The following is a 226,353-nucleotide window of genomic DNA, read 5'->3' as shown; positions in this document are numbered from 1 at the left end:
TTTAGTGATCCGGTGGTTCCGCGTGGAAGGGCCATCGCTCAACGGATAAAAGGTACGCCGGGGATAACAGGCTGATCCTTGCCAAGAGTTCACATCGACGCAAGGGTTTGGCACCTCGATGTCGGCTCATCACATCCTGGAGCTGTAGCAGGTTCCAAGGGTTCGGCTGTTCGCCGATTAAAGTGGTACGTGAGCTGGGTTTAGAACGTCGCGAGACAGTTCGGTCTCTATCTGTCATGGGCGGAGGAAGTTTGAGGGGTCTTGACCTTAGTACGAGAGGACCGGGTTGAACGAACCTCTAGTGTACCGGTTATCCCGCCAGGGGTAGCGCCGGGTAGCTACGTTCGGACGTGAGAAACGCTGAATGCATCTAAGCGTGAAACACTCCCCAAGATGAGACTTCCCAGGCCGCAAGGCCTCTAAAGGGTCCTGGAAGACTACCAGGCAATAGGCTGGGTGTGGAAGCGCCGCGAGGCGTGGAGCTAACCAGTACTAATCACCCGTGAGGCTTGACCATTAATTTTCTCGTGCACGCATTGCGTGGAGTTGTGCCGGGAGAGACTACCGTTTGCAGGATATTCAATTGACGTGGCGCAGGCCCCGACGCCTGCCCCGCTCTTTGACATAGTCTGGGACGACTCTCGAACGCCGCGCCGATATCGGGCGTGCCGCCGGGAGACCCCAGGCAACTCGCCAAGATCACCTTTCCCGGTGGTCATAGGAGAGGGGTCACACCCGTTCCCATTCCGAACACGGAAGTTAAGCCCTCTACCGCCGATGGTACTGCGTGGGTAACTGCGTGGGAGAGTAGGTCACTGCCGGGATTATTCATCGCACAGCCCGTCGCATCCGCGACGGGCTGTTTTCATGTACGGCGGAGACGCACCGCCGACCCCTCCCGCCGGCGTCGCTAGCCCGCCGGCGTCGGCACCGGTGGCGGCACCATCGGCGCCCCCGAACGCGACCCCAGCGCCCGCCGCGCGATCTCGAACGTGTGCCGATCCGCTGGCGCGACATGTTCAAACACGGCCGCCGCGTCGCGCAACAGCGCGTGACGGCGCGTCCGCAACGCCTCGAGCTCGATCCGCCCCTCCTGCATTTCGGTCAGCAGCTCCCGATACTGCTCGCAGACGACCCACAGCCGCGCCGAGCAGGCGCGATGCCCGTGGACGCGCGGCTGCTGGTTGAACCCCACGTAGGCCGCGCAGGCCGCGAACGCCGCCGCCGCGACAATCGCCGACGCCAGAAACCAGCTGGGACGCCAGGTCGCGGCCGCGACCGCGGCGGCCGCGGCGGCTCCGCTCGTCGTCAGCGTCGCCACCCGAAAGATCGTGTTCCAGCGCGCGACCCGCACCGCCGCGTCCGCGTGGGCCACGCACGCCTCTTCGAGCGTGTCGTAGCTGTGGCGTACGTATTCAGTTATGTCAGTGCTGAACATGCCTCAAGGCGGGCAAAGAGCGCGCCCGCGGCGCGGGCCTCCAACGCACGAGGATCGCGCGGTTCTCTGATCCCAGCCGTCTTACCGCTGTACGAGCCGTGCAATTTCTACGTTGGCCTGCGCGTGATGCGCCAAGCGCTGCAGGCATGGTCGGCCCGCGCGGCCGTTACCGTCGCTGGCCGAGCAGGGACGTGACGACCTGGTCGGCGGCAAAGCCCGGCATCTGGAACGTGTTCGACAGGGGCGTGGTGCCGACGGTGATGGTCTCGATCCGCGGCTTCGTGAGGTCACCGTTTTCCAGCCGAACCTCGTACTGACCCGGCAAGAGCTGTACGAGCGCCGGCGTCTCACCGCTGACGGCCGGCTGCCGCGCGTCCTTCGTCACCGAGGTAATCGTGAAACGAGCCCACGGGACCGCGTCGATCGACACCGTCGTCGGCACCGCCATCGCCGCCGGAACGGAAGTCGTGGCCGGAGTCGTGGTGGTCGTCTTGGATGACTGCTCGACCCGGGTGGGCGTGGCCGATCTGTGGGTCCACCATTCGTATCCACCAATCCCGAGCACCATCACCAGCCCGAGCGGCGCGCCGAATGTCGAGGCGATTCGCCGGGCTCGCGCGGACCGCCGCTGGCGGCGGGCGGCGACGGCTCTCGCGTAGAGAGACGCGACCCCGGCATCGGCCGGCCGGAGGGCCCGCGCCTGCGCCAGATCGCGGCGCGCCTCGTCGAGCTGTCCCCGATCGAGCTGCGCCGCGACGCGCTGGCACAGTTCGCCGACGCGCAACTGCACGCGCAGCTCGGCTGCGAGCGAGGTGATTTCGGACTCGGGCGGGTCGAATGCTTCGAGGAGGGCCAGGGCCTCGGCGGCGGGCACGCTGCGGGCGTCACGCAGCGTCGCGTCGATGCGGAGCCGCCGCTCGCGTTCTGCGGCGGCGCGGCGCTCATCTTCTACAGCGACCCGCCGCTCGTCGGCAACCCGGCGATCGTGCAGCCGCCGGAGATCGTCGACAGCGCGGGCCAGCAGCTCGCGAGGCTCGCGCCCGGCGAGTTCGCGGATCGCGTCTTCGCGTGCCGCCGGCGAGCTCTGCGGCGCCGCGACACGATCGCGAGCGGCGGCGACAGCGGCGGCGGCCTGCTGCAGTGCGGTCCGCTCGGCGCCGACGAGATCGGGGGCGGCGAAGCCGTCGAGCAGCCGGATGGCGTCCGTCGGTGCCCCCTCCGCGAAGACGGCGCGCGCGCGGGCGATGAGTGCAGTCGCCTGTCGTTCGAGCTCGAGCCGCTCCCGCGCGGCTCGAGCGCGGTTCTCTTCCTCGGCGGTCCTGGCGGCGTCGAGTGAGCGCAATCGGGCAATCGAGCCGGCGAGCAGTCGCGCGTCGGTCTGGGAGAGGTCCGCGATCGCCGCCGATCGTTCCGCGGCCGTACCGGTCCCGACGCGCGATTCCGCGGCCGCCGCCGCGTGCGCCAGCCCCCGCAACCGCCCGAGCACGTCGGCGACCAGGTCGGCGCGCGAGTGCGCGGCGAGCGTCTCGATCGCGGCGTCCATCCGTCCGGCCGCGAATACGTTCTCGGCGTCACGCGCTGCGGCTGCGGCAGCCTGCTTCGCTGCCGCTTCCCGCGCCATCTCCTCGGCGGCCTGTTCGTCGGCGGTGCGGCGCCGGTGCTCTGCCTGCAGTGCCGTGATGGCGTTTGCGACGAGCGGCCGATCCTCGAATCGATCCAGTTCGGCGAGCGCTTCGGCGCGCGGTCCCTGCGACGCTGCGGCCATCGCCAGCGTCGCGGCATCGACCGCCGACGCCGCGGATCCCAGGAGCGCGCGCGCCGCCGCGACGCGGGATGGATCCGGTGCCGAGTCGAGAATGGCGATGGCTTCGCCGCGGCGCCCCTCGATGAACGATGCCCGCGCGCTGTCGATCAGGCGCTGCGCCTCCGCGGCGGCGCGCTCTGATTCACGGCGGCTGGCCGCGTCCTCCAGTCGCCGCGCTTCCTGCTCTGCCGCCAGTCGTTTTTCGGCGGCCAGCCGTTGTTCAGCGGCCAGTCGTTGCGCCTCTGCCTCAGCCTCGCGTCGCGCCGCTTCCGCTGCGCGGGCGCGGGCCTCCTCATCGGCTTTGCGGCGTGCCTCCTGTTCAGCCTCCCCGGTCCGGCGCCGGGCCTCGGCTTCTGCGGCGGCGGTGCGCTCCGCTTCGCGGCGCCTGGCCTCGTCTTCCAGTCGGCGTGCTTCCTGTTCGGCAGCCAGTCGTTCTTCGGCAGCCAGCCGTTGTTCTGCGGCCAGTTGTTCCGCAGCCAGTCGTCGCGCGTGCGCCTCAGCCTCGCGTCGCGCCGCTTCCGCTTCCGCTGCGCGGGCGCTCGCCTCCTCGTCGGCCTTGCGGCGTGCTTCCTGCTCTGCCTGCCGCCTCGCTTCCTCGGCCTGGCGCTCCTCCTCGGCCTCGGCGGCGCGGCGCGCCTGCTCGCGCTGGTCGTTGACCTCGCGGGCCTCGCGGGCCTCGCGCTCCGCTTCGCGCTGGCGTGTATCGAGATCGCGCAGTTCGACGAGCGCTTCGCGGACCAGATCCGGCACCGTGAACTCGGCGAGCTCGTCGATGGCGCGCTGTCGCGCGTCGGGTTCGCCGGTGAGGACGATCCGCCTGGCCCGCCTGGCCGCTTCATCCGCCTGGCGCTGTCGTGCCGCGGTGGCATCCTGCTCGCGCGCGTCGGCGCGCAGGCGCTGCGCGATGGCCGCGACGAGATCGCGCGGGCCGAACGCATCCAGCGCGTCGAGCGCCGCGTCGCGCGCGGCGGCGTCGCCGTGGGTCAGCTCGTGCTGGGCGGCGGCGGCGAGCGCGGCCGCCTCTTTCAGTTGCGCGAGCTGCGGCGCGACGAGCGACGGTGGATCGAAATCGGCGAGGACCCGGATCGCGGTGGTTCGTTCTCCCTCGAGAAAGGACGATCGAGCCAGCGCAATCGCGGCCCGCGCCGCTTCCTCGTTGTGCGCCTGGCGCTGTTCGAGGTCGGCACGCTGGCGGGCCCGGACCTCCGCGAGCGCCTGGGCGAGGACGCGCTGCTCGCGCAGCGTCGCCGTCACGCTCGCCTCTTCCAAACGCCTGACCGCCGCCGTGAAGTCACCCGCGTCGGCGAAGTGGCGCGCGTTCATCATCGCGTCCTGCGTTGCGGTGCTGAGGATGATCGTCGTCTCGGATCCCGACTCTTCGGAGGCTTCCTCCATCCGCTCGCGGACCTTGCGCAGCCGCGCGGCCATTTCGCCGAGATCGGCGTAGCGGTCGGCAGGGGCCTTGGCGAGCGCCCGATCGATGATCCGGCCCAGATCGGGGTTGAGATCGGGCCGCCAGTTCGAGAGCGGCGGGTGCGGCTGCTCCACGATCCGGCGCTGTACTTCCGCCATGATCTTGAACGGATCCCCGCCGGCGATCGGAAACGCCTTGTGCAGCGTCATCAGCTCGTAGGCGACGGCGCCGACTGCGAACATGTCGCTGCGCTTGTCCACGTCCTGTCCGAGCACCTGCTCTGGCGACACGTAGCTCGGCGTGAACGCGAACGATCCGGTGGCGGTCTGGCTGCTGTTGAGCACCTTGGCGATGCCGAAGTCGAGAATCTTCAGCGTGCGCGCCTCGTAGGCGTCCTGGTCCTCACGAACCATCAGGTTCACGGGCTTGATGTCGCGGTGGACGATGTCCTTCTTGTGCGCGAAATTGAGCCCGGAGCACAGCTGCTCGAGGAGCTTCAGCCGTTCGCTGTCTGACAGCGGCGCGCCCCGCTCGATCATCCTCGCGAGGGTCTCTCCCTCGACGAACTCCATGACGATGAAAGGCTGACCCTCGAATTCGCTGCGGTCGAGAATGATCGTGATGTTGCGGTGGCTGTTCAGTCTGCTGGCGGCGGTCGCTTCCTGGCGGAAGCGGCGGCGCCAGTCGGGATCCTCGGCCAGCTCGGGTTTCAGGATCTTGACCGCGACGTCGATTTCGAGCTCCGCATCCCACGCCCGATACACGGACCCGAAGCCGCCGCGGCCGATGAGGCGTAGGTTGCTATAGCGGTTGGCAAACGGGTCGGAAATCTGCACGGTGGCGCGTCAGGGCTCGTCGGGCCGGCGTCTGGGGCGATTATACCGGCGCTCGGAACGGAGGTTCCGCCGGCTTGCCTCGGGTGAACCCTTCCCGTATAGTCGAGGCCCGTGTTCCAGAAGAGGGGAATGGCCGCCGGTGTCGCGCTGCTGGTCCTGCTCGCCGGAGCGAGCTGCAGCGGCCCGTCGCAGCCATCGACCTCCACGACCACCTCCGCGGCGACGACCTCGACGACATCCGCAGCCACCACGTCTTCGACGACCAGCAGTTCGCCGAGCACGACCACGACGTCGACCGGTTCGTCGACCACCACGTCAACCGGCACCTCCACGACGACAACTTCGACCGGCTCGTCCACGACGACAACCTCGACGGGCTCGACGACGACCTCGACTTCGACTCCGACGACGACGAGTTCGTCGACGACGACATCCTCGACGAGCACATCGTCGACGACTTCGACGTCAACGACGTCGGTCCCGGTGCTGGCGGCGTCGTTCGTGGTAACCCCCGGCACGAACGGGTCGCCCTGTCAGATCGACGCGAGCGCGGGCGGTCAAAAACTCCAGTGCACGTTCGACGCCTCCGCATCGACAGGCTCGATCATCCGTTACGAGTTCCGGGTCAACCGCACTGGCGGTTCACCCGATTTCCAGTCCTCGTCCGCCACCATCTCCAATCCGTCGCTGACCTGCGGCACGTTTGTAAACGGCACCGTTTCCCCGCCGGTCGAGCTAACCGTTTTCTCGTCGACGAGCAGCGCGGTGACTTCCAAACTCGTCACATTCAAGAAGGACACGGGCTGTTGACAATCGCGCAGCCCGCGCGAACACGAGCATGAGACATCTCGATCGGGCCCTGCCAACCTGCGTCGTTGCGTTGATGCTGTTTGCCCTTGGCGCCGCGCCTGCGAACGCACAATCGACCGCACAGATTCCCTTGCAGTTCGACTTTCTCGATCCCGGTGCGCGCAGCTTGGGGCTCGGAAGCGCCTTCGTCGCGGTTGCCGACGATGCGACGGCGGCATTCACCAACCCCGCGGGTCTGACCTCCTTGATCAAGCCGGAGTTCTCGGCCGAGCTTCGCTACCGGCGTCTCGAAACGCCGTACCTGGCGGGCGGGCGTATCTCCGGAACCGTCACCAACATCGGCGCCGACACGATCGCCGGCCCCCTGTATGTGGACAGCATCGACTCGGCATCCTTGCCTTACTACTTGTCGTTTGTGTATCCGGCTGGCCGATGGCGGCTGGCGGGCTATCGGCACGAGCTGCTGAACCAGGAAAATTCATTCGCGTCCGCCGGCGCCTTCGAGCAGGTGATTTTTGCCGGCAACCCGACGAACGCCGCGCGTGACAACGCGCTCGAAGGCACGCGCGACCTTCAGATTGAGAATTACGGAGGGACCGTCGCGTATCGCATCAACAGCGCCCTTTCGGTGGGTGCGGGCGTCTCGATCTATCACCTCGACCTGACGTCCAACTTCGCGAGATATGGATTTGTCGGCAACGTCTTCGGCCCGGTCGATCACAGCAGCGTCGGTTCGACCGCGTCGCAGACCGGCAGCTCGACTCAGGCCGGAGTCAACGCCGGGCTGCTCTGGATGGTTGCCCCCAAGGTGCATGTCGGTGCGGTTTTCCGCCAGGGCGTCTCGCTCGCCTTCACCCAGACCGACGTCGTTCCCGATCGGCCGACGCTGACGCGTACGGGAGATTTTCGATCGCCGAATGTCTTCGGCGCCGGCATACGCGTCCAGCCGCGCGACGACTGGTCGTTCAGTGTCGATTACGACCGCATCCAGTATTCACGCGTCAAGCAGGACTTTATCGACTTTCAGGCCATCTCCACCGGCACGCAGGATCAGCTCAGCATCGAGGATGCGAATGAAGTGCACGCCGGCGCGGAATATGTCCTGACGAAGGTTGCGCATCATCCGGGAATTCGTTTCGGGGTCTGGTACGATCCGGATCACGCGGTGACGTATTTGTCGGACGGCTCGAACAGCCAGATCGACGTACGGCTGAAGGCAACGCTACCCGGCGGCAAGAGCCTCGTGCACTACTGCGCCGGATTTGGCATGCCCCTGTCGGACCAGTTCGAGTTCAACATCGGCACGGACATGTCATCGCAACGCCGTTATTTCTCCGCCTCAGTTGTCGCGCGCTTCGGCAAGTAGCCGCGGCACTACCCACCGGTCTCGAGGGCGCGCAGGATCTTTGGCGCGATGAAACGGCGATCCTGCGTCAGTTCGTTGTGTCCAGCGGTCCGCTGATATCGCAGGCGCGCCGCTCGAATACGGGCGCTCGCTTCGGCAGGCGGTCCGAGCAGCGCGAGCGCAGCCTCGCTGCAGGCAAGATAGAAATGCACGCGCGCCGGCGCACGGGCGCCCGCGTCGAGCGGCGTCAGCAGCCGTATCGTCTCCTTGTAATTCCCCTGATAGAACGCCAGCAGCGCCAGCCGCTGCGCATCGCCGGTCGTCAGCGCGACCAGCGATAAATCGAACGCCGCGAGCTGCGCGTTGCGCGGATCGAGCGTGCGTAACGCGGCGATCGCGCCCGCGGCAGTCTTCGCATCGCCGGCCGAAAGCGACTGCCGCACGGCGTCCTCCGCCTGGCCGCGATCGATTTGCGACTGCAGGTTCCGCACCGCGCCGGCATCCGCCCCGAGCCGGCTGGCCTCGCCGGCAGCCGTGCGGGCAGCGGCGAAGCGCCGGCTGTCGAGTTCCGTCTGCGCCTGCGCGAGCGCGCGATCGCGTTCGATGCGACGCATCAGCGCATCGGCGCGCGCCGGCTCCAGTCCGGCGGTGCGTGCCTTTCCAGCCGACAGGATCGCGGCATCGAACTGTCTGGCCTGGAGCGCAGTTTCGGCCGAAGTGAACAGCCGCTCGAACTCAATCCGCTTCACCAGATCGTCGACCGGCGCGGCGTTCACGTTCAAGCTCCGCGCGCGGGCGGCAGCGCTGGCGGCCGTGTCGAACCGCTTTGCCGCGAGCTCCTCCCGGGCCTGTTGCATGTCCTGATCGAACTGCGTCCGGCGCGCCGCGCTCTCATCGCCGCGGCCCGGCGGTCCAGTGCCGGTCGTGGACGGATTGCTCTTGGGTGGATCAATCGCGGGAGGCGCGCCCGTGTTGGCGGCATTCGCCGCCGCGCTGCTCAAGGCGGCATCGACGCGGCTGCGCGCGCTGACGAACTCGGGATCGTTCGCCTTCAGCAGCCGCGCCGCTCGTTCCAGTGCGGCGTTCGCTTCGGCAGGCTTGTTGGTATGGGCGTAGACGATCGCCAGGTACAAATCAGGAACGAACGGCTTGCGGATCTGGCTGTACCACAGCACGCTCGCCCCGGGAGATCGTCCGTCCTTGCGCGCTTCCTCGACGGATTGCGCGAGCTTCTTTTCCGCCTCGGCCCAGTTCTGATCCTTGACCGCCTTGACGCCCGCCTCGTAGGTCTTGTACCACTGCGCCTCGGCGCTCGGCACTCCGGCGCCAAGGCACAACCACGCGAGCGCGGCCAGGAGACGCAGGAAGCGGCAGGTCATCGCGATCTGCGCGAATTATAGCAACCCCTCATCTGACACCGGCCGGCGCCGGATCGCCGTCCGGCATGGCGATGCGATAGAAGGCGTAGCGGTAGTCGCGTTCGCGGAACTCGGCGATGCGCGTGGTGCGGAACGACGAGAGGACATGGGTGCAGAACGCGTTCTGCACCGGATCCGAGACGTTGCACCAGAAATTCCAGTGGATGTAGACGCCGCCGGCGTAGCGCCGATTGAGGTCCCTCCGGACGTATTCGGGCTGGTCGGCGGCAATCGACAGCTGCGCGGCGCTGATCCCCCAGACGTGGAACATGCCCGGATTGTGCGTCAGCACCAGCGCGTTGCGCGGCAGCGTCTTCGCCGTCGCTTCGGCGAACGCGACGTCGGCCCGCGCCGCCCATGCCTCCTCTCCGACGGCTCGCATCAGCGGCAGGTACCACGTCGCCTGCAGCGTCAGCGCCGCCACGACGATCGAGACACCGCGGCCGGCCGTGAGCGGCCGCGCGTCGAGCGTCCTCGAGAGTGTCGCGGCGCCAAGGCCGGCGAGCACGGCGATCGGTGCGTAGGTCAGCAGCGAATAGCGGATGTCGGCGCCGTAGTCGTAGCTCCCGGCATAGAACAGCACATAGATGCCGGCGAACGCCAGGAGCCAGAGCAGCATGACGCCGACGGCGCGCGAACGGCGAAGCCACGCGCCGAACACCGCCAACGCGGTCAGCGCCACGGGGAAGCGGGCGTCCCACAGATAGAACCAGCCGTTGATGCGCAGGTTTGGTCCAAGGAACATCAGCGCCAGGCGCGGGCCTTGCGTGCCCCACCCCTCGTGGCGGACCGACGCCAGGTGCGCCAGCGAGACGATCGAGAGGGCCACGGCGCCGGCGGCCGCCAGCCAGAGTCGTCCGGTTTTCAATTCGCGCGAGGCCATCAACACGATGGCGGCGGCCACGGGCAGCGCGAGCACCGGCATTTCCGGCCGGTAGGTCATGGCGTAGGCGCCGGCCGCCGCGACCATGACCAGACTGGCAGTCGAACGGAGCCTGACGTATGCGCCGGCTGCGAGAAGCACCCATCCTGCCGCCAGCGCGCTGGCCGGTTCGCTGGCCGCGGTATGCGACCAGAGCACTTGCTCAGGAATGATCGCCGCAGCGAGTGCCGCGAACCCGGCTGCCCGCGGATCGCGGAAGAAAACCAGCGTCACCATGAAGACGACCCAGGTGGTCGCCCCATGGACCAGACCGTTGAGGACATGCGGCGACCGGCTCGAGACGCCGAACAGCCGGTAGACCACGCTCAACAAGTGCGGGTAGCCGTACGGCTCCTTGTTGTATTCACTGCGCTCGCATTGCAGCCGCTGGTACTCGACCGTGCCCTGGTTGCACATCTGCGCGCGATGCAGGTCGGTGAGATTCTGCGCGACGGATTCGTAAATTTGCTCGTCGTAGTAGATGCGGTTGGTCGCCGGCGCAACGCCCAGCGCCAGTCCGATCGCGAGCGTTGCCGCGCCCGCCGCAGCCCATTTGTCGGCCCGGCGCAGCTCGAGGTGTCCGAACAGCTGGCGCAGGGTCGCGAGCGACGCGACGCCGACGAGCGCCAGCAGGGCATCGAGCATCCAGAACTGGGTCGCCTCCAGCACCTCGCGCAGCCGATCGGCGGGGATCGTGGCGATCCAGATCATCGCCGCGGCGACCGTCGCGGCCACGGCGGCCGGCAGCGTCCAGGGCAGGCCACGCTCACTCCCCGGCACGGCTGGTCACGAGAAAAGGACCGAGCGCGAGGGCGTCGGCGCCCGCCCGAAGATACACATCCACGGCATCCTCAGGCGTGCAGACGAGCGGCTCGCCATGGATGTTGAAACTCGTGTTGAGGAGGATGCCGCGGCCGGTCCGCCTGCGGATCGCGCGCAGCAGCGCCGCGAACGGCCCATCCGCCTCGTCGTCGACGAGCTGCGGTCGGCACGTGCCGTCGATACCGATCACCGCACCGAGATCCGCCCGGCATCCAGGCTTGACCGTATGCGCCATTGTCATGTGCCGGTTGAGTGGCGGCGCGTCATCCCAGTCCTCGAGCACCCGCCGCGCTTCGGACACCAGCATGCTGGGGCAGAAGGGCTGATACCAGACGCGTCGCTTGAGCACGAGGTTCAGGCGATCGCGAAGCTGAGGACGGTCGGCTCTCGCCAGCACGCTGCGATGGCCGAGCGCCCGCGGGCCGTACTCCATCCCGCCCTGAAACCACATGACCACCGCGCCTCGCTCGAGGAGGTCGGCCGCGGCCTCAGTCACCTCGGCGCGAGACGGGCTCAGGCCGCGCGCGGCAAGCGCCGCGGCCATGCGGTCCTCGGGGTACGCGGGGCCGATCGCCAGGCTGTCGAGCTCGAGGCGGGGCGCGGCGCCCGCCCGACCTGCCATCGACAGCGCCGCCCCGAGCGCCAGGCCTCCGTCGCCCATATGGGGGAAAACGTAGAGGCTGTCGACGGCGTCGAGCAGCCGTGCCTGGCGCGTCGCCTTGATGTTGGACGCGACGCCGCCCGCGACGGCGACGCGCCGCTGCCCGGTGCGAGCGACCGCGTCCTGCACCAGCGCGACGGTGGTCTTTTCGACCGCGCGCTGCGCCATGCGGGCGAACTGCTCGTTGGGCACCCGCCAGTGCAGTGCGGCAAGGCGGCGCCTCAGGCTGGCACCGGTGCGGGCCATGACGATCCGTCCGTCCTCGACGCGCAGCAGATCGAGCAGAGGGTTGTCCGCATCGGACACCGCCGGCGCATAGTCGGCGAGCGCCATCACTTTCCCTTCGTCCTCGAGCTCGCGCATGTTCAGGAGCGTGGTGACGTGCTCGAAGAAGACGCCCAGCGAATGGGTGGCCGGGGTCGCCGACACACGGGTGAGCCTGCCGCCCTGGAACGTGCTGGTCGTCGCCGACAGTCCGTCGCCGACGCCGTCGATGGTGACCACGGCGCAGGCGTCGAAGCCGCTCGCGCAGGCGGCGGCGATTGCGTGGCAGTCGTGATGATCGAAGACGTGCACCGCCGCGCGCGTCAATCCCGCGCGCCGGAGCGTGCCCTGCAGAAGGGATCGGCTCCAGGCGCGCGTCATCCGATTGGGCGGCCACGTCGTCAGCGCGTACTTGGCGTCGCGGGTGAGCGTCGAGATCACCCCGGGCCGGGCCTTGCGGCGCCGCACGAGATAGTAGCGTTCGCGGGTCCAGGGCGCGAGACGGCCGATCGTCTTCGCCACGTCGGCGGTCGACGCGGCGACGGCGTCGATCCGCTCCGGTCCAAGGTTGGCCGAGGCGAGGCAGGCCTCGATCGATCGTGTCGGGAAGCCGATTTCGAGCTTCCGCCGCGTCAACCGCTCTTCGTTGACCGCGGAGACGAGCGTCCCGTCGACGAGCAGCGCCGCGCCGGCATCGTGGCCGTCCCAGATCCCGAGGATGTTCATGTCAGGAGCGGAGCGACTGTAGCACGACGTCCAGCTGCCCCACGGAGCGTGCGAGGGACTCGCCGCTTCCTGCAGGGATGGTCGAGGGCGCCCACCGTACTGTATCGTTGGCGCCATGAACGTGATCTCGAGGCGCAGGCACGAAGCGCGCGTGCGATGAGTGCCTTGTCGCCGCGCGGCAGCGTCAGCCGGCTGTTCTGGAGCCTCGTCTGGCCGCGGATTCACCATCGGGTCGAGCGCACGTTCTTCACGGCCCTGCTACTCAAGACGAACAACTTCACCGAGGTCCGCTGGCTCGGTCAGCCAATCCTCCAGAACACGCTCGATCTCTGGACCATCCAGGAGACGATCGCCGCGCTGCGGCCGGCGCTGATCGTCGAGACCGGGACCAACCGCGGCGGCAGCTCGCTCTTCTACGCGCACCTCTTCGATCTGATGGAGACCGACGGCCGAATCGTCACGATCGACATCGCCAGGCAGCACGATCTGCGGCATCCGCGCATCACGTATTTGATCGGGGATTCCGCCTCGCCGTCGATCGTGGCGTCCGTACGCGGAATGGCGGAGGCGGCTCGCGGACCGGTCCTGGTGATTCTGGATAGCGATCATTCGGCGGGCCATGTCGCCAGCGAGCTCGAGGCGTACGGACCGCTCGTGACGCCGGGCAGCTACATGCTGGTGCAGGACGGCTCGATCGACACGCAACCGTACTTCAAGAGCTCGCGTCCTGGGCCGGTGCCGGCGATCCACGAGTATTTGGCACGCCACCCGGAGTTCGGCATCGATCGGGAGAAATGTGATCGCTTCCTGGTCACGCATCACCCAGACGGCTGGTTGAAGCGGCGCGAAGGGGGGGCGGAGTAAGCGGCGGCCAGGCGGGGAGCCCGTCCCGGAAAACCCGGGGCCTCACGATGCGGATGCCCTCATCCGCGCCCGTCGGGCCCGTCCCCAGGTGGTGACGGGCCCGCGGTCGCGGCGGTTGCGGTCAGTAGCGGAAGTAGCCGTCGGCGCGGAACGTCGTGGTGTCGCCCGGCCGCACGTAGACGTCGAACGCCATCGGCTGATACCCACCCCACGCCACTTCGACGTGATGCGGACCGGCTTCCAGGTTCATGTGCTGGAAGATGCCGTCGAAGTCGTCGACGATGCCGACGTAGTAGCCGTCGGCGAACACCTGCGCATCCCGCGGAGCGCCGGTGATGCGCACGCCGCCGTAGAGGTGCCCCGGAATCGGATTGAAGTAGTAATCCGGCGTGTATCCGTACGGGTAATAGCCGTCGGCGCCGTAGTAGACGCCGACGCTGAAGCTCGGATGATAGGCGTACGGACGATACGGAATCACCCGCACCACCTGCGGGTGCACGACGTAGGCGTTATAGCGGTGCACACCCGTCACGTACGACTCGTAGTGACGATTGTCCCAGCGACGCCCGTCGTTGTTGGCATACGCGTAGCTGCGGCCGTTGCTGGAGGCGCGGTTGCCGGCAACGACATGGTCCTGGCGCGGCACCGCGATCTCACGTTGCGGCTGCACAGACTGACGTTGCGGCTGTACAGACTGACGCTGCGGCTGCACAGACTCACGGCGCGGCTGCACCGACTGCGGTTGCACGTTCTCCCGCTGCGGTTGCGCGTTCTCCCGCCGCGGCTGCACCTGCTGCGGGCGGACCTGCTGCGGTTGAGCCGCCTGGCGGCTGGGCTGCGCCTGCCCGTGAGCCCGCTGGGCCTGCTGCTGATGCTGTTCCGTTTGCGGCTGCTGGCGCGGACGCGCATGGTCGGACTCCGCCGCCTGCGCGTGGTTGTCACCGGAGTGATGCCGCTCCTGATCCTGCGCGCTCACCGGCATCGCGACCGTAGATGCAAGCGCCAGGGTTGAAATCAGTGTCGTGAGTTTCATAGCGGGGGTCTCCTTCCCCTGGACCTGTTAGAGGCAACAGGGGTGCCAAGCCGCGCCGAGCAGAAACCCACAGGATTTCAACGAACTGTCATGAATGCGTCCTCGAAACAAGACAGATGCGGCAGGGCTACTGCCTGGACGAGGCGAGGATGCGCTCCATCTCATCCATGACGCGATTCACTTTCTGCAGCGTCAGCGCGAGCGGCTCGCCGGTCGTCATGTCGACGCCGGCATCCTTGAGCAGATCGATGGGGTATTTCGAGCCACCCGCCGACAGGAAGTTCAGGTAGCGCCGGGTGGCGCCCGCGTCCCCTTCGAGCACCTTCTCCGAGAGCGCCGCAGATGCGGTGAACGACGTTGCGTACTGGAAGACGTAGAAGTCCAGGTAGAAGTGTGGAATGAACGCCCACTCGTGCCGAACCTCGTCGTCGACGATGCAGATGCCTTTGTCGTGCCCGTAGTACTTCCGCACGATTTGGAGGTAGAGCGCGTCGAGCGCGTCGCCGGTGAGCGGTTCCCCCTTTTCGGCCATCTCGTGGATGCGCAGCTCGAACTCGGCGAACTGGGTCTGCCGGAACACGGTGCCCTTGGCATTCTCGAGATAGTTGCCGAGCAGCGACAGCCGCGTCTCGGGATCCTTGATCGTGCGCAGCATGTAGTCGTTGAGCAGCGCCTCGTTGAACGTCGACGCGACCTCGGCGACGAAGATCGGGTAGTTGGCGAGATGGAAGGGCTGCGTCTTGTTGGACAGGTAGCTCTGCATCGTGTGTCCGAGCTCGTGCGCGACGGTCGTCATGTCGGCGTACTTGCCGTTGAAGTTGATCAGCATGTAGGGATGCACGTCGTAGGCGCCGCCGTTCGAGTAGGCGCCCGACTTCTTCCCTTCGGTCGGCATCAGGTCGATCCAGCGATCGTCGAACGCCTTCTTGATCGCGGCCGTGTAGTCGGGTCCGAGCGGCGCGACGGCGGCCAGAATGTTCTGTTCCGCCTCCGCCGGCGTGTAGCTCAGATCGGCAGTGGCGACGAGCGGCGCGTAGAGATCGTAGTAGTGCAGCTCCTGCAGCTTCATCATCTTCTTGCGTAGCTGCAGGTAGCGGTGGAACGTCGGCAGCCCGCGGTTGACGCCCTCCACCAGCTGACTGTAGACCGAGACCGGAACGCTCGGGCCGTCGAGCGCCGATTCGACCGCGGTCTTGTAGTGGCGGGCGTTGGCCGCGAATTCGTCCGACTGCACCTGGCCGTTCAGCGTGGCCCCGAACGTGCCGCGGAACGTGCCAATCGCGTCGAAGAAAGTGTGCATCACCAGCTTGCGATCGTCGCGATTCGGCACGCTGCGATACAGGCTGAATCCCGCCGAGTCGAGTCGAGCCTTGGTGCCGTCGCTCAGCGTCACCGTCGGGTAGGGGAAGTCGGCGTTCGCCAGGATGTTGTAGATCGAAGACGGCTGGCTGGACACGGTGGAGGCGGCGGCGATGAGCCGTTCCTCGGCGTCGCTGAGCGTGTGGGCCCGACGGCGCTGGATGTCGTCAAGATAGTGAGCGTAGGTCTTGAGCCGTGGGTTGTCGGCCGTCCACTTGTCGAGTGTGGTCTTGTCGATTCTCAGGATCTCGGGCTCGATGAACGAGATCGTCTCACCGAACGTCGCGCCCGCCTGCTGCATCTCCTGCTGCATGCCCTGGTACGCGCTGACACGCGTGTCCTGGTCGGAATGCAGGCTCGCGTAGAGGTAGACACGCTGGAAGTCCTTGCCGATGCGATTCGCGGCGTCGAGCGCGTCGGCGAGCCGGTCGCTCGACTGGGCGAGGGTGCCGCGAAACGCGGCCAGCGAGGGGATGCTGCCGACGACCGTATTCTTTGCCGTTCGCCACGCGTCATCCGAGGGATAGAGGTCGGCGAGGTTCCACTTGTACCGGTCGGGGACCTTGGCGCGGTCCCGCTCTTGAGCGGTGGCGCCGACGGTACACAGGATAACGAAAGCGCTGACCACGACACGGCTGCTGAGCATGCCGCGAGCATAGCGTGAAAACGATCCTGCGCCTGCCGCCCCGGGATCAACGGGGTGACGGAACCACGAACGGCGTCCGCGTCTCGGCGCTTATCGGCGCGCGGGCTGCCGACGGACGGCGTCGATGATGCACTCGATGAGCGCCGCCGGCTCGAGCGTCGAGAGTCGCGCCGGATCCTCGCCGCTCAACTCGTACTTGCGGATGATGTTGACGAGGTGCCAGCCCGCGAACGCCGAGAGCTGACGGCGCAGCAGCACCTCCCCTTTCTGATAGACCGAGAAGGGATCGAGCACCGCCTCCGTGCCGTGACCGTTCGAGACGAACGGATCAGCCGGACCGTCGAAGAATGGCGGCTCGGGGCGCGCTGCAACCGGCCGCACGACCGGACGGAGCGTGCGGCGCAGCGCGCCCTCGAGATAGACAGGCGTAAGGCCCGTCGCCCAATAGACCGTGTCCTCGCGATTGGGCTGGGTGGTCTCGCGAGACGAACGGATGGGCGTGCCTCCGTCGGCTGGAATGAATTCTATCCAGCCTTCCCATTTTCCGTCATTCCGGTCGGCCCCGCAGGCGCGGGCCCTGTAATTCTTTCCTGCGTCCGACGTGACCGCGTCTGGATATTCAAGCAGCAGTTGAGCCACGCGTCCCTCCGGCCGTCGGCTCATGCAAAAGGTCAACCGGCGTGTACGGACGAGGTCTCAGAGGCCCACCGGACGACCGAGCCGCGCCGACTCGTAGAGGGCGACGATGGTCTGGACCGTCCGGCGCGACTCCGTGAGGGGGACGCGCGGCGCCGTCCCGTCGAGCGCCGCCGCCTCAATGTCGGCGACCTCTCCCGCGTAGGCCGCCGCAGGGTCGAAGAGGACCCCCTCTGTGCGATCGTCGCCGCCCGAGAATTCGAGCGCGCTCCTCTCGTCGGTCTTGAAGGGACGCCGGATGCACAGCCGGCCGGCTGTGCCGACGATCTCCATCTCGGCGCGGAACGGGCCGGCAAAGCCGCAGTCGAACTGCGCGACGCTGCCGTCGGCGTAGCGCAGCATCGCGAAGAACTCCATGTCGACATCGCGATCGAGTCGTCGCTCCCAGCCGAACACCTCCGTCGGGGCGGCACCGGCGATCAGGTTCGCATAGCTGAGCGGATAGCACCCGACGTCCCACAAGCTGCCGCCGCCCATCGACGGGTCGAGGCGGACGTCGTGCTCGCGCGTCAGCAGGAACGTGAACGCGCCGCGGTAGGTCGTAATCCGTCCAAGCCGTCCGCCCGCCGCAAACGCCTGAACGGCGTCGGTGAGCGGATGATGGCGGTACATGAACGCCTCCGCCGCGACACGGCCGGCACGCCGGGCCGCGTCCGCGACGCGGTCGACATCGCCGACCGAAAGGGCCAGCGGCTTCTCGCACAGGACGTGCTTGCCCGCCTCGAGCGCGCGCACCGTCCACTCCACGTGGAGGTGGTTGGGCAGCGAGATGTACACCACGTCGATGCCGGGATCGGCGAGGAGCGCTTCGTACGCGCCGATCGAGCGCGGAATCTGCCACTCCAGTGCGTACTCGCGGGCGCGATCGAGCGTGCGGCTCGCGACCGCCGTCAGTTCGCTGCGTGCGGCGCCTCGGATGGCCGGAATCAACGCGCGATTGATGCGGGCGGTACTGAGGAGTCCCCAGCGCAGGCGTGGCATACAGCGTCCCAATCGTATGCGAACCGCGGCGCCGGTCGCGGCTTCGCCGTGCTCGCCTTGGCGGCGATGGGATTCCAGACCGGGAACCCGGTAGTATGCCGGAGCGGATGGCGACCTCGGCGCCCGTGCCAGGGCGCCCTTGAGCACGATCGCGGTCCGCGCCAGGTCCTTCTTGCCGCCCATCACCATCCGCTCCACCCGCGTCCTCCTGCCCACCGGCATCCAGCCGGCCGAAATCGAGATCACCGGCGCGCAGATCACCGCCGTCAGGCCGCTCGAGGCGATCTCCACTCCGCACCTGCCGTCCTCGATGCTCGTGATGCCCGGTCTCGTCGACACCCACGTGCACGTGAACGAGCCGGGTCGCACGGATTGGGAAGGCTTCGCCACCGCGACGAGTGCCGCAGCCGCCGGCGGCATCACGACGATCGTCGACATGCCGCTCAACAGCGTGCCGGCGGTGACGACACTGAAAGCGCTCGGCGCGAAGCGGCGCGCGGCGCCGGTCGACGGTGTCGAAGTGCAGTTCTGGGGCGGGGTGGTCCCCGGCAACGCCGGCGAGCTCGAGGCGCTCGCGTCGGCCGGCGTCTGCGGATTCAAGTGCTTCCTTTCTCCGTCGGGTGTCGACGAGTTCGCGGCCGTCGAGCCCGGCGATCTCCGGCGCGCGCTGCCGATCCTGGCCGGGCTCGGCCTGCCGCTGCTCGTACACGCCGAGTGGCCGGCGTCGCTCGGCCGCATCCCGCCCGCCGCTGACCCGCGCGCCTACTCGACGTGGCTGGCCTCGCGTCCGCCCGAAGCGGAGGTCGACGCCATTGCCCAGCTCGTCGCGTTGGCCCGTGAAACCGACGCCCGCATCCACGTCGTGCATCTCGCGACGGAACGGGCGCTGCCGCTGCTGCGCGAAGCCCGCCGCAGCGGGCTGCGGATCACCGCCGAGACGTGCCCGCACTATCTGACGTTTGCCGCGGAGGAGATTCCTGACGAGGCCACGTCGTTGAAGTGCGCGCCGCCGATCCGCGGGCGCGCGACGCGCGAGGCGCTCTGGCGGGCGCTCGCCTCGGGCGACATCGATTTGATCGCGACCGATCACTCACCGTGTCCGCCGGCGATGAAGGGAGACGGCGACTTCCTGCGGGCCTGGGGCGGCATCGCCTCACTCGAGCTCAGCCTGCCGGCGGTCTGGACGGCGGCGGCGGAGCGCGGGCTCCCGGTGGAACGCCTCGTCGAGTGGATGTCGGCCGCCCCGGCGCGCCTGGCGGGAATCGGTGGGCGCAAGGGCTCGATCGAGCCGGGCAAGGACGCGGACCTCGTGATCTGGGATCCCGACGCGACGTTCGTCGTGGACGAGCGGGCGCTGCGGCAGCGGCACAAGCGCACGCCGTATGACGGGCGCCGGCTGCGCGGCCGGGTGATCCGCACTTACGCGCGCGGGCGCCTCGTGTATGGTGATAGCGGTGTCTGAGTTCAGCCATCTCATCGATCTCGCGTCGGCGCGGCTGGGTGGCGCGGCGCTCGCCGCCAACGATGAGTTCTTCGCCGGGAAGGGCAATCTCCTGAACCCCGAACCGGCCGTGTTCATCCCGGGCCGCTACACCGATCAGGGCAAATGGATGGACGGCTGGGAAACTCGCCGCCGCCGCACCTCCGGCCACGACTGGTGCATCGTCAAGCTCGGGTTGCCGGGTCTCGTCCATTCGATCACCGTCGACACGGCGTTCTTCACCGGCAACTACCCCTCCCACTGTTCGATCGACGCCTGCGGCCTTCCCGACGGCGCCGACGCGACGGCCGACTCGGTCGCGTGGCATCCCCTGCTGGCGCGCAGCGAGCTGGCCGGAAACGCCGCCAACGTCTTCGCGGTCGGGCACGCCACCGCCCGCCGGTTCACGCACGTGCGGCTGAACATCTTTCCCGACGGCGGCGTGGCGCGGCTGCGGGTGATCGGGGAGGCGTTTCCCGACTGGACGCAGATTCTCGCCGGCGGCGGCGAGATCGATCTGGCCGCGCTGGTGAACGGCGGCTACGTTGTCGAGACGAGCGACCGGTCCTACGGCGAGCCGCAGAACATGCTGCGGCCGGATCGCGGCACGCACATGGGCGACGCGTGGGAAACGAAGCGGCGCCGCGTTCCCGGTCACGACTGGGTGGTCGTACGGCTCGGGCTGCGCGGCACCATCGGACGCGTCGCGCTCGACACGGCGTTCTTCAAGGGCAACTATCCCGACTCGGCGTCGGTCGACGGCGCCGTCGTTTCCGAGGACCTGCACGGCGTGTCGGCCGACAGCGCCGCGCGCGGCGTCGCCGACTGGAAGGTCGTCCTCGCCCAGACGAAGCTCCAGCCGGACCATCGACACGAGTGGGCTGCCGACGCCGTGCGCCCGCTGGACGCGACGCACGTGCGGCTGAACATCTTTCCCGACGGCGGCGTCAGCCGGTTCCGGGTGTTCGGTCAGCCCGCCGCGGCCGCTCGGCAGGCGGCAGTCGTCCGCCTCCTCAATGCGCTGGACGATCCCGAGGCGCGCTCGACGCTCGCGGCCTTGTGCGCGGCGCCCGCGTGGGTCGACCGCATGGCGGCGGCGCGGCCGTTCGCGTCGGCCGCCAGGATCCGGCAGGCCGGGCAGGTGGCGCTCGACGATCTCGACGAGGCAGGGTGGCGCGAGTCGATCCGCCACCATCCCCGCATCGGTGAGCGGGAGGCCGAACGCGCGCAGTCTGCCGCCGCGGCGGCGGCGTCGGCGCGCGAGCAGTCGGGCATCGGAGGTGCGACCGCGGCGGAGCGGGAAGCGCTGACGGCGGCCAACCGCGACTACGAGCGCAAGTTCGGCCACGTCTTCCTCATATCCGCTGCAGGGAAGGGTGCGGATGCGATCCTGCAGGCGCTGCGCGCGCGCTTGAACAACGATCCGGCCACCGAGCTGCGCGTCGCGATCGAGGAACAGAAGACGATCACGCGCCAGCGCCTCGATCGTCTGCTGGCCGAATGAGCGGTCGATGACGGTGTCCACGCACGTCCTCGACACGTCGGCCGGGCGGCCTGCCGCCGGCCTGTGTGTGCAGTTGCTGCGCATCGAGGGAGCGACGGCGACGGTCCTCTCGTCGGCCGAGACCAGTCCGGACGGCCGCGTCAGCGCGCTCGTTCCACCGGCGATCGACGCCGGGGCGGGTGCGTACCGGCTGGCCTTCGAGGTGGGCGCGTACTACGCGTCACACGGCCGGGACACGTTCTACGGCACGGTGTCGATTGACTTCATCGTGTCTGACGCTGCCGGGCACTATCATGTGCCCCTGCTGGTGAGTCCGTTCGGGTACTCGACGTACCGCGGCTCCTGACCGCGGCTCCGCCGCGCGGTGCATCGATGATCAACATCTCCGAATGGGCGAACCTGCTCGTGCGGTGGGCGCACGTCTTCTCCGCGATCCTGTGGGTGGGTTCGACCTATTACTTCACCTGGCTCGATGGCCAGATGCGGCGCGGCGGCGACGCGCCGGTCTGGATGGTGCACAGCGGCGGCTTCTACACGGTCGTGAAGCAGAAAACGCTGAGCGTGCCGCCGCGCGAGGTGCACTGGTTCCGCTACGAGGCGTTGGCGACGTTCGTGAGCGGCTTCGTGCTGCTCAATCTCGTCTACTACCACGGCGGCCTGATGGTGGATCCGATCGATCCAAGGCTGACGCCGATGACCGCCGGTGTGCTCGGTGTGATCACCCTGGCGGCGGGCTGGACGGTCTACGACCTGCTGGCCCGATCGCCGCTGGCCGAGTCCGACCGCGCCTTCAGCGCCGTCAGCTTCGCGCTGATCGTGGGACTCGCGTTCGCGCTGTCGGGGCTCTTCAGCTCGCGCGCCACCTACATCCACATCGGCGCGCTCTTCGGCACGATCATGGCGTCCAACGTCTGGATGCGCATCCTGCCGCCGCAGCGCCGGATGATCGCCGCCGCGTCAAAGGGCGAAACGTTTGACCCGGCGCTGGCCGCCGGCGCCAAGCGCCGCTCGAAGCACAACAGCTTTCTCGCTGTGCCGACCACGTTCCTGATGATCAGCAATCACTTCCCGACCGCGACCTATGGCAACCACTACGCGGTGCCGATTCTGGGCGGGTTGATTCTCGCCGGCTGGGGAGCCGCCGCGCTCATTCGTCGAGGCTAGAGGCTATCTCATAAATGCGGTGGCAGTCGCCGGCGAGCGAGCACCGCGAGTGAGCCACGCGAACGGAGCGCGCCGGCGCAGCGGCGCGCGCGAGAGCGTGTAGGGGGGTCCGGCGGGGCGAAGCCCCCCGGGAAAATACTAGAATCGCGACGTGGACGTCCCTCAGGTCGGCCGGTCGGTGCTGCGCAAGGAAGGGCGCGCCAAAGTCACCGGCGCCGCGCTGTACGTGGACGATGTGGCGCCGGCCGGCCTGCTGCATGGGGTCACCGTCCGCAGTCAGGTCGCGCGCGGCCGCATCACGGGTATCCGATTCGATCCGGCCGTCGACTGGACAGAGTTCGTGGTTGTGACCGCCGCCGACATCCCAGGCCGCAACGTCGTCAAGTTGATCATCGACGACCAGCCCTACCTCGCGCACGACGCCGTCAACCATCGCGAGGAGCCCATCGTGCTCATCGCGCATGCGGATCGCGCGCGCGCCGACGAAGCGCGGCAGCACGTCTTCGTCGACATCGAGCCGCTGCCGCCGGTGTTCACGATCGACGAGGCACTGTCGCGGCGCGAGACCGTCTGGGGCACCGACAACATCTTCAAGTCCTACGAAGTGAAAAAGGGGGACGTCGCCGCGGCGTTTGCCGGCGCGCCCGTCGTGGTGGAAGGTGAGTACGAGACCGGCGCGCAGGAGCAGCTCTATATCGAGCCGAACGGAATGCTCGCGGTCGCCGATCCGGTGCACGGCGTCACCGTCTGGGGATCGATGCAGTGCCCGTACTACATCCATCACGCGCTGGCCGGGCTCTTCGACATGCCGGGCGAGCGGATTCGGGTCGTGCAGATGGAGACGGGCGGCGGCTTCGGCGGCAAGGAGGAATATCCGTCGGTCATCGCCGGCCACACGGCGTTGCTCGCCTGGAAGTCGCGCCGGCCCGTGAAGATGATCTACGGCCGCGACGAAGACATGGCCGCGACCACCAAGCGGCATCCCTCGCGTACCCGGCACCGCACCGCCGTGTCCCGCGATGGGCGCCTGCTCGCGATGGACGTCGACTTCGTCATCGATGGCGGCGCCTACTGCACGCTGTCGCCGGTCGTGTTGTCGCGTGGCACGATTCACGCCGCCGGTCCGTACGCCTGTCCCAACGTGCGTGTTCGCGGGCGCGCGGTCGCGACCAACGTGCCGCCGCACGGGGCGTTTCGAGGATTTGGCGCCCCGCAGAGCCTCTTCGCGCTCGAGCGGCACCTCGACAAGGTGGCGGCCGCCGTCGGACTGGCTCCCGACGAATTCCGCCGCATGAATTTCGTCCGGCCGGGTGACACGCTCGCCGTCGGCCAGACGATCCGCGAACCCGCGAACCTCGGGGCGCTGCTCGACCGCGCACTGGCCTTGTCCGGCTATCACGAGAAGCGCGAGCGCTTCTCGCGCGAGAACGGCCCGCGCGCGGTCAAGCGGGGCATCGGCCTGGCGACCTTTTTTCACGGTGCCGGATTCACCGGCTCAGGAGAAGTCCACCTGGCGTCGATCGTGGCTGTGGAAGGCACAATCGATGGGACCGTGCGGGTCCTTGCCGCGAGCACCGAAATCGGCCAGGGGACCAACACGATCTTTTCGCAGATCGCCGCCGACGCTCTGGGCACGGATCCCGACGACGTGGAAATCGCGCAGCCCGATACGTCGGTCGTTCCCGACAGCGGTCCGACGGTGGCGTCGCGAACCTGCATGGTGGTCGGCAAGCTCGTCGAAACGGCGGCCGCCGGCCTGCGGCACATGCTCGTCGACGCCGGCTTCCTGCCGACGGCGCACACCCGCGCCCAGTTCCAGACCGCCTGCCGCCGCTATGTCGAGACGTTCGGATCGCTGCGCTCAACGAGCCAGTACACACCGCCGCCAGGCCGCGCCTGGGACGACCAGAGCTATACCGGTGATGCCTACGGCACCTACGGCTGGGCCGTCTACGTCGCGGCCGTGTCGGTCGACACCTCGACCTGGGAGACGCGCGTCGACGACTTCGTCGCCGTCCAGGAAGTCGGCAAGGTCATCAATCCGACGCTGGCGGCCGGCCAGATCGAGGGCGGGGTAGCGCAGGGCATCGGATGGGCGCTCTACGAGGATGTCGTCTGGCGCGAGGGGCGGATGGCGAATTCGCAGATGACGAACTACATCATGCCGACCGCGATGGACGTGCCGCCCATCCGCGTCTATTTCGAGGAAGTGCCGTACGCCGACGGTCCCGCCGGCGCGAAAGGGATCGGCGAGTTGCCGATGGACGGCCCGGCGCCGGCGATCTTCAACGCCGTCGCCCACGCGACGGGCGCCGATCCGACCCGGCTGCCGCTGACACCGGAACGGCTGATGGACTTGATGGATCCTGCCGTGTCGTCGGGTTCGAGCCGCAACTGAGCCGCATGATTGTCACCTGCACCGTGAACGGCCAGCGGATCCCGCTCGACGGGCATCCGATGGCGCGTCTGCTCGACGCGCTGCGCGCCGCGGGCCTGACCGGCGTCAAGGAAGGCTGCGGCGAAGGGGAGTGCGGCGCCTGCGCGATTCTCGTGAACGGCGATCTGGTCAACAGTTGTCTGACGCCGCTGGCGCATGCCGCCGGAGCGACGCTGACGACGATCGAAGGCGTGGCGGCCGGCCGGGTGCTGCACGCGATCCAGTCGGCGTTCCTCGAGTGCGGCGCCGCGCAGTGCGGCATCTGCACGCCGGGGATGGTGCTCGCGGCGTGCAGCCTTCTCGAACGGAACCCGGAGCCCACCGACGATCAGATCCGCGGCGCCCTGGCCGGGAATCTGTGTCGCTGCACCGGCTACATCCGCATTTTCGAGGCGGTGCGGGAGGCCGCGCGCCGGCTGCCATGACGCCGCGCCTCGATGCCTATGAGCTCGTGACGCCGGCGTCGGTCGCCGAGGCGCTGGACGACCTGGCGGGCCACCCCGGCGCACGGCCGTTCGCCGGCGGTACGGATCTGATGGTGCTGCTCGAGGCCGGACGTCTGGCGCCGGGACGCTATGTGAGCCTCGCCGGCTGCGGCGAGCTTGCCGGCGTCGCGCCAATCGACACCGGCGGGATCTCGATCGGCGCGCTGACCACCTATTCGGAGATCCGGCGTTCGACATCGATCCTCGCCGCCTTCCCGCTGCTTGCACAGGCTGCCGCGGAAACCGGCGGCGTCGCCACCCAGAACCGCGGCACGATCGGCGGCAACATCGCAAACGCGTCACCGTCGGCCGACACGCCGCCGGCCTTGCTCGTCTACGACGCCGAGCTGGAGCTGCGCTCGTTGAGCGGCGCACGGCGCGTTCCCTATGCGTCGTTCCATCGCGGCTACAAGACGATGGATCTGGCGCCTGGGGAAATCATCGCCCGGATCATTCTTCCGGCGCGCCCGGCCAGCGCCACCCGCCACGATTTTTACCGCAAGGTCGGTCCGCGCCGCGCGCAGGCCATCGCCAAGGTGTGTTTTGCCGGAACGATCGCGATGGACGGGGACCGGGTCGAGACGATTCGCATCGCCCTTGGCGCCGTCGCGCCGACCGTGATTCGCGCCCGCCGGACCGAAGACGCGCTGCGCGGCCGTCCCCTCGACGCCGAGGCGATCGCCGGCGCCGTCGCGGTGCTGACGACCGAGATCGCGCCGATCGACGATCTCCGATCCACGGCGCGGTATCGAGGCCGGACCGCCGCGAACCTCTTGACGCAGTTTCTGATGCGGTAGGCGCCTTATCTAATCATGTGCTCCAGGATCAGCTGGCGAACGGTCACGTCGACGTCGCGGCTCGAAGGCCGGGAGCCGTCGCGCGACCGGGTCGTGTCGGTGTTCATCGCCAGCAGCCACGCCGTCCGCGACGGGCGATGCAGATACAGGTGCGAAATGAATCCGTTCTGATCGCCGCTGTGGCCGACGAGTTCCACCGCCCCGTACTTCTCGACGAAGAACGACAGCGCCGCCGACGAATCTGTGCCGTTGACCCCTTCCCCTTCCGCCGCGCGCACCTGCGGCGTCCACATCTCCTCGATCGACGAGCGGGTCAGCACGACGTCGTTGCCCGGGCTGCCGCTGAGAAACGCCAGGTAGTTCGCCATGTCGCCGAACGGCGAATTCAGGCCGCCGTTCGAGACGGTGATGCCGGTATCGAAGTCGAACCGCGCCTCACGCAGCCCGCCGTCGTCACGGACATAGCTGTGCGAGCGGTGCGGCAGCAGGTAATACGGCGCGCGATCGAAGAACGTGCTGTGCATGCCGAGCGGCATGAGGATGTTCTTCGTCACATAGACCTCGTAGTCGTCGCCCGAGAGCAGCTCGATGATGCGCCCCAGAAAGACGACCCCGGGGTTCGAGTAGCTGTATTTCGTGCCCGGCTCGAACTGGACGTCGGTGTAGGGGAGCATCGCGACGAGCTGCTCCCACCGGGTGGGTTCGAAGGGATGCCAGGGCTGATCGCCGCCCCAGGGCCAGGTTGCGGCGCGGAACCCGGCGCTGTGCGACATCAGGTGCCGGATCGTGATCTCCGACGCGTCGCCGAAGGGGTCGTGCACCTGGCGCAGCTCCGGCAGATACTTGATCACCGGATCGTCGAGTGACAGCTTGCCGCGATCGCGCAGCTGCATGATCGCGATGCCGGTGAACGTCTTGGTGATCGAGGCCCAGTGATAGATGGTGTCCGCCGTCACCGGCTGACCGGCGGCCTGGTCGGGTCCGCCGGCCAATGCCGCCAGCCCCTCCTCGGCGTGCGCGACCACCCGTCCGTCGCGAACCACCATCAGGCTGCTGCCGACGATCCCGCTCTTCTTCAGCGCCTCGCGGTAGCCGCCGAGGACCGCGTTCCATCCCGCCGGGGGCTGCGTCCCGGCCGCGATCGTGGCGGCAACGGCGGCGACAAGCACGGCGGCGCCGCGATATAGTTTTCGGGGCATCGTGACCATTCTCCCTCGCCTGTTCCTCTTCGCGGCCGGCGTCGCTCTCGTCGCCTGCTCGGATCCGGACGCGGCGCGGGCGCGCAAGACGACAGTGCCGACTTACGACCAGCGCACCGGGAAGCTGACGCAGCTCACCTTCGATCGCAACAAGAACGGCACCATCGACACCTGGACCGACATGGACGGCACCAGGCCGCTCCGCTCGCGCGTCGATCTCGACGAAGACGGCAAGATCGATCGCTGGGAATACTACGACGCCGCCGGCAACCTGGCGAAGGTGGGTTTTTCCCGCGCCAATAACGGCAAGGCCGACGCCTGGGCCTTCTCGGATCACGACGGGAAGGTCGCGCGCATCGAGATCTCGTCGACCGCCGACGAGCACCGGATTGACCGGTGGGAATTCTACGAGAACGGCCAGCTGGCCCGTGTCGAGGCCGACAGCAAGGGCGACGGCCGGGTCGACCGGTGGGAGACCTACGAGAAGGGATCGCTGAAAACAGCGGCGATCGACGAGAACGGCGACGGCAGGCCCGACCGGCGGCTGACCTACGACGCCGGTGTGCTGGTTGCCATCGAGTCGGAGCCTGACGCTGCCGGACGATTCACGAAGCGCGTCGAGGTGAAGTGACTCGACCGAACGCAATCGACGGACGCTGAGGTAACCTTCACTCGTGATCCCGTCACAGCGTGTCCGCGCCGTGTCCGAAGCGCAATTCGACGCGCTCAAGCTGAAAGCGGCGCAGCTGCGCGCGGCGGGCCACGACGTGATCAACCTCGGTCAGGCGGTGCCGGGATGGGGCCCGCCGCCGTCGGCGACGGCGGCCGCCGCCGCGGCGCTGGCCGATCCCGAGGCGCATCTCTACTCGGCCGACGCCGGCCTGATCGAGCTGCGCGAGGCGCTGGCGGCGCGTCTGCGGGAAACCCACGGCGCCACCGCGACCGCCGACGACATCATCATCACCGCCGGCGGCAACCAGGCGTTCATGCTCGCGGCGATGAGCGTGATCGACGCCGGCGACGAGGTGATCCTGCCGTCCCCCTTGTTCATCAACCACCGGATGTCCGTCGAAGCGATCGGGGGCGTGCCGATCGAGGCGCCGCTGCAGGAGCAGCACGGATTCCGGCCGCGCTGGTCCGACATCGCTCCGGCCGTCACCGCCAGGACGCGCGCCCTGGTCTTGTGCAGCCCGAGCAATCCGACCGGCGCGGTGGTCGATCCGGACGAACTGCAGCGGATCAGCAGCGAGGCGCGGCGCCGGGACATCACCCTCATCTGTGACGAGACGTATCATCGGCTCGTCTTCGGGGGCGCCGTCCACTGCAGCGGCGCGTCGCTCCCGCACTGGCGCGACCACGTCGTCGTCGTCGGCACGTTCTCGAAGTCGTTCGGCATGACGGGGTGGCGCATCGGGTACATGCTGGCCAGCTCGACGCTGTGCGATCAGGCCATCAAGATCCAGGACGCGATGATCATCTGCGCGCCGGTCATCGCGCAGCGCGCCGTGCTCGCCGCGATCGGCCAGGACTGGGACTATCCGCTCCGCTTCCTTCCGGAGCTCGAGGCGCGCCGCGCCGCGCTCCGGAGCGGATTCGAGCAGGTGCCGGGGTGGCGCTGGATCGAGGCGATGGGCGGGCTGTTCGCGTTCGTCCGCGTGGACGGAAGCCACAGCGCTGCCGCGCTCGCCGCGCACGCGCTCGAGCAGACGCAGGTGGTGACGATTCCGGGTTCGATGTTCGGCAGGAGCGGGGAAGGGTATCTGCGTCTGTCCTACGGCGCCGCCACCGCTGCCCAGCTGAGCGAGGCGTGTCGTCGTCTCGGCCGGATGACGCCGCTGCCGGACGAGAGCGCCGGCCCGATCCCGCCCTCGATTTGAGCCATCATGGACGGCATGGCAGACCCGATCGACCCGCGCGTGGACATCGGCCACGTCCATCTGAAGGTCGCCGATCTCGAGCGGGCGCTGGTCTTTTATCGGGACGTGCTCGGGTTCGAGCTGATGGAGCGGATTGGCACGCAGGCGGCGTTTCTCAGCGCCGGCGGCTATCATCATCACATCGGCCTCAACACCTGGGAAAGCCGCGACGGCTCGCCGCCCCCGCCCGGATCGACCGGCCTCTATCACGTCGCGATCCGCTATCCCGATCGCGCGTCGCTCGGTAAGGCCCTGCAGCGGGTGATCGAGGCTGGCATCCCGCTCGACGGGGCGTCGGATCACGGCGTCAGCGAGGCGCTCTATCTGCGCGACGCCGACGGCAACGGCGTCGAGCTCTATCGGGATCGTCCCCGCGCCGATTGGCCTCGACTGTCTGACGGCACGCTCGAGATGTTCACCCGGCGCCTCGATGTCGACGCCTTGCTCGAGGAGATGCGCCGGCCGCAAACCGTCCTGCTGCCGACCGCCGCCGCTCCGCCTCTGAACGTCGACCTCAAGAAGCGGTTGGGCGAGGTGCGCACCAGCTTGCTCACGCTGCACAAGGCGCTGCTCGACGACGCGCGCACCCAGTACGAGATGGACCGCGGCCGCGTCGCGGGGCCGGGCGCGCTCCTGCAGCTGGTGATCAGCGATCCCTGGTTTGCGTGGCTGCACCAGATCTCAGAGTCGATCGTCCGGATCGACGAGCTCACAGCCGAGCCGCCAGCCACCGATGCCGACGCACGGGCCCTCATGGACCAGATCGACCGGCTGCTGGTCCCGTCGGAAAGCGGGGACACGTTTTCACGGCGCTACTACGAGGCGATCCAGCGACAGCCGGCGGTCGTGCTCGCGCACGGCGGCGTGAAGCGGGTGATCAAATCGACGAGTTGACGCAGACCGGGGCTGGCACGCGCCCTGCAGCGCGGTCGGCCGGAGGAGGTTCCATGCGCTGGACGCGGGGAGATCGAAGCGACATCGAAGACATGCGGGGCTCCTCGGGCGGCGGGTTCGGCATGATGCCGCTCGGCATCGGCGGCGTCATCATCGTCGCCTTGTTGAGCATGTTCACCGGGGTGAACTTCTTCTCGTTGCTGGGCGGCGGCCCGTCTTCGAACACGCCGGCGGTAGGCACCTCCGGCGGCACGACCGCCTCGCCGGCAGAGGAGCGGACCGTCGACATGGTCGACGCGGTGGCCCGTGACACACAGCAGGTGTGGCGCGACCTGCTCGGCGAACGCTACCAGGAGACCAAAGTGGTGCTGTTCCGCGACAGCCTGCAGTCGGCGTGCGGCTTCGCCCAGACGGCGACTGGTCCGTTCTACTGTCCCAGCGATCGGAAGGTCTACCTCGATCTCTCGTTCTTCGACGAGCTGGCGCAGCGGTTCGGCGCGCCGGGCACGTTCGCGGAGGCCTACGTGCTCGCACATGAGATCGGGCATCACATCCAGAACCTGACCGGAACCGAAGCGCGGGTGCGGCAGGAACAGCGCGCCGATCCGTCGAGCGTCAATGCGCTGTCGGTGAAGCTCGAGCTCCAGGCCGACTGTTACGCGGGAGTGTGGGGACATGCCGCGTCGGCGAACGGAAGGGCGGCGCAAGGCAAAGTCGAGCTCGATCCGGGCGACGCCGAACAGGCGCTGCGCGCGGCCGCCTCGATCGGCGACGATCGTCTGCAGCGGCTCGGCTCGGGCCGTGTGATGCCGGAAAAGTTCACCCACGGCACCTCCGAGCAGCGGGTCACCTGGTTCAAGCGCGGATTCGACAGCGGCGATCCCAACGCGTGCGACACGTTTGCGGCGCGCTAGCCAGGCGATCGCGATAGAATTTCGCCATCCAGCCGCCCGCCACCCGGTCCGCGCCGTCACGCAAGTTCGATCGTTCCATCGTCGAAGGGCCGATCGCCTCCGCCGTCTGGCGGCTGGCGTGGCCGACCGTCATCCAGAACATGATCGGCGGCCTCCAGGGGATCGTCGATCACGTGATGGTCGGGCACTACGTCGGTTTTGCCGGCAATGCGGCGATCGGCGTCGGCTGGCAGATCTTTCTCGTCGTTGTCGTCTTCATCTCCTCGCTGTTCACCGGGATGGGAGTTCTGGTGGCGCGGTTCGCGGGAGCGGACGACTACGACAAGGTCAACCGCGTCGTCTACCAGGCGTTTCTCACCGCCGTCGTGCTTGGCGTCTGCGTGCTCGGACCGCTTGGCTGGATCGCGTCGCCGCGCCTGCTGCATCTGGTGCGCGCCTCCGACGAGGTGAGCGCCGACGCGCTGCCGTATCTGCGGACGATGTTCGTGTGCAGCATCGGGCAGCTGCTGTATTTCATGGTGGCGGGCGCGCTGCGGGCCGCCGGCGACGCGCGCACGGGCATGCGCATCGGCATGTGGATCGTCGGCCTGAACGTGGCGCTGAACATGGTCCTCATTCGCGGGTTCGGCCCCATCCCCGCGTTCGGCGTGCAGGGGGCGGCGCTGGGCACGTCGATCGCCTCGGCGCTCGCCTCGGGCGCCGGCATCTGGATGATGGCGACCGGCCGCGTCGTGGTCAGCATCGCCGGCGTGCCCAAGCGGCCGGACTGGGAGATCATCCGATCGCTCTTCCGCTTCGGGCTGCCGGCCGGCGTGCAGGGCGTGGCGATGAATGTCGCCGGCGTCCTGCTGCTGCGGTTCATCGGATCGCTGCCGCAAAGCACGGCAGCGCAGGCCGCCTACGCCGTCTGCTATACAGAGCTGTTCGCGTTCATCACGTGGACGTCGGTCGGACTGATGGGAGCGGCGGCAGCGATCGCCGGCCAGAATCTCGGCGCCCGTCGCCCGGATCGCAGCGCCAAGGCAGTGCAGGTGGCGGCCCTGTTCGGGCTGGCGATTGCCGGGACGATCGGCGCCGTGTTCCTGCTGTTCTCGGCGCGCCTGCTGGCGCTCTTCGGCCTGCACGACCCCACGGTCGTCGCGCTTGGCACGCAATTGCTTCGCTACCTGAGCGTGTCGGGCCTCTTCATCACCGTTGCGCTCACCTATACCGGCGGGCTCCAGGGCACCGGCGACACGCGGAGTCCGCTCTTCATCACGCTGGTGGCGCAGATTGCGGTGCCGCTAGGCATGTGCTTCTACCTGCAGGCCACCGGACGTCTCGATGCGACGAGCATCTGGCTGGCGATCGTGATCGGGCATTTCACGCGTTGCGTGCTCTCGGCGGCGCGCTTTCACCAGGGACGCTGGAAGCAGATCGCGGTCGACCTGCCGCGCTGATGGCGCGGAGCCGGCCGTCGACCGTCGCGTGCGCCCACGGCGGCAACGTCGCCGCGCCGCAGCTGATCCATGGCGCGCGAGTTGCAATGATCGGCGCGGATAAGCAAGGCCCATGCGGTATCTCAAACTCATCAGGTGGATCATCGGCATCGTCGTCGCCGCGATCGTGGCCCTTTTTGTGGTCACCCTGGCGGTGTCGCGGACCCCGACGCTGCGCAAGGCGCTCGTCCAGACACTCAACGACCATCTCGACGCCGACGTCGAGCTGGCCAGCTTCGAGGTGCGCACGTTCCCGCAGCTCCGGATCCACGGCGATGGCCTGAAGCTGCGGCTGAAGAACCAGCAGAATCCCTCGCCGTTCATCGAGGTGCGACACTTCGAGGTCGCCGGCGGCCTGCTCGGCATGCTGCACCGCCAGCGGCGTTTCACGTCCGTGGATCTCGAGGGGCTGCGCATCACGATTCCGCCCCGCACCGGCCATGACAAGGAGGCGGGCGGCGAGGCGGCGAAGGCGATCAGCGGCCCGGTGATCATCGATCACGTCTCCGCGCGCGACGCGCAGCTCATCATCCAGCCGCACGACCCGGACAAGGAGCCGAGGATCTGGGCCATTCACGATCTCGCTCTTGATGACGTCGGCTTCAACCGCTCGATGCCCTTCACGGCGACGCTCAGCAACCCGATTCCGCAGGGAGAGATCGCCACCAAGGGATCGTTTGGGCCGTGGGTGAACGGCAGTTCGGGCCTGACACCGGTCAGCGGCCACTACAGCTTCAACCACGCCGATCTCGGGACGATCGACGGCATCGGCGGCATCCTGTCGTCAACGGGCAGCTTCGCCGGCATCCTGGAGCGCATCGACGTCCAGGGAAAGACATCGACCCCCGACTTCCATCTCGACATCGGTGGCGAGTCGGTGCCGCTCGACACGACCTTCCATACCGTTGTCGACGGCACGAACGGCAACACCTATCTCCGCAAGATCGACGCGATGCTGGGGAAAACGCCGATCGAGGCCTCCGGTGAAGTCACGTCCGTGCCGCACGTGAAGGGACGGACGGTGACGATCGCCATGATCGTCCGCGAGGGGCGTCTCGAGGATCTCCTGCAGCTGGCGGTTCACGCCAAGAAGCCGGTGATGCTGGCGCGCATCGGTCTGCATGCGTCGATGACGCTGCCGCCTGGCGCGAAGAAAGTGGTCGACCGTCTTCAGCTTGCGGGCCGCTTCGCTCTCGAGGAGGCGCGGTTCACCGATCCCGACGTCAAGACCCAGATCGCCGCGCTCAGCCGCCACGCTCAGGGAAAAAAAGACGGAGAGGCGATCGGACCGATCGCCTCCGACATGCGCGGCCAGTTCACGATGCGCGACGGCCACATCCATTTCGAGGCGCTGCGCTTCGGCGTGCCGGGCGCCGACGTGCAACTGGTCGGCGGCTATGGGCTGCGCAACGAGCAGCTCGCTTTCGACGGTACGCTGGCGATCGACGCGCCCGTGTCGAAAGCCATGGGCGGCGGCATCAAGGGTTTCTTCCTCAAGCCCTTCGACCCCATCTTCCGCAAGGACGGCCACGGCGCCGTCGTCCCGATCACGATCACCGGCCCCCGCGACGCCCCGAAGTTTGGCGTGCAGTGGGGGAAGGTGCTCAAATAGGCGGATGGCCGATTTCCCCGTCCAGAAGACCGATGACGAGTGGCGCCGCACCCTGACGCCAGAGCAATACCAGATCCTGCGGCAGCACGCGACCGAGCGCGCCGGCAGCTGCGCTCTCAACACCGAGAAGCGCGCCGGCACCTTCTCGTGCGCCGGCTGCGGACAGGAACTCTTCACCAACGAAACGAAGTTCAATTCCGGCACCGGCTGGCCGAGTTTCGGTGAGCCGACGCCCGGCTCGATTGGCACCACCGTCGATGGTCGCCACGGCATGACGCGCACCGAGGTGCATTGCTCGCAATGCGGCGGCCACCTGGGCCACGTCTTCCCCGACGGGCCGCCCCCGACTGGCCAGCGCTATTGCATCAACGGCGCGGTCCTGAATTTCGTTCCCAAGTAGGGCGGCCGCGTCACGGCCCGGCAGGGCTGGTAGAATGGCCCCACTATGGGATTGATGGACTTCATCAAGGGCGAATTCATCGATGTCATCGAGTGGACAGATGATTCGCGCGACACGCTCTCGTTCCGGTTCCCCGACGACGACAAGGCGATCAAGAACGGCGCGCAGCTGATCGTCCGCGAGTCGCAGGTCGTGCAGTTCGTCTACCTTGGCGAATTCGGCGACACGTTCGGTCCCGGCAAGCACACGCTGACGACCGACAACATACCGATCCTCACGAAGTTGCAGTCGTGGAAATACGGCTTCAACTCGCCGTTCAAGGCCGACGTCTACTACGTGACGACGCGGCTCTTCACCGGCAACAAGTGGGGCACGTCCAACCCGATCATGCTGCGCGACGCGGACCTCGGCATCGTCCGCGTCCGCGCCTTCGGCACGTTCGATTTCCACATCGTCGATCCGAAGAAATTCCTCAAGGAAGTCGCCGGCTCGGATCAGAACTTCCGGCTCGACGAGTTCTCCGACACCATGCGCTCGCGCATCGTCTCGGTGTTCACCGACGCGCTGGCGACCGCGAAGGTGCCGGTCTTCGACGTGGCCAGCCGCTACACCGAGCTGGGCGAGGCGCTGATGCCGCTGATCAACCCCGTGATCAGCGCCAAGTACGGCATCGAGATGGCGAGCTTCATCCTCGAGAACGTGTCGGTGCCGCCGGAAGTGGAGCAGGCGATCGACAAGCGCTCGAGCATGGGCGCCATCGGCAACCTCAACGACTTCGTAAAGTTCCAGATGGCGCAGGGCATGGAGAAGGGCGGCGGCGGCGCCGGCAGTGCCGCCACCGAGATGGCAGTCGGCCTGGCGATGGCCAAGCAGATGATCGACCAGGGGATGACCTCTCAGGCACCCGCGCCGAAGCCAGGCAGCGCCGTCACCGGCGAAGGCGGAGCGCCTGCGGTGGGCGCCCCCGAGCTGCTCTCGGTCGCCGATGCCGCGAAACTGCTTGGCGTCGGCGAGCCCGACGTGCAGGCCGTGCTCGATTCGGGAGAGCTCACCGGCAAGAAAATCGGTACGACCTGGCGCATCAAGCGCTCGGCGATCGACGAATACCTGGGCAAGTGATTTGGAAGTGTCGGAATGTGAGATGTGGAAATCTCACATTTCCACATTCCCACATCTCCACACTTCCACATCTCCAAGTTCGCGATGGCTGTAGAAGCGCTCGACAAGCACCCGTGTCCGGCCTGCGGCGCGCAGGCGGAGTGGAATCCCGGCAAGCAGAAGCTCGTCTGCCCGTTCTGCGGGACCGAGTCGCCGTACGCGATCGACGCCGCCACCGGCAAGATCGAGGAGCTCGATCTGGTCAAGGCGCTCCGCGAGATGCCGGACGACCAGCGCGGCTGGCTCACCGAGAAGCGCACCGTCCAGTGCCGCAGCTGTAAGGCCGTCTCGGTCTTCGATCCAACGCGCGTCGGGCAGCGCTGTGAATTCTGTGGCTCCCCGGAGCTGGTCGACTACGAGGAAATCAAGGCCCCGATCCGGCCGCAGAGCCTGCTGCCGTTCCGCGTCGCCGAATCGGCCGTCCGCGAGCAGATCCGGCGCTGGTACCAGAGCAAGTGGCTGGCGCCGGGCTCGCTGAAGACGCGCGCCCTCGTCGACACCGTCAAGGGCGTCTACATCCCCTACTGGACCTTCGACGCGCAGGTGGTGTGCCCGTGGACGGCCGAAGCCGGCTACTACTACTACACCCAGGAAACCTACCGCGACGACAAGGGAAACCAGCAGACCCGCCAGGTCCAGCAAACGCGCTGGGAGCCGGCATCGGGCTCGGTCGAGCACTTCTTCGACGATGAGCCGGTGCCCGGGACGCAGGGCGTCTCGCGCGCGCTGCTCAAGCAGGTCGAGCCGTTTCCGACGAACGAGCTGGTCGCCTACGACACGTCGTTCCTCTCCGGTTTCGTCGTCGAGCACTACCAGGTGGTGCTGCTGGACGCGGCGAAGGCGTCGGAAGACCAGATGCGCGTGAAGCTGATGGCGTTGTGCGCGGCGCAGATTCCCGGAGACACGCACCGCGGCCTGACGATCGAGCCCACGTTTTCGGGCCGCACCTTCAAGCACATCCTGGTGCCGCTGTGGCTGCTCACCTACACCTACGGCGCCAAAGTGTTCCATCTGCTGGTCAACGGCTCGACCGGCCGCATGGCCGGCGAGTACCCGAAGAGCTTCTGGAAGGTGTTCTTCCTGATCATCGGGATTATCATTTTCGTGATGATCCTCCTGCTGTCGCAGGGGGGGCGTCACTAGCGGCGCCGGAGAAGAAACCATGTTCAACAAGGCCACGATGCCGAAGCCGGAGGATGCGCTCAAGGGACGCGCCGAGAGGATGCCGGTGCCGGCTGCGCATCACGTGCTGCAGGGCGCGCCGCTCCAAGGGCCGTTTCCGCCGCACCTGCAGAAGGCGATGTTCGGTCTCGGCTGCTTCTGGGGGGCGGAGAAAAAATTCTGGCAGGTGCCGGGCGTCTACACCACCGCTGTCGGCTATGCGGCGGGGTACACGCCGAACCCGACCTATCGCGAGGTGTGCACGGGCCACACCGGACACAACGAAGTCGTGTTGGTCGTGTTCGACCCCGCGAAGGTGTCGTACGACGCGCTGCTCAAGACGTTCTGGGAGAGCCACGATCCGACCGAGGGGATGCGGCAGGGGAACGACGTCGGCACCCAATATCGATCCGGCGTCTACTACTTCGACGACGAGCAGCGCGCCGCCGCCGAGCGCTCGCGCGACGAGTATCAGCGCGCGCTGAGCCAGGCCCGTCACGGCAAGATCACCACCGAGATCCTGCCCGCTCCGGAGTTCTACTACGCCGAGGACTACCACCAGCAGTACCTGTCGAAGAACCCCGACGGCTACTGCGGTCTGGGCGGCACGGGTGTCGCCTGTCAGATCGGTCTCGCGGTCCCCAAGACTTAGCCGCGATCGTGTCAGAGGAGAAGGCGTATCCGATCGGCGCCGCCGCGGCCGGCATCCTGCTGTTCATTGTCGGCCTCATCGTTGGGATGTACGCCTTCCAGGGGTTCAGGAACGAACAGGATCGCCTGGCGATCGCGGCGCGCGCCGCCGGCACCGTCACCGGGCACCTGAACGGCCATCCGATGGTGACGTTCACACTGCCTGGCGGAGATCGCGTCAGCTTCACCGCCAGCTCCGTCAGTGGAGCCTATCCCGACGGTACGAAGGTGGACGTCCTCTATCAGATGGACCAGCCGTCGAACGCGATCATCGATCGGCCGTTCGTACGCTGGGGGCGCTTCGTCGCGCTCGGCGCCCTGTCGGGTATCGTGATGGGGCTCGGCGCCTACATCGCCCGCGCCGCGCGGCGCCACGACAGGATGACGGGACTCCGTTGATCTTCACCACCTTCAGTTATTTCCTGTTCCTGATTCCCGCGGCGCTGCTGTTCAGGGCGACCGGTCCATGGTTCCGGCCGTGGGTCCTCGTCGCCTCGGGCGTTCTCTTTTTCCTCTATTTCTCCGTGACGGAGTTCGCGGGCTGGATGGGCGCCGCCTGCATCGCGATCTTCATCTGGGAGGCGCTCCTCAGCCGTTTTTACACCAGCCGATCTCGCTGGTGTCTGCTCGGCGTCGCGGTCAGCGTCGGCATTCTCGCTGTGTTCAAGTACTGGAACTTCCTGACCGGCCTGGCCACGGCAGGGGGTGCCAATCGCTGGGCGTGGCACGGCGCCTTCCTGCCGCTCGGTATTTCATTCTTCACGTTCGAGTTCATTCACTACGCTGTCGATCGCTACCATTCGCGAGTCGAGCGGGGGACGCTCGGCGAGTACCTGGCGTTCATCTTCTTCTTTCCGACGCTCGTCGCCGGGCCGATCAAGCGCTTTCAGTACTTCGTGACGGGTCTGCGCAGTCCCAGCCGTGACTGGCCGCTCGACTGGAACCGCGGCATCACCCGCATCCTCGTCGGGCTGGTGAAGAAGTTCGGGGTTGCCGATGTGCTGTCGAGCCTGACCGTTCACCTGAACGCCGCCGACATTCCGCACGCGTCACGTCCGGTGCTGCTGCTCTGGCTGCTGGCCTACGCCGGGAAGATCTACTTCGACTTCTCGGCGTACTCGGACATCGCGATCGGATCCGGGCGGCTGTTCGGCTTCGCCATTCCCGAGAACTTCGACTGGCCGTATTTCCGGACGAACATCGCCGACTTCTGGCGCAACTGGCATCGCTCGCTGACGCGATGGCTGACCGACTATGTCTTCATTCCGCTTGGCGGCTCACGCGCCGGGCGATGGCGTGTCTCCGCCAATGTGATGACGACCATGCTCGTCAGCGGCTTGTGGCACGGCGCCAGCCTCAATTTTCTGGTCTGGGGCGCGTGGCACGGGGGACTACTGGTCATTCATCGGTGGTGGGTGACCCGCCGAGGCTCCAGGCCGGCGGCGCCGCCGACGGCGCTGGGCCGGTTTTCGTCATGGGCCGCCACCTTTGCCGCCGTCACCTGTGGTTGGGCCTTCTTCGCCATGGATCTGCCGACCGCGGCGTTGTATTTCCGGCAGCTTATTTTCGGGTGACTCGATGAACCTGTTGCGTCGTCTCAAGGACCTGGCCGACTACGTGGCCGGCTGTACCGACACGCCGCCTCCGGGTGTTTCGATCGGCGTCGCCTCGTGGGCGTGGGCCCTGTGGTGGGGCGCGCTGGGGCTGTTCGTCCTCGTCTTCTGCGGCCAGGCGACGAAGTTCATCTACGTCGACTTCTGATCGCATGGCCAGGCGCGGCTTCGCCGTCCAACTGCTGCTCGCGATCGCGCTGATGGCCGCGTTGAACGTCGTCATCGCGCGGCTGGCCGTCAACGCCGTGCCCCGCCAACTGCTCCGCGCCATCCAGTCGTCGCCGCCGGTGACGACGGTGCTGGCCGGCAACTCCCTGGTGGAGGCCGGCATCGACGCCGCTGCCTACGCGCAGGCGAGCGGCGACGGGCCGGCGATCAACATCGGAATGGGCAGCAGCTCGCCGATCGAGCACGATCTGCTGCTGCACCGCGCCATGGCGCTTCGCCCGCGGCGCGTCGTCTACGGCTTCTTCGACGCGCAACTGACGGCGCCGCCTGGCGTCGCCTGGTCCGATCTGTTCGGCAATCGCGCGGCGGCGTTCTACATCGATCCGGACGTGGCCGAACGTCTCATCGCTCCCGACAGCCGGTGGCAGCGTTTCCAGTTCCGCGCGCTGGGACACCTCCCGATGTTCGTCGAGCGGGCCGCCATCTGGGCCGGAGTCGAGCGATGGCGGCGACGGCTGCGCGAGATCGGCGTGCCGCCCGAGCCGGTCGGCCGCTTCGGCCGGATCGCTGATTTCGCCGAGCTCGAGGCGCTCACGCCAGAGGCGTTCCGGCTTGCCTGCGCGCAGGCCGTGGCCAGCCGGACGCCGCTCACCGGCGCGATCGCCGATCTGCTCGACGAGACGCGCCAGCGTCACGCTGCCACGTTCGTGGTCGAGATGCCGCAGACGTCGAGGCATCGCGCCCGGTATTACGAGACGCCGGAATGGGCGGCCTATCGCGAGTACGTTGCTGGGGAGATCCGGCGGGCGGGCGCGAACTACCTGAAGGCGTCGGACTGGATGCCGGACGAGGCGTTCGAGGACGGCATGCACCTGTCTCCGGCCGGGGCGCGCGATTTTGCCGTGCGGCTCGCCGCGCCGCCGCCGCCGGCCTCGCGCGAGTGACGCGTCACAGCCGCCGCAGCTTGTCGCAGGCCTTCTCGAGCGTCTCGTCCTTCTTGGCGAAGCAGAAGCGCAACACCGGCGGCGGCGGCTGCCGGTAGAGGAACGCCGAGGTCGGGATCGACGCCACGCCGATCTCGCGCGTCAGGCGCAGCGCCAGATCCATGTCCTTTTCGTCGCTGAACGCCGAGTAGTCGAGCAGCTGGAAGTAGGTGCCGCGCGAGGGCAGCGGCGTCCAGCGCGAGCCCTCGAGCAGCGACAGGAACAGATCGCGCTTGCGCTGGTAGAACGCCGACAGTTCCGGCCAGCCCCGCCGCTCGTTCAGGAAATCGGCAAAGGCGTACTGCGCCGGCGTGAACGACGAGAAGGTCGTGAACTGGTGCGCCTTGCGGAACTCCGTCGACAACGGGCCAGGCGCCACGACGTAGCCCATCTTCCACCCGGTCACGGAGTAGGTCTTGCCGAACGAGCCGACGATGAAGCTGCGCTCGCGAAGCTGCGGATAGCGCGCCATGCTGGTGTGCAGCGCTCCGTCGAAGACGATGTGCTCGTAGACCTCATCGCTGACGATCGTGATATCGGTGCCCTCGACGATCGACACGAGCTCGCGGATATCCCCTTCGGTGAGGATCACCGCCGCCGGGTTGAGCGGCGTGTTGATCATGATCATTTTCGTGCGCGGCGTGATCGCGGCGCGTACCTCGTCCCAGGGGAAGCGATAGTCGGGATAGCGGAGCGAGACGATGACCGCCTTGCCGCCGTTCAGCTCGATCGACGGGACGTAGGAGTCGTAGCACGGTTCGAAGACGATGACCTCGTCGCCAGGACGGATGACGCAGGCGACGGCGTCGAAGATTCCCTCCGTGCCGCCGGAGGTGACGGTGACCTCGAGGTCGCCGTCGTAGTTCGATCCGTAGAGCGCGTTGTACTTCGCCGCGATCGCCTGGCGCAGCGCCGGCACCCCCTGCATCGGCGCGTACTGGTTGCGACCCTCGCGCATGTGCCGCGCCACCGCCTCGACCAGCGCCGGATCGCAGTCGAAATCGGGAAAGCCCTGCGACAGGTTGATGGCGCCGAGATCGGCGGCAAGCTTCGACATCACGGTGAAGATCGTCGTGCCGACGTTGGGGAGCTTTGAGGTCAGAACGTTGGTGTGCACACTATCCCTTTATCACAGGCGCCGAGGAGCGTGCGGCCGCTCGCCGGTCGCAGCTCCGGTCGCCTATTGTTCGGCGTCTCCTGATCCCCTGACGTCCGGCCCCCCCTCGTCGGTGGCTTCGAAGACGCCGGTCTGCCGGTTCTTGCGCACGCCGTTCCAGGGGAAATGCCGCCCGTTCATCGCGACGTAGACGCCCGGCGGCAGCACCTGCGCGAACGAGAGGGCGCTGCCGAGGTTGAAGAGGCCGTCCGAGCTGCCGAACGCGTACGGCACCATCGCGCCCGTCAGGACGATCGTCCGATCAGCGAGGCCGGCGCCGGCCAGCGCGCGCGCGGTGTCGACCATCGTGTCGGTGCCGTGCGTGACGACGATCGCGCGCTCGGCGGCGGCCCGACAGCGCGCCACGATCGCGGCCCGCCCGGCGTCGTTCATCTCGAGGCTGTCGATCATCATCACCGTGTCGATCGCCAGCTCGAGCCGCGCCCGTCCGCGCCGCAGCATTTCCTGCAGGTGCGTGTCGCGGAAGTACAGCTGTCCGGTGAGCTCGTCGTACTCCTTGTCGAACGTGCCGCCGGTCACGAGGATTCGGATGCCCATGGCAGGTCTCCAGCGTTCGTCAGTTGGGCTGGGCCGGGTGGCGGCGCGGCGGAATCGACGCGGTGCCGCGCGGCGATCCGGCGGCGCGGAACAGATCGTCGGCAGAGGACAGGATGATGCGACGGAGCCGCTCGGGGTAGTCGGGCGGCTGCCGCTGCAGGAACGCTGTCACGGTGGCGGCGGCGGCGCGGGACTGGTGCCCGCCCAGCGTCGCGTCCATCCAGCGCTTGGGAAAGAAGATGTCGCCCGTCCGCTGGATTTCGCGCAGCATCACCAGGCTGGGCTCGATGTACCGCTCCGTCTCCGCCGCGCGCAGCGGGTGGTGCAGGTAGCGCAGGCCCTCGAGTACCCAGGGCTCGTGGCGCCGGTTGGCGACCTCGGCGAGCGAGGTGAACCAGGCGTCGCGTTCAGCGGGATCCGCCGAGAGGGCGGGGCGGACGAACACCAGTTGTGCCTTGCGATCCGGGTTCGTGGTGCGCTCGATCTGGCGAGTCAGGATCGCGGCCGCGTCGGGCGCGCCGCGCACCGCGAGCTCCTCGGCCAGCCGGATGAAATCGGGCTCGGCGAGCGTCAGCCCGGGGATCTTCTCGTCGCCGCTCCACACCCGCGCCAGCCAGTTCACCGTGGCGGGAGTCTGCGCCACGTCGCGCAGCGCCCCGAACCACGCCGCTTTCAGTGTCTGTGACGGCGCCGCCTCGAGCCCGTCGCGCAGCATCCGTTCGAGCCGCGCCGCGCGCGCGTCGCGGTCGGCGGCGCTCGAGAACTGCCAGTACGCGGACCGCGTGTAGCCGAGGATGCGACCGACGTTCAGCTCGTTCTTCTCGGCCGGCAGCGCCGTCGTGGCCAGGTCGAGTAGCGCGTTCGCCTTGATCTCGCCGGCGAGCAGCGCATCCCACAGCGTGATCCACACCGCGCCTCTGGTCAGGTCGTCGTCAACCTCGGGCAGATGCCGGGTCAGCCAGACGAGGCTCGCCGGATCGAGGCGGATCTCGCCGTAGGCGATGCCGCCGCCGTTTGCGATCACGAAATCGGCCGGCAGGCCGTGCGCCGCTGGCACGTCGACGCGCGCCGCGTTCAGGTGGACGGGCAGCAGCGTCACGTGTCCTCCGCTGCCCACCGCGACCTGGATCCGCTGGTTCCAGACGAGCCGGCGCGGCGCCAGGGGGTCGGTTTGCCTGAACACGAGTTTCTCGATGCGGCCGCCCGCGAGCGTCAGCTCGGCGCGAATCTCCGGCCGTCCTCGTTCCTCGACCCAGGCATGGCTCCACGCGGCCAGATCTTCGGGCGTGCGGCGGTCGAGCATGTCGATCAGATCGGGCCAGCTCGCGTTCTTGAACGAGTAGGTCTTCAGGTACTCGCGCAGGCCGTCCTGGAACGCGGCCGGCCCGGTCAGCGTCTCGAGCTGCCGCATCACGATCGGGGCCTTCTGATAAATGATCGCGCCGTAGAGCGTGCCGGCGTCGTTGAGGTTGTTCAGCGGCTGGCGGATCTCGTTGGTGCCAGCCGTCCGGTCGACGGCGTAGGCCGCCGGGTAGTAGTCGAGCAGGAAGCGCAGCGCGTGGTTGAGGCCGGGGAACGCCGGGTTGACGATCTTCGCGGCCATGTAATTGGCGAAGACCTCTTTCATCCACACGTCCGAGAACCACTTCATCGTCACCAGATCGCCGAACCACATGTGCGAGGTTTCGTGGGCGATGACGTTGGCGCGGCCGAGCAGCTGTTCCTGGGTCGCGCTCTCGTCGAGCATCAGCCCGCTGGCGTTGTAGAAGATCGCGCCGGGATGTTCCATCCCGCCGAACTGGAACGCCGGGACGAGAAAGAAGTCGAACTTGCCGAACGGATACGGGATGCCGGTATAGCGCTCGAGCCAGGCGAGCGCCTGCGCGTGCAGGTCGAAGATCGCGTCGCGGTTGCGGGCCACCTTCGCGGCGTCGGTCTCGCGGTGGAACATGCGGAACACGCGGCCGTCGCGTTCGGCCTGCTCGACGGCGAGCCGGCCGGCCGCAAACGCGAAGAGATACGTCGAGATCGGCTGCGTGGTCGCGAAGCGGATCGTCGTGCGGCCGCGGTCGGTCTGGCGCTCGACCTCCGCGCCGTTGCCGAGCGCCTGCCATCCCGCCGGCACGTCGAGCTGGAGCGTCCAGCGCGCCTTCAAGTCGGGCTGGTCGAAACACGGGAACGCCAGATGCGCCCTCGACGGGACAAAAATCGTATAGAGAAAATCCTCGCTGCGGTTGAGCGGCGCGTCGCCGGCGTTGAATTCGAGCGACACGGCGTTGTCGCCGGCGCGGACCCGATCGGCAGGGAGGATGATGTGGCCGTTGACCTGACGCACCCGCACCTCCGCGCCGTTCAGTTCCGAGCGCGTCAGGATGCCGGCGCGATCCGGCGCGTAGTCGAGGACGATCGGTTCGCCGGTCGTCGCGACCGAAAACCTGATCAACTCACGTCCGCCGATCGGCGTTCCCTTCTCGGCCGGAATGACGAACGCGAGGTCGTAGCGCAGGTTCGTCAGGCGGGCCGCCCGCGCCGCGGCCAGCGTGTCGGTGACGCCGAGATCGGGATCGGGTTTCACCTGGGGAGCGTGGGCCATCAGCGACATCACCGCGAGCACGACTGCCGGTCGCATCGCCGGGATCATATCCCGTCGCGGCGCCCGTGACAGAGCGGGGAGAAGGGAGAACAGGACCCAACGCTGCCGGCGCGCGGGACGTTCACGCGACGCGACGGAAGCGCAACACGGCGAGCGCGGCGATTTCGATCGCCACGCACACGGTCACGACCGAGAGCTGCATGAACGCGGTGTAGAAGCCGCGCCCGACCAGATCGTAGACGGTGAGGCCCACGAGCACGATGGCCGCGATGGTCGCGACGCGCAGGCCGCGCGGCAGGGAGGCGTCTTCGTTGACGAGCAGCATCACCGCCGGCGTGCCGATGAGCAGGACGTAATCCCATCCCTGCGGCGAAATCAACGGGATGAGCAGGAGCAGCATCGACGCCTCCAGGGTCTCCGGGGTGGATAGCCCGCCGCGCCCGGCGATCACCACGCCGGTGAGCGCGAGCAGCAGCACGGCTGCCGCCGCGGCGAGGATGCGGGCGTTCGAATCGGTGCCGAGCCACTTGGCGAACAGCGAGCCGAGCGACACGTTGTCGGGATTGGTCAGGTTCGGCGCGGTGGTTGCCGCCACCGTGTGCCACCAGTCCGCCAGCAGCCGCAGATTCCCCGCCCAGCCGTAGCGCACCGCGGGGAGCAGGAGCAGCACGACCATGCCGGCCGTCATCGTCGCGAACGCGGTGCGGTTCCGGCGAGTCGCGAGCCAGGGCGCGAAGATCGCGGCGTACGGTTTCACGACGACCGCGAGCGCCAGCAGCAGTCCGGCGGCGGCGTCGCGCCGGTTCCGCAGGCAGACGATCGCCAGCGCGGCGAGTGCGCCGAGCAGCAGGTTCACCTGTCCGAGCACCAGTTCGTGCGCATAGAACTTCGCCATCGCGAGGAACGTCAGGACGAGGAGCAGCGCGGCCGGCCGGCGCAGCCGCGGCATCGCGCGGACGCTCAACCCGAGCAGCGCCGTCATCAGCAGCGCCGACGCCACGAACCAGGCGGCCTTGGCTGCCTCCTCCGGCATCAGCGCGGCCGGCGCGGCGAGCACCGCGAAGGCGGGCAGATACTTGAACTGATAGTGGCCGTCCTCCTCGCGGTAGAGCGGCTCGGCCGCCAGCGCCCGCGCCGCCGCCGTGCGATAGACCTGGAAGTCCGGCATCTTGCGCGAGACCCGCGTCGTGAACAGCGCGACCACCGACACGGCGGCGAGCACGACGAGGAGCGCGCGCGTGCGGGTTGCGCTCGGCCGCAGAATCGGCATGCGCCGAGAATACCGCAGGCGGTGCCGCGCGGCCTGTCGGATAACATAGCGCCGCATGATGCCGGTGACGGCGCGGGCGCTGAGAGGACTCGTGCGGCTGCTGCCGCGCGGGCGCTACGCGCTGCTCGCGTCGGGCGCGGCGCGCCGCGGCCGCTTCGTCGCGCAGCTGCCGGCCGACCTCGGCGCCGCGCGTTTCCAATGCGATCTGGGAGACGAGATCGCGCGCGAGGCGTGCATGACCGGCTACTACGAGCCGCCGGTGACGCGCATGTTCGAGGCGCACGTGCCGGCGGGTGGCGTGGTCGTCGACGCCGGCGCCAACTGGGGTTATTTCAGCCTGCTCGCGGCGGGGCTCGTCGGACCGTCCGGCCGCGTCATCGCCATCGAGCCTGATCCGCGGCAGAGCGCCGCCCTCGATGCCAATTGCGCGCTCAATCCGGCGCTGCCGATTGCGGCCCTGCGGGCCGCAGCATCCAACGCCCCCGGGACGATGACCTTGAGCGGCTACGAGGATGCCGCGTCCAATCGCGGCGTCTCGCGCGTCGGCGCCGCGGCCGCGGCCGGCCCGCGATTCGACGTGGAGACGGTGACCATCGACGCGATCACGGATGGACATGCGGCGGTCGATCTGGTGAAGATCGACGTCGAAGGCGCCGAGGATCTCGTGCTCGGCGGCATGCGGCTCGGGCTCGCGGCGCGCCGCTACCGCGTGATCGTCCTCGAACTGCATCCGGGCCTGCTGAAGGCGCGTGGCGTCGACCCCGCCTCGGTCGTCGCGCTGCTGACCGACGCCGGCTACCGCGGCGCGACCATCGATCTGTCGCCGGCCGGCTACCGTCGCGCGCTTCGCGGTGCGCAAACAGCGTCGCTGTTGCAGCCGCTCGACGCGTGGCAGGCGGTCGGGTGGCCGCATCTGCTCTGGGTCTGTTAAAGTACCGCTCGATATCCATGGTCCGGCGATCGCTGCTGCCCCCCTCATACGAACAGAATCTCGGTCACGCGCGGCGAATCGAGCTTGCCGCCGATCGCCCCATCCGTGAACGCAACCGGCCTTCGTATCGGTTCAATCACTGGCCGATCTGGATCTTCGTGTTCTTCATCGCGCCCGGGCCGATGACCTTTGCGCTCTTCGAGGCTGGCTTCAGCCGCGCCATGCTGCTCTGGCTGGCGGTCGTGATGGCCGGGACCGGCATCGCCGGTCTCTTCGGGAAGCTGCCCGGCGTCGAGCCGCGGCCCTACATCATCCGATTCACCGAAGACCGCCCCAACCCGCTCTATCGCCGCATCTGCTACACCCTGGCCTGGAGCGAAGCGATCACGTTTGCGCTGCTCAACATCTTCGGGCTCGGCTGGGCGATCGTCACCGGCGAATGGCGGTTGAAGGAGTTCTACCAGGCGGCGTATTTCCCCATGGCCGGTTCCCTCTGGGCCCTCGGCGCGCTCGGGTTGCTGCCGCGGGTGAAGCGGTCGACGAAGGGCGAGGGGCACGAACGCCGCTACTTCTACGGCACCATCTGGGCGGTCTGTCTCGCCCAGCCCGTCTTGTGGTTCCTCTGGCGCGTGCTGCCGCGCTCACGGACGTTCGAGATGATCAAGCTGGCCGTCTTCGTCGGCATTCTCCTCTGGGTCGGCAACCTGGCGCGCCGCGGCCTGCTGCCGAGGACGCGTCCCATCGTGCCGGGCGAACTCGCCGTTTCGGACTGAACGCCTCGGTCCCGCGATGGATCGACCAGCCGCTCTCGACGCCCCGCCGATGACGAGCGCGGATCCCCCGGTCGAGGCTCTCTTCCTCAACTCCGGCATCCTCGGGCAGCGGACCTTCGCCAACTTCGTGCGCGACGCTTTCGTCGGCGAACACGACGGTATCCGGGCGGCGCAGGCGCTCGTCACCGACGACCTGACGTTCCCGGAGCGGCTCATGCGCTACGCGCTGTGCTTCCAGTTGTGGCCTCCCGGCGCCGCCGGCTACCGCAATCTGGATCTGCACCGGTTTCGCTGCGAGGTCAACGCCGGCATCCTGGCGCGCAACCGCTTGCGGCGGTTCGAGCGCACCGGGCGCCGCGTCGACGTCCTGCACTTTCACAATCAGACGACGGCCTACACCGCCGTCGCCGCGATGCGCCGGATTCCCTCGATCGTGTCGATCGACTGCACCCAGCGCTGCGTGCTCCAGCAGTCGGCGTCGGCGCTCGAAACGCGCAGCTACGAACCGAACATCCGGCGCGACGGCCGCATTTTCGACGCGGCGAAGTTCATGGTGTCGACCTCGACCTGGGCCGCCCGCGCCGTCCGCGACGAGTATCCCGACTGCCGCACCGACATCGCCGTCATGCCGATTCCGGTGCCGCTGATGCCGGGCAGCGACGGCTGGATCGCCGAACGATACGCGCGCCGCGCCGCCGCCGGGCGTCCCAGGGTGCTGTTCGTCGGCGGCGATTTTCCCAGGAAGGGAGGCTTCGATCTGCTGGACGTGTGGGCGCGCGCCGGCTTCCACGAGCGCGCGCACCTCGATCTCATGACGAGCTGGCCAATCGACGAGGCGACCCTGCCGCCCGGCGTCACGCGGCACGTGGGCATCGCGGTCCACACCGACGCCTGGCAGGCCCTGTGGCGCCGCGCCGATCTCTTCGTGCTCCCGACGAGAGACGAAGCGTTCGGCATCGCGTTCCAGGAGGCGGGTGCGGCCGGCCTGCCCGCCATCGGCACGCGGTTGAATGCCGTTCCGGAGATCGTCCGCGACGGCGAGACGGGTCTGCTGGTGCCTCCCGGCGATCGACCGGCGCTGGCTCAGGCGCTCGACGCGCTGGTCGCGTCGCCTGAAACCTGCCGCGACATGGGCGCCCGCGGCCGCACGTTCATCCAGGCGTCAGCCGATCCCGAGCGGTATCGACGTGAACTGGCGGCCGTCATCAGGCGTCTGGCCGGCCGGTGACCTGCGTCTGGCACGATCATCGCTGGTGGACGTTGCGGCTGCCGGGTCGGTGACCCTAGGCCGTCGGAGGACCCCATGTCGGATCTGCAAATCGATTCCCACGGCGTGATCGCGCCGTGCCCCGCGTGCGGCCGGCGCAACCGCCGTGCGTTCGCCAAGCTCGGCACCGAGAGCCGCTGTGGCGCGTGCCGCACCGCGCTGCCGGCCCCGGCGGCTCCCATCGAAGCGCCGGACGCGGCGGCGTTCGACGCCGCGGTGGCCGCGTCGAGTCTGCCGATCGTGGTGGATTTCTGGGCGCCGTGGTGTGGCCCCTGCCGCATGGTCGCCCCCGAATTCGAGACCGTGGCGCGCGCGGCGGCGGGCCGGTATCTCGTGCTGAAAGTCGACACCGAGGCCGTGCCCGACGTCGGCGCCCGTTTCCAGGTGCGGTCGATCCCCACGATGGCGGTCTTTTCGGGAGGCCGGGAGATCGGGCGCACGTCGGGCGCGCGGCCGGCTGCGGATATCGACGCGTTCGTCCAGTCGACATTGACGCCCCGGTAGATAATCGGGGCATGGCATCAGGCGGCGATTCGGCCGCGCCAGGACCGGCACAGATGACCGAGCGGCCTGCCGTCGAGCCCGACGCGACTGTCGAGGCGCGGCTGGGCGCGTTCGTCGTCGAGCGGCATCCATTCGCAGCTGCGGCACTCGGCGCGGCGCTGGCGTCGCTCGATCCGGTCTTGCCGGATACGCCGTCGGTGGCCCGTCTGCGCGCCGAGCTGCCGCCGGCGCTCCGGCGCGAGTTGCGGTCGCCTCCCGCCGATCTTCCCGAGTGCACGCCGGCCGTGGCGGCGGCATCCCGATGGCAGGCGGCGGTCGACGAGCTCGTCGGCGCCTGCGACGGATTCCTGCACCGGCTCGAGCTGCGATGGTCGCTCAGCCGCGAGGAACGCCGCGAGATCCTGCGGGGCATGACGCTCACCCGGGCCACCGACAACCGCCTGAAGTCGCTCTTCACCGGCGGCGAGGTGCGTTACGGTGAGACGACGTTCCAGGGGAAGGGATTCCGTTCGCTCGGTCAGGAGGCCATCTACGCGTCGGTCATCCGGTTGCGCCGCGGCGACGCGTACCGGACGCCGGAGGGCTGGCGCGGCGACGTGATCGCGCCGATCATCCGCGACCTCGGCGCCGAGCTGGCGATGTCGATCCCGTCACCGGGCGGCGCCGGACCGGATCGGACTGCCGAAATGGTACGGATGGCGCTCTCGGCACAAATGGGGAAGGCCGGGCCGCCGATGAACGGCCGCGACCTCCACGTCGGGGACATGTCGCGCGGGATCCTGCCGGCGGCGGCGCCGCTGGCGACCGGCGCGCTGACGCTGACCGGCATGGCGCTCGCCTTTGCCCAGCAGGGAGACGGGCGCGTCGCGATCACCTACATGGGCGAAGGGGCGACATCGCTCGGCGAGTGGCACGAGGCGATCAACTTTTCCGCGGTGCGCCGCCTGCCGATTGTCTTCTGCGTGCAGAACAACCAGACGGCGCTGTCGACTCCGATCGCCGAGCAGTCGGCGGCGCGCGTCTTTGCCGACAAGGCGGCGGGCTACGGACTCTCCGCCGTGACGCTCGACGGCACCGATCCAGACGAGATCGCGGCGGCCTTCGCCTGGGCGGTCGAACGCGCGCGCGGCGGCGGCGGCCCGACCTTGATCGAGCTCGTCTCGATGCGCATGTGCGGCCACGCGCATCACGACGACATGCTGTATCTCGGCAAGGACCCGCAGCCGTCGTGGAGCTATCCGTCGCCAACCGACGCAGGCTACGCCGATCAGGCGCTCTATGCGTACTGGCGCGCACGCGATCCGCTCGTCGCCTACGCGGCGCGGCTCGAGGCCGACGGCGCGATCGATGCAGGCGAGGCGCAAGGCTTTCGTGACGCTGCGCAGGCGTTCGTCGAACGGGAAGCGCGCGCCGTGATCGCGGCGCCGTGGCCGGATGCGGCGACGGCGGGGGAGGGGGTGTTCGCCGGCGAGCCGCCGCGCACCAGGATCGACGTGCTCGAGCCGTCGTTCCGATCGGCCGTCCTCCATGATCCGCCGCTGCCGCCGCTCGAGGCCAACCCGCCGCACGATCCCCGCGGGCGCACCTTCCTCGACGCCGTGATGCTGGGGATCGGCGACGCCTTGCGCGCCGACCCGCGCGTGTTCGTGATCGGCGAGGACGTCGGCGGCGCCTATGGGAATGCCTTCCTGCTGCTGCGACCGCTGCTGCAGGAGTTCGGGCCGCGCATCCTGAATGCGCCGATCGCCGAATCGGCGGTGATCGGCGCCTGCGTCGGCGCCGCGCTCGCCGGCCAGCGGCCGATCGGCGAGATGCAGTTCAACGACTTCGTGGCGACCGGTTTCAACCAGCTGGTCAACAACGCGGCGAAGATCCGTTACCGCTGGGGCGGCGAGGTGCCGATGGTCCTGCGCATGCCGTGGGGCGGGCTGCGCCACGCGGGGCCGTACCACAGCCAGAACACGGAAGCCTGGTTTTATCGAACGCCCGGCCTGAAGATTGTCGTGCCGTCGACTCCAGCCGACGCACGCGCCGCGATGGCGGCGGCCGTCGCCGATCCCGATCCCGTGCTCTACTACGAGCACATCGCGCTGTATCGCGATCCACGGATCAGGCAGGCCCTGGAGGCCGCACCGCCCGAACCGCTCGCGACCGGCAAGGCCGCACTGCGCCGTGCCGGCAGCGATCTCGCGATCGTCTCCTACGGCGCCTACGTGCATACCGCGCTGGCGGTCGCCGAGGCGCTGGCCGCCGACGGCGTGCAGGCCTCCGTGCTCGACCTGCGCTGGCTGGCGCCGCTCGACAAGGACGCGCTGCTCGCGGTGGCGCGACACTGCAGCCGCGTGCTGATCGTCCACGAGGACACGCGGACGGGCGGCGTCGGCGAGAGTCTGGCCGCCATCGTCCAGGAGGAGGCGTTCGAGTCGCTCGACGCGCCGGTTCGGATCGTCGGCGCGCTCGATACACCGGTGCCGTACTCGCCGCCGCTCGAGGACGCGTTCCTGCCGTCCGAAGCCGAGATCGAACGCGCGGCGCGGCGGCTCCTCGCGTACTGAAGGGAGCGACGTGCCGCTGCCGGGGCAGATGATCACCATCGGGACGCGGTACTACCCGGCGTCGGCGGACTCGGAACGCCGGCAGCAGCGGTCGCGCGACTCGCTCGCGGCCCTGCCTGACGTGCACCGCGTCAATCTCCAGTTCAGCGACGAGACGTACCGGCCGGAGGGGTTCGACACCCGGCCGGTGCTGCGGCAGGACTCGATCGCGCTGACGCGGCGCGGGCGCGTGCGCAAGCCGATCGTGTCGGAGATGTTCGCCGCGCTGGCCGATGCGGCGGCCGCCTCCGGGGATCGCTACTTCATCTATCTCAACGCCGACATCGAAGTGTCGCCGGCCGCGCTGCGGCGCGTCGCCGCCGGCGGCCGCGACGCCTACGCGTTCTGCCGGATCGACCTGGCGCCCGAGAGCCGGCTGCCGCAGGGCGTGCTGCTCATCGGCATCGACATGTTCGCCGTGTCGGTCGACTGGTGGCGGGGGGTGCAGCGGCGGTTCCGCCCCTATATCGCCGGCGAGTCGCTGTGGGACAACGTCTACGCCGCGGTCGCCTGCTCGCACGGCCACGCCGAGATCGTCGACGACGACTCCGGGATCTTTCACGAATTGCATCCGGCCAGCTGGGCCGACGGACCGTTTGCCGCCTACAACGGGTATCTCGCGGCGCTCGACGCGCCGTACTTCTCGCGATGGGCGCGGTACGTGGCGGGCCTGCAGGCCGGCCGCACCTCCGGCGACCTCGATCGCGCACGCCTGGCCCGCGAGATCTTCGCTCCGCCGGTGCTGCAGGGGCGCGAGCATCTGCGCCACGCCGGCCGCTCAGTGCGTGCATGGGCGCGTTACGCCGCCATCCGCCGCCGCATGGCGCCCGATCGCTGAACGCCGTGCCCGAGCTGCCCGACGTCGAACTGTACCTGGCGGCGCTTCGGCCGCGCGTGCTCGGCCGAACGCTGGAGCGGACGCGCGTCAGCAGTCCGTTCTTCGTCCGCACCTACGATCCGCCGCTCGCCGCGTTGCACGGCCGCCTCGTCGTGACGCTGGCGCGCCTCGGCAAGCGTCTCGTCTTCGGCTTCGAGGGCGACCTGTTCGCCGTGGTGCACCTGATGATCGCCGGGCGGCTCCGCTGGCTGGAGCCGGCCGCGCCGGTTCCGCGGAAGCTGGGACTGGCGGCGTTCGACCTCGCGCACGGGACGCTCCTCTTCACCGAGGCCGGCACCCGCAAGCAGGCCTCGCTGCACGTCGTGATCGGCGCGGCGGCGGTCGAGGCGATGGATCCCGGCGGCGCCGACGTCTTCGCGATGACGCCGGAGACGTTCGGCGCGGCGCTCCGCGCCGAGAACCATACGCTCAAGCGGGCGTTGACCGATCCGCACGTGTTCAGCGGGATCGGCAATGCCTATTCGGACGAGATCCTGCACGCCGCGCGGCTCTCGCCGGTGAAACTGACGCAGTCGATGACCGACGTGGACGTCGCGACACTCTTCGCCGCGACGCGCGAAGTGCTGGCGGGGTGGACGGCACGGCTGCAGGAAGAGACCGGCGACAGGTTCCCCGAGAAAGTCACCGCGTTTCGTCCCGACATGGCCGTGCACGGCAAGTTCGGGAAACCCTGCCCCCGCTGCGGCGCCCCCGTGCAGCGCGTCGTCTACGCCTCGAACGAGTCGAACTATTGCGCGGCCTGCCAGACCGGCGGCCGACTGCTGGCCGACCGCGCCCTCTCCCGCCTGCTCCGGGACGATTGGCCCAAGACCCTGGATGCCCTCGAGCGCGTCAAGCGCCGATAAGAGGGACGGCAGCACCGACCGGGCGATGGGGTTCGGGTATCCGAGCGTATCGGATACGATTCATGTCATGTGTCTAATTTGACACATGCCCATGAATCCGCGATAATCGGCCGCTTCCTGCCATCAACGGTCCCCGCCGGCACACTGCGCCGGGCCAGCACGCTGGCCACGCCCTGTGACCGACAGGGCGAAGCTGTCCCCCGAACCGTATGCGTCCCCGCTGTTCCACTGCGATTCTGCCGCCGGCGCTGCTTGGTGATTCGGCAGCCGTGCGTCAGATTCGTACGATCCTCGAGCGCCCGGCTCCCAGCCCGATCCTTCTGCTGGTCGAGGAGGGGCTCGAAGCGGCCGACGTCGCGCGATACGTGCACGACTGCACTCGTGGCGGACAGGCCTTCGTGCGCGCCGACTGCGGCCGCCCCGACGCCGACGGGCTCGCGATCGAGCTGTTCGGCGTGCGCGGCCGGGCAGCCGCGACGCTGGAGACACTCGGCCCAGGCGCCGCGCTGCTGAAGGCAGGCCGCGGCACGGTCTTTCTCGACAATCTCAACGAACTCCCCGCCGCGCTGCAGCGTCGTCTGGCCCGCGTGCTTCGCGACGGAGAGGTCTGCGTGGGCGGCCGCGAGCGGACGCCGCTCGAGGCACGGGTCATCGCCGCGGCGCCGCCGTCGATCGCCGCCGATGCGGCCGACGGCCGGTTCCGTCCCGAGCTGCTCCGGCGCTTCGCCGCGACGCCCGCCGCGATCCCATCGCTGCGCGCGCGGGCGGGCGACGTCGCGGCGATCGTGAATCGGCTGGCGGCGGATCTCGCCGCTGCCGCCGGCCGTCCCGTGCCCAGGTTCACACCAGCTGCCCTGACGATGCTGGCGGCGCTGCCATGGACGGGCAATGTCGACGAACTGCGCGCCACGCTCCAGGGCGCGCTCGCGCGCGTCGAAGACGGTGTCATCCGCCAGGAAGATCTGCTCCCGGGCGTGCCGTTCGAGGGGATCGTCCGCCGGCTGGCGCCTGCCGTCAGCCTGCGCGAAGCGCGGCGGCGCTTCGAGCGCGAATACATCGCGTCGGTGCTCGAGCGGCACGGCTGGCGGATGAGCGAGGCCGCCCGTACGCTCGGCATCGAACGCGCCAATCTCTACCGCAAGACGCGTGAACTCGGCATTCAACGCTATGCGCCCGGAGGGCGCGGCGACTCATGACACGTTTCTCTCTGACGCTGACCGCGATCGCCCTGATGACATCCGCTCACGCGGCTTCGGCGCAGTCGTCGCAGGCGGCCGCGACGGATCCGGTCGACACGGCGACGATCCGCCTCGGCCCGGTGGGGCTGAACCCCGCGCTGATGATCCGGGACGTCGGGCGCGACAACAACGTCTTCAACGATCCGGACAACCCGAGGTCCGATTTCACTGCCACGATCTCTCCGCGGGTGGAACTGGTCACGAGCCCTGGGCCGATGAGGCTCTCTTACATCACCACGACCGACTACGTCTACTACCAGACCTATACGTCCGAGCGCGGGACCAATCTCGGCAACCAGATTCGCACCGACTTCGAGTTCGGCCCTTTCCAGCCGTCATTCGATGCGCACTTCGACAACACGCGCGAGCGTCCCAACCGCGAGATCGACACCCGTGCGCGCCACCACGATCGGAACTACGGCGGCAACCTGCGGGTGCAGCTCCCGGCCGACATCTTCGTGAGCGCCGGCGCCCGCCAGACACAGACCACGTTCGATCCGGGCGTCGAGTTCCGCGGCCAGGACCTCGCCACCACGCTCGACCGGACTGACGACCTGCTGGAGGCGGGCGCGGGCGTCGCGCTGACGCCGCTCACCACGTTCCAGGTCGACGTCGGGCGCGAGCGGGCGCGGTTCGACTTCACGCCCGAACGCGATTCGCAGACGCTGCGCATCATGCCGAAGGTGACGTTCAGTCCGCTGGCGATGCTCAACGGCAGCGCGTCGTTCGGCTACCGCCGCTTCACCACGCACTCGCCGGACGTGCCGAACTTCCGCGGCTTCGTCTCCTCGGTCACCCTGGCCTCGACGGTGCTGGAGCACCATCACATCGAGACGACGTTCGCCCGCGACCTGCAGTACTCGTACGAAGAGGCGGTCCCCGAGTACATCGAAACCGGCCTGACCGTCGGCTGGAACTGGGCGGGCGGCGGGCCGCTCGACGCGCGCCTCTACGGCAGCCGCTCGCGTCTCCACTACCGCTCGCCGACGCTCGCGGACGGCAAGACCGACGACGTCGCGCACACCTTCGGCTTCACCGTGGCGTGGCGGCTCGCCGCGTATCTCCGCGCCGGCGTCAACGGCGACTGGCGTGGCCGCGCCTCGGACCGCTCGGCCGACCGCGCCTATGACAACCGGCGCATCTACGCGACTTTCACATGGGGGAAAGTGTCATGACCACGATGGTGTTGCTCGCGCTCGTCTTGCAACAGCCCGCGGCGCCGGCGGCGCCCGCGCCCGCCGAGGCGCAGGAATATCTCATCGGCCCGCAGGACAAACTCGACATCATCGTGATTCCCGACGTCTTCAGCGACCGGCATGTCACGGTCGACGTCGATGGCACCTTCCAGTACAAGGATCTCGGACGGCTCAAGGCTCAGGATCTGACGCACGGCCAGGTCGAGGCCGAAATCCGCGAGCTGCTGATTCGGCGCAGCCTCCATAACAGTCCCACCGTGAAGGTCGAGGTGGTGGAGTTCCGCTCGAAGATGATCTACGTCAACGGTGATGGCGTAAAGCTGCCGAGCAGCTTCCGGGTCCAGGGAAATGACAATCTCATGTCGGCCATCTACCAGGCCGGCGGGTTCACGTCGCGGGCGGGCTCGTCGATCAGCATCCGCCGCCGCTCGATTGGCGGCACCCAGGCGACGGAGATCCGGATTCCGCGCAGCGACGTCGAGCAGGGGACAGGGCTCGCCGCGACGTTCCACCTCCAGGACGGCGACGTGATCAACGTGCCGGAAGCCGGGCACGTGTTCGTCCGCGGCGAGGTCATGGCCGGCGGCGTCTACGACCTCAGCGAGAACGCCAAGACCGTGCTCGACATGATCAACGCGGCCGGCGGCTTCAGCAAGTTCGCCCGCCGCGACGGCATCACGATCACCCGCGTCGTCGAAGCGAAGCCGCAGCAGATCAAGGTCGACAAGGATTTGACGCTGGCGGTGCAGCCCAACGACGTCATCGAGGTGCCGCGCCGGCGCTGGTGATGCGCGTCCTGCATGTCGCCGCCGGCAACCTCTACGGCGGCGTCGAACGGATTCTGGAAGAAATGGCCGCGCACGCGCCGGCAGGCTCGGCGCACGCCTTCGCGCTGTCGTTCCAGGGACGCGTCGTCTCCGGGCTCGACGCCGCCGGGGCCGAGCGCCACGATCTGGGGCCGGTACGGTTCAGCCGACCCCTGTCGGTCTGGCGCGCGCGCCGTCGTCTCCGGCGGCTCGTCGGATCGTTCGATCGCGTGGTCGCGCACTCGCCGTGGGCGTTCGCAATCGCCGCGCCCCTGCTGCCGGTCGGCACCCGCGTGCTCGTCGCTCACGATGCCCTCGACGGATCGCACTGGACGGAGCGGCGTACGGCCCGACGGGTTCCCTCGCTGGTGATCTGCAACAGCCAGTACACCTCGCGCGCGGTGGCGCAGTGGCTGCCGGCGGTACGTCGCGCCGTCGTACTGCCGCCGGTCTCGGCTCCGCCCGCCGCCGCCGCTGACCGCGACGCGACGCGGCGGGAATTCGGCGCGGCACCCGACACGACCGTCATCGTCATCGCCAGCCGCTTCGAGTCGTGGAAGGGGCACCTCGACCTGCTGCAGGCCGCGTCGACACTCCACGGCAACTGGCGGGTGTGGATTGCGGGCGGACCGCAGCGTCCGCACGAGGCCGCCTATGAGCGGCAGCTGCGGGCCGCCGCGTCGAGCCCAAGCCTGCAGGGGCGGGTCGCGTTTCTCGGCGAGCGCCGCGACCTCGCTCGGCTGCTGGCCGCCGCGGACGTGCATTGTCAGCCCAATACCACGCCGGAGCCGTTCGGCATCGCGTTCGTCGAGGCGCTCGACGCGGGTCTGCCGGTCGTCACCTTCGACTTCGGCGGCGCCTCGGAGATCGTCACCGAGGCCTGCGGCATCCTGCTGCCGGCGTCCGATCGCGGCGCGCTCGCCGGGGCGCTGCAGCGGCTGGTCGACGATGTGGCGGCGCGGCGACGCCTGGGCGACGCCGGTCCGCCGCGCGCGCGATGGTTGTGCGATCCGGCCACCCAGGTGGCGCGGTTCCAGGAGGCACTGCAGTGACGCGCGTGGAGGCCGACGCCGGCCTGCAGGAGCGCGCGGCGCGCAGCCTGGGCCGCGCACACGATCGGATCCACCGCACGGCGATGAACATGCTCGAGGCGCGCGGCGCCGGCGGACGGCTGCTCGACGCCGGCTGCGGTACGGGCGACCTCTGGCGGCTCGCGTCGGCACGCTTCACTGCCTGCACGGGGATCGACGCCGTTCGGTATCCCGGACTACCGGACGCGGTCGGCTTCGTGCCCGCCAACCTCGACGCGCCGCTTCCGCTCGAAGACGCGAGTGTCGACGCCGCCGCTGCCATCGAAGTGATCGAGCATCTCGAGAATCCGCGCGCCTTCGTGCGCGAGCTGGCGCGGGTCACCCGCCCCGGCGGCTGGATCGCGATTACCACCCCCAACCAGTTGAGCCTGCTCAGTCTGTCGTGCCTGATCGCCAAGGGCGTGTTCGTCGCGTTCCAGGACGGCGACTACCCGGCGCATCGCACCGCGCTTCTCGAGGTCGATTTGCGTCGCATCGCCGCCGAATCAGGGCTCGAGGACGTCGCGGTCGAATACACACGCTGGGGCCGGCTGCCACTCTCTCCGTGGCACTACCCGGCGCCCCTGGCCGCGATCGCGCCGCGCCGTCTGTCCGACAATGTCGCGCTGGTGGGGCGCCGGTGCGGGTAGCGCTGCTGAGCGTGTCGGCGGACGTCGGCGGCTCGGAAGCCATCCTGCTGACGCTGCTGCGAGAACTCGCCGCCAGGCCGGGGATCGAACCGGTGTTGATCCTGCCGCGTCACGGACCACTCGAGGCGCGCGCCTGCGCGGCTGGAGCGGCGACGCGGATCGTGCCGATGCCGGCGTCGCTGCTGGCGTTCGGAGAGTGGTCGATGCGAAGGCTCGGCGATCTCGGCCGTCAGACGGCGACGCTCGCCCGCGCCCTCGCCGGCGCGCGCGCCTATGGCGGCGCCATCGCCGCCGCGATCGACGAGTTGAAGCCTGACGTGATCCACACCAACGGGTTCAAGATGCACGTGCTGGCGGCGCGCGCCGCGCCGGCGGGCGTCCCGCTCGTCTGGCACGTGCATGAGTACCTGACGCCGCGGCCGCTCAGCCGCACGCTGCTGCGCCATCACGCCCGCCGCGCCGCCGCCGTCGTCGCCAATTCGCGCAGCGTCGCCGCCGATCTCGTGGCGGTGCTTGGCGGCCGGGCGCCGGTGACGACGATCTATAACGCCGTCGATCTCGCGGAGTTCACTCCGGGCGGCGACGAGGTCGATCTCGACGCGCTCGCCGGGCTGCCGCCGCTGGCGTCGAGCGTGTGCCGGGTCGGCCTGCTCGCCACGTTCGCACGGTGGAAGGGGCACGACGTGTTCCTGCGCGCCGTGCAGCAGGCGTCGGTGCCGCTTCGCGCGTACGTGATCGGCGGGCCCGTCTACGACACTGCCGGCAGTCAGGTGAGCCTCGACGATCTTCGTGCCCGCGCCTGCGAGCTGGGCGTCGCCGATCGCGTCGGCTTCACCGGGTTCATCGATCGCCCGGCCCGCGCGCTGCGGGCGCTCGACGTGGTGGTGCACGCGAGCACCGAGCCCGAGCCGTTCGGGCTCGTGATCGCCGAAGGCATGGCCTGCGGCAAGGCGGTCATCGTCAGCCGTGCCGGCGGCGCGGCCGAGCTCATCGTCGAGGACGTCGATGCCGTCGCGGCGATGCCGGGGGATGCTGCCGGGCTGGCCGCGGCGATCGACCGGCTCGCGGCCGATCCGGCGCTGCGCGCGCGACTCGGCGACGAGGCTCATCGGACGGCGCTGCGACGGTTCTCTCCGGCGGTCTTCGCCGGGGCCTTTGTCGATCTGTATGCCCGTGCAGGGCGGATGGGGGTTCCGGCATGAACGCGCAGACGCAGGCGTTCGGGCAGGCGGCGGCGGTCGACGCCGCGCAGCAGTCGCGCTGGGGCTTTGCCGAGTGGTTCGCGCTCAGCCAGACGGCGCTGCCGGCGCTGCTGATCCTGCCGGGCACACAGGCGATCCGTCTGCCGATTCGCACGTCGGCGTTCGGCATCAGCCTCGCGGCGCTCGGCTGGTACGTGATCAGCCCGCACGCGAAGATTCGCCAGTCGCGCGCGCAGAGCTGGGTGTTCGGCGTGATGGCGCTGCTCGCCGTCATGCTGTTCCACCCATCGACGCCGAACTTCCTCGGCGGCTTGGCGCACCTGACCGTCTACTTTGCGGTGATGGCGCCGCTCTTCTGGGCGCCGGTGCTCGTCGACACACCGGAGCGGCTGGCGCGCATCATGTGGATCCTGCTCATCTGCGCCGGGGCGAACTCGGTCGTCGGCGTGCTGCAGGTCTACGATCCGGCGCGGTGGCTGCCGGCGGAGTTCTCGCGCGTCCTGGTCGAGCAGGACATGGGTCTCGGGCCCGTGACCTTCATCGGCCCCAACGGACAGATGATGGTTCGGCCTCCAGGGCTGTTCGACACACCCGGCGCAGTCGCCGGACCCGCCGCCTACGCCGCGCTGCTCGGGCTGGTGTTCGCCGTCAGCCAGACGGAGACGTGGAAGCGCCTCCTGTCGCTCGTGTTCGCCGGCGCGGGGCTTGGCGCGATCTATCTGAGCCAGGTCCGCATCAGCTGGGCGGCGGCGCTCGCCATGATGCTGGCCTACGCGATGACGCTCGCGCGCCAGGAAAAGTTCGCGCGCGCGACCCAGTTCGCCTTGCTTGCCGGCGGCGTGTTCCTCGGCGGCTTCCTGCTGGCGGTCGCGCTCGGCGGCCAGACGATCAGCGACCGGTTCATGACGATCTTCGCGTCCGATCCGATCACGGTGTATCGCGGCGCGCGCGGCGCGCACCTCGACATGGCTTTCGGTGAACTGCTCGTCGACCATCCCTTCGGCGCCGGGCTCGGCCGCTGGGGCATGCCGGCCGCCTACTTCAGCGAATTCACCGACGCGAATCCACCGATCTGGGCCGAGATCCAGCTCGCGGGCTGGATGATCGACGGCGGCGTCCTGATGGTCGCGCTCTATGTCGGCGCCCTGCTGGTGACCGCGCTCACGCAGTGGCGGGTGGCCATGGTCAAGGGGCATCCTCGCCTCGCGACGTGCGGCGCGGTCGTGATGGCCGCCAATCTCGGGACAGCGCTGATGATCTTCAGCTTCACGCCGTTCGTGGCGCAGCTCGGAATCCAGTACTGGTTCCTGGCGGGAGCCCTGCACGGCGTCGCCACCAGACAGGGACTCGAGGGCGCATGACCTGGCTGGCCGCGACCGGCGATTTCGCCGCGCACGGCGGGATGGACCGCGCCAACTACGCCCTCGCCTCGTGGCTGGCTGGCCATGGGCGCGACGTGCATCTGGTCGCGCATCGGGTGGCCGCGGATCTCGCGGCACGTCCGGAAGTCACGGTGCACGGAGTGCCGCGGCCCTTCGGCGCGCACCTCGTCGGCGCGCCCTTGCTCGCGCGCGCCGCGCGCCGCGTCCGCCGCCGCCTGCCGCGTCGCGCCGGCGTGCTGATGAACGGCGGCAATGGCGTCGACGGCGCGCCGACCTGGGTGCACTACCTGCACGCCGCCTACGCGCCCGAGGTGGCGGTGTCGATCCGGACGCGCGTCTCGGCCTCGCTCGGGCGGCGCTACTATCTCGCGCGTGAGGCGGCGGCGCTCGCCACCGCCCCGCTCGTGATCTGCAACAGCGCGACGACGGCGGCCGACGTGCAGCGCTGCTACGGCGTACCGGCGGCGAAGACGCGCGTTGTCTACTACGGCATCGACGCGGCACTCTTCGCACCCGTGCGTGAGGACGAGCGACGCGCCGCGCGCGCTGCGCTGCGGCTTCCCGACGACCTGCCTGTGGCGATCTTCATCGGCGCGCTCGGCGATCGGCGCAAGGGTTTCGATCGGCTGTTCGAGGCCTGGCGTTCGCTGTCGTCCGGCGGCCGCTGGGACGCAGCATTGATCGTCGTCGGCGCCGGCGTCGAACAGGCGCACTGGGCCGCGCGCGCGCAGGCGGCGGGGCTGAAGGGTGTGCAGGTGCTGGGGTTCCGGACCGACGTGCCGCAACTGCTCGCGGCCGCCGATCTCCTGGTCCATCCATCCCGGTACGAAGCCTACGGTCTGGGCGTGCACGAGGCGATCTGCCGCGGGCTGCCGGCGATCGTCAGCGCCGGCGCCGGCATCGCGGAGCGATTCCCGCCCGAACTCGCCCCGCTGGTGCTGCCGGCGGGTGCGGGCACGGACGAGGTCGCGGCCGCGCTTCGCCGCTGGCACGCCGATCCTGCCGCCTGGCGGAGGCACGCGGCGCCGCTCTCGGCGACGCTGCGCGCGCGAGGCTGGGACGAGATGGCGGCCGACATCGCCGAGGCGGTGGAGGCGGCATGAACGCAGGCTTCGCCCCCGTGGACCGGTGCTGGGTGTGCGACGGCGGAGCGCTCGCGCGGGCCTTCGACGCGCGCTACGAGCTGTCGGCGTTCGCGGGCCAGGATCCGCCGCTCGCCGCGTACTCCGGCGAACCGATCGAGATCCGCCGGTGTGCCGCCTGCGGATTCGCGCAGCCTGGCGCGCTGCCCGCGCTCGATCGATACTTCGATCGCATTTACGACCAGCAGTGGGCGCCGCATTGGGTCGAAGCGGAGCACGCGGCGACGTACAAGGACGACATCTTCGCTGACGTGCTGCGGGCGCTCGACGCGCGTCTGCCCGCGAGGCCGCGACGGCTGCTCGACGTTGGCGCGCATGCCGGCCGGCTGATGAGCCTGGCGCAGCGCGCCGGATGGGACGTCGAGGGGCTCGAACTCAATCCCCGGACGGCCGCGCAGGCGGCGGCCGCGACCGGCGCGCCCGTCCACCACGGGAACATCTTCACGGTCACGCCGCGGCCGCCGTTCGATGCGGTGACGCTGATCGACGTACTCGAACACATTCCCGATCCGCGGCGCGCCCTGGGGCGCGCGGCCGGATGGATCCGGCCGGGCGGCGCGATCGCGGTGAAGGTGCCCAATGGCGGCGCGCAGCGGCTGAAGGAATCGGTCCGCGGGATCGTGCGCCCCGGCTATCGTCCGACGCTGGCCGACAATCTCGTCCACGTGAATCACTTCACGCCGGCGTCGCTGCGGCTGGCGCTGGAGCGCTGCGGATTCACGGCGGTGACGGTTGCGGCGGCCGCACCGGAGATGCCCGAGGGACATCGCATCGATCGCCTCGTGCGGCGTGCGGTCTTCGCCGCCGCGCGCCACGTCCCGGGTGGCCTGCACACCCCGCTCGCTTTGAACCTCTTCGCCATCGCGCGCCGCTCATGAGCAGGACCATCCGGGCCACATTGACGGCGCTCTTTGGCTACGCCAGGTTCGGCATTGCCGTCGCGACCGGCCTGTGGCTGGTGCCGTTCACGCTCCACCACGTCGGCGCGCGCTCCTATGGCCTGTGGCTGGCGTCGGGCGAGTTGTTGGCCTATGCGTCGTTGACCGACTTCGGCGTGCTCGTCACGGTGCCCTGGCTCATCGCCGAGGTGGACGGCCGCGGCGATCGCGACGGGATGCGGCGTCTGCTCGCCAACGGTGTCGCGGCCGCGCTCCTGAGCGCCGCCGGCTACGCGGTGATTGGCGGCGTCTTGATTGCGGCGCTCCCGCACGTGATCCACCTCGAAGCGGCCGAGCGTGCGCCGGTCGTCGGCGCCACGTTGATCATCGCCGTCGCCGGCGTGGTGGCGTATCCGTTGCGCGTCTTCTACTGCGTGCTGGTCGGCATGCAGGACGTCCGGTTCACCGGCGCCGTCGATCTCGTGCAGGTGCCGTTCGGCGTCATCCTGACGGCGGCACTCCTGCAGGCCGGCGATGGCTTGTACGCGCTGGCTGTTGGGGTCGCCGTGCCGCAGCTCGTCGCCGGCCTCGTTTTCCTGGTGCGGGTCGCGGCTGTCGCCCCCGATTTGCTGCGCGGCTGGCGCGTGCCACTCTGGCGGGACGTGCGCGCGCTCTTTCGCGAGGGCACCGGTGCGTGGCTCGGAGGCTGGGGATGGAGGCTGATCAGCGCGACCGACGGTCTGGTGCTCGCGGCGCTCGGCCGCGCCACGGCTGTGGCCGCGCTGGCCTGCACCAGCAAGCTCAGTACGTCGTTGACGCAGCTCTCGTGGGTGCCGTGCGACAGCGGCTTGATCGGCCTCGCCAACCTCGCGGGTGAGCGCCAGGACGCGCGGCTGCGCGAGGCGATCGTGGTCATGGTGCGCGTCTACCTCGCGCTGGCCGGCGCCACCGCCTGCGTCGTGCTCGCGGTGAACCCTGCTTTCGTCAGCCGCTGGGTCGGCGGGATGATGTTCGCGGGCGGCAAGGCGAACGTGCTGCTCGCGATGGTCGCCCTGGCGATGACCTTCGCGCACGCGCTGGCCGTCGTCCCGGCCGCGCTCGGACAACGGATCCAGATCGGCATGGCCACCTTCGGGTCGGGCCTCGTCCACATCGCGCTCGCTTTCGGCCTGGGTCGATGGCTCGGCATCGAAGGCGTGCTGCTGGCCGGCGTGATCAGCCATGGCATCGTGTTCCCGGCGCTCGCCTGGAAACCGTTCGCCGTGTCGACCCGCATGCCCGAGACAGCGCTCCTCGCGGAGGTGATTCGTCCGTGGCTCCGGCGGTTCCTGCCGCTCGTAATCTGCGCCGTCGCGCTCGAGCAGCTCCTTGGCGTGCCGCGGGTGCCGGTGGTCATGGCGATCGGCGCGCTGGTTGCCGCCATCTCGGTCTGGTACATGCGTCCGCTCTACCTCGCCTTCGGCCCGGTGCGCGCCCTGTACGATCGAGTGCTCTCCCGTTTCGCGATCCGTCGCGGCGGCGGGTCGGAGCGGAGCACGGCCGGGCGGTAGATGCGCATTCTGCTCGTCAACGAAGCGCGGATGGGCGGCGGCGGCGTCGAATCGTACCTCGCGGCGCTCGTTCCCGAGTTGCGCGCGCGCCGGCACGAGGTGGCGCTGCTCTACGCCAACACCCGCGCCGAACAGGGCCCGACCGACGTCAATGTGGATCCGTCGTGGAGCGTGCGCGACCTCGGGCTGCCGCCGGCGATCGATGCGGCCAGGGCGTGGCGTCCCGACGTCTGCTTCGCGCACAACATGCGCTACCTGGAAATCGACGAGGCGATCGTCGGCCAGTGGCCGACGATCAAGATGATGCACGCCTATGCCGGGGCGTGCCTGAGCGGTCACAAGGCGTTTTCGTTTCCGGCGGCCGTTGCGTGTCCACGCGCCTGCAATGCCGGCTGCCTGGTCTATTTCCTGCCGCGGCGATGCGGACGGCTGCGGCCGGACGTGATGGTGACGCAGTACCGATGGGCGCGCCGCCAGCAGGCACTGCTGCCGCGATACGACGGCGTGGTCGTCGCGAGCGAGCACATGCGCGGTGAATTCGGCCGCTACGGCGCCGCGCGCATCGCCACGATCCCGTTGTTCACGGCCGGTCCGGCGGCGTCCGGAGGCGTCCGCGACATCGACGTCGCCTTCTTCGGTCGGCTGACGCCGCTCAAGGGTCCGGACCTCCTGATCGAGGCCCTCGCGCACGCCAGCCGCGCACTCGCACGCCCGCTCCGCGCGCTGGTCGCCGGCGATGGCCCGCTCCGCCCGGATCTCGTCGCGCGTACGTCTGCGTCGGGCGCCGACGTGCAGATCGACGTGCCGGGGTGGCTGCACGCGGCGGAGCGGGATGCAGCGCTAGCCCGCACCTCGGTCCTGGCGGTGCCGAGCCGCTGGCCCGAGCCGTTTGGACTGGTCGGCCTCGAGGCGGCGCGCTTCGGTGTGCCGTCCGTGGCGTTCGACACCGGCGGCATTCGCACGTGGCTGAGCGACGGCGTCAACGGGCTCCTCGTGCCCCCATCGGAGGGGCCGCGCGGATTCGGCGACACGCTCGCGCGCGCATTGGGCGACGAGCGGCGCCTTGCGGCCCTCTCGGCGAATGCGCGGGAGGCGTCGGCGCGCTTCTCCGCGGCCGCGCACATCGACGCGCTCGAGCAGGTGCTCCAGCAATGGCGACGACCTGGCACGTGCTGACCGGCGAGTACCCGCCGGACTGCGGCGGCGTTGGCGACTACACGGCCGCCCTGGCGGCCGCGCTCGCTGACACCGGTGACGAGGTGCACGTGTGGACGCCGTCCGCCGGTCCGGCCGCCGGTGAGGCCCAGGCCCGCCGTGTTTCCCTGCACGTCCTGCCCGACGTCTTCGGTCGCGGCTCGCGCGCCACGCTGGCGCGAGCGTTCGCCTCGGCGCCGGGACCGGTTCTGCTCCAGTACGTGCCGAACGCGCTCGGCGCCCGCGGCGGCAACCTCGCGTTCTGCCGATGGTTCTCGCGCCTGGCTCCGCGCGTCGCCGACGTGCGGGTCATGTTTCACGAGCCGTACTTCTATTTCCGCTGGTCGCGCCCGTGGTCTGCCTCGAACGGACTGGCCCTGATACAGCGCATGATGGCGCGCACCCTGCTGCGCGGCGCGTCCCGCGTTTATTTCTCGACCGAGAGCTGGACGCGCTATCTGTCGGCGCCGCAGCCGCCGCAGACGCTGCCGGTTCCGTCGAGCATCCCTATCGCGGCCGGCGCCGCCGAGATCGCGCGGGTCCGCGCGGCGGCGACGGGGGCGGATCACGCCGCCCAGCTCGTCGGGCACTTCGGCACCTACGGTGCGCACGTGACCGGTCAGCTCGACGCGCGGCTGCCGGCGCTCGTCGCGCGCATGCCGTCGATCCGTCTGGCGCTGCTCGGGGCTGGCGGCAGCGCGTATCTGTCGCGCCTGGCCGGCGCCGCGCCGGCGGTCGCCGCGCGCGCCTGGGCGCCCGATCGTCTCGAGCCGGCGGCGCTCGCATGCGCCCTGCGCGCCTGCGATCTGCTCGTGCAACCGTATCCGGACGGGATTACCACGCGCCGCACGTCGGCGATGGCGGGTCTCAAGAACGGCGTCGCCACCGTCAGCACGACCGGGGCGCTCACCGAGGCGGTGTGGGAAGAGACGGGGGCGGTGGCGCTCGCGCCCGCCGGCGACGTGGGAGCCTTCGTCGACCGATCCGAAGCGCTGCTGCGGGACCCCGCCGCGCGCACCTCGCTCGCCAGCCGCGCCGCGTCGGTCTACGCGTCACGATTCTCCATGGAGCACACGCTCGACGTGCTCCGCGGCCCGCACCGATCGTGAGCCTCTCGATCCTGCTCGCCGGCGACTATCCTCCGGATCCGACGCTCGGGTCGGCGAAGGTCTTCTACAAGCTCCAGGAGGAGTTCGTCGCGCTCGGGCACCGCTGCGAGATCCTGTTCGACGACGCGATCGGCGCCCCGCGTTCGCGGCAGATCCGGCAGGCGGTCTCCCCGTACTACGCCGGTCGAGCGATTGCCCGGCGGATGGCCCGGGCGAAGTTCGACGTGCTCGACATCGCCAGCGCCGAAGGCCTGTACGTCGGCCTCGGCAATCGCCTGCGCCGCCGTCAGGCGATCCCGTTCGTCTGTCGTTCGAACGGTCTGGAGGCATTGAACTACCGTCGAATGATCGACGACGCAGCCGCCGGCCTGACGCACAAGCCGTGGACGCGCCGCCTCTGGTATCCGCTCTCGCGCCTGACGCAGGTCGAATGGGCCGCGCGTCTGGCGAGCCGCATGCTGCTGCTCAACCCGCAGGACTACCAGTTTGCCGTCCGGCAGGGATGGCAGACGCCCGATCGCATCGACGTCGTGCCGCATGGCGTGTCGGCACGCTACCTCGACGACCGTCCGCGCGAGGATGCCCCGCGCGGCGAGGGATTGCTCTTTTGCGGCTCCTGGGATCACATGAAGGGCATCGTGTATCTTGCCGGCTGCCTCGAACGGCTGCACGCGAGAGGGCTCCGCTATCCGCTGACAGTGCTGGGTCCCGGCGTGCCCGAGGCAACGGTGATGCGCGCGTTTCCCGAGGCCGTCCGTCCGTTCGTCCGCGTCGTGCCGCGGGCTCCCGAGCACGAGGTGATCCGGCTGTACCGATCGCACGACGCGCTGCTGTGGACGTCGACCTACGAGGGCTTCGGGCTGGTGCTGCTCGAAGCCATGAGCCAACGGCTCGCCGTAATTACGACGCCTGTCGGATGCGCGCCGGCGCTGGTACGCGACGGCGAGAACGGTCTCGTCGTACCGCCTCGCGATCCCGCCGCGCTCGCCTCGGCGGCCGAGCGCCTGATGGGTGACGCGCCGCTGCGGCAGCGCCTGGGTTCGGCGGCGGCATGCAGCGTGTCCGCGATGACGTGGCGCGCCTCCGCCGAGCGCACGATCGAAGTCTACCGCCGCGCGATTGCCGAACCATGACGCCGCGTCTGTCCATCGGCGTGACCACACGCAATCGTCCTGACGCCCTGGCGCGGTGTCTGGCGTCGCTCGACGCATTGCAGCCGCTCGCCCCGGAGGTGCTGGTGTTCGACGACGGCTCCGACCCGCGGGCCACGGCGACGCTTCCGGTCCGGATCATCCGGGACGCCGCCTGTCCCGGCTACATCGTCGGCCGCAATCGGCTCGTCCGCGAAGCGGCGGCGCCGTTTGTGCTGCTGCTCGACGACGACACCCGGGTGATCTCGGCGGCCAGCGTCGAGCGGGCGCTGACGGTGCTCGAGCGCGATGCCCGCGCCGGTGCCGTCGGGTTCGCGCAGGCGGAGGCGGACGGGCGCCCGTGGCCGGCCGCGATGCAGCCGGCGAAGGCCGACTACGCGTGCGTCGTCGCGAGCTTCATCGGCTTCGCGCACCTGCTCAGGCGCGACCTGTTCCTGCGACTCGGCGGCTACCGCGAGAGCTTCGTGTTCTACGGCGAGGAGAAGGAATTCTGCCTTCGCCTAATCGACGCGGGCTGCCACACCGTGTACCTGCCCGACGCACTCGTCAGTCATCTTCCCGACACAGCCGGACGGAGCCAGTCTCGGTACCTGCGGTTCGTGTCGCGCAACGACTGTCTGAACGCGCTCTACAACGACCCGCTGCCGCGCGTCCTGTGGACGCTGCCAGCGCGTTTTCTCCTGTACTTCCGCATGCGCCGCGGCTGGGGGATTCGCGATCCCTGGGGATGGCTGTGGCTGATGCGCGAAGTCGCACGGGTCGCGATGCAGTCGTCCTTCAAGCGCACGCCGGTGTCACGCGCCACGATCAAGGCATGGCGCGCGCGGCGGCTCGATCCGCCGCGCTACGATCTGCCGGTGAAGGCATGAGTCTCGAGACGATGGCGCGGCGAACGGTCGCGTCGCTGCCGCCCGGCATACGCTGGCGGACACGCAATGCGGTCGCGCTGGTGCGCTGGCTGCGGCTGCGCGGCGCCGCCGACACGGCGTATGGCGAAGACTTCTGGGCGCTGCACGACAGCGGCGACTGGGACGGCTTCGCCGCGACGATCGGCCGCTTCTGCACGCCGGCGTCGATCGTCGACGTCGGCTGCGGCGACGCGAAGCTGCTCGCGGCGATGCGGCGGCGGCAGGCCTTGCTGCCGATGCTCGGCATCGACAGTTCGCGCACCGCGCTCGATCGCGCGGCCGCGGCCGGCGTGCCGGTGTTGTGCCACGACATCGCGTCGATGCGCGCCGCGAACCTGGATACGCTGCGCGCGCGCGTCTCGCCGTTCGACGTCGCCGTGTCGCTCGAAACCGCCGAGCACCTTCCTCCGTGGGCGGCGCGGCGATTCGTCGAGACGCTGGCGCGCGTGCGCCTCGTCGTCTTTTCGGCGGCGCATCCCGGGCAAGGGGGCACGCTGCACCTCAACGAGCGGCCGCACGCCTACTGGCGCGCGCGGTTCGCGACGCTGGGCTACCGGCTATCGGCATCCGACGAGGCGTTCCGCGCGGCGATCGCGGCACTCGACCTGCCGTCGTGGTACCGCGCGAACGTGCACCTCTACGAGCGCGGCGCATGAAGCGGCTGCTCACGATCGGTCATTCGTACGTCGTCGCCGCGAACCGGCAGCTGGCCCATCATCTGGCGCTGGCGGGGCGCGGCGAGTGGGAGGTGACAGCCGTGGCGCCGGCGCGATATCGCGGCGACCTCCGCACGATCGAGGTCGAGTCGATCGCCGGCGAGGCATGCACGCTCCGCACCGTGCCGGTGCGGATGGATCGAGTGCCGCACGTGATGTCGTATGGCGGTGACCTCGGGCCGATTCTTGCCGCCGACTGGGACGTCGTGCACTGCTGGGAAGAACCCTATACGCGATCGGCCGCCCAGGTGGCGCGCGGCGTCGCGCCCCGTGCCAAGGTCGTGTTCGCCAGCTTCCAGAACATCTCGAAGCGGTACCCGTGGCCGCTTCGCGCCTATGAGCGCGAGACGATGAGCCGGGCGAGCGGCTGGATCGCGTTCGGCGAAACCGTCCGGGCCGCGCTGGCCGACCGGCCCGGATATCGCGACACGGCGGCGAGAGTCATTCCGCCGGGTGTCGATCTCGATCGGTTCCGGCCCGACACCGGAGCCGGATGCGACGTCCGGCGCCGGCTCGGATGGCCGGCCGACGCGTTCGTCGTCGGATACCTCGGCCGCTTCGTCGAAGCGAAAGGCCTTCAGACCATCATCGACGCCGTTCCCGGCTCGCATCCGGAATGGCGCGCGCTGTTCGTGGGCGGCGGTGAGCTCGAGGCGTCGCTGCGATCGTTCTCCGATCGGCATCCCGGCCGCGTGCAGGTGCAGACCGGCATTCCGCATGCCGACGTGCCCGCCTGGCTCAACACGATGAGCGTGCTCTGCGCGCCGAGTCGCACGACGCCGCGCTGGCGGGAGCAGTTCGGACGAATGCTGATCGAGGCGATGGCGTGCGGCGTCCCGGTGATCGCGAGCGACAGCGGCGAGATGCCGTTCGTGGTCGGCGATGCCGGCGTCGTCGCGCCCGAAGCGGACGCGGGCGCGTGGCGGCGGGCGATCGAACGGCTCGGGGCCGATGCGGGCGCCCGCCGGGACTGCGCCGCGCGTGGCCTGGCGCGCGCGCGTGAGCAGTATGCGTGGCCGATCGTGGCCGAGCGGCATCTTGCGTTCTTCGACGAGGTTCTGACCATATGAGCGGCCGGCTGCGCGTCGCGGTGATCGCCGACTACGCGGAAGAGCAGTGGCCGAGCATGGACCTGGTCGCCGACATGATCATGGCGCACCTCGCGGCGGAACACGCCGCGTCGATCGAGGCCACGCTGGTCAGGCCGGCGATGCCGCGGCGGCTGAGCCGTCTGTCGGACCGGGCGGGCGCCTTCGACCGTGTGCTGGCGCGGTTCGTCGACTATCCCAGGGCGCTCGGCCGCCTGCGCGGGCGATTCGACGTCTACCACATCGTCGACCACAGCTACGCGCATCTGGTCCACCGTCTCCCAGGCGACCGGACGATCGTCACCTGCCACGATCTCGACGCGTTTCGATCCGTCCTGGAGCCGCGCGACGAGCCGCGGTCCTACGTGTATCGGCTGCTGGCGCGGCGAATCCTGTCCGGTCTGCGCAGCGCCGCGCACATCGCCTGCGTCAGCGAGGCGACCCGGCTGGCGCTGGTCAGCCTGGCCGGCATCCCCGAATCGCGGCTCACGGTCGTTCCCAACGGGACCGACGCGGGGCGCTACACCGAGGGGAACGCCGCCGCGGATGTCGAGGCGGCCCGGCTCCTCGGTCCGAAGCGAGGCGTCGAACTGCTGCACGTCGGCAGCACGATCCCGCGCAAGCGGATCGACGTGCTGCTGCAGGTGTTCGCGGGCGTCCGTCGGCAGCGACCGGACGTCCGCCTGACGCGGGTCGGCGGCCCGTTCACCGCCGATCAGCGCGTGCAGGCTCGGACGCTCGGAATCGGCGACGCCATCACGGTGCTGCCCTTCGTCGATCGCGCCACGCTGGCGGCGGTCTACCGGCGAAGCGCGCTGGCGCTGTTGACCTCGGACCGCGAGGGTTTCGGGCTGCCGATCGTCGAGGCGTTGGCCAGCGGGACGCCGATGATCGTGAGCGACATCCCGGCGCTGCGCGAGGTCGGCGGCGCGGCGGTGGCCTACCGTCCGGTGGCCGCCGCCGACGCCTGGGTCGAGGCAGTGCTCGCGCTGCTCGACGAGCGCCAGCGCGACGAGGCGGCGTGGGAACGGCGCCGGGCGGACGGCCGTATCCGCGCCGCCGAGTTCAGCTGGTCGGTCCATACCGCGCAGCTGGCGCAGCTCTATCGCGGGCTGGCCGCCGGCGCGCGCGCGCCGGAAGGCGGATCGTGAGAGTCCTGCACGTCGGCAAGTTCTATCCGCCGCACCACGGCGGGATGGAGCGCGTGCTCGAAACGGTCTGCCGCGTCAGCCAGGGGCTGGTCGAGAGCGCCGTGCTGGTGACCAATGCGTCGCGCGACACCGTCGAAGAGGTGATCGACGGCGTGGAGGTGACACGCGTCGGCACGATCGGGGCGGCCGGCTCGGTACATGTCGCGCCGGCGTTCGTGACGGCGCTGCGACGGGCCAGGGCGGACCTGATGATCCTGCACGAACCCAACCCCTGGGCGCTGCTGTCGTACACGCTGGCGCGACCGCGCATCCCGCTCGCGATCTGGTATCACAGCGACGTCGTCCGTCCCCCGGCGCAGTACGCGGCGCTCTATGCGCCGGTCGCGCATACCGCCTACACGCGGGCGCGGTGCTTCATCGTGTCGTCGCCACCGCTGGCGGCGCACGCCGCCGCGCTGCGTCGCTATCAGGACCGCGTCCGGGTGATCCCGTTCGGCATCGACCCGTCGCCGTGGCGCGGCCCCGTCGACCCCGGCCGTCCGCGGACGCCGTTCGTGCTCTTTGCCGGCCGGCACGTCGACTACAAGGGAGTGGACGTGCTGCTGTCGGCGCTGGCGGGGACGTCTATCGACGCTATTATCGCGGGCGACGGCCCGCGGCGCGCTGCCTGGGAAGCGCGCGCCCGTGAGCTGGGCCTCGCCGGGCGCGTCACCTTTCCTGGAGAGATTACCGACGGCGAGCTGCGACGGCTGATGCAGACCTGCGAGGCGTTCGTGCTGCCCTCGGTCACCAGGGCGGAGGCGTTTGGCTACGTCCAGCTCGAGGCCATGGCGGCGGGCAAGCCGGTGATCAGCACCGATGTCCAGAGCGGCGTCTCGTGGGTGAATCAGGACGGCCGCACCGGCCTCGTCGTCAAGGCGGGGGACGCGGCGGCGCTCGGCGCCGCGATCGCACGGCTGGCGTCGGATCCAGATCTGCGGGCGCGGCTCGGCGCCGCCGGACGCGCGCGGGTTGACGAGGAATTCACGCTCGAACGGCTGCGGGGCCGTCTCGGCCGGTTCTACGAGGAGATGCAGGTCCGCCAGGGTGAGGCCGGTTGCTGAAGCGCGCCTTCGACGCCACGCTCGCCGCGAGCGGACTGATCGCCTCGGCTCCCCTGTGGGCATTCTTTGCGGCGCTGATCAAGCTCGAAGACGGCGGCCCGGTGTTTTTCCGGCAGGAGCGGGTCGGACTGAACGGGCGCGTGTTCGACGCCCTCAAGTTCCGCTCGATGCGTCCCGACGCGGAAGCGGCCAGCGGCGCGGTTCAGGCGAGCGAGCACGATCCGCGCGTCACGCGGGCCGGACGCTGGATGCGCGTCACCGCGATGGACGAACTGCCGCAGCTCTGGAACATCCTGCGCGGCGACATGAGTTTCGTCGGGCCGCGCGCGCTCCGGCCCGGCGAAATCGAGAGCGAGGGGGACGGACGGCTGGTGGCGCTCGAGGACGTGCCAGGGTTCGAGTATCGGATCCGGGTCCGCCCGGGTCTGACCGGGCTGGCGCAGGTGTACGCGCGCCGCGATCTGCCGCGGCGCCAGAAGTTCCGCTACGATCGTCTCTACGTCGAGACGCGCACCTGGACGGGCGACCTCAGATTGATTCTCCTGTCGTTTTGGATTAGCGTGCTGGGCAGATGGGAAGTGCGTGGGCGCAAATTCTGAGCGTCTTCCGTGCGTGACGTCGCGATAATCGGCGCTGGTCCCGCCGGTCTCACCGCGGCGCGCGAGCTCGCCTCCCGCGGCCACGACGTGGTCGTCCTCGAAGAGCATGCGCAGATCGGCGTCCCGGTGCATTGCACCGGCGTGCTCGGGGCCGAAGCCTTCGACGAATTCGATCTGCCGCGCGCCTCGATCGTCGGCACCGCCGATGCCGCGACGTTCATCGCCGCCGACGGCAGCAGCGTATCGGTGTCGGCCGAGAAAGTGCGCGCCGCGATCGTCGATCGCGCGCTGTTCGATCGGGCGCTGGCCGACCACAGCCTTGCGGCCGGCGCGGAGTTGCGGACCGGCGCGCGCGTCCGGCGGATCGTCACCACGCCGCGCGCGGTGTCGGTGGAGGTCGACGGCGGCGCCGCGATCGAGGCGCGCGCCTGCGTGCTCGCCTGCGGCGCGAGCTACCGCTTCAACCGGCAGCTCGGACTGGGCGTGCCGCGCGCCTTCATGCAGAGCGCCCAGCTCGAGGAGCCGCTCGACGGTCCGGCGAGCGTCGAAGTGCACCTGGGCCGCCAGGTGGCGCCCGGCGGGTTCGGCTGGGTCGTACCGTTCCAGCGCAACGGCGTGCCGCACGCCCGCCTTGGCCTGATGTGCGAGTCGCGCGCGCTGGCCCGCTTCCGCACCTTTGCCGGCCGGATCCGGTCGCGCTATCGATCCGATGCCGAGACGGTATGCGATCCCCGCCTCAAGATCCTGCCGCTCGGTCCGGTGTCGCGCACCTACGCGGCGCGGCTGCTGGCCGTCGGCGACGCGGCCGGCCTCGCCAAGCCCACCACCGGCGGCGGCATCTACTACAGCCTGATCAGCGGCCGGATCGCCGCGGCGACGCTGGACGAGGCGCTCCGCGCCGATGACCTGCGCGAGTCGCGGCTGCGCCGCTACGAGACGCAGTGGCGTGAGCGCGTCGGCGCCGAGATCCGCATCGGCCTGGCCTTCCGCACGCTCGCGTCGCGCATGACCGATCGCGCCATCGACTCGGTGATCGAGCTGGCGCGCGTCGATGGCATCGTCCCGCTGCTCCGCGAGACGGCCGATTTCAACTGGCATCGCCGATCGGCGCTCGCGCTGCTCAAGCACGCGCAGTTCAGGAAGATCCTGCTGTCGTCGCTGTGGAGTTGAGAACGCGCGCGCCTCACGTCGCGACGCGCTGGCCCCAGCCTCCGAGGCTCCCCGCGGAAGCGATCCGGAGTCAGCCCCGTGAAACCTGCTGACGATCTCCTGAGATCCGGCGACTACGCGCGCAAGCAGATCTACAGCCGCAGTCGATTGGTGCGATGGAGCCACGGCAGCCGCTTCGAGGTGGCACGGGCGCTCGTGGCCCCGCAGGCGGGCGGGCGGCTGCTCGACTACGGCTGCGGCGACGGCACCTTCGTCGCGATGGTCCACGCCGATTTTGCCGAGGCGGTCGGCGTCGACGTCGATCCGGCGCAGGTCGAGGAAACGGCGCGGCGGCTCGGACGTCTGCCCGGCGTCCGTTTCGGGCTGACGCCGGCCGCGGCGCGTGCCGCGCAGACCGGGTCCACGGCGTCACCCGCCGAGGGCGCCTGGGACGTCGTCACCTGCATGGAGGTGCTCGAGCATTGCCTCGAGGATGAGCGCCGCCGCGTCATCGGCGAACTGCGGCGGCTCGTCGCCGCCGACGGCCGGGTGGTCGTCAGCGTGCCGATCGAGATCGGGCCGGCGCTGGCCGGCAAGCAGCTGGCACGCGCCGCGGCAGCGCTCCGCGGGCTCGGGGATTACCGCCACCGCGAGCGTTACTCGCCGGTCGAGTTCGCCCGCGCGTTGGTGGGCCTGGGTGTGGCGCGGCCCGTGCTCGAAGGGCATGGATTCGGCGGTCTGTATCGCTACCACGGGCACAAGGGGTTCGACTACCGCGTCGTGGCCGGCGAACTCGCCGAGCGTTTTTCGATCGTCCGCCGCGTTTACAGCCCGATGCGCGCGCTCGGCGCGTTCCTCAACAGCCAGGCCTGGTTCATGTGCGTGCCGCGGTGAGCCCGATCACTCTTCAAGGATCGTAAGGCGGGATCGGACGAATCGCGCGTGGATTGGCAGGTAGGGACTTCATCTCCGCTACCGGGCTGAACCACTCGACCAGCCGCATCAGGCGTCCGCGCTGCTGCGGCAGCACGTCGTGCAGGCGCTCGATCACCGTGATCGCTTCCGACAGCGTCGAAACGACGCCGATGCCGCGATCGGCAGCCTGCTGCCGCGAGGCCGGATCGTTCGAGCGGAGCACCAGCACCGCCTTGGTCGTGGTGGTGCTGATCACCTCGACACAGTTGAGCAACTGGTCGTCGAGGACGAGATCCAGGCGCAGGCCGTTGGCGATGTCGCCGCGTGACCCCGGCACGGTGAGCACCGCCGGCAGGTAGAACCCGAACCGCTCGATCCACCACTGGGTCTGGAACTGGACCGAATCGCCCGCGCTCGGCGGGCGCTTGGTCAGGAAGAAGACCTCCCACCCCGCGGCCCGCGTCAGACTGTAGAGTCGCGCGATCTGATCCGGCTCGTAGGCCAGGACTTCCATCCACCAGTTCGGCGCCGTTGCGATGCGATCCCACACGCGCCGCACGTCGCCCGCCGACAGCGGCGAGACGATTTCCAGATCCTGCGTGTCGTCGATGTCGTGGCGCAGCCAGCGGACCGCGGCTTCGTGGAAGGCCGTGCGAAAATCAGCGAGCACCCCGTCGACGTCGATGCCGATCCGCAGGCCCACGTCAGTGCCGCCGTGGCTCGTGGATCACGATTGCCGCGAGCACGCAGGCGAGTGCCGCGTTGGCGGGAATCGACAGACCGGTGTCCCACACGCTCTGCGCCGCCGCTCCGCCCAGTCCGCAGAGTGCGCCGGCGCGAATCCAGAACATGCCTGAATGCTCGGCGGCCATCCGCCGCCGCGCCTGCCGGAGGTAGAGCACGAACGCCACGGCCAGCGGTACGCCCAGCATGACGCCCCCCTCAGCGGCGATCTGCAGATAGTGGTTGTGCGCCTCGTTGAAGCGCACGCCCGGAGACGCGCGCTGGTACACGAGCATAGCCGTTTCATACGTTCCCGCGCCGGTCCCCGTCAACCAGAAATCGCGGACCATCGGGACGGTGTCGGTCCAGATGGTCAGGCGATCGGCCACCGAGACATGCGTTCGCGCCAGCCGTTCGATGATCGTGTCGGCGCGCATCGACGCTGCCAGCAGCAGGATGGCGCCGGCGGCCGCCGCCGCGATCCACCACCAGGCGCGCCCGGAGCCGACGCCGCGTCCGCCGCGCCGGCGGAAGACGACACCGAGCGCGGCTGAGACGCTCATCCCGAACCAGCCCGATCGCGACAGCGTGGCCACCAGCGCCACCACCATCACGCACGCGGACGCGGTCAGCAGGATGGCTCGTCCGTCGAAGAAGAGGACGATCCGCCGCCGCAGCGGCAGCGGCGCCGCGGGGCGCGAGCCGTGCGCGCCGCTGTGCGCGGCCAGGTACCCGAGCGTGAACGGTGTCGCCATCACGACCCACGTGGCGAAGTGATTGCGATTGACGAAGGGCCCGAACGGAAACGCGCCTTCGGTCAGCGGCTTCCACGTCCAGTACATCAACCCGTGTCCCGTCTGGTCCTGCGCCAGCGCGATGAGCGACAGCAGCAGGCCCATCAGCGCCACGCCCCGCGCCACCAGCCGGACGCCGCCGCCCCTGAAGATCCGCCGGGCCGCCAGGAACACGATCGTCAGCGCGGCATTGACGAGGAACGTCACCGCGGTGGAGCGCGCGTCGACGCTCAGCGGCAGCCAGGCGGGCACGACGAGGTCGAGCTGCGTCATCGTCGGACGGAGCGCCGGTGCGGCCACGCCGGTCACGGCCGGTGGGAGCGGCAGCAGCTGTGCCGCCGTCAAGAGGGCGTAGACGCCGAGCGCGATGTCGAGCGGCCGCACTGGTGCGCCGCCGTAGACCCAGGGACGGTACCAGGCGGCGAGCAGGAGGCAGAGGACGGCGGGCACGGCGAGTGTCGAAAGGTAGACGCCTCCGAACGCGAACGTCGTCCAGCCGATGATCGCCAGCAGCGTGATGGCGCCCGCTACGGCGCGATCAGGCGGCGCCTTGCGTCGATTGTCCGTAGTAGCTCTTGTACTGGTACCCGTAGTAGCGCGAGTAGTAGTACTTGTTGCGATCGAAGTCAACCCGGTTGAGCACCGCGCTCAACGTGCGCGGCCGGCTGGCGCGAATCGTATCGAGCGCGCGCTCGGCGTGCACGAGACGCGTCATCTCCGAGCCGATGACGAACACGACCCCCGAGAGTTTCGGCGTCAGGATCACCGCGTCGGTGACGGCCAGCACCGGCGGCGTGTCGATGATCACCCAGTCGAACGGCCCGCGCTCGAGGTTGATCAGGAAGTTGTTCATCCGCTCCGAGCCGAGCAGCTCCGACGGATTGGTCGGCGTGCGGCCGGCCGAGATCATCAGCAGGTTCGGTTCGGCGGTGCGCTGCACGGCATCGCGCACGCGCGCCTGGCCCTGGAGCAGGTGCGACAGCCCGATTTCGTTCGGCACGCCGAGACTCTTGTGCAGGCCGGGCCGCCGCATGTCGGCGTCGAGCACGAGGACGCGGGCGCCGCCGAGCGCCAGCGCGAGCGCCAGGTTCGCGGTGGTCGTCGTCTTGCCTTCGAGCGGCTGCGAGCTGGTGATCGCGATGATGCGCGTGTGCTCGGCGGCGCTGGTGAACACGAGCGAGGTGCGCAGAGAGCGGAACGCCTCGCCGAAGTCGTGCGGCACCGGCTCGGTGAGGAGCGGCACGCGCTCGCCGCGGATCGCCGGGACCAGCCCGAGCAGCGGAATGCGCAGACGGCGGGTGATGTCATCCGGCGTTTTCACGGTATCGTCGAGATACTCGATGCCGAAGGCCAGGCCGAAGGCGATCACCACACCCATCAGGATCGCCGAGATCCAGGCTCGACGGGGCAGCGGCGCGATCGGCACAGTGGGCACCTGCGCGTGTTCGATCAGCGAGACGTTGTTCTGGCGGCTGTTGGAGACGACCGAGAGTTCCTTCTGCTGCTGCAGCAGCGAGTTGTAGACGCTCCTGATCCCGTCGTCCTCGCGCTGGAGCTTGTTGTAGTCGACCGCCTTCAAATCCAGGCCGGCCTGCTCACCCTTCGCCTGCTCGAGCGCCGCCTGCGCCTGGCGCTCGCCGATCGCCGCCCCCTGGTATTCCTGCTTGATCGCCTCGATGACCGTACGGCGAGCCGCGACGAGCTTGTCGTGCGCGTTGGCCACCTCGGTCTTCGCCGCCGCCAGCGGTGCGTAGCCCTCGCCGAATCCCTGGCGCTGCAGATCCTGCAGTCTCCCCTGGGAGATGCGGTATGCAGCCTTCGCGTCGACGACCGCCCCGTTCGCACCAACGCTCGGAAAGGCGTCGGCGTTGTCGTCGCCCGGATCGGCGCTCTTGACCTGGTCGTAGAGGGTCTGCTTCTGCTGCCGCGTCGCCTGCGCCTGCGAGAGCTGCGCCTGAATCGTCGACAGCCGCTGGCCCATCAGGTCCTGTCGCGACAGCGAGAGCGCGTCGTGCGAGCCGCGGTAGTTCGCCAGCGCCAGGTCGCCCTGCTCGAGGAGCGCGCCCTGCTTGTCGACCTCGCCGTTGACCCACTTGATCATCTTGTCGATGTTCTCGAGCCGGTGCTCGAGATTCATCTCCATGTATTCCGAGGCGATCGTGTTGGCGGCGTGCGCGGCGAACTGTGGATCGTAGTGCGTGTACTGGATGTAGACCAGGCGGGTGTCGGGATCGGGCTTGATCTGGATGCCGCCGAGAAACACGTTCACCACGTCGTCGAGGCGGGCGTCATCCGCATTCGACGCGGGTTTCGGGTCGGCGGGCGCGGCGCCACGACCCGAGAAGAGCCCGCGCAGCCAGGTGCTGAAGCCGACCCGCGCGTCGCGCATCAGCGAGATCGGATCGTGAGGCTTCGGCGGCAGCGCGGCGGCCGCGTTCTCCCCCATCAGCCCCATCTTCTTCACGACGCGCTCGGACAGCGCGCGGCTGTGGAGGATCTGGAACTGCGTCTTCTTGTACTCCGCGGCGTCCTGCCAGTAGAGATCGAGGTTGTTCAGGTTGGACAGGTTCGTCGTCTTCTCGTCGTCGATCTGGATGCGCGACTCTGTCTGATAGATCGGTGTCGTCGAATACGTCTGGATCATCATCAGCGCGACGACGATCAGGAAGGCGGTGGAGGCGAGACGGCGGTGCTTGAAGACCGCGTTGAGGCGATCGAGCACATGAATCGACGACGTGCTGCTTCCGGAGGCCGTCTGCAGCTGCGTGGCGGTCAGATCCCCCCGCGGCGTGGGCATCTCCGGGGTATCGAACATGCGCTACTGCTTGGCCGAGGCCGGACGCGCCACTGGTGCGAGTGCGGCAACGCCCGCGCTCGCCGCCGTCGCCGTGACCACCGACATCGTGCTGTTGAAGAAGCCCTGCACCCAGGGGACCTTCGTGCCGGTGCGGACGAACGTCGCGACGGTTTCCCCGGGGGCGATCGTGAACACGTTGCCGACCACCTCGATACGGCCGGTCGCGTTCAGCAGCTCGACGGCATAACTGCCGCCTGGCACGTCCTCGAACACGAAACGGCCGTCGTCGTTGGCGATCGTCACCGCCTCGACCTTGCCGCTGACGACGTCGCGCAGGCGCAGACTGGCCTGCTTGATCGGCGCGTTGTCGGCCGTCCAGGCGTTGCCGACGACTACGGCAGCGCGGCCGCCAATCGCCGCGACGCTCCCCGTTGGCGAGCCGACCGGCCGCGGTGCCCCGGGTGCGTGTGCCACGGCCGTCTTCTTCGCGTCGGGACGGTCGGGCGTGTCAGTGAACGCCGCGGTGCTCCCAAAGCAGAGAACGGACGTGAGCAGGGCCAGCGAGCGCCACATCGCCACCTTCATAAATGATGTCCTGAATGGGGCAAAGCCCCTCTAGAATCATACTCCTTGCTGGTCGAGGTCACAAGCGAAACCTGCTGCGTTTCAATGACTTCCGGCCAGGAAGCCCTCTTCTACGCCCCCCGGGTTCGCCCGACCGTATCCCGCTCCATTGAGATCTCGGTGCCAGCTGACGAACGTCGAAAACGAAGTTCACTAAAAGACTTTGTAGGACAGTATACCCCATTACTGGTAACCTCGTCAGTGACGGGACGACTGGATCTGTATCGGCGATTACAGGATTGGCGAAAATCGCGATGGTACACTCCGTCGCCATGCCGCCACCCCGACGCCCCGGCCGCCCTGCAGCCGCACGCGGCGAGGCGGGGGCGACGCGGCTCGGAGACGACGGCTGGGACGCCTATGCGGCGTTCTACGACTGGGAGAACGCGCGGACGATCAAGCGGCGCGACGTCGGTTTCTGGCGGGGGCTGGCGGCGGCGGCCGAGGGGCGCATCCTCGAGCTCGGCACGGGTACCGGCCGCGTGGCCGTCCCTCTCGCCCGCGACGGCATCGCGCTCACCGGGGTCGACCGCTCGCCGGCGATGCTGGCGCGGGCGCGACGCCGGGTGTCCCGCTTCGGTCTGCAGCGCCGTCTTGCCCTGCTGCTCGGCGACATGCGGGCCCTCCCGTTCAGGCGCGGCTCGTTCAACCTGATCATGGCGCCGTACGGGGTGCTGCAGTCGCTCACGCAGGAACGCGATCTCCGCGCCGCTCTGGCCTCCGTGCACCGCGTACTGCGCCCGGGCGGACGCTTCGTGATCGATCTCGTGCCCGATCTCGTCGAGTGGTCCGAGTACGACCGGCGGAAGACCCTGTCGGGCCGGATGGCGCCCGCGACGACGGTCACGCTGATCGAGTCGGTGCGCCAGGACGCGCGGCGCGGTCTCACGATCTTCGATCAGCGCTACACGACCGTCCGCGCCGGTCGCCGGGAGGTGCGGGACTTCTCGCTGACGTTTCGCACCGTCTCAATTCCGGGCATGCGCGAGCGTCTCGAGCGTCAAGGGTTCGCGATCGATGCCGTGCTCGGCGACTATCAGGGCGCGCCGCTCGATCTGCGCGCCGACGTCTGGATCATCTTGGCGCGACGGCGCTGACGCGCCGCGTCGACCGCCAGGCTGCTTGGAGCGCTCCGCGGCGGCGTGGTAGGATCACGAGCCCGTTTTAGTGGGTTTTTGGGGGTTTTCCTGCATGTCTGGCCATTCCAAGTGGCACACGATCAAGCACAAGAAGGGCGCGGCTGACGCCAAGCGCGGCAAGGTCTTCACCCGCATCATCAAGGAACTGACCGTCGCGGCGCGCAACGGCGGCGGCGACGCCGACACCAATCCACGGCTGCGCACGATCATCGCGGAAGCCAAGTCGGTCAACATGCCGGCCGACAACATCAAGCGCGCCATCCAGCGCGGCACCGGCGAGCTGCCGGGCGTCTCGTACGACGAGATCACCTACGAAGCCTACGGGCCCGGCGGCGCGGCGCTCTTGATCGAGGTGCTGACCGACAACAAGAACCGTACGGTCGGCGAGATGCGCCATACGCTGTCGAAGAACGGCGGCAACCTCGGCGAGTCGAACAGCGTCGCCTGGATGTTCGAGAAGAAGGGCTATCTCGTCATCGAAAAGAGCAAGGTCGACGAGGAGCGGCTCCTGGCGGTCGCGATCGACGCCGGCGCCGACGACGTGCGCGACGACGAGGACCACTGGGAAGTCGTGTCGTCGCCCGAGACCTTCCATCCCGTGCTCGAGGCGATCAAGGGGATGGGCGTCGAGCCAGCCGCCGCCGAGATCGCGCTGCTGCCGAAGAACTACGTCAAGCTGGAAGGCAAACCCGCCCAGCAGATGATCAAGCTGATGGAAATACTCGAGGAGCACGAAGACACCAAGAAGGTGTGGTCGAACGCCGACATCGAGGAAAAGGAGATCGAGGCCTCCCTCGCGTGAGGCGGACGCGGGCACGCGCCGCATGCGATCCCCCCGGAAGGGCATGAGAATCTTCGGGATCGATCCCGGCTCCGAGCGCACCGGCTACGGCTGCGTCGAAACCGACGGCCGCCGTCATCGTCTTCTCGCCTGTGGCGCGATCACGGCGCCGGCGTCGGCGTCGTTTGCGGTCCGCCTGCAGCACATCCAGCAGGGTCTGCTGCGGCTCCTCGCCGAGCAGCAGCCCGACTGCGTGGCTGTCGAAGACATCTTCTACGCCCGGAACGTCCGCAGCGCGCTGCGCCTCGGGCATGCGCGCGGCGTGGCGCTGGTGGCCGCCGCCGCCGCCGGCGTGCCGATCGCGGAGTACTCTCCCGCCGAGATCAAGCGCGCCGTTGTCGGGTTCGGGCGCGCCGAGAAGCCGCAGGTCGGGCAGATGGTCAAGCTGCTGCTCGGCCTCGACGCCGCCCCGTCGCCGCACGACGCGGCCGACGCGCTGGCGGTGGCGATCTGCCATATTCACAGCGCGATGGGCGTGCGGGCAGCGCGCGCGCGCGCGGTGGCCGGGTCGCCGCGGCCCACGGCCTCGCCGCGGCTCACCAGCTGGCGGGCATATCGTCCATGACCGGCTCCACGCCGCACCTCAGGGTCGGCAGCCGCCGGCAGGTGCGCCGCCGCCGATGATCGCACGCCTGCACGGCACGCTCCTCGAGAAATCCCCGGACCGTCTCGTCGTCGACGTCGGCGGCGTCGGCTATGACGTGCTCGTCCCGCTGTCGACGTTCTACGGCCTCCCCGATCCCGGCGCTCCGGTCACGCTACGGGTCCACACCCACGTGCGCGAGGACGCGCTCGCGCTGTTCGGTTTTGCCACGGCCCTGGAGCTGGACCTCTTCCAGCGCCTGATCGCGATCAACGGCATCGGGCCGAAGCTGGCGCTCGCCGTGCTCTCCGGGATCGACTCCGCCGAGCTGGTGCGGGCAATCCGCAGCCAGGACGTGGCACGCCTGACGCGCATTCCCGGCGTCGGCCGCAAGACTGCCGAACGGATCGGCCTCGAGCTGAAGGACCGCCTGCCGAAATCCGACGCTGCGTCCGACGCCGTCGCCGTGTCCGACGATCGCCGCGGCGATCTCTTGTCGGCGCTGATGAATCTCGGATACAAAGGTGCGGTAGCGGAGAAAGCCGTGGATGCCGCCCTCAAGAAAACGCCCGACTCTCCCTTCGAGGGGCTGCTGCGCGACATCCTGCGCGGGATGATCAGGTGAGCGAGGACCGGGTGATCAGCGCGTCGGCCGTCGACGACGACGTCCAGTACGACGCCAGCCTGCGGCCGCGCACGCTCGACGAGTACATCGGGCAGGATCGCGTCCGCGAACAGCTGCACGTGGCGATCACCGCCGCGAAACAGCGCGGCGAGGCGCTCGATCACGTCCTGCTCTACGGGCCGCCCGGGCTGGGCAAGACGACCCTGGCGACGGTGATCGCCCACGAGCTCGGCGTCGCGATTCGCGCGACCGCGGGGCCGATCATCGAGAAGCCGGGCGATCTCGCCGGCATGCTCTCCGATCTCAAGCTCCGCGAGGTGCTGTTCATCGACGAAATCCACCGGATGAGCCCTGCCATCGAGGAAATTCTCTATCCCGGGATGGAGGACTACACGCTCGACATCATGATCGGCCAGGGTCCGAGCGCGCGGTCGATCAAGATGCCGATCGAGCGCTTCACGCTGGTCGGCGCCACCACGCGAACCGGGCTGCTGACCTCGCCGCTGCGGGCGCGGTTCGGCATCGTGCAGCGGCTCGATTTCTACACCGCCGACGACATCGAGGAAATCGTGCTCCGCTCGGCGCGCATCCTCGGCGTGACCATCGACCAGCCGGCGGCCCGCCAGATCGCGCGGCGGTCGCGCGGCACGCCGCGCGTCGCCAACCGCCTGCTGCGGCGGGTGCGCGACTACGCGCAGGTGCGCGCCGACGGCCGCATCACCGAGGACGTCGCGGACAAGGGGCTCCGGATGCTCGAAGTCGACGAGCATGGGTTCGACGAGGTCGACCGCCGGCTGCTGCGCGTGATCATCGACAAGTTCGGCGGCGGACCCGTCGGCGTCGCCTCGCTCGCCGCCGCGCTCAGCGAAGAACGCGACGCGCTCGAGGACATCCATGAGCCGTTCCTGATCCAGGCGGGGTTCCTGGATCGTACGCCGCGCGGGCGGGTCGCGACCGCGCGCGCCTACGAGTATTTCGGCCTGACCGCTCCCAAGAGGGACACGCTTTGGTAGATGACACCGCCAGCCGGTCCCGCAGGTCCCGGCGAGACTTGAGTTCCCCCCTGACGCCGATCCGCCGCGTCAGAATCGCCGGGCTGTCGACGTATGTGCCGCCGCGCGTGCTGAGCAACGCCGATCTCGAGCGGATGGTGAACACCTCCAACGAGTGGATCCTGCAGCGGACCGGGATCCGTGAGCGCCACATCGTCGACGCCGGCGTCGCGACGTCCGACCTGGCGAAGATCGCCGCCGAAGGGGCGATGGCGGAGGCCGGCATCACCCCCGCCGACCTCGGCTTCATCGTCGTCGGCACGACCACACCGGACACGATCTTTCCGAGCACGGCCTGCGTGCTGCAGGACAAGCTCGGCGCGGCCAACGCGTGGGGCTTCGACCTCGGCGCCGCCTGTTCCGGCTTCACCTATGCGCTGAACACCGCTGCGCAGATGGTCGCGACCGGCAACTGCGACTATGCGCTCGCGGTGGGCGCCGACGTCATGTCGAGCATCATCGACTACACCGACCGCGCCACCTGCGTGCTGTTCGGCGACGGCGCGGGTGCGGTGATCGTGGCGCCCGCCGCCCCAGACGAACCGCACATCATCGATTTCGCCGGCAAGATCGATGGCAGCGGCGGTCCGGCGCTCTGCATGCCGGCCGGCGGCAGCCGCTTGCCGGCGTCGACGGAGACCATCGAGAAGCGGCTGCACTACGTGAAGCAGGAAGGGGCGACGGTCTTCAAGTTCGCCGTCAAGAACACCGAGGAGATCTCGCGGCGGCTGCTCGAGCGCAACGGCCTCGACGCGTCGGATATCGATCTGTTCGTGTCGCACCAGGCCAACCGCCGGATCATCGAGGCGGCAGCCGAACGGCTGGGGCTCGATCACGAGAGGGTCGTCATCAACCTCGAACTGTACGGCAACACCACCGGCGGAACGATTCCGCTGGCGCTCGCCGATGCGCGCCGGCAGGGCCGGCTGAAGAAGGGGGACCTGGTGCTGCTGGCGTCGGTCGGCGCCGGCTTCACGGTCGGCGCCATCCTGATGCGCTGGTCGTTATGATCCGAGGGGCTTCGCCCCTCGGACTCCCCTACACGCTCTCTTGCGCGCCGCTTCGTCGGCGCGCGCCGTTCGCGTGGCTCGCGTCGCTCCGCTCGCTCGCGTCGCTCGGCTCGCGTCGCTCCGCTCGCTCGCGGTAGGTCGGGTTGTCACGGCTCGACGGCTCGCGTCGCTGCGCTCGCTCGCAGATAGCCGCGGATGTCACGCCTCGCGTCGGCTTCGCGCGCGGCAGCTCGGGTTGTCGCCTCGCGCCGCTCGCTCGGTCTCAGACGGCGCATCCTGGCTGAGCTTGGGCATGCGCGACGCTCAGCGGCTTGAGTCTGCCGATTTCGCACAGTCCACCTCCCCCGGCCTTGTTAGCGTCAGTCATCATGCGTATGCCGTCATCGCTTGTCTGCGGAGCCGTCGTCCTGGCCGGTGCGGGAATCGCCGCGCAGACGGCCGGCGTCGATCCCGAGCAGCTGCTGTCGACCCGGCTTGCTTTCACAGCCGCGGAGGTCGGGCAGGTCCGTCAGGGCCAGCCGGTGGTGAGAGTGAAGCTCGATGCCGATGAGCTGTCTGCGGTCGGCGCGATTCGGTTGCCGGGCCGCAAGGAGCGGCTCGCCGACTGGGTGAAGAACATCGATCACTTCCGCCGGTCGGCAGAGATCGGCATGGCGCAGCCGATCCCGACGCCGCCATCGGCGGCAAGCCTGGCGGGCGTGACACTCGACGCCGCCGACCGCCAGGCGCTGCAGGCATGCACCGCCGAGAAGTGCGCGATGCGCGTCTCGGCCGACCTGCTGGCGCGGATCCAGCACGAACCGTCGCGGGCCGACGAGGTCTTCCGCGGGATGCTGTTGGCCGAGTTGACGGGCTACATCGCCCACGGCAACGCCGCGGCGGTCGCGCCGCTCGTGCAGAAGGCCACGACGCTGACCGCGCTCTCGCCGGAACTGGCGAGATTTCTCGAGCGTTATCCGTCGGCGACGCTGCCCTCAGCCGACCAGATGTTCTACTGGGGGTGGACGCCGGCAGGCTCGGTGGCGATCCTCACCCTGCACCACCTGATTCTGTACAAGCCGCGTCCGGGCGAGATCTGGATCGCCGACAAGAACCTGTACGCGAGCCGCTACTTCGACACCGGCGTGCTGGTGATTGGCTTGTACGACGCCGCGGATGGCAACGGCTTCTACGCCGTCGCCGGCAGCCGCGCCACGTCGGGTTATCTGTCGGGGACCGCAGCGTCGCTGCTGCGCCGGCGGATTCAGCGCTCGGCGTCCGACACCGTGAAGGTGTATCTCGAATGGCTGCGCGACAGCCTCAGTGCGGGCTGACCGGCGGCGACGTCAGAGAGGCGCCAGCCGGGAATGCGGTTGGGACAGGCCGTCGAGTGACGGGACGACCACCGTGTAGGCGAAAATCCCGACCACGAGGATCATCGCGACGATGAGAAAGGCCGGGACGTACGAGCCGGTTTTCTGAATGACGACGCCGGTGACGAGCGGCGCGATGACGCCGCCAAGGTTCCCCGCGGCGTTCATGATCCCGACCCACAGCGCCAGTTCGTCCTCACGCGCGCACATCTTGGGGATCGAGATCAGACTGCCGCAGCCGATGCCGGCGACCGAGGCGGCGAACAGGAAACCGACCGACGCGATCGACGAGTCGACGACTGCCGCCGGAATGATCAGGAGTCCGACGGCGAAGCCGGCGGCGACGTATCCCTTCGTGACCGCCGAGAGCGGCCGTCCCTTCCGGATCATCGTCCCGGCCGTCCAGCCGCCGACCGCCTCCGCAGCCGCGAAGATCAGGAACGGCAGACCGCCGAACAGCGCGATCTTCGGGAGCGACATGTGCCGCACCGTGCTGAGGTAGCTGGGGAGCCACGAGATCAGGAAGTACCAGAAATAATCCCAGCAGAAGAAGCCGAGGCAGATGCCGAGCAGCGCACGGCTGCGGAACAGCGCGCGCCAGTCGATGCGCCGTCGCACCTCCGGCGCGGTGCCCCGCGAGGCCGGATAGAACATCAGCCACGGAATCAGCCACAACAGGCCGGCGAGCCCTGTCCTGAAGAAGAGACTCCGCCAGCCGTACCGCACGAGCAGCCAGACGTCGACCGCCGTTCCGACCGCCAGGCCCACCTTGGTGCCGAGGTCGAAGAGTCCGGCCGGCCACGCCGTCTCTTCGGATCGGAAGTGCAGCGAGACGACCTTCAGTCCGCCGGGCAGATACACCGACTCGCCGAGACCGAGCAGCACGCGCGCCGCCACCAGCGTCCACAGGCCGGTGACCAGCCCGGTCGCCGCCGCCGCGAGCGACCACAGCCCGAACGACAGCGCATAGAGGGTGCGGATGTTGTAGCGGTCGACCATCCGACCCATCGGGATCTGCATCGCGGTGTAGGTCCAGAAGAACGCCGACAACGCCAGGCCCTGCTGGAACGGATCGAGGTGCAGCTCCTTGCTGATCGTCGGCAGCGCCACCGCCAGGCTGCCGCGATCGAGATAGTTGATGAACGACGCCGTCGAAATCAGCGCGACGAGCGTCCAGCGGCCGGTTGGCCGCTCAGCGGCCGGCACTGACGGCAGCATGGGACATCAACAGGAATGTCATGGGCGTGGCGAGAGTATACGATCGCGATGGCATGGCGAAGCGTCGATCACCGCGGCCGCCTGGACGGATATTCCTGCTGTCGCCGGCCAATTGCTCGGGACGGCGCGCCAGGATGGTGCTGTCGGACCACGCGCAGTTCGACCTGGCGCTCCGGCTGCGCAGCGACCGTGGCGCAGCGCTGGGCGAGGTGTTCGCGTTCGTCAGCGGCCTCTACTTCAGGGGGAAGCTCGCCTACGCCCTGGCGTTCGCGCGACCGCCCGATCCCGGCAACGTCCTCGTCGGCAGCGGCGCGCTCGTCATCACGCCGACCGCCGGCCTGCGCCCCGCCGAAACGGCGATCACCGCGGACGCGATCAGGTCGTTCGCTTCGGTTGACATCGCCGCCAACGATCCGCGCTATCGGCGTCCGCTCCTCGCCAGCGCGCGCGCGCTCGCCGACGAGATCGGCCCCGACTGCGACGTCGTCCTGCTCGGCAGCATCGCGTCGGCGAAGTATGTGGACGTGCTGACCGACGTGTTCGGCGCGCGCCTGCATTTTCCGGTCGCCTTCGTCGGCCGCGGCGACATGAGCCGCGGCGGCCTGATGCTGCGCTGCGTCAGCGCGCGTGACGAGCTCGCCTATGTGCCCGTCGAAGGCGCCGTACGGCATGGGCCGCGTCCGGCGAAGCTCGCACCGATCAACCGGGTGACCGGGTGAGCACGCGCGTCGCCATTCCAGCCTCCGGGTCGGCGAAGCTGCGCGTCGAGGGGAAGGACGTGCAGCTGACCAATCTCGACAAGCCGTTCTGGCCCTCGCTCGGGATCACCAAGGGGGACCTGATTCGCTACTACGCCGACGTGGCGCCGCTGCTGCTGCCGCATATCCGCGGTCGTGCGATGGTGATGAAGCGGTATCCGCACGGCGCGGCCGGCGCGTTCTTCTTCATGAAGCGCGCGCCCTCGCCGCGTCCAGGCTGGATCCGTGTCTGCCGGATCGACCACGGATCGAAAGGGGTCATCGACTTCCCGATGATCGACGATCTGCCGTCGCTGCTCTGGGTGATCAATCTCGGCTGCATCGATCTCAACCAGTGGTATGCGACCTGCGATGACGTGGACCGGCCTGACTACCTCCATTTCGATCTCGATCCCGGCAGCGCTTCCTGGAGTCAGGTTCTCGACGCCGCCCGGATCGTCCACCAGGCGCTCGAGGCGCTGAGGATGACGGCGGTGGCGAAGACCACCGGTTCCAAGGGCATTCACGTTTACGTGCCGATCGTGCGCGGGCCGCAGCAGAAGGACGTGTGGACGTTCGCCAAGGCGCTGGCGCAGGAGCTCGCCGCGCGCCACCCGACGCTGTTGACGTCGGAGTACCGTGTCGCCAACCGGCCGAAGGGCCGGGTCCTCGTCGACTACAACCAGAACGCCTGGGGGCGCACGCTGGCCTCTGTCTACTCGGTCCGGCCGCATCCGCGCGCGTGTGTGTCGACACCCGTGACCTGGAAGGAAATCGACGGCGGCGTCCGGATCGAGGACTTCCGCCTGGACAACGTCCGTGCGCGGCTCGCGACGGCAGGGGACCTGTTCAAGCCGTTGCTGTTGAAGAGAGGACGCGTCAATCTGACGCAGTATTTCTGACACGACCCCTCACGCGGGGCAGCTCCGAGGCCGCCAGGGGCGGAATCGTCACGCCTGCTCGGCGAAGAGCAGCGCAACCGGCAGCGTCTTCAGCACCTGTCCGATGAACAGCCAGGCGTTCTCCGCGGCCGCCACCGGCTTGATCACGGCGCCGGTGCAGACGTCGCGGTAGACGAGTCCGGCGAGCGGCCCCGGCAACAGCACGCGCGACGTCTTCCACATGTCGCCGATCGGCATCGGGTGCTGGGCGTCGACCATCCGGGCGACCAGTCGTGGCACGATCGCGATGGCGGCGGCACCCTCGTGCAGACGCGCGAACGCCACGGCCTGTCCGGAGACGGCGGTCGTATCGGTGTCGAGCGGGAGGTACTCGCCGTCGAGAAAAAGCGATGGGAACGAGGCGCGCCGGCGCAGCCCTGCCGTCGTCAGCAGCATCTTGATCGCACCGTCGCGCCAGGCGCGCAGCGCAGCGCCGATCGGCGCCGCGCGCTGGTCGGCGTCGAGCGAGAGGATCGCATCGACTCGATCGAGCAGGCGCGCCCGCTCCTCGAAGTCGACCGGCCGGCGGTTGTCGGGATCGACGAGGCTGAAATCCCACAGCTCCGTGCCCTGGTAGAAGTCGGGCACCCCGGGCGAGGCCAGCTTCAGGAGCAACTGCGACAGGGAGTTGACCAGGCCGGCGCGCGCGATCCGCTCCTGGAACGGCGCGAAGGACGGCAGCAGTCTCGTCGACTCCGGACCGGTGAGGATGCGCGCCACGTAATTGCGCACCGCCTGCTCGTACTGTTCGTCGGGATTGATCCAGCTCGAACGCAGCTTGGCCTCCTTCACCGACTTGACCATGTAGGCCTGGATCCGTTCGACGAAGGCCTCGTCGATCGCTCCCTGCGGCCACGCTCCCAGCAGCACCTGGTACAAGCGATACTCGTCGTTCTTGTCGGGCGCCGGTTCGCCGTCGACCAGGGTCTTGGCCGGCCGCGCCATCCGCATCCACTTCGCGGCCTCCCGGCCCCATTCCTCGGGAATCTCTGAGAGCACGTCGATGCGGGGGCGCACGTCTTCGCCGAGCTTGGTGTCGTGGGTCGCCGTGGCGATCATTTCGTACGGCCAGGCCTGCCGGCGATGCAGGTTCAGGTCATGGAACTCCGGCACGCCGACGCCGACCTGCGACGGATCGCCGCCAACCTCGTTCAGCGAGAGCAGCAGGTTGTAGCGGTAGAACGCGGTGTCCTCGAGCCCCTTGGCCTGGAGCGGACCGGTGTACTGCTGGAACTTCATCGCGAAGCGGAGTCGTTCCGCGCTCTCCGATGGATCGGCCGGCGGATAGCCGTCCCGGCGCTCGTACACCGACGCGAGCACGTCGTCGGGATCGCGGGGCAGCAGCACCTCGCGCAGGAAATCGAAGAGCGAGGCATCCATCGCCGGGTTGCGGCGCCTGGCGCGGACCATCGCGCGTTCGACCGCGGCGCGGTCGTCCGGGATCCAGCCGTGCGCGTCGACGTAGGTGCGGTAGATCGGGAAGCAGGCAACGACCTCGACCAGCGCGTCGCGAAGGCTGTTGAGCGTGAAATCGCGCGAGCGGCGGTTGCTCTCGCCGATCCGGTCGAGCATGTGCGCCAGCACGGTCAGTTCACTGGCCAGCGCCGTGTCCATGATCAGCCGCTTCGCCTCCGACAACAGCTCGTCGAAGCTCTGCTCGCGGCCGGTCAGCTTGGCGTAGACCTGGCGGAGCCGCCGCGTGTTCGCGCCGTCGACGAACAGCCCGTTCACCTGGTTCAGGAAGTTGTAGCCCGTGGTCCCATGGATGGCCCATCCCTGTGGCAGCCGCTCGCCGCGCGACAGGATCTTTTCGGCCACGACGTAGACGCCGCCCGCCAGCTTCTGCAGCATCGCGAAGTACTTGGCCGGATCGAAGAGGCCGTCGGGATGATCGATGCGCAGACCGGTCACGCGCCCCTCGGCGACGAGACGCGCGAGCAGCCCGTGGATGGCCTCGAAGACGGGTGGATCCTCGACGCGGAGGCCGGCGAGGGTATTGACGTCGAAGAATCGGCGGTAGTTAATCTCGTGCGCGGCCGTCCGCCAGTAGGCGAGGCGATAGGCCTGGGCCTCGAGCAGCTCGTGCAGCGCGTCGAACGTCTGCGGCTGTCCGGGGAGGCCGTTGAGCCGCGCCAGTTCCTCGTCGCTCAGCTCGCGGTCAAGGGTGAACGGCAGCCGGTGATCGAAATAGCGCAGGACCAACCCGTTCCCGCCGGCCGACGCGGCTGGATCCCCCGATCGTTCGAGCTGCAGCTCGCCGCGCTCCAACACCTTCCCGTACTGATTGCCGAGGATCGGCAGCAGCAGCTTGCGCCGCAGCTCCATCTTGAACGGATACCAGTCGATGTCGAAGAAGCGCGCGTAGGGAGACCGCGGCCCGTGCGCGAGCACGTCACGCCACCACGGATTGGTGGCGGTGCTGATGCCCATGTGATTGGGCACGAAGTCGACGATGTGCTGAAGGCCGGCGTCGCGCACCGCGTCGGTGAACGCCGTATGCGCCCGCTCGCCACCCACCTCGGGGTTGATCTGGTTGTGGTTGGTGACGTCGTAGCCGTGCGTGGAGCCGGGCTCGGCGGCGAAGTAGGGCGAAGTGTAGACGGCGCCGACGCCGAGGTGCGCGAGATACGGCACGATCGCGCGCACCGCGTCGAGGGTGAAGCCGCTGTGCACCTGCAAGCGGTAAGTACTGGGCGGAATCCGAGCCGGCCTGTCCATCTAGGCTCTGAACACGACCGCTCCCGGCCGCTGAACCGTGATGCGCCCGGCCGCCACGAACGTCACGCCAGCTCCGTGAGGCCACGCAGCGGAATGCGCACCCAGTCAGGCCGGTTGTTGAGCTCGTAGTGCAGCTCGTAGAGTGCCTTGTCGATCAGGAAGAGGTTGAGCAGCGACGCGCGCTGCGCCGGGTCATCCGGGAGAAAGGGTGCGGCGCCGGCCGCCGCGAGATATCCCTTCAGGTATGCCGCGCCGACCCAGAGCTGCCACGCCCGCGCCCACCCATCGAGCCGCTCGACCTCGTCGGCGCGTCCGGCGGCGTAGGCAAAGAGCGCCGCATAGGCGGCATAGCTGAACGACCGCAGCATGCCCGCTACGTCCTTCATCGGCGAGTCCTTGCGCCGCCGCTCCTCGATCGCGCGCGCCGGCTCTCCCTCGAAGTCGATCACGTAGAAATCTCCCTCGGACCACAGCACCTGGCCCAGATGCAAGTCGCCGTGGATGCGGATCCGCGCCGTGCTCAGCCGCGTCGGCTGTCCGTCCTGCCCGTCGCGGAGCGCGTGCAGCGCCCGCTCGATTCGCCCGAAGACGGCCGGATCGAGCGGGCCGCGAAGCGTCTGCAGCCGCCCGATCGCCTGCGCGACGACGAGGGCGACGTCGTCGTGCGTGAAGGGTTCGGGCGCGAACGGCGGGCTCGACGTGTCGGAGGCGAGCGCGAGATGCAGCTCCGCCGTGCGCCTCCCGAGCAGCCGCGCGCCGTCGATGTAAATGCCGGTCAACTCGCACATCGATCCCGGCGTGTCCCGCGCCGCGAGGGCCAGCGGGCCCGTGGAGGGCGTCAGATCGGGCGCCGGCGGCGGCAGCGCGCGCACCTCGTCATAGAACCGGCGCAGCTCCGCCAACGCGTGATTCCAGCCGTCCGCCTGGCTGGCGACCAGCTCCCAGGTCCCAGCCAGATGCGTCGGCGGCTCGCCGGCCGGCTCGTACTCGATGAACGCGGTGACGCGCGGCGCGCGCCTGAACGATGTCCGCGTCGTCAGGAACTCGCCGACCTCGACGTCGGGGTTCGGGCCGGGCTCGATGCGGCGGAACAGCTTGGCGATCAACTTGTCGCCGAATGCCACCGAGGTGTTGCTCTGGTCGGCAGCGAGACGCCGCGGCGGCAGCGGCCCTTCGCCGCGCACGTCCGCGAACGCCGGCGTCCGTCTGATCCGCAGCACGCCCCGCTTGGTGCGGCCGGTTTCCTGGCGATCGAGGATGTCGAGCAGCGTGCGCAGCGTGTCGTCGTCGGCCGCGCCGTCGACGATGACTCCCTTGCGGGCGCCCGTGACGCGGGCCAGCGCCGCCTGTGGCGACGCGCTGAGCGCTGCCTCCGCGGCCGTGTCGTCGAGCACCGCGAGCGGCACGAAGTACTGTTCGCGGCCGCCGTCCTGATAGTCGGCCTGGACCAGCGCGATGAAGATCGGATGCGCGCCGCGCCGGAGCAGGCCCCAGTCGACGAAGCGGGCCGATCGCAGACCGCGCGCCTTGCCGCCGAACCAGCGCTGCCGCTGCAGGAACGGACCGAGCGATTCACGTTCGATGAGGGTGCGGACGTTTCCTTCGAGCAGCGTGTCCCAGGCGACGCCCATGAAGAACGCCGGCACCGCCGCGGCCGGCGCCGCGACGGTCTCGGCCACGCGCTGTACCGCGATCGGCGCGGCCGCCTGCTGCAGCCGGAACCAATAGAAACTGTAGGCCGGCAGTGTCAGAAAGTACGGCAGATCGCCGATGCGGGGGAATTCGGTCAGCCCGAGCATCTCGACTGGCGTCAGTCCCTTGAAGGCCGAGAGGTCCAGCTCCACCGGCTGCGTGGTGCGCGCCAGGCTGGCGATGCAGAGCACCTGCTCGTCCTCGTGGCGTCGCACGAAGGCCAGCACCTTGCGGTTGGCGGTCGGCAGGACCTGCAGCGAGCCGCGCCCGAACACCGTGTACTGCTTACGGAGCGCGATCAGCCGTTTCATCCAGTTGAGCAGCGAGAACGGCGAACTCTCCTGCGCCTCGACGTTGATGGCCTGATAGCCGTACACCGGATCCATGATCGGCGGCGCGAAGAGGCGCGCCGGATCGGTGCGCGAGAACCCGGCGTTGCGATCGCCCGTCCACTGCATCGGCGTCCGCACGCCGTTGCGGTCGCCGAGGTAGATGTTGTCTCCCATGCCGATCTCGTCGCCGTAGTAGATGACCGGCGTGCCGGGCAGGGAGAACAGCAGCGAGTTGAGCAGCTCGATGCGGCGGCGGCTGTTCTCGACGAGCGGCGCCAGCCGCCGGCGGATCCCGACGTTGATCCGCATCCGCGGATCGGCGGCATAGGCCTGGTACATGTAGTCGCGCTCCTCGTCGGTCACCATCTCGAGCGTCAGCTCGTCGTGGTTGCGGAGGAACAGGCCCCATTGGCAGTTGTCGGGAATGTCGGGCGTCTGGCGGAGGATCTCGGTGATCGGATGGCGGTCTTCCTGGCGGATCGCCATGAACATCCGCGGCATCAGCGGGAAGTGGAACGCCATGTGGCACTCGTCGCCGTCGCCGAAGTAGGGGCGCACGTCGGCCGGCCACTGGTTCGCTTCGGCAATCAGCATGCGATCCGGGTAGCGTTCGTCGAGCGCGCGGCGCAGCCGCCTGAGCACGTCGTGCGTCTCGTCGAGGTTCTCGCAGATCGTGCCTTCGCGCTCGATCAGATAGGGCACGGCGTCGAGGCGCAGCCCGTCCACGCCTCGATCCAGCCAGAACCGCATCGTGCTGACCACCGCGTCGAACACGCGTGGGTTGTCGAAGTTGAGATCCGGCTGGTGATGGAAGAAGCGATGCCAGTAGTAGGCCTTGGCGGTGTCGTCCCACGACCAGTTCGACGTTTCAGTGTCGGTGAAGATGATGCGGACGCCCTGGTACTTCTGGTTGGTCTCGCTCCACACGTAGAAGTCGCGCTCGGGCGAGCCGACCGGCGCGCGGCGCGCCGCCTGGAACCACGGGTGCTGGTCGGAGGTGTGGTTGATGACGAGCTCGGTGATCACCCGGATGCCGCGCGCGTGCGCTTCGTGGATGAGGCGGTCGAAGTCGGCGAGCGTGCCGTAGCTCGGGTGGATATTCTCGTAGTCGGCGATGTCGTAGCCGTCGTCGCGCAGCGGCGACGGGTAGAAGGGCAGCAGCCAGAGCGCGTTGATACCGAGCCCCTGGAGATAGTCGAGGCGACTGGTCAGGCCGGGGAAGTCGCCGATGCCGTCGTGGTTGCTGTCGGCGAAGGCGCGGACGTGCGCCTCGTAGAACACGGCGTCCTTGTACCAGAACCGATCGACGCTCATGATTCGAAGGCCAGCGCGATGACGTGCGCCACGCGGGCGGGCGGATCGAGGCGGACGTAGTTCCACTCGCCCTGCCACCGATAGGTTTCCCCCGAGAGCAGATCGTGTGCCTCGCACCAGGCGTCCGACGCGACGCGCCACTCGGCGAGCGGCAGGCGGACGTGGCCGTGCTGCATGTTGAACGGGTCGAGGTTGACGACCACGAGTACCGGGTCGGCGCCGTCGGGCGCCCGCTTGCTGTAGCAGACGATCTGCGGGTTGTCGGTCTCGTGGAAGCGCAGCCCGTGATCGAACTGCAGCGCCGCGTGGGCGCGGCGCACCCGGTTGAGGCAGGCGATCAACCCGGCGAGACTGTCGGCGGCGCTGAAATCGCGCACCTTGATCTGATATTTCTCGGAATCGAGGTATTCCTCGCTGCCCGTCCTGAGCGGCAGGTTCTCGCACAGCTCGAAGCCGCTGTAGAGACCGTAGCTGGCGCCGAGCGTGGCGGCGAGAACCAGGCGCGCGACGAATGCCGCGCGTCCGCCACTCTGCAGGTACTCGTGCAGGATGTCGGGCGTGTTCGCGAACAGGTTCGGGCGCAGGTACTCGCGAACCGGGGTCTGCGTCAGCTCGGTGAAATACGCCTCGATCTCCTGACGGGTATTGCGCCACGTGAAATACGTATACGACTGCGAGAAGCCGATCTTGGCAAGGTAGCGCATGATCGCCGGACGGGTGAACGCCTCCGAGAGGAAGATCACGTCCGGGTGTTCGCGGCGGATGGCGTCGAGGACCCAACGCCAGAACGGCAGCGGTTTGGTGTGGGGATTGTCGACCCGGAAGATCCTGACGCCGTGCGCGATCCAGAAGTCGATGATCGCCTTCAGCTCCTGCCACAGGGCCTGCCAGTCCGCCGACTCGAAGTCGAATGGATAGATGTCCTGATACTTCTTTGGCGGGTTCTCGGCGTACTTGATGGTGCCGTCAGGACGGTGCCGGAACCAGTCCGGGTGCTCACGGACGTAGGGATGATCCGGCGACGCCTGGAACGCGATGTCGAGCGCGATCTCGAGGTTGTGCCGGGCGGCGGCGGCGACGAACCGATCGAAGTCGTCGAGCGTGCCGAGCCCCGGCTCGACCGCGGTGTGCCCGCCCTCTGACGCGCCAATCGCCCACGGGCTCCCGGGATCGCCGGCCCCGGCGGCCAGCGCATTGTTCCGTCCCTTGCGGAAGCTGCGACCGATCGGATGGATCGGCGGTAGATAGAGGACGTCGAATCCCATCGCCGCGATATCGGGGAGGCGCGCCGCCGCCTCGTCGAACGTGGCGCTGCGCGACGGGTCGGTCCCGGCCGAACGAGGGAACATCTCGTACCAGGCGCCGAATCGGGCGCGCTCGCGGTCGACCGCGACCCTCAGCACACGCCCAAAGCGGCTGGCCTGCTGACGGTCGGCGCCGGTCGAGGCGATCGCCAACTCCTCGCGGTCGACGAGGGCGTCCTGGCCGGCGGCCTCCTTCTTCGCGATCGAGGCGCGGAGCGTCTCCACGCGATCGATCCAGCCCTCGACGGTGTATTCGTAGTCGGCGAACTCGGCGCAGGCGAATGCGGCGCGCCATCGGTCGTTGCCGAGGGACGTCATCGGCGTCTCGCTCCAGTCGGACGCGCCGCATCGGCGCCAGAGCAGCGCCGCGGCGATCAGATCGTGCCCGTCGGCGAACACGTCCGCCTCGACCACGACCGCCTCGCCGACCGTCCGTTTGGCGGGGAACCGCCCTTCGTCCACGTCGGGAGTGACCCGCTCGATGATGATCCGGCGCTGCAGTAGCGCGTTCAACTCAGTTGTGTGTGAGCGTTTCGATGTCGGCACCGTCGCCACAGCCCGTTCAAATATCAGACCACTCCCTGCGGCCCCCAGTCACCAACGCGACGAACATCGTCGCGCCGATTGTTGAGCTTGAGCGCCGCCATCGCGCGGCCCGGCAGATCGTAGCGGTCGCCGCCGCGCAGCCGCCTCGGCGGCTGCCACGGATCCGCGGTATCGAACAGCGTGTCCCAGCGTTCGATCGGCGCCGCGGCCGGCAGCGCGAACGACACGGGCTCTTCGGCCGCATTGAGCAGCAGCAGCAGCGTGTCACCCCGAATCAGCCGCCCGCGTTCGTCCACTTCCTGAATCGCGTCGCCGTTGAGACGGACGCCGAGCGTGCGCACGTCCGGCGACGCCCACATGGCGTCGGTCATCTCGGCGCCGCCCGGATCGAGCCAGGCGATGTCCTGGACCTCGGCGCCCCGAATCCGGCGCCCCTGGAAGAACTTGCGCCGCCGCAGCACCGCGTGCTCCTTCCAGACGCCGATGATCTGCCGCGTGAACTGCAGCAGCTCGCGGCGTTCGGGGGTCAGCGTCCAGTCGGTCCAGCTGATGGGGTTGTCCTGGCAGTAGGCGTTGTTGTTGCCGCGCTGCGTGCGGCCCAGCTCGTCGCCGCCGCTGATCATCGGCACGCCGATCGAGCAGAGCAGCGTCGCCATGAAATTGCGCCGCTGCCGCGCCCGCAATTCGAGGAGGCGCCTGTCGTCGGTCTCGCCTTCGAGCCCGTGGTTCGCCGACAGGTTGTGGTTCTCGCCGTCGGCGTTGGACTCGCCGTTGGCCTCGTTGTGCTTCTGTTCGTAGCTGACGAGATCCGCCAGGGTGAAGCCGTCGTGGGCGGTGATGAAGTTGATGCTGGCGTAGGGGCGGCGGCCGCTCTGCTCGTAGAGGTCGCTGCTGCCGGCCAGCCGGGTTGCCAGCTCGGAGACGGCGCTGCGTTCGCCGCGCCAGAAGCGGCGCACGGCGTCGCGGTACTTGCCGTTCCACTCGGTCCACTTCGTGGGAAAGTTGCCGACTTGGTATCCCCCTTCGCCGAGATCCCACGGTTCGGCGATCAGCGTCACCTGCGACAGGATCGGATCCTGGTGGATGATGTCGAAGAAGGCGCCGAGTTTGTCGACCGCATGCAGCTCGCGGGCGAGCGCGCTCGCCAGATCGAAGCGGAAACCGTCGACGTGCATTTCCGTGACCCAGTAGCGCAGGCTGTCCATGATCAGCTGCAGCACGCGCGGGCTGCGCATGTTCAGGGTATTGCCGGTGCCGGTGAAGTCCTCGTAGTAGCGCGACGCGTGCGGCGCGAGCCGGTAGTAGGTCGCGTTGTCGATCCCGCGCAGCGACAGCGTCGGCCCGGTGTGGCTCCCTTCCGCCGTGTGGTTGTAGACGACGTCGAGGATCACCTCGAGGCCGGCGGCGTGCAGCGCCCGCACCATCATCTTGAATTCGCGCACCGCTTCGAGCGGTGACGCCGAGACGGCGTAGCGGGCGTCCGGCGCAAAGTACGAAAGGGTGTTGTAGCCCCAGTAGTTCGACAGCCCGCCCTTGACCAGATGCCACTCGTCGAGGTGGTGGTGGACCGGCATCAGCTCGACCGCGGTGACGCCGAGCGAGACGAGGTGCTCGATGGCCGGCTCGGAGGCAAGCCCGAGGTAGGTGCCGCGCAGCTCCTCGGGCACTCCCGGGTGCAGCTTGGTAAAGCCCTTGACGTGCAGCTCGTAGATCAACGTGTCGTGCCACAGGGTGCGCAGCGGTCGATCAGCGCCCCAGGTGAACGAGGCATCGACGACCGCCGCGAGCGGCGCGAACGGCGCACTGTCGCGTTCGTCGAAGGAATCGTCGGCGTGGCCGGCACGGAAACCGAACAGCGACTCGTCCCAGCGCACCGTGCGTCCGATCACCCGCGCGTACGGATCCATCAGGATCTTGTTGGGGTTGAAGCGGTGGCCGCGGTCGGGATCGTACGGGCCGTGCACGCGGTAACCGTACAACTGACCCGGGCGCACGTCTGGGAGATAGCCGTGCCACACCATGTCGGTCTGCTCGGTCAGCGGAATCGTCACCGACTCGGATTCCGCCGCCGGCGAGTCGAACAGACACAACTCGACCCGCGTCGCGTGCTCGCTGAAGAGCGCGAAGTTTACGCCAACACCGTCCCACGTAGCTCCCAGTGGATAGGGCGATCCCGGCCAGACGCGCAGCGCACGGTTGGGCACAGCCTGCACACTCTATCAGCGGGACGGGTGAGGCGCGAGGCGCGGCTGGCGGGACGCGAGGGTCCGCAGGTTGCGTACCATGGGACTGATGTCCGTTGATCGCGACCAGCGGTCGCTCGAGCTGCTGCGCCGGTGGGCGCGGCTGTTCGACGCCGCGTTTCGAATCCCCGGCACCGAGTTCCGGTTCGGTCTCGATCCGCTGATCGGATTGTTTCCGGGCATCGGCGACCTGACGACGCCGCTGCTGACGATGTTCATCCTCTGGCACGCCGCCAGGCTGCGAGTACCGAAGGTCGTGCTGGCCCGCATGGTCCTGAACGCGTTGATCGACGCCGGCGTCGGCGCGATCCCCATCCTCGGCGACGCCTTCGACTTCGCCTGGCGCGCCAACGAATGGAATATGGCGCTGCTCGAGCGTCATGCGATGCCCGGCCGGTCCGCGAGATCAGCCGACTACCTGTTCGTGAGTCTGTGCGGGCTCGTCGTGATCCTGGCGGCGCTGCTGCCGATTGCCGTGCTCGTGCTCCTCTATCACTGGATTCATGTCGCGCTCGCGCCGCGCTAGTCCGCGCACCCCGCGCCGCGCTACTCGCCGAGCAGCTCTCCAATCGGCTGCAGCTCCTCGATGTGATCGCAGATCGCCTTGATCATCATCAGCATCGGTACGGCCAGCACCGTCCCCCAGACGCCCCAGACCCAGCTCCAGAACAGCAGGCCGGTGAAGATGGCGGCGGAGTTGATGCGCGCGGCGCGGCTCATCAGCGCCGGTGTCAGCAGGAAGCCCTCGAGGCTGGTGATGAGGAACGCGACACCGCAGATGGTCAGAGTCTTCGGAACGCTGTCGAACTGCAGGAACGCCACCAGCCCGAGTCCGCCGGTCACGATCACCGGGCCGAGGTAGGGAATCGAGTTAAAGATCCCGGCGAGCAGGCCCCAGACGATGTACTGATCGAGCCCGAGCCACCACAGCGAGATCGAGGTGGCGACGGCGACCACCACGCTGGTGAGCACCTGCACCTTCATGAAGCTCTCGATCTGCCGGTTGATCTCGTCGAGGATCTGGACCGTCAGCTTCTTCTGCGAGAACGTCGGCCCGGCAATCTTCACCAGCTTGCGCTTGTAGAGATCGCCCGTCACCAGGAAGAAATAGACGAGGAACAGCACCAGCACGAACTGTCCGGCGAAGTTGAGCACCGTCATGCCGCCCGCCCACAGGTAGCTCGTCAGGCTGAACGGCTGCTGGACGATGGAGACCGGCGTCGCGCCACTGGTGTCGGGGCTCGGTGTGTCCGGCGTGGCGGCCGCGGCCGTCTTGTCGACCTCCTGAGCGGCGCGCGTCATCTTCTCGACGACGCCCCCCTGGCCGTTGTGATGCTGCTCGAACCTGTCGCGCAGGCGGCGCGCTGCCGCGGGCACCCGGTCGACGATCTGGACGACCTCACCGGTAAGCGTGTAGGTGCCGACGCCCATCACCCCGAGCAGCAGAAGCAGCACGATTCCGGCGCCCACTGCCGGCGCGACCCCGTGCTTCTGCAGCGATTTCACCGCGGGCGTCAGCGAATAGCTGATCAGGATCGCGATCACGATCGGGATGAAGACGGAGCTGGCGTACTGCAGCAGCAGGATCACCGCGATCACCGCGAGCACCGCCAGCGGCAGGTTGCGGATGCCGACCGGCGCGTCGATGACCACCGGCGCGGGCTCGCCCGGGGCGCCTTCGGTGGGGGGAAGCGGATCCGTCGCCGGTTCGATGCCGCGCGTGCCGGTCGGGTGCGGTGTGTCGGCCACTACAATCTGAGCCGTGCTGCAACTTTGCTGCCGAGGTCGAGGTAGGGGCTGAGGTTGAGCTGGAGGCGCGCGAGGGCGATTGGCGAGGGAAACCGCTGGGAGTGACGGATGAAGGTCGATGAATTCGATTTCGATCTGCCGGTCGAGCTGATCGCGCAGGACCCGCCGGAGCGCGGGGAATCGCGGCTGCTGGTGCTCGATCGCGCCTCTGGCAAGCTCAGCCATGCTGGCATCCGGGAACTGCCTCGCCGCCTCCGCGCCGGCGATCTGTTGGTAGCCAACGACACACGCGTATTCCCCGCCCGACTGCTCGGGCACCGGGTTCCGTCGGGTGGCGCGGTCGAGTGTCTGTTGTTGCGGCGGGACGTCTCGGTCGGCGCGGCGCCCTCATCGCCGGGCGTTCCCCGCCCGTCGGACAGCGAAGACTGGCACGCTCTGATGCACCCTGGCCAGAAGTTGAAGCCGGGCGCCTGCGTCCTCTTCGAGGGCGGCGAGGCGCGGCTGCACGGCGAGGTGCTCGCGCGGCTTTTTGCCGGACGCCGCCGTGTCCGGCTCACGGCCGAGCACGGAACGGTCGCAGACGCGATCGACGCGATGGGACACGTGCCGCTGCCGCCGTACATCGACCGTCCCGATACGCCGGCCGATCGGGACCGCTACCAGACCGTGTTCGCCTCGTCACGCGGCTCGATCGCCGCGCCGACGGCAGGGCTCCATTTCGACGCCGCGCTGCTCGGCGCGCTCGACGCGGCCGGGGTCGAGCGGACCACGATCACGCTGCACGTCGGCTATGGGACGTTCAAGCCGGTGCGGGTCGCCGACGTCGAAGCACACGTCGTCGATTCCGAGCCGTACTGGATTTCCGAACCGGCGGCGGCGGCCGTCAACGCCGCGCTCGATTCGGGCCGCCGCGTCGTCGCCGTCGGCACCACGACGACCCGGGCGCTCGAGCACGCGGCGCGCGAGGGCTCGGGTCGCCTGCGGGCAGGGCCGGCCGAAGCAGATCTATTCATCTACCCGGGGTTCGATTTCAGGGTGGTCGGCGGCCTGTTGACGAACTTCCACCTGCCGAAGTCGTCGCTGCTGATGCTGGTCGCGGCGCTGGCCGGGCAGGCGCGCGTGCTCGAGGCATATCGCGACGCGGTCGCACGGCGGTATCACTTCTACAGCTACGGCGACGCGATGCTGATCCAGTGAGGCCCATAGCTTGCGCTTCTACACGTGTGGGGCGTATAGTCCGACGTGTAGGAGGACGAGGTATGCACGAGGCGAGACCTGACCTGCCGCAGGGCACGCTCGATCTGTTGATCCTGCAGATCGTCGCGCTCGGGCCGATTCACGGCTACGCCGTCGCGCGGCGCATCCAGCAGATCTCGCGCGACGTCCTGGAGGTGCCGCAGGGATCGCTCTACCCGGCGCTGCATCGTCTCGAGAACAGACAGCTGCTGGCTGCCGCGTGGAAGACGTCCGAGACCGGACGTGAGGCCAAGTTCTACCGGCTGACGGCCGCCGGCCGTGCCGCGCTCGAGGCCGAGACGGCGAGCTGGAAGCTGATCGCGGACGCGGTCCGCCGTGTCCTCCGTGCCGGCGAAGGAGGGGCGTAATGCGGTGGTGGGGACGCCTGCTGCGGCGCGGCCGGATCGAGCGGGAGCTGGATGCCGAACTGCGCTACGACTTCGATCGCCGGGTCGACGACTTCGTCGCCGGGGGGATGACCGCCGGCGAGGCGCGCCGGGCTGCCCGCCTCGAGTTCGGCGGCCTCGAACAGGTCAAGGAGATGTGTCGCGACGCGCGCGGAACCCGCTGGGCGTCGGACGCGGCCGCAGACGCGCGTTACGCGGTGCGCGTTCTACGGAAGGACCGTGGCTACGCGATCGTCGCCGTCGCGGCGCTCGGACTCGCGATCGCCGTCAACAACACACAGTTCGCTATCGTGGACGGCTACTGCATCCGCGGCCTGCCGATCGCCGCCGCCGACCGCGTGGCGTTCGTCGCGTCACTCGATCGGGTGCGCGGCCCAGGCGGGATGTCGTACGCGGACTATCTCGACCTGCGCCTTCGAGCCACGGCCTTCGCGCAGACGGGAGCGTTCGCGATCGCGCCGTCGGCGCTCGCCGATGCCGGCGGCGCCGCCGACGGCGTGACAGCGGCCTACATCTCGGTCGAGGGTCTCTCGACGCTCGGACGTGAGCCGGCGCTCGGTCGGGCGTTTACTCATCGCGACGGACAGTCAGGCGCGCCGCTGGCCGTGCTGCTGTCGCAGCGCGTGTGGAGATCGCGCTACGACGCGGACCCGGCCGTGCTCGGGCGCGTCGTGCGCGTCGACGGCATGGCCGGCGAGGTCGTCGGCGTCATGCCAGATGGGTTCAGCTTCCCCGGACACGCCGACATCTGGGTGCCGCTCTCCCGCATGCCGGGCGTGGAGACCGCCCGTCGCGACGGGCCGTCCCTCGGTGTCTTCGGGCGCCTGCGCGACGGCACCACGATGGCCGCCGCGCGATCGGAGCTTGCCGCGATTGCCGGCCGCCTCGAGACCGAGCATCCCGCCAGCAATGCCGGCGTCGGCCTGTCCGTCGAACCGATCAACGCGCATTTCAACGGACGGCTCACCGATCCGGCGTGGTTGGCCTTCACGATTGTCGGCTTGCTCGTGGTCGTGATCGGCTGCGCGAACGTCGCCAGCCTGCTGCTGATGCGATCGGCCGTGCGCAGCCGCGAGCTCGCGATGCGCACCGCGCTCGGGGCCACGCGCTGGCGGATCGTGCGGATTCTGCTCGTCGAGACTGCGACTCTCGCGGTGCTCGGCAGCCTCCTCGGCCTGGCGCTGTCGGCAATCGCCCTCCGCCTGTTCGAACTCGCGGTCCCCGCGGCGGCGATTCCGTACGGCGGGCTCAGCGTCAACGGTCACGTCCTTGGCGTCCTCGCCATCGTGACGTGCGCCACCGTGTTGCTGTGCGGCGTCGCTCCGGCGCTGAGCGCGGTGCGCACCGACGTCGCCGGCGCGCTGAAGAGCGGCGGTCTCGGCGCGACGCACGGCGCGAAACTGCGGCGATGGACGACGGGGCTCCTGACGGTCGAGTTCGCCATGTCGGTGATCCTGGTGTCGGCGGTCGGCCTGTCGCTCGACATGTTCCGGCGCGCGCAGGATTCCGTGGCCCGCATCGACTCCGACCATCTTCTGACGCTACGGTTCGCCGCGCCGTCACGCTACGCGACGCCGGCGCTCCGGAGCGATCTGTGTGATCGGCTCGGCGATCGCCTGGCCGCGATTCCCGGCGTGGCGTCCGTGTCGTTCACGAACGCGCTGGCCCTCGCTGGGCCTCCGGTTGCAATCGTCGCGGAACGTGCGGTTGCCGAGCCGAAGGCCGTGCCCTCATTGTCGATTGACCACGCATACTTCCAGGCGGTCGGTCTCGCGGTCACGAGCGGCCGGCCGCCCGCCACGCACGCGCGGGACGAGGTGGTCGTCAACGCGAGGCTGGCCCGTCTCCTCTTTCCCGACGGATCGGCACTCGGACGGACGATCCGGCTCGCGCCCGCGGTGAAGGGGACGTCCGCTTCGATGACGATCGTCGGCATCGCGCCCGACCTCCGGCGGGTTCCCGGCGCCGAGCCGGATCCGATCGTCTATCTACCGTTCGCGGCGTCGCAGCCGTCTCGAGCCGCAATCCTGATTCGGACAGCCGGCGCGCCTGCCGCACTTGCGCCGCTCGTGCGCGAGGCGGTCCGAGCGGTCGACGCCGACCTGCCGATCGTCGCGCTGCAGACCGCCGAACAGGCTGAACGGGACGCCAGCTGGAACCGTCGGATGTCGGCGACCATCATCACGACGATCGCGTGCATCGCGCTGCTGCTCGCGGCGGTCGGCCTGTTTGCGGTGACCGGCTACGGCGTCGCGCAGCGAACGCGCGAGATCGGCATCCGCATGGCGCTCGGGGCGGGAGCGGGGGCGCTCTCCTGGCTCGTGCTGCGCGGGGTGCTGGTGCAGGTCCTGCTCGGGCTCGGCGCGGGACTCGTTCTGAACGTCCTTTGGGAGCGACGGTTCGGCGGACCCGGCCACGGCGGCGTCGATCCGTTGAACGTGGCTGCGATTCTCGCCGTATTCGCGGTCGTGGCTCTCCTCGCGTCCGCCGCGCCGATCGCCCGCGCCATGCGCGTCGATCCGCTGTTGGCGTTGCGCGGCGACTGACACCGTCGCGAAGCCTTTGTCCAAGATCCAGGCTTGGCGTTGGACGTCGGCTTCGGAGAGGCGTCAGGCTGGTGACTGCACGTGCCGGACGGCCGGCGATCGCGAGCGAGACCAGCGATCGGGACTAGTCGGTCAGCGCGGCCGCGAGCAGCGGGATCAGGATCTCGTGGTGGCCGACCAGCGAATAGCCCTTGCCGATGCCGGCGACGGGGCGAGAGACGACGTTGGTCAGCGGGCGGTACTGGCGCACGAAATCGATATTGACGGTCGTCAGCCCCTGCAGCGAGCGGCCGGTGTTGCGGGCGAGCGCGACGGCCTTGAGAAAGACCTCGGGGAGCACCACCGCCGACCCGCAATTCATGTAGACGCCATTTTCCAGCTTCGCGACGTTCGACACGAAGTAGCGGAAATCGCGCAGGCTGCCCTCGCCGAGCGCCGCCCCGGAGGCGTCCGGGTGCATGTGGATGATGTCGGTGCCGAGCGCGACGTGCACGGTCACCGGCACTTCGAGGCGGCCCGCGGCCGCGAGCACGCTGACGTGGGCGAACCTGGGCTGCGCGTGGTGCAGGTATTCGATCACCGACTGGCCGAGTCCGAGGCCCTTGCCGACGCCGCGGTTGATCGCGGCGTTCAGCTCGCGACCGGTTTCTTCCGCCATGCCGAAGCGACCCGGACCGAGCGCCTCATCGACGTCTTCGGACGTCGAGCCGGCGAGCGCGAGCTCGAAGTCGTGGATCACGCCGGCGCCGTTCATCGCCAGCGCACAAATGTAGCCGCGCTCCATCAGATGGATCAGGATGGGGGAGAGCCCGGTCTTCAGCACGTGTGCGCCGATGCCCCAGACGAGCCCGCGCCCGCCGTCGCGCACCGCGCGCATGGTCGCCGCGACTTCCTTGAGGTCGGAGCCGGCCAGGATCGACGGCAGCGACTCGACGAAGGCGCGCCCACCCGATTGCGTGAACGGCGTGGCGAAGTCGGCCGCGTTCGCCTTGCTCTTCCGCGAGGAGAGCGGGTAGGTCCTGACGCCCGACAGGTCGAACTCCTCATAGCCGAACTTCACACGGACTATCGTATAATCAACAGTTCCTGCCGGTGTAGCTCAGTTGGTTAGAGCACGCGGCTCATATCCGCGTTGTCCGGGGTTCAAGTCCCTGCACCGGCACCATCTTTTGAGATGTGGAAATGTGGAGATGTGGGAATGTGGAAATGTGTTCCACATTCCCACATCTCCACATTTCCACATCTCCACATCTCATGTCTCTCCGACAACGCGTCGTCGACACGATTCACCGGTACGCGCTGCTGCGCGGCGGCGGCCGCGTGGTCGTCGCCCTGTCGGGCGGCGCCGACTCGGTCGCGCTGCTCTTTCTATTGCGCGAGCTCGAGGCGGCCGGTGAGCTGACGATTGCCGGCGCGGCGCATCTGCACCATGGCCTGCGCGGCGAGGCGGCCGATGCGGACGAGGCGTTCTGTGCGGCGCTCGCGACGCGCCTCGGCGTCCCCCTGGTCTCGGAGCGCGCCGACGTGGCCGGCGTCGCCCGCGCGCAGAAGCGGTCGGTCGAGGACGCGGCACGCGTGGTCCGCTACGCATTTCTGGACCGCGCCGTCGCCCATCTCGGCGCCGACGTCGTCGCCGTCGCGCACACGCGCGACGATCAGGCCGAGACGTTCCTGCTGCGGCTGCTGCGTGGCGCCGGCACGCGCGGACTGGGCAGTATCCGGCCCCGTGCCGGACGGGTGATCCGGCCGCTCCTCAATATCGAGCGCGGCGCGCTTCGCGAATACCTCGAGGCGCTGCGTGAAGCGTGGCGCGAGGATGCCACGAACCTCGATCTGGCGATTCCCCGCAATCGCGTCCGTCACGAGCTCATCCCGTATCTCGCCTCACGCTTTTCGTCGTCGGTGACGCCCGTCCTTGCCCGCGCCGCGGCGCTGGCGCAGGAGGACGAAGATTTTCTGCGGGATCGAGCAATCGAAGTGGCGGCACGGATCGTCTTAACCAATGAGCGCTCGCACATCGCGATCGATTGTGCCGCGCTTCGCGCCGCGCCCCGCGCGCTGAGTTCGAGGGTCCTGCTGCAGGCGCTCGAGCAGCTCGCCGGGGGGAAAGCGATTTCCTTCGAGCATGTCGACGCGCTGTCGCGGCTCGAGCCGGGACAGGCCGTCAGTCTCCCTGGCCAGGACGCGGCGCGGACCGCTGAGGTGCTGGTCCTGCGGGCACGGCCGCGCGGCCGCCGGTCATCGGCCGTGGTAAATCGGGCACCGGAACCTGACGGAGGGAACGAGTTCGGCGTTTCGTTGTCTATCCCTGGTGAGGTCCACCTCGAGGCGAGCGGGGTGGTCGTCGGGGCCGAGAGACTCGAGGCGCCTGCCGGGCGTCAAAGACAGTGGAGGGGCCGCGGTGCGGAAGTGGGCATTGCAGCCGAGCTGCCGATACTTCCGTTGGCGGTGCGCACACGGCGGCCTGGGGATCGGTTCCACCCGCTGGGTGCGCCCGGCGCGCGGAAACTGCAGGATTTCCTGGTGGACCGCAAAGTGCCACGGGCTGAACGGGATATGGTCCCGCTCGTGGTCGACGGACGGGATCGCATCGTGTGGGTCGTGGGGCAGGCGGTGGCGGAGGAGTTTCGGGTCACGGACCCCTCGCGAGGCGTGATACTCTTGAAAGTCAGGCATTTAGGAGGCGCAGGTTGAACTCGACCCTCAAGAGCTTGCTGTTCTGGATGGTCCTCATCGTGGTGGGGGTCCTCATCTGGCAGTTCTCGACCACCTTCCAGCGTAGCGAGAACCAGATCGCTTTCTCGCAGTTCCTGAAGAGCGTCGAGCAGGGTGAAGTCCAGTCGGTCACGATTACCGGCAGCGAGATCACCGGCCAGTTGTCGACCTCCGCGGGCGGCGACGGCAACGGCAAGTTCCGCACCTACGCGCCGAGCCAGTACGAGGGGCTCGCCAACAAGCTCGAAGATCGCCACGTCAGCATCACCGCCAAGCCGGAAACCACAAGTCCGTGGGCGACGCTGCTGTACTCGTGGGCCCCGATTCTGCTGATGATTGGCTTCTGGCTCTTCATCATGCGGCAGATGCAGAGCGGCGGGAACAAGGCTCTCTCGTTCGGCAAGAGTCGCGCGAAGCTCTCCTCGTCTTCGCAGAAGAAAGTCACGTTCAAAGACGTCTCCGGCGTCGACGAGGCAAAGGAGGAACTCCAGGAAATCATCGAGTTCCTCAAGGAGCCGCAGAAGTTCCAGAAGCTGGGCGGCCGGATTCCCAAGGGCGTCCTGCTGATGGGTTCACCCGGAACCGGCAAGACGCTCCTGGCGCGCGCCGTCGCCGGCGAGGCCAACGTTCCGTTCTTCTCGATCAGCGGTTCTGACTTCGTCGAGATGTTCGTCGGGGTCGGTGCGTCACGCGTGCGTGATCTCTTCGAACAGGGCAAGAAGAATGCTCCCTGCATCGTCTTTATCGACGAGATCGATGCGGTCGGCCGGCATCGCGGCGCCGGGCTCGGCGGCGGCCACGACGAGCGCGAGCAGACGCTGAACCAGCTGCTCGTCGAGATGGACGGCTTCGAATCGAACGAAGGCGTCATCCTGGTGGCAGCCACCAACCGTCCCGATGTCCTCGATCCGGCGCTGCTCAGGCCCGGCCGCTTCGACCGCCGCATCGTCGTCAATCGTCCGGACGTCAAGGGGCGCGAGGGCATCTTCGCGGTCCACACCAAGAAGATTCCGCTCGCCGACGACGTGAACATCCACGTGCTGGCGCGCGGCACCGCCGGCTTCTCTGGGGCCGACATCGCCAACCTGGTGAACGAGGCCGCGCTCAACGCGGCGCGCTTCAACCAGAAGGTCGTGCGGATGTTCGACTTCGAGTTCGCCAAGGACAAGGTGATGATGGGATCGGAGCGCCGCTCCATGATCATCTCCGAGGCGGAGAAGAAGGTCACCGCGATTCACGAGGCCGGCCACGCGCTGCTGGCGGTGGTGCTGCCGCACGCCGACCCGATCCACAAGGTCACGATCATCCCGCGCGGCATGGCGCTCGGCGTGACGATGCAGCTGCCGGAAGGCGACAAGTTCAACTACACGCGCGACTACCTCAACGATCAGATCGCGATCCTGCTCGGAGGCCGGCTTGCCGAGGAGCTGACCAACGGCGGCATGACGACCGGCGCCGGCAATGACCTGGAGCGTTCGACCGAACTCGCCCGCAAGATGGTCTGCGAGTGGGGGATGAGCGACTTCATGGGCCCGATCACCTTCGGCAAGAAGGAAGAGCAGATCTTCCTCGGCCGCGAGATCGCGCAGCACCAGGACTACAGCGAAGACACCGCGATCCGCATCGACCAGGAACTCAAGCGCATCGTGACGACGAACTACGACCGCTCGAAGGTGCTGCTCGCGCAGCACCGCGTCGCGCTCGACAAGATCGCCGAGGAACTGCTCGCGCGTGAGGTGCTCGACGCCGACCAGGTTCGCCGCATCGTCGCCGGTGAGGCGCTCGAGCCGCTGAAGACCACCAACGCGACCACCCCCCAGGCGTCCGACGACGGCACCCGCAAGCTGGCCAAGGATCGGCCGTCGATCGTCGCCCCGATGCCGCCGCGGCCGCTCACGCAGGAGTAATTGGGCGATCGGGTGATCCGGTGATTTCGTGATCTGGTGATCGATCACCCGATCCTCAGATCACCCGATGATCCCGCGCCGCTCTTACACCGTCCCCCTTCCTTCCAGGGAACCGCTCCATCTGGGCGCGCGTACGCTCGTGATGGGCATTCTCAACGTCACGCCTGATTCGTTCGCGGACGGCGGCCGGCATCTCGAGCCGGATGCGGCCGTCGAGGCCGGGGTGCTGATGGTGGACGAGGGGGCCGACATCCTCGACGTCGGCGGCGAGTCGACGCGGCCAGGCGCGGTGCCGGTCGGCGAAGAGGAAGAGCTGCGGCGCGTGCTTCCGGTCGTCGAACGGCTGGCGCGGCGCGTCACCGTGCCGATCTCGATCGACACCTACAAGGCGCGCGTCGCGCGCGAGGCGGTCGCGGCGGGGGCGGTCATCATCAACGACATCAGCGGTCTGCAGTACGAGCCCTCGCTTGGTGGCGTCGCCGCGGACACCGGTGCCGCGCTGGTCCTCATGCACACGCGCGGACGGTCGCACGACATGTACGAGCGTGCGGTCTACGAAGACGCCATCGCGGACGTGCGCACGGAGCTGACCGCGGCGATCGACCGCGCCGAACGCGCCGGCGTCCGCCGCGAAGCCATCCTGCTCGACCCGGGCGTCGGGTTCGGCAAACGCGCCGAGCATAGTTTCGCCGTGATCGCGCGGCTGGACGCGCTGGCGCTGCTCGGGCGGCCGATTCTCTCGGGCCCGTCGCGCAAGTCGTTCTTCAAGACGGCCATCGGCGAACGGCCGCCCGTCGGCCGCGATTGGGCGACCGCCGCCGCGGTGACCGCCAGCGTCCTGGCCGGCGCGCACATCGTCCGCGTCCACAACGTACCGGCGATGATCGACGTGGTACGCGTCGCCGACCGCGTGTGCGCCGAGCGGTGAGCCAGGACGCGGGATCGCCGCTCTCCCGCCGGTCTTCGCCGCAGACGCGATAAGCTACGGGCGGGATGTCCGACTACCTGCAGAACCTGCTGCGGCGGCCGCCCGTCGGCTGGTGGGACGTGCTGGACATTCTGGCCGTCTCGATCCTGATCTACGAGGCGCTGAAACTGATCCGCGGCACACGCGCCGTGCAGATGGCGGTCGGCTCGATGCTGGTCGTCGGCCTGTTCTACGTCTCGCAGCTGGCTCCGCTGCAGACGCTCAACTGGCTCATTCGCAACGCGCTCGTCTACGTGGCGTTCGCCGCGATCGTCATCTTCCAGTCCGACATCCGCCGCGCCCTCGCCCACCTGGGCCGGGCGCCGTTCTTCCGGTATCTCACGCGATCGCAGCCGAGCGATGAGACGATCGAGGAGGTGGTCGTCGCGGCGACGATGCTGTCGCAGCAAAGGGTCGGCGCGATCGTCGCGCTCGAGCGCGAGATCGGGCTGCGCAACTATATCGAGAGCGGCATTCCGCTCGACGCGACACTGACGTACGATCTGCTGCTGACAATCTTCAAGCCCGGTTCGCCGCTGCATGACGGCGCCGTCATCCTGCAGGAGGGCCGGGTTGCGGCGGCAGCGTGCTTCCTGCCGCTGACCGTGAACCCGCGACTCAGCCGCGAGCTCGGGACGCGCCATCGCGCGGCGATCGGCCTGACCGAGGAGAGCGACGCGGTCGCGGTGGTGGTGTCGGAGGAGACCGGGACGATCTCGATTGCCCTCGACGGCCAGATCGAGCGCGGGCTGTCAGGCGAGCAGCTGCGCGAGCGGCTTCGCCGCCTGATTCAGGGGCGCCGACGCTGATGCGCTACCACCCGTTCCACAACCTCGGCCTGAAGGTGCTGGCGCTCGCCTTGTCGGTCCTGTTGTGGCTCACCGTCGCCGGCGAACACCTGGTCGAGCGCAGCCTCCGGGTGCCGCTCGAGTTCCGCAACGTGCCGGAGGCGCTCGAGATCGTCGGCAACACGCCCGACACCGTGGACGTGCGTCTGCGCGGCTCGTCGGCTCTCCTGAGCCGCATGCAGCCCGGCGAGATCGTGGCGGTGCTCGACCTCGCCGGCGCGCGGTCGGGATCGCGTCTGTTCCACATCCGCGCCGACGAAGTGCGGGCGCCGTTCGGCGTCGAGGTTGCGCAGGTGATCCCTTCGACGCTCGCGCTCGATCTCGAGAAATCGGCGCGGCGGCGCGTGCCGGTGGTGGCGGCGACCGAAGGCGATCCGGCCCCCGGCTATGTCATCGGCCGCGTCAACTCCGAGCCGGCGACGGTCGAAATCGTCGGGCCCGAAACACGGGTGCGGCAGGTGGCGGAGGCCACCACCGAACCGGTTCCAGTCAAGGACGCGAAGGCGCGCGTGCTCGACGCGGTCGCGATCGGGGTCGTCGACACGTCGGTCAGGCTGGTCCAGCCCCAGAATGCGCAGGTCACCGTCGAAGTCTGGCCGGCGCCGGTCGAGCGGCAGGTCGAGGCGGTTCCGGTTCGTTATCGGGGCCTGGCAGCGGGTCTGGCGGCGCAGGTGGCGCCGAAGTTCGTGCGCGTGTCGATCCGCGGTGCGCAGGCGGCGCTCGACACGCTGCAGCCCGATGGCGTCGTGGCGTACGTGGACCTTGCCGGGCTCGGAGCCGGCCGGTACAATTTACGGGTCCAGGTCGACCCTGCCGAACGGTTCGGCGTGGTGGCCATCGATCCATCGGTCCTGTCAGTCACAGTCAAATAAATGGCGAAGCTTTTCGGCACGGACGGCGTTCGCGGCAGAGCCGGGGATCCGCCGCTCGATCATGAGACCGTCGCGCGTCTTGGCGCGGCGCTGGTGCGGGCGCTTGCGGGCGATCGGCGGCAGCCGCTGCGCTTCGTCATCGGCCGCGACACCCGCGAGTCGGGCGAGTGGATCGAGCGCGAGCTGGGCCGGGGCATTCATGCCGAAGGCGCCGCGGTGCATACCGCCGGCGTGATTCCGACGCCGGCCATCGCCTACATCACGCCCGCCGCCGGCTTCGACGCCGGCCTCGTGATCAGCGCCTCGCACAATCCCTTCGAAGACAACGGCATCAAGGTGTTCTCCGGCGCCGGCGAGAAGTTCACCGAGACCCTCGAGCAGCACGTCGAGTCGATCATGGCGGATCGGTCATGGACGGTGCCGGACGGCTCGCTGGCCCCGGTCGAGCCGATCGAGGTCATCGAGCGGTATACCGCGCATCTGCGCGCGGCGTTGCCCGAGCAGGATGGCGCTGCCCCGTTCCGCCTGGCCATCGACTGCGCGAACGGCGCGACGACGACAGTGGCGCCGCAGTTGCTCAGGGATCTGGGCTTCGACGTCACGGTGATCGGCAACGAACCCAATGGCCGCAACATCAATCTCGATTGCGGGTCGACGCACCCCGGCCGGCTGGCCCAGCTGGTGCGTGAGGGTGCCTACCGGATGGGCGTCGCGTTCGACGGCGACGGCGACCGGGCGATCTTCGTCGATCATCACGGCACCGTCGTCGACGGCGACGCCGTGATGCTGCTCGCCGCGCGGCACATGCAGTCGCAGGGGCGGCTCGAGGGGGACGCCGTCGTCGCTACCGTGATGAGCAACATCGGTCTCGAGCTGGCGCTGCGGGAGTCCGGCATCGAGTTGGTCCGCTGCCCGGTCGGCGACAAGTATGTAATGGAGGAGATGCTGAAACGAGGGATCTCCATCGGCGGCGAACAGTCGGGGCACATCATCTTCTCCAGCCATCTCTTCACTGGCGACGGTATCGCCACCGCCCTCCACGTGCTGCGCGTGATGCGCGACAGCGGCCGCGAGCTCGCTGAGCTCGCCGCGCAACTGGTCACCTATCCGCAGGTGCTGGTCAACGTGCGCGTCAAGGAGCGACAGGATCTGAAAACGGTGCCTGCGGTTGCGGCGGTGATCGACCGCGTCGAGCAGCGGCTCGCCGGACAGGGTCGCCTGCTGGTGCGGTACTCGGGCACGGAGCCGCTGCTCCGGGTGATGCTCGAAGGCAAGGACCAGCACGAAATCCGAGGCTGGGCCGACGAAATCGCCGAGGCCGTCAGGCGGCACTTGGGATGATGTGGAAATGTGAAGATGTGGAAATGTGAAGATGTAGACATTTCCACATTTCCACACTTCCACATTTCCACTCAGCCCATGCCTCGCCTGTCGGTCAACGTCAACAAGGTGGCGACGCTGCGCAACTCGCGCGGCGGATCCAGCCCCTCGGTGGTCGAAGCCGTGGGGGTCTGCCTCGACGCCGGCGCGACCGGCATCACCGTGCATCCGCGCGCGGATGAGCGCCACATCCGTAGCCGCGACGTGCATGAGATCGTCGCCTTCCTCGAGAAGCGGGCGCTCGGCCGGGGCGGCGTCGAATTCAACATCGAAGGCGATCCGCGCCCGGGCCTGCTCGAGATGGTGCGCGAGGTGCGTCCTGACCAGTGCACACTGGTACCGGTCATCGCAGGCGAAATCACCAGCCAGGCTGGCTGGCCCGCCGAGACGTCGCCGGACGCCCTGCGCGCCACCGTGGCGGATCTGCAGGCCCGCGGAATCCGGGTCAGCCTGTTCGTCGATGCGGATGCCGAGGCGGTGCGCTGGGCCGCGTCGATGGGGGCGGCGCGCGTCGAGTTCTTCACCGAGCCGTTTGCCAACGCCTTCCGGCAGGGTCGCGACGCGGCCGAGCGGAGTTTCCGGCGCTATGCCGATGCCGCCGAGCTCGCCCATGCCCTCGGCCTCGGTATCAACGCCGGTCACGATCTCGATCTCGACAACCTCGCCCTGTTCCGGGCGCTGCCGCACCTCGATGAAGTGTCGATCGGACACGCGCTGATCTCGCACGCGCTCTATGTCGGCCTCGCTCGCGCGGTGCGCGACTATCTCTCGGCCTGCGGTGCCAGGTCGTACCGCGGGAGTCCTTCCTGAAGCGGCGTCGCGGCTTCGCCGCCGTTGAGATTGACGGGACAATCGATACCACGCGCGGCTGAGCCTTGCTGACGGGAAAAACGTTATGATCGTGGTCCTCCGTGTCCAAGGACTCCGTCATCGTTGGCATCGCGGGCGTCTTCTTCGGGCTGCTGGTCGGATGGATCATCGGATCGCAGCAGGGAACGGCTCGATCCGCACCCGTCACCTCCGCGCCGCCGGTCGCCCAGGCCCAGGCCAGCGCACAGCCGCAGGCGGCCAGCCTCGACGAGGCGCGCGCGACAGCGCTGAAGCAGACCGCGCAGCAGAGTCCGGCCGATGTGACGTCGCGCGTCGAGCTCGGCAACATGTATTTCGACGCCGGCCGGTATCCCGAGGCGGCGGACTGGTATCAACAGGCGTTGCGGATCAACCCGCGCGACGCCAACGTCAGCACCGATCTTGGGATCGCCTACTACTACATGAACGATCCCGACAAGGCGCTGGCGCAATTCGACACGTCGCTGAAGATCGATCCGAAGCACGCGAAGACGTTGATGAACATCGGCATCGTGCGCGCGTTCGGGAAGCAGGATCTGAAGGGCGCGTCCGAGGTCTGGCAGCGGATCCTCGACGTGGCGCCGGCCTCGGAGGAGGCGCGCGCCGCGCGCCAGGCGCTCGACGGAATCCGTTCGGCGCATCCGGAGCTCGGGGCCGGCAAGCCGCCGGGGACGCCGTGATTGTCCTCGCGCTGCGTTTCCTGATCGTGGCGCTCATCGCCCGCAGCCTTCTCAAGCTCGCGCGGGGTATCGCCGAAGGCTGGCGCGGGCCCGCCGCTCCGCGGACGCCTCAGGGGATGGCGCTCGTGCGCGATCCGGTCTGCGGCACCTACGTGGTGCCGGCGACGGCGCTCAGCAGCGGTATCGGCGCGCAGGCCAGGTTCTTCTGTTCCGAGAACTGCCGCCGCGCCTACACGCTCAAGCTCGCGCAATGACCGAACAGGCGCTTCGCGACGACATCGTCGAAGTGGGCCGGCGCCTCTACGCGCGCGGTTACACCGCCTCGAACGACGGCAACATCAGCGTGCGGCTCGACGCCGGCCGGCTGCTGATGACCCCGAAAAGCGTCTGCAAGGGTTTCATGACGGCCGCGATGATGGTCGTCACCGACCTCGACGGGAAGAAGATCGCGGGGGATCGCGATCCTTCTTCGGAGATGCAGATGCACCTCGAGGTCTACCGGCAGCGTCCGGATGCCCGGGCCGTCGTCCACGCCCATCCGCCGATCGCGACCGGGTTCGCGGTGGCGGGCATCCCGCTCGATCGCGCCGTGCTGGCCGAAGTGATCACCACGCTCGGGAGCGTGCCGATCGCCGACTATGCCACGCCGTCGACGAAGGAGCTGCCCGAGGCGGTCCGCAAGTACGTGAGGGCCCACGACGGCATGCTGCTGGCGAACCACGGCGCCCTGACGATTGGCGCGGACCTGTTCGCCGCGTATTACAAGATGGAAACGATCGAGCACTTCGCCAAGATCAGTCTGGTGGCGCGGCTGCTCGGGGGGGAACGGCTGCTGTCGCGGCAGGAAGTCGATCGCCTGCAGGGGCTGCGCGGCCGCTACGGCATCGCTTCGCCGGCGCCGATCTGTCCACCCGATGCCGTCGCCGCGATTCTCGGCGACCCGGCGAATTGCCAGACCGTGTTCGCGCCCGGGAGCGAGGGCGCCCGGCAGGTCCCCGATCAGCAGGAAATTCGGCTAACATACGGCGAGCTGACGGCGCTCATCGAGGCGGCCGTCAGAGAGTTGAAATAACCGGCCACGCCCGGGATTTCCCCCGGATGTCCGTGTCCGGCACGTTCGGCATCGAGGAGACGTCAATGGGTGAAGCGCTAGGGATGGTCGAAACCAAGGGGCTCGTCGCGATGATCGAAGCGGCGGACGCGATGGTCAAGGCCGCCAAGGTCACGCTCGTCGGCTGGGAGAAGATCGGCGCCGGCTACGTGACCGCGATCGTTCGTGGCGACGTGGCCGCGGTGAAGGCGGCGACCGATGCCGGAGCGGCCGCCGCCCGCCGGGTCGGCGAACTCGTGTCCGTCCATGTCATTCCGCGGCCGCACGCCAACCTCGAGGACGTGCTGCCGATCGGCAAGGCTTCCGCGGCGAAGTAATGACGATTGCGAGGCGCATCGCGAGGTACGGGGGGGCGACGCCCCCCGTCCAGGAATGATTCTCGCCAAGATCGTCGGCACCGTGGTCGCCACCCGGAAGGACGAGCGGCTCGTCAGCAACAAGCTGCTCGTCGCCCGCCCGATCGATCCCGCCGGCAAGGCCGACGGCAACTATCTCGTCGCGGTCGATACGGTCGACGCCGGCGTCGGCGAGACGGTGCTGATCGTCAGCGGCAGTTCGGCGCGGATGGCGTCAGGCCTGAAGGACTGCCCGGTCGACGCGGCCATCGTCGGCATCGTCGACACCGTGCAGGTGAGCGAGTAGCGAGGCCCGATGCAGCTGGCGCGGGTGCTCGGACAGGTCGTGGCGACGATCAAGGACGCGAACCTCACCGGGATGAAGCTCCTGGTCCTGCAGCCGCTCTCGGCCGCGGGCGAGCCGGCGGGCCGCACGCTCGTCGCACTCGATTCGGTTGGCGCCGGCGCCGGCGAGCACGTCTTCTTCGTCAGGGGCCGCGAGGCCGCGTTTCCTTTCTATCCGGTGGAACCGCCGACCGATGCCTCGATCGTCGGCATCGTCGATCACTGGGACGTCGAGTAATGCAGATCGCGCGCGTCGTCGGGACGGTCGTCGCCACGCAGAAGAATCGCAAGCTGGAAGGAGCGAAACTGCTCCTCGTACAGCCGTTGGCGCTCGACGGCCAGCCGAAAGGGACGACGTTCATAGCGATCGACTCCGTCGGCGCCGGGGTCGGCGAGAAGGTGCTTGTCGTGATCGAAGGGAAGGCCGCCGGCGAGGCGCTCGGCCGAAAAGGAGCCGCCGTCGACGCGGCGATCATTGGCATCGTCGACGCGGTCGAGGTGACGGCGTGAACGAAGACGCCGTCCGTCAGTTCGTCCGCGAGACGATTGCGCGTCTCGACGCCCGCGCCGCGCAGCCGGCGGCCGCCGGCGCGGGCCTGGTCGACCCGGCGTCGCTTGCCAGCAACTTCAAGTACAGCCTCGCGCCGTCCGCCGACGGCTCGTGCATAATCGAGCCGAGCGTCCGCTGCACTCACTGCGGCTATTGCCTGTCGCACGGGCACTGACCCGTGGCCCGGGTTCTTCTCACCAGGCGCGTACCCTCGTCGGTGCTCGTCGAACTGCAAGCGCAGCACGAGCTCGACGTCTGGCCTGGTGACGACCCGATACCACGCCAGGAGCTCCTGACGCGGATCGCCGGCGCGGACGCGCTGATCTGCGTCCTGACCGATCGGATCGACGACGACCTGCTCGATGCCGGATCGCGGCTGAAGATCGTGGCGAACATCGCCGTCGGCTACGACAACATCGACCTGCCGGCCGTCCGCCGCCACGGAATCATCGCCACCAATACGCCCGACGTGCTGACCGACTCGACGGCCGACCTGACCTGGGCGCTGATCCTCGGCGTCACTCGCCGGGCGGCGGAGGGCGATCGGTTGATTCGGGCTGGCGGCTGGAAGGGCTGGACGTTCGACTTCATGCTCGGCACGGAGTTGCGCGGCAAGCAACTCGGCATCATCGGCGCCGGCCGCATCGGTCGCGCGGTGGCGGCGAAGGCGTCCGCGTTCGGGATGAACGTGGTCTTCGCGCGCCGCGACGGCACGCCAGCGCGCGGACCCGACGATCGGACCATCGACGAGATCCTGATCTCCTCCGACGTCGTCTCGCTGCACGTCCCCGGCTCGCCGGCCAATCGCCACCTCATCGACCGCAAGGCCCTGGCGCGGATGAAACGGTCGGCATTCCTCGTCAACACCGCCCGCGGCAGCGTTGTCGACGAGGACGCGCTGGTCTGGGCGCTCAACGAGCGGCTCATCGCCGGCGCCGCGCTCGACGTATTCGCGAACGAGCCGTCGGTGCACCAGGGACTGCTGAAATTCGAGAACGTTTTTCTCGTGCCCCACCTTGGCAGCGCGACGCGAGAGACGCGGACCGCGATGGCGGCGCTCGCCGTGCGCAACGTCCTCGCCGTGCTCGGCGGCGAGGCTCCGGTGACGCCTATTCTGTGAGCGAGCGAGCGCCCGTCAACACGGTCATGCGGCGCTTGGCGCGCGCGATTGCCGGTCTCGAGGCACCCGCCGTCGAGAAGATCGCGGCAGATCAGCACGACGACGCCTTCCACGTACTGATCGCGACGATGCTGTCGGCACAGACGAAGGACGCCGTGACGGCGTCAGCCTCGGAGCGGCTCTTTCGGGTCGCCCGGACGCCGGCGGCAATGGCGGCGCTCACGCAGGCGAAGATCAGGAAACTGATCTACCCGGTCAGCTTCTACCGCACCAAGGCCGTGCACGTGAAGGAGGCATGCCGGCAGCTCGTCGATCGTTACGCCGGCGCCGTGCCGGTGACGATGGAGGACCTGCTGACGCTGCCGGGCGTGGGCCGCAAGACCGCCAACCTGGTGCTCATCCTGGCGCACCGAAGCCCTGACAACATCTGCGTCGACACACACGTGCACCGCATCTCGAACCGCCTCGGCTGGATTCGCACGAAGACGCCGGACGAGACCGAGCAGGCGCTGTATCGCGTGGTTGCCCGTCGATGGTGGCCGGTCGTCAACCTGTACCTCGTGACGTGGGGCCAGAACGTCTGCCGCCCGGTGTATCCTCTCTGCCCGCGGTGTGTGCTTGCGGATCTGTGTCCCAGGATTGGCGTGACAAGGGTGGGGAAGCGGGCGGACGCCGGGAGGCGGAGGACGGAGGACGGACGATGAACAGGCTTGCAGCGGCGTTACTGGTAGTCGTGGCGTGTTCGCTGCACGGTGAGGCGCAGCAGAAGTCACCTGGGGCTGGACCGATCATCGTGCTCGAGACGGCGAAGGGGACGATCGAGATCGAGACCTATCCCGAGGAAGCGCCGAAGACGGTGGCGCGCGTCATCGCGCTGGTGAAGAAGAATTTCTACAACGGCCAGCGCTTTCACCGCGCCGAGCCGAACTTCCTCGTCCAGGTGGGCGATCCGGTGAGCCGCGACGTGAGCCGCGACGCGTCATGGGGCCGTCAGGGGACTGGCACGCCGATCGGCGTCGCCGAGATCACGAAGAAGCGTCGGAACCTCGCCGGAGCCGTCGCGATGGCGCATCCCGGTACGGACGCGACCACCGCCGACAGCCAGTTCTACATCCTCCGCCGCGCCGCCCCTGAGCTCGACGGCAAGTACACCGTCTTCGGCCACGTCCTCACGGGCGCCGAGGTCGTGGCGAAGCTGCAGCGCGGCGACATCCTCAAACGAGCCTTTGTGAAGGAGTAGGGAGCGTCCTGACCAGTCCTCTGAGGTCCGGATAGCGGTCGACGAATGCCTCCGGATACTCGCCGTCGAGGGGCTGTCCGAGTCGGCTCCTGATAGTTGCGGCGTTGGCCACCGATTTCGCCGAGAAGTGGTTGTTCGCGTAGACGTAGGTCTTCTTCGCCTCTCGCGAGGCCTGCTCGACCTCGTCGACGATCGGATCCAGCTCCGGGGTTGAATACAGGTAGTCGTAACGGTCTTCGGACTTGTCGTGTGTCCACCATTGCGCGGCGTTGCGGCCGTGGAGCCGCATGTAGTACAGCGTCTTGACGTTCGCCCGGCGGTCCTGCCGGATCGAGTCGCGGAACCTCGGCTCGTCGATCTGGACGAGCGCGGCGCCGTGCGTCGCGAGGATCTGCATGACCTCGACGGGATCCTCGCTGAAGCTGCGGTGTCGCAGCTCGACGGCGACCGGGTACTCGCGGAAGGCGCGCAGCAGCCATTCGAGATAGCCGCGCGACGATGGCTCGTTCCTGAAACTGGCGGGAAACTGCGCCAGCAGCGCCCCGAGCTTGCCGGCGGCGACGAGCGGATCGATGGCGGCACGAAACCCATCGACGTCCGTGCGATCGAGATCGGCCGGGTCGCGTCCGGTCGCCGCGAGGAACATCTCGGGATGCGTGAATTTCTGGTAGAGCTTGAGCGAGAAGTCGAACCGCGCCGGCGTGCGTCGCGCCCAGGCGGCCGTCGTCGCCGCCGACGGGACGCGGTAGAAGCTGGAGTTCACCTCGACGGTGTCGAAATGCTCCGCGTAGAACGCCAGCTCGTCGAACGCTTTCTTCCGGTCCGCGGGATAGAAGATTCGGTTCCAGGTGCCCACGCCGCCCGGGTAGCTCCAGCCGGACGTGCCGATCCGGATCTCGCTCATTTCGCGAAGGCTTTCTTGTCGAAGCCGAACGTCGCCGTCGTGCCGCGGATCAGGATCGGCCGTCTGATCAGGTTGGGGTTCTCGAGCATCAGGTCGATCGCTTCCTTCTTCGACCGTGGCAGCGGCCGGTTCTTGAAGACGGGGCTGCGCGTGCTGACGAAATCCAGAAACCGGGCCGCGTCGATGTGCCGCTCCAGAAAGGCGCGATCCGGCGGCGTCTTGTTGATGTCGACTTGCTCGACCGCGATACCCTGCGCATCCAGGAAACTCCTGGCGTTCTTGCAGGTCGTTCAGGTGGGCTTGGTGTAGAAAACAGGCTTGGCCATCCCCACATTGTAAAATAGCGAGTTCGAACCAGGCGGGCGAGCCGGCCATGCTGACCATCAACGAGATTTTTCATTCGATTCAGGGGGAGTCCACCCACAGCGGACGGCCCTGCGTCTTCGTGCGCTTGACCGCCTGCGACCTGCGCTGCTCGTGGTGCGATACGCCGTATGCGTTCACCGAGGGGCGCAGGATGACCGTGGAGGACGTGGTCTCGCAGGTCCGCGACTACGGTTGCGATCTGGTCGAGCTGACCGGCGGCGAGCCGCTGCTCCAGAAGGACGTCTATCCGTTGATGCAGCGGCTGCTCGACGAGGGTAAGACGGTCATGGTCGAGACCGGCGGTCACATCGACGCGGGCGCCGTCCCCGAGGCGGTGATTCGCGTCATCGACGTGAAGTGTCCGGGCAGCGGCGAAGCCGAACGGAACTGCTGGGCGAATCTCGCCGGACTGCGTCCGGCCGACGAAGTGAAATTCGTCGTCGGGGACCGCGCCGACTACGAGTACGCCCGCGACATCATCGGACGCCATCGACTGGACGCGGCGTGCGCGGCGGTGCTGCTGTCGCCGGTGCACGGCGTGCTGCACCCGAGGCAGCTGGCCGAGTGGGTGCTCGCCGATCGGCTGCAGGTGCGCGTGCAGCTGCAGATTCACAAATACATCTGGAGTCCCGAGACGCGTGGCGTCTGACGCACCTGCAAGCGGGCGGCGGGCGGTGCTCCTCCTGAGCGGCGGCCTCGACTCCTACACCGCCGGCGCGATCGCCCGCGCCGACGGCTACGAGTTGTACGCGTTGAGCGTCCGCTACGGCCAGGTGCACGCGCGGGAGATCGACGCGGCGCGGCGCGTCGGGCGCGCCCTCGGCGTCGCACGGCACCTCGAGCTGGAAGTACCGCTGTCGACATTCGGCGGGTCGGCGCTCGTCGGCGACGGCGACATCCCGAAGGATCGCCCGCTGGACGCGGCCGTCATTCCCTCGACCTACGTGCCGGCCCGCAATACCGTGTTTCTATCGCTGGCGATGGCGTGGGCGGAAGTGTTGAACGCCGAGGCTATCGTCATCGGCGTCAACGCGCTCGATTACTCCGGCTATCCCGATTGCCGCCCCGAGTATCTCCGCGCCTTCGAGCGGGTCGCGGCGCTGGCCACGCGCGCCGGCGTCGAGGGGCGACCGTTGCGCATCCTGGCGCCGCTCCTCGAGATGGGCAAGGTCGACATCATCCGCCGCGGACTGTCTCTGGGCGTCGACTACGGCCTGACGTTGAGCTGCTACGATCCGTCGCCGGACGGCCGCTCCTGCGGCCATTGCGACAGCTGCCGGCTGCGATCGAAGGGGTTTGCCGAGGCAGGGATCGCAGACCCGGCAGACGCCATATAATCGCCGCATCACGCCGGATCTCTCCATCATCCTGGTCAACTGGAATGCCTGCGAGATGACCGCGGCGGCGCTGGTGTCGATCGCCGCGCACGGCAACGGCCTCTCGTACGAGACCTTCGTCGTCGACAACGGGACCACGCGCGACGCGAGCGTCACGGAGCTGCCGCGGCGGTTTCCCTGGGTGCACTTCATCGGCAATCCTCGGAACATGGGATTCACGGTGGCCAACAACCAGGGGATCGCGCGCGCCGCCGGCCGCTACGTACTGCTGCTCAACAACGACACGATTCAAATCGAGAACGCGCTGAAAGCGGCGGTCGACTACATGGACGCCCACGCCGACGTCGGCGCGCTCGGGATCCTCCACCGGAACGTGGACGACACCCAGTCGCCGCAGGCGTCCGCGTACTGGTTTCCCGTGCCATGGAAGGAATTGCTGGCGTTGGCAGGCCTGCGCGCAGACGCCGCCGACGGCGCTCCGGCGGCGATCGATCGGGAAGCGGACGTCGACTGGGTGTGCGGCAGCTTTCTGCTGATGCGCCGCGCCTGCCTCGACGCGTTTGGCCCCCTCGACGAGCGTTTTTTCATCTACGACGAAGACATCGACTGGTGCCGGCGGGCGCGCGACGCCGGCTGGAAGGTGCGGTTCTGGCCGGGCGCCGCGATGCTGCACGTCGGCGCCGCGGCCAAGCCGTTCATGGCCGACAAGACCTTCATCCACTTCCGCAGCCACCTGACGTACTTGCGGAAGCATCATGGCAGGCTGCCGGCACTGCTCTACTACCTCCTCATGGTCGGACGCCTCAGTTTGGCGACCGCCATGCAGGTGCTGAAATGGATGGTCGGCGCGGCGTCGTTCGCGCAGGTGCGGGAGCGATCGAGGCGGCAGGTGCAGTTCACCCTGCTCCGGCATGGACGAATCGGAGGATAGATGAGCATCCTGGTGACAGGAGCGGCGGGTTTCATCGGGTCGCATGTCGCCGAGGACCTCGTGCGGCGCGGCCGGGAGGTCGTCGCGCTCGACGATCTCTCGGGCGGTTTCACCGCCAACCTCCCCGTCGGCGCGATCTTCTACGAGGGGTCGGTGCTCGACACGGCGCTGCTGGCCCGAATCTTCGCCGAGCATCGCATCACGCACGTGTTCCATCTCGCGGCCTACGCCGCCGAGGGGCTCAGTCACTTCATCCGCCGTTTCAACTACACCAACAACGTCGTCGGATCTATGAACGTGCTGAACGAGGCGGTGCGGGCGCAGGTCGACTGCTTCGTCTTCACCAGCTCGATCGCGGTCTACGGCGCCGCGCAGACGCCCATGCACGAAGCGCTGGCGCCGCACCCGGAAGACCCCTACGGCATTGCCAAGTACGCCGTCGAGCTCGACCTGGCGGCGGCCCGCCGCATGTTCGGACTGAACTTCATCGTCTTTCGCCCGCACAACGTCTACGGCGAGCGCCAGCACATCGGAGATCGCTACCGCAACGTCATCGGCATCTTCATGAACCAGTTGATGCGGGGCGAGCCGATGTCGATCTTCGGCGACGGCACGCAGACGCGCGCCTTCAGCTACATCGGCGACGTCGCCCCCCTGATCGCGCGCTCGATCGACATGCCCGCCGCCTTCAACGAGGTGTTCAACGTGGGCGCCGACGAGCCGACCACGGTGAACGACCTGGCCAGGCTCGTCGCGAGTGCCATGGGCAAGCCGGTCTCGATCAGGCATCTCGAGGCACGCAGCGAGGTCCAGGACGCCGTCGCGGATCACGGCAAGGTGGCGCGCGTCTTCGATTACCGGGCGACGTGGTCGATCGAGCGAGGACTGCACCGGATGGCCGCCTGGGCGCTGCAGACCGGGCCCCGCGCGCCAAGCCGCCGCTCCGATATCGAGGTCTCGAAGAACCTGCCGGCGAGCTGGACGTGATGACCGAGCGCCTCTACTACGACGATCCTTCCCTGCGTGTCTTCGATGCCACGGTCGTCGATCGGACGACGCACGGCGGCAAGGCGGCGGTGGTCCTCGATCGGACCGCCTTCTATCCCACCTCCGGCGGACAGCCGTTCGACGTCGGCACGCTGTCCGGGGTCCGGGTGCTCGACGTCGTCGAGGCCGAGGACGGGCGCCTTCTGCACGTGGTCGATCGGCTGCCCGGGGAGGATCGGGTTCGCGGCGAGATCGATTGGGACCGTCGCTTCGATCACATGCAGCAACACACCGGCCAGCACGTGCTGTCGGCTGCCTTCGATCGGCTGCTCGCGGCGCGCACGGAGAGCTTTCACCTCGGCGTCGAGTACTCGACGATCGACCTCGCCCGGGAACTGAGCGCCGCCGAGGTGGCGACGGCCGAACGCGAGGCCAACCGGATCGTCTGGGAGGACCGGACCGTGGCGATTCGCTATGCTTCGGCCGCGGACACGCCGACGCTCGGACTTCGCAAGGAATCGAAGCGCGAAGGCACGCTGCGGTTGATCGACGTCGAAGACTTCGATCTCTCCGCATGCGGCGGCACGCACGTGTCGCGAACGGGCGTGATCGGGATGATTGCCGTGTCGGCGCTCGAGCGGTTCCGTGGCGGCCTGCGAGTCACGTTCCTGTGCGGCGGTCGGGCGCTCAGCGGGTTTGGCGCGCTGCGCGACGCGGTCGCTGGCAGCGTGCGCGCGCTGTCGGTGCTGCCGCCGGAGCTGCCGTCGGCAATCGAACGGCTGCAGGCGGACGCGAAGGATCAGCGGCGCCAGATCAAGGATCTGCAGACCAGACTGGCGGCGCACGAAGCGGACGAGCTGGCGGCGATCGCGGTCAGCGCCGGATCGCTGCAGGTCGTTGCGGCGGCGCTGCCGGGATGGGACGCCGCAGCGCTGAAGACGATCGCCGCCCGCATCGCCGAACGGCCCGGCCACGTCGCTGTGCTCGTCGGCGACCCGCCGGCGTCGCCAATCGTGGTGGCGCGCGCCTCCGACGTCGCGGTGGACTCGGCGGCGGTGCTGCGTCAGCTCGTGCAGAAACACGGCGGTAAGGGTGGCGGCCGGCCCGAGCTCGCGCAGGGGGGCGGTCTCACGGCCCCCGCGGCGGACGTGCTGCAGTCGGCGCGCGATCTCGTTCGGTGAGGTGTGGTCAGTCTGGCCGCCATAGGCCGCCGCCGCGACAGGATCGGTCGACCAGGTTCGGGGCGGAGAGGCCTCGGATAAAATGACGGCGTGTGGCGTTTCGTCGCGCTCCTGTTGGCCCTTGTGGCGGGCGTGGCGGCTGCAGTCTGGTATTACCGCGCCGCGCCAACCGAACCACCCGTCAGCGTCGTCGTGCGCAACGACGACCACTGGCTCGACGACCTGCAGAGTCGTTCGCCGAAAGACGTCGAACGCGCCACCGCCGAGCTCGAGCAGCGGGGCTCCGCCGCGCTGCCGGCCATTCGCCGCGCGCTTCAGGATCCCGCCGCCGAACCGGCGCGGCGTCGGGCCGCGCTGAAGGCGGCCGCGCTCCTGGGACCGCGCGCTGTCGAGAGCCTGCCCGACGTAGCGGCGGCTCTCAGCGATCCTGCCTACTCGCCCGAGGCCGGCCTCGCGCTCAGCTTCATGGGATCGCCGGCGGTGCAGACGCTGCGCGAGGCGCAGCACTCCGACGAGCCCGTCGTCCGGCGCGAGGCCCTGCGAGCCCTGGGCAAACTGCGCGAACGCGCGTCGATCGACCCGCAGCTCGTCATCCCGCTGCTGCTCGACGGGCTGAAGGATTCCGACGCGGCGGTGCGGCACGTCGCCGTGACCTATCTCGGCATCGTCCGAGATCAGCCCGCGCCGGAGGTGGCGGGGCTCGTCACCGCGCTCGCCGACTCGGTGAGCGACGTGCGCTCGGCGGCGGCGCTCGCCCTGTCAAGCTATGGCTCGGACGCTGCGCCGGCCGTTCCCGACCTCACTCGCGTCTCGACCAAGGACCCTGACGACGACGTCAAGCGCGAGGCGGCGCGCGCGCTGGTCCACATCGCGGAAGTGCCCGGGCGCGCCAATCGGTAAGTCGCCTTCATCACGGCGCCGGCTGTGCACGCTGCCGACCGAGCCCTTGTTCCCGTGGCGCCGGCGGTCGAGGGTCCGATGCCGTCGCCCGGCGCCTGGTCGTCGTTGCCCTTGATCGGGCCGTGAAGATCGGCGCCCTCCTCGGCAACCCGACTAACGGCGTCGTCACCGGTTTCGGTGGTTCGCCAGCCTCTCCACCGCGAGATCGGTGATGTAGTTCACTGTCGCGGCCGGAATCGCGAAGCTGTTGGCGAGGATCGAGAAGGCCAGCGTCTCGCCGTCGCGCGTGCGGACGTATCCCGACAGCGCGCGGACGTTGGAGATCGAGCCGGTCTTGGCGATGGCGTTGGCCTCGGCGCGCGTCGCCTTCATCCGCGAAGCGACCGTCCCGTCTTTGCCGGCGATGGCCAACGTCGAGGCGAACGCGGCCTCGTGGCGGGGATCCGCGTGCAGGTGCTCGAGGACGGCGACGATCGTCTCGGCGGTGACGTAGTCGTAGCGGGACAGCCCTGAGCCGTCGACCTGCACGTAGCCGTCAGGCGCGACGCCCCACGCCGTGAACACGGCGCGCGCCGCCTCGATGCCGGCGTCGGCCGATCCCGGCTTGCCCGAGCGGGCCGCGCCCATCGCCCGCAGCAGCGTTTCGGCGTAGAGATTCTGGCTGACTTTCATCATCGTCGTGGCGATCTCGCGTAGCGGCGGCGACGACGTTTCGACGAGCACGCGCCGCGGCAGCTGCGCTACGCGGTACTGCCACTCCTGTATCTCGACGGGCAGGCCACGGACGGCAATCCCGCGATCGACGAGCGCGAGCAGCAGCGAGTGCGCGAAATAGCGTGCCGGGTTCGCCACAGCCACCTGCCGCGTCAGCGGCGGGGCGCCGGCGGCGATCGATCCACCGATCTCGAGCGCGGCGGCATCGGCCTGTCGCGTCACGGTGACGGCGGTCGTCGAACCGGCGTCGCCCGTTACGACGCGATGCAGCAGCTGCAGCCCGACGAGCGGCGTCAGCTCGATCGCCGCCTGGTCGCCAGCCATCGCTCCCGGGCGCACCGTCACCGTCCCGACGTTCTCGTTGTATTCGAGCGCGCCGGCCGGAGCGGCGTAGCCGTCCTGGAGGTAGTCCCATGACCAGCCCTGGCCGATGCCGGTTCGATCGAACGCGCTGTCGTCGGCGACGACGCCGCCGTCGATGCGGGTGATGCCGGCGGCTCTCAGCGAGGCGGCCCACGAGTCGAAGACGGCCGCGGCGCGGCCGTCGCGGCCGTTGATCGTGGGATCGCCCGTGCCGCGGACGATGAGGTCGCCCTTCAGGGCGCCGTCTTCGACGTCGGCGACCGTCTCGAGCGTCGTCTTGAAGCGATAGTCCCAGCCGAGTGATTCCGCGGCCGCGGCCAGCGTGAGAATCTTCAGGTTGGATGCCGGCATCATCAGCGTGCCGGCATTGCGCGCGTAGAGCACGCGGCGGCTGTCGAGCGATCTGACGTCGACGCCCCAGAGCCCGTGCTCCATGGCCGGGGCCGTGAAGATGCGATCGAGATCCTGCGCGAGCCGCCGCTCGTTGCGGGACGGTCCCGCGGCGGCGGCCGTCAGAACCGTGGCCGCGACGAGGAGGGCGGTGCTGCCCCTCCTACTTGAGCGCATCGAGCGCCTTGGCGATGGCGTCGAGTGCGGAAGCGTCGATCTTGGCGGCGCCCTTGTCGCCGTCGCGGCGCGCGAACGCGTCGGTTCCCTGGCGTGCGAAGGCGACCTTCTCCTGCTTGCCCTCGTCGAACTTCAGGGCTGCCGTCATCTCGGGAGCGTCGAGTGCCGGGGCCGAGTCGACGAACCCGGTGGCGCGCGCGTTGGTGAGCGCGGTGATGAGCGCGTCAAGCTTTGCGCCGTCGGCCGGCTTGGCCAATGGCGTCACCTGCTTCCAGGTGTCCTTGTCCTTCTCGTAGGCGAGCGTCTGGGCGCCGCGGACGATCTCGATGCGGGTAGTGTTGAAGGCGCGCGCGTCGAAGAGATCCTTCAGCCGGAAATCGTCGATCGGCTTCTTCAGCTCGTCGGCGAGCGCCGACTCCACCGTGAACACCATCGGGCGCGCGAGGTCCCTGGCGTAGACGATGCCGTCGCCGGCGCTCTTGCCGATCGCCAGCGCCGCCTGCGCGCTGCCAGACGTGACGTGCACCGTCGCGGCGGGCTTGTCGAGGCCGAACTCCTTCAGCGCATTCGCGTCGGCGTCGTTCGACGCGATCGCCTTCATCTGGGTCGAGTTCAGCCGCCCGATCAGCCCCTCGATCGCGCTGAAATCGGCGCGCGCCCCGATCGGCGCGGTCAGGCGCCAGTCGACTCCCTGCTTCGCCACGGTGATCGTGCGGCCGGCGGCGTCGATCGTGACGCCGTCGACCTTGTCGCGATCAATCTTGAGAATGGTCTTGTCACGCAGATCGAAAGGCGACTTGTCGAACGTCGTCTCGACGTAGGAGGGGACCAGGAACACGCGCGGCTTGTCGGGAAGGCGCGCGTAGAGATCGGTGCCGGTCGGCGTCTTCTGTCCGAGCAGCAGCGCGCGCTCCTGGCCGCCGCTGCGGAACCTGACTTCGATGCGCGCCGGCTCGAGGCCGTACTGCTTGTAGTCGGACGGCTGCTCGTCGATGACCCGCGAGACGCTCAGCGAGGCGAGGTTGGTCGTGATGCCCGAGACCTCCGCTTCGTCCGCCGGCACGCTGGCGGGCTTGGTCTCCTGCCACTTGTCTCCCTGTTTCGCGGCGGTCGTCGCCTCTCCCTTGGCGGACTTGATCGTGACCTGATCGATCTTGTCCGACTGCAGGTCCGCGAAGGCCTTGTCCTGCTTCTTCTCGTCGGACGGCTCATGCTTCGAGTCGTAGTAGAGGTAGCCGCCCAGCGCGGCGGCTGCCACCAGCAGCAGGAGAAAGGAACGGAGCCCTTTCATCTACCGTCTCCGCCGCCACCAGGTCTGCACCCCGGCCAGCAGGACCAGCCCCGGCACGATCAGCACGGTGAGGTAGAAGATGCGCCGCTGCTGATCGGCGGTCAGCGTGATCCGGCGATCTTCGGGGTCGCGCGGGCGGATGGCGATCAGGTTCTCCTGTTGCGCCAGCCAGTTCACCGTGTTGAGGAACAGATCGCGGTTGCCCTGCACGCCGAGGAACCCGTTGGCGGGGAAGTCGGAGTCGCCGAATGCGACGAGCCGCGTTTCAGCCTTCTTGTCGCCGTTCGCGTCCGCCGCCGCGCCCGCGGCGGCACCCGACACCGCCGAGGCGATCGCTACCGGACCTGCCTTGTCCTTCGCCGGGTCGAGCTCGGGCTTGCCGCCGAGCACGCTCTTCAGGTCCGTCTCTCCCCAGCTCTGACGGCTGGTCTCGACGAGCCGCTGCGCCGTATGTCCGTTCACGCCACCTTCGATCGGCGTCATCGATCGCGCGAGCGGGTAGGCGGTCAGCAGGTTGAATTTCTCGGTGATCGGGTGGGACGGATAGCTCGCCGCCACGGGAATCGACGCATCGGCGCCGATGAGGCGTCCCATCCCGCTGGCGTCGACGACGATGTCGTGGCCGGCGGCGATGTCCCAGTCCTTCAGCAGCCCTTCGAGCTGCGCCGGCTGCGGCTCGTTCTCCTTGACGATCGGATCGACCATGACGAGCAGCTTGCCGCCCTTCGCCAGGTACTTCTTCAGCGCGTCGATTTCTCCGGTCAGGAAATCGGTCTGCGGACCGGCGATCACCACCACGTCGGCATCGTCGGGGACGCCGTTCTGCTGCGCGAGTACGAGCTTGTCGACCTTGAAGTTGTTCGAGGAGAGCGCGCCCGTAATCGAGGAGTAGCCGAGCCGGTCGGTGTTGCCCGCCTCTTTTTCGCCGTGGCCGCTGGTGAAATAGACCTTGGGGGTCCGTCCCGTGATCACTTTCACCAGCGCATTGGTCAGGTCCTGCTCGGAATCGCTCGTCGACTTCTCGTTCCGGCTCTGGTACTCGAAGACGACCGTGCCGAGCGTCGTGACGCCGAGCTGCTGCGCGACGCCCGGCCGCTTCTCGGGATCGATGTACTCGACCGACAGCTGCTTCGACTGGTAGGTGTACTGATCGAGACGGTCGCGGTAGCGCTGGAAGTCGTCACTGCGCGCGAACACCTGGACGTGCACGGGCGACTTGAGGTCCGCCAGCACCTTCTTGGTCTGATCCGACAGCGAGAACTGCTTGGAACCGGTGAGGTCCCAGCGGCGGTTGTGGCGGGTGGACAGGTAGTTGATCGCCGCCAGGATGGCCACGACGATGATCACGCTGGCCGCCGCGAGCGACCCGTAGCGCGTCTGCCGGCCGCTGAACGACTGGCCGATCTCGCGCCACTGACTCAGGATGTAGAGCAGGGTGCAGACCAGGCCGGCGATCGCCAGCGCGTTGTAGTACTGCTGCCATTCCGGCTTGAGGAACCGGATCGCCACCGCCGCGAACACCAGTGCGACGCCGAGCCAGCCGAGGAGTCCGAAGATCCGCTTCAGCATGGCTCAGCCCCGCCACCTTTCCGTGTCGACCGACTTCGCGGTGAGGAACAGCCCGAACGTGATGAAGCTCAGGTAGTAGATCACGTGTTTGGTGTCGATGATGCCCTTCGAGAAATCGTCGAAGTGCTCGGTGATGGAGAGATACGAGGTGATCGGCCCGAGGGTCGGGCCCGCCGAGTCGGCGAACCAGCCGATGATCCACAGCAGCAGGAAGACCACGAAGGTCACCACGCCGGCGACGATCTGGTTGCTGGTCGTGCTCGAGATGAGGAGCCCGATCGACAGGAAGGTGCCGCCCATCAGGAGCAGCCCGAGATACCCGGCGACGAGCGGCCGCCATTCGGGGCTGCCGTAGACGAACAGGATCGCCATGTAGCAGAGGGTCACCGCCAGCATCGCGCCGTACAGTCCGAGCGCGCCGAAGAACTTGCCGAGGATGATCTCGACGTCGCTGATCGGCGAGGTCAGCAGCAGCTCGATGGTGCCGGAGCGCTTCTCCTCCGAATAGGTCCGCATGGTGATCATCGGCATGATGAACAGGATGATCACCGACGCGTTCTGCAGCACGTAGCGGATGACCTGCTGGTTGATGTTGATCGACCCGCCGGCCTGCGCCATCTGCAGGCTCTGCTGCACGAACGCCTGCAGGTACAGGTAGAAGAAGACGCCGAACGGCAGCAGGAAGAAGCCGATGATGACGTAGGCCATCGGCGACGAAAAATACGAGCGCAGTTCCTTCTGCGCGATGGCCAGCACGTTACGCACGGGGACCCTCCTCGGCGATCAGCGGGGTCTGCGGAGCGGCCGGCGGCTCCTCCGGCAGTTCTTCGGTCGTCACCTGCAGGAAGACGTCTTCGAGGCTCATGCGCATCGGCCGCAGCTCGAGCAGGCCCCAGCCGCGGGTCACGATTTCGCGCGCCAGCTCGCGGCGGATGTCGCGGCCGCGCTCGCTCTCGACCTCGAAGGCGCCGCTGTCGGTGCGCTGATCAGCTGGGGCGACCCGCGTCACGCCCGGCACGTTGCCGAGGGCCGTTGCCGCGTCACCGCCCGCCGCATCGATCTGCACATAGAGGGTCTCGGCGCCGCGCAGCCGCGCCGTCAGGTTCTCGGGGGTGTCGACGGCGACGACCCGCCCCTTGTTGATGATCACCACCCGCTGGCAGGTCTGCGACACTTCCGGAAGAATGTGCGTGCTCAGCACGATCGTGTGGTTGCCGGCGAGTCCGCGAATCAGGTCGCGCGTCTCGATGATCTGCTTGGGGTCGAGGCCTGCCGTCGGCTCGTCGAGGATCAGGACGTCGGGGTTGTGGATGATCGCCTGCGCAAGGCCGACCCGCTGGCGGTAGCCCTTCGACAGCTTGCCGCAGTGGCGGCCCGCCATGTCGTGGACGTGCGTTCGTTTCATCACCGCGTCGACGCGCGCGGCGCGCTCGACAGGCGGCACCCCCTTGATGCGCGCCACGAAATCCAGGTACTCGCGAACCGTCATGTCGGGGTAGAGCGGCGGCGTTTCCGGCAGATAGCCGGTGCGCTGCTTGGCCTCGATCGGATGCGTGAAGACGTCATAGCCGGCGACCGACACGCGTCCTTCCGACGCCGGCATGTAGCCGGTCAGGATACGCATCGTCGTGGTTTTGCCGGCGCCGTTGGGGCCGAGAAACCCGAGAATCTCCCCGGGTTCGACGCGGAAGCTCACGTCGTCGACGGCGGTCACCCTGCCGTAACGTTTCGTGACGTGCTGGACCTCAATCACGAGACCTCTCCGGAATATGCAGAAAACTTGATGATATACGGTCCGGGGCCCGCCCGACCATTACGACCGTGTAAGGACAATGACAAGACGGCTACGGTACGACACCACGAACCTGGACGGCGCTGCCACGCGATCCGGCTGCATCCGAGGCTAGGCCTTGCGGTTGGTGAAGAAGTGCTGGTCGACGAACTCGTCGATGGCCTGCTGATCGCCTGAGTCCACCTTCTCGAACTGCAGGCCCATGCCGACGCGGCGGTCGCTCCACGCCACACGCGAATCCGCCTCGACGTCGGCCTTCGAGCCAGGCAGACGGAATCGCACGCGTACCTTGGCGTGCTGCTCGAGCGGACTCATCGTCCGGATGGCCACCCCGCCCTTGCTCAGGTTCAGGGTGAGCGCCGCCGCGATCGTGTTGCTGAAACGGTAGGCGACAGGAATGCCGAGCACCACCCGCGGGCTGCCGCGGCGGTTGAAGTTGTCGGGGAAGAGGTGCGGCGCGAGTGACGGCAGGATGTTCTGCACCGCGCTGTACTCGTTGACGTAGCCGGCGACTCCGAGCGCGGCCAGGTCCTTCACCTCGGCGGAGCTGGCAATCGTCCCGCTGAACACGAGAATGGGCAGCCGTCCGCCGTCGATCTTGCGGATGGTGCGAACCAGCTCGACGCCGCCGGCGTGAGGCAGCCGCAGATCCAGCACGATCAGGTCGATCTGCGCGAGATCATCGCGCAGGTGGCCCAGGAGGTCCGCCGCCCCCTTGACGCTCAGGCAGCGGTGCCCCGCGCCGACCAGCGCCGAGGCAAAACGGTCGCGCACGAAGGCGGTGTCGTCGGCGACGATAACGGTCTTGCTACTCACGGGCTTGATTGCGCAATTTATCAGGTTCTCGCTATAATCCGAACTTCTATCGACGCGTAGGAGCGTGTATGGCTACTTGTCCCGAGTGCGATGCCGAGATCGAGGTCGATGAATTCGACGTCGACAAAGGGGATTCAATCAGCTGCCCTGACTGCGGCTCCAACCTCGAAGTGGCCGGTACCTCTCCCGTCGAGCTCGAGCTTTCGGACGACGACGACGACGACGACGACGAAGAGGACGAGAAGGCCGGCGACGACGACTTCGAGGGTGAGGAAACCGACGACGGTGACGACGACGAGGAAGAGGAGACGGAAAAAGAGGACTGGGACGAGTGATCCGGCCCAAGGCCGCGGCGCTGGAGGCGAGGCTCGCGGCGCTTGGCTCGGTGGCCGTAGCCTATAGCGGCGGCGTCGACAGCGCGTTTCTGGCCGTCGTCGCGTCCCGCGTGCTCGGCGAGCGCGCCATCTGCCTGACCGCCGACAGCCCCAGCTATCCCGACCGCCATCGCGACCTGGCGATTGGCACCGCGCGCGCCTTCCGCCTTCGGCACGAGATGGTGCGGACGTCCGAGATGGACAATCCGGCCTACCGCGCGAACCCGTCCAACCGGTGCTACTACTGCAAGCACGAACTGTATTCGCGCCTGACCGTGATTGCCCGCGACCGCGGCTTCGCGGCGGTCGTCGACGGCAGCAATGCCGACGACCGCGGGGACTACCGGCCGGGGCGGCAGGCGGCGCGCGAGTTCGGCGTGCTCAGCCCGCTCGACGAGGCGGACCTGACCAAGGCGGAGATCCGGGAGCTGGCCCGTGAGGCGGGAATGACCACCTGGGACGAACCCGCCTCGGCGTGCCTGTCGTCGCGCATTCCCTACCATTCGGAAGTCACGGAAGAGAAGCTTCGCACGATCGAAGCGGCAGAAGGAGTGCTTCGCGGCCTCGGGTTCCGCGTCTTCCGGGTCCGGCATCACGAGTCGATCGCGCGGCTCGAGCTCGGACCCGACGAGATCGCCCGCGCGCTCGAGCCCGGAACGGCAGCGGCGATCGACCGGGCGCTCCGCGACCTCGGCTACGCCCACGTCGCCATCGATCTGCGCGGCTACCGCCAGGGCAGCCTCAACGAGGCCCTCAAGCTGCGCGTCATCTAGCAGTCCCGGGGGCCGTGCGCCGGCCCGCTGGACGCGCCGCAGTGCCGTAGGGTACGGTCTATTTCCGTGACCAGCCTGCGATCGGCCCGTGCGGCGCTGGTGCTCGTCTTCCTCGCCGCGCATCTCGTCTGGCTCCCGCGCACCCTCGAGGATCTCGACTCGATCAACTTCGCGCTAGGGGTGCGCGACTTCGACGTCGCTCGGCACCAGCCGCACCCGCCCGGTTATCCCGTGTTCATCGCGCTCGCGAAGGGCTCGACCGCGCTCTTGCGGGGCCTCGGTGTCGAGGCGGCGTCGCCGCGCGGTCTGGCGATCTGGAGCGCGATCGGGGGGGCGCTCGCCTTGCCGGCGATCGTCCTGTTCTTCCGGCGCCTCGAGGATCGCCCGAGCCTGGCGCTGTGGACGACGGTCGTGGCGGCCACGGCGCCGCTCTTCTGGTTCACGGCGTTGCGGCCGCTGAGCGACATGCTCGGTTTCTCGGCCGCGATGTGGACGCTGGCGTTGGTGGCCGGCGCGCCGTCGCCGCGCGCGGTCATGGGGGCCGCGCTGCTCGCGGGACTGGCGACCGGCATCCGCTCCCAGACCGCTGTGCTGACGGTGCCGTTTCTGCTCTACGCCGTCCTGCCGCGCCGGCTCCCGCTCGTGTTGGTCGGCGCCGTCGCGGCGTTCGTGCTGGGCGGCATCGCCTGGGGCATCCCGCTCGTCGTGGCGAGCGGCGGGATGAGTGCGTACCTGCGCGCGCTCACGTCCCAGGCGGGGGAGGATTTCGGCGGGGTCGCAATGCTGTGGACGTATCACTCGCGGCACGACGTCCTCGCGGCGCTCGAGAACACCTTCATCTGGCCGTGGGACTGGCGGGTCGGCATTCTCGTCTGCGTGCTGGCGGCAGCGGGGCTGCTGCGCATTCTGCTGCGCTCGCCGCGCGCGGCGTCCGCGCTCGCCGCCGCATTCGCCCCCTACGCGGCGTTTCACCTGCTCTTCCAGGAGACCGTGACGACGCGGTATGCGCTGCCGCTCGTGCCGCTGGCGGCTTATGGGGCGCTGGCCGCGCTCGAGGGGCTGCCAGCGCGCGCCATGCAGGCGGCGGCGATCGGGATTGCCGTGCTGTCGCTCGCCGCGGCGCTGCCGGCGTCGGAGCGCTATGCGCGCGAGGGCGCGCCGATCTTCCGCACGTTCGACGACATGGCGGCGACAGCGCACGGCGGTGATCGCGTCGATCTGATCGGCATGCACGCCAGCGCCCGGCGTGCGGCGGAGTGGGCGGCTCCGATCCTGCCGGCGCGGGTGGCGATCGCGCCGCATGGAAGCGAATGGCTCACCCTGATTGCCGCCTGGCGCGCCGATCCGACCGCGCGGATCTGGTTCGCGGCCGACCCGATCCGCACCGATCTGTCACTCTTCGATCCGCACGCCCGCGTGACGGCGCGGCGATATACCTGGGGTTTCGAAACGCTCCCGTTCGTCGGCGGCGCCCGCCCCGACGAGATCGACTGGCTGCACATGGAGCCGCCGAACTGGATGCTCGATCGCGGCTGGTCGCTTACGGCCGAGGTCGGCGGCATCACCGCTCGCGATCGCCTGGGACCGGCGGCGGCGCCTGCCGTCGCCTGGCTGCGCGCGCGCGGCGACGAAACGACGGTGCTGATCGGCGGACGCCATATCGGCGCCGGCACCGCGACGGTGGCGCTGCGGCTCAACGGAACGCCGGTCGACACCTTTGCCGCGCCGTCCGGGTTCTTTCTGCGCCAGCTCACGCTGCCGGCCGGCGCGCTGTCCACCGGGACCGCGTATCAGCCGTTCGACGTGACGTCCATCGGCGAGGTCTCGCTCGAGCAGTTCGACGCGCAGCCGCCGGGCGTCGCGATGTTCGGCTACGACATCGGCTGGCACGAGCCGGAGTTCAGTGCGGCAGAGCGACGGGCCTGGCGCTGGACGAGTGATCACGCCGATCTCTGGGTCCGGCCGATCGGCCGCGCCGTGACCCTGCGCCTCGCCGGCGAGAACCCGCTGCGCTATTTCAAGGCGCCGCCGCACGTCCGCGTCACGGTCGCGGGGCGTGAGATCGCCGCGTTCGATCCCGCCGGTGACTTCGAACAGGCCGTCCAGATCCCCGGCGACGCGCTCGACGCCGCGCACGGCCGCGTCACGCTGGACACGTCGAGCTTCTTCGTTCCCGGCGGAGCGGCCGGTGGCGATCGCCGTCGCCTGTCGCTGCGCGTCTATCGCGTCACCGTCGAATAGCGCCCGAGGCTACGTTCGCGCCGCTGCGCCGTCGAGGGGTTTCGACGCCACGGCCAGCAACGAGCTGCCGACCGGCATGTTGAGCACCCGGAGCGCGGCGGCCTCGATCGCGAGCAGGCCGGACAGCGCCGCATTGAGCGGCGCCGCCGGCACCGCAATCTCCTCCTCGGACTCGACGTGGGCGCCCGACAGGCGCTGCTTGATCCGGACGGCCGCCACGATCGGCAGGATGCAGAAATTGGTGTACGTCGCGCGGGTGACGGCAAACCCGGCGGCTTCGAGGCGGCTCGTCAGATCGCGGCGGCTATAGCGGCGGATCTCGTTCGACAGCACCGAGTGATTGCCGCGCAGCGCCGCGAGCGCGGCGACGTTGACGACCAGCGTGCCGCCGGGCTCCAGGACGCGGAACATCTCGGCGATCGCCGCCTGTTCTACGGCGTCGGGCAGGGAGTACAGGACATCGAACGAGGTGACCAGCCCGAAGGCGGCGTCGGCAAAGGGCAGTCGCGACACCGTCGCGCGCGCGACGCGGCGCTCGCCCTGGGAGGTGGCATATTGAAGCCCGGCGTAGGTCAGGTCGATACCGTAGGCAGGACCGTATCGCCGGAGCAGCGTCAGGTTGTGGCCCGTGCCGCAGCCGCAGTCGAGGATGGCCGGACGCCGGGTTCCCGCGGCTGCCGCGACGATCGGTTCGACGAAGCGACGGAAGCCGCGGAACCAGAAGTGATCGCGCTCGGCGCGCGCCGTTGCCTCGAGAAGTCGATCCACGTGATAAGCTCTGGCAAATTTTACATTGCGCCCCGAGGAGACCGAAATGAGAGCAGGAGTTCGAGGGTTCGCGGCGATGGTGCTGATCGCCGCGCTGAGCGTCAGCGCCTGTGGCGGAAAGAAAGCGCCCACGACCGCGCCGCCCCCGCCGGCTGCGCCGCCGCCCGCCGCCCCGCCGCCGCCCCCAGCGCCACCCGCGCCGGCGCCCGCTCCGGCGCCCGCGCCCGCCCACACGCCGACCGAGGACGAGGCGTTCGCCAGCGAGACGCTCGAGCAGCTCAACAGTCAGAAAGCTCTCGGCGACGCCTACTTCGACCTCGACTCACAGACGATCCGCGACGACGCGAGGCCGATCCTGCAGAAGGACGCCGACTGGATGAAGCGCTGGCCCTCGACCAAAGTACTAGTCGAAGGACACGCCGACGAGCGCGGCAGCGCCGAGTACAACCTGGCGCTCGGTGAACGCCGCGCCAGCGCGGTGCGCGATTACCTCGTGAACCTCGGGATCGCCAACGACCGCGTCCAGGTCGTCAGCAAGGGCAAGGAAGCCCCCGTCTGCAGCGACGCGAACGACGCCTGCTGGCAGCAGAACCGCAGAGGTCACTTCCTGGTCACGGCGAAGTGATCGCAGGTTCGCGCTGAGCCTTTCTCGGTTGACGGCGTGAGGCCGATCGTTCAGGTCTGCCTCACGCACCAGCTGGCGGGTCTGAAGGCACGCGCCGAAGACAGCGGGAAAACGCTCTAACGTCCGCCAATCGCCTGCGCCGCGGCCAGCGGATCGGGCGCTGCGATAATCGGCCGGCCCACCACCAGATAGGAAGCGCCTGCGGCGATCGCCTCGGCAGGGGTCATCGTCCGCTCCTGATCGTCTTTCGCCGCCGCCGCGGTCCCGCCGCGGATGCCAGGTGTCACGATCGTGAAGGCGCCGCCGCAGCGGGTGCGGATGGCCTGCGTCTCCTGGGGGGACGCGACGACCCCGTCGAGCCCGGCTTCGCGGGTGAGCTCCGCGAGACGCAGGACCTGGTCCCGAAGCTCGATCACCACCCCGATGTCGCGCAGCGTCTCCTGGTTCATGCTCGTCAGCACGGTGACGGCGATGACCAGCGGAGGAGGGCTGCCCCGTCTGGCCGCCGCGTCGTGCGCCGCGTCGCGTGCCGCGCGCATCATCGTGGTGCCGCCACCGGCGTGCACGTTCACCATCCACACGCCGAGATCGACAGCGGCGGCGACGGCCGCGGCGACGGTGTTCGGAATGTCGTGGAATTTCAGGTCCAGGAAGATCCGGTCGCCGCGCTCGGTCAGCGCGCGCACCATCGACGGGCCCTCGGCAGTGAACAGGCGGCTGCCGATCTTGAATCCGCCGACCGCGCCGCGCAGCTGGTCGGCCAGGCCGAGCGCCGATTCACGCGAGGCGACGTCGAGCGCGACGAGAATCTTCTCCTTCACGACGACACCCTCGCCGTTTCGCGGGTGCTCGTGTCGACGGTGCCGACGATCTCCTGCAGCCGCACGATGCGGTGCGCGGCCATGTAGTCGCGGATGCCGGCGAGCAGCTTGCCCCAGATAAAGGGATCGACGAAGTTCATCGTTCCGATCTGCACGGCGTTGGCGCCCGCGATCATGAACTCGAGCACGTCTTCGGCGGTGGCGATGCCGCCCATCCCGACGATGGGAATCCTCACCGCGGAGCGGCACTCGTAGACCATCCGCACCGCGATCGGCCGGATCGCGGGTCCGCTCAGGCCGCCCACGACATTGGTCAGCCGCGGCCGCCGCGAGTGCACGTCGATCGCCATCGCCAGGAACGTGTTGACGAGCGAGATCGCATCGGCGCCGGCGTCCTCGGCGGCGCGCGCGAACGAGGCCACGTCGGTCACGTTAGGCGTCAGCTTGGGGATGACCGGCAGCGTGGTCACCTTGCGGACCGCACTCACCACCGCGTGCGTTCCCGGCAGACTGCAGCCGAACGTGATGCCCCCTTCCTTGATGTTGGGGCACGAGATGTTGAGCTCGAGCGCGTGCACGCCCTCGGCGTCCGACAGGATCCGCGCCACCTCGACGTATTCGTCGAGCGTCGTCCCGCAGATGTTGACGATGACGATGGCCCGGCGGGCGCGCAGTTCGGGCAGCCGCTCCGCGATGAAGCGGTGGACGCCGATCCCCTGCAGCCCGATGGCGTTGAGCATGCCCGACGGCGTTTCGACGATGCGCGGCGGCGCGTGCCCTTCGCGCTCGTGCAGGAACAGACCCTTGACGGCCACTCCGCCGAGTGTGGCGAGGTCGACGACGTCGGCGTATTCGACGCCGTAGCCGAAACAGCCGCTGGCTGCGATGAGCGGATTGGCCAGCGTCAATCCGGCGATGCCCAGCGAGAGATCCATCAGTGTTCTGCGACCGCGTCCCAGACGATCCGGTGCGCGTCGAAGACCGGCCCCTCGATGCAGGTGCGGGTGTGATGTGGCGTGCCGCCGTCGGCGCCGCGCGCCGGGACCACGCAGCTGTAGCAGCCGCCGAGCCCGCAGCCCATCACCTGTTCGAGCGAGACGTCGCAGGCGCGGTGATGCGCCGCGGCCAACTGCGCGCAGGCGCGCATCATCGGCGTCGGTCCGCAGACGAACAGTTTCAGCGGGTCGCCGAGCGGGTGCTGGCCAAGCGCCGCGTCGAGCGGCGCGGTGATGCGGCCGCGCACGCCGGCGCTGCCGTCCTCGGTCGCCAGCACGACGGTCACGCCGAGCGCACGGAACAGATCGACGCAGTAGAGCTCTTCCGCGCGTCGCGCCCCATAGAACAGGGTCGATGGCGTGCCGCGCGCCGCGAGCGCTTCGGCGAGCGTGACAAACGGCGCCAGGCCGACGCCGCCGGCGACCATCCAGGCTTCGGCGGGCCGGTCGACCGGCTCGAACGGCCGGCCGAGCGGTCCGAGCACCGATAGCCGGGCGCCCGCCTCGACGCGCGCGAGCCGCGCCGTGCCGACGCCGGCGCGCTTGTTGAGGATCGAAATGCCGAGCGGTGCGCCGGTGTCGTCGCGGAGGACTTCGAAAATCGAGAACGGCCTGCGGAGGAGAGGGTCCTGTCCGTCCGAGGTTCTGATCATCACGAACTGGCCTGGGCGGGCGCTGCCGGCGATCGCCGGCGCGGCGAACGCCAGCACGTTGTAGTCGGCCGACAGCCGGCGGTTTTCGATCACCGCCGCGTCGATGTCCACCGGCATCTCACGAAGTATACACTTGCGCCAATGCGCTTCCTGCGGCTGCTGACGAACTCGCTCGTCGCGGGCGCGCTCGGCGCAGCCTACCTGACGATTCTCGTCCTGCAGCTCAACCCGCAGATTCCGCTCGCCTCGGCGTCGGTGTGGCGCTGGTATCTGACGCTCGGCCTCTTCTACGGCATCCATCTCGCGCTGCTCTTCTACGTGTCGATGCTGCTGCGCGATTTTTTCAGTGTGTCGATTCTCTCGCCCGGGTGGATCAGCGTGCGGCTGCTGGCATGGCTGTCGGCGATCGCCGCGGCGGTGGCGGCGACGCTGATGTGGCTCAACCTGCGCGGGTTTCCGGCGCTCTTCGACGACGCGGCGGCGCGGCGGTTCACGTTCGGGGCCGCGGCGACCTCGGCGTCGGCGGTGGTGCTGTTCGGCATCGCGGTTGCGCATTACTCGTACGGGCGCCGCGGCAGCCGCGTCGGCGCCGCACTGCTGGGGATCGCCATGGTCGGCTCGCTGGCGCTGCCGCTCGCCGCGCGCGGCGCCGGCGGCGAGCCGCCGGCCGGCCTGCCGCGGTTGATGCTGCCGCCGCCGGCGGCGCGGCCGGGCTCGCGCATCACGATGCTGCTCATCGACGGCGGATCGCTCGAATACATCTGGCCGCGCGTCACCTCGGGGCGCCTGGCCAACTTCGGCCGGCTGCTCGACTCGGGCGCGTTCATGGACGTCGCGACGATCCGGCCGACCCAGCCCGATCCGGTCTGGGTCGCCGCCGCGACCGGCATGTACCCGGTGAAGAACGGCGTCCGCTCGGCCGCCACCTACTACGCCCGCGGCGACGATCGCGGCGTCGACCTGCTGCCGGACCATTGCTTTTCGCACGTGCTCGTCCGCCTCGGCGTCGTGCGCGGCGAGCCCAACACCTCGGCAGAGTGGAGGGCTCGCCCGTTCTGGAGCATCCTCAACGACTACGGCGTCAGCACCGGGATCGTCCGCTGGCCGCTCACCTATCCGGCACAGCCGATCGACGGATTCCTGATCACCGATCGGTTTCATCAGATGATCGGCTCGATGTTCGAGTTCGGCGGCGTCGGCTACCCGCCCGAGGTCATCCCGTCGGCGCGCGAGGCGTTCGAGGCGGGACCGCCGGCTCGCCAGCCCGACGAGCGCTACGAGGCGGCCATGTCTGCCGCGGCCGCGACCCGGCCGGTGCGGGTGACGGCGATCCGTTACCAGGGCGTCGACATCGCGGCCCACCACGCGCTGCCGGATTCGGACGCCAGCGGATTCGGCGACGCCGACCGCGAGGCGTTCGCCGCGCTCGACCGCGCCTACGCGGAAGTGGACCAGGAGATCGGCGCGACGCTCGAACGCATGTCGGCCGGCGATCTGCTGCTCGTGGTCTCGGGTTTCGGGATGCGGCCGGTCGCGCCGCTGCGGCGGATGGCCGCGCGCCTGCTGCGCGATCCCGAGGTGAGCGCGACGCACGAAGACGGGCCCGACGGGTTTCTGCTCGCCTATGGCACGCCGGTCGCGGCCGGCCGCAAGCCGCGCGGCTCGATCGTCGATCTCGCGCCGACGCTTCTCTATTTCCTCGGCCTTCCCATCGGCCGCGACATGGACGGCTACGCGCGCGCCGACCTGTTCGTACCATCGTTCACCGCCGAGCGGCCGATCACGTTCATTCCGCTGCACGGGCGGTAGGGATCACGGATCCCGGCTCCGGGATCGGCGGCGATCGGTGATATGCTGCGAGCCGAACCCTTTAATTGCCGCCCTGAGAGACGGCGAAGAGGTGAAGCATGCCGCCAGTCATGGACGCGGACCGCATGGCCCGCGCGCTCACGCGAATCGCGCACGAAATCCTCGAACGCAACAGCAATCAGCAGGGCACCGGCGATCTGGCGCTGGTCGGCATCCGGACGCGCGGCGTGCCGCTGGCGCGGCGGATCGCGCACAGCCTGCACGAGATCGTCGGCGCCGACGTGCCGACCGGCGCGCTCGACATCACGCTGTACCGCGACGACCTGATGCGCCACCCGGTGGGCCCGCAGCCGCTCGTCCGCCGCACCGAGATCCCCTTTTCGATCGACGACAAGCGCATCCTGCTCGTCGACGACGTCCTCTACACCGGCCGCACGATCCGTTCGGCGCTCGACGCGCTCGTCGACTTCGGGCGGCCCCGCTCGATTCAGCTCATCGTGCTCGTCGATCGTGGTCACCGCGAGCTGCCGATCAAGGCCGACTACGTCGGCAAGAACCTGCCCACCTCGGTCCGGCAGAGCGTGCAGGTGCGGCTGCTCGAGATCGACGGCGAGGACGAAGTCGTGCTCGAAGGAGAAGCGGCGTGATGCTGAAGTCGCGGCATCTGCTCGGCATCGCCGACCTCGGACCCGACGAGATCGCCCTCATCCTCGACACTGCCGAGGCGATGACGGAAATCGCCGCGCGCCCGATCAAGAAGGTGCCGACGCTGCGCGGGCGTACGGTGGTCAACCTGTTCTTCGAACCGAGCACCCGGACGCGGACCTCGTTCGAGGTGGCGGAGAAGCGGCTCAGCGCCGATACGCTGAGCATCGCCGTCGCGCAGTCGAGCGTCACCAAGGGGGAGACGCTGCTCGATACGGTGCGCAACCTCGAGGCAATGGCCCCCGACATGATCGTGATGCGGCACGCCTGCTCGGGGGCGCCGCACCTGCTGGCGCGCCTCTGTCGATCGGTCATCATCAACGCCGGCGACGGCATGCACGAGCACCCGACGCAGGCGCTGCTCGACGCCTTCACCATCCGCGAGCACAAGCGGCGCCTCGACGGCCTCAAGGTTGCGATCGTCGGCGATCTGCTGCACAGCCGCGTGCTGCGCTCGAACGTGCAGCTGCTCAACACGATGGGCGCCGACGTCTGGGCGTGCGGCCCGGCGACACTGATTCCCGCCGACCTGGCGCGCTTCGGCATCACGGTCACGACGTCGATCGAGCGCGCCGTCGCCGACGCCGATGTGGTGATGATGCTCCGCATCCAGCATGAGCGGATGCACGGCCACTTCATCCCGTCGACGCGCGAGTACTACGCGCTCTTCGGGCTGACGCCGGAGCGCCTCGGCCGGGCGAAGCCGGACGTCATCATCATGCATCCGGGGCCGATGAACCGCGGCGTGGAGATCGACTCGGAGGTCGCCGATGGTCCGCACTCGGTCATTCTCGCGCAGGTGACCAACGGCGTCGCCGTCCGGATGGCGGTGCTCTACCTGCTGGCCGGTCAGGAAGGTGAGGCAGATTGAGCGGGACCAGACTGCTGCTGAAGGGGGGACGGCTCGTCGATCCGGTTGCCGGGCGCGACGGGGAATTCGACCTGCTCGTCGAGGACGGCCGTGTCGCCAGGGTGGGCAAGTTGCTGCCGGCCGACGGCGCCGAGGTGTTCGAGGTCAAGCGCGGGTGGATCGTGGCGCCCGGCCTGATCGATATCCACGTGCACCTGCGCGAACCGGGCCAGGAACACAAGGAAACGATCGCCAGCGGCGTGCGCGCGGCCGTCGCCGGCGGCTTCACCGCCGTCGCCTGCATGCCGAACACGGATCCGGTCAACGATCATCCCGGCATCACCGAGCTCATCATGCGGCGTGCCGCCGCCGCCGCGCTCGCCCGTGTCTACCCGATCGGCGCCGTCTCGATCGGCTCGAAGGGGGAGCAGATGGCGGAGCTCGGCGCGCAGAAGGCCGCCGGGTGCGTCGCCTTCACCGACGACGGGCGGCCGGTCGCGAGCGCGCTGCTGATGCGGCGCGCCCTCGAATACGCAGGCATGCTCGGCGTGCCGATCGTCAACCACTGCGAGGATCCCTCGCTCAAGGGAGACGGCGTCGCCCACGAGGGGCTGGTGGCCTCGCGGCTCGGGCTGCGCGGCATCCCCGGCGTCGCCGAGTCGATCATGGTCGATCGCGACGTGGCGCTCGCCGAGTTGACCGGCGGTCCGTACCACGTGTGTCACATGAGCGCCTACCAGTCGCTGCGCGCGGTCCGCGCGGCCAAGGATCGCGGCATGACCAACGTGAGCTGCGAGGTCGCGCCGCACCATTTCGTGCTCACCGACGAGGCGCTCGAGGCGCCGGTGCGCTACGACACCAACCTGAAGATGAACCCGCCGCTGCGCGGGACGGCCGATCGCGATGCGATGCTCGACGGCATCGCCGACGGCACCGTCGACGTGATCGCCACCGACCACGCGCCGCATCATGCCGACGAGAAGCTCGTCGAATTCGACAACGCGCCGTTCGGCATCGTCGGGCTGGAAACGTGCGTGCCGCTCGTGTTCGAGCGTCTCGTGCACACCGGCCGCATCACGCTGGCGCGGGCGATCGCGCTCCTGTCGGCCAATCCGGCCCGCGTGTTCCGCCTGCCGGGCGGCACGCTGGCGCCGGACGCGGCGGCTGACATCACCGTGCTGGCGCCGGACGCGCCGGTGACGATCCGCGCCGCCGCGCTCGCATCGAAATCGAAGAACACGCCGTTCGACGGCTGGCAGCTGCGCGGCGGCGTCGCCGCCACCATCGTCGGCGGGCGGATCGTGTACAGGAACGAGGGGCTGTGACGAGAATCGACGACCTGCGGCGGCACGCGCTGAGACAACTCGAGGATCTCGAGGTGCTCATGCGCAACGGGCATTTCGACTATGGCAACGGGTTCCACGGGCGGGTCTATCTCAATCCGCACCAGCTCTTCCGGCATCCGTCGACGATCTGGCGGCTCGCGCAGGATCTGCTGGAGATGCTCCCGTCCGACCTCCTCGAGCGCACGGAGGTGGTGGCGGGACCGGCGATGGGCGGCGCGCTCCTCGCTCATACGCTGGCCGGCCTGCTCGACGGCCGCCGCGCGCTGACGCATCCGCCGTGCAGCTTCGCGCCCTTCAGCGGCGGCGGCGGCAACCACGATTTCAGCCTGCGCGCGTTCTACGCGCGCGAAATCGCCGGCCGGCGCGTGCTCATCGCCGACGACGTCCGCAACACCGGCACGACGCTGGTACGCTGCGCCGACCTGGTGCGGCAGGCCGGAGGCACGGTGCTCGCCACCGTCCAGATCTGCGATCGTCTGGAGGCGATCGCCGATGTCGGCGTGCCCAACTACGCACTCGCCGAATACAAGGCCCCCGAGAATGTCCCGGTCGCCGACTGCCCGATGTGTCGGGCTGGCGAGCCGATCACCAGCTTCTAGCGGATCGTCGCGATGTCAGGGACGTCGGCATGCCTCGTGTGAGCAGGTCCGGGACCGGCCTTGCCGGCCGGCTCGATCTCATCTATCGGGACTATAACCGTGAAGAATCGGCCGCCGATCCGGTGCAGATCGTGCGCCGCTACGCCGAGCCGCGCGATCAGGAGATCGTCGGCTTCTGCGCCGCGGCGCTCGCGTTCGGCCGCGTGCAGAGCGTGCTCAACACGGTGAACACGCTGGCCGCGCTGCTCGGCGAGGCGCCGGCGGCGGCGGTGCGGCGGTTCGACCCGGCGGCGCCGCATCGCGAGCTGCGTGGCATGGTCCACCGCTGGATCCGCGGCATCGACATCGTCGCGCTGCTCTGGATACTGCGCCAGATGCTCGACGCCGCCGGTTCGATCGAGGACTTCTTTGCCGAGGGGCTCGCCGCCGACGCGGTGGATGTCGGCGACGCGCTCGACAGCTTCTCGCGGCGGGCGCTCGCGCTCGATGTGCGGGCCGTTTACGGCCGCCGTCCGCCGAAGCGGGCGGGGGTCGGCTATTTCTTTCCGCGCCCGTCGGCGGGCAGCGGTTGCAAGCGCCTGAACTTGTTCCTGCGTTGGATGGCGCGGCGCGACGAGGTTGATCTGGGCGTCTGGACGAAGCTGCCGCCCGCGAAACTGATCGTCCCGCTCGACACGCACGTGATCCGGCTGGGGCGCTGCCTGCGGCTGACCCGCTACGCGTCGCCAGGCTGGCGCATGGCGGCCGACATTACCGCGTCGTTGCGCGCGATCGACCCGATCGATCCGGTGCGGTTCGACTTCTCGCTCTGTCACGTGGGGATGATGCAGGCCTGCGGCTTCGGTCGCCGGCAGGGAGATGCGCAATGTCCGCTAAAGGGGTTCTGCCGGCCGCGCTGATGGCCGCGTTCATCGTCGCGGCGATAGCCTTTGGCGCCGGCTACGTGCTGGGGGCGCGGCGCATCGCGCGTTTCGCCAGCGCGCCGGCGCGCGATGGAGTCGCCTACGTGCTCGAGGGGCGCTGCGCCGCCGGCCTGTGCCAGTCGTTGTGGGTCGGCAGCACCGTCAAGGCGGCGCGCGCCGTGGAAACGCTGAGCGGCCCGTCCGAGCAGGCCGACGAAATCGCCTGGACACCCGACGGCGGCCGCGTGGCCTTCCTCGTCAATGGCTACCAGCTCCGCCTGTTCGACGCGCACACCGGCGCCAACCTGGGCGCCATGACGGTCATCGATCCCGACGGCTACCCGACGAGCCGCATCGCGCGAGGCCTGACGTTCTCGACCAACGGCGCGGCGATCACCTTCGACGACTGCCCGCGCGATCACTCGGGGTGCAAGCCGGGTCTGATGGCGATGCGGCCGCGGTAGCCAGGACTACGCCTCGACGTGGGTGTGCATGCAGACCCGCTTGTAGAGGTCGAGCGTGTCCTGCACCATGCGCTCGGACGAGAAGCGTTCGCGGACGCGGCGCGCCCCGGCGGCCCCCATCGCGGCGCGCAGCGCCGGATCCTCGAGCAGCCGGACGATCGCCGCCGCCAGCGCCTCTGGATCGCGAGGCGGCGTGAGGATGCCGGTGACGCCGTCGGCCACCACTTCCGGAATCCCGCCGGCGGTCGTCGCGACGACCGGCTTTCCACACGCCATCGCGTCAAGCAGGGAGGTGCCGAGCCCTTCGGTCACCGAGCTCATCACGAAGACGTCGAACGCCTTGTGCACCGAGAGCACGTCCGGTCGGAAGCCGGTCAGGAAGACGTGCTTCTCGAGATGCCGATCCCTGATCTGGCGTTCCAGCGTCTGGCGCAGCTCCCCCTCGCCGGCAATCACGAAACGCGCGTCGGGTACCTGCGTGACGACGATGGCGGCGGCATCGATCAGGTGACGTTGGCCCTTGTGCGCGACGAGCGCCGCGACGTTGCCGACGATCGGCGCCTGGTGCGGCAGCCACAAGTCGGCGTGCAGATCGGCTGGCGGCGCCGCGTCGACGTGCCCCGGATCGATCCCTTCATGGATCGTCACGGCCCTGGACGCCGGCACCCCGTCGCCGATCATCATCTGGCGGATGGCGTCGGAGGCGCAGGCGAAGCAGTCGACCTGGCGGTACTTCCAGCGCGACAGCGCGTTGCCTTTCAGGCGGAAGTCGACGCGCCGCGAGGCGACGAGCGGCGGCTTGGCGATCTGGGTGCTCATCGACAACGCCAGCGCCGCCATCGCGACCGCATGGGGATCGTGCGCATGGAGGACATCCGGCTTGAGCTGTTTGACGAGCCTCGACAGCCGCCATGCGGCCGAGAGGTCCATCTCGTTGGCCGGCGCGAGCGGGATGAGGTCGTGCCCTTCGCTGGCGCGGCGCCGCAGCTCGCCAGCCGGGTGCGCCACGAGCAGGCTGCGATGGCCGAGCGCGCGCAGCCCGAGCACCGTCAGCAACACCTGGTTCTGGCCGCCGCGCCAGGTGCGGGCCGAGTCGATCTGGATCGAAAACATCGCTAACGGTGGCCGTGATCGGCGTGCCCAGGCGCGGGATCGGGGACGCCCGGCATGCCGAGCTCCCGCGTCTTGGCGAGCTTGAGGAACACGTAATAGGAGTTCAGGACCGAGACGATGAGTCCGGTGCCGCCCAGTCGGAAGCCGCCGCGCAGGACGTAATTGCGGAAGAAGGCGAACGGTGGGTGCAGCGCGATCCCGGCCAGCGTCGCGCCGCGGCGATCGGCGCGGTTCTGTTGCGCCGCCAGCGCCGTATACCGGTCGATGGTGGCGAGGTGATGGCTGATGTCCCGATACGGATAGTGCTGCAGGTCGTGCCGCAGCAGGCCAGGCTCGCCGTCGAGCGCCACCGACTCATGGACGACCCGTCCATTCCACCGCCCGGCGCGCCGGTCGTAGAGGCGAAGCTGGTAATCGGGATACCAGTCGGTGCCGCGGATCCAGCGTCCGAGATAGAAGCTGACGCGCGGGACGCGATAGCCGCGGCGCGGCGGCTCGGTCGCGAGCACCGCGCGGACTTCCTCGGCCAGCTCCGGCGAGACCCGCTCGTCGGCGTCGAGCGACAGGATCCACTCGTGGGACGCGAGCGAGGCGGCGTAGTTCTTCTGCTCGCTGTAGCCGGGCCAGCCGCGCACCTCGACCCGCGCCCCCGCCGCGCGCGCGATCGAGGCCGTGTCGTCGCCGCTGCCGGCGTCGACCACCACGATTTCGTCGGCCCACGCCACCGACGACAACGCGGCGGCGATATTGGCCGCCTCGTCGCGGGTGATGATCGTGACCGTCACCTTCGGCACGCCCGCAGTCTATACAAACAGACGAGCCCGGCGCGACCACGCTGCCCACCCTCGGTTCCGTCGGCTCCTTCGTGCTACCGGATGGGGGACGTCTGCACGGCTTCGAAGTCGACGACCGATCGGTTGTAGTCGATGATCGCGCTCAGCTCCGACTGGCGGGCGCGCGACAGGTCGCGCTGGGTCTGCAGCACCTCGAACGTGCTCGCCAGGCCGACCGCGAAGCGCTTGTTGTCGGCGGTGAGCTTCTGCTCGGCCAGCTCGCGCGCGCGGGTCGTGGCTTCGACGCGGCGCAGGTTCGTGTTGACGTCGCGTCCCGCCTGCCGCACCTGCGTCGTCACCGCCATCTCGAGATTCTGCAGGTTCTGCCCGTCCTGCTGTTTCTGCAGCTTCAACTGCGCGAATGCCGCGTCGGCGTTGCTCGTCCCGAGCGGGTATGAGACGTTGACGCCGAAGCTCCAGGTCTTGAAATCGTTGCCGAACACGTCGTGCAGCGCGTCGGTGAAACCGCGCACCGTCTGGCCCGTGACGATCGACGAGCCGTCGATGGCGTTGGTGCCGTAGATGTTCTGCGTGCCGGCGATGCCGGTCAGCCCGTAGCGCGCCGTCAGGTCGACTGCCGGCAGCTTCTGGTTGCGCGCGTACGCCATGTTGATGTCCGTGTTCTGCATCGTCTTCTTGAAGGACTGGATGTCGGTGCGGTTCTGCAGCGCGTTCTTGACCGCGGCGTCGACGTTGATCGCGCGCGGCGCCAGCGTCGGCTGCTCACTTGGCACGAAGCGCGCCGTCCAGAAGTCGGGCTGGTTCGGGTTCATGAGCAGGGTGCGCAGCTGGTCCTGCGCCGTCTCAATCGCCGCCTGCGAGACGATGACCCCTTCTTCGTTGCTCGCGACCTCGGCTTCGGCCGAGACGATGTCGATCTGCGCCATCGTGCCGACCTCGACGCGCGTCTGGTTGTTCTTGAGCGATGTCTTCGAGACGTCGAGCGACTGCTGCGCCACCTCGAGCCCCGAGATCGAGCCGATGAGCTGGTAGTAGGCGGCCCGCACGTTGCGCGCCGTCTGCGTGATCCGCTCCTGCAGCTGGATGTCGGCGGCGCTCGCCAGATTCTGGCTCAGCGCGAGCTGCTGCCGCGTCGCGTCGATCTTGAAATTGCGCAGCAGCGGCTGTGTAAAGGTGGCGTTGAAATCCGATCCGAGCTCGGGACTGAACAGGGTGTACGACGCAGTCGAGGTGGCGCGCGTGCCGTCGAAGGCTACCTGATAGCTGGCGCCGCCCCACTTGAGCAGCTGCTGCACGCCGGCCGTCGCCGCCACGCTGCCGCTCGTCACCACGTTGACGCCGCTCGCCGACAGGAAGTCGGTCGGCGGGGCGGTCGCGTTCCGCTGGCTCACCGTCGAAAACAGCGTCGGCGCGTAGGCCGAGATCGCGCGCGAGATCCCGAGCACCTGGATCTGGGGATTCAGCTTCTCGATCTGCACGCCGAGGTTGTTCTCGAGCGCCAGCTTCACGGCCTCGTCGATCGACAGCGGCGTCCCCTGGACGATGGCCTCCCCACCGGGTGACGGCGGCAGTGACGGCGCCGTTCCCTGGGTCTGTCCGGAAACGGACAACGGCAGTGCGGAAACGAACACGACGACCGCCACGCCGATCGCCGCCGGACGCGCGAACAAGGCCCGGAATTGCTGGTACAAACGCATTACAGTGCTCTCCAAAGTGTTGTGCCGACGAATGTCACGCCGACCTGTAGCAAGAACCAGTGCGGCCCTATGTTGGACGGCCCGAAACGCCGTCCGGTTCTCTTGGTGTGTAAAAGTATTGGGCATCATGCGCACGCCTACGTTTGTGAAGCTGGTGCCTCTGGCGCTCCTGGCCGCGGTTGCGCTGCCGACCGCCCAGGCGCCCGCCGCCTTTCCCCTGACCGTCGACAACATCATGCGAGGTCCTGACCTGGTCGGCTACCCGCCCGAAAACCTGCGCTGGGCGGCCGACTCGCGGACGCTCTACTTCGACTGGCGCCGGCCGGGCGAAGAGGACGCCTCGACGTACTCGGTCGGGCGCGACGGTGGACTGCCGGTGAAGCTGACCGAGGCGCAGACCAGGACGGTGCCGCCGCCGAACGGGCGCTGGGACAAGGCGCACGCGCGTGTGGTGTTTGCCGACCACGGCGACATCGTGCTGCTCGACGCCGCCGGCACGCGCCGGATGATCACGCGCACCAGCGCGACCGAGACGAGCCCGCGATGGGTGCGGCACGACACCGCAATCACCTACGTGCGCGACGGCAACCTCTATCTTGCCGCGCTCGACGGCGCCGGTGTGCAGCAGTTGACCGACAACGGATCAAAGAAGCCGGAGCCGCGGCTGACCGACAGCCAGAAGTTTCTGCGCGATCAGGAAGAGCAGCTGCTCGACGCGGTCAAGGAGGCGCACGACCGGAAGCAGAAGGCGGACGACAAGGAGAAGCAGGAGAAGCTGCCGGCGCTCGAGCTCCAGGATCGCCAGACGGTCGTCGATCTGATGCTGTCGCCAGACGAGACGCACGTGTTCGCCGTGGTCGGCGAGCGTCCCGCCGGCGCGCGCACCGTCGTCGTGCCCAGTTGGGTCAACGAGACCGGTTACGTCGAGGACATTCCCGGCCGGACGGCGGTTGGCGATACCCAGAACCGGCTTCTGCTCGCGATCATCAATGTGAAGACCGCGAAATCGGTGTGGGCCGATGCCGGCTTCGCCGGCTCTCCGCCGGACGCTCCATCGAGCGCAGGGAGGAAACCGGAGCGTGACATCCGCTGGTCGATGCCCGCGCTGTCGGAGGATGGCACGCTGGCGGTCGCCGGCGCGCGCTCAGCCGACAACAAGGACCGCTGGTATGTCACCGTCGATCCCGAGAGCGGCAAGACCCGCAGCATCGACGTGCTGCACGACGATGCCTGGATTCGCGAAGCGGGCGGCGGGTTCGGCGCGCCGGGCGCGGCATTTCTGCCCGACAACAAGCGCGTGTGGTTTCTGTCCGAGCGCGACGGCTGGATGCACCTCTACACGATCGACGTCACCGATCCCGCCGCGAAGGCGAGGCAGCTGACGTCGGGCAAGTGGGAAGTCACGGAGGCCACGCTGTCGAGTGACGGCCGCCGGTTCTACCTCACCACCACGGAAGTCCATCCGGGCGAACGTCAGGTGTATACCGTTCCGATCGACGGCGGCGCGCGCACCCGGCTGACCTCGATGAGCGGGTCGAACCAGGCGGTGGTCTCGCCCGATGATTCGACGCTCGCTCTGATCTACTCGTACAGCACCAAGCCGCCCGAGGTCTACGTGATGGCGAATGCCGCCGGCGCGAAGGCCACGCAGGTGACCACCAGTCCGACGCCGCAGTGGCGCAGTTTCCCGTGGATCGATCCGCAGGTGATCACTTACCCGGCGCGTGACGGAGCCGAGGTGCACGCGCGACTCTTCACGCCCGAAATGATCGGCGCCAGGCGCGATCCGCTGCATCCCGGTGTCGTGTTCGTGCACGGCGCCGGCTACCTGCAGAACGCGCACCGCTACTGGTCCGACTACGCGCGCGAGTACATGTTCAACAACCTCCTCGCGTCGCGCGGCTACGTTGTCCTCGACGTCGACTACCGCGCCAGCGCCGGCTACGGCCGCGACTGGCGCACCGCAATCTACCGCCACATGGGCGGCAAGGATCTCGAGGACGTCGTCGACGGCGCGACCTACCTAGCGGCGAAGGAACAGGTGAACCCGAAGCGGATCGGGGTATACGGCGGCAGCTATGGGGGGTTCATCACGCTGATGGCGATGTTCACGACGCCGGACGTCTTCGCGGCCGGAGCGGCGCTGCGCCCGGTCTCCGACTGGGCCCACTACAACCACGGCTATACGTCGAACATTCTCAACGTGCCGCAGACCGACGCCGAGGCGTATCGACAGAGCTCGCCGATCTATTTCGCCGCCGGACTCAAGGGAGCGCTGCTCATCTGTCACGGCATGGTCGACACGAACGTGCTGTTCCAGGATTCCGTGCGGCTGGTCGAGCGGCTGATCGAGCTGCACAAGGAGAACTGGCAGTTCGCCCCTTACCCGGTGGAGAACCACGGCTTCCTGCGCAACGCGAGCTGGGCCGACGAATACACGCGGATCCTCAAGCTGTTCGAAGACAACCTCCGGACCGGCAAAGGGAAGACGTCGTGAGCCGTCTGCGCACGGCCGGCGTGCTGCTGGCCTTCGCCGTGCCGCTCGCGGCGCAGCAGCCGATCGACGTGCGCGCCCGCACCACTCGTCCGGGCGACGTGTTCCTGGTGACCGTGGCGAGCGGCGTCGCCCCGTCGGTTCGGGTGTTCGATCGCGACTGGCCGGCGTATCCGGCGAGCGGCGGGACGTGGCGGGCGCTGGTCGGCATCGATCTCGACACGAAGCCGGGGCGCTACGAGCTGACCGTGCGCATGGGCGAGTCCTTCGCCCGCCGCACCGTCACCGTACAGCCGCGGGTCTTTCCGACGCGGCGTCTCAGCGTCGATCCGGACCTGGTCCATCCGCCCGCCGATCAGCAGGCCCGCATCGAGCGCGAGACGCGCGAGGTGACCGAGATCTGGGACCATCCCGCGCCGAAACGTTTGTGGGGCGCGCCATTCGAGGCGCCGGTGCCGGATGCGGCGAACAGCGCGTTCGGCACGCGCAGCATCTACAACGGCGAAGCCCGATCGCCGCACACCGGCGCGGACTTTCTCAGTCCCGCCGGCCGTCCGATCCATGCCCCGAACGATGGCCGCGTCGTGCTCGCCGCGCCGCTGTATTTCAGCGGCAACACCGTCATCATCGATCACGGACTCGGCGTGTTCTCGCTGCTCGCGCACCTGTCGGAGATTGACGTGAAGGCCGGCGACACGGTGACGCGCGGCGAGCTGGTCGGGAAAGTGGGCGCGACCGGACGGGTGACCGGTCCGCACCTGCACTGGGCGGTCCGCGTCGGCCATGCGCGGGTCGACCCGCTCGCATTGCTGGCGGTGGCCGGGTCAACGGCCGGCGGTCCGCAACAGGAAGGACAGTAGCGGGGCGATCGCCGCCAGCGGACATGCCGCACGTCGATGGCTCCGCTGTAGACTGGGCCGCACATGACTGACGCCGACGTGCTCGATCTGTTCCGCCACGCGGGTGCGCTGCTCGAGGGGCACTTCACGCTCTCGTCGGGGCTGCACAGCGATCGCTATCTGCAGAGCGCGCTGGTCCTGCAGCATTCTGATTTCGCCGAGCAGCTCGGACGTGAGCTGGGGGAGCGGACGAAGCACCTGCAGCCGACGGCCGTACTGTCCCCCGCGCTGGGCGGCATCGTGATCGGTCAGGAAGTCGGCCGCGCGCTGCAGGTCCGCGCGATCTTCGCCGAGCGACAGGACGGCCGGCTGACGCTGCGCCGCGGCTTCACGCTCGACTCCGCCGATCGGGTGCTGATCGTCGAGGACGTCATCACGACCGGCGGCTCGACGCGCGAGACGATCGCCGTTGCGGAAGCCGCCGGCGCGCAGGTCGTCGGCGCCGCCTCGATCGTCGATCGCGGATCCGACGCGGCTCGGCTCGATGTGCCGCTGCAGTCGCTGGTCAAGATGCAGGTGGCCGCCTACGAGCCGGCCGCCTGTCCTTTGTGCGCGTCGGGCGTGCCCGTGGTGAAGCCTGGCAGCCGCGCCTGACGAGGAGGCTTGGAGCCCGGGCGCACCCTCTGCATGCGCACGATCAAGCTGACCGTCGCCTACGACGGCACCGGTTTCGTCGGATGGCAGCGGCAGGCGAGCGGGACGTCGATCCAGGGGCTGATAGAGGACGCCCTGGCGCGCATCGACGGCGGCGCGGTGACGCTGCACGGGGCCGGGCGGACCGACGCCGGCGTCCACGCCACCGGTCAGGTGGCGAGCGCGCGTATCGGCTGTCCTCATGACGAAGCGACGCTGCTGCGGGCGCTGAACGCCCACCTGCCGCCCGCGGTGCGCGTTTGCGACGTGTGTGTCATGTCGGACGACTTCCACGCGCGATTCAGCGCCACGGCCAAGACCTACGAATACCGAATCTGGAACGGCCCGATCGTGCCGCCGGCGCTGCGGCTCTACGTCTGGCACGTCCCGCAGCCGCTCGACCTGCCGTCGTTGCAGCAGGGGGCCGACACGATTCCCGGCCAGCACGACTTTGCCGCCTTCCAGGGAAAGGGCGCGACGCCCCGCTCCACCGTGCGTCGGGTGCGGTCGGCGGAGTGGCGACAGGCCGCCGATGGCTCGCTGGTGTTCGAGATTCGTGGCGGCGGCTTCCTGCGCCATATGGTGCGCCGCCTGGTGGGCACGCTCGTCGAGATCGGGCACCGCCGCCGCGACCCGATGGATCTCGAGCGCCGGTTCGCCGATCGCGACCGCTCCCTGACCGGCCGCACCGCCCCTCCCGAGGGGCTGTTTCTCATCAAGGTGGAGTACGATACGCGACGGGCATCATGAGCCTCGAGAACATCCTGGCAGACGTGCAGCCCGGTTCGGTCGAGGAGTCGCTGGCGCGGCAGGTCGACTTCGACCGGCTGCCGGCGCACATCGCCGTGATCATGGACGGCAACGGCCGCTGGGCGGCGCAGCGCCACCTGCCGCGCGTCGAAGGGCACCGCGCCGGCATCGAGTCGGTCCGCGCCGTCGTCGAGGGCTCGGCGCAGCTCGGCATCCGGGTGCTGACGCTCTACGCCTTCTCGGTCGAGAACTGGAAGCGGCCGCCCGCCGAAGTCTCGACGCTGATGCTGCTGCTCAAGCGCTACCTGCGCTCCGAGCTGAACACGCTGCTCAAGAACGACATCCGCTTCCAGCCGATCGGCCGCATCGACGATCTCGCGCGCGACGTGCAGCACGAGCTGCGCGCCGCGGAACAGAAGACGGCGAACAACCGCGGCATGCTGTTCAACATCGCGCTCAACTACGGTGGCCGCGCCGAGATCGTCGAGGCGGCGAGGAAGATGCTCGCCGCCGGTGTGAAGCCGGACGCGATCGACGAACCGACGTTCTCGAACTACCTCTACACCGCCGGCCAGCCGGATCCGGATCTGCTGATCCGGACGAGCGGCGAGATGCGGGTCAGCAATTTCCTGCTGTGGCAGATCGCCTACGCCGAGATCTGGGTCACCGACACGCTCTGGCCCGACTTCCGCAAAGGCCATCTCTTCGAAGCGGTCCTCGCGTATCAGAAGCGCGAACGCCGCTACGGCGGCATCAAACAGCCGGCCGTGGCCGGACGCTGACCGCCGGTGGCAGAAGACAGCAGCCAGAAATCAGAAGACAGAATCCAGCAGGTGGAAGGTAGCAGACTGTGACACGGGTCTTGTCAGCGTTGGTGCTGTTGCCCGTCGTCATTGGGACGATCTGGTTTCTGCCGCCGGCCGGGACGCTCGGGCTGGCCGTGGTCGCCGGCGTGCTCGCGTTGATCGAATTCAGCGCGATCGCCAGGGCGTTTGGTATCGACGTGCCACGGGTCGTGGCCGGCGCTGCGATGATTCTCGTCATCGTCGTGATGGCGTGGGGCGATCTCGTCGACCAGCATCGGGCGATGGAAGGCGGCTACCTCCTGTTCCCCAACTACCTGCCGGTTGTCCTGCTCTCGGCGCTGCTCGTCGGCGGGGCCGTCGCCGTCGGGCGAGGCAAACCAGGACCTGGCGTGCTGGCGGACGTCGCCGGGACGCTGTTCGCGCCGCTCTATCTCGGGCTGCCGCTCGGCGCGCTCGCCTGGGTCCGCGGCAACTGGTGGTTCGCGGTCGGCACCGGCATCGACGGACGCGCGGCGGTGCTGCTGCTGCTCGGAGTCATCGTCGTGAGCGACTCCGCGCAGTACTACACCGGCCGTGCGTTCGGCCGCCGTCCGCTCGCGCCCGCGATCAGTCCCAAGAAAACAGTCGAGGGGGCGATCGGCGGTGTGGTGTTCGGGACGGCCGCCACGATGATCGGCGGCCACTACATCTTCTTCACCACGCCGCTCTGGATCGTCGGCCTGCTCGGCGCCGCGCTCGCGTTCCTCGGCATCGTCGGCGATCTGTTCGAGTCGCTGCTGAAACGCAGCGCGGGCGTCAAGGACTCGTCGAACCTGATCCCCGGCCATGGCGGCGTCCTCGACCGCATCGACAGCTGGCTGTTCGCCGCGCCGGTGTACTACATGTTCGTCCGCTTCATCGCATGAACCTTTTCCACCTGCCATCTTCTGTGTCCCGGCTCCTGCCGTGAAAGGGATCGCGATCCTCGGCTCCACCGGCTCGATCGGGCAGAGCGCGCTCGCGGTGGTCGACGCCCATCCCGACAAGCTGCGGGTCGTCGCGCTGGCGGCGGGCGGCAACGCCGAACGGCTCGGCGAGCAGGTGAAGAAATATCAGCCGTCGCGTCATGCGCTCGCCGCCGACCGCGGACCGGAGTGTCTGATCGACATTGCGACGCACCCCGACGCCGACGTCGTGCTGTTTGCCTCGTCGGGCACCGCCGCGCTCGACGCGGTGCTCGCGGCCATCGAGGCGGGAAAGACGATCGCGCTCGCCAACAAGGAGATCCTGGTGATGGCCGGATCGGTGGTGATGGCGGCGGCCAAGCGCCGAGGGGTCGCGGTGCTGCCGGTCGACAGCGAGCACAACGCGATTCACCAGTGTCTGCACGGCCGCGCCCCGGCTGAGGTGCGCAAGCTGCTGCTCACTGCGTCGGGCGGACCGTTCCGGACGCTCTCTGCCGACCGTCTGGCGCATGTCACCGCCGCCGACGCGCTGCGTCATCCGACGTGGCGCATGGGGCCGAAGATCACGATCGACTCGGCAACCCTGATGAACAAGGGGCTCGAGGTGATCGAGGCGCGCTGGCTGTTCGACGTCGGCGCCGACCGGATCGAGGTGCTGGTGCACCCGCAGTCGATCGTCCATTCCATGGTGGAGATGATCGACGGATCGGTGATCGCGCAGCTCGGCGTCACCGATATGCAGCTGCCTATTCAGTATGCGCTGTCGTATCCCGAGCGCTGGCGCGCGCCGCTGCCGCCGCTCGACCTGGCGCGCGCCGGACGCCTGGAGTTCGAGGCGCCGGATCTCGGGCGCTTCCCATGCCTGGCGCTCGCGTTCCGGGCGCTGGGCGGCGCCGAGGGGCTGTCGATTGTGTTGAACGCCGCCAACGAGATCGCCGTCTCAGCGTTCATGGACGGGCGCCTCGCCTTCCCGGGGATCGGCGACGTGATAGCCCGAACGATGGATGCCTACGAAGGGGACGGCGGTGGCCATGTAGCAGGACTCGACGACGTCCGAAAGATCGATCGCTGGGCGCGGGCCTTCGCGGCCCGGACGACCGCTGGGGTACAATCGACCTCTTGACCATCCTCGCTTTCCTGTTCGTGCTAGGCGTGCTGATCTTCGTGCACGAGCTCGGCCATTTCCTGATGGCCCGGCGGATCGGCGTCCGGGTGCTCACGTTCTCGCTCGGCTTCGGGCCGAAACTGATCAACGTCAAGCGCGGCGACACCGAGTACTGCATCAGCGCAGTTCCGCTCGGCGGCTACGTCAGGATGGCGGGCGAGAACCCCGAGGACTCGCCCACCGGTTCGGCCGACGAATTCCTCTCGAAGGGCAAGTGGCAGCGGTTTCAGGTGCTCATCATGGGTCCGGTGATGAACCTGCTGCTGTCGATCGTCGTGATGACGGTGGTCTTCTATCAGGGGGCCCAGGTGCCCCTCTTCGAGCAGCAGGCGGTGGTGGTCGGCAGCTTCGCCGACAACTCGGTGGCGCAGAAGGCCGGCGTGCGGGTCGGCGACCGGATCATTGCGGTCGACGGCAGGCCTACCGACACCTGGGATCAGTTCTCGATGGCGATCGTGCCGAAGGCGAAGCGGTCGGTCGGCCTGTCGCTCGTTCGTGCCGGAACCCCGGTCGCCGTCACGGTCGTGCCCGACGCCCAGGGCAAGTACGAGATGGGCGACATCGGCGTGCAGCCGTTCGTGCACCCGGAGGTCGACGAGATCTACCTGGGGCAGCCTGCCGCCGAAGCGGGCCTGCAGCACCGCGACGTGATTCTCGGAGCCGGCGGCGAACCGGACATCACCTACGACCATCTCATCACGAAAATCCGCGGCAGCGAGGGGAAGCCCCTCGTGCTGACGGTCAGGCGCGGCAACACCGTCATGCCGATCACCGTGACGCCGCGCATGAGTGGCGACGTCGTGATGATGGGCGCGCAGCTGCGCCCCTACGAGACGAAGACCGTCGATCCCGGGCCGCTGCAGGCCTTCACGCTGTCGATCGACAAGAACTGGGAGTGGGCCAAGCTGATCGTGCAGACGCTGGTCGGGCTCTTCACGCGCGAGACGTCGGTCAAGCAACTGATGGGACCGGTGGCGATCGCCGATCTCTCGGGCAGCGCGGCGCAGGCCGGCTGGATTCAGCTCTTCAGCCTGATGGCGATGATCAGCCTGAACCTCGGACTGCTGAATCTGATGCCGATTCCCGTCCTCGACGGCGGTCACATCTTCATCCTCGCGCTCGAAGGACTCGCCCGCCGCGATTTCAGCATCAAGGTGAAGGAGAAGGTGCTGCTGGCCGGCTTCGTCCTGCTGCTCGCCCTGATGGTCACCGTCATCTACAACGACCTGATGCGCATCCAATGGATCGAAAAGCTGGTGCCCTGGCGTTAGCCGGCGTCCTGGCGCTTGCCGGGCTGACGCCGCGTGCTCAGGAACGGGAGCCGGTCGGCACCGGCACGTTCTCCATCCTCGGCTACGATCCCGACACCGGTGAGCTCGGCGCGGCGGTTCAGTCGCGCGTCTTCTCGGTCGGCAACGGTGTGCTCTGGGCCGAAGCCGGGGTCGGGGTCGCCGCGACGCAGGCCATCGTCGACGTCGGCTACGGACCGAAGGCGCTGGCGCTGCTGCGCGACGGTCTGACGCCCGGCGCGATCGTCACGGCCATTCTCGACAGCGATCCCGATCCCGGCTATGCGGGTCAGCCGTGGCCGAAGGCCGGACGCCAGTTCGCCGTGATGAACCCGAAAGGGGAATACGCGGCATACACCGGCCCGCAGGCGGACGCATGGGCCGGCAACAAGGCCGGCCGGTACTGTACCGCCCAGGGCAACATCCTCGCGGGCGAAGCGGTGGTCACCAACATGGTGAAAGGCTTCGAGGAGACCAAAGGTCCGCTCTCGCTGCGGCTGGTCGCGGCGCTCGAGGGCGGCCAGGCGGGCGGCGGCGACACCCGCGGTCAGCAATCGGCGGCGCTCGTCGTCGTCAAGAAGGACTGCGGCGTCTGGCTGCACAACGACAGCGTGCTGCGGCTGCAGGTCGACGACAACCCCGAGCCGATCAAGGAACTGCGGCGGCTGGTCGAGAAATCGGTGGCGGCATCATCACGCGCCCGCCGCGCGCGCCCCGGCTGCGAAGGCGTGAACGGCGGACCGAAGTAGGCCGGACCGTCAGGCCGGCGAACCGGCGGGTTCGCCCTACTTCTTCTTCTTGCGCGTGGGCGGGGCGATTCGCGCGTAATCGGCCTCGGCGGCGATGTAGATCGGCTCCATCCAACGGTGTTCCTGCTTCTCCAGCACCGGTTTGAGCAAGTCGCGCGCGGCCGCCTTGTCGTTGCGGAGCAGCGCTTCGACGGCCTCCATGTAGGTGCCGGAGATCGAGCCGGTGCCCTTGGGCGTCTTCGAGGTCAGCGATCCCGGCAGCGTGATCGCCGGCGCTGCCTCGGCCTCGTCAGGCGGGGAGGGGCGCGGGCCCGCCTCGACGCCGGCCCGTCGCGCCGCGAGGTAGCCGAACAGCCCCGGATCCGGACACTTGGCGTACTCGTCGTGCGCCTGCAGGTAGTCGGCCAGCAGATAGAGCGACAGCCCGCTGCCGCAATGCGCGTCGGGCAGCGCGTCGGCCGCCTTCCGGTACTCGCGCAGCGCCACGTCGAACTTGCGGATGACGATGAAGCCGCGCCCGCGCTCGAGGTGAATGGCGGGCGTGTCGGCGTGCCCTTCGAGTGCGCGGGTGAGCGTTTCGAGCGAGTCGCCGACGAGTCCGAGGCCGCGCTGCGCCCGGGCGAGGCGCAGGATCGCTTCGGCGCTCGACGGGTCGTGCGACACCTCCGCGCGCGCCTGTGAGGCTTCGTCTTCGAGCCGCGCCCGCTCGGCCCGCGGCAGCGGCGGCGGATAGAGCGGCTCCTTCAGGAGCGACATCGTCTCTGGCTGCTGCGCGAGCAGCGCCGCGAACGCCAGTGGCAGCAGATGCATGCTCTGTATAACGTACCCTATCGGGGTGACTCCCAGAACCAGCGTGCGATGCGAGCGAGCGCGGCGAGGCGAGGAATCCGCGGAACGCCGCTGTGTGAGAAGCGAGCGAGCGCCGCGCGAGGAATCCGCGGAAGGCCGCTGTTTGCGAAGCGAGCGAGCGCAGCGACGCGAGTCACGCGCCCGGCGCGCGCCGACCGAGCGGCGCGCAAGGGCGCGTGTAGGGGAGTCCGAGGGGCAAAGCCCCTCGGTTAATAATGCCTCGTGAGCTGAAACCGATGCTCGCGCTCGCCACGCCGGTCGTCCTGGCCGAGCTCGGGTGGGTGACGATGGGGATCGTGGACACGCTGGTGGTCGGCCGTCTTGGCGCGGCCGCCATCGGCGCCGTCGGTCTCGCCAGCATGCTGTTTTTCGCGGTCGCGGTCTTTGCGATGGGGCTGCTGCTCGGGCTCGATCCGCTCGTGGCGCAGGCGTTCGGCGCCGGCCGTCTCGACGAATGTCATCGATGGCTGGTCGATGGCCTCTGGCTCTCGTTCTTCGTCGCCGTACCCACCGTAGCGCTGCTCTACCTGCTCCGCGCCACGCTGGGGCTCTGGGGCCTTCCGCAGGACGTGTTGGTCCTCGTCCGGCCGTATCTTGCGATCCTGATCTGGAGCCTGCCGCCGCTGCTGCTCTACGTGGCCTGCCGGCGCTACCTGCAGGGCATGAACCTGGTGCGGCCGGTCACGTTCGCGCTCGTCTCGGCGAACCTGGTGAACGCCTTCTTCAACTGGGTCCTGATCTTCGGACACCTGGGCGCGCCGGCGATGGGTGTGCCGGGCTCCGCCGTGGCCACGCTCCTGGCGCGGATCTTCATGGCGCTGGCGCTGCTCGGCGCCATCGTGCAGCACGAGGCGCGCGTCGTGCCGAAGCTGCGCGACACACCGATGGCGGCCGACCTGGCCCGGCTGCGGCGCCTGTTCGCGCTGGGTCTGCCGGCAGCGGGGCAGATGGTGTTCGAGGTCGGGGTGTTCTCCGCGGCGACCGCGCTTGCCGGGCGCGTGTCGGCGGATGCGCTGGCGGCTCACCAGATCGCGCTCAACATGGCCGCCTTCACCTTTATGGTGCCGCTCGGCGTCGCGTCGGCCGCCGCGGTTCGCGTCGGACAGGCAATCGGGCGCGGCGATCCTCGAGGCGCAATGCGATCCGGCTGGACCGCCATCGTCATCGGCGCAGCCTTCATGGCGAGCGCCTCCGCGGTGTTCCTTCTCGCGCCACACGCGCTGATGCGCGCCTTCACCGACGACCCGGCGGTTGCGCATCTCGGAGCAAGCCTCCTGTTCGTCGCCGCGGTGTTCCAGCTCTTCGACGGCGTGCAGGGCGTCACGACCGGCGCGTTGAGAGGACTCGCCGACACGCACACCGCGATGCTCTGGAATCTCGGCGGCCACTGGCTCATCGGCCTGCCACTCGGGTACTACCTGTGTTTCTACCGGGCATATGGCGTGGTCGGCCTGTGGTGGGGACTGTCGACCGGGCTGATCATCTGCGGCGTGGCGCTCCTGCTCGTGTGGATCGGCAGAGCCGCGGGTCTTGCGGCGGATTCCCGGTAGCGCCAGAAGACAGGAAGCAGAAGTCGGATGGCAGAGGGCCGGCAGGCCCGACCTTCAGCTCCGCCGAGCGTACTTGTGCTCGACGTAGTTGTCGAGAAGCTCGCGGAACGCCACGGCGAGTTCGTCGTAGGTGCCGCGCAGCGTCGTTGCGTGAACGCCGTCGATGAAGACCGGGCAGTTCGGAGCCTCGCCGGTCCCGGGCAGGCTGATGCCGATATTGGCGGCCTTGGATTCGCCCGGGCCGTTCACGACGCAGCCCATGACCGCCAGGGTCATCGTCTCTACACCCTCGTACTGCTTTTTCCACTCTGGCATGCGTTCGCGGACGTAGTCCTGCGTGCGCTCGGCGAGCTGCTGGAACGTGCTGCTGGTGGTGCGTCCGCAGCCCGGGCATGCGGTGACGCTCGGCGAGAACGCACGCAGTCCGAGCGCCTGGAGCAGCTCGCATGCGGCGTAGACCTCTTCGCGCCGGTCGCCGCCCGGCCGCGGCGTCAGCGACACGCGGATCGTGTCGCCGATCCCCTCGTGGAGCAGAATCCCCATCGCCGACGCCGACCAGACGAGTCCCTTCGTGCCCATCCCAGCCTCGGTCAGACCGAGGTGGAGCGGCTGGTCGGTGCGGCGCGCAAGCGCCCGGTAGATCGAGATGAGATCGCTCGGCCGCGACGTCTTGCAGGAGATGATGATCTGATCGCGGCGAAGGCCGGATTCAAGCGCCAGCTCGGTCGACTGCACTGCGGAGAGCACCATGCACTCGTTGATGATCTCTTCCGAGCTGTGCCCGAGGCTGCGGTCGGTGTTCTCCTGCATCTTCGCGACGACCAGCTCCTGGTTGAGCGAGCCGCCGTTCACGCCGATGCGCACCGGCTTGTTCCGATCGCGCGCCACCCCGCAGATCGTGGCGAACTGCTCGTCGCGGCGCCGGCCGGTGCCGACGTTCCCTGGATTGATGCGGTACTTGTCGAGCGCCGCCGCGCAGGCCGGATAACGCGTCAGGAGCAGATGTCCGTTGTAGTGGAAATCGCCGATCAGGGGAGCCGTGACTCCGGCATCGAGCATCCGCTGCTTGATCTCGGGCACCGCCGCGGCCGCTTCCGGAAGGTTGACGGTGACCCGGACCATCTCCGATCCCGCCTCGGCCAGCTCGATGCACTGCTGCGCCGTCGCTTGCGCGTCAGCCGTATCGGTCATCGTCATCGACTGCACGACGACCGGCGCGCCGCCGCCAACTTGAACATTTCCCACCCGGACGCCGATACGTTTGTGGAGTTTCAGTACGGTGGGCATCTCGGCGGTGGGCTTCCGGTAATTCTACCACCCGGCCCTTTTCTTGCACTGAGCGTCCTACCAGGGGGAAGAAGATACCAATGAGACTGATGAGTATGGTGCGTCCGGGGGTCCTGCTGCTGGCGATGGCTGTTCCGGTCGCGGCCGAGCAGGCTCCGCGTAGCGCGGCAGCGGCGTCGCAGGCCGCGGTCACGTCCGCCGACATCCAACGGCTTCAGGATCAGGTCTATGACGTGAGTAACGAGGTTTCGCGCCTGCGTTCGCGCGATCAGGCCGGTGCCGATCGTCTGCAGACGCGTCTCGACGATGCGCGCGACGAGGTGACGTATCTGCGGGTGAAGATGCGCAGGGAAGGCTCGGTCAGCCGCGACGAGTACACGGAGGCACGCAGCGCGATCGAGTCGATCCGCGGCGAAACGCGCGGGATGGCGAATCCTGGCGCCGCGCAAGGCGCTGACGTCCATCAGGGGAACTCGACCTGGTCAAATGGCGGGACGGCCGGCGGCAACGCCGCTCCAGCGCCTGTCGACGAGGGCCGGTCGCCGACCGTCAGCGCTCCGGCGCCGACCAGCGGCCAGGCGTCCTCGACCCGCCGGAACGAAGTGCCCTCGGGAACCGAGCTCGACGTGCGTCTCGAACGCGGCCTCAATTCGGGCACGGCCCAGGTCGAGGATCGCTTCTCGGCGACGACCCTCGCGAACCTGTATCAGGGCAGCGACGTATTGATCCCGGCGGGTTCGACGCTGCGCGGTGTCGTCAGCTCGGTCACCAAGGCGACGCGGACCGAGCGCAAGGGCGCGCTGACGGTGGCGTTCGATCAGATCACGATCAACGGCAGGGCTTATCCGATCCACGCGACCGTGTCGCAGGCGCTCGAGAGCGAGGGGATTCGTGGCGAGGCCGGCAAGATCGGCGCGGGTGCGGGCGTCGGGGCGATTCTCGGCGGCATCCTCGGCGGCGCCAAGGGCGCGGTGCTCGGCATCCTGATTGGCGGCGGCGGCACGATCGCCGCCACCGAAGGCAAGGACGTCGACCTGGCCGCCGGCAGCATTTTGCGCGTCAAGATGGAACAAGCGCTGATCGTGAAGTGACGTCTTACTCTTCCAGATCCGTCAGGGCGGCGCGAGCCGCCTTGACGGTCACCTCCACGTCCCGCTCGGTGTGCGCGCCCGAGAGGAACCAGGCTTCGAACTGCGACGGGGGCGGATAGACGCCGCGCGCCAACATGCCTCGGAAGAACGCCGCGTAGCGTGAGGTGTCGGCGGTCAGCGCCGACGACAGATCGCGGACGGGCTGTGCCGTGAAGAACGGCGTCACGAGCGAGCCGAACGCGTTGACCTGCATCGCGACGCCGGCGTCGCGCGCCGCCTCCGCAAGTCCGGCGGCGAGCCGCGCGCCGAGTTTCGATAGGTGCCTATAGAGCTTGGGCGACAGCTCCGCCAACGACCACAGTCCGGCGCTCATCGCCAGCGGGTTTCCTGACAACGTGCCCGCCTGATACACCGGTCCTGACGGCGCGACGAGCGACATCAGGTCGGCCCTGCCGCCGTAGGCGCCGACCGGCAGCCCCCCGCCGATAATCTTTCCGAGGCACGTCAGGTCTGGCTTGATGCCGAAAATCTGCTGGGCGCCGCCGGGCGCCGCGCGGAAACCCGAGATCACCTCGTCGAAAATCAGCAGCGCGCCGTGTCGGGTCGTGAGCTGGCGCAATCCGTCAAGGAAGCCGTCGCGGGGCGCGACGACGCCCATGTTGCCGGCGATCGGCTCGACGATCACCGCGGCGATCTCTCCCCCGAACCGGACGAAGAGCGTGTCCACCGACGACAAATCGTTGTACTTCGCCAGCAGCGTGTCGGCCGCCGCCGCCTTCGGCACACCAGGGCTGGTGGGCACGCCGAGCGTCAGCGCGCCGGATCCCGCCTGGACCAGAAAGGCGTCGGCGTGGCCGTGATAGCAGCCCTCGAACTTGACGATCCGTTCGCGGCTGGTGGCGGCACGGGCGACGCGGACCGCGCTCATCGCCGCTTCGGTCCCCGAGTTGACGAATCGCACGCGTTCCAGCGACGGCATCAGCATCGAGACGCGCTGTCCGAGACGCGTTTCGAGGTCAGTCGGTGCGCCGAAGCTGGTGCCGCGCGCCGCCGCGGCGGAGAGCGTTTTCAGCAGACCCTTCGGCGCGTGGCCGTGGATGAGCGGGCCCCACGACATCACGTAGTCGATGTAGGTGTTGCCGTCGGCGTCTTCGAGGCGCGCGCCCTTGCCGCGGGTGACGAACAGCGGCGTCGCGCCGACCGACTTGAAGGCTCGGACGGGACTGTCGACTCCACCGGGCAGGATGCGCGAGGCGGCGGCGAAGAGCTTCGCCGATCTCGCCATGCGTCGTGGACGCATCACTTGCTGATGGCGCCGGCGACCGCCTCCGAGGCCTTGGCGATGAGCGGCGTCAGCAGATCCTCGCCGTTGCTCTTCGCCTTGGCGCTGTCGGACTTGAGTGGCATCAACGTGGCGCCATCGGCCGTCACGATCTTATAGGTCATCGTGATCTCGTCTTTCGCGTGCGTCTGGTACGAGAAGTCCGAGACCGCGACCGCGCTGCCCTCGGCGGCTCCTGCCGCGACGGCGCCGCCGGCGCCCCCCGGGATCGGAATGTAGGCGGCGGTTGTGCCCGCTGCGCGGGCGATCGTGCCGGCCTTGCTCGGACCGGTGCTGCCCGCCTTGCGGTTGATCGTGACCATGAGAATCCGGGGGCATTCCTTCTGCTTCGCTTCCTCGTTGGCCTGCGACGCCAGCTTGGCGTCCAGCATCACCGATTGCAGCGACGGACCCGTCAGGTACGACTCGAAGCTGGCCCGGACCGACGTCGCGACCGCCGGGGCATTGTCCACGCCTTCGACCGACGGCAGGAGCAGCGCGATGCAGACCTTCCCGGGTGCGGGCGCCTGCGGTGGCGTGTGCCGAGGCATGGCGGCGGCGAGCACGATGGCGATCGAAGTCAGCGCGTACATCAAAACCTCCGGGAAAGTGGACACAGTATAGCTGTTGCTGAAAGCGCGGCGCTCCGGGATGGCTCGGGCCATCGCGCGCTCGATCGCGACGCCGCCTCGCGCCCGCGAGACGAACCGCTGTCGCAGCGGGCGCCTGCTACAGGGGCAGCCGCAGAGTCGCGCGACAGCCCCGCGCGCCGGCCCGGTTCTCGAGACTCAGCGTCCCGCCATGGGCTTCGGCGATCTGGCGGCTGAGCGCGAGCCCGATGCCAGAGCCCTGCGGCTTGGTCGTGAAGAACGGCACGAACAGGTTCGAGGTCTCCGGCAGCCCCGGTCCTTCGTCGTCTACCCTGACTTCGAGAAAGCCGTTGGCCGGTGTCCAGCCGATGCTGACCCTGCCGCGCGTTTCGAGGCTCGCGTCGACAGCGTTGCGCACAATATTGATGAGCAATTGCTCGAGCTGGTCGGGATCGGCCTCCACCTGCACGTCTTCGTGCGTCTCGACGGTGATCGGCAGGCGGTTCTCGAGTTCGGCGATCCGGCGCGCCAGCGGCAGGAACCGGATCGGGCGTTCCTGCGGCTTCGGCAGTTTCGCGAGCTGCGCGTACTGGCGCAGGAACCGCCCCAGCGCGCCCGACCGCGTCTCGATCAGGTTCAACCCGTCCTGGATCTCGGCGGCGCGCGGCACGTCGGGGATGCGCGAGATCATCCGGCGAATGCTGTGCGCAATCGACTTGATGGGCGTCAGGGAGTTGTTGATCTCGTGCGAGAGCACGCGCACGATGCGCTGCCAGGCGAGCTGCTGCTCCTCGCGCAGCGCGCGGCTCAGGTCGGCGAACACGAGCAGCTGGTGCGGCCTGCCGTCGCGGTAGAACGTCGATCGGCGGAGCTCGAAGCGGCCGCCGGCGGCGCCGAACGCGTTCTCGATGAGGCGCGGAGTGTCGCCGGTAAGATAGCGCTCGAGGCGCAGCGCGACCGCGTTCTCCCCGACGATGTCCTCGCCGCGCCGGGTCAGCAGGCGTGCCGCCGCAGGATTGGCGAGCACCAGGGTTTCGTGCATGTCGAAGGCGAACACCGCGACGTCGATCGCGCCCATCACGCTGGTCAGCAGCGCCGTCGACTCGACCGCTTCCGACCGCTGCCGCTGGAGCGTATCGCCGAGGGAGTTGATCTCCTTCATCACGAGATCGGCGGCGCTGCCCGGTTTCGCGCCAGTGCTCCGGATGGAGTAGTCCCCCTCGTGCAGCGCGCCGAGCAGGTTGGCGGCGAGGTAGAGCACGCGTGTGACCATCTGGTGCGCCGCGACGGCGCAGCCAATCCACACGGCGAGGACCACGGCTGCGAGGGTCCAGCGCACCTCGAAGCTGTAGCTCTCGCCCCAGACGATCCAGACGAGCGCGAGCGCCGCCGGCAGGCCGCCGAGCAGCGTCAGCCCCATGACCGACTGCTCGAGGCTCCAGTGCCTAGCGGCTGTGCCTGAGGCCATACTGCTGCAAACGTCGATACAGCGCGCTGCGGCTCATGCCGAGCTGCTCCGCGGCGAGCCGGACATCGCCGTTGTGGCGCGCCAGCACGTTTTCGATGAACACCCGTTCGGCGTCTTCGAGCGACAGCGCCTCGGGTCCGGGGGCGCCGGCGCCGGATGCCCGCGGCCGCAGCTGGAGGTGGCGGGCCGCGATGGTGGTCGCCGCGGGATCGGCCAGCAGCACGGCACGCTCGACCGCGTGCGCCAGCTCGCGCACGTTGCCGGGCCAGGCGTGCGCGTGCATCGCGGCCATCGCGTCGGCCTCGAAATCGAGGATCGATCTGCGGTAGCGGGCACCGTAGATGCCGAGAAAGTGCCGCGCCAGCGCCGGCAGGTCGCCGCGGCGATCGCGCAGCGGCGGCAGATGGATCATGACGGTATTGAGCCGATAGAGCAGATCCTCGCGGAAGCGGCCGGCGTCGATCTCGGCGTGCAGGTCCGCGTTGGTCGCCGACAGCACGCGGACGTTGACATAGCGCACCCGCGACGAGCCGACGCGCGCGAACTCGCCGGTCTGGAGCACGCGCAGCAGCTTGGCCTGCAGGCGCATTGGCATCGTGGCGATCTCGTCGAGGAACAGCGTGCCCTCGTCGGCCATCTCGAAGCAGCCGATGCGGTCGACGCGGGCGTCGGTGAACGCCCCCTTCACGTGGCCGAACAGTTCGCTCTCCGCGATCCCCTCGGCGAGCCCGCCGGCGTTCATCGTCACCAGGGGGCGCGTGCGGCGATCGCTGTAGGCATGCAGCCACGCCGCGACGACTTCCTTGCCGGTCCCGTGCTCGCCGGTGATCAGCACGGCCGCGTCAGACGGCGCCACCCGCTCGATCGTCAGGCGGATCTCGCTGATCGACGGCGCGTCGCCGATGAACGGCGGCGTGACGCCGCGCTGCAGCCGCTGGTTGGCTTCCTGGAGACGCTGGCTGCGGCGGACGGCGCGCCGCAGCTCGATCTGGGTCCGGGCCGCGGCGAGCAGCTTCTCGTCGTCCCACGGCTTTTCGATGTAGTCGCGAGCGCCACGCCGCATCGCCTCCACGGCGCCGGCGATCGAGCTCCATGCGGTCATCACCAGCACGGGGAGCGTCCGGTCGAGCGCGCGAAGGCGCTCCATCAGGTCGAACCCTTCCTGGCCAGAGGTCGTGTCGCGGGTGTAGTTGAGATCGAGGAGGGCCAGGTCGAAGTCCGACGCTTCGAGGCGCTCGAGCGCCTCGGCCGGCGAGCGCGCCGGCGTCACCTCGTAGCCTTCGTCGACCAGCAGCAGTCGGAGCGCGTCGATGATGTCCTGCTGGTCGTCGGCGATCAGAATGCGAATCGGTGTGGTCTCGGCCATCCGTTGTGCTGCTTAGACGGCAGTCGCCCGGTCGACGGCGTGTCGCGCGGCTGCGACGGGGCGTCGCGCCGTCGCGACGGGTGCGGACAGCCCCGACCGGAATGCCGCGCATTTCGGCCCGTCACCGCGTGGTACGGGGATTGTTGTCGCCATCAGTCGCGAATGTATAGCAGTATGGTTGCCATTCGTCCCCAGACCGCCGCCCGCGTGCTCGTCGCCGACGACCAGCCCGACGTCCTCGAGGCCCTCCGCTGGCTCCTCACCGGCGAGGGCTATTCCCCGGAATTCGTCAGTTCCACCGACGCCGTGCTCGAGCGGTTGCGCGAGGGCCCGTTCGACCTGCTGCTGATGGACCTCAACTACGGCCGCGACACGACCTCGGGACGCGAGGGGCTCGAGCTCATTCCTCAAATCCGCGCCCACGATCCCTTGCTGCCGATCGTGGTGATGACCGGGTGGGGCAGCGTCGACACCGCCGTCGAGGCCATGCGCCGCGGCGCCCGCAGTTTCGTCCAGAAGCCGTGGGAAGACGTCGCGCTGCTCGAGATCCTGCAGCGCGAGATCGAAGAAGCGCGCGCCACCCGCCGCCGCGACGCCCGCCAGCAGAAGGAGTTCGAGGAAGCCCGTCTCATCCAGCGCGGCCTGCTGCCGACGACGATGCCGCAGACGGCGGCGATCCGGCTGGCCTCGTCGTGGCGCCCGGCCAACGGCGTCGGCGGCGACTGCTTCGACGCGCTCGTCTTCGCCGGCGGCGCGCTCGGCGTCGTCATCGCCGACGTGGCGGGCAAGGGCGTACCGGCGGCGCTCCTGATGTCGAACCTGCAGGCCGCGGTGCGCGCCTTCGCGCAGGACGGCGCCGCTCCCGCCGCCGTCACCGCCAGCGTCAACCGGTTGCTGTGCCGCAACATGGCGAGCGGCCGGTTCGTGACGTTCTGCTATGCGCGGATCGATCCGGCGGAGGGCCGCCTGACCTACGCCAACGCCGGACACAACCCGCCGCTGCTCGTGCGCGCCGGCGGTGCGGTCGACCGCCTGTCGCCGGGCGGCACCGTGCTCGGCGTGTTCGCGGACAGCACCTACGAACAGGGGGCGTGGCCGATCGGCCCCGGCGACCGGCTCGTGTTCTACACCGACGGCATGACGGAGGGGCGCAACACCGCGGGCGACGAATACGGCGACGACCGGATCGTGGAGGCCGCCGTCGCGCACCGCGGTCTCGACGCCGAGGCGATGCTGTCGGCGATCCTTCGGGACGTCGAGTCGTTCAACGGCGGCGCCTACGAAGACGACGCCACGCTGATCGTGGCGGCCCTGTGAACGAAATCCGCGAGGCGCGGCGCTGCCGCGCAGGGAGCGACCCCAGATGACCGAGTTTCGCCAGGCCTTTCGCGCGCTCTTCAAGCGGCCGGCCTTTGCCACGATCGCCATAGTCACGCTCGCGCTCGGCATCGGCGCCAACACGGCGATATTCAGCGTGATCAACGGCGTAATGCTGCGGCCGCTGCCCTACAGCGAACCCGATCGGATCGTCAGGCTCGGCGAGCGCAACTCGCGCGGCGGTCGCTCGCGCGTCTCGCATCCCAATTTCATCGACTGGCGTCAGCGCGCGACGAGCTTCGAGGCGGTCGCCGCCTATGGGTGCGATACCGTCACGGTGCTCGGCGCCGACCAGCCGCGTTTCGCGGACGGCTGCGCGGTCAGCGAAGGATTCTTCAAGGTGTTCGGCATGAACGCCGCGCTCGGGCGAACGTTCATCGCCGAGGAATCCCGCCTCAACGGCGTGCCGGCGGTCGTCGTCAGCCACCGATTCTGGCAGAGCGCGCTCGCCTCGAGGCCCGACCTCGCCGCGCTGGCGCTCAAGCTCGACGGCCGGACCGCGCGCGTGGTCGGCGTGATGCCGGAGTCGTTCGATTATCCGGGTGGCACCGACGTGTGGATCCCGGCGGAGCTCAGCCCCGACGACGGCGGCCGGACCGCGCACAACTGGGACGTCGTCGCTCGCTTGAAACCCGGCATTCCGCTGAGCGCGGCCGCTGCCGAGATGCAGACCATCGGCGGGCAGTTGAAGCAGGAGTACGGCAACGACGAGAACGCGATCGGCGTGGTGACGACCGGGCTCAAGGAAGACCTGGTGCCGGCGCAGTCGAGGAAGGCGCTGCTGCTGCTGCTCGGCACCGTCGGCCTGGTGCTGCTCATCGCCTGCGCCAACGTCGCCGCGACGCTGCTCGCGCGCGGCGAAGAGCGGCGCACCGAGATGGCCGTGCGGGCGGCGCTCGGCGCCAGGCGCGGACGGCTCGTCCGCCAGCTGCTCGTCGAGAGCTCGCTGCTCGGCATACTCGGCGGGGTGGCGGGGCTGCTGCTGGCTGCCTGGCTCGTGCGGATTCTGCGCTCGCTGGACGGCCTCGCGCTGCCGCGCCAGGACGCGATCGGCGTCGACCAGACGGTGCTCGCGTTCACGGTGCTGCTGGCGCTGCTGACGCCGCTGGTGTTCGGGCTGCTGCCGTCGCTGCAGGCCTCGCGCGCCGATCTGCGGAGCGCGCTCGCCGCTGCCGGGCGTTCGGCGGCGCCGGCGCGCGCGCGCGCCCGCAACGGGCTGGTTGCCGCCGAGGTCGCGGTGGCGCTCGTCCTGCTCGTCGGCTCGGCGCTCCTCGTGCGCAGTTTCCTGCGAGTGACGTCGATCGACCCGGGTTTCGATCCCGCCGGCGTCGTCACTGCTGACATGGCGGTGCCGCTGACGAGCTACGGCGACGCCTCGCAATCCGCGGCGTTCTACACCGCGTTGACCGAGCGCCTGCGGACGATCCCTGGCGTCGAGGCGGCGGCCGCCGCCACCCAGCTGCCGCTCGGGAAATTCGATCCCGACGGCGCGCTGCAGTTCGAGGGGCATCCAGACGTCGGCGGCATCGGCGACCACAGCTACGACGGCTTCAAGTATTCGGCTGGCTACAAGGTCGTGACGCCGGGATATTTCGAAGCCTTGCACATGAAGCTGCTGCAAGGGCGCCGGCTGACCGCCGGCGATGTCGCCGGTCAACCGCCGGTCGCCGTCGTCAGCCAGCTGTTCGTCAGGCAATTCCTGCCGCAGGTCAATCCGATCGGCGTCCGTTTCAAGTACGCCGGGATGGAGCAGGTCAATCCGGTCCTGACCATCGTCGGGGTGGTCGATGACGTGCACTTCAATTCGTTGACGCGGCCGGCCGCCCCGCAGGTCTACGTGCCGATGCTCCAGGCGCCGTTTCGATCGCGCTACACCATTTCGGTCGTGGCGCGCGCCGCCGACGTGCGCCGGGAAGCGCAGGTCGCTTCGGCGCTTCGCCAAGCGGTGCAGGCGGCCGATCCGGACGTGCCGCTGGATCTCTCGTCGCTCGAGACGATGGTGTCGGAGTCGGTCGCCGACCGCCGGCTGCTGCTCACGCTGGTGGCGGCGTTCGCCGGGCTGGCGCTCGCGCTCGCGGCGATCGGCATCTACAGCGTCCTGTCGCAGGCGGTGGCGCAGCGCACGGCGGAGATCGGCCTCCGCATGGCGCTCGGCGCCGACGCCGGCACCGTGGTCCGGCTGATGCTGGCGGGCGCGATGATGCCGGTCATGCTTGGCGCCGGCATCGGACTCGCCGCCGCGATCGCGACGACGCGCGTGCTTCAGTCGTTTCTGTTCGAGGTCCGGCCGCTCGATCCGGCCGCCTTCGTTGCAGCGGTCGCAGTGCTCGCCGCGGTGGCCCTGGTCGCGGCGTACGGCCCGGCGCGACGCGCCACCCGCGTCGATCCCCTGCAGGCGCTGCGGACGCAGTAGCCATGCGGCTTGGCAATGACTTTCGGTATGCGCTGCGCTCTCTGGCGGCCAGCCCCGGCTTTGCCGCCGCCGCGGCGCTGACCCTGGCCCTCGGCATCGGCGCCAACACGGCGATCTTCACCGCCGTCTACGGCGTGCTGCTGAAACCGCTGCCGTATGGCGAGCCCGATCGGCTGGTCCGAATCGGCGAGACGCGTCGCGGATCTCCGTGGAACGTCGCATATCCGAACTATCTCGACTGGCGCGCGCGCAACCATGTGTTCGACGGGATGGCCATCTTCAACACCTACGGCCGCGTCATCCTGACGGCGGAGTCGGGGCCGGCCGACGTGTTTCAGAGCGGCAGCTGCGAAGTGAACATGTTCGCGGTGATGGGAATCCCGCCGTCCCATGGCCGCACCTTCACGGTCGAGGATGCCGCCTCCGGAGCCCCTGCGGTCGTCGTCCTCAGCGATCGCGCCTGGCACCTGCGGTTCGGCGGCGACCCGACGGCGATCGGGCGCACGGTGCAGATCGAGGACGACGCGGTGACGATCCTGGGTGTGCTGCCCCCGGACGTCCGGCCCTTCGACGTGGACGTCTGGCGCCCGCACCGTCCCGGCCTGCTGCAGCCGATGCAGCTCGATCGGGCGAACCATCCGGGCTTCGGCGTAGTCGCGCGGCTGCGGCGCGGGGTGTCGGCGGAAGACGCGCAGCGCGAGATGTCGGCGATTGCCACGTCGCTCGAGCGCGAGTACCCGGCGTCGAACACCGGCTATGGCGTGCTGGTCCGGCCGGTGCTCGACGCCGCCACGAGCGGGATCCGTCCGACGCTGCGGCTGCTGATGGCCGCGGTGATGGTGCTCCTGCTGATCGCCTGCGCCAACGTCGCCAACCTGCTTCTCGCCAAGGGACTGCGCCGCGCGCGCGAGACGTCGGTCCGTGCCGCGCTCGGCGCGTCGCGCGGCGCGATCGTCAGGCTCTTCCTGATCGAAGGCCTGATGCTCGGCCTGCTCGGCGCTGCCGCCGGGCTGCTTGCCGCCGGCTGGGGCGTCCGGCTCCTGCACGGCGTGCCCGGATTTGCCCTGCCGCGCGCGTCGGAAGTCGCCATCGACCCGCACGTGCTCGGCTTTGCCGCGGCACTCGGCGTGCTCACCGCCGCGCTCTTCGGGCTCGCGCCGGCGATGCAACTCTCGCGCGTCGACCCGATGCGTGTGCTGCGGCAGTCGAGCGCCGAGACCGCGTCGCCGGGGCAAGCGCGCGTCCGCTGGACGCTGGTCGCCGGCGAGGTCGCGCTGCTCGTCGTGCTGCTGACCGGCGCTGCGTTGATGCAGCGCAGCGTGGCCAAGCTCGCCGCCGTCGACGTCGGCTTCGACGCGGCGCGGGTGCTGTCGGTGCCGCTCCAGCAGGTGCAGAGCCGCTATCCGAACGGCGCGGCCATCAACGGGTTCGCCACGGACCTGATCGCGGCGGCGGGGCGGCATCCTGGCGTCGCGGCCGCAGCCCTCGCCTGGCCGTTCGACGCCACCGGCTTCTCATGGGCGCCCAACGTCAACCTGCCCGAACATCCGTTTGCGCCAGGCAGCGAGCCGGTCGCGCAGACGGCCGCGGTCACGCCCGGCTACTTCGCTGCGATGGGCATTCCGATCCGGCGCGGACGCGACTTCGGACCGGCCGAGCAGCCTGGCGCGCCCGTGTCGGCGATCGTCAACCAGACGTTCGCGTCGCGCTTCTTCCCGGCGGAGGATCCAATCGGGCGGCGGGTCAGCGCCATGCGGATTCCGGAGCTGGCCGACCTGACGATCGTCGGCGTCGTCGGAGACACGCGGCGCGGCGGCGCGCTCCGCGGCTACACGCCTGAGCTGTACGTCCCGTACGCGCAGTTTCCGGTGGCGGGCGGCACGCTCGTCGTCCGATCGTCGGCCGCCGACCCGCGCGCGCTCGCCGCCGACATCCGCGCCCAGGTGGCGCAGCTCGATGCGTCGTCGGCGATCGGCAGCATGGAGCGCGTCTCGGACGCGATGGCCCGCAGCTATGGCGATCGCCGCGCGCTGTCGTGGCTGCTCGGCGTCTTCGCCGTGCTGGCGTTGGTCCTCACCACGCTCGGCATCGGCAGCGTCGTGGCTTTCACCGTCGCGCAGCGCGTTACCGAGATCGGCGTCCGCATGGCGCTCGGCGCCAGGCCCGCGGAAGTCGTGAGGCTGATCGTGCAAGGCAGTCTCTCGGCGGTTGTGGCTGGAGCCGCGGCCGGTCTTCTGGCGCTGGTGCCGCTGTCACGCGTGCTCCGCACCTATCTCTACGGCGTATCGGCCGTGGACCCGCTCGCGCTGGGCGCGGCGGTCACCGTGCTGCTTGCGGCGGCCGGGTTGGCCGCTTACCTGCCGGCGCGTCGCGCCTCGCGCGTCGATCCTCTGATCGCGCTCCGCGGGTAGCCGCACAGCGCGGGCTACGCCATCGCGCGCGCCGCTTCCCGCGCGTAGTAGGTGATGACCATGTCGGCGCCGGCGCGGCGGATCGAGGTGAGTGTCTCCATCATCGCGCGCGGCTCGTCGATCCAGCCATTGCGTGCGGCCGCTTTGAGCATCGCGTACTCGCCGCTCACGTGGTACGCGGCGGTCGGCAGCGCGAACGCCTCCTTGACCCGCCAGATCACGTCGAGGTAGGTGAGCGCCGGCTTGACCATGACGATGTCGGCCCCTTCCTCGATATCGAGGGACACTTCACGCAGCGCCTCAGCGGCGTTGGCCGGATCCATCTGGTGCGACCGCCGATCGCCGAACGCCGGGGCGGAATCCGCCGCATCGCGGAAGGGCCCATAGAAGGCCGAGCAATACTTCGCCGCGTAGGCCATCGCGGCCACCTGGGTGAATGCCGAGCGATCGAGCGCCTCGCGGATACGGCCGATGCGGCCGTCCATCATGTCGGAGGGGGCGACGATGTCGGCGCCGGCCGCGGCGTGCGAGAGGGCGGCGCGCACCAGCTCCTCCACCGTCGCGTCGTTGACGATCTCGTCGCCCTCCAGAATCCCGCAGTGGCCGTGGGAGGTGTACTCGCACAGGCAGACGTCGGTGACGACGACGATCCCGGGGATCTCGCGTTTGAGCGCGCGGACTGCCGTCTGCACCGGCCCTTCCGGATCCGCGGCGCCGCTGCCGACCGCGTCTTTGCTGTCGGGCAGTCCGAACAGCAGCACGGCGGGGACGCCTTCCCGTTGCGCTGCCGCCGCTTCCTTCACGATCTCGTCGACCGACAACTGAAAGACGCCCGGCATCGAGGACACCTCGCGCCGCCGGCCCTCGCCGGTGACCACGAACAACGGATAGACGAGGTTCTCGGGACTGAGCCGCGTCTCACGCACCATCGCCCTGATTCCTGGCGAGCGCCGCAGCCGTCGCGGTCGCTGCCGCAGGTCCATGAACGCGCGCGTCGCCGGAGCGTCAATCCTGGTCGTCATTCTGCGAAATGCCCACTGCTGACTGCCCCGCTGCTCACGACGAAGCGAAATGCTCCATCAGCGCATCGACGAGGTCGGGAATCGTGTACTTCTTCGGCATCACGCCGACGCGGATCCCGAGCTGCTGCGCGGCTTCGGCGGTCACCGGCCCGATCGCCGCGACGACCGTCGTGTTGAGGAGATCCGCCGCCTGCTCTTCGCCGAGCAGGCGCGCGAAGCTGCGCACCGTGCTGGCGCTCGTGAACGTGACGGCGTCGATCTGGCGGTCGAGCAGCATCCGGTAGACGTCGTGATCGCCGTGGCGCTCGGGCCCGGCGAGGATCGTCCGGTAGGCGACCACCTCTGTGACCTCGGCGCCGGCGTCGCGCAGCTGATCCGGCAGGGCTTCGCGGGCGATGTCGGCGCGCGGCAGCAGGATGCGCGTTCCCTGCAGCGGGCCGGCCGCGGCGAGCACCTCCAGCACTCCCTCCGAGCGCGATTCGTCTGGCACGAGGTCGACGCGCACGCCAAAGCGCGAGATGTGCTGCGCCGTGGACGGCCCGACCGCGCACAGCCGCACGCCTTTCAGCTCGCGGACATCGGCGCACTGGAGCAGTCGGCCAAAGAAGGCGTCGACCGCGTTGGCGCTGGTGAAGACAATCCAGTCGTAGCCGGCGGCGGCCGCGGCGGCGCGGTCGAGCCCGTCCGGGTCGTCCGGCGGCGCGATCCGGATCGTCGGCAGCTGGATCGTCTCGGCGCCGCGCTCTTCCAGCATGTCGACGAAGTCGGCCGCCTGCTCGCGCGATCGCGTCACCACGATGCGTCGTCCGAACAACGGCCGGTCGTCGAACCAGCGGAGGTGTTCGCGCAGCCCGACGACCCGCCCGACCACGAGCATGCCGGCGCCGCGCGGCCGCGCGGATGCGGCGATCTGCGAGAGCGGCGCGACCACCGTCTGCTGGGCCGAGGTGGTGCCGTCGTAGATGATCGCCGCGGTTTCGTCGCCCGAATGGCCATGGGCGAGGAGCGCCGCCACGATCGTCCCCACCTGCGGCGCCGCGGCGTAGCAGACGAGCGTGCCGTCGATGCCCGCCAGCCGATCCCACTCGGCCGGCGGCAGCTCGGTACTTTCCCCTTCGTGTCCGCGCACCAGCGTCACGACCTCTCCCGCGCCGGGATAGGTCAGCGGGATGCCGGCATAAGCCGGGACCGCGACCGTCGCGGGAACGCCCGGAATCACCTCGAACGGAATCTGCTGCTCGTGCAGGAATATCGCTTCCTTACCGCCGCTGTCGAACAGGAACGGATCGCCCCACTTGAGGCGCACGACCGTCTTTCCCTCGCGCGCCTTCTCGACGAGCAGCAGCGAAATGGCATCCTGATCGAGCGGCCGCGGCGCGGCCGGACCCACGTCGATCTGCTCAGCGTCGGCGCGCGCCGAGCGCAGCAGCCTGGCGTGGATGTGATGGTCGTAGACCACGACGTCGGCCGTCTCGAGCCGGCGCAGGCCGCGGACGGTCATCAGTCCGGGATCACCTGGGCCGGCGCCGACGATGTACACGCAGGGGCTCTTCGGCATGCGTCTATGGTTACCGTACTTCGTCGAGAATCGCGACCGCGCCGCGCGCAGCCAGGTCTCCGGCCAGCCGGCGCCCGAGCTCCTCGGGATCCGCCGGGCTGCCGCTCGCCGCGTGCCGCACCTGCCGCGTGCCGCCGGGGGCGATGACAACCGCCTCCATTTCGAGCGCGCCGTTGCGGTGCGTCGCCAGGGCGCCGAGCGGGAGCTGGCAGCCGCCGCCGAGCGCCGAGACCAGCGCCCGTTCGGCGCGGAAGCTCGCGAACGCCTCGCCGTCGTTGAGCGCGGCCAGCACTGCCGGGGCGTTCGCCCGCGCTTCGATCGCGACAATACCCTGAGAGGGCGCCGGGAGGCAGTCGGCGGGGTCGAGGGCGAGCGTGATGCGGCCGGGGTGCCCGAGCCGCCGCAAGCCGGCGGCGGCCAGCACCAGCGCGTCGAATCCCCCCTCGTCGAGTTTGCGCAGCCGCGTGTCGACGTTGCCGCGGATCGGAGCGAAGCGCGCGCGCGGCCACCTCGCCTGCAATTGCGCGCTGCGCCGGATGCTGCCCGTCCCGATTGCCGGCGCGTCCCCGAGCATCGCCTCGATCTCGGCCAGACCGGCGGCCGGCGGCGCTCCGGGCAGCACCAGGGCGTCGCGCGGATCCTCGCGCGGCAGCACCGCTACGACCGTGAGCCCCTCCGGCAGCGTGACCGACATGTCCTTGGCGCTGTGGACGGCCACGTCGATGGCCCCCTGCAGCAGCGCGTCCTCGAGTTCCTTGACGAACAGGCCTTTCGTCCCGACATCGGTCAGCGGCGCGTCCTGCAGCCGGTCGCCCGACGTCTTGTAGGTCACGATCTCCGTCGTCACGCCGCGGCCCGCGAGCCGCGACGCGACCGCATGCGCCTGCCAAAGCGCCAGCGCGCTGCCGCGCGTGCCGATACGGAGCCCGCTCATTCGTTGTCCTTGGTGCGGAGCCGGAACAGCCGGTTCAGCGCGTCGGCATACGCGAGCGCCGTCGCCTCGTCCTCCGCTCCCTTGAGCTGCTCGGTCGGCGTCAACAGCAGCTTTTCGACGATGAGATGGGTCACTTCGTCCAGGCGTGCGCGCGCCTCCGGCGGCAGCGGTGCCAGCTTCGGCTCCAGCCGCTGCAGCTCGGCCCGGCGGATGGCGTCGAACTGCTGCCGCAGCGCCACTACGGTCGGCACGACGTCGCGCGACTGCATCCAGGCGCGGAAGCGGTCGACCTCCTCGCGCACGATCGTCTCGGCGCGCTGCACCTCGGAGCTGCGGCGCGCCAGGTTCTCCTTGACGATCCCCTGGAGGTCGTCGATGTTGTAGAGGAACACCTGATCGAGGCTGCCGGCGTCGGCTTCGATGTCGCGCGGCAGGGCGATGTCGATGAGGAAGAGGGGACGGCCGCGGCGCGGACGCATCGCGTCCTCGACGGCGGCGCGGCTCAGGACGGTCTCCGGCGACCCGGTCGCGCTCACCACGATGTCGGCGGCCGAGAGCGCCTGCGGCATCGACGTCCAGGCCACGGCGCGCCCCTGCAGCTCGCGCGCCAGCGCTTCGGCCGAGGCGAGCGTGCGGCTGGTGATCGTCAGCTGGCCGACCTCCTGCGCGCGCAGGTGGGTCGCGGTCAGCGTCGCCATCTCGCCGGCGCCGAGCACCAGCACGTTCAGCCCCTTCAGCCGGCCGAAGATCTTCCTGGCGAGCGCGATCGCGGAGAAGCTGACCGACACGGCTCCCTCGCCGACCCCGGTTTCGCTGCGGACGCGCTTGCCGACGCTGAACGCGGTGGTGAACAGCCGGTGGGTCAGCGCGCCGGTCGCCTTGAGCTCCGAGGCGGCGGAGAAGGCCTCCTTCACCTGCCCGAGAATCTGCGGCTCGCCGACAACCAGCGAGTCGAGGCCGGCCGCGACGCGAAACAGGTGGTGTGCCGCGTCGGGACCGCGGTAGACGACGACGTGCGGCGCCAGCGCGTCCCAGGCCACGCCGTTGAACTCGCTGATGAAGCGGCCGCACGATTCGGCGGCGGCGTCGGACTCGGCGCCGACGTAGATCTCGGCGCGATTGCAGGTGGAGAGCACGACCGTCTCTGGCGCCAGCTCACGCTCGCGCAACGCCGCGATCGCGGCCGGGAGCCCGCGCCGGCCGAAGTCGACCGTCTCGCGGAGCTCGACCGGCGCCGTTCTGTGACTTACGCCGACGGCGAAGAGACGCATGCTATGTGGGAATGTGGAGATGTGGAGATGTGGAAATGTGGGAACGTGGAGATGTGGAGATGGGATTGCTGTGTCTCACATTTCCACATTTCCACATTCCCACACTTCCAAAATCAAAAGTTGTGCGACCGCGTCAGGAAGTAGCCGACCGGTAGAAAATTCAGCAGCACGATGACGAAGCCGATCGCCGACAGCCACGCGGCGCGGCGGCCGCTCCAGCCGATCGTCCGGCGGGCCAGCAACGCGAACGAGTAGACGGCCCAGCAGATGAATGCGATCAGGATCTTCGGGTCGGTCGTGTGCATCGCCTGGGCGCGCGGATCGGGCGAGCCGGCAATCTGCGTGGCCCAGACCACGCCGACCATCAGGCCGCAGGTCAGGAACAGCCAGCCGACCACGACGGCGCGGCCGTTCATCACGTCGAGCACCTGCAGCGAGGGCAGGCGCGCGTAGAAGAAGCCGAGGTGTTTGGCCTTGATCTCCTTGAACAGCAGCACGTAGGTGATGCCGAGCACGAAGGCGAGCGCGAAGCTCGCGTAGGCGAAAAGCAGCGACAGCACGTGCACGGTGAAGAGCGGCGAGCGCAGGAGCGGCGGCCGCGGATCGACGGCCGGGTTGAGCGCCGGCAGCACCGAGAGACCGGCCAGCAGCGTGGTGACGAACGCGCCCATCGCGCGTTCGTCGGTCGTCAGCTCCACGTACAGGTAGGCGAGCCCGCACAGCCAGACGAACGCCGAGATCGCCGCCGTCGTGCCGACCAGCGGCGCGTAGCCGGCCTGCATCGTCTGCATGCCGATCAGAAAGGTGTGGGCGAGCAGCGCGGCGCCGAGGACCGCCGTCGCGGCCCGCCCCGAGGCCGGATCGCGACGCGCGAAGTGCGTGATGTAGACGACGGCCGCGGCCGTGTAGAGGACGAACGGAATCCAGGCGGTGATCGTCACGAACCGGTCGGGCCGTAGTAGCCCTGCTTGGTGCGGGCGGTCAGTCCCGGCTTGAGGAGGCGAACCTGGATGCGCCGCCACGCGCCGTCGCGCTTCGGGTTGCTCGAGGAATAGGCGAGCGCGTACTGGCTCGAAAGCTCGTCCCAGATCGACTGATAAATCTTCTGCAGGTCGCGCGCGTCGGTGGGGAAGTAGGCGCGGCCGCCCGTCTCGCTCGACAGTTGCTTGAGCACGAACTCCGCTTCCTTGAATTCGCGCCGCGCGATTTCCCCCTGACGCAGGCCGATCGAATAGATCACCGTCTCGGACCGCTTCGCGAGGTCGAGCACCTGGTCGTATTCGATCAGGCTCGACGTGTCGTCGCCGTCCGAGAGCAGCACGATCGCCTGGCGGCGGATGTCGGAGGTGGACTCGGCCTTGATCTTCTTCAGATCCTTCAAGGCGATGTAGAGCGCGTTGTACAAGGAGGTCGAGCCGTTGGCGGTCGTCTGGCGGATCGCCTTCTCGAGTGCGGCGGAGTCGCCGGTGAAGTTCTGCAGCACGCGCACCTGGCTGTCGAAGTCGATCACCTCGGCCTGGTCGTCCTTGTGGAGCTGGTGCGCGAAGCCGATCGCCGCTTCCTGCGTGATGCCCATGCGCTCTTCCATGCTGGCGCTGGTGTCGAGCAGCAAGGCCAAAGAGATCGGCTGCTGGGTGCGGGAGAAGAAGGTGAGGTTCTGCTTGGCGCCGTCCTCGTACACCTCGAAATCGGCGTCGTTGAGATCGCTGGCGTACTTGCCGGCCGGATCGGTGACGGTGACGTTGAGCGAGACGAGTTCGACGCCGCTGCGGATGCGCTGGCCCTGTGCGGCGAGCGTCGCCGCGCCGAGCAGGGCGGCGAGGCCGCCGGCGAACAGCTTCATTTGGCTCCCACCTGCGCGTTCCGCGTGCGCGCATGAACCGTGAGGGCCGGATTCCCCACGGTGACCTCGATTTTCTCTGGCGGAATCAGCGTCTCCGGGCGCGAGTAGGTCACCAGGTACTGGTGCGCGAGCTCGCCGGCCAGCTGTTTCATCCGCGGCGCGGCGCCGGTCAGGGCCAGCACGTTGTCGCGGCGGCCGCCGGTGCGTTCGGTGCTCGTGGCGATCACCTGGTTGCGATTGCGCACCTCGTCGGTGCGGCTGTTGTTGGGATTGCCCAGCGTGATCGTGTGCAGCGTGGCGTGCGCCTTGTCGATCGCGTCGACGACTTCCTGATAGTGCCGGTTGCTGTATTCGATCTCGGCGTCGATGGCGAGCACGACGATCACCGGACGCTTCGCTTCGCGCTTCTGGAAGCCTTTGCAGACGTCGACGATCGCATCCATCAGGTAGGCGCCCGATCCCGGCCGCGCAAAGATGTGGTGCGCGCCGTCGAGCAGCTTCTTCTGGTCGGCGGTATAGTCGACCGCGATGGTCGGCCGTTCGCCGAACGTCGTGAGGGTGATCTCTCCCTTGCCGGCGAGCGCCGGGATGAATCCGTCGAGCGCCTCGCGGATCATCTGGATGGCCGGCGAGGCCGCCTGGCTGTCGTCGACGAGCAGCGCGATGGTCATCGGCTCGGTGGCCTCACTGGCCTTGAGCACTTCGCGGACCGCGCCGTCTTCGCGGACGCGGAAATCCGCGCCGGTCAGGCCGGTCACCGCGTCGCCGTTCTTGTCGAGGACGCCGGCGTAGATCTCGGCGGGTGTGGACTGGGCGCCGAGCGGGTGGATCGCCAGCAGGCACGAGGCGGCGATCGACAGCGTCAAGATGTGGCGTTTCATGGTCTTACGGGATCGAGTATAGCCGGTTTATTCTGGTGACCGCGTGACGCGCTTCCGACGGCCGTACCTCGCTATTTTCCTGATTCTGCTGGCGCTTGCGGCGGCGGCTGGAGCCTACTATCGCTACCGCGCCGACCAGGCGGCCGCCGCCTGCGCAATGCCCGCGCCGCCCCCCAAACCGGCCACGCCGCCGCCGAACCTGCCGGGATTCGAGACGGGGACGGCGTGCGGTCCTGGTGAGCCGGCGAAATAGGAACCCGACCCGGCTGTACGTTATGATTCGGTGTTTGCGGCGTGCCGATGTCCAACTCCGATAAGGGTCGACCGTTTTCCTTCTCCAAGGCAACGCGATCGCTTCAGGAGAACGCGTCCCGCTCGGGCCCGGCCGCGGCGGTCAGCTACACGCTGATCGGCTCGATCATCCTGCTCGGCGGGCTGGGCTACGGGTTCGACGCGTGGCGCGGCACCCGGCCCTGGGGCGTGTTCATCGGGCTGATGTTGGGGATCGTCGTGGGTTTCTACGAGCTGATCAAAACGTCCTGGCGCCGGTAGGCTCTCTGTTTCCGGATCAACCGTTCGACCGTAACGCATGTCGCGACCGCTGGCAGTGATGATTGGGAGTAGTGTGGCATCGTGGCTGGCCATGACCGCCGTCGCGGGCTGGAGTGTCAATCCCGAGCTCGCGTTTGGGATGGCGGCGCCGCTCGCTGGTGCGACGGTCAGCTGGCGCGCCATCGAGCGGGCGCACGCCCGCGCGCCCGAGCGTGTGACATCGGTTTTGATCGCGGGATTCTTCGCGAAGATGGTTTTCTTCGGCCTTTACGTCGGGCTCCTCGGCGCGCTGTGGCTGAGACCGCGGGTGCTGGTCGTGGCCTTCGCGGCGTACTTCCTCCTCCTGCACGCAATCGAGGCGGGATACCTGCGCAAACTGCTGGCCGGGCCGCCGGCACCCGTGACTCCATAACGCATGCTGCAAACGCCTGAAATTCCGCCGGCCGCAGCCGAGGCGGCCGCGGAGAAATTCAACGCCGGCGAGACGATCATCGGACACGTGGCCAACAGCAGCCACGAGCATCCGCTCATCCACCTGCCCAAGGTGATGGGGATCGACTTCTCGGTGACCAAGCACGTGCTGATGCTCTGGGTGGTCGCCGCCGCCATCTTCCTGGTCGTCACCTGGATGGTGCGCCGCCATGTGCGCGAATCGCCGGACCGGCTCGTCCCGAGCCGCCCGATGAGCGGGCTCGAAGCGATCGTCGAATTCGTGCGCGACTCGATCGTGCTGCCGAACGTCGGCAAGAAGTGGGTCCGCGTCTGGACGCCGCTCATTCTGACATTCTTCGTCTTCATCCTCGGCGCCAACCTCATCGGGCTGGTCCCGATTTTCGATCTGCTCGGACTGGCCAATCACGGCCTGCTGCACCTGCCCGAGGACGCGTTCCTGAGCCGCGTCGTCCACGGCGGCACGACGTCGACCGGCAACTACAACGTCACCGCGGCGCTCGCCACCATCACCTTCGTCGCCATCATCGTCGCCGGCACGCGGGCCCACGGCTTCGTCCACCACTGGAAGAACCTGGCGCCGAAGGGGCTGGCCTGGCCGCTCTACTTCATCCTCATCCCGATCGAGGTCATGGGCATGTTCGTCCGCCCGTTCGCGCTGACGATGCGTCTTGCCGCGAATATGACGGGCGGCCACATCGCGCTGCTGTCGATCCTGTCGTTCGTCTTCATCTTCACGGAGCTGGCCGGTAAGGCGACCGCCGGCATCGGCATCGGTGTGCTGCTGTCGGTCCCGCTCGGGGTCGGCATCTCGGCATTGGAAATCATCGTCGTCCTGGTCCAGGCCTATGTGTTCACGCTGCTCACGGCGGTGTTCATCGGGATGGCGATCCACGCGGATCACTAAGACGGGTTCATTGACACTGACAAGGAGAGACAGGTAATGGGTGGTAATGCGATTGCGTTCATGGGGGCCGGCATCGGCCTCGGTCTGGCGGTCATCGGCGCGGGCCTTGGTATTGGCAAGCTCGCAGCGGGCGCGGCCGAGGCGATTGGCCGCCAGCCGAGCGCCGCGGCGCAGATCACCGGCGCGGTGAACCTGCCGCTGTTCCTGCTGGAAGGCGTCGCGATCCTCGCGGAAGTCTTCGCGCTGCTCATCGTGCTGATGAAGACGTAGGAGCGTGCGATGAACAACCCGTTGGTCCAGCCCGATCCCGGGCTCTACATCTGGACCATCGTCACGTTCCTGGTGCTGCTGGCGCTGCTGGCGCGCTTTGCCTGGCGTCCGCTGCTCGACGCGCTCGAGCAGCGCCAGGACGTGATCCGCCGTTCGCTCGACGACGCGCGCCACGCCAAGGAGGAAGTGCACCGGCTGCAAGCGGAGTCGGCACGCATTCTGTCCGAGGCCCGCAGCGAGGCGGCCGGCATCATCGCCGGCACTCGGGCGGACGCGGCGCGCTTTGCCGACGAGCTCAAGCAGAAGGCACGCGCCGACGCCGCCGCGCTGGTCAAGGGCGCGCAGCGCGAGATCGACACGCAGACGCTACGTGCGATCGACACCATCCGCCGCGAGGCGGTGGACCTGTCGGTGTCGGTGGCGTCGAAGATCCTGCGCCGCGACATCTCGCCGGCCGACCACGACAGGCTGGTCGACGATGCCATCCAGGAGATGCAGGTGAAGGCCCAGCACTAGTCGCCGTCCGCGTCTCACCTCTGCCGCCGCCGTCGCGGTCAGATCCTGATTCCTGTTCATCTACGCAGGAATCAGGAGCTGACCCTGGATCGGCGGCTGGTCCCCTTTCGCCGTACAATGGTCGGACCGTGAAGTCGCACTATTACTCGCGGCACGCCGGTGCGCTGCGGGCGGAACTCGGTGCCGCCATCTCGCGCGAGCAGATGCGCGAGCTCCACGGCAAGCGGCCGACGCACCATCTGGCCATCGCGGCCCGGCAGTTCGCGATCCTCGGCCTGGCGACGTGGGCGCTCATCCGGTTCGATAACCCGTGGGTGTGGCTGCCGCTCGCCGTCGTGCAGGGGTTCACGGTCTTCAACTTCACGATACTGCTGCACGAGGTGGTCCACCACGCCGTCTTCGAGGGGCGGCACCCGCGAGCGGAACGCGCGCTCGCGCTGCTCTACGCGATTCCGAGCGGCATCTCCGCCAGCCAGTTCACCCGCTGGCACCTCGATCACCATGCCGAGCTCGGCTCGGCCGAGGACGACCCGAAGCGGCACCACCTCTCACCGAAGATCAACGCCCGCTGGTACAAGCTGCTCTACTGCACACCGGCGCTGTTCCCGATCTATTTCCGGGCGGCGCGCCGCGAATCTTCGAGCTACCCGGCGGCGCTGCAGCAGGCGATCGCCCGTGAGCGCCGCCTGTCGACGCTGTTCCATCTCTCGGCGCTCGCCGCCATCTGGTACGGCTTCGGGTTCCCCGCGGCGCTCCGCACCAGCATCGTGCCGGTGTTCTTCGTGTTCCCTGTCGCCTTCACGCTCAACCGGTTGGGACAGCACTACGACATCGATCCCGCGGATCCGGCGAAGTGGGGCACGTTGATGCGAGGGAACTGGTTCTGGGACTTCGTCTATCTGAACTCCAACTACCATCTCGAACATCACTACTTCCCGGGCGTGCCGTTCTACAACCTGCCGCGCGTGCAGCGCGCGCTGCTGCCGTTCTACGAGCGCAAGAACATGCGCTGGCGCACCTACGCCGAGCTGCTCTACGGATGGCTGGTGCTCAATCAGGCGCCGCATACGAACTGGGACGGAGAGCGGGTCGCGGAAGGATCGTGGATGGCGCATCGATGACAGTCATTGATTCCCGATCGCGCGATCGTCGATCAGATCAGCGATGCACGGGTCAGCGACTCGGGATCCAGGCCTGACGCCCGTCCCCGCCTAGACATCCGACCCTCCAGTCTCCGGCTCTCCGGTCTGCTGCAGCAGTTTCGCGACGACTGCTGTCCAGCCGGTCTGATGGCTGGCCCCGAGTCCTTCGCCGGTGTCGCCGTGAAAGTACTCGTAAAAGAGGATCAGATCTCGCCAATGCGGGTCGGTCTGAAAGCGCTCGTTCGTCCCGAACACCGGCCGCCGGTCGCCACTCCGCAGGAACAGCGCCGACAGGCGCTGCGACAGCTCGACGGCGATCTCCCAGAGCGTCAGCTTGCAGCCAGAGCCCGCCGGACACTCGAACGTCGGCTCGTCCCCATAATACCAGTGCAGTTTCTGGATCGACTCGATCAGCAGGTAGTTCACCGGGAACCACACCGGACCGCGCCAGTTGGAGTTGCCGCCGAACAGGGAATTGGTCGATTCGGCGGGCTCATAGTCGACGGTGTGCTGGGTGCCGTCGAGCTGAAGCCGGAAGGGATGATCGCGGTGCACCCGCGACAGCGATCGGATGCCGTGCGGCGAGAGGAATTCCGCCTCGTCGAGCATCACGCTCAAGATGTCACGGAGGCGATCGGCGTCGACGAGCGAGAGCAGCCGGCGCTGGCCGGTGCCGGTCGCGCGCGTCGATGCGACGTTTTCGGTGAGGTCTGGACGGTTCTCGAAGAACCACTCCAGGCGCCGGCGGAATCCGTCGAGTCCGGCCAGCACCTCGGGTTCCAGCGTCTCGACCGCAAACAGCGGGATCAGCCCCACCATCGAGCGGATCCGCAGCTGCACGCGCTCCCCGTCGCTGACGAGCGCGTCGTAGAAGAAATGATCCTCTTCGTTCCACAGGCAGAGCGATCGATCGCCGCGGCTGGTCATCGCGTGCGCGATGTAGAGGAAGTGCTCGAGGAACTTGGTGGCGATGTCCTCGTAGCTGGGATCGCGCGACGCCAGCTCGAGGGCGATGGCGAGCATGTTCAGCGTGAACATTGCCATCCAGCTGGTGCCGTCCGACTGCTCCAGGTGGCGTCCACCGAGCGGGCGGTTGCGGTCGAACACCCCGATGTTGTCGAGGCCGAGGAAGCCGCCTTCGAAGATGTTGTTGCCTTCGGCGTCCTGCCGGTTCACCCACCAGGTGAAGTTGAGCAGCAGCTTGTGAAACACGCGCTCGAGAAAGACGTAGTCGCCGCGCCCGTTGAGGCGCCGGTCGATGCGGAACACCCGCAGCGCCGCCCACGCGTGGACGGGCGGATTGACGTCGCTGAAGTTCCATTCGTAGGCCGGCAGCTGCCCGTTCGGGTGCATGTACCACTCGCGCTGCAGCAGGATCAGCTGGTCCTTGGCGAAGTCGGCGTCGACGAGCGACATCGGAATCGTGTGGAAGGCGAGATCCCACGCGGCGTACCACGGGTACTCCCACTTGTCGGGCATCGAGATGATGTCGGCGTTGTTGAGCTGCGGCCACCCGTGATTGCGTCCGCGCTTGCGCTCCTCGGGCGGCGCCGGCTGCGCCGGGTCGCCGTTGAGCCAGGTACGCACGTCGTAGTGGTAGTACTGCTTGCTCCAGAGCAGCCCGGCAAACGCCTGCCGCATCACCAGCCGTGCATCCTCGCTGCGATCGGCCGGAATGATGTCGGCGTAGAAGTCGTCGGCTTCGGCGAGGCGCTGGCCGAAGACGTCGGCGAACGCCTGGTCGAACGGCGTGCCGTGCTCGGTGTCGGTCAGCCGCAGCTGCAGCAAGACCGAGCCGGCCGGCGGGATCACCGTCTGGTAATGCGCCGCCGCCTTGGTGCCGCGCTCGGCGGGATTGACGGCCGACGCCACGCCCCTGACCACGCAATCGTCGATGCCGTCCTTGACGTAGCGTCCGGTGTTGGGCGTGCCGAAGAGCCGTTCCGCGTTCGTGTCGTTCTCGGTGAACAGCAGCGCCGGCGATCCCTCGCAGTAGAGGAACTGGCGGCCATAGAGCTCTTCGTCGACGACGATCGTCGCGACGCCGGCGCCAGACGCGCCGCGGCTGAGCGACGGGCGGGAGGAACCTGGCGTCCACGACCAGCGGTTGCGGAACCAGATCGTCGGCAGGACGTGGAGCGGCGCCGCGTCGGGTCCGCGGTTCTCGATCCTGATCCGCACGAGCGTGTCGGAGGGCCCCGCTTTCGCGTATTCGACGAAGACGTCGAAATAGCGATCGCCGTCGAACACGCCGGTGTCGAGCAGCTCGAACTCACCGGAGTCGCGCCCGCGCCGTGCGTTCTCGTCGACGAGCCGCGCGTAGGGGAACGCCGCCTGCGGATACTTGTACAGGTATTTCATGTACGAGTGGGTCGGCGTCGAGTCGAGGTAGAAGTAGTAATCCTTGACGTCCTCGCCGTGGTTGCCCTGCGGGCCGGAGAGCCCGAAGAGCCGCTCCTTGAGGAACGGATCCTGTCCGTTCCACAACGCCAGCGCGAAGCAGATGTGTTGATGGCGATCGCAGATGCCGGCGAGGCCGTCCTCGTTCCAGCGGTAGGCGCGCGAGCGCGCCATGTCGAAGGGGAAGTATCGCCACGCATCCCCGTCGGCGCTGTAGTCCTCGCGGACCGTGCCCCAGGCGCGCTCGCTCAGATAGGGTCCCCATCGCTTCCAATGCACCCGTCGCTCGCGGCTCTCGGCGAGCCGCTGCGCCTCCGCCTTCATCGCCATCAACCAGCTCCGGATCCGCCGCCGCCGGCCGCCGCCGCACCCGCGGCCCCGCCGCCGCCCGCGCCGCTGGCGCCGACGAAGGCGGCGAACGCATGGCCGCCGTCCCCGCCGGTCGTCACGAACCACTCAGGCACGTAGCCGGGATGGCGCTTGAGATACCGCGCCCAGGAGAGACCGAGGCCGAGCGCCGTCGCGTAGACGATCCAGCGCGAGGGAAGGGCGCCGCCGGGATCGGCGTCGGCCGCTGCCAGCGTCTTCAAGTGGCGCCGGAATCCGCGCCAGCGCGCCGCTTCGATCCGTCCCTGGTCCGACAGCGGCGAGCGCGACGCCACAAGCCCGAAGCCGACGATGGCCGCGACGATCGCGCCCGCGGGCAGCAGAAACGGCCAGCCGTCATGGGTCGGCACGAGCGGCGCGACCGCGATGCAGCCGACCGTGCCGAGCAGGATCAACACGATGGAAACGGCGGTCAGGCGGTTGCGGACGGCCTTGCGTTCGGGGTCCAGCCATCCGCGCTGCTGCAGTTCTTCGTTGACGGCGGCCGCGAAGCGACTGGTGCCGCGCGCCAGCCGTCCTCGGGCCCGCGACCAGGTCACGTCTTCGCCCTGATCGGCGAACGCGATGCGCAGCGCTTCCTCCTCGTGAGGCTGGAGGTCGTGGCTGCCGGTGACCTGCGCCAGCTCGTAGCTGCGCACGCCGAGCCGCCCGCGAACTTCGCGGATGACGAGCGCACCGCGGTCCGCGAGGTCGAGCAGCGTTCCGATCACGTGAGAGTTGGAGACGCGCCCGTTCGCCGCCAGCACCGCGGCGAGTCCGGCCGGCATCGGCTCGGGCGGCTCGATGGCCGTCGTCTCGGCGGGCAGGGGCTCGACCGGCGGATACGCACGCCACAGCGCCAGCAGGGCCAACAGCCCGATCACGAAGACACTGGCGCCTCCCATCGCCCACCGCGGGGCGAGCTGGCGTGCCGCCGCCGTGCGGCTCCGCCACGCCGGATCCGGCGCGTCCAGGGCGCCGGCGGGATACCGCAGCTCGGCGACGAGCGAGCCGTTGGGATCGATCCCGGCGGCGTCGATGGCGATCGCCTCGCTCGTGCCGTGCACGGCCGTCGTCGCGATGTGACGCGTCTCGAGCGGCTGCACCTGCGCACCTTGCGGCGCGAACTCGATGTGGCTGGCGTCGATGCGATAGCGGTGTTCCGCCGGCAGCGCGCGCCAGCGCAGGACGTCGCTGGCCCCCTCGCGGTAGGCGATCCCGCGTGCACGGTAACGGAGATCGAAGCGGTGGACCGACGGGCCGGTCTCGGGAAAGCGCCATTCGACGCGCACCCGGTTGCCGCCGTCGACGGTGAAGTGGACGGGGCCGCCTTCGGTCAGCCGGACGCCGTCCATTTCGACGCCGAGCACGTCGATGCCGTCGGTGCGCGCGGCCGGAATGTCGCGCCAGACGTAGGTGAAGGTGCCAGACTCGAACTCGAACGTGATCGACTCGTGCACCTCGAGGTCGCCGCGCACCGCGGTCGCCGACACGTCGAATCGCGTTGCCTTGTAGTTACCAGGCCCCGCGCCGGCCGCCGTCGCGCAGAGCAGCAGCGCCACCAGCAGGCCGCAGATGTGACCTGCTCTGTCACGTCGCGTCGATAAAGTGATCGGCATGGTGATCCGCTTTCCGTACCGCCGGAAGCCCAAGGAACTCCGCCTCGAGTTCCACCCATCTGGTTTGAACCGCACCGACGCGCGCCGGCTCTCGACCCGGGAGCTCCTGCACCGCGAGCGGATGCTCCGCCATCTCGAGCGGCTCGGGCGCGCCGCTCAGTAGCCCATCTCGCGTGCGATGCCTCTGACGATGCGCTCCAGTTCGTCGACGAGAGGGCTGCCGCCCGCATCCCGGTAGGCGCGCACCAGTCCCTGGTAATACGCGAGGATGTCGTCGGGTGTTGCGTTGAAGCGTTCCCAGACCCGATCGCCCACCGTCCGCAGGCCGCGCAGGATGGCGTAGCTATTGTGGACCTTGTCGGCGGCCGACACCCGCAGGCTCGACGCATCGAGTGTGTGCGCGTGCTCGATGTACTGTCGCTTGCGATCGGCCCACGGCGCTTTCGGCGTGGTCCAGGAGTCGGTGCAGTCTTCGACGATCTTGGCCACGGCGTCGCCGAACCTGGCGCGGATATCGTCGAGCCTGGGCCGGCCGCCCTGGTCCTCGGCGGCGTCGTGCAGCAGCGCCGCGATCGCCTCGTCCTCCGTGCCGCCGTCGTCGATCACAATCGAGGAGACGCCGATCAGGTGTCCGAGATAGGGGACGCCGGTTCCCTTGCGGGCCTGCGTCGCGTGGACGGCGTGCGCGTAGGCGAACGCCTCGTCGTAGCGGGTGGTCAGTCGCGGCATGCGGACGTGTTCCCGGCCGTATTGTGGATCAGAATAGCCTGATGGACTCTGCGGCGCCCGTCTACGCTGCGCTCGAGGCGCTCGGCATGTCCTGCGAGCGCCACGAACATCCGGCCGTGTTCAACGCCGAGGACGCGTCGCAGCACTGGGATCCGATCGCCGGCGTCCAGTGCAAGAACCTCTTCCTCCGCAACAAGAAAGGGGATCGGCACTACCTGGTTGTCGTCGAGATCGGCAAACGCGTCGATCTCAAGGATCTGGTGAAGCTGGTGGGGGACGATCGACTCAGCTTCGGCTCGCCGGAGCGGCTGCTGGCGGAGTTGGGGTTGACGCCAGGCTCGGTGTCGCCGTTCGGCCTGCTCAATGATGCCGACGGCTCGGTTCGGGTGCTGATCGACGAGGACCTGCGCGGCGCGGCGCGGCTGCTGTTCCATCCCAATATCAATACCGCCACCGTTGTCGTGTCGTGGACGGATCTCGAGCGGTTTCTCGCGACGCGATCCAACAGCGTGCGGCTGGTCTCGCTGCGAGCGGCCGAATAGGGTCACCGCGAATCCCTCCATATCGATTGCGTGACAGGCGCTGGCGGCGTCGTCGCCCTGGGGCCGCTGACGGTGCACACGTCGTCGAAGGCGGTGTCGCGCGATCGGCGCCCCGTACGAGGGAATCGAGCTGGCTGTAGGGTAGAGTTTCGCAGGAGTTCGCATGTTCGTTGGACATCTCTCGCTGGCGCTGGCGGCGAAGCGTCGCACGCCGGCGGTCAACCTGGCCTGGCTCGTCGCGGGTGTGTGTGCGCTCGACCTCGTCTGGCCGATCTTCGTGCTTACCGGCGTCGAGCACGTCCACGCCGACGCCACGGCGACGGCGTTCACGCCACTGGTCTTCGACTCATATCCGTGGTCGCACAGCCTGGTCATGGCGTGCGTGTGGGGCGTCGTACTGGCGGCGGTGGCGCGCTGGCGCACGCCGATGCCGGTCGGCGGGCTGCTCTTCGCGCTCGTCGTCAGCCACTGGGTGCTCGACTTCGCCAGTCACGCGCCCGACATGCCGCTGTGGCCCGGGGCCGCTTCGCCGAAGCTGGGGCTCGGGCTGTGGTACTCGATCCCGGCGACGCTGATCGTCGAGGGGACCATGTGGATCGTCGGCGTCTGGCTGTTCCTGCGCGCGCCGGGACGCTGGACCACGGCCGCGAAGATCTGGTTCTGGTCGCTCGTCGTCGTCTCCACGGCGATGTGGGCGTCTGGCCCGTGGGGACCGCTGCCGCCGTCGGAAAAGGCGCTCGGCGCAGTCGCGTTGATCGGGTGGGTCCTTGTGCCGTGGGCGGCGATGGCGGATCGGCGCACGCCGTGAGCTTCCTGCCCGCCGCCGGATGCGCCGGAATTCGATGACGCGGAGGGGGCCCCTGATCGGCACGGATCTGCTCGTGGAGTACCGGCGGCGGACGACGGATGAACCGACGCCACTGCGCACGTCGAACGGCACACGAGCGCGGCGCGAAACCGATTACGATCAAGCCGCGCACGTCGTCAACCTGCGCGTCGTCTTCAAATAGGAGTCTGCAATGGTGAGGTGCGTGGCATCGATCGCCGCTCTTCTTGGATCCCTGGCGGTGGTGCGCGCGGCCGCGCCGACGGACCTGTTCGTCTACATCGGCACCTATACCGGCGCGACGAGCAAGGGCATCTACGTCACGCGGCTCAACCTGACGACCGGTGGGCTGTCCGAGCCGCGGCTGTCCGCCGAGACGCCGAACCCGAGCTTCCTCGCGGTGCGCGCGGCGGAGGACTATCTCTACGCGGTCAACGAAGTGGACAGCTTCGACGGTCAAGAGACCGGCTCGGTCAGCGCGTTCCGGATCGACCGCACGTCCGGCATGCTGTTCTCGCTCAACCAGCGCAGTTCGGGCGGCCCCGGCCCTGCGCACCTCAGCGTCGATCCAAAAGGCCGCGCCGTGCTGGTGGCCAACTACGGCGGCGGCAGTGTCGAGCTGCTGCCGATCGGCAAGGACGGGGCGCTCGGCGCGCCGACGTCGTTCATCCAGCACACCGGGAGCAGCGTGAATCCCGAGCGTCAGCGCGAGCCGCACGCGCACCAGATCATCGTCGACCCGTCGGATCGGTTCGCCTACGTCGCGGATCTCGGCCTCGACAAGGTGATGATCTATCGCTTCGACGGCGCGAAGCCGTCGCTGACCGCGGCGTCGCCGGCGTCGGCGCCGGTCGCCCCTGGCGCCGGACCGCGGCACGTGACGATCAGCGCGTCGGGCCGATTCGCCTACGTCATCAACGAGCTGAACTGCACCATCACCGCGTTCGAGCGCGACGGTTCGACCGGCGCGCTGAAGGCGATCCAGACGCTCTCGTCGCTGCCGCCGGGCGTGGCCCAGGAAAAGCGCTTCAGCACGGCCGAGATCGCGCTGTCGCCCGCGGGTGCGTTTCTCTACGGCTCGAACCGCGGTCACAACAGCATCAGCGTGTTCGCGGTCGACGGGACCTCCGGGAAGCTGACCTACGTCGCCAACACGCCGACCCAGGGTAAGACGCCGCGCGGCTTCGCGATCGAGCCCGGTGGCGGGTTCCTGATCGCCGGCAATCAGGAGTCGGATTCTGTCGTCGTGTTCAGAATCGATCGGGTGACGGGCACATTGACGCCAGCCGGCGCGCCGGTGACGGTGGGAGCGCCGGTCGACTTCAAGTTCGTACACCCGGTCGTGCCGTGAGCGGCTCGCTTACCGCCGTCTGATCAGCAACAGCGTCTGATCGTCGATCTGCGGTCCGTGCGCCCGCGCCTTCGCCACGACCGCGTTGGCGACCTCGCGCAGCGGCAGGGTGGCCGACGCGGCGAGCAGCGTCTTCATCGCCGCCAGCCCGAGCTCGCGGTCGTGCGCGTCGAAGACCTCGATCAGCCCGTCGGTGAGCAGCGCCAGCAGATCGCCGGGTGCGCAGGCGATCGACAGCGACGAGAACGCATAGTCTTCGAACATGCCCACCGGGATCTGCGGCATCGTCACTTCCTCGACGCCGGCAGGCGTCACCCGCAGGATCGGCAGGTGTCCCGCCACGGCGCAGTCGAGCGTTCCATCGGCCCGTCCGCGCACGCATGCGACCGTGACGTACATCGCGCTGCTCTTCAGCGGCAGCAGGACGGCGTTGAGATCGGTCAGGAGCGGGCCGATATCCGCCCCCTGCCGCAGCCGCATGCGCAGCGCGCTCTTGAACATCGCCATCACCACGCCGGACGACACGCCGTGTCCGGAGACGTCGGCGATATAGGCGAACCAGCCGCTCCCGGTCTCGACGACGTCGATCAGATCGCCGCCGACGTCGCCGCTCGCCTGCGAGGAGCCGAAGAACTCGAAATCGCCGATGCCGCGCTCGACCGGTGGCACCAGCACGGTGTGGATGTCGCGGGCCAGCTCGATCTCGGTCCGCGCGCGAAGATAGCGGGCGGCGGTGGCGTTGATGAACCAGAGGAAGCATCCGTAGCTGACCATCGTCAGCGCCAGCGTCGCGATGCCGTCGAAGGCGAGCTGACGGCGGGCGGCGGCCTCGACGACCGGCATCGCCACGGTGGTTCCGGCGGTGAGGTGCGACCAGGCGATCGAGATCGCCGTCATCGCGGCGATGACGATCCAGTTGCGCCGCAGCGAGCCGAAGGCGAAACCCGCCGCCATGACTCCAGAGGCGACGGCGTTGCGGACCACGACCGGCGGCGCGTGGCGGCCGCCGTCCATGACGTCCATCACCGGACCGAGGATGCCGAACAGGAAGAAGATGGCCGCCAGGAGCGGCAGCAGGGCGCTGAGCGGCAGCTGGGCCACCAGCGCCCGCAGCGGGCGGTTGAACGGCGGTCCCTGCAGGTAGCGCCTGACGCGCGGCATCGGCTATTCGGCGTTGCGTCTGGGCCGCATGTTCGCGGCGAGCACGCGCTTGCGCAGCCGGATGCTCTTCGGCGTGATCTCGACGAGCTCGTCGTCGTTGATGAACTCGATCGCCTGTTCGAGCCCGAGCTTGCGCGCCGGGATCAGGCGAACCGCTTCGTCAGCCGACGAGGCGCGCATGTTCGTCTGCTTCTTTTCCTTGGTGATATTGACGTCCATGTCGGAGTTGCGCGCGTTCTCGCCGACGATCATGCCCTCGTAGACCTTTTCCGCGGGCTCGATGAACATCTCGCCGCGTTCCTGCAGGTTCCAGATGGCATACGCCGTGGCGACGCCGGTGCGGTCGGCGACCAGCGCGCCGGTCGCGCGGGCCGGGATCGCGCCGTGCCACGGCTCCCAGCCGGCGAAGATGTGGTTCAGGATGCCGGTGCCCTTGGTGTCGGTGAGGAACTGCGAGCGGAACCCGATCAAGCCGCGCGCCGGGATCCGGAACTCGAGCCGCACGCGGCCGCTGCCGTTGTTCACCATCTTGGTCATCGTGCCGCGCCGTGTGCCGGCCAGCGCGATGACCACGCCCTGGAACTCCTCGGCGACGTCGATCACCAGATCCTCGACCGGCTCCATGAGCTTGTCGTTGACCGTCTTGGTGACGATGTCGGGTCGCGAGACCTGGATTTCGTAGCCCTCCCGCCTCATCATCTCGATGAGGATCGAGAGTTGCAGCTCGCCGCGGCCGAGCACCTTCATCTGTTCGGGCGTGTCGGTCGGCTCGACCTTGATGGAGACGTTGCCGAGCAGCTCTTTTTCGAGGCGGTCCTTGATCTGGCGCGACGTGACGAACTGCCCGTCCCGCCCCGACATCGGCGATGTGTTGACGCCGAAGATCATCGACACCGTCGGCTCGTCGACCGCGATCACCGGCATCGCCTTGCGGTGCTCCATGTCGGCGACGGTCTCGCCGATCGTGATGTCTTCCAGGCCGGCCAGACAGACGATGTCGCCGGCGGCGGCCGCCTCGATGTCGACCCGTTTCAGGCCGTCGAAGGCAAAGAGCTTGGTGACCTTGGTGTCGTGGAACGAGCCATCGAGCTTGCAGACGGTGACCGGATCGCCGATCTTGACGCGGCCGTTGAAGATACGGCCCACCGCGATGCGCCCCAGGTAATCGCTCGAGTCGAGGTTGGCGACCAGGATCTGCAGCGGGCCGTCCACCTTGCCGCGCGGCGGCGGCACGTGGGCGATGATTTGCTCGAACAGCGGCCGCAGATCGTCGCCCGGGGCGTCCATCGACAGCGTCGCGGTGCCGGCCTTGGCGCTGGCATAGACGACAGGGAAGTCGAGCTGTTCCTCCGTCGCGTCGAGGTCGATGAAGAGGTCGTAGATCTCGTTCAGCACTTCCTGGACCCGCGCGTCGGGGCGATCGATCTTGTTGATCACGACCAGCGGCGGCAGCCGTCGCTCGAGCGCCTTGCGCAGCACGAAGCGGGTCTGTGGCAGCGGCCCTTCCGACGCGTCGACGAGCAGCATGACGGCATCCACCATCGACAGCGTCCGTTCGACTTCGCCGCCGAAGTCAGCGTGGCCGGGCGTGTCGACGATGTTGATGAGCACGTCGCCGTAATGGACGGCGGTGTTCTTGGCCAGAATCGTGATCCCGCGCTCGCGCTCGAGGTCGGTGTTGTCCATCGCGCGCTCGGCGACGCGCTCGTTGCTCCGGAAGGTGCCGCTCTGGCGCAGCAGCCCGTCGACCAGGGTGGTCTTGCCGTGGTCGACGTGGGCGATGATGGCGACGTTCCTGCGGAGCGGATTGGCGATCTCTGTCGGGGCGGACCGGTGTGCGGACATCCTCTCAGTATACCGGCAGGGGCGGAGGTTGCGCTCGAGAGGTTGGGCTTTTGCGCCGGATCAACCATCGGCGGCCGCTTTGCGTCATATTCCTGACAGTGAACGTCGGCTATCGTGCGACGTCAGATTCGGACCTGATCACCCGCGCGGCTGCCGGCGAGGGCGAGGCGTTTCATGCACTCGTCGAGCGGCACCGGGCGATGGTGTACCGGGTGGCGTACCAGTTCGCGGGCCATCACCACGACGCGGAAGACATTGCGCAGGACGTGTTCATCAAGGTGTACCGATCGCTCGACCGCTTCCGCCACGACGCCCAGGTGACGTCGTGGCTCTACCGGATCGTCATGAACGCGTGCATCGATCACCGTCGGCGCAACTCGCCGGCCGGCTGGGCGCCGTTCAACGAGGACGCGGAGCTCAAGATGGTGAACACCCCTGAGGAGGGGCCCGGTCCCGAGGAACAGGCATACGGCGGACAGATCGGCGAGGTGCTGGCCGGCGAGATAGCCCGCCTCCCCCCCGGCCAGCGGCTGGTGTTCACGATGCGTCATCATGAAGGCTTGAAGCTCTCGGAGATCGCCGACGCCCTGGGGCTGGCCGAGGGCACCGTCAAACGGCAGCTGCACGCGGCGGTGCACCGGCTGCGCGCGGCGCTCGCGGGTATGCGGGTGCCGACAGGTGGCCGCGCATGACCTGCGGTCACTCGGGCGCGTCCGAGGTCGAGCGCTATTTCTATGACGAGCTCGACGCGACCCATCGCGCAGCGCTGGCGGCGCACCTGACGACCTGCGCGGACTGCCGGCAGCAGCTGGACGATCTCGGAGCGATCCGCCTTGCGCTGGCGGCCCATCCGGTTGTCGAGGCACCGCCCGCCGGGGACTGGTCGGGATTCATGGGGCGGCTCGATCGCTCGACCGGGGGCCTTCGCCCATCGGAGTCGGCGGTCCGCGCAGACGGCCGCCGCTCCGTTGGCTCGTTCACGGCGTTCCGTCGCGTCGCGGCCTTTGCCGCCACGCTGGCAATCGCGGTGTCGGGCGTCTACTTTGCCGCGCAGGCCCGGCACACCTCGCCGCCGGCCGTGTCGCGTCCGCCTTCGGGGGGACATGACAGGGGTCTAGCGGCGCCAGCCGCCTCCCCGCCATCGGTGAACCTGACGCCCACCGCCGCGCTGCGCCAAGTGACCGCCGAACACCTCGAACGCTCGAAGCTTGTCGTGCTGGGTCTCGCGGGACGTGATCCGGACCACACGCGGTCGGCCGACTGGCAGTACGAGCGCCGCCTGGCCGGCACGTTGCTGCCCGAGACGCGCCTCTACCGCCTGGCGGCGCAGGAGCGCGGCGCGGAAGATGTCGCGCACGTCATGCGAGACCTCGAAACCGTGCTGCTCGAAGCGTCGATGAGCGAAAGCGCCGACCGCGAGTCGCTCCAGCGTGTGCAACGGCTGATCGCGCGGCGGGGGCTGGTCAGCAAGATGCAGATGGTGGCCGCCGGTCTCTAGGGCACGAAGGTCACGAAGAAAACGAAGGACCGAAGGATCATGCTGAGGAAAATCGCGACTGGCGCGGCGGCGTGGCTGCTGGTCGCCGCACTGGCCGCGGCGGCGCCGGCACCCGACTCGAAGCGCCTCGGGCATGCCAAGGATCTCATCGCCGACGAACAGTGGACGCGGGCGATCGCGGAGCTGCAGGCAGCGGCGGACGATGCCAAGGAGACCAACCGCGACGAAGCGCTGTTCTGGCTGGCCCACAGTCAGCACCAGGCCGGCGACGACGCGGCGTCGCTGCAGACGATTGCGCGCCTCGAACGGACGGCGCCGTCGAGCCGGTGGGTGCATCCGGCGCGATCGCTGCGAATCGAGATTGCGCAGCGGCTCCGCCGTGACGACGTGTTGTGGATGACGGTGCTGCCGCCGCCCCCTCCTGCGGCACCGGCCGCGCCCGTTGCCCCGGCCGCGGTGCTGCCGCCGCCCCCTCCCGGACCCCCGTCCCCGCGTCCCGCGACGCTGGTGGCGCCGCCCGCCCCTCCCAGACCGCCGTCCCCGCGTCCGGCCGCGCTGCCGCCGCCCGCCCCGCCGGCGCCGCCGGTTCCGCTGGGATTGCGCGAGTACTGGCTGCCGATGCCGGGTTCGGCGGATATGACCCTGAAGCTGCAGGCGCTGACCGGGCTGCTCGACTCGCATAGCGATCAGGTGATCCCGCTCCTGCGCGAGATCGCCCTCGATCCCAACAGTCCCGACGAGGCGCGCCAGGCCGTCTTCGTGCTCGGGCAGTCGCGGCGTCCCGGGGCCGAGCGGGCCGTGGTCGACGTGGCGCGTGGCGCCGCCGAACCCGTGCGGATCGCCGCCGTGCGCGAGCTGGGCCGATTTGCAGGACCGGGGATCTCGTCGGAGCTGATGCAGGTGTATACGATGGGCGGCACGGCGCGTCTCAAGCGCCAGATCGTCGCCTCGCTTGGCGAGCGGGCCGACAACGTGTCGCTGGTGCGCATCGCCAGGGCGGAAACGGAGCCGACGGTGCGCGATTCCGCCATCGTGACACTCGGCCGTACCGGCGCGCGCGACGAGCTCCGCGCGCTCTACGTGCAGACGCAACCGGTCTCGCGCCAGGCGGTCCTCTCGGCGCTGTTCGCCGCCAGGGACGACGACGAGCTGATTCGCATCGCCAGGACCGAGCACGATCCGGCGCTGCGACTCCGCGCCCGTCAGCAGTTGCAGCTGCTGGCGACGCCGAAGGCGTTGAAGTTCCTCGAAGACAACCCCTAGAGGGTTCGTTGGTATAGTCAGCGGATGTCCGAGGCCGGTCCCGCGAATCCCCTTCTCGACGGCCTCCGCATCGAGCCGGCGCCGGCCTCGACGACGCTGGTGATCTTTGGCGCCTCGGGCGATCTCACCAAGCGCAAGCTCCTGCCGGCCGTGTACCAGCTGTCGCGCGGCCAGCGCCTGCCCGCGCAATTCAGCGTCCTCGGCGTCGCCCGCACGCCGATGTCCGACGACGAGTTCCGCCAGCAGTTCCACGACAGCCTCAAGGAGTTTGCCGGGCTGGCGTCTCCCGACGAGGTGTCGTCGGCGATGGCGCGCGCGCTCGCCTACGTGAACGGCGAGATGGACGATCCGGCGCTCTACGAGCGGATCGCCGCGAAGCTGAAGGATACGCACGCCGCCGACGGCGTGCTGTTCTACCTGGCGATTCCGCCGTCGGTCTGCGGAACCGTCGTCGAGCAGCTGAGCGCGGCCGGACTGACCAAGTCATCCACGCCCGACGGCTGGCGGCGCGTCATTGTCGAGAAGCCGTTCGGCACCGACCTCGCCAGCGCGCGGGCGCTCAACGTCGAGCTGCACACGCACCTCGACGAATCGCAGGTGTTCCGCATCGACCACTATCTCGGCAAGGAGACCGTTCAGAACCTCCTCGTCTTCCGCTTCGCCAACGGCATGTTCGAGCCGGTGTGGAACCGGCGCTACATCGACCACGTGCAGATCACCGCCGCCGAGACGGTCGGCGTCGAGCGGCGCGCCGGCTACTACGAAGGGGCCGGGGCGCTGCGCGACATGGTGCAGAACCATCTGATGCAGGTGCTGTCGCTCGTCGCGATGGAGCCGCCGACGACGTTCTCGGCCGAGAACGTCCGCGACCGCAAGCACGACGTGCTGCTCTCCATCCAGCCGCTCCTCGACAACGGCGGCGGCAACGTCGTCCGCGCCCAGTACCGCGCCGGCTGGGTCAACGGCAGCCAGGTGCCGGCCTATCGGGACGAGGACGGGGTCGATCGCGCCTCGACGACCGAGACCTACGTCGCGCTGCGGCTGCATCTCGACTCGTGGCGGTGGGCCGGGGTGCCGTTCTACCTCCGCACCGGCAAGCGGCTGCCGAAGCGCACGACCGAGATCGCGATCCAGTTCCGCCGGCCGCCGCTGCACATCTTCAGCAAGGTGAGCCCGACGCCGATCTCGTCGAACCTGCTGATCGTCAACGTGCAGCCCGACGAGGGGATCTCGGTGCGGTTCGAGGCGAAGCTGCCGGGCACGCGCATGCAGCTGGCGCCGGTGATGATGAACTTCCGCTACGGGAGCGCGTTCGGCATGGCGGTGCCCGAGGCCTACGAGACGCTGCTGCTCGACGCGATGCTCGGCGACCCGACGCTCTACGCGCGCCACGATTTCGTCGAGGAATCGTGGGCGCTGATTACGCCGGTGCACCAGGCGTGGAAGGCGCGCGGGGCGCGCGAGATTCCGACCTACGAGGCGGGCGAGTGGGGCCCGCCGGAGGCTGACGCGATGATGGCGGCGGACCACCGCCGGTGGAGGACGCTGTGAACGCGTTGATCGCCACGGTGATCGTGATCGGCAGCCGCGCCCGCGTCGACGAGGCAGCCGCGGCGCTCGACGAGGTCAACGATCGCGGCGGCGTGCGCCGCGTGCTGATCTCGGAAGGGACCGAGACGACGGCGTCCGCCGACGAGCAGGACACCACGATCCGCCTCGACGGACTGTCGCCGGATTACGTCGACAACGCGGTCGCCTGGCTGCGGCTCTCGAGCCTGCCGGCCGTGGTGTGGTGGCGCGGCGGCTCGGCTGAGGCGCTCGCCCGGCTGGCCCATCTCGCGGATCGCCTGGTGCTCGACACCGATCCGGCCGACGCGATGTGGCCGCACGCGGCCGGTCTGCTCGACCAGACCGCGCTCACCGATCTGCACTGGGGCATGCTGACGCGCTGGCGCTCGGCGCTCGCGCATCTCTTCGACATCCCGCAGGTGCGCGCCGCGGCCTCGGCCTATACCGATCTCGAGATCCAGGCCGCGGACCGCGCCGCGGCGCGTCTCTTTGCCGGGTGGCTGCGTACCTGCCTGAGCGGCGCGCCGCTGAACGTCCGCTTCGGCGACGCACCGGCCGGCGGCCGAGCGCCGTTGGCGCGCGTCCGGCTGTCGGGCGGCAGCGGCCCCGGGCTGACGCTGCGCGTCGAGGACGACCGCACCTGTCTCGAAGCGGAAGTCGACGGCGCCGGCGGCGCGCGCGTCGTCCCGCTCGGGAGCAGCAAGCTGGCCAGCCGGTTCGTGGAGGAAATCAACGTGAGGACCCGCGACGCGGCGTTCGAGCGGGCGCTCGTCGCCGCGATGGAGACTGGCGCATGAGCCAGAGCAGCTTCGGAATGGTCGGCCTCGGGACGATGGGGCGCAATCTCGCGCTCAACATCGAGGAGCACGGATTCACCGTGGCGGTCCGGAACCTCGCGCGGCTACCGCAGAACCTGAGGCAGGCGCAGCGCGACGCGTTCGGCGCACACACCTTCGAACGCGTCGAGCAGCCGGGATTCATGCCTTTCGACTGGGGCCTGAAAGGGGAGTGACGGATCGCGGGAGACCCGGAGACGGATGCTGTCCGGGCAGCGCGATCTGGCGGTGGCATGGCGACTCTGAATCTATCGGCGGTACTGGAGCACCCGGCACGTCTCGTCCCTGATCGGGTCGCCATCACCTTTGGCGGCGAGCAGCTGACCTACGCGCAGCTCAACGCGCGGGCGGATCAACTGGCGGCGGGACTGCACGCCTCCGGCATCCGCGCCGGGGATCACGTCGCGCTGTCGTGTCCGAACCTGCCGTATTTTCCCATCGCCTATTTTGGGATCCTGAAGGCCGGCGGCGTGGTCGTTCCGCTCAACGTACTGCTCAAGCCGCGCGAAATTGCCTATCACCTGCGCGACAGCCACGCCAAGGCGATCATCGCTTTCGAGGGAACGCCGGCGCTGCCGATCGGTGCCGCGTGCACCGCGGCCGCCGCCGACGCCGGCACGCCGCGCGTCTTTCTGATGCCGCGCGATCTGGCGGCGCTGATGCGCGACGATCCGTCGTTTCAGGCGCCGCGCCGCGAGCCGCATGACACCGCGGTGATCCTCTATACGTCGGGTACGACCGGCCATCCCAAGGGGGCGGAACTCACGCACGACAACATGGTCGGCAATGCCATCACCAGTCACGACCTGTTCCGGCCCGCCTTCAATGCGCCGCCCACGGCGTCGGACGGCGAGCCGGGCGTGCAGCACGCCACGCTGATCACCCTGCCGCTCTTTCATTCGACGGCGCAGACCACCCAGATGAACGCCGGCCTCTACGGCGGCTTCCGCCTGGTGCTGCTGCCGCGCTTCGATGCTGCCGCCGTCCTCGAGACGTTCGCCCGCGAGCGTGTCGGCCTGTGGATCGGGGTGCCGACCATGTACTGGGCGCTGCTGCAGCATGCGAAGGGCGTCAAGACGGACCTCGCCGCGGCGGTGGCCTCGCTGCGGCTGTGCGTGTCGGGTGGCGCGCCGATGCCGCTCGAACTGCTGCGCGACTTCGAGCGCACGTTCGGTGTCCGCATTCTCGAAGGGTACGGCCTGTCGGAGACCGCGCCGGTGGTGGCGTTCAACCAGCTGCAGCGCCCGTCGAAGCCGGGGACGGTCGGGTTGCCGGTGTTCGGGGTGGAGGTGCGGTGCGTCGACGAGCACGATCGGCCCGTCGCCGCCGGCGAGCGCGGCGAGGTGATCCTGCGCGGGCCGAACGTGATGAAAGGCTATTACGAGAATCCCGACGCCACCGCCGAGGCCAAGCGCGGCGGCTGGTTCCGCACCGGCGACATCGGCCGGATCGACGCCGACGGCTACCTGTCGATCGTCGATCGCAAGAAGGACATGATCCTGCGCGGCGGCTTCAACGTCTATCCCCGCGAGGTCGAAGAAGCGCTGCTCGGGCATCCGGCCGTGTCGCTGGCGGCGGTGATCGGCGTGCCCGACGAGCGGCTGGGGGAAGAGGTCAAAGCGTTCGTCGTGCTCAAGGCGGGCCAGCAGCTGCGGCCCGAGGATCTGATCGCGTGGGCGCGTGAGGAGATGGCGGCTCACAAGTATCCGCGCATGGTCGAGATCAGAGATGCGCTGCCGATGAATGCCTCGGGCAAAGTCTTGAAACGGGAGTTGCGACAAGCTCAACCATAGGTGTGCCGGCATTGCCTGCCACCGGGCGACAGGTTATAGTCCGAGTCCATGGCTCTCGAGCTGCCAGGAGCGCACCGCAGCACGGGGCTGGTCGACGTTCTCGACCGCGTCCTCGACAAGGGACTGGTCATCGCCGGTGACATCAAGGTGTCGCTCGCCGAAGTCGAACTGCTCACGATTCGCATCCGCCTGCTCGTCTGCTCACTCGACAAGGCGCAGGAGATCGGGCTCGACTGGTGGCGGTACGACCGCGACCTCTCGCCCGGGGCGGGCAGCGCCGCCGAGCACGCCGACCTGCGGGCCGAAATCCGCCAGCTGCAGGAACGGATCGACACGCTGGCTGCCGCGCGCGCGCCGGCGCGTCCCGCCGGCCGCCGCCGCCGGCGATCTCGATAGGGTTGCGAATGCCTGGAGGCAGAGGAGCACAGCATGGCAGTTGAACGGGCAGCAGGCGGCACGAGTCTCATCGACGTTCTCGACCGCGTGCTCGACAAAGGGATCGTCATCGACGCGTGGGTGCGCGTCTCGCTTGTCGGCATCGACCTGATCACGGTCGAAGCGCGTGTCGTGGTGGCGTCCATCGATACCTATCTGAAGTACTCGGAAGCGGTCGGGCAGGTCTCGCCGGTGTCGCGTCCGGCTGCGGAGCTGCCCTCGCACCAGGACGTGATCGCGGAGAACGCCGCCCTGCGCGCGGAGCTGGCGGCGGTGAAGGGCGGACGCGCCAAGCGACGCCGGACCGGCGGCGAGGGCTAGTCGATCGTGTCGCGCGCGGCGGCGCCGCTGGCGCCCGGACCTGCAGTCGAGCCCGAGGCGAAGCTCGCGTTCGTCGAGTTTCTGCTGACCAGCATCGACGTACAGGAGTCGGCGCGGCGGGCTGTCGAGTGGCTGGTCGGGCACGCGCCGGTCAACGAAGCGGCGGTGCTCGTCGCCGACGAACCGGCGAACAAAATGCTGCTGGTCGCCGAGTACGGCATCTCGGCTGGCGCGATCATGGACTTCGCGTTGAGCCGTGACGAAGTGAGCCACCCGCTGATCGACGCACTCGACACGCCGGGTCCCGCGTTCATCCAGGATCTGCCGCCGCATCACCGCGGTCCGCTGTCGGCGCGCGCCTTCCACGTCATCCCCCTGCGCGCCGAGGCCCAGGAGCCGGCGCTCGGTCTGCTGCTGGTGGCCGGCATCGCCCCGCAGCTCGATGCCGACACCGCCTGGATCGGCCGGACGCTCGGCAAGCAGCTGGCGCGCCTGCTCGGGCGGCAACTGCTCGCCGAGACGCGCTTCGGGCAGGAGCGGATGCTGCTCTACAGCATCATCAACGCGGTCACCGACCCGATCCTGCTGACCGACACCGAAGGCAAGCTGATCATCGCCAACAGCCATGCCGAGAAGCTGTTCGCCGCGCCGGAGGAGGCCAGTGAAGGCTGGCGCCGCGCCGCCGGGCTGAACAACATGCTGTTCTCGGCCGCACTGTCGACAAACGCCGTCGGCATGAGCGAACTGGCGCGGCGCGAACTGCTGCTGGTCGACCCGCTCGAGGGCTCGGATCTGCTCTTCGAGCTGCTCAGCTCCCGCGCCAAGGACGAGCGTCAGGGCACCTACGTGGTGTCGATTCTCCGCAACGTCACCGATCTCGCCCGCGCCAAGGAAGAGATCGAGGAGAGTTATCGCACGCTGCGCATCGCGCAGGCGGAGGTCCGCGACGAGCGCCACCGTCTCGATCTGATCATCGACTCGGTCGCCGATCCGATCCTCGTGACCGACCAGGAAGGCGACATCGTGCTGATGAACACGCCGGCGGAGCGGCTGTTCAACGCCCCCGGGGTCGACGACGAGGCGGCGCTCCGGCGCGTCCGCGGCAACGGCGCCAACCTGACGTCGTTCGTCTCCAACGTGCTGACGCGGTCGGGGGAGCAGCGCTACCGCGGCGAGATCCAGCTCGCCGACTCGGTGACCGGCCGGCCGCTGCCGGTCGAAGCGCTCGCCGGGACCATCCTCTCGGAGCAGGGCGAGCTGATGTGGGTCGTGACGATCCTCCACGACCTGACGGAGGCGATCGATAAGGCGCGGCTGTACGAGCAGTTGAAGCAAGCCTCAGTGGAGCTCGAACGCAAGGTCCAGGAGGCGACCGGCGAACTGGCGGAGCAGAACGAGCTGCTGCGGCGCCAGCACATCGCCCTCGAGCAGGCATCGGCGCTCAAGTCGCAATTCCTCGCCAACATGTCGCACGAGTTCAGGACGCCGCTCAACGCGATCCTGGGCTACACGCACATGCTCCTCAACAACGTCACCGGACAGGTGAGCGACCCGCAGCGCAAGAGTCTCACCCGGATCGACTCCAACGCGCGGCACCTGCTCGCGCTGATCAACGACATCCTCGACATCACCCGCATCGAGGCCGGACGCATGCCGCTCAACTCGAGCACGTTCGAGGTGGGCGAACTGTTCGAGGAGGTCCAGGCGGAGCTCGAGCCGATCATCAAGCGTTCGAACCTCGCGGTCTCCACCCGGGTGCGGGGCAGCCTGCCACGGCTGCGGACCGACCGGCAGAAGGTGAAGCAGATCGTCCTGAACCTGCTGAGCAACGCCCTCAAGTTCACCGCGACCGGCGCGGTGACGATGACCGCCTCCTACAGCGCACACTCGAAACTCGTCGACATCGCGGTGAAAGACACCGGCGTCGGCATTCCTCCCGAGGATCAGTCCAAGGTGTTCGAAGACTTCCGGCAGCTCGATTCGTCGCCTGCCCGCGGCTACGGCGGTACCGGGCTGGGCCTCTCGATCTGCCGCCGGCTGGCGCAGATCCTGAGCGGATCGATCGAACTCGACAGTAGCGTCGGCAAGGGTTCGACCTTCACGCTGCGGCTGCCGACGAGGGCGAAACGGCGATGACGACGAAAACCCGCGAGCGCGAGCTCGTGCTCGTCGTCGAAGACTACCAGGACGCCCGCGAGATGTACGCCGCCTACCTGCAGTTCTCGGGCTTCGAGGTGGCGGAGGCCTCCAACGGCATCGAGGCCGTCGAGAAGACGACGGCGCTGCTGCCCGACATCGTGCTGATGGACCTGGCGCTGCCGCGCATGGACGGATGGGAAGCGACGCGACGCCTGAAGGCGGATCCGCGCACCCGCCACATCCCCGTGGTGGCGCTGACCGGCCACGCACTCCCGGGGCATTCCGACGGCGCTCGTGAGGCCGGCTGCGACGCGTTCGTCACCAAGCCGTGCCTGCCCGACGCGCTGGTGGCCGAGATCCGGCGCTTGCTCGACGAGCCCCGCGCGAACGACGACACGGCACAGACCCGACCCGGTCGGGTGGAAAAGAAGAGGACGTAGGCTCCGAGGGGGCTTCGCGGAAGATGGCAAAGACAGCACGCAAGCCGGCCAAGCCGGTCAGGCCGGCGAAGACGGTCAAACCGGCGAAGACGGTCAGACCGGCAAAGACGGCCAGACCGGCAAAGACGACCAGACCGGCGACGCCGGCGAAACCGTCGAATACGGCCAAACCCGTGAAGACCGCCAAGAAAGCTGCGTCGGTGAAATCGACGCCGGCGGTGCGCGAGTTGGCGCCGGTCGAAGTGGCGCGCGGCAAGCTGGAGCGCGTCAGGGTGCCTTCCCCCTCCAGGCGTGAGGCCGAGTCGTCGGGCAAGTACGTCTACTGCGTCATCCGCTCGGAACAGCCGCTCGGTTTCGGGCCGCTCGGCCTGGGGCCGGAGGCGGCCGAAGTCCACACCATCCACTATCGCGACATCGCGGCGGTCGTCTCCAACACGCCGATGGTGGTGCAGGACCCGACCCGCGAGAACGTGCTCGCCCACCAGCGCGTCAACGAGACGGTGATGCAGAAGCACACGGTGATTCCGATGTCGTTCGGCACGGTCTTCAAGACCGACGACGACATCACCGAGCTGCTGCGATCGGCCTACGACGCGTTCAGCGACGTGCTCAACAAGATGCAGGAGAAGTTCGAGTTCGGCCTCAAGGTGCTCTGGGATCGCGACCAGATCATCCGCGAGATCGAGGACGAAGACGAGGATATCCGGCGGCTGAAGAGCGAGATCTCGTCGCAGAAGGGCTCGACCTATTTCGCGCGGATGCAGTACGGACGGCTGATCGACGCGGCGCTGCAGTCGCGCACCGAGCGCTACGTCGCCGAGATCTTTACTGCGCTGCGCAGCGTGTCGGTGGCGTCACGCTCGAACAAGCCGATCGGCGATCGGATGATCATGAACGCCGCCTTCCTCGTCTCGCGCGAGATGGAGCAGGCGTTCGACGCGCGGGTCAAGGAGATCGGCCAGCAGTACGAGAAGCTGACCTTCAAGTACACCGGTCCCTGGCCCCCTTACAACTTCGTCAACATCCGCCTCAAGCTGGAACGGGCGCATTGACGCCGTGCTCATCATCGATTCGCTGATCATCTCGGGCGTCCGGTTCGTGCTCGACAAGGTGGTCGCCGCCGTCGACACCGAGCTGAACGACGACACCGTGCTGCGCGAGCGCCTGCTCGATGCGCAGATGCGCGTCGAGCTCGGCGAGATGAGCCAGCAGGCCTTCGACGAGCTCGAGACGGAGATCCTGGCGCGCCTCCGGGAGATCAGGGATCGGCAGCGCGGCGGCGAGTCCGCCGCGATCTCGCCGGCCGGGATGAAGGTCACCGGCATCGAGGCGACGTTCGACGGCGACGAGCATTGAGGATCGGGCGCGGCTGCCGCGCCCGGCGCGGCGCCGGGTGACCTCGTTTTCCTTCATCGGCGGCAAGGGCGGCGTCGGCAAGACCACCTGCGCGGCGGTCGCCGCGCTGCAGTCGGCTGCGCACGCCGCCACGCTGCTGGTCACGACCGACCCCGCCTCGTCGCTGGGCGACGCGCTGGGCGCGCCGGTCGGCGAACGGCCGCGCCCGGTGCCGGGCGTGCGGCGCCTGCATGCCGCGAACGTCGATGCGTCACGCGCGTTCGCGCGCTGGCTCGCGCCGCGCGCGCCGCTGGTCGCGGAGATCGCGCTGCGCGGCACGTATCTCGACGAAGAGGATGTGGCGCGGCTGCTCAAGCTGTCGCTGCCCGGCATCGACGAAGTGATCGGGCTGATCGAAATCAGCCGGCTCTCGCAGGGCTTCGACGCGGTGATCGTCGACACCGCGCCGACCGGGCACACGCTGCGGCTGCTCGCCGCGCCCGTGCTGATCGACCGCCTGGCGTCGCTGCTCGACGGCCTGCAGGGCCACCATCGCGCGGTGGTCAGCGCGCTGCGCGGCGCCTACCGCGCCGACGCGGCCGATGCGCTGATCGGCCGGCTGCGCGCCGAGAGCACGGCGCTCGCATCGCTGGTCCGCGATCCCGCGACCCGCATCGCCTGGGTGACGCTGCCGGAGCCGATGGCGCTCGAGGAGACGTCGGACGCGCTGGCCTCGCTCGCGGCGGCTGACATTCACGTGACGGAATTGATCGTCAACCGGGCGACGCCGCCGCCGCCGCAACCCTGCGCGTTCTGCGACTCGCGCCGGCGCTTCGAGGCGCGCGCGCTGCTCCCGATCCGGGCGCGGTTCTGCGGGCTCGCCGTGTCGGTGTACCCGGAGCTGGCTCGCGAGCCGATCGGCGTGCGGACGCTGACGGCGCTCGGCCGCTCCCGCGCACCGTGGTCGCCACCGCCGCCTGCCCGTCTTCCGGCTGTTGCACAGCGGGTCCGGGCCGGGTCGCGACGAGAAGGCCGCGGTCCGCTGTTCTTCGTCTCGCCAGCGACTCCGCCAGACGGCGCCGTCCGCGGCTTCGGCGCGCGCTGGCTCGTGTTTGGCGGCAAGGGCGGGGTTGGCAAGTCGACGTGCGCGGCGGCAGCCGCCCTCGAGCTTGCCGAGACCAGCCGCGTCCTGCTGCTCTCGACGGATCCCGCCCATTCGCTGAGCGACGTCTTCGGTCAGCGGTTCGACAACGTGCCGCGGCCGGTCCGCGGCAGGCCGACGCTGCAGGTTCGTGAGATCGACGCGGCCGCCGAGATGGATCGACTGCGCCGGGCCTACGTCGACGCGGTCGACGAGGCGTTTGCCCGCATCGCGCGCAGCGGCGGCGATCGGAACGCCTTTCGCGACGCGATCGACCTCGCCCCTCCGGGCGTCGACGAGGTGATCGCGATCGCGGAGGTCGCCGAAGCGCTCCACGACGGACACGCCGGCTACGACATCGTCGTCACCGACACGGCGCCGACCGGCCATGCCCTGCGCCTGCTGCAGACGCCTCAGGTCCTGCGCGAATGGACGCAGGCGCTGATGGCGATCCTGCTGAAGTACCGGGAAGTGGTGGGCGCCGGCAGCCTGGCGGCGCTCCTGGTGCAGCTGTCGAAGCGGCTGCGCGGGCTGCAGGACACTCTGCGCGATCGCGACCGCGCCCGCTTCGTCGTGGTGACGCGGCCGGCAGCGCTGCCGGTGGCCGAGTCGCGCGACCTCATGGCCGCGCTCGACTCGCTCGGCATCGCTGTCGGCGCCGTGATTGTGAATGCGGTCGGCCGCGGAACGTGCACGCGATGTGCCTCGATCGAGCGGACACAGGCCATTGAGGTCCGCCGGCTCGCGGCGGCCCGGGGCAGCTACGCTATCATCGAGGCCGCTGCCGAGGTACCGCCGCCGCACGGCAGCCGCGCGCTACAGGCGTGGGCGAAGCGCTGGCGGCAGGTGAGATGATGGTCACACGCCCCACGGCAGCCTATCTCTACTGCGTCGTGCGCAGCGACAGGCCGCCATCGCTGGCGCGGGCGCCGCGAGGCGTTCCGGCGGCGACGAGGCCTGAGGCGCATGCGGTGGGCCGTTCGCTGTGGATCGTCGCCGCGTCAGTGCCGCTCGACATCTACGGTCCGGCCTCGCTCGAGGGCCGTCTCGGCGATCTGGACTGGGTGTCGCGCGTGGCGCTCGCGCACGAGGCGCTGGTCGAACATGTCGCCGGCGTGCGGACGGCCACCGTGATTCCGACCAAGCTCTTCACGATGTTCTCGTCGCTCGACAAGGCGGTGGCCGACGTGGCGTCGCGCCGTGCCGCGATTCTCCAGGCGACGCGGCGCATCGCGGGGGCGGCGGAATGGGGCGTTCGCGTCTTTCACCGTCCACGAAGGCCGTCCGCCAAGGCCCCGGCTGCGAAGAGCGGCGCCGAATTCCTGCGCGCCCGCAAGCAGGCGCGTGACGCGGGGGCGCTCGCACGCACCGCCGCAGCGGACGGCGCCCGGACCGCGCTCTCGGCGCTCCGTCGCCACGCGCGCGACCTCCGCCTTCGCTCGCCGCGGGACGGGGCGGCTCCCGACCCGCCGATCCTCGATGCCGCGTTCCTGGTGTCCGTGTCGGCGCGAGGGCGCTTCGAAGCCGAGGCGCGTCGCCAGTCTCGCGCGCTCGAGAAGGCGGGGGCGGCGCTCGTGCTGACTGGACCGTGGCCCGCCTACAACTTCGTCGTTCCCGGAGAACGCTCATGAAGCGGCCCAAAGCGCGGCCGCGGCCGCCTCGAAGCGCGACCGCCTCGCGGCTCCCGGCCAGGACGAAGCACACGACCGTGCCAGGCCGGCGCCCGCCCCGCGCCAAACCGGCGTCGAAGCGGCCGGCGTCCAAAGCGCGGCCGCGCACGCCCCAGCGTCAGATCGGCCGCATCGTCGACGACCGGGAGTCGTCGGTGCTCGACCTGATCGACAACCTTCTCGAGAAGGGCGTCGTCCTCAACGCGGACCTGATTCTCGCGCTGGCCGACGTCGATCTCGTCTACGTGCGCCTGTCGGCGTTGTTGTGCGCCGCCGATCGGATCATGCCGTCGCTCCAGTCCGCGCCGCGCGCCGTGTCGAAACGGGCGGGCGAATGATGCCGTGGTACGTGTTCGCGCTGTCGGACGAGCGGCCGCGCGCGGCGGCTGGAGTGGGACTGGGAGGCGCGCTCACGGCGCGTGCCGTGCCAGGTGGTTTTGCGATTGTGGAACGGCGAGCGGACGTGCCGCCCGTGGAATTCGGGACGCTGCGCACGCACGACGCGGTCGTGGCACGCGTCGCCGATATGGTTCCGGCCATCCTTCCGGTGCGGTTCGGCACACTGGTCGAACTCGAGGATCTCGAAGAGATGCTCACCGACCGTGAAGCGGAGATCTCCGAAGCGCTCGATCGCGTCAGGGGCCGGGTGCAGTTCACGTGGCGCGGGCCGGCATCGGTGCGCGGTCGGGCCCGCGCGGGCCGGCCAGCGAAGAGTGGGACCGACTACCTGCGGCGGGCCGCGCGGTCTGCGTCTGGGGTGCCGCCGGCGCCGTTTCGCAGACTCCGGGACGCGTTCGGTTCGTTGATTGCAGCCCAACGCTACCAGGCGGCGGCGGGCGTCATCCCCGAATCGCTTTACCACCTCGTGAATCGGACGGATGGAGCGCGGTACATGCGGCTCGCCAGGAAGGCGTCGGTCGACGGCAGCCTGTCGGTGAAGGGCCCTTTTCCGCCGTTCGCGTTCACGCCGGAGCTGATCTGATGCCGCGGACCGGCCGTGCGCCGAAGGCACGCAAGCGCGCGGTGACGTCGCGTCGGACACCGGTTCGCACCCGGAAGAGCATGGCGAGTCCCGCCGACGCGAAGCAGATCGACGCGATCCGCCAGCATCTCGAACACGTGGCCGCCGGGCCGCCGCGCTGGAACGCCAATCCGGACGAAGTACGGCGGGCCGTCTTGAAGCTGGTCCTGACTCTGGTCGAACTGATCCGTCAACTCCTCGAGCGCCAGGCGATCCGGCGAATGGAGGCCGGCACGTTCACCGACGACGAAACCGAGAATGTCGGCGTGGCCTTGATGCGGCTTCAGGAAACGATTGCCGACCTGGCGAAGCAGTTCGACATCGACCCGTCGGACTTGAACCTCGATCTGGGGCCGATGGGAAAGCTGCTCTGAGCTGCCACCACCGCGATAGAGTGAGGTATGGCCGAAGTGACGATTTCGCTCAAGCATGCTCCCGAAGAGGTCGAGGAGCCGTGCGGTGTCTGCGGAGCGATGTTCATTCCCGCTGAAGACTCCGGCTCACGTGCCTTCACCATCGGCACCGGCAAGCAGGATTTCATTTCACTGATGTGCGGCGGCTGCCATTCGAAATGGACCCACGGCGCGACGGTGCGTATTCGCTCGCGCCGATCCTGACCCGCGTCAGTCGTCCTCGGCGACGGGGCCTCCCCCTCCTGTTTTCGCGACATCCTGCTGGCTGACCCGCTCGGTGTTGAATTTCTTCGCGCTCGCAATGATCTTGTCGAAGGCGTCGTCGAAGTCGAATGACGCCGCCTTGGAAAACCGTGTGTAGTTCACGCGGGCCACGACGAACGGCTTGAGGTACGGGCTGGTCAATCCCTTCGCCTTCAGTTTCTCGACGACCGCCGACACGGCGTCGTCCAGCTTCAGGACTTTTCGGGCGCGCCGCTCGCGTTCCTTCAACGCCTTGCTCATCGGCTCGTCGACGAAGCCGTCCACCCGTCGCAGGATCGGCTGGTAGGCGCCGCCGCTCAGCCGCGGCCGCTCTTCGTACGCGGCGCCCAGCGTCAGAAACGACGGCAGCTCGAACTCGAACTCGAACGATCGTTCCGGCGTAGCGGCCGAGCCGCGGCTGGCGGCGAGCGCCCGCGCCATCCGGATCGTCTCGAGCGACTTCTCCTTCAGGTTGTGTGCCTTCTCGGTGTTGAGGGCGAGGATCTTGAACGCGACTTGCGGGTCCGGCACGAGCAGCGCGACGATCGTCCTGGCGCCGAGCCGGCGCAGCGCCTGCAGGCGGTGGTTGCCGTTCGGCGTCCAGTACTTGTCCTCGTGACGGATCGCGATGATCGGGTCGAGGAACAGGCCGATTTTCTCGAAGACGCCCATCAGCCGCTTGACGTGCGCGTCGGACGGATCGCGCTGGTAGGGGGTGGGCTCGACCGAGGCGATCGGCAGCGCCACGAGCAGCACCGGCTTGCCGCCGAACGGTTCGCTGTAACGGCCGAGCACGGCGCCGCCATCTGCTTCCACCTGTACGCCCAGGCTGTCGAGTTGGCTGTTGTCGGCCGTGCGCACCTCGGCCGGAGTCAGCCCGACCGATCCCGCTGCGACCTTCCTGCGGCGGACCGCTTTCTTCGCCATTTGCGGCTGATATTAGCGTGTCTTTCACGCCACCTGCCGATTCTGCACAGTGGCGTCGATCGAGGTCTGGTTACGATGGCGGGAATATGCGTATCAACCTGACGATCGTGCTGCTGGTCATGGTCATGGTCACGGGCCTTGGCGCGACGCCTGCGCTGGCGCAGGACACGTCGCCCTCCGTGATCATCTATCCCATCCTCGTTCAGGCGCCGATTTTCGGCGCGAAGGTGGAGGTGCCGTCCATCCCCGGCGGCGGCGGCGGATCGGAAGGCGAAAGCTCCTCGACCGACTGGGGTTTCAACTCGGCCTACATGGGTGGGATGGAGTTCCACGCGAAGAGGGTGTTCGGCGAGTTCGACGTCCTCTGGACCAAGCCTTCCGCCTCGCACGACGCGACGCCGAGACTGGACGTCACCAGTGACATCTGGGCGGTGTCGCTGAAGGGGGGCTATCGCGTCTACAAGGGATTCGGGATCACCGGCGGCGCACGGTATCTGGCGCTCAATCTCGACGCAACCATCGAATTCCCGCAGTCGGGCATCACGCTTGAGGGATCATCGAAGCGCTCGCGCTGGCTGCCGTTCGTCGGCGCCGACTGGCGCGGCCAGGCGTCTCGCAAATGGACGCTCGATTTCTCGGCGGATGTCGGCGTCAGCGGCAGCGACGATACCAGCTCGCGATACAGAGCGCGCGCCGACTGGCAGCCTCTGCCGCATTTCTCCATCCGCCTGGGCTATCAGCTGCTGCACCTTGCGCTCGGCTCCGAGGCGACGCTCGGCGGCGTGTCGCGCCAGTGGAGCACGAAGCAGAACATGTACGGTCCCGAGTTCGGGATCGGCTTCGCTTTCTGACCGCGGGCGTCAGTGGCCCAGCCGTCTCAGAATCCGGGACTCCGGAACTCGTAGCAGCCTGGGGTGACCAGAATGCGCCCGTCCTTGCTGAAGAACAGGCTGCTCGGCGACAGGATGTCGGCTCCCTTGAACTGCACGACGCGGATCTTCTCGCCGCCAGGCTCGTAGACGTAGGTGTAGGGCTGCATCAGCGCGATCCACAACCGTCCCTGGCGATCGACGCCGGCGGCGCGGATGGCGGGCAGGACCAGCGGCAGCAGGTCGCCGTCGCCGTTGGGCCGCGTCGGCCAGCGCGCCGGCAGCGCCCGCAGATAGTCGTCGAGCTCAGCTCCTTCGACGTGCCGTTCGAACAGCAGCGTGCCCTTCGCGTCGTACTTGCGGAACATCGGCACGCCGGCCACGAACACGAAATAGAAGCCGCCGGTCGGATCGACGAGCGGCAGGCCGGCGTTGAGCGCGAGATGAACGTTCGGATCCGCTTCCTGTGCGGTGGCGCGCAGTTGCCCGAACGACCGCTTCGGCTGGCCGTAGATCGAGAACTCGGAGACGAGCGCGCCGGTCTCCGGCTGGTTGACGAGCACCGTCTCGCCCGTGAACTGGATCGATCCGATGCCGTTGAGAACGACGTTGTCGAGCGTCACGCGCGCGACCTCTTTCGCTGCCATTGTGAAGCCGCCGAGCCGGCCGCCGCTGGCGGTGAACACCTGCACGCGCTGCCGTCGCAGCGGCGCGTCAGCGACGACGAAGCTGCCGTCGGCCGGATCGATGTCGAACGCGCTCGGGTCGAGCACACGCCCGGGTTCGGCGCCGATGTTCACCAGCCTGGCCGTCGTGTCGTGGGTGATGGAGTAGACGGCGTGCGCGCGTCGGTCGAAGACGAAGTAGACGCCGGCGTCAGTCTGCTGGAAGGCGAGCGGATTCTCGAACGCGCCCGCGACGTGCGCGGGCAACCCGCCGGTCGATCGCAGCAACACGGCGTGTGTGGCAGGCGCCTGGGCGGCGACGATGAGCACGGCAGCGCCCAGCGCGAACACACGCGTCATGTCTACCAGCCTATCCCAGGCGTCCGAGCGGCAGTCTCCTGCGCTCGTCTCGGGGAGTCGAAGGGGGAAGCCCTTCGGAAACTCTCAGTAGCGCGCCAGTTCCCGGATAGCCTTTAGCACGTCAGCGGACTGCGGCAGGATCTCTTCCTCGAGATCGGGGTAATAGGCGACCGGTGTGTCGAGCGCCGCGACGCGGCGCACCGGCGCGTCGAGTTGCGCGAACAGCTCGTCGGCGATGCGCGCCGCCAGCTCGGCGCCGAACCCGCAGGTGAGCTGATCTTCGTGCGCGATGATCACGCGATTGGTCTTCCTGACCGCGGCGCCGATCGCGTCCCAGTCGAATGGCATGATCGTCCGCAGGTCGAGCACCTGGACGCTGATGCCGTCCTTCTCGGCCTGCTGCGCGGCCAGCAGCGTCCGCTGGACGAGAGCACCCCACGTCAGCACGGTGACGTCGCTGCCCTCGCGGCGCACCGCGGCCTTGCCGAACGGGATCATGTACTCCGGCCCCGAGTACTCGCTCTTGTTGTAGGTCTGACGGTAGAGGTGCTTGTGCTCGAGGAACAGGACCGGGTCATCGCAGCGGATGGATGTCCGCAGCAGGCCGGCGGCGTCGCGCGCGTTCGACGGGAACACCACACGGATGCCGGGGCAATGGGCGAAGATGCTCTCGCCCGACTGCGAGTGGTACGGCGCGCCGCCGCGCAGGTAGCCGCCGATCGCCGTCCGGATCACCATCGGGCACGACCAGTGGTTGTTCGACCGGTAGCGCATCATCGACATCTCGTCGCGGATCTGCATCATCGCCGGCCAGATGTAGTCGAAGAACTGGATCTCGACGACCGGCTTGATGCCGCGCACCGCCATGCCGACGGCGCGGCCGATGATGTTCGCTTCGGCCAGCGGCGAGTTGAAGACGCGCCTGCTGCCGAAGGCGCGCTGCAGGCCGTGGGTCACCTTGAACACGCCCCCCTTGCCCGAGACCTGGTCGAGCGCGCCCTCGCGGCTGCAGTCCGCCACGTCCTCGCCGAACACGACGATGCGCGGGTCGCGCGCCATTTCGTCCTTGAGCGTGCGGTTGATGGCGGCCACCATCGTGTCGGGTTTGCCCTCGGGATTCGGCTCGGTGCTGAACGCGGCCGAGGCCGGGTCGACGTCGGGAGAGTAGACGTAGAGCGAGACCGTGTTGCGGGCGGGCTTTTCGGCCGTCTTCGCGGCCTCGACGGCGAGATTGATCTCCTGTTCGACGTCGCCGACGAGCGCCTTGAGTTCGGATTCGCTGGCGATCTCTTCGGCGACGAGGAAACTGGCAAGCCGCGCAATCGGGTCCCGCTTGGCCTCAGCCGCCCGCTCCTCGGCGGGCTTGTACAGCTTCTCGTCGTCCGAGAGCGAGTGCGAGTAGGGACGCGTCACCTTCGCGTGGACAAGCGCCGGCCCGTTGCGGGCGCGCGCGTAGTCGACGGCGCTGCGCATCGCCTTGTAGCTGTCGAGGAAGTCGGTGCCGTCGATGCTCTGCACCAGGAGGCCCGGAAACGACGACACCAGTCTGGAAATGTCGCCGCCCGGCGTATTCACTTCGACGGGGACCGAGATCGCGTAGCCGTTGTCTTCAACGAGATACACGACCGGCAGCCTCAGGGTGCAGGCCGAGTTGAGCGACTCCCAGAACTCCCCTTCGCTGGTGGTTCCTTCGCCGATCGAGAGATAGGTGACCTCGTCGGCATGGAAGCGCGATTCCCGTTCCGGAATGTCGACGAGGTGTTCGTAGAGACGGCCGGCTTCCGCGGTGCCAATCGCGTGCAGCGCCTGCGTACCGGTGGGGCTCGACTGCGACACGATGTTGAGCGCGCGGTGGCCCCAGTGCGACGGCATCTGCCGCCCTCCGGACGCCGGATCGTCTTTCGCGCCGACCGCGGCGAGCAGCATCTCGAGCGGCGTGACACCGAGCGCGAGACACAGCGCGCGGTCGCGATAGTACGGGTGGAACCAGTCGTAGCCGGGCCGGAGCACCATGCCGGCCGCGGTGAGCACCGCTTCGTGTCCGGCGCCGCTGATCTGGAAGAAGATCAGGCTCTGGTTCTTGAGCTGAATCTCCTTGTCGTCCAGCTTCCGCGACGTGACCATCGTGCGGTAGGCCCGCAGTAGATCGGCTGCCGACAGACCCGCGTAGCTACGCGCCGCCGTGTCCTTTGCCGCACGTACTGCCGTCGCCTTCATGCGCCGCCATTATATAATTTCCCGCCATTCCACAGGGGAACTCATGCCGCCATCCGTCAGCCTGTATCGCTGGGACGAACTCGCGCTGGAGAAGGTCACCGAGATGATCTCCCGCAAGATCGTCACCGGCGACCGCGAAATGGTCGCCCAGATCTACCTGAAGAAGGGGGCGATCGTACCGATGCACAATCACGAGAGCGAGCAGATGACCTATGTCCTGCAGGGGGCGCTGAAGTTCCTCATCAACGGCGAGGAAATCACCGTCCGCGAAGGCGAGGTCCTGCACATCCCGTCATGGGTCGAGCACCAGGCCGAGGCGCTCGACGATACCTTCGAACTGGATCTGTTCGCGCCGATCCGCCGCGACTGGCTCGACCACACCGATCACTACTTTCATCAAAAGTAGACGGGCGATCGCGTCGCGCGCCACGTGCCTGCTCAGTGGACGTGGCGATCCCAATCGGGGCGATCGCGGCGGCCCCCCGAATAGACGTCGAACTTGCGGCGCAGCCGGTTCATCTTCCACTTCAGATAGCGGTACTTGATTTCAGCCGTCAGACCGCCGCGCCCGCCCTGCAGGTAGACATAGGCGACCAGGAGTCCGCCGAGATGCGTGGTCGCGGCCACGCCGCTGCTGCTCTCGAGCGACGTGATGAAGGCGATGGCTCCCAGGATCGCCACGAAATACTTGGCCGGTACCGGAAAGAAAAAGAACATCAGGATCGGCCGGTTGGGGTAGTAGAGCGCGAACGCCAGCAGCAGGCCGTAGAGCGCGCCCGACGCGCCGATGATGTCCGCGTCGTAGGTCGCGCGCGTGGCGGCAAACGGCAGCAGCGAGACGAGCACGGACAGCAGCCCCGCGCCGATGCCGGTGATCGCGTAGAACTTCAGGAAGAACCGCGTGCGCCACATCCGCTCCAGCTCCACACCGAACATCCAGAGGATGAGCATGTTGAACAGGATGTGGGTCGGCGCGCGCGCGTGCACGAACATGTAGGTCACCGGCTGCCAGACGAACCGGTTTTCGACGACGAGCCTGGGGACCAAGCCCAACCAGCCGACCACGGCCGGGACGAACAGCGACACGACGTAGACGGCGATGTTGGCGTACAGCAGCGCCTTCACCGCAGGGGTCATTGGTCCTGGACCGAACGAGTACGCGATGGATGAGAGGCGGGGATTTCGCGGCGGCATTACGTGCGGCTCAGATGCGTATCGTACCACGCAAACATCAGGCCGTCCGTCGGCGAGACGGCGGCACACCGCGGCCCGGAGGTGAACGAAAAAAGCCCCCGCTGATTAGGCGGGGGCCCCATGGAGGATGGATGAGAGGCTTGTGCGTTGCCTTTCACTCTGTTTAGACGGCGGCACACAGAAAAAGTTTGGAGGGCTCAGCCAAGTTTTCTACGCACCAGTTCGTTCACCGTCTTGCCATCGACGGACTGGCCGGCCAGCGAACTCATCACCGCTTTCATCACACGGCCCATGTCCTTGGCGGTGGTCGCCCCCGTTTCCCGTATGGCGGCGTCCACCGCCTCTTCGAGTGCCGCCGCCGTGACCGCCGGCGGCGCGTACTGCTCGAGGATGGCCAGCTCGGCGCTCTCCTTGTCGACGAGGTCCGTTCGCCCGGCATTTCGGAACTGTTCGATCGAGTCGCGACGCTGTTTGACCAGCGACGCCAGCACCTGCTGAGCCTCGGCCTCCTCCAGCGGCCGTGCCTTCGCCACCTCGCCATTCATCAGGGCCGCCTTCAGCATGCGCAGAGTAGAGAGCTTCACCTGGTCGCGCGCCTTCATCGCCTCGGGCATGTCTCTGGCGATGCGATCGACGAGTGTCATGAGATGCGTCCTTTCTAACCGAGCGTAGTCCACCAGGCGCGAAAACCGCCGGAAATCGTCGCCGCGAGCAGCAGCGCGTCAGCCAGCCGCCACAGCGCGCGGTGAGCCGGCGGAGAGTCGTTCCACGCCCACGCCCCCGCGGAGCCGGCCGCGATGGCCAGCGCCGGCAGGGCGGCCAGGTAGTAGCGCATGTCGACCGGAGTCGCGATGCCGATCCCCAGGAACACGACACACGAGAGCAGCCAGCCGCCGACCGTCAGCACGAGCGGATCGCCGGCTCGCTGCCGCGCCATCTGCAGCACGCCGAGCAGGGCCAGCAACAGCGCCGGGAGGCCGATGTTCAGACCGGCGTAATAGGGGACTGCGCGCAGCCGCCCGGCGATGGTCCGTCCGCCGGCGTCGGCTGCCGCGGTTGCCGTCTCATGTCCGATGCGCGCGAATTCGGCGCGGTAGGTGCTCCCGAAATGCCCGTAGTACACGGCGATGGCCACCAGGGCGGCGGCGACTGCGCAGGCGAGGACAATCGCGCCGTGACGGCGGCGGCCGGCGTCGCCGCGAGCCGAGAGCAGCAGCGCGATCAGCACGGCGGCCGTGAAGAGGATCGCGAGCGTGCTCGTGTGCGAGAGGAACGCCGCGTCGAACGCCGCGATCAGCGCCGCGGCGTAGAGCCATCGCGCCGGCGCCGGGGCGGCCGGTGGCCACGCCATCAGCGCGAACGCGGCCACCGCCAGCGACTGCGCGAACGCGTTGGTCAGATTGGCCGTCGCGAGCACCGCGAAACTGATCGGCATCAGGTGATAGACCGCGACCGCGATCGCGCCGGCCAGCCGGGCCTTCCAGCGCTCGGCCACCACCGCGTAGAGCAGGAGTCCGGCAGCGGCGTCGGCCGCCGCGGTGACGCTGCGCAGCAGCGCCATGTCGGAGGCGCGGCGGACCAGACCGGCGAACAGGGACGCGAACACGTAGAGACCGGGAGGATACGGGAACTGGTAGCCCCCAGGCGCCACCGAGGTGAAGTACAGGTTGCCGGCGAGCACGCCCTCGAACCGGTGCGCGTGGAACATCGCGTCGCCGATCGGCATGTTCGGATGGAGCAGCGCGAGGAGCTTCAAGCAGAGCGCCGCCGCCGAGAACGCCGCGGCGAAGCGCGCCGTATTGCGCAGCGGCTGTCGCCGCAGGACGTGGATGCCCGCCGACGCCAGCGCGAGCGCGCCGGCGATCCACCAGGCGAGTTCGACCGCGGTGTCGGGGTAGGTGGTGAACGGCGCGAAGCCGTGCGCCATCACCGCCGCGGCAGCCGTGCCGAACAGAACGGCGGCGCCGATGGCGGAGCCCGCCGTCATCCCGAGCAGCGCCATGCCGGCGCCCATCACCGCCGACGTCAACGCCGCGCCGTCGAGCGCCGCGCGCGGAACGAGGGCGACGCGTGAAGGCGTGAGCGACAGCCGGTCGAGCATCACGCCAAGACGACGCGGATCGCCGGGGCCGGGTACGAACGCGGCGGAGCTGCGCAGGCCGAGCGTCAGCCCGCGATGTTCGGGCCTCGCCGGTATCGTGACGGTGAGGTCGATGAAATCCGGCGCCGTCGCGCGTGTCGCCAGCTCGACGCCGTCGGCAAGGACCGTCAGCGCCGGATTTGCCGCGGCTGGGGTTCGGCCGCCGCGTACGCGCATCTCCACCGTCCACGCTGCGCGGCGATCCAGTCCCGGCAGGCGGATCACCGCGTCATCTCCCGTCCACGCGAAGGTGAGCCGGGTGGAGGGATCGTGTTCGACGGGGTAGATGCCGGACACCGCGCGCGGCAGATCGCGATCGAACTCGAGCGTCAGGGCTGGATGCCACGCATAGAAGAGCGCCGCCGCGGCGGCGCCGGCCAGCGCGCCGGCGATCGCGGCTGCGGCGGCGCGTCCGATCGCCTTCAGCATGCGGCGCCGCTCCGAACCGCGTCGTAGAGATCCCAGTACTGGCGGGCAACCGCCGCGGCCCTGAAATGCTGCTCGATCGCCGTGGCTGTCGCGGCCGCGGTGCGTTCCTGCGTCTCCAGCCTCGCGCTTATCGCCGCGGCGAGCGCAGCGGGATTCTCCCGCGGCACGACTCGCACGTCGTCGCCGAACACGCCGTGCAGCTCGACGCCGCCGGGGTTGTCGGACGACACGACCGGCGTGCCCGACGCCAGCGCCTCGACCGCGACGGTCGGCAGCGCCTCGAGGAGCGACGGCAGCACGAAACAATCGGCGGCCGCGCAGTAGCGGGCGACGGTGGCGTTGTCGACGAGGCCGGCAAAGGTGACCTGACGTTCCGTGCCGGTCGATCGTACCAATGACTGCAGGTCTGGCAGCAGCGACCCGCTGCCGCAGATCACGAGGTGAGTGTCGGGATGCGCGCGCAGCACGGCGGGCAGCGCTTCGATCAGATAGCGCTGCCCGGCCAACGGGTGCAGCCGCTTGACGTTGACCAGGAGATGGCGCGCGTCGATACCGAGCGCCTCCCGTTCACGCTGCTGCGCGGCACGGTCGTGATGCCGGAACGACGCGGCCACGGCGGGATAGATCACGTGCAGTGACGGGCGATCGAGCCCCAGCTCGCGGGCGCGCGCCAGCAGCCCGCCGCTGTAGAAGACCACAGCCGACGCCGACCGGTAGGCGCGCGTGAAGAGATCCGGCGGCAGCCGCTTGCGGCGGTAGTGCCAGATCTCCGTGCCGTACAGGGTCAGCACGATCGGCTTGCGCAGCCGCCGCGCGATGCCGGCCGCGATCTCTGGCAGCAGTCCGTTGCTGTGCAGGTGGACGACATCGGCGGCGGCGATGAGCGGCGCCGCGTCGCGTCGGATGCGCCAGGCGCCTGCCATCGATCCCACGCGCAGGGTGCGCTGCAGCAGCCCGCGCCTCGTGCGTGGGATGGTCACGACACCGTCGAGCGCGGGGGCCTGCCGCTGCGCCGGCGGGTGCGCGATGTACGCCACTTCGTCGCCGCGCGCGCGCGCCCATTCGCCGAGCTGGAAGGGCAGCAGCGCGTTGGCGGCCTGATCGGGCGGCAGGTGCGGTGTGACGTGGAGGATGCGCACGGAGAATGGCAGTTGGAGTGGGCAGTCAGCGGGGAGCGGGTTCGCAGTAGGCGCGCTGGAATTCGGCGAACGTCGCCGGCACCGCCTTCAGGCCGCCGATCGCGTACTCGAAGAAGCGCTCGAGCCGATCGCAGAATGCCGCGAGCTCGGCGTCGGTCCGGTTGTAGGGACTCCCGCCGACGATCGCCTCGCTCGAGTGGAACAGCAGGTTCAGCACCGGCTGCCGCGCCGCCGCGAGATCGGCGGCCAGGGCCCGCATGTCCTCGAGCGAGGAATACGACGGCCGCAGCCA

General features: G+C 68.8%; 214 protein-coding genes, 1 tRNA gene, 2 rRNA genes and 1 pseudogene (1 of these 218 cut by a window edge). 151 read left to right on the top strand and 67 right to left on the bottom strand.

Features of this window, described 5'->3' with window-relative positions; all coding sequences use genetic code 11:
- Both VGI12_14725 and rrf read left to right on the top strand, forming a co-directional pair.
- Positions 1–517, top strand: a 23S ribosomal RNA gene (locus VGI12_14725); the annotation flags it as partial.
- A gap of 190 nt (positions 518–707) precedes the next feature.
- Positions 708–824 (top strand): 5S ribosomal RNA (gene rrf, locus VGI12_14720).
- Between the two features lie 86 nt (positions 825–910).
- On the opposite strand, the gene VGI12_14715 is transcribed toward rrf, so the two are convergent.
- The 3 genes from VGI12_14715 to VGI12_14705 all read right to left on the bottom strand — a co-directional run bounded on the left by VGI12_14715 (position 911) and on the right by VGI12_14705 (position 6,010).
- Positions 911–1,438: a hypothetical protein gene (locus VGI12_14715; GenBank protein ID HEY2433925.1), complete on the bottom strand. Its 528-nt coding sequence runs from the start codon at positions 1,436–1,438 to the stop codon at positions 911–913.
- A gap of 166 nt (positions 1,439–1,604) precedes the next feature.
- Positions 1,605–5,420 carry a protein kinase gene (locus tag VGI12_14710; protein HEY2433924.1) on the bottom strand — a complete coding sequence of 1,272 codons (3,816 nt, stop codon included), beginning with the start codon at positions 5,418–5,420 and terminating at the stop codon, positions 1,605–1,607.
- A complete protein-coding gene (locus VGI12_14705) occupies positions 5,366–6,010 on the bottom strand; it encodes a hypothetical protein (protein HEY2433923.1) in 645 nt (214 codons plus the stop codon). Before VGI12_14705 ends, VGI12_14710 begins: the two co-directional genes overlap by 55 nt.
- Between VGI12_14705 and VGI12_14700 the strand changes: the two genes are divergently transcribed.
- A complete protein-coding gene (locus VGI12_14700) occupies positions 5,994–6,302 on the top strand; it encodes a hypothetical protein (protein HEY2433922.1) in 309 nt (102 codons plus the stop codon). The two genes, VGI12_14705 and VGI12_14700, sit on opposite strands and share 17 nt — an antisense overlap.
- Positions 6,303–6,330: 28 nt before the next feature.
- Positions 6,331–7,668, top strand: coding sequence for an outer membrane protein transport protein (locus tag VGI12_14695; GenBank protein HEY2433921.1), 1,338 nt, complete (start codon positions 6,331–6,333; stop codon positions 7,666–7,668).
- An 8-nt stretch (positions 7,669–7,676) separates the two neighbouring features.
- On the opposite strand, the gene VGI12_14690 is transcribed toward VGI12_14695, so the two are convergent.
- From VGI12_14690 to VGI12_14680, 3 genes are read right to left on the bottom strand one after another with little or no spacing between them, the layout of a single operon-like run.
- Entirely contained in the window at positions 7,677–9,026 is a 1,350-nt protein-coding gene (locus VGI12_14690) for a hypothetical protein (GenBank protein HEY2433920.1), read from the bottom strand.
- A 28-nt stretch (positions 9,027–9,054) separates the two neighbouring features.
- On the bottom strand, positions 9,055–10,767 hold the full coding sequence (locus VGI12_14685) for a glycosyltransferase family 39 protein (GenBank protein ID HEY2433919.1): 1,713 nt from the start codon (positions 10,765–10,767) through the stop codon (positions 9,055–9,057).
- A complete protein-coding gene (locus tag VGI12_14680) occupies positions 10,754–12,460 on the bottom strand; it encodes a carbamoyltransferase C-terminal domain-containing protein (protein ID HEY2433918.1) in 1,707 nt (568 codons plus the stop codon). The genes VGI12_14685 and VGI12_14680 overlap by 14 nt, the downstream gene beginning before the upstream one ends.
- Before the next feature lie 156 nt (positions 12,461–12,616).
- Between VGI12_14680 and VGI12_14675 the strand changes: the two genes are divergently transcribed.
- On the top strand, positions 12,617–13,324 hold the full coding sequence (locus VGI12_14675) for a CmcI family methyltransferase (GenBank protein HEY2433917.1): 708 nt from the start codon (positions 12,617–12,619) through the stop codon (positions 13,322–13,324).
- Between the two features lie 121 nt (positions 13,325–13,445).
- Here the strand turns inward: VGI12_14675 and VGI12_14670 are convergent, their stop codons facing one another.
- A complete protein-coding gene (locus VGI12_14670; protein HEY2433916.1) occupies positions 13,446–13,994 on the bottom strand; it encodes a PEGA domain-containing protein in 549 nt (182 codons plus the stop codon).
- A 9-nt stretch (positions 13,995–14,003) separates the two neighbouring features.
- Between VGI12_14670 and VGI12_14665 the strand changes: the two genes are divergently transcribed.
- A complete protein-coding gene (locus VGI12_14665) occupies positions 14,004–14,336 on the top strand; it encodes a hypothetical protein (protein HEY2433915.1) in 333 nt (110 codons plus the stop codon).
- A gap of 148 nt (positions 14,337–14,484) precedes the next feature.
- On the opposite strand, the gene pepF is transcribed toward VGI12_14665, so the two are convergent.
- From pepF to VGI12_14650, 3 genes are all read right to left on the bottom strand, one after another.
- The gene (pepF, locus tag VGI12_14660; GenBank protein HEY2433914.1) at positions 14,485–16,362 is read right to left on the bottom strand and encodes an oligoendopeptidase F; all 1,878 of its coding nucleotides are present in this window, start codon (positions 16,360–16,362) and stop codon (positions 14,485–14,487) included.
- Between the two features lie 90 nt (positions 16,363–16,452).
- Positions 16,453–17,025 (bottom strand): hypothetical protein, encoded by a 573-nt coding sequence (locus tag VGI12_14655; protein HEY2433913.1) that lies wholly within the window; start codon positions 17,023–17,025, stop codon positions 16,453–16,455.
- A gap of 33 nt (positions 17,026–17,058) precedes the next feature.
- Complete coding sequence (locus tag VGI12_14650; protein ID HEY2433912.1) at positions 17,059–18,039, bottom strand: Gfo/Idh/MocA family oxidoreductase; 981 nt, start codon at positions 18,037–18,039, stop codon at positions 17,059–17,061.
- 172 nt (positions 18,040–18,211) lie between these two features.
- Here VGI12_14650 and allB point away from each other — a divergent pair, with 172 nt between their 5' ends.
- The 7 genes from allB (at position 18,212) to VGI12_14615 (ending at position 25,906) form a co-directional block, all read left to right on the top strand.
- Positions 18,212–19,501 (top strand): allantoinase AllB, encoded by a 1,290-nt coding sequence (gene allB / locus VGI12_14645; protein ID HEY2433911.1) that lies wholly within the window; start codon positions 18,212–18,214, stop codon positions 19,499–19,501.
- The gene (gene alc / locus VGI12_14640; GenBank protein ID HEY2433910.1) at positions 19,494–21,023 is read left to right on the top strand and encodes an allantoicase; all 1,530 of its coding nucleotides are present in this window, start codon (positions 19,494–19,496) and stop codon (positions 21,021–21,023) included. Before allB ends, alc begins: the two co-directional genes overlap by 8 nt.
- 7 nt (positions 21,024–21,030) lie before the next feature.
- Positions 21,031–21,369 carry a hydroxyisourate hydrolase gene (gene uraH / locus VGI12_14635; protein ID HEY2433909.1) on the top strand — a complete coding sequence of 113 codons (339 nt, stop codon included), beginning with the start codon at positions 21,031–21,033 and terminating at the stop codon, positions 21,367–21,369.
- Between the two features lie 26 nt (positions 21,370–21,395).
- On the top strand, positions 21,396–22,187 hold the full coding sequence (locus tag VGI12_14630; GenBank protein HEY2433908.1) for a urate hydroxylase PuuD: 792 nt from the start codon (positions 21,396–21,398) through the stop codon (positions 22,185–22,187).
- A 151-nt stretch (positions 22,188–22,338) separates the two neighbouring features.
- On the top strand, positions 22,339–24,585 hold the full coding sequence (locus VGI12_14625) for a xanthine dehydrogenase family protein molybdopterin-binding subunit (GenBank protein HEY2433907.1): 2,247 nt from the start codon (positions 22,339–22,341) through the stop codon (positions 24,583–24,585).
- 5 nt (positions 24,586–24,590) lie between these two features.
- Positions 24,591–25,049, top strand: a complete 459-nt coding sequence (locus tag VGI12_14620) for a (2Fe-2S)-binding protein (GenBank protein ID HEY2433906.1) — start codon at positions 24,591–24,593, stop codon at positions 25,047–25,049.
- Positions 25,046–25,906 (top strand): xanthine dehydrogenase family protein subunit M, encoded by an 861-nt coding sequence (locus VGI12_14615; protein HEY2433905.1) that lies wholly within the window; start codon positions 25,046–25,048, stop codon positions 25,904–25,906. The genes VGI12_14620 and VGI12_14615 overlap by 4 nt, the downstream gene beginning before the upstream one ends.
- 5 nt (positions 25,907–25,911) lie before the next feature.
- On the opposite strand, the gene VGI12_14610 is transcribed toward VGI12_14615, so the two are convergent.
- Entirely contained in the window at positions 25,912–27,105 is a 1,194-nt protein-coding gene (locus VGI12_14610; protein HEY2433904.1) for a serine hydrolase domain-containing protein, read from the bottom strand.
- Between the two features lies 1 nt (position 27,106).
- On the opposite strand from VGI12_14610, the gene VGI12_14605 reads away from it, so the two are divergent.
- The 14 genes from VGI12_14605 to VGI12_14540 all read left to right on the top strand — a co-directional run bounded on the left by VGI12_14605 (position 27,107) and on the right by VGI12_14540 (position 40,053).
- Positions 27,107–27,736: a hypothetical protein gene (locus VGI12_14605; GenBank protein ID HEY2433903.1), complete on the top strand. Its 630-nt coding sequence runs from the start codon at positions 27,107–27,109 to the stop codon at positions 27,734–27,736.
- Between the two features lie 43 nt (positions 27,737–27,779).
- A complete protein-coding gene (locus tag VGI12_14600; protein HEY2433902.1) occupies positions 27,780–28,982 on the top strand; it encodes a pyridoxal phosphate-dependent aminotransferase in 1,203 nt (400 codons plus the stop codon).
- 6 nt (positions 28,983–28,988) lie between these two features.
- Positions 28,989–29,915 (top strand): VOC family protein, encoded by a 927-nt coding sequence (locus tag VGI12_14595; protein HEY2433901.1) that lies wholly within the window; start codon positions 28,989–28,991, stop codon positions 29,913–29,915.
- 53 nt (positions 29,916–29,968) lie between these two features.
- Entirely contained in the window at positions 29,969–30,829 is an 861-nt protein-coding gene (locus VGI12_14590) for a neutral zinc metallopeptidase (protein HEY2433900.1), read from the top strand.
- A gap of 26 nt (positions 30,830–30,855) precedes the next feature.
- On the top strand, positions 30,856–32,268 hold the full coding sequence (locus VGI12_14585; protein HEY2433899.1) for an MATE family efflux transporter: 1,413 nt from the start codon (positions 30,856–30,858) through the stop codon (positions 32,266–32,268).
- 112 nt (positions 32,269–32,380) lie between these two features.
- Positions 32,381–33,919 carry an AsmA-like C-terminal region-containing protein gene (locus VGI12_14580; GenBank protein ID HEY2433898.1) on the top strand — a complete coding sequence of 513 codons (1,539 nt, stop codon included), beginning with the start codon at positions 32,381–32,383 and terminating at the stop codon, positions 33,917–33,919.
- 4 nt (positions 33,920–33,923) lie between these two features.
- Positions 33,924–34,319 (top strand): peptide-methionine (R)-S-oxide reductase MsrB, encoded by a 396-nt coding sequence (gene msrB, locus VGI12_14575; GenBank protein HEY2433897.1) that lies wholly within the window; start codon positions 33,924–33,926, stop codon positions 34,317–34,319.
- 45 nt (positions 34,320–34,364) lie between these two features.
- The gene (locus VGI12_14570) at positions 34,365–35,438 is read left to right on the top strand and encodes an SPFH and helix-turn-helix domain-containing protein (GenBank protein ID HEY2433896.1); all 1,074 of its coding nucleotides are present in this window, start codon (positions 34,365–34,367) and stop codon (positions 35,436–35,438) included.
- An 84-nt stretch (positions 35,439–35,522) separates the two neighbouring features.
- The gene (locus tag VGI12_14565) at positions 35,523–36,620 is read left to right on the top strand and encodes a hypothetical protein (GenBank protein ID HEY2433895.1); all 1,098 of its coding nucleotides are present in this window, start codon (positions 35,523–35,525) and stop codon (positions 36,618–36,620) included.
- A gap of 19 nt (positions 36,621–36,639) precedes the next feature.
- Positions 36,640–37,290: a peptide-methionine (S)-S-oxide reductase MsrA gene (msrA, locus tag VGI12_14560; protein HEY2433894.1), complete on the top strand. Its 651-nt coding sequence runs from the start codon at positions 36,640–36,642 to the stop codon at positions 37,288–37,290.
- Between the two features lie 8 nt (positions 37,291–37,298).
- The gene (locus VGI12_14555) at positions 37,299–37,727 is read left to right on the top strand and encodes a DUF3592 domain-containing protein (GenBank protein ID HEY2433893.1); all 429 of its coding nucleotides are present in this window, start codon (positions 37,299–37,301) and stop codon (positions 37,725–37,727) included.
- Positions 37,724–38,902, top strand: coding sequence for an MBOAT family O-acyltransferase (locus VGI12_14550; protein ID HEY2433892.1), 1,179 nt, complete (start codon positions 37,724–37,726; stop codon positions 38,900–38,902). The genes VGI12_14555 and VGI12_14550 overlap by 4 nt, the downstream gene beginning before the upstream one ends.
- A gap of 4 nt (positions 38,903–38,906) precedes the next feature.
- Positions 38,907–39,089, top strand: a complete 183-nt coding sequence (locus VGI12_14545) for a hypothetical protein (protein ID HEY2433891.1) — start codon at positions 38,907–38,909, stop codon at positions 39,087–39,089.
- A 4-nt stretch (positions 39,090–39,093) separates the two neighbouring features.
- Positions 39,094–40,053, top strand: coding sequence for a hypothetical protein (locus VGI12_14540; GenBank protein HEY2433890.1), 960 nt, complete (start codon positions 39,094–39,096; stop codon positions 40,051–40,053).
- A 4-nt stretch (positions 40,054–40,057) separates the two neighbouring features.
- Here the strand turns inward: VGI12_14540 and VGI12_14535 are convergent, their stop codons facing one another.
- The 4 genes from VGI12_14535 to VGI12_14520 form a co-directional block, all read right to left on the bottom strand.
- Entirely contained in the window at positions 40,058–41,209 is a 1,152-nt protein-coding gene (locus tag VGI12_14535; protein ID HEY2433889.1) for a methionine aminotransferase, read from the bottom strand.
- Between the two features lie 63 nt (positions 41,210–41,272).
- Positions 41,273–41,806: an asparaginase domain-containing protein gene (locus VGI12_14530; protein HEY2433888.1), complete on the bottom strand. Its 534-nt coding sequence runs from the start codon at positions 41,804–41,806 to the stop codon at positions 41,273–41,275.
- A 19-nt stretch (positions 41,807–41,825) separates the two neighbouring features.
- On the bottom strand, positions 41,826–44,435 hold the full coding sequence (locus VGI12_14525; protein HEY2433887.1) for a M1 family aminopeptidase: 2,610 nt from the start codon (positions 44,433–44,435) through the stop codon (positions 41,826–41,828).
- An 85-nt stretch (positions 44,436–44,520) separates the two neighbouring features.
- Positions 44,521–45,669, bottom strand: coding sequence for a glycosyltransferase family 87 protein (locus VGI12_14520; protein HEY2433886.1), 1,149 nt, complete (start codon positions 45,667–45,669; stop codon positions 44,521–44,523).
- A gap of 55 nt (positions 45,670–45,724) precedes the next feature.
- Between VGI12_14520 and VGI12_14515 the strand changes: the two genes are divergently transcribed.
- The 28 genes from VGI12_14515 to VGI12_14380 all read left to right on the top strand — a co-directional run bounded on the left by VGI12_14515 (position 45,725) and on the right by VGI12_14380 (position 75,657).
- On the top strand, positions 45,725–46,600 hold the full coding sequence (locus VGI12_14515) for an FkbM family methyltransferase (GenBank protein HEY2433885.1): 876 nt from the start codon (positions 45,725–45,727) through the stop codon (positions 46,598–46,600).
- Between the two features lie 17 nt (positions 46,601–46,617).
- Positions 46,618–47,373, top strand: a complete 756-nt coding sequence (locus VGI12_14510) for a hypothetical protein (protein HEY2433884.1) — start codon at positions 46,618–46,620, stop codon at positions 47,371–47,373.
- A 16-nt stretch (positions 47,374–47,389) separates the two neighbouring features.
- On the top strand, positions 47,390–48,601 hold the full coding sequence (locus VGI12_14505; GenBank protein ID HEY2433883.1) for a glycosyltransferase family 4 protein: 1,212 nt from the start codon (positions 47,390–47,392) through the stop codon (positions 48,599–48,601).
- A gap of 75 nt (positions 48,602–48,676) precedes the next feature.
- Complete coding sequence (locus VGI12_14500; GenBank protein ID HEY2433882.1) at positions 48,677–49,144, top strand: thioredoxin family protein; 468 nt, start codon at positions 48,677–48,679, stop codon at positions 49,142–49,144.
- 11 nt (positions 49,145–49,155) lie between these two features.
- On the top strand, positions 49,156–51,699 hold the full coding sequence (locus VGI12_14495) for a thiamine pyrophosphate-dependent enzyme (protein ID HEY2433881.1): 2,544 nt from the start codon (positions 49,156–49,158) through the stop codon (positions 51,697–51,699).
- 10 nt (positions 51,700–51,709) lie between these two features.
- Positions 51,710–52,576, top strand: coding sequence for a hypothetical protein (locus VGI12_14490; GenBank protein ID HEY2433880.1), 867 nt, complete (start codon positions 51,710–51,712; stop codon positions 52,574–52,576).
- Positions 52,528–53,481, top strand: a complete 954-nt coding sequence (locus VGI12_14485) for a DNA-formamidopyrimidine glycosylase family protein (protein HEY2433879.1) — start codon at positions 52,528–52,530, stop codon at positions 53,479–53,481. The genes VGI12_14490 and VGI12_14485 overlap by 49 nt, the downstream gene beginning before the upstream one ends.
- 209 nt (positions 53,482–53,690) lie before the next feature.
- Positions 53,691–54,677: a sigma 54-interacting transcriptional regulator gene (locus tag VGI12_14480; protein HEY2433878.1), complete on the top strand. Its 987-nt coding sequence runs from the start codon at positions 53,691–53,693 to the stop codon at positions 54,675–54,677.
- The gene (locus VGI12_14475; GenBank protein ID HEY2433877.1) at positions 54,674–55,894 is read left to right on the top strand and encodes an outer membrane beta-barrel protein; all 1,221 of its coding nucleotides are present in this window, start codon (positions 54,674–54,676) and stop codon (positions 55,892–55,894) included. Before VGI12_14480 ends, VGI12_14475 begins: the two co-directional genes overlap by 4 nt.
- The gene (locus tag VGI12_14470) at positions 55,891–56,703 is read left to right on the top strand and encodes an SLBB domain-containing protein (protein HEY2433876.1); all 813 of its coding nucleotides are present in this window, start codon (positions 55,891–55,893) and stop codon (positions 56,701–56,703) included. Before VGI12_14475 ends, VGI12_14470 begins: the two co-directional genes overlap by 4 nt.
- The gene (locus VGI12_14465) at positions 56,703–57,773 is read left to right on the top strand and encodes a glycosyltransferase (protein ID HEY2433875.1); all 1,071 of its coding nucleotides are present in this window, start codon (positions 56,703–56,705) and stop codon (positions 57,771–57,773) included. The genes VGI12_14470 and VGI12_14465 overlap by 1 nt, the downstream gene beginning before the upstream one ends.
- The gene (locus VGI12_14460; protein HEY2433874.1) at positions 57,770–58,441 is read left to right on the top strand and encodes a methyltransferase domain-containing protein; all 672 of its coding nucleotides are present in this window, start codon (positions 57,770–57,772) and stop codon (positions 58,439–58,441) included. The genes VGI12_14465 and VGI12_14460 overlap by 4 nt, the downstream gene beginning before the upstream one ends.
- The gene (locus tag VGI12_14455) at positions 58,432–59,643 is read left to right on the top strand and encodes a glycosyltransferase family 4 protein (protein ID HEY2433873.1); all 1,212 of its coding nucleotides are present in this window, start codon (positions 58,432–58,434) and stop codon (positions 59,641–59,643) included. The genes VGI12_14460 and VGI12_14455 overlap by 10 nt, the downstream gene beginning before the upstream one ends.
- A complete protein-coding gene (locus tag VGI12_14450) occupies positions 59,640–61,004 on the top strand; it encodes a hypothetical protein (protein HEY2433872.1) in 1,365 nt (454 codons plus the stop codon). The genes VGI12_14455 and VGI12_14450 overlap by 4 nt, the downstream gene beginning before the upstream one ends.
- Positions 61,001–62,128: a glycosyltransferase family 4 protein gene (locus VGI12_14445; protein ID HEY2433871.1), complete on the top strand. Its 1,128-nt coding sequence runs from the start codon at positions 61,001–61,003 to the stop codon at positions 62,126–62,128. Before VGI12_14450 ends, VGI12_14445 begins: the two co-directional genes overlap by 4 nt.
- Positions 62,125–63,045 carry a class I SAM-dependent methyltransferase gene (locus VGI12_14440; protein HEY2433870.1) on the top strand — a complete coding sequence of 307 codons (921 nt, stop codon included), beginning with the start codon at positions 62,125–62,127 and terminating at the stop codon, positions 63,043–63,045. Before VGI12_14445 ends, VGI12_14440 begins: the two co-directional genes overlap by 4 nt.
- Positions 63,042–64,595, top strand: a complete 1,554-nt coding sequence (locus VGI12_14435; GenBank protein ID HEY2433869.1) for a hypothetical protein — start codon at positions 63,042–63,044, stop codon at positions 64,593–64,595. The genes VGI12_14440 and VGI12_14435 overlap by 4 nt, the downstream gene beginning before the upstream one ends.
- The gene (locus tag VGI12_14430) at positions 64,596–65,771 is read left to right on the top strand and encodes a glycosyltransferase family 4 protein (GenBank protein HEY2433868.1); all 1,176 of its coding nucleotides are present in this window, start codon (positions 64,596–64,598) and stop codon (positions 65,769–65,771) included.
- Positions 65,747–66,898 (top strand): glycosyltransferase, encoded by a 1,152-nt coding sequence (locus VGI12_14425; GenBank protein HEY2433867.1) that lies wholly within the window; start codon positions 65,747–65,749, stop codon positions 66,896–66,898. Before VGI12_14430 ends, VGI12_14425 begins: the two co-directional genes overlap by 25 nt.
- Entirely contained in the window at positions 66,895–68,031 is a 1,137-nt protein-coding gene (locus tag VGI12_14420; protein HEY2433866.1) for a glycosyltransferase family 4 protein, read from the top strand. Before VGI12_14425 ends, VGI12_14420 begins: the two co-directional genes overlap by 4 nt.
- Entirely contained in the window at positions 68,028–68,918 is an 891-nt protein-coding gene (locus VGI12_14415) for a glycosyltransferase (protein ID HEY2433865.1), read from the top strand. Before VGI12_14420 ends, VGI12_14415 begins: the two co-directional genes overlap by 4 nt.
- Positions 68,915–69,613, top strand: coding sequence for a class I SAM-dependent methyltransferase (locus VGI12_14410; protein HEY2433864.1), 699 nt, complete (start codon positions 68,915–68,917; stop codon positions 69,611–69,613). Before VGI12_14415 ends, VGI12_14410 begins: the two co-directional genes overlap by 4 nt.
- Complete coding sequence (locus VGI12_14405; protein ID HEY2433863.1) at positions 69,610–70,743, top strand: glycosyltransferase family 4 protein; 1,134 nt, start codon at positions 69,610–69,612, stop codon at positions 70,741–70,743. Before VGI12_14410 ends, VGI12_14405 begins: the two co-directional genes overlap by 4 nt.
- Positions 70,740–71,912, top strand: a complete 1,173-nt coding sequence (locus tag VGI12_14400; GenBank protein ID HEY2433862.1) for a glycosyltransferase family 1 protein — start codon at positions 70,740–70,742, stop codon at positions 71,910–71,912. Before VGI12_14405 ends, VGI12_14400 begins: the two co-directional genes overlap by 4 nt.
- Positions 71,909–73,015, top strand: coding sequence for a glycosyltransferase (locus VGI12_14395; protein HEY2433861.1), 1,107 nt, complete (start codon positions 71,909–71,911; stop codon positions 73,013–73,015). Before VGI12_14400 ends, VGI12_14395 begins: the two co-directional genes overlap by 4 nt.
- Complete coding sequence (locus VGI12_14390; protein HEY2433860.1) at positions 73,009–73,614, top strand: sugar transferase; 606 nt, start codon at positions 73,009–73,011, stop codon at positions 73,612–73,614. Before VGI12_14395 ends, VGI12_14390 begins: the two co-directional genes overlap by 7 nt.
- Before the next feature lie 9 nt (positions 73,615–73,623).
- Entirely contained in the window at positions 73,624–74,784 is a 1,161-nt protein-coding gene (locus VGI12_14385) for an NAD(P)/FAD-dependent oxidoreductase (protein HEY2433859.1), read from the top strand.
- 78 nt (positions 74,785–74,862) lie between these two features.
- A complete protein-coding gene (locus VGI12_14380; GenBank protein HEY2433858.1) occupies positions 74,863–75,657 on the top strand; it encodes a class I SAM-dependent methyltransferase in 795 nt (264 codons plus the stop codon).
- A gap of 13 nt (positions 75,658–75,670) precedes the next feature.
- On the opposite strand, the gene VGI12_14375 is transcribed toward VGI12_14380, so the two are convergent.
- From VGI12_14375 to VGI12_14360, 4 genes are all read right to left on the bottom strand, one after another.
- Entirely contained in the window at positions 75,671–76,381 is a 711-nt protein-coding gene (locus VGI12_14375; GenBank protein ID HEY2433857.1) for a hypothetical protein, read from the bottom strand.
- Between the two features lies 1 nt (position 76,382).
- Positions 76,383–77,645, bottom strand: coding sequence for an O-antigen ligase family protein (locus VGI12_14370; protein HEY2433856.1), 1,263 nt, complete (start codon positions 77,643–77,645; stop codon positions 76,383–76,385).
- 88 nt (positions 77,646–77,733) lie between these two features.
- Positions 77,734–80,010 (bottom strand): polysaccharide biosynthesis tyrosine autokinase, encoded by a 2,277-nt coding sequence (locus VGI12_14365; protein HEY2433855.1) that lies wholly within the window; start codon positions 80,008–80,010, stop codon positions 77,734–77,736.
- Positions 80,011–80,013: 3 nt separating this feature from the next.
- The gene (locus VGI12_14360) at positions 80,014–80,577 is read right to left on the bottom strand and encodes a carboxypeptidase-like regulatory domain-containing protein (GenBank protein HEY2433854.1); all 564 of its coding nucleotides are present in this window, start codon (positions 80,575–80,577) and stop codon (positions 80,014–80,016) included.
- Between the two features lie 311 nt (positions 80,578–80,888).
- On the opposite strand from VGI12_14360, the gene VGI12_14355 reads away from it, so the two are divergent.
- From VGI12_14355 to VGI12_14325, 7 genes are all read left to right on the top strand, one after another.
- Positions 80,889–81,713, top strand: a complete 825-nt coding sequence (locus tag VGI12_14355; GenBank protein ID HEY2433853.1) for a class I SAM-dependent methyltransferase — start codon at positions 80,889–80,891, stop codon at positions 81,711–81,713.
- 94 nt (positions 81,714–81,807) lie between these two features.
- Positions 81,808–82,557, top strand: coding sequence for a YebC/PmpR family DNA-binding transcriptional regulator (locus VGI12_14350; GenBank protein ID HEY2433852.1), 750 nt, complete (start codon positions 81,808–81,810; stop codon positions 82,555–82,557).
- 43 nt (positions 82,558–82,600) lie between these two features.
- A complete protein-coding gene (gene ruvC, locus VGI12_14345; GenBank protein HEY2433851.1) occupies positions 82,601–83,161 on the top strand; it encodes a crossover junction endodeoxyribonuclease RuvC in 561 nt (186 codons plus the stop codon).
- A gap of 55 nt (positions 83,162–83,216) precedes the next feature.
- The gene (gene ruvA / locus VGI12_14340) at positions 83,217–83,804 is read left to right on the top strand and encodes a Holliday junction branch migration protein RuvA (GenBank protein HEY2433850.1); all 588 of its coding nucleotides are present in this window, start codon (positions 83,217–83,219) and stop codon (positions 83,802–83,804) included.
- A complete protein-coding gene (ruvB, locus tag VGI12_14335) occupies positions 83,801–84,817 on the top strand; it encodes a Holliday junction branch migration DNA helicase RuvB (protein HEY2433849.1) in 1,017 nt (338 codons plus the stop codon). Before ruvA ends, ruvB begins: the two co-directional genes overlap by 4 nt.
- Positions 84,818–84,855: 38 nt before the next feature.
- Complete coding sequence (locus VGI12_14330; protein ID HEY2433848.1) at positions 84,856–85,866, top strand: beta-ketoacyl-ACP synthase III; 1,011 nt, start codon at positions 84,856–84,858, stop codon at positions 85,864–85,866.
- A gap of 374 nt (positions 85,867–86,240) precedes the next feature.
- Positions 86,241–87,179: a hypothetical protein gene (locus tag VGI12_14325; GenBank protein ID HEY2433847.1), complete on the top strand. Its 939-nt coding sequence runs from the start codon at positions 86,241–86,243 to the stop codon at positions 87,177–87,179.
- A 12-nt stretch (positions 87,180–87,191) separates the two neighbouring features.
- Here the strand turns inward: VGI12_14325 and VGI12_14320 are convergent, their stop codons facing one another.
- Positions 87,192–88,436 (bottom strand): MFS transporter, encoded by a 1,245-nt coding sequence (locus tag VGI12_14320; protein ID HEY2433846.1) that lies wholly within the window; start codon positions 88,434–88,436, stop codon positions 87,192–87,194.
- Positions 88,437–88,489: 53 nt separating this feature from the next.
- Here VGI12_14320 and VGI12_14315 point away from each other — a divergent pair, with 53 nt between their 5' ends.
- Positions 88,490–89,155: a hypothetical protein gene (locus VGI12_14315; GenBank protein HEY2433845.1), complete on the top strand. Its 666-nt coding sequence runs from the start codon at positions 88,490–88,492 to the stop codon at positions 89,153–89,155.
- Positions 89,152–90,075, top strand: a complete 924-nt coding sequence (gene ligD, locus VGI12_14310) for a non-homologous end-joining DNA ligase (protein HEY2433844.1) — start codon at positions 89,152–89,154, stop codon at positions 90,073–90,075. The genes VGI12_14315 and ligD overlap by 4 nt, the downstream gene beginning before the upstream one ends.
- A gap of 48 nt (positions 90,076–90,123) precedes the next feature.
- Here ligD and treY read toward each other — a convergent pair whose 3' ends face one another.
- From treY to glgX, 4 genes are all read right to left on the bottom strand, one after another.
- Entirely contained in the window at positions 90,124–92,832 is a 2,709-nt protein-coding gene (gene treY / locus VGI12_14305; protein HEY2433843.1) for a malto-oligosyltrehalose synthase, read from the bottom strand.
- 62 nt (positions 92,833–92,894) lie between these two features.
- On the bottom strand, positions 92,895–96,170 hold the full coding sequence (gene treS / locus VGI12_14300; GenBank protein HEY2433842.1) for a maltose alpha-D-glucosyltransferase: 3,276 nt from the start codon (positions 96,168–96,170) through the stop codon (positions 92,895–92,897).
- Positions 96,167–97,987 carry an alpha-1,4-glucan--maltose-1-phosphate maltosyltransferase gene (locus VGI12_14295; GenBank protein HEY2433841.1) on the bottom strand — a complete coding sequence of 607 codons (1,821 nt, stop codon included), beginning with the start codon at positions 97,985–97,987 and terminating at the stop codon, positions 96,167–96,169. The genes treS and VGI12_14295 overlap by 4 nt, the downstream gene beginning before the upstream one ends.
- Positions 97,988–98,043: 56 nt before the next feature.
- The gene (gene glgX / locus VGI12_14290) at positions 98,044–100,224 is read right to left on the bottom strand and encodes a glycogen debranching protein GlgX (protein ID HEY2433840.1); all 2,181 of its coding nucleotides are present in this window, start codon (positions 100,222–100,224) and stop codon (positions 98,044–98,046) included.
- A gap of 88 nt (positions 100,225–100,312) precedes the next feature.
- Here glgX and VGI12_14285 point away from each other — a divergent pair, with 88 nt between their 5' ends.
- Positions 100,313–100,789, top strand: a complete 477-nt coding sequence (locus tag VGI12_14285; protein HEY2433839.1) for a DUF4112 domain-containing protein — start codon at positions 100,313–100,315, stop codon at positions 100,787–100,789.
- 20 nt (positions 100,790–100,809) lie between these two features.
- Here VGI12_14285 and VGI12_14280 read toward each other — a convergent pair whose 3' ends face one another.
- Complete coding sequence (locus VGI12_14280) at positions 100,810–102,012, bottom strand: AI-2E family transporter (protein ID HEY2433838.1); 1,203 nt, start codon at positions 102,010–102,012, stop codon at positions 100,810–100,812.
- 108 nt (positions 102,013–102,120) lie between these two features.
- On the opposite strand from VGI12_14280, the gene queA reads away from it, so the two are divergent.
- The 3 genes from queA (at position 102,121) to VGI12_14265 (ending at position 106,201) form a co-directional block, all read left to right on the top strand.
- Entirely contained in the window at positions 102,121–103,209 is a 1,089-nt protein-coding gene (gene queA, locus VGI12_14275; GenBank protein ID HEY2433837.1) for a tRNA preQ1(34) S-adenosylmethionine ribosyltransferase-isomerase QueA, read from the top strand.
- A gap of 62 nt (positions 103,210–103,271) precedes the next feature.
- Positions 103,272–103,616 (top strand): PadR family transcriptional regulator, encoded by a 345-nt coding sequence (locus VGI12_14270; protein ID HEY2433836.1) that lies wholly within the window; start codon positions 103,272–103,274, stop codon positions 103,614–103,616.
- Positions 103,616–106,201, top strand: coding sequence for an ADOP family duplicated permease (locus tag VGI12_14265; GenBank protein ID HEY2433835.1), 2,586 nt, complete (start codon positions 103,616–103,618; stop codon positions 106,199–106,201). The genes VGI12_14270 and VGI12_14265 overlap by 1 nt, the downstream gene beginning before the upstream one ends.
- A 124-nt stretch (positions 106,202–106,325) precedes the next feature.
- On the opposite strand, the gene VGI12_14260 is transcribed toward VGI12_14265, so the two are convergent.
- Positions 106,326–107,261, bottom strand: coding sequence for a hypothetical protein (locus tag VGI12_14260; GenBank protein HEY2433834.1), 936 nt, complete (start codon positions 107,259–107,261; stop codon positions 106,326–106,328).
- Between the two features lie 28 nt (positions 107,262–107,289).
- Here VGI12_14260 and VGI12_14255 point away from each other — a divergent pair.
- The 19 genes from VGI12_14255 (at position 107,290) to VGI12_14165 (ending at position 121,120) form a co-directional block, all read left to right on the top strand.
- A tRNA-Met gene (locus VGI12_14255) sits at positions 107,290–107,366 on the top strand.
- A gap of 89 nt (positions 107,367–107,455) precedes the next feature.
- Entirely contained in the window at positions 107,456–108,895 is a 1,440-nt protein-coding gene (gene tilS, locus VGI12_14250; GenBank protein HEY2433833.1) for a tRNA lysidine(34) synthetase TilS, read from the top strand.
- The gene (ftsH, locus tag VGI12_14245; protein ID HEY2433832.1) at positions 108,892–110,823 is read left to right on the top strand and encodes an ATP-dependent zinc metalloprotease FtsH; all 1,932 of its coding nucleotides are present in this window, start codon (positions 108,892–108,894) and stop codon (positions 110,821–110,823) included. The genes tilS and ftsH overlap by 4 nt, the downstream gene beginning before the upstream one ends.
- 67 nt (positions 110,824–110,890) lie before the next feature.
- Complete coding sequence (folP, locus tag VGI12_14240) at positions 110,891–111,751, top strand: dihydropteroate synthase (protein ID HEY2433831.1); 861 nt, start codon at positions 110,891–110,893, stop codon at positions 111,749–111,751.
- Positions 111,752–111,816: 65 nt separating this feature from the next.
- Positions 111,817–112,599, top strand: a complete 783-nt coding sequence (cdaA, locus tag VGI12_14235) for a diadenylate cyclase CdaA (protein HEY2433830.1) — start codon at positions 111,817–111,819, stop codon at positions 112,597–112,599.
- A complete protein-coding gene (locus VGI12_14230) occupies positions 112,599–113,510 on the top strand; it encodes a CdaR family protein (GenBank protein ID HEY2433829.1) in 912 nt (303 codons plus the stop codon). Before cdaA ends, VGI12_14230 begins: the two co-directional genes overlap by 1 nt.
- A complete protein-coding gene (glmM, locus tag VGI12_14225; protein ID HEY2433828.1) occupies positions 113,511–114,851 on the top strand; it encodes a phosphoglucosamine mutase in 1,341 nt (446 codons plus the stop codon). It begins immediately after the preceding gene.
- Positions 114,852–114,866: 15 nt separating this feature from the next.
- On the top strand, positions 114,867–115,700 hold the full coding sequence (locus VGI12_14220) for a pyridoxine 5'-phosphate synthase (protein HEY2433827.1): 834 nt from the start codon (positions 114,867–114,869) through the stop codon (positions 115,698–115,700).
- A 101-nt stretch (positions 115,701–115,801) separates the two neighbouring features.
- Complete coding sequence (locus VGI12_14215) at positions 115,802–116,419, top strand: tetratricopeptide repeat protein (protein ID HEY2433826.1); 618 nt, start codon at positions 115,802–115,804, stop codon at positions 116,417–116,419.
- Entirely contained in the window at positions 116,416–116,673 is a 258-nt protein-coding gene (locus VGI12_14210; GenBank protein HEY2433825.1) for a hypothetical protein, read from the top strand. The genes VGI12_14215 and VGI12_14210 overlap by 4 nt, the downstream gene beginning before the upstream one ends.
- Positions 116,670–117,491 (top strand): class II aldolase/adducin family protein, encoded by an 822-nt coding sequence (locus VGI12_14205; protein HEY2433824.1) that lies wholly within the window; start codon positions 116,670–116,672, stop codon positions 117,489–117,491. The genes VGI12_14210 and VGI12_14205 overlap by 4 nt, the downstream gene beginning before the upstream one ends.
- A gap of 65 nt (positions 117,492–117,556) precedes the next feature.
- Positions 117,557–117,847, top strand: a complete 291-nt coding sequence (eutM, locus tag VGI12_14200; GenBank protein HEY2433823.1) for an ethanolamine utilization microcompartment protein EutM — start codon at positions 117,557–117,559, stop codon at positions 117,845–117,847.
- 55 nt (positions 117,848–117,902) lie between these two features.
- Positions 117,903–118,172 carry a EutN/CcmL family microcompartment protein gene (locus VGI12_14195; GenBank protein ID HEY2433822.1) on the top strand — a complete coding sequence of 90 codons (270 nt, stop codon included), beginning with the start codon at positions 117,903–117,905 and terminating at the stop codon, positions 118,170–118,172.
- A gap of 9 nt (positions 118,173–118,181) precedes the next feature.
- Positions 118,182–118,448, top strand: a complete 267-nt coding sequence (locus VGI12_14190; GenBank protein HEY2433821.1) for a EutN/CcmL family microcompartment protein — start codon at positions 118,182–118,184, stop codon at positions 118,446–118,448.
- Positions 118,448–118,720, top strand: coding sequence for a EutN/CcmL family microcompartment protein (locus tag VGI12_14185; protein ID HEY2433820.1), 273 nt, complete (start codon positions 118,448–118,450; stop codon positions 118,718–118,720). Before VGI12_14190 ends, VGI12_14185 begins: the two co-directional genes overlap by 1 nt.
- Positions 118,717–118,935 carry a hypothetical protein gene (locus tag VGI12_14180; GenBank protein HEY2433819.1) on the top strand — a complete coding sequence of 73 codons (219 nt, stop codon included), beginning with the start codon at positions 118,717–118,719 and terminating at the stop codon, positions 118,933–118,935. Before VGI12_14185 ends, VGI12_14180 begins: the two co-directional genes overlap by 4 nt.
- Before the next feature lie 3 nt (positions 118,936–118,938).
- Entirely contained in the window at positions 118,939–119,880 is a 942-nt protein-coding gene (locus VGI12_14175) for a D-glycerate dehydrogenase (protein ID HEY2433818.1), read from the top strand.
- Entirely contained in the window at positions 119,877–120,584 is a 708-nt protein-coding gene (nth, locus tag VGI12_14170) for an endonuclease III (GenBank protein ID HEY2433817.1), read from the top strand. The genes VGI12_14175 and nth overlap by 4 nt, the downstream gene beginning before the upstream one ends.
- The gene (locus tag VGI12_14165) at positions 120,581–121,120 is read left to right on the top strand and encodes a peptidylprolyl isomerase (protein ID HEY2433816.1); all 540 of its coding nucleotides are present in this window, start codon (positions 120,581–120,583) and stop codon (positions 121,118–121,120) included. Before nth ends, VGI12_14165 begins: the two co-directional genes overlap by 4 nt.
- Here VGI12_14165 and VGI12_14160 read toward each other — a convergent pair.
- Together VGI12_14160 and VGI12_14155 are read right to left on the bottom strand one after the other, a co-directional pair.
- Entirely contained in the window at positions 121,095–122,024 is a 930-nt protein-coding gene (locus VGI12_14160; GenBank protein ID HEY2433815.1) for a DUF72 domain-containing protein, read from the bottom strand. The two genes, VGI12_14165 and VGI12_14160, sit on opposite strands and share 26 nt — an antisense overlap.
- A pseudogene (locus VGI12_14155) lies at positions 122,021–122,302 on the bottom strand (ArsC/Spx/MgsR family protein). The gene VGI12_14160 and the pseudogene VGI12_14155 overlap by 4 nt, the downstream one beginning before the upstream one ends.
- A gap of 95 nt (positions 122,303–122,397) precedes the next feature.
- Here VGI12_14155 and VGI12_14150 point away from each other — a divergent pair.
- The 6 genes from VGI12_14150 to VGI12_14125 all read left to right on the top strand — a co-directional run bounded on the left by VGI12_14150 (position 122,398) and on the right by VGI12_14125 (position 127,726).
- Positions 122,398–123,039 carry a radical SAM protein gene (locus tag VGI12_14150; GenBank protein ID HEY2433814.1) on the top strand — a complete coding sequence of 214 codons (642 nt, stop codon included), beginning with the start codon at positions 122,398–122,400 and terminating at the stop codon, positions 123,037–123,039.
- 25 nt (positions 123,040–123,064) lie between these two features.
- The gene (queC, locus tag VGI12_14145) at positions 123,065–123,727 is read left to right on the top strand and encodes a 7-cyano-7-deazaguanine synthase QueC (GenBank protein ID HEY2433813.1); all 663 of its coding nucleotides are present in this window, start codon (positions 123,065–123,067) and stop codon (positions 123,725–123,727) included.
- On the top strand, positions 123,687–124,658 hold the full coding sequence (locus tag VGI12_14140; GenBank protein HEY2433812.1) for a glycosyltransferase family 2 protein: 972 nt from the start codon (positions 123,687–123,689) through the stop codon (positions 124,656–124,658). The genes queC and VGI12_14140 overlap by 41 nt, the downstream gene beginning before the upstream one ends.
- Complete coding sequence (locus VGI12_14135; GenBank protein HEY2433811.1) at positions 124,659–125,645, top strand: NAD-dependent epimerase/dehydratase family protein; 987 nt, start codon at positions 124,659–124,661, stop codon at positions 125,643–125,645.
- Positions 125,645–126,826, top strand: coding sequence for a DHHA1 domain-containing protein (locus tag VGI12_14130; GenBank protein HEY2433810.1), 1,182 nt, complete (start codon positions 125,645–125,647; stop codon positions 126,824–126,826). The genes VGI12_14135 and VGI12_14130 overlap by 1 nt, the downstream gene beginning before the upstream one ends.
- Before the next feature lie 90 nt (positions 126,827–126,916).
- On the top strand, positions 126,917–127,726 hold the full coding sequence (locus tag VGI12_14125) for a HEAT repeat domain-containing protein (protein ID HEY2433809.1): 810 nt from the start codon (positions 126,917–126,919) through the stop codon (positions 127,724–127,726).
- Between the two features lie 165 nt (positions 127,727–127,891).
- Here the strand turns inward: VGI12_14125 and dacB are convergent, their stop codons facing one another.
- The 6 genes from dacB to VGI12_14095 form a co-directional block, all read right to left on the bottom strand.
- Complete coding sequence (gene dacB, locus VGI12_14120) at positions 127,892–129,370, bottom strand: D-alanyl-D-alanine carboxypeptidase/D-alanyl-D-alanine-endopeptidase (GenBank protein ID HEY2433808.1); 1,479 nt, start codon at positions 129,368–129,370, stop codon at positions 127,892–127,894.
- Positions 129,357–130,661: a DUF4340 domain-containing protein gene (locus VGI12_14115; GenBank protein ID HEY2433807.1), complete on the bottom strand. Its 1,305-nt coding sequence runs from the start codon at positions 130,659–130,661 to the stop codon at positions 129,357–129,359. Before VGI12_14115 ends, dacB begins: the two co-directional genes overlap by 14 nt.
- Complete coding sequence (locus tag VGI12_14110; protein HEY2433806.1) at positions 130,662–132,230, bottom strand: Gldg family protein; 1,569 nt, start codon at positions 132,228–132,230, stop codon at positions 130,662–130,664.
- A gap of 3 nt (positions 132,231–132,233) precedes the next feature.
- Positions 132,234–132,995, bottom strand: a complete 762-nt coding sequence (locus VGI12_14105) for an ABC transporter permease subunit (GenBank protein HEY2433805.1) — start codon at positions 132,993–132,995, stop codon at positions 132,234–132,236.
- A complete protein-coding gene (locus tag VGI12_14100; protein HEY2433804.1) occupies positions 132,988–133,983 on the bottom strand; it encodes an ABC transporter ATP-binding protein in 996 nt (331 codons plus the stop codon). The genes VGI12_14105 and VGI12_14100 overlap by 8 nt, the downstream gene beginning before the upstream one ends.
- Before the next feature lie 150 nt (positions 133,984–134,133).
- Complete coding sequence (locus tag VGI12_14095; GenBank protein ID HEY2433803.1) at positions 134,134–134,838, bottom strand: PilZ domain-containing protein; 705 nt, start codon at positions 134,836–134,838, stop codon at positions 134,134–134,136.
- A 68-nt stretch (positions 134,839–134,906) separates the two neighbouring features.
- On the opposite strand from VGI12_14095, the gene VGI12_14090 reads away from it, so the two are divergent.
- From VGI12_14090 to VGI12_14080, 3 genes are all read left to right on the top strand, one after another.
- The gene (locus VGI12_14090) at positions 134,907–135,173 is read left to right on the top strand and encodes a hypothetical protein (protein HEY2433802.1); all 267 of its coding nucleotides are present in this window, start codon (positions 134,907–134,909) and stop codon (positions 135,171–135,173) included.
- Positions 135,170–135,985 carry an ATP-dependent sacrificial sulfur transferase LarE gene (gene larE, locus VGI12_14085; protein ID HEY2433801.1) on the top strand — a complete coding sequence of 272 codons (816 nt, stop codon included), beginning with the start codon at positions 135,170–135,172 and terminating at the stop codon, positions 135,983–135,985. Before VGI12_14090 ends, larE begins: the two co-directional genes overlap by 4 nt.
- Positions 135,986–136,051: 66 nt before the next feature.
- A complete protein-coding gene (locus VGI12_14080; GenBank protein HEY2433800.1) occupies positions 136,052–138,226 on the top strand; it encodes a hypothetical protein in 2,175 nt (724 codons plus the stop codon).
- 9 nt (positions 138,227–138,235) lie between these two features.
- Here the strand turns inward: VGI12_14080 and VGI12_14075 are convergent, their stop codons facing one another.
- Positions 138,236–138,994 carry a class I SAM-dependent methyltransferase gene (locus VGI12_14075; protein ID HEY2433799.1) on the bottom strand — a complete coding sequence of 253 codons (759 nt, stop codon included), beginning with the start codon at positions 138,992–138,994 and terminating at the stop codon, positions 138,236–138,238.
- A gap of 46 nt (positions 138,995–139,040) precedes the next feature.
- Between VGI12_14075 and pal the strand changes: the two genes are divergently transcribed.
- Positions 139,041–139,619: a peptidoglycan-associated lipoprotein Pal gene (gene pal / locus VGI12_14070; GenBank protein ID HEY2433798.1), complete on the top strand. Its 579-nt coding sequence runs from the start codon at positions 139,041–139,043 to the stop codon at positions 139,617–139,619.
- A 116-nt stretch (positions 139,620–139,735) separates the two neighbouring features.
- Here pal and pyrF read toward each other — a convergent pair whose 3' ends face one another.
- From pyrF to VGI12_14055, 3 genes are read right to left on the bottom strand one after another with little or no spacing between them, the layout of a single operon-like run.
- Positions 139,736–140,440 carry an orotidine-5'-phosphate decarboxylase gene (gene pyrF / locus VGI12_14065; GenBank protein ID HEY2433797.1) on the bottom strand — a complete coding sequence of 235 codons (705 nt, stop codon included), beginning with the start codon at positions 140,438–140,440 and terminating at the stop codon, positions 139,736–139,738.
- Entirely contained in the window at positions 140,437–141,375 is a 939-nt protein-coding gene (locus tag VGI12_14060) for a dihydroorotate dehydrogenase (GenBank protein HEY2433796.1), read from the bottom strand. Before VGI12_14060 ends, pyrF begins: the two co-directional genes overlap by 4 nt.
- On the bottom strand, positions 141,375–142,205 hold the full coding sequence (locus VGI12_14055) for a dihydroorotate dehydrogenase electron transfer subunit (GenBank protein HEY2433795.1): 831 nt from the start codon (positions 142,203–142,205) through the stop codon (positions 141,375–141,377). The genes VGI12_14060 and VGI12_14055 overlap by 1 nt, the downstream gene beginning before the upstream one ends.
- A 24-nt stretch (positions 142,206–142,229) precedes the next feature.
- Between VGI12_14055 and VGI12_14050 the strand changes: the two genes are divergently transcribed.
- The 7 genes from VGI12_14050 to VGI12_14020 all read left to right on the top strand — a co-directional run bounded on the left by VGI12_14050 (position 142,230) and on the right by VGI12_14020 (position 148,763).
- Positions 142,230–143,897: an alkaline phosphatase family protein gene (locus tag VGI12_14050; GenBank protein HEY2433794.1), complete on the top strand. Its 1,668-nt coding sequence runs from the start codon at positions 142,230–142,232 to the stop codon at positions 143,895–143,897.
- A 98-nt stretch (positions 143,898–143,995) separates the two neighbouring features.
- Positions 143,996–144,544, top strand: coding sequence for a bifunctional pyr operon transcriptional regulator/uracil phosphoribosyltransferase PyrR (gene pyrR / locus VGI12_14045; GenBank protein ID HEY2433793.1), 549 nt, complete (start codon positions 143,996–143,998; stop codon positions 144,542–144,544).
- Positions 144,544–145,473 carry an aspartate carbamoyltransferase catalytic subunit gene (locus VGI12_14040; GenBank protein HEY2433792.1) on the top strand — a complete coding sequence of 310 codons (930 nt, stop codon included), beginning with the start codon at positions 144,544–144,546 and terminating at the stop codon, positions 145,471–145,473. Before pyrR ends, VGI12_14040 begins: the two co-directional genes overlap by 1 nt.
- Positions 145,470–146,777 (top strand): dihydroorotase, encoded by a 1,308-nt coding sequence (locus VGI12_14035; GenBank protein ID HEY2433791.1) that lies wholly within the window; start codon positions 145,470–145,472, stop codon positions 146,775–146,777. Before VGI12_14040 ends, VGI12_14035 begins: the two co-directional genes overlap by 4 nt.
- A complete protein-coding gene (locus VGI12_14030) occupies positions 146,774–147,397 on the top strand; it encodes a phosphoribosyltransferase family protein (protein HEY2433790.1) in 624 nt (207 codons plus the stop codon). The genes VGI12_14035 and VGI12_14030 overlap by 4 nt, the downstream gene beginning before the upstream one ends.
- A 29-nt stretch (positions 147,398–147,426) precedes the next feature.
- Positions 147,427–148,296 (top strand): TIGR02757 family protein, encoded by an 870-nt coding sequence (locus VGI12_14025; GenBank protein ID HEY2433789.1) that lies wholly within the window; start codon positions 147,427–147,429, stop codon positions 148,294–148,296.
- Positions 148,263–148,763: a hypothetical protein gene (locus VGI12_14020; protein HEY2433788.1), complete on the top strand. Its 501-nt coding sequence runs from the start codon at positions 148,263–148,265 to the stop codon at positions 148,761–148,763. The genes VGI12_14025 and VGI12_14020 overlap by 34 nt, the downstream gene beginning before the upstream one ends.
- A 6-nt stretch (positions 148,764–148,769) precedes the next feature.
- Here VGI12_14020 and VGI12_14015 read toward each other — a convergent pair whose 3' ends face one another.
- The 3 genes from VGI12_14015 to VGI12_14005 all read right to left on the bottom strand — a co-directional run bounded on the left by VGI12_14015 (position 148,770) and on the right by VGI12_14005 (position 152,367).
- Positions 148,770–149,876, bottom strand: a complete 1,107-nt coding sequence (locus tag VGI12_14015) for a glycosyltransferase (GenBank protein HEY2433787.1) — start codon at positions 149,874–149,876, stop codon at positions 148,770–148,772.
- 2 nt (positions 149,877–149,878) lie between these two features.
- Complete coding sequence (locus VGI12_14010) at positions 149,879–150,670, bottom strand: glycosyltransferase family 2 protein (protein HEY2433786.1); 792 nt, start codon at positions 150,668–150,670, stop codon at positions 149,879–149,881.
- A 74-nt stretch (positions 150,671–150,744) separates the two neighbouring features.
- Positions 150,745–152,367, bottom strand: a complete 1,623-nt coding sequence (locus VGI12_14005; protein ID HEY2433785.1) for a TolC family protein — start codon at positions 152,365–152,367, stop codon at positions 150,745–150,747.
- Between the two features lie 145 nt (positions 152,368–152,512).
- Here VGI12_14005 and VGI12_14000 point away from each other — a divergent pair, with 145 nt between their 5' ends.
- The 9 genes from VGI12_14000 to VGI12_13960 all read left to right on the top strand — a co-directional run bounded on the left by VGI12_14000 (position 152,513) and on the right by VGI12_13960 (position 162,096).
- Positions 152,513–154,864, top strand: coding sequence for a prolyl oligopeptidase family serine peptidase (locus VGI12_14000; GenBank protein ID HEY2433784.1), 2,352 nt, complete (start codon positions 152,513–152,515; stop codon positions 154,862–154,864).
- Positions 154,861–155,721 carry a peptidoglycan DD-metalloendopeptidase family protein gene (locus VGI12_13995; GenBank protein HEY2433783.1) on the top strand — a complete coding sequence of 287 codons (861 nt, stop codon included), beginning with the start codon at positions 154,861–154,863 and terminating at the stop codon, positions 155,719–155,721. The genes VGI12_14000 and VGI12_13995 overlap by 4 nt, the downstream gene beginning before the upstream one ends.
- A 63-nt stretch (positions 155,722–155,784) precedes the next feature.
- Positions 155,785–156,354: an orotate phosphoribosyltransferase gene (gene pyrE, locus VGI12_13990; protein HEY2433782.1), complete on the top strand. Its 570-nt coding sequence runs from the start codon at positions 155,785–155,787 to the stop codon at positions 156,352–156,354.
- Positions 156,355–156,387: 33 nt separating this feature from the next.
- Positions 156,388–157,143 carry a tRNA pseudouridine(38-40) synthase TruA gene (gene truA, locus VGI12_13985; protein HEY2433781.1) on the top strand — a complete coding sequence of 252 codons (756 nt, stop codon included), beginning with the start codon at positions 156,388–156,390 and terminating at the stop codon, positions 157,141–157,143.
- Positions 157,140–157,925 (top strand): isoprenyl transferase, encoded by a 786-nt coding sequence (locus tag VGI12_13980; protein ID HEY2433780.1) that lies wholly within the window; start codon positions 157,140–157,142, stop codon positions 157,923–157,925. The genes truA and VGI12_13980 overlap by 4 nt, the downstream gene beginning before the upstream one ends.
- A gap of 68 nt (positions 157,926–157,993) precedes the next feature.
- Complete coding sequence (locus VGI12_13975; GenBank protein ID HEY2433779.1) at positions 157,994–158,854, top strand: phosphatidate cytidylyltransferase; 861 nt, start codon at positions 157,994–157,996, stop codon at positions 158,852–158,854.
- A gap of 40 nt (positions 158,855–158,894) precedes the next feature.
- Positions 158,895–160,016, top strand: a complete 1,122-nt coding sequence (gene dxr / locus VGI12_13970; GenBank protein ID HEY2433778.1) for a 1-deoxy-D-xylulose-5-phosphate reductoisomerase — start codon at positions 158,895–158,897, stop codon at positions 160,014–160,016.
- A complete protein-coding gene (rseP, locus tag VGI12_13965) occupies positions 160,013–161,329 on the top strand; it encodes an RIP metalloprotease RseP (GenBank protein HEY2433777.1) in 1,317 nt (438 codons plus the stop codon). The genes dxr and rseP overlap by 4 nt, the downstream gene beginning before the upstream one ends.
- A complete protein-coding gene (locus VGI12_13960) occupies positions 161,299–162,096 on the top strand; it encodes a DUF1028 domain-containing protein (protein HEY2433776.1) in 798 nt (265 codons plus the stop codon). The genes rseP and VGI12_13960 overlap by 31 nt, the downstream gene beginning before the upstream one ends.
- Before the next feature lie 36 nt (positions 162,097–162,132).
- Here the strand turns inward: VGI12_13960 and VGI12_13955 are convergent, their stop codons facing one another.
- The gene (locus VGI12_13955) at positions 162,133–162,906 is read right to left on the bottom strand and encodes a hypothetical protein (GenBank protein ID HEY2433775.1); all 774 of its coding nucleotides are present in this window, start codon (positions 162,904–162,906) and stop codon (positions 162,133–162,135) included.
- Between the two features lie 275 nt (positions 162,907–163,181).
- Here VGI12_13955 and VGI12_13950 point away from each other — a divergent pair, with 275 nt between their 5' ends.
- Positions 163,182–164,495 carry an MATE family efflux transporter gene (locus VGI12_13950; GenBank protein HEY2433774.1) on the top strand — a complete coding sequence of 438 codons (1,314 nt, stop codon included), beginning with the start codon at positions 163,182–163,184 and terminating at the stop codon, positions 164,493–164,495.
- Positions 164,496–164,549: 54 nt separating this feature from the next.
- On the opposite strand, the gene ispG is transcribed toward VGI12_13950, so the two are convergent.
- Positions 164,550–165,782: a flavodoxin-dependent (E)-4-hydroxy-3-methylbut-2-enyl-diphosphate synthase gene (gene ispG, locus VGI12_13945; protein HEY2433773.1), complete on the bottom strand. Its 1,233-nt coding sequence runs from the start codon at positions 165,780–165,782 to the stop codon at positions 164,550–164,552.
- A gap of 80 nt (positions 165,783–165,862) precedes the next feature.
- Between ispG and VGI12_13940 the strand changes: the two genes are divergently transcribed.
- Positions 165,863–166,873, top strand: coding sequence for a hypothetical protein (locus VGI12_13940; protein HEY2433772.1), 1,011 nt, complete (start codon positions 165,863–165,865; stop codon positions 166,871–166,873).
- 4 nt (positions 166,874–166,877) lie between these two features.
- Here VGI12_13940 and hemL read toward each other — a convergent pair whose 3' ends face one another.
- The 4 genes from hemL to VGI12_13920 form a co-directional block, all read right to left on the bottom strand.
- The gene (gene hemL, locus VGI12_13935; protein HEY2433771.1) at positions 166,878–168,158 is read right to left on the bottom strand and encodes a glutamate-1-semialdehyde 2,1-aminomutase; all 1,281 of its coding nucleotides are present in this window, start codon (positions 168,156–168,158) and stop codon (positions 166,878–166,880) included.
- Between the two features lie 14 nt (positions 168,159–168,172).
- Entirely contained in the window at positions 168,173–168,787 is a 615-nt protein-coding gene (locus tag VGI12_13930; protein HEY2433770.1) for a hypothetical protein, read from the bottom strand.
- 136 nt (positions 168,788–168,923) lie between these two features.
- Entirely contained in the window at positions 168,924–170,252 is a 1,329-nt protein-coding gene (locus tag VGI12_13925) for an ATP-binding protein (protein ID HEY2433769.1), read from the bottom strand.
- Complete coding sequence (locus VGI12_13920; protein ID HEY2433768.1) at positions 170,230–171,618, bottom strand: sigma-54 dependent transcriptional regulator; 1,389 nt, start codon at positions 171,616–171,618, stop codon at positions 170,230–170,232. Before VGI12_13920 ends, VGI12_13925 begins: the two co-directional genes overlap by 23 nt.
- Positions 171,619–171,792: 174 nt before the next feature.
- Between VGI12_13920 and VGI12_13915 the strand changes: the two genes are divergently transcribed.
- Genes VGI12_13915 through VGI12_13905 form a run of 3 tightly spaced genes read left to right on the top strand, consistent with a single transcriptional unit; the run spans position 171,793 to position 177,819 of the window.
- Positions 171,793–172,935 (top strand): SpoIIE family protein phosphatase, encoded by a 1,143-nt coding sequence (locus VGI12_13915; GenBank protein ID HEY2433767.1) that lies wholly within the window; start codon positions 171,793–171,795, stop codon positions 172,933–172,935.
- 46 nt (positions 172,936–172,981) lie between these two features.
- Positions 172,982–175,408, top strand: coding sequence for an ABC transporter permease (locus tag VGI12_13910; GenBank protein HEY2433766.1), 2,427 nt, complete (start codon positions 172,982–172,984; stop codon positions 175,406–175,408).
- Positions 175,409–175,410: 2 nt separating this feature from the next.
- On the top strand, positions 175,411–177,819 hold the full coding sequence (locus VGI12_13905; protein HEY2433765.1) for an ABC transporter permease: 2,409 nt from the start codon (positions 175,411–175,413) through the stop codon (positions 177,817–177,819).
- Positions 177,820–177,833: 14 nt separating this feature from the next.
- Here the strand turns inward: VGI12_13905 and hemB are convergent, their stop codons facing one another.
- The 7 genes from hemB to VGI12_13870 form a co-directional block, all read right to left on the bottom strand.
- A complete protein-coding gene (gene hemB, locus VGI12_13900; GenBank protein HEY2433764.1) occupies positions 177,834–178,841 on the bottom strand; it encodes a porphobilinogen synthase in 1,008 nt (335 codons plus the stop codon).
- Positions 178,842–178,875: 34 nt separating this feature from the next.
- Positions 178,876–180,399: a uroporphyrinogen-III C-methyltransferase gene (gene cobA, locus VGI12_13895; GenBank protein HEY2433763.1), complete on the bottom strand. Its 1,524-nt coding sequence runs from the start codon at positions 180,397–180,399 to the stop codon at positions 178,876–178,878.
- A gap of 10 nt (positions 180,400–180,409) precedes the next feature.
- Positions 180,410–181,333 (bottom strand): hydroxymethylbilane synthase, encoded by a 924-nt coding sequence (gene hemC, locus VGI12_13890; GenBank protein ID HEY2433762.1) that lies wholly within the window; start codon positions 181,331–181,333, stop codon positions 180,410–180,412.
- Complete coding sequence (gene hemA / locus VGI12_13885; GenBank protein HEY2433761.1) at positions 181,330–182,604, bottom strand: glutamyl-tRNA reductase; 1,275 nt, start codon at positions 182,602–182,604, stop codon at positions 181,330–181,332. The genes hemC and hemA overlap by 4 nt, the downstream gene beginning before the upstream one ends.
- Positions 182,605–182,717: 113 nt before the next feature.
- Positions 182,718–183,545 (bottom strand): cytochrome c biogenesis protein CcsA, encoded by an 828-nt coding sequence (gene ccsA, locus VGI12_13880; GenBank protein ID HEY2433760.1) that lies wholly within the window; start codon positions 183,543–183,545, stop codon positions 182,718–182,720.
- A complete protein-coding gene (locus VGI12_13875) occupies positions 183,542–184,447 on the bottom strand; it encodes a VWA domain-containing protein (GenBank protein HEY2433759.1) in 906 nt (301 codons plus the stop codon). The genes ccsA and VGI12_13875 overlap by 4 nt, the downstream gene beginning before the upstream one ends.
- The gene (locus VGI12_13870) at positions 184,444–185,328 is read right to left on the bottom strand and encodes a VWA domain-containing protein (GenBank protein HEY2433758.1); all 885 of its coding nucleotides are present in this window, start codon (positions 185,326–185,328) and stop codon (positions 184,444–184,446) included. Before VGI12_13870 ends, VGI12_13875 begins: the two co-directional genes overlap by 4 nt.
- Before the next feature lie 43 nt (positions 185,329–185,371).
- Here VGI12_13870 and VGI12_13865 point away from each other — a divergent pair, with 43 nt between their 5' ends.
- From VGI12_13865 to VGI12_13835, 7 genes are all read left to right on the top strand, one after another.
- Positions 185,372–185,581: a hypothetical protein gene (locus VGI12_13865; GenBank protein ID HEY2433757.1), complete on the top strand. Its 210-nt coding sequence runs from the start codon at positions 185,372–185,374 to the stop codon at positions 185,579–185,581.
- Between the two features lie 47 nt (positions 185,582–185,628).
- Positions 185,629–185,880 (top strand): AtpZ/AtpI family protein, encoded by a 252-nt coding sequence (locus VGI12_13860; GenBank protein HEY2433756.1) that lies wholly within the window; start codon positions 185,629–185,631, stop codon positions 185,878–185,880.
- Between the two features lie 73 nt (positions 185,881–185,953).
- Positions 185,954–186,292 carry a hypothetical protein gene (locus tag VGI12_13855; GenBank protein ID HEY2433755.1) on the top strand — a complete coding sequence of 113 codons (339 nt, stop codon included), beginning with the start codon at positions 185,954–185,956 and terminating at the stop codon, positions 186,290–186,292.
- Positions 186,293–186,295: 3 nt separating this feature from the next.
- Positions 186,296–187,237, top strand: coding sequence for a F0F1 ATP synthase subunit A (gene atpB, locus VGI12_13850; protein HEY2433754.1), 942 nt, complete (start codon positions 186,296–186,298; stop codon positions 187,235–187,237).
- A gap of 60 nt (positions 187,238–187,297) precedes the next feature.
- On the top strand, positions 187,298–187,507 hold the full coding sequence (locus VGI12_13845; protein HEY2433753.1) for an ATP synthase F0 subunit C: 210 nt from the start codon (positions 187,298–187,300) through the stop codon (positions 187,505–187,507).
- Positions 187,508–187,516: 9 nt separating this feature from the next.
- A complete protein-coding gene (atpF, locus tag VGI12_13840; protein ID HEY2433752.1) occupies positions 187,517–188,023 on the top strand; it encodes a F0F1 ATP synthase subunit B in 507 nt (168 codons plus the stop codon).
- A 128-nt stretch (positions 188,024–188,151) separates the two neighbouring features.
- Positions 188,152–189,144 carry a fatty acid desaturase gene (locus VGI12_13835; GenBank protein HEY2433751.1) on the top strand — a complete coding sequence of 331 codons (993 nt, stop codon included), beginning with the start codon at positions 188,152–188,154 and terminating at the stop codon, positions 189,142–189,144.
- 90 nt (positions 189,145–189,234) lie between these two features.
- On the opposite strand, the gene VGI12_13830 is transcribed toward VGI12_13835, so the two are convergent.
- Together VGI12_13830 and VGI12_13825 are read right to left on the bottom strand one after the other, a co-directional pair.
- Positions 189,235–191,895, bottom strand: coding sequence for a hypothetical protein (locus VGI12_13830; GenBank protein HEY2433750.1), 2,661 nt, complete (start codon positions 191,893–191,895; stop codon positions 189,235–189,237).
- Positions 191,895–193,550: a DUF2207 domain-containing protein gene (locus tag VGI12_13825; GenBank protein HEY2433749.1), complete on the bottom strand. Its 1,656-nt coding sequence runs from the start codon at positions 193,548–193,550 to the stop codon at positions 191,895–191,897. The genes VGI12_13830 and VGI12_13825 overlap by 1 nt, the downstream gene beginning before the upstream one ends.
- On the opposite strand from VGI12_13825, the gene VGI12_13820 reads away from it, so the two are divergent.
- Positions 193,549–193,713 carry a hypothetical protein gene (locus tag VGI12_13820; protein HEY2433748.1) on the top strand — a complete coding sequence of 55 codons (165 nt, stop codon included), beginning with the start codon at positions 193,549–193,551 and terminating at the stop codon, positions 193,711–193,713. The two genes, VGI12_13825 and VGI12_13820, sit on opposite strands and share 2 nt — an antisense overlap.
- Here the strand turns inward: VGI12_13820 and VGI12_13815 are convergent.
- The gene (locus VGI12_13815; protein ID HEY2433747.1) at positions 193,707–194,279 is read right to left on the bottom strand and encodes an HD domain-containing protein; all 573 of its coding nucleotides are present in this window, start codon (positions 194,277–194,279) and stop codon (positions 193,707–193,709) included. The genes VGI12_13820 and VGI12_13815 overlap by 7 nt on opposite strands.
- A gap of 41 nt (positions 194,280–194,320) precedes the next feature.
- Here VGI12_13815 and VGI12_13810 point away from each other — a divergent pair, with 41 nt between their 5' ends.
- The 4 genes from VGI12_13810 to VGI12_13795 all read left to right on the top strand — a co-directional run bounded on the left by VGI12_13810 (position 194,321) and on the right by VGI12_13795 (position 196,998).
- Positions 194,321–194,821 carry a prolyl-tRNA synthetase associated domain-containing protein gene (locus VGI12_13810; GenBank protein ID HEY2433746.1) on the top strand — a complete coding sequence of 167 codons (501 nt, stop codon included), beginning with the start codon at positions 194,321–194,323 and terminating at the stop codon, positions 194,819–194,821.
- A 163-nt stretch (positions 194,822–194,984) separates the two neighbouring features.
- A complete protein-coding gene (locus VGI12_13805) occupies positions 194,985–195,629 on the top strand; it encodes a hypothetical protein (GenBank protein ID HEY2433745.1) in 645 nt (214 codons plus the stop codon).
- Positions 195,630–195,663: 34 nt separating this feature from the next.
- Positions 195,664–195,831, top strand: a complete 168-nt coding sequence (locus VGI12_13800) for a hypothetical protein (GenBank protein HEY2433744.1) — start codon at positions 195,664–195,666, stop codon at positions 195,829–195,831.
- Between the two features lie 9 nt (positions 195,832–195,840).
- Entirely contained in the window at positions 195,841–196,998 is a 1,158-nt protein-coding gene (locus tag VGI12_13795) for a lactonase family protein (protein ID HEY2433743.1), read from the top strand.
- Between the two features lie 9 nt (positions 196,999–197,007).
- On the opposite strand, the gene VGI12_13790 is transcribed toward VGI12_13795, so the two are convergent.
- On the bottom strand, positions 197,008–198,159 hold the full coding sequence (locus VGI12_13790; protein ID HEY2433742.1) for a PP2C family protein-serine/threonine phosphatase: 1,152 nt from the start codon (positions 198,157–198,159) through the stop codon (positions 197,008–197,010).
- Between the two features lie 3 nt (positions 198,160–198,162).
- Positions 198,163–200,004, bottom strand: a complete 1,842-nt coding sequence (gene typA, locus VGI12_13785; protein HEY2433741.1) for a translational GTPase TypA — start codon at positions 200,002–200,004, stop codon at positions 198,163–198,165.
- 50 nt (positions 200,005–200,054) lie between these two features.
- Here typA and VGI12_13780 point away from each other — a divergent pair, with 50 nt between their 5' ends.
- From VGI12_13780 to VGI12_13690, 19 genes are read left to right on the top strand one after another with little or no spacing between them, the layout of a single operon-like run.
- Positions 200,055–200,696 (top strand): sigma-70 family RNA polymerase sigma factor, encoded by a 642-nt coding sequence (locus tag VGI12_13780; GenBank protein HEY2433740.1) that lies wholly within the window; start codon positions 200,055–200,057, stop codon positions 200,694–200,696.
- Positions 200,693–201,502 carry a zf-HC2 domain-containing protein gene (locus tag VGI12_13775; protein ID HEY2433739.1) on the top strand — a complete coding sequence of 270 codons (810 nt, stop codon included), beginning with the start codon at positions 200,693–200,695 and terminating at the stop codon, positions 201,500–201,502. The genes VGI12_13780 and VGI12_13775 overlap by 4 nt, the downstream gene beginning before the upstream one ends.
- 39 nt (positions 201,503–201,541) lie before the next feature.
- Positions 201,542–202,765: a HEAT repeat domain-containing protein gene (locus tag VGI12_13770; GenBank protein HEY2433738.1), complete on the top strand. Its 1,224-nt coding sequence runs from the start codon at positions 201,542–201,544 to the stop codon at positions 202,763–202,765.
- 24 nt (positions 202,766–202,789) lie between these two features.
- A complete protein-coding gene (zwf, locus tag VGI12_13765; protein ID HEY2433737.1) occupies positions 202,790–204,316 on the top strand; it encodes a glucose-6-phosphate dehydrogenase in 1,527 nt (508 codons plus the stop codon).
- Positions 204,313–205,131: an OpcA/G6PD domain-containing protein gene (locus VGI12_13760; GenBank protein ID HEY2433736.1), complete on the top strand. Its 819-nt coding sequence runs from the start codon at positions 204,313–204,315 to the stop codon at positions 205,129–205,131. Before zwf ends, VGI12_13760 begins: the two co-directional genes overlap by 4 nt.
- Entirely contained in the window at positions 205,128–205,346 is a 219-nt protein-coding gene (locus tag VGI12_13755; GenBank protein HEY2433735.1) for an NAD(P)-binding domain-containing protein, read from the top strand. Before VGI12_13760 ends, VGI12_13755 begins: the two co-directional genes overlap by 4 nt.
- 57 nt (positions 205,347–205,403) lie before the next feature.
- Positions 205,404–206,963 carry a long-chain fatty acid--CoA ligase gene (locus VGI12_13750; GenBank protein HEY2433734.1) on the top strand — a complete coding sequence of 520 codons (1,560 nt, stop codon included), beginning with the start codon at positions 205,404–205,406 and terminating at the stop codon, positions 206,961–206,963.
- Positions 206,964–207,011: 48 nt separating this feature from the next.
- A complete protein-coding gene (locus VGI12_13745; protein HEY2433733.1) occupies positions 207,012–207,359 on the top strand; it encodes a gas vesicle protein in 348 nt (115 codons plus the stop codon).
- A gap of 33 nt (positions 207,360–207,392) precedes the next feature.
- Complete coding sequence (gvpA, locus tag VGI12_13740; GenBank protein ID HEY2433732.1) at positions 207,393–207,719, top strand: gas vesicle structural protein GvpA; 327 nt, start codon at positions 207,393–207,395, stop codon at positions 207,717–207,719.
- 6 nt (positions 207,720–207,725) lie between these two features.
- On the top strand, positions 207,726–209,855 hold the full coding sequence (locus tag VGI12_13735) for a PAS domain-containing sensor histidine kinase (protein ID HEY2433731.1): 2,130 nt from the start codon (positions 207,726–207,728) through the stop codon (positions 209,853–209,855).
- Positions 209,852–210,298 carry a response regulator gene (locus VGI12_13730; protein HEY2433730.1) on the top strand — a complete coding sequence of 149 codons (447 nt, stop codon included), beginning with the start codon at positions 209,852–209,854 and terminating at the stop codon, positions 210,296–210,298. Before VGI12_13735 ends, VGI12_13730 begins: the two co-directional genes overlap by 4 nt.
- A gap of 23 nt (positions 210,299–210,321) precedes the next feature.
- On the top strand, positions 210,322–211,350 hold the full coding sequence (locus VGI12_13725; protein ID HEY2433729.1) for a GvpL/GvpF family gas vesicle protein: 1,029 nt from the start codon (positions 210,322–210,324) through the stop codon (positions 211,348–211,350).
- 4 nt (positions 211,351–211,354) lie between these two features.
- On the top strand, positions 211,355–211,654 hold the full coding sequence (locus VGI12_13720) for a gas vesicle protein GvpG (protein ID HEY2433728.1): 300 nt from the start codon (positions 211,355–211,357) through the stop codon (positions 211,652–211,654).
- Between the two features lie 37 nt (positions 211,655–211,691).
- Positions 211,692–213,629, top strand: a complete 1,938-nt coding sequence (locus VGI12_13715; protein ID HEY2433727.1) for a TRC40/GET3/ArsA family transport-energizing ATPase — start codon at positions 211,692–211,694, stop codon at positions 213,627–213,629.
- On the top strand, positions 213,629–214,405 hold the full coding sequence (locus VGI12_13710) for a GvpL/GvpF family gas vesicle protein (GenBank protein ID HEY2433726.1): 777 nt from the start codon (positions 213,629–213,631) through the stop codon (positions 214,403–214,405). Before VGI12_13715 ends, VGI12_13710 begins: the two co-directional genes overlap by 1 nt.
- Positions 214,402–214,782, top strand: coding sequence for a gas vesicle protein (locus VGI12_13705; GenBank protein HEY2433725.1), 381 nt, complete (start codon positions 214,402–214,404; stop codon positions 214,780–214,782). Before VGI12_13710 ends, VGI12_13705 begins: the two co-directional genes overlap by 4 nt.
- Entirely contained in the window at positions 214,782–215,426 is a 645-nt protein-coding gene (locus tag VGI12_13700) for a GvpL/GvpF family gas vesicle protein (GenBank protein HEY2433724.1), read from the top strand. Before VGI12_13705 ends, VGI12_13700 begins: the two co-directional genes overlap by 1 nt.
- On the top strand, positions 215,426–215,839 hold the full coding sequence (locus VGI12_13695; protein HEY2433723.1) for a gas vesicle protein K: 414 nt from the start codon (positions 215,426–215,428) through the stop codon (positions 215,837–215,839). Before VGI12_13700 ends, VGI12_13695 begins: the two co-directional genes overlap by 1 nt.
- Positions 215,840–215,866: 27 nt before the next feature.
- Positions 215,867–216,082, top strand: coding sequence for a hypothetical protein (locus tag VGI12_13690; GenBank protein ID HEY2433722.1), 216 nt, complete (start codon positions 215,867–215,869; stop codon positions 216,080–216,082).
- A 6-nt stretch (positions 216,083–216,088) separates the two neighbouring features.
- On the opposite strand, the gene VGI12_13685 is transcribed toward VGI12_13690, so the two are convergent.
- Positions 216,089–217,048 (bottom strand): ParB N-terminal domain-containing protein, encoded by a 960-nt coding sequence (locus VGI12_13685; protein HEY2433721.1) that lies wholly within the window; start codon positions 217,046–217,048, stop codon positions 216,089–216,091.
- 86 nt (positions 217,049–217,134) lie between these two features.
- Between VGI12_13685 and VGI12_13680 the strand changes: the two genes are divergently transcribed.
- Positions 217,135–217,899, top strand: a complete 765-nt coding sequence (locus VGI12_13680; GenBank protein ID HEY2433720.1) for a hypothetical protein — start codon at positions 217,135–217,137, stop codon at positions 217,897–217,899.
- Positions 217,900–217,925: 26 nt separating this feature from the next.
- Here the strand turns inward: VGI12_13680 and VGI12_13675 are convergent, their stop codons facing one another.
- Positions 217,926–218,942 carry a hypothetical protein gene (locus VGI12_13675; GenBank protein ID HEY2433719.1) on the bottom strand — a complete coding sequence of 339 codons (1,017 nt, stop codon included), beginning with the start codon at positions 218,940–218,942 and terminating at the stop codon, positions 217,926–217,928.
- Positions 218,943–219,026: 84 nt separating this feature from the next.
- Entirely contained in the window at positions 219,027–221,159 is a 2,133-nt protein-coding gene (locus VGI12_13670) for a dehydrogenase E1 component subunit alpha/beta (GenBank protein ID HEY2433718.1), read from the bottom strand.
- Positions 221,160–221,202: 43 nt separating this feature from the next.
- Between VGI12_13670 and VGI12_13665 the strand changes: the two genes are divergently transcribed.
- Positions 221,203–221,565 carry a cupin domain-containing protein gene (locus tag VGI12_13665; protein HEY2433717.1) on the top strand — a complete coding sequence of 121 codons (363 nt, stop codon included), beginning with the start codon at positions 221,203–221,205 and terminating at the stop codon, positions 221,563–221,565.
- Positions 221,566–221,597: 32 nt separating this feature from the next.
- Here the strand turns inward: VGI12_13665 and VGI12_13660 are convergent, their stop codons facing one another.
- From VGI12_13660 to VGI12_13640, 5 genes are all read right to left on the bottom strand, one after another.
- Positions 221,598–222,296, bottom strand: coding sequence for a rhomboid family intramembrane serine protease (locus VGI12_13660; protein ID HEY2433716.1), 699 nt, complete (start codon positions 222,294–222,296; stop codon positions 221,598–221,600).
- A 254-nt stretch (positions 222,297–222,550) separates the two neighbouring features.
- Positions 222,551–222,997, bottom strand: coding sequence for a GatB/YqeY domain-containing protein (locus VGI12_13655; protein ID HEY2433715.1), 447 nt, complete (start codon positions 222,995–222,997; stop codon positions 222,551–222,553).
- A 14-nt stretch (positions 222,998–223,011) separates the two neighbouring features.
- Positions 223,012–224,922 carry a hypothetical protein gene (locus VGI12_13650; protein ID HEY2433714.1) on the bottom strand — a complete coding sequence of 637 codons (1,911 nt, stop codon included), beginning with the start codon at positions 224,920–224,922 and terminating at the stop codon, positions 223,012–223,014.
- The gene (locus VGI12_13645; protein HEY2433713.1) at positions 224,916–226,061 is read right to left on the bottom strand and encodes a glycosyltransferase; all 1,146 of its coding nucleotides are present in this window, start codon (positions 226,059–226,061) and stop codon (positions 224,916–224,918) included. The genes VGI12_13650 and VGI12_13645 overlap by 7 nt, the downstream gene beginning before the upstream one ends.
- A gap of 25 nt (positions 226,062–226,086) precedes the next feature.
- Positions 226,087–226,353, bottom strand: the end of a protein-coding gene (locus VGI12_13640; GenBank protein ID HEY2433712.1) for a polysaccharide deacetylase family protein. 699 nt of this gene lie beyond the right edge of the window; the window shows 267 of its 966 coding nt (coding positions 700–966); its start codon lies off the right edge, out of view — the gene reads right to left on this strand; the stop codon is at positions 226,087–226,089.

Source organism: Vicinamibacterales bacterium, assembly GCA_036496585.1.
GTDB lineage: Bacteria > Acidobacteriota > Vicinamibacteria > Vicinamibacterales > 2-12-FULL-66-21 > JAICSD01.
Note: the sequence above shows the minus strand (reverse complement) of the source record. Positions and strands in the feature narration are given on the sequence as shown.

Bases quoted from the DNA above. Each gene is read 5' to 3' on its own strand.
- VGI12_14715 (HEY2433925.1), bottom strand. From the start codon at position 1,438: ATGTTCAGCACTGACATAACTGAATACGTACGCCACAGCTACGACACG.
- VGI12_14695 (HEY2433921.1), top strand. From the start codon at position 6,331: ATGAGACATCTCGATCGGGCCCTGCCAACCTGCGTCGTTGCGTTGATG.
- VGI12_14690 (HEY2433920.1), bottom strand. From the start codon at position 9,026: ATGACCTGCCGCTTCCTGCGTCTCCTGGCCGCGCTCGCGTGGTTGTGC.
- VGI12_14680 (HEY2433918.1), bottom strand. From the start codon at position 12,460: ATGAACATCCTCGGGATCTGGGACGGCCACGATGCCGGCGCGGCGCTG.
- VGI12_14675 (HEY2433917.1), top strand. From the start codon at position 12,617: ATGAGTGCCTTGTCGCCGCGCGGCAGCGTCAGCCGGCTGTTCTGGAGC.
- pepF (HEY2433914.1), bottom strand. From the start codon at position 16,362: ATGCTCAGCAGCCGTGTCGTGGTCAGCGCTTTCGTTATCCTGTGTACC.
- VGI12_14655 (HEY2433913.1), bottom strand. From the start codon at position 17,025: ATGAGCCGACGGCCGGAGGGACGCGTGGCTCAACTGCTGCTTGAATAT.
- VGI12_14650 (HEY2433912.1), bottom strand. From the start codon at position 18,039: ATGCCACGCCTGCGCTGGGGACTCCTCAGTACCGCCCGCATCAATCGC.
- uraH (HEY2433909.1), top strand. From the start codon at position 21,031: ATGACGGTGTCCACGCACGTCCTCGACACGTCGGCCGGGCGGCCTGCC.
- VGI12_14630 (HEY2433908.1), top strand. From the start codon at position 21,396: ATGATCAACATCTCCGAATGGGCGAACCTGCTCGTGCGGTGGGCGCAC.
- VGI12_14620 (HEY2433906.1), top strand. From the start codon at position 24,591: ATGATTGTCACCTGCACCGTGAACGGCCAGCGGATCCCGCTCGACGGG.
- VGI12_14615 (HEY2433905.1), top strand. From the start codon at position 25,046: ATGACGCCGCGCCTCGATGCCTATGAGCTCGTGACGCCGGCGTCGGTC.
- VGI12_14610 (HEY2433904.1), bottom strand. From the start codon at position 27,105: ATGCCCCGAAAACTATATCGCGGCGCCGCCGTGCTTGTCGCCGCCGTT.
- VGI12_14595 (HEY2433901.1), top strand. From the start codon at position 28,989: ATGGACGGCATGGCAGACCCGATCGACCCGCGCGTGGACATCGGCCAC.
- VGI12_14590 (HEY2433900.1), top strand. From the start codon at position 29,969: ATGCGCTGGACGCGGGGAGATCGAAGCGACATCGAAGACATGCGGGGC.
- VGI12_14580 (HEY2433898.1), top strand. From the start codon at position 32,381: ATGCGGTATCTCAAACTCATCAGGTGGATCATCGGCATCGTCGTCGCC.
- msrB (HEY2433897.1), top strand. From the start codon at position 33,924: ATGGCCGATTTCCCCGTCCAGAAGACCGATGACGAGTGGCGCCGCACC.
- VGI12_14570 (HEY2433896.1), top strand. From the start codon at position 34,365: ATGGGATTGATGGACTTCATCAAGGGCGAATTCATCGATGTCATCGAG.
- VGI12_14565 (HEY2433895.1), top strand. From the start codon at position 35,523: ATGGCTGTAGAAGCGCTCGACAAGCACCCGTGTCCGGCCTGCGGCGCG.
- msrA (HEY2433894.1), top strand. From the start codon at position 36,640: ATGTTCAACAAGGCCACGATGCCGAAGCCGGAGGATGCGCTCAAGGGA.
- VGI12_14545 (HEY2433891.1), top strand. From the start codon at position 38,907: ATGAACCTGTTGCGTCGTCTCAAGGACCTGGCCGACTACGTGGCCGGC.
- VGI12_14540 (HEY2433890.1), top strand. From the start codon at position 39,094: ATGGCCAGGCGCGGCTTCGCCGTCCAACTGCTGCTCGCGATCGCGCTG.
- VGI12_14530 (HEY2433888.1), bottom strand. From the start codon at position 41,806: ATGGGCATCCGAATCCTCGTGACCGGCGGCACGTTCGACAAGGAGTAC.
- VGI12_14525 (HEY2433887.1), bottom strand. From the start codon at position 44,435: ATGCGACCGGCAGTCGTGCTCGCGGTGATGTCGCTGATGGCCCACGCT.
- VGI12_14520 (HEY2433886.1), bottom strand. From the start codon at position 45,669: ATGCCGATTCTGCGGCCGAGCGCAACCCGCACGCGCGCGCTCCTCGTC.
- VGI12_14515 (HEY2433885.1), top strand. From the start codon at position 45,725: ATGATGCCGGTGACGGCGCGGGCGCTGAGAGGACTCGTGCGGCTGCTG.
- VGI12_14510 (HEY2433884.1), top strand. From the start codon at position 46,618: ATGGTCCGGCGATCGCTGCTGCCCCCCTCATACGAACAGAATCTCGGT.
- VGI12_14505 (HEY2433883.1), top strand. From the start codon at position 47,390: ATGGATCGACCAGCCGCTCTCGACGCCCCGCCGATGACGAGCGCGGAT.
- VGI12_14500 (HEY2433882.1), top strand. From the start codon at position 48,677: ATGTCGGATCTGCAAATCGATTCCCACGGCGTGATCGCGCCGTGCCCC.
- VGI12_14495 (HEY2433881.1), top strand. From the start codon at position 49,156: ATGGCATCAGGCGGCGATTCGGCCGCGCCAGGACCGGCACAGATGACC.
- VGI12_14485 (HEY2433879.1), top strand. From the start codon at position 52,528: ATGGGCGCGTTACGCCGCCATCCGCCGCCGCATGGCGCCCGATCGCTG.
- VGI12_14480 (HEY2433878.1), top strand. From the start codon at position 53,691: ATGCGTCCCCGCTGTTCCACTGCGATTCTGCCGCCGGCGCTGCTTGGT.
- VGI12_14475 (HEY2433877.1), top strand. From the start codon at position 54,674: ATGACACGTTTCTCTCTGACGCTGACCGCGATCGCCCTGATGACATCC.
- VGI12_14470 (HEY2433876.1), top strand. From the start codon at position 55,891: ATGACCACGATGGTGTTGCTCGCGCTCGTCTTGCAACAGCCCGCGGCG.
- VGI12_14465 (HEY2433875.1), top strand. From the start codon at position 56,703: ATGCGCGTCCTGCATGTCGCCGCCGGCAACCTCTACGGCGGCGTCGAA.
- VGI12_14450 (HEY2433872.1), top strand. From the start codon at position 59,640: ATGAACGCGCAGACGCAGGCGTTCGGGCAGGCGGCGGCGGTCGACGCC.
- VGI12_14445 (HEY2433871.1), top strand. From the start codon at position 61,001: ATGACCTGGCTGGCCGCGACCGGCGATTTCGCCGCGCACGGCGGGATG.
- VGI12_14440 (HEY2433870.1), top strand. From the start codon at position 62,125: ATGAACGCAGGCTTCGCCCCCGTGGACCGGTGCTGGGTGTGCGACGGC.
- VGI12_14435 (HEY2433869.1), top strand. From the start codon at position 63,042: ATGAGCAGGACCATCCGGGCCACATTGACGGCGCTCTTTGGCTACGCC.
- VGI12_14430 (HEY2433868.1), top strand. From the start codon at position 64,596: ATGCGCATTCTGCTCGTCAACGAAGCGCGGATGGGCGGCGGCGGCGTC.
- VGI12_14425 (HEY2433867.1), top strand. From the start codon at position 65,747: ATGGCGACGACCTGGCACGTGCTGACCGGCGAGTACCCGCCGGACTGC.
- VGI12_14415 (HEY2433865.1), top strand. From the start codon at position 68,028: ATGACGCCGCGTCTGTCCATCGGCGTGACCACACGCAATCGTCCTGAC.
- VGI12_14410 (HEY2433864.1), top strand. From the start codon at position 68,915: ATGAGTCTCGAGACGATGGCGCGGCGAACGGTCGCGTCGCTGCCGCCC.
- VGI12_14405 (HEY2433863.1), top strand. From the start codon at position 69,610: ATGAAGCGGCTGCTCACGATCGGTCATTCGTACGTCGTCGCCGCGAAC.
- VGI12_14400 (HEY2433862.1), top strand. From the start codon at position 70,740: ATGAGCGGCCGGCTGCGCGTCGCGGTGATCGCCGACTACGCGGAAGAG.
- VGI12_14365 (HEY2433855.1), bottom strand. From the start codon at position 80,010: ATGTTCGATACCCCGGAGATGCCCACGCCGCGGGGGGATCTGACCGCC.
- VGI12_14360 (HEY2433854.1), bottom strand. From the start codon at position 80,577: ATGAAGGTGGCGATGTGGCGCTCGCTGGCCCTGCTCACGTCCGTTCTC.
- VGI12_14355 (HEY2433853.1), top strand. From the start codon at position 80,889: ATGCCGCCACCCCGACGCCCCGGCCGCCCTGCAGCCGCACGCGGCGAG.
- VGI12_14350 (HEY2433852.1), top strand. From the start codon at position 81,808: ATGTCTGGCCATTCCAAGTGGCACACGATCAAGCACAAGAAGGGCGCG.
- ruvC (HEY2433851.1), top strand. From the start codon at position 82,601: ATGAGAATCTTCGGGATCGATCCCGGCTCCGAGCGCACCGGCTACGGC.
- ruvA (HEY2433850.1), top strand. From the start codon at position 83,217: ATGATCGCACGCCTGCACGGCACGCTCCTCGAGAAATCCCCGGACCGT.
- VGI12_14325 (HEY2433847.1), top strand. From the start codon at position 86,241: ATGCCGTCATCGCTTGTCTGCGGAGCCGTCGTCCTGGCCGGTGCGGGA.
- VGI12_14320 (HEY2433846.1), bottom strand. From the start codon at position 88,436: ATGCTGCCGTCAGTGCCGGCCGCTGAGCGGCCAACCGGCCGCTGGACG.
- VGI12_14315 (HEY2433845.1), top strand. From the start codon at position 88,490: ATGGCGAAGCGTCGATCACCGCGGCCGCCTGGACGGATATTCCTGCTG.
- treY (HEY2433843.1), bottom strand. From the start codon at position 92,832: ATGGACAGGCCGGCTCGGATTCCGCCCAGTACTTACCGCTTGCAGGTG.
- treS (HEY2433842.1), bottom strand. From the start codon at position 96,170: ATGAGCGTCGATCGGTTCTGGTACAAGGACGCCGTGTTCTACGAGGCG.
- VGI12_14285 (HEY2433839.1), top strand. From the start codon at position 100,313: ATGTCCGTTGATCGCGACCAGCGGTCGCTCGAGCTGCTGCGCCGGTGG.
- queA (HEY2433837.1), top strand. From the start codon at position 102,121: ATGAAGGTCGATGAATTCGATTTCGATCTGCCGGTCGAGCTGATCGCG.
- VGI12_14270 (HEY2433836.1), top strand. From the start codon at position 103,272: ATGCACGAGGCGAGACCTGACCTGCCGCAGGGCACGCTCGATCTGTTG.
- VGI12_14265 (HEY2433835.1), top strand. From the start codon at position 103,616: ATGCGGTGGTGGGGACGCCTGCTGCGGCGCGGCCGGATCGAGCGGGAG.
- tilS (HEY2433833.1), top strand. From the start codon at position 107,456: ATGTCTCTCCGACAACGCGTCGTCGACACGATTCACCGGTACGCGCTG.
- folP (HEY2433831.1), top strand. From the start codon at position 110,891: ATGATCCCGCGCCGCTCTTACACCGTCCCCCTTCCTTCCAGGGAACCG.
- cdaA (HEY2433830.1), top strand. From the start codon at position 111,817: ATGTCCGACTACCTGCAGAACCTGCTGCGGCGGCCGCCCGTCGGCTGG.
- VGI12_14230 (HEY2433829.1), top strand. From the start codon at position 112,599: ATGCGCTACCACCCGTTCCACAACCTCGGCCTGAAGGTGCTGGCGCTC.
- glmM (HEY2433828.1), top strand. From the start codon at position 113,511: ATGGCGAAGCTTTTCGGCACGGACGGCGTTCGCGGCAGAGCCGGGGAT.
- VGI12_14220 (HEY2433827.1), top strand. From the start codon at position 114,867: ATGTGGAAATGTGAAGATGTAGACATTTCCACATTTCCACACTTCCAC.
- VGI12_14205 (HEY2433824.1), top strand. From the start codon at position 116,670: ATGACCGAACAGGCGCTTCGCGACGACATCGTCGAAGTGGGCCGGCGC.
- eutM (HEY2433823.1), top strand. From the start codon at position 117,557: ATGGGTGAAGCGCTAGGGATGGTCGAAACCAAGGGGCTCGTCGCGATG.
- VGI12_14195 (HEY2433822.1), top strand. From the start codon at position 117,903: ATGATTCTCGCCAAGATCGTCGGCACCGTGGTCGCCACCCGGAAGGAC.
- VGI12_14190 (HEY2433821.1), top strand. From the start codon at position 118,182: ATGCAGCTGGCGCGGGTGCTCGGACAGGTCGTGGCGACGATCAAGGAC.
- VGI12_14185 (HEY2433820.1), top strand. From the start codon at position 118,448: ATGCAGATCGCGCGCGTCGTCGGGACGGTCGTCGCCACGCAGAAGAAT.
- VGI12_14165 (HEY2433816.1), top strand. From the start codon at position 120,581: ATGAACAGGCTTGCAGCGGCGTTACTGGTAGTCGTGGCGTGTTCGCTG.
- VGI12_14160 (HEY2433815.1), bottom strand. From the start codon at position 122,024: ATGAGCGAGATCCGGATCGGCACGTCCGGCTGGAGCTACCCGGGCGGC.
- VGI12_14150 (HEY2433814.1), top strand. From the start codon at position 122,398: ATGCTGACCATCAACGAGATTTTTCATTCGATTCAGGGGGAGTCCACC.
- VGI12_14135 (HEY2433811.1), top strand. From the start codon at position 124,659: ATGAGCATCCTGGTGACAGGAGCGGCGGGTTTCATCGGGTCGCATGTC.
- VGI12_14130 (HEY2433810.1), top strand. From the start codon at position 125,645: ATGACCGAGCGCCTCTACTACGACGATCCTTCCCTGCGTGTCTTCGAT.
- dacB (HEY2433808.1), bottom strand. From the start codon at position 129,370: ATGCGCTCAAGTAGGAGGGGCAGCACCGCCCTCCTCGTCGCGGCCACG.
- VGI12_14115 (HEY2433807.1), bottom strand. From the start codon at position 130,661: ATGAAAGGGCTCCGTTCCTTTCTCCTGCTGCTGGTGGCAGCCGCCGCG.
- VGI12_14110 (HEY2433806.1), bottom strand. From the start codon at position 132,230: ATGCTGAAGCGGATCTTCGGACTCCTCGGCTGGCTCGGCGTCGCACTG.
- VGI12_14090 (HEY2433802.1), top strand. From the start codon at position 134,907: ATGGCTACTTGTCCCGAGTGCGATGCCGAGATCGAGGTCGATGAATTC.
- pal (HEY2433798.1), top strand. From the start codon at position 139,041: ATGAGAGCAGGAGTTCGAGGGTTCGCGGCGATGGTGCTGATCGCCGCG.
- VGI12_14060 (HEY2433796.1), bottom strand. From the start codon at position 141,375: ATGGATCTCTCGCTGGGCATCGCCGGATTGACGCTGGCCAATCCGCTC.
- VGI12_14055 (HEY2433795.1), bottom strand. From the start codon at position 142,205: ATGCCGGTGGACATCGACGCGGCGGTGATCGAAAACCGCCGGCTGTCG.
- VGI12_14050 (HEY2433794.1), top strand. From the start codon at position 142,230: ATGCGCTTCCTGCGGCTGCTGACGAACTCGCTCGTCGCGGGCGCGCTC.
- pyrR (HEY2433793.1), top strand. From the start codon at position 143,996: ATGCCGCCAGTCATGGACGCGGACCGCATGGCCCGCGCGCTCACGCGA.
- VGI12_14040 (HEY2433792.1), top strand. From the start codon at position 144,544: ATGCTGAAGTCGCGGCATCTGCTCGGCATCGCCGACCTCGGACCCGAC.
- VGI12_14025 (HEY2433789.1), top strand. From the start codon at position 147,427: ATGCCTCGTGTGAGCAGGTCCGGGACCGGCCTTGCCGGCCGGCTCGAT.
- VGI12_14020 (HEY2433788.1), top strand. From the start codon at position 148,263: ATGTCCGCTAAAGGGGTTCTGCCGGCCGCGCTGATGGCCGCGTTCATC.
- VGI12_14015 (HEY2433787.1), bottom strand. From the start codon at position 149,876: ATGTTTTCGATCCAGATCGACTCGGCCCGCACCTGGCGCGGCGGCCAG.
- VGI12_14005 (HEY2433785.1), bottom strand. From the start codon at position 152,367: ATGCGTTTGTACCAGCAATTCCGGGCCTTGTTCGCGCGTCCGGCGGCG.
- pyrE (HEY2433782.1), top strand. From the start codon at position 155,785: ATGACTGACGCCGACGTGCTCGATCTGTTCCGCCACGCGGGTGCGCTG.
- truA (HEY2433781.1), top strand. From the start codon at position 156,388: ATGCGCACGATCAAGCTGACCGTCGCCTACGACGGCACCGGTTTCGTC.
- VGI12_13980 (HEY2433780.1), top strand. From the start codon at position 157,140: ATGAGCCTCGAGAACATCCTGGCAGACGTGCAGCCCGGTTCGGTCGAG.
- VGI12_13960 (HEY2433776.1), top strand. From the start codon at position 161,299: ATGGATCGAAAAGCTGGTGCCCTGGCGTTAGCCGGCGTCCTGGCGCTT.
- VGI12_13955 (HEY2433775.1), bottom strand. From the start codon at position 162,906: ATGCATCTGCTGCCACTGGCGTTCGCGGCGCTGCTCGCGCAGCAGCCA.
- VGI12_13950 (HEY2433774.1), top strand. From the start codon at position 163,182: ATGCTCGCGCTCGCCACGCCGGTCGTCCTGGCCGAGCTCGGGTGGGTG.
- ispG (HEY2433773.1), bottom strand. From the start codon at position 165,782: ATGCCCACCGTACTGAAACTCCACAAACGTATCGGCGTCCGGGTGGGA.
- VGI12_13940 (HEY2433772.1), top strand. From the start codon at position 165,863: ATGAGACTGATGAGTATGGTGCGTCCGGGGGTCCTGCTGCTGGCGATG.
- hemL (HEY2433771.1), bottom strand. From the start codon at position 168,158: ATGGCGAGATCGGCGAAGCTCTTCGCCGCCGCCTCGCGCATCCTGCCC.
- VGI12_13930 (HEY2433770.1), bottom strand. From the start codon at position 168,787: ATGTACGCGCTGACTTCGATCGCCATCGTGCTCGCCGCCGCCATGCCT.
- VGI12_13925 (HEY2433769.1), bottom strand. From the start codon at position 170,252: ATGGCCTCAGGCACAGCCGCTAGGCACTGGAGCCTCGAGCAGTCGGTC.
- VGI12_13920 (HEY2433768.1), bottom strand. From the start codon at position 171,618: ATGGCCGAGACCACACCGATTCGCATTCTGATCGCCGACGACCAGCAG.
- VGI12_13915 (HEY2433767.1), top strand. From the start codon at position 171,793: ATGGTTGCCATTCGTCCCCAGACCGCCGCCCGCGTGCTCGTCGCCGAC.
- VGI12_13910 (HEY2433766.1), top strand. From the start codon at position 172,982: ATGACCGAGTTTCGCCAGGCCTTTCGCGCGCTCTTCAAGCGGCCGGCC.
- VGI12_13905 (HEY2433765.1), top strand. From the start codon at position 175,411: ATGCGGCTTGGCAATGACTTTCGGTATGCGCTGCGCTCTCTGGCGGCC.
- hemB (HEY2433764.1), bottom strand. From the start codon at position 178,841: ATGACGACCAGGATTGACGCTCCGGCGACGCGCGCGTTCATGGACCTG.
- cobA (HEY2433763.1), bottom strand. From the start codon at position 180,399: ATGCCGAAGAGCCCCTGCGTGTACATCGTCGGCGCCGGCCCAGGTGAT.
- hemC (HEY2433762.1), bottom strand. From the start codon at position 181,333: ATGAGCGGGCTCCGTATCGGCACGCGCGGCAGCGCGCTGGCGCTTTGG.
- hemA (HEY2433761.1), bottom strand. From the start codon at position 182,604: ATGCGTCTCTTCGCCGTCGGCGTAAGTCACAGAACGGCGCCGGTCGAG.
- VGI12_13875 (HEY2433759.1), bottom strand. From the start codon at position 184,447: ATGAAGCTGTTCGCCGGCGGCCTCGCCGCCCTGCTCGGCGCGGCGACG.
- VGI12_13870 (HEY2433758.1), bottom strand. From the start codon at position 185,328: ATGAAACGCCACATCTTGACGCTGTCGATCGCCGCCTCGTGCCTGCTG.
- VGI12_13860 (HEY2433756.1), top strand. From the start codon at position 185,629: ATGTCCAACTCCGATAAGGGTCGACCGTTTTCCTTCTCCAAGGCAACG.
- atpB (HEY2433754.1), top strand. From the start codon at position 186,296: ATGCTGCAAACGCCTGAAATTCCGCCGGCCGCAGCCGAGGCGGCCGCG.
- VGI12_13845 (HEY2433753.1), top strand. From the start codon at position 187,298: ATGGGGGCCGGCATCGGCCTCGGTCTGGCGGTCATCGGCGCGGGCCTT.
- atpF (HEY2433752.1), top strand. From the start codon at position 187,517: ATGAACAACCCGTTGGTCCAGCCCGATCCCGGGCTCTACATCTGGACC.
- VGI12_13830 (HEY2433750.1), bottom strand. From the start codon at position 191,895: ATGGCGATGAAGGCGGAGGCGCAGCGGCTCGCCGAGAGCCGCGAGCGA.
- VGI12_13820 (HEY2433748.1), top strand. From the start codon at position 193,549: ATGGTGATCCGCTTTCCGTACCGCCGGAAGCCCAAGGAACTCCGCCTC.
- VGI12_13825 (HEY2433749.1), bottom strand. From the start codon at position 193,550: ATGCCGATCACTTTATCGACGCGACGTGACAGAGCAGGTCACATCTGC.
- VGI12_13815 (HEY2433747.1), bottom strand. From the start codon at position 194,279: ATGCCGCGACTGACCACCCGCTACGACGAGGCGTTCGCCTACGCGCAC.
- VGI12_13810 (HEY2433746.1), top strand. From the start codon at position 194,321: ATGGACTCTGCGGCGCCCGTCTACGCTGCGCTCGAGGCGCTCGGCATG.
- VGI12_13805 (HEY2433745.1), top strand. From the start codon at position 194,985: ATGTTCGTTGGACATCTCTCGCTGGCGCTGGCGGCGAAGCGTCGCACG.
- VGI12_13800 (HEY2433744.1), top strand. From the start codon at position 195,664: ATGACGCGGAGGGGGCCCCTGATCGGCACGGATCTGCTCGTGGAGTAC.
- VGI12_13795 (HEY2433743.1), top strand. From the start codon at position 195,841: ATGGTGAGGTGCGTGGCATCGATCGCCGCTCTTCTTGGATCCCTGGCG.
- VGI12_13790 (HEY2433742.1), bottom strand. From the start codon at position 198,159: ATGCCGCGCGTCAGGCGCTACCTGCAGGGACCGCCGTTCAACCGCCCG.
- typA (HEY2433741.1), bottom strand. From the start codon at position 200,004: ATGTCCGCACACCGGTCCGCCCCGACAGAGATCGCCAATCCGCTCCGC.
- VGI12_13775 (HEY2433739.1), top strand. From the start codon at position 200,693: ATGACCTGCGGTCACTCGGGCGCGTCCGAGGTCGAGCGCTATTTCTAT.
- VGI12_13770 (HEY2433738.1), top strand. From the start codon at position 201,542: ATGCTGAGGAAAATCGCGACTGGCGCGGCGGCGTGGCTGCTGGTCGCC.
- zwf (HEY2433737.1), top strand. From the start codon at position 202,790: ATGTCCGAGGCCGGTCCCGCGAATCCCCTTCTCGACGGCCTCCGCATC.
- VGI12_13755 (HEY2433735.1), top strand. From the start codon at position 205,128: ATGAGCCAGAGCAGCTTCGGAATGGTCGGCCTCGGGACGATGGGGCGC.
- VGI12_13750 (HEY2433734.1), top strand. From the start codon at position 205,404: ATGGCGACTCTGAATCTATCGGCGGTACTGGAGCACCCGGCACGTCTC.
- VGI12_13745 (HEY2433733.1), top strand. From the start codon at position 207,012: ATGGCTCTCGAGCTGCCAGGAGCGCACCGCAGCACGGGGCTGGTCGAC.
- gvpA (HEY2433732.1), top strand. From the start codon at position 207,393: ATGGCAGTTGAACGGGCAGCAGGCGGCACGAGTCTCATCGACGTTCTC.
- VGI12_13730 (HEY2433730.1), top strand. From the start codon at position 209,852: ATGACGACGAAAACCCGCGAGCGCGAGCTCGTGCTCGTCGTCGAAGAC.
- VGI12_13725 (HEY2433729.1), top strand. From the start codon at position 210,322: ATGGCAAAGACAGCACGCAAGCCGGCCAAGCCGGTCAGGCCGGCGAAG.
- VGI12_13710 (HEY2433726.1), top strand. From the start codon at position 213,629: ATGGTCACACGCCCCACGGCAGCCTATCTCTACTGCGTCGTGCGCAGC.
- VGI12_13705 (HEY2433725.1), top strand. From the start codon at position 214,402: ATGAAGCGGCCCAAAGCGCGGCCGCGGCCGCCTCGAAGCGCGACCGCC.
- VGI12_13700 (HEY2433724.1), top strand. From the start codon at position 214,782: ATGCCGTGGTACGTGTTCGCGCTGTCGGACGAGCGGCCGCGCGCGGCG.
- VGI12_13695 (HEY2433723.1), top strand. From the start codon at position 215,426: ATGCCGCGGACCGGCCGTGCGCCGAAGGCACGCAAGCGCGCGGTGACG.
- VGI12_13690 (HEY2433722.1), top strand. From the start codon at position 215,867: ATGGCCGAAGTGACGATTTCGCTCAAGCATGCTCCCGAAGAGGTCGAG.
- VGI12_13685 (HEY2433721.1), bottom strand. From the start codon at position 217,048: ATGGCGAAGAAAGCGGTCCGCCGCAGGAAGGTCGCAGCGGGATCGGTC.
- VGI12_13680 (HEY2433720.1), top strand. From the start codon at position 217,135: ATGCGTATCAACCTGACGATCGTGCTGCTGGTCATGGTCATGGTCACG.
- VGI12_13675 (HEY2433719.1), bottom strand. From the start codon at position 218,942: ATGACGCGTGTGTTCGCGCTGGGCGCTGCCGTGCTCATCGTCGCCGCC.
- VGI12_13670 (HEY2433718.1), bottom strand. From the start codon at position 221,159: ATGAAGGCGACGGCAGTACGTGCGGCAAAGGACACGGCGGCGCGTAGC.
- VGI12_13665 (HEY2433717.1), top strand. From the start codon at position 221,203: ATGCCGCCATCCGTCAGCCTGTATCGCTGGGACGAACTCGCGCTGGAG.
- VGI12_13660 (HEY2433716.1), bottom strand. From the start codon at position 222,296: ATGACCCCTGCGGTGAAGGCGCTGCTGTACGCCAACATCGCCGTCTAC.
- VGI12_13655 (HEY2433715.1), bottom strand. From the start codon at position 222,997: ATGACACTCGTCGATCGCATCGCCAGAGACATGCCCGAGGCGATGAAG.
- VGI12_13650 (HEY2433714.1), bottom strand. From the start codon at position 224,922: ATGCTGAAGGCGATCGGACGCGCCGCCGCAGCCGCGATCGCCGGCGCG.